A 174,495-nucleotide genomic window follows, 5' to 3' on the forward strand; every position below is an offset into this window, starting at 1 on the left:
TTACTCACCCGTTCGCCACTCGCCACCAGGCCGAAGCCCGTGCTGCCGTTCGACTTGCATGTGTAAGGCATGCCGCCAGCGTTCAATCTGAGCCAGGATCAAACTCTTCAGTTCAATCTCTGTGTGGACCCGAAGGTCCTCGCTCTTTCGAGCGGTCGCTCACTCTCAGAAAACTGACTGACCAGATCCGAAAATCCAGTCACGTTTTGCTGTGCGAGCACTGTATAACTTTTAAGCTAAAAGACCGAAGTCTTTCGCATCCGCTATCAAGCGCCCACACTTATCGGTTGTTTGATTGTTAAAGAACTGCGCAACCGGCTTTGCCGTTTTGCGTCGCTGCGTTTGCGTCAGCAGCGAAGGAACGAGACTTTAAAGAACTTTCTTCGGTTAATCAAGCTTTTCGAGAAATTTCTTTTTCCCGGCAATTTTGCTGCCGGGTTCGTTCCTGCAACCTGCCTTCGCCTCGACGCTTTGCAGCGGAGGCTCCAACAGAAGGGAGCGGATATTAATCGCTTGCCCCCTGACTGGCAAGCCCATTTTATGAGAAGGGGAATAGGAGACTTTTTGAACACAAAAGCCCCTCTGATCTGTGATGCCTGGATTACGTCATAGCAATTGGGACGCCATTAGGTAGGTCCCCGCGCTATTGCGTCTGGTCCGAGGCTTCCGGCAGCTGCTCGACGACTGTCGTGACAATGTGCTGGACCTTGCCCTCCTCGGACACGTCCTGGCGCATCACCATGCGATTGGCCGGGCAATACCAATCCGTGACCCGCATGCTCGTCGGCTTCGTCACGATCTGCTCGCCCGCAACCACCATGGGCCCAAGGGCAGTCGTGCGTACATACTCGATTGGCACGCATTCCGACTGGCCCAGCGCGGTGCGCATGAATTGGCGCTTGCCCACTCGGCGCGATGTCACCGACACCGTCGCGTGCGGAGCGATGAGCTTGCCCGCCTCATCCCCGGAATCGCGCGAAAAGATGGTGAAGGACGCGCTGGCGTCGACGGTTTCACCAGGAAGCACGTCGCCTTCGCGCAGTGGCAGGCCTTGATACTGGTTATCAAGCAACCCCACCGCGTCAATGGTGGTCGTTCCGTAAAGACGCGCATAACGCGCCCATGCATTGACGGTTGCCTGCCCCGAGATACTGGCAGGCGCCCCGTTCGCGGCGGGTCGCAGCAGCACGCGTTGCCTTTGCTCGGTCACCACCGGCGGCCCCATCAATGCAGCCAACGCTGTCTTGGAGTGAATCTCGATGTCGGCCTGGCAGCCCGCCTCCGTCGGCAATGGCGGCCTCAGTATGGTCTTGCGGGACAGCGGCATGGTGCCGTCCGCCTCCATCTGTATGCGCGCTCCGCGTGGAAACCAGATGGTACGGCAAACGTCCTCGTGGCCTTGCACAGCGGGCTCCTCGGCCCGGGAGGACTGCGCAGTGGCTGCAAGAACGCCGGTAACCAGGCAGACCAGGCCGCGCCGGGACTGACGCTTCAGCAAGGATATACGCGCATTTCGCATAGTCGGGATACCCGTTGAATGCAAGCCTGAACGCGTCAGGACGTCAGGATTCGATCCGGTTGCGACCGCCCTTCTTGGCACGGTACAGCGCCAGGTCACTGCGCGACAACGGGGCTTCGGCATTGGCATCCGCCGCCGTCAGGAGCGTGACACCAATGCTGACCGTCAGGTCGATCCGCTGGTCCTGCTCGATCAGCGGGTACTCGGCAATACGCTGCTGGATCCGTCCTGCCACGCCAATCGCGCCACGCAAATCGGCACCATCGAGCAGGATCCCGAATTCCTCGCCCCCGAGGCGCCCCGCCATGTCGTCGGGCCGCAAATGCGCGCGCAGGATGCTGCCGAAGTGACGCAGCGCGCGATCCCCGACCCCATGGCCCCAGCGGTCGTTGATCGACTTGAAATGGTCGAGATCGCACATCATGAGCGCCACGCTGGCGCCGCGGCCGATCTGCAGGCTGGCGAGCCGCGCCTCGATTTGCATCATGAAATGCCGCCGGTTCGGCAACCCGGTCAGGCTATCGATGGTCGCAAGTTCCTGCAGTTCCGCTTCGATGCGCTTGCGCTCGGTCACGTCCGTGATGAAGCCATGCCACAGGGTGCTGCCATCGGGCAAGCGCTGCGGCCTGGCATCGCCCTGGCGCCAGCGCAGACCCTGCATCGGCAACTGCACTCGATACTCCAGATGCCATGGCGAGAGGTGGGCGGCTGAAGCACCAAACGAGGCCTGATAAGCAGCCAGATCGGCAGGATGAATCAACGCATCGATGCACGACGCATCCGCTGCCACCTGGGCCGGCGTCAGCTCGTATATATCCCTGATACCCGCGCTGGCGTAGGAGAAATACGACCGTCCCTCGGGCATGGCGCGGTACTGGAACACCAGCCCCGGCACTTCGTTCGTCAGGTTCGTGACCAGGTTGACGGCCTCGCGCAGGCTCTCCGACATCGTGCGCAGCGAAGTGATGTCGGTGGTCGTGCCTACCATGCGCAACGCCTGACCGGTACTGTCGCGGTCGACGACCTTGCCGCGGCTGCAGATCCACTTGTAGCTGCCATCGCGGCAGCGGATCCGGTGTTCGACCTCATAGCTGTCGCTCTGACCGTCGAAATGGGCCTGCATCGTCGCCTTGACGTACTCGAGGTCGTCGGGATGAAGACGCAAGTAGCTGTCCTCGATCCGGCTCGACACCTCCCAGTCGGCATAGCCGAGCATGGATTTCCAGCCGCTTGAGTAGTGGATTTCGCCCGTTGCCACGTTCCGGTCCCAGATGCCGGTGCCGCTGCCCGCAATGGCAAGCGCAAGCAGCCGTTCCCGCTTGCGCAGCGATTCGAACTCTTCCCCGAAATGTCCCGTGGTCCGGGAAACGGCCGTCGGTGCGTCTGCGGATGTCGGCGGTGCAAGCATACGGGCGGTCCGGGATGCGATCTGAGCGCGAGTATACATTGGCCGATCCGCCACTTGGGAGTGTTGCGCGCTAGCCTTGCGTCACATGGCGATTCAATTGTTGTCTTACCCAGAATCCTGACCAGAGGTATACTGCTAGGTTGCCGCAGCGAGTCCCGGGGTATCGGGTGAGGCTGTATTCGGGGGCCGTCCGCGCTTCGGGGTCCTGATTGGCGCCGTATCGAATGCAGGGCTTTGCGCCCTTGTGGTTGGTGTGGCGGGCAAGATGGGGCGCAAACAGATCGTGAACGTCGGGATTGCTCCCGGCCCATCCAGGCCTTTGCAAGCGCACCCGACATGCTGCAACGCAACAAACACTGTAGAATATACGCCCCCTGCTCACGGACAACACGGCCTTTTTGGCTCATCGCCACGCCCAATGCCGATCCGATGCCTTGACAGCAGGCCAGAAAACGCACGCAATGCGTGCACGCTGCAATCAAAACGCGATTCACGAAGGAAACAGCAGTAGATGACGAGCGGTCCACAACGAACGGCTGCCAAAGGCCGCGATGCAGGTACAGTCAAAGCCCTTGGCGCCTCGGCGGAATCCATGTCGCCGGACGAAGTCAACGCGCGCAGCCAGCAGTTGCGTGCCCTGATCCAGCTGGGAAGGCAGCGTGGGTATCTGACCCACGCGGACATCAGCGACCATCTGCAAGAGAACTTCACCGACACGGCGGCGATGGAAAGCATCGTCACCACGTTCGCCGAAATGGGCGTGAAGATCTTCGAGCAGACGCCCGATGCCGAGACGCTTCTGCTCAGCGACAACGCGGTGGTGGCGTCCGACGACCAGGCCGATGAAGAGGCCGAGGTCGCGCTGTCGACCGTGGACTCGGAGTTCGGCCGGACCACCGATCCGGTGCGCATGTACATGCGCGAAATGAGCTCCGCTACGCTGCTGACGCGCAAGGAAGAGGTCGAGCTCGCCAAGCGGATCGAGGAAGGCCTGAACAATATGGTGCATGCCATCTCGGCCTGCCCGTCCACGATCGCGACCATCCTCGAACTGTCGGGCCGCGTCGCCAGCGGTGAAATGGGCATCGACGACCTGGTCGATGGCCTGAGCGACGAAACCGGCGCCGATGTCACCGTGAGCGCCAGCGCTGACGACAGCGACGACGACAGCGCCGACGCCTCGGACGATGGCGATGGCGACGAGGACGACGACGACGCCGACGACGGCAACAGCGCGCAGCAAAACGCTGAAGCCGACCTCGCCAAGCTGCGCGACGAATGCCTGAAGCGCTTTGCCCGCGTTGCGGAGCAGTTCGAGCGCATGCAGCAGGAAAACGCGACCAACGGCACGGACTCGAAAGGCTTCGTCACCGCCCGCGATACCGTGCGTGAAGAACTGCGCACGATCCGCTTCACCGCGAAAACCATCGAACGCCTGTGCGCCGACGTCCAGAGCATGGTCGACGATGTCCGCGTGGTCGAGCGCCAGGTGGTCCAGCTGCTGGTCGATCGTTGCGGCATGGATCGCGAGGATGTCATCGCGCGCTTCCCGGGCAACGAGACCAACCTGAACTGGGGCCGCGACCTCGCCGCCGCATCGCGCCCGTACAGCGCTGCCGTGGCGCGCGCGCTGCCCGACCTGGAAGCCCATCAGCAAAAGCTGATCGACATCCAGGCCCGCGCGATCCTGCCGCTGGCCGAGCTGAAGGCGGTGAACCGCAAGATGCTGGCCGCCGAGCGCCAGATGCGCCAGGCCAAGCACGAAATGACGCAGGCCAACCTGCGCCTGGTGATCTCGATCGCCAAGAAGTACACGAACCGCGGCCTGCAGTTCCTGGACCTGATCCAGGAAGGCAATATCGGCCTGATGAAGGCCGTGGACAAGTTCGAGTACCGCCGCGGCTGGAAATTCTCCACGTACGCGACCTGGTGGGTGCGCCAGGCCGTGACGCGCGCGATTGCCGACCAGGCCCGGACGATCCGCGTGCCGGTCCACATGATCGAGCAGATCAACAAGCTCAACCGCCTGTCGCGCGAGCTCATGCAGCAGACCGGCAAGGAACCCGATCCGGCCGTGCTCGCCGAGCGCATGGACATGCCGGAGGAGAAGATCCGCGCGATCATGAAGATCGCCCGCGAACCGGTCTCGATGGAAACGCCGGTGGGTGAAGACGGTGACACGAGCCTGGGCGACATGATTGCCGACTCGGACACCGCAACGCCGGCCGACGCCGCGCTGCAGGCCAGCCTGCGCGAAGTCGTGCGCGAAATGCTCGACGAACTGACGCCGCGCGAGGCCAAGGTGCTGCGCATGCGCTTCGGCATCGACATGGCGACCGACTACACGCTGGAAGAAGTCGGCAAGCAGTTCGATGTGACGCGCGAGCGGATCCGCCAGATCGAAAGCAAGGCCATGCGCAAGCTGCGCCACCCGAGCCGCGCCGATCAGCTGATCACCTATCTGCGCGACGCGTGATCGGCACCCCGGCGGCCACCTTGCGGACAGCAGCGTGTGCCCGCCCGGGATAAAAATGACTGCCGGCAGCCCTTGGGCTGCCGGTTTTCACATGTTCCGCCTCCTTTGCGCAACTTCACGCGCTCGCTTGCGGGTGGCTGGTACATGGCCAAACGACCGGCTGACATATTGGTTGGTGCAAAATTCCAGCTGGAATGCTTGAGATTCGCCACGCGGTTCGCGCCGTGACGTTCCGATGCATCGGTCCGCGTGTTCCATCCGCTGCTCGCCGTGGCCGCAGGACAGCTCGTCCTTCAACAGAGCACACAGGAGTTTTTCCATGACTGACTCGAACATCCCATTCTTCGGCAGGATTTCGCTTGCCATAAGCACCTTCTTTGCGATCCTGGGCGACGGCAAGCTCGCCGCGGATGTGCGGCGCCTGCGTACCGGCGGATTCCCCGCCGCTGCCCCGGCCCCCGTGGCAGCGCCTGTACCGGCTCCGGCTCCGGCTCCCGCTCCGGCACCGGCTTTGAAAGAAGCGAGTCCCGTGGCGGCGCTGCAGCTGCTGGGCCTGCTCCAGCGCGATGCGCGATTCATCGACTTCGTCGAGGAAGACATCGCCGGCTATACCGATACCGAGATCGGCGCCGCCGCGCGGCTGGTGCACGACGGCTGCCGTGGCGTCCTGCGCGAGCATTTCACGATCCGTCCGGTACGCGACGAAGCCGAGGGCAGCCGCGTCACGCTGGCTGACGGCTTCGACGCGACCGCCGTCCGCCTGACAGGCAACGTGGTCGGCAGCGCGCCGTTCCACGGCAGCCTCAGCCATCGCGGCTGGAAGGCCGAAGAAGTGCGCTTGCCGCGCCTGGCCGAGCGCCATGACGCCACCGTCATCGCCCCTGCCGAGGTGGAACTATGAGCGACGCACGCTATGCCATCGGCATCGACCTGGGCACCACGCACAGCGCCCTCTCCTACGTCGACCTGAGCGTCAGCGACGGCGAGAAAACGACTCAGCATGTCTTGCCGGTCCCGCAGCTCACCGGCCCCGGCGCCACGGAAGCGCGGGATCTCCTGCCTTCGTTTCTCTACCTGCCGCACGCGAGCGAACTGGCGCCCGGCGACCTGGCGCTGCCGTGGAACGCCACGCGTGAATTCGCGGTCGGCGAACTGGCCCGCAGCCGTGGTGCCGGCACGCCGATCCGCCTGGTATCGAGCGCGAAAAGCTGGCTGTGCCACCCGGGCGTGGACCGCCGCGCCGCCATCCTGCCCAACGATGCGCCGCCCGAGGTGCCGCGTATCTCGCCGCTCGACGCGTCGGTGCGCTACCTGACGCACCTGCGCGAGGCGTGGGACCATGCGCATCCCGACGCGCCGTTCGCCGAACAGGACGTCACGGTGACGATTCCCGCCTCGTTCGACCCGGCCGCGCGCGAACTGACCGCGGAGGCCGCCGCCGCGGCGGGCTATGCGCGCATGACCCTGCTCGAAGAACCGCAGGCCGCGCTCTACAGCTGGATCGAAAAAAGCGGCGGCCAGTGGCGCAAGCAGGTGAACGTTGGCGACATCATCCTCGTGGTGGACGTCGGCGGGGGCACCACCGACCTGTCGCTGATCGCGGTGATCGAGCGCGATGGCAACCTGGAGTTGCATCGCGTCGCCGTCGGCGAGCATATCCTGCTCGGTGGCGACAATATGGACCTGGCGCTGGCCCACGTGGTGGCGCGCAAGCTCGCGGCGCAAGGTACGCAGGCCGATCCATGGCAGCTGCGCGCACTGACCTATGCCTGCCGCGCCGCCAAGGAAACGCTGCTCACCGATCCGACCACCGATACGGTGCCGCTGGTCGTGCCGAGCCGTGGCTCCAAGCTGATCGGCGGCTCGATCCGCACGGACCTGACCCGCACCGAGCTGACCCAGATCATCCTGGAAGGCTTCTTCCCGCAAGTCGATGCATCGGCCCGGCCGGTGAGCCGCGCGCGCGTCGGCCTGACGCAGCTCGGCCTGCCCTATGCGCAGGATGCTGCGGTCACGCGGCACCTTGCTGCGTTCCTCGGCCGCCAGGTCGGGGCGCTCGCGCAACTCGAAGGCATGCAGGCCACGCAGCCGGCGGACGCAACCTTCCTGCATCCGACCGCGGTCCTGTTCAACGGCGGCGTGTTCAAGTCCGGTCTGCTGGCCGACCGCATCCTGCAGACGCTGAACGGCTGGCTCGCTTCGGAAGGCGCTGCGCCGGCACGCCTGCTAGGCGGCGCCGAGCTGGACCTGGCCGTGGCGCGCGGCGCCGCTTACTACGGCTATGTGCGGCGCGGCAAGGGCGTGCGCATCCGTGGCGGCACGGCGCGCTCGTATTACATTGCCGTGGAATCGTCGATGCCCGCGGTGCCGGGCTTCGAGCCGCCGATCCAGGCGCTGTGCGTGGCGCCGTTCGGCATGGAGGAAGGCACCGACGCCGAACTGCCGCCGCAGGAATTCGGCCTGGTGGTCGGCGAACCCGTTCACTTCCGCTTCTTCGGCTCGTCGGTGCGCCGCCAGGACCAGGTCGGCGCCCTGCTGGACTTCTGGAGTGCCGAGGAACTGCAGGAACTGGAGGAAATCCAGGCCACCCTGCCGGCCGATGGCCGCACGCCCGGCGACGTGGTGCCGGTCAGGCTGCACGCGCGCGTGACCGAAGCCGGCACGCTGGAACTCGAAGCCGTGCCGAGTGGCGGCACCGAGCGCTGGAAGGTCGAATTCGACGTGCGCGGCGGCGCGGATGCCTGAACCGTGGCCACAAACCAGCAATGAAGCGATGAAGCGGTACACCGTCGGCATTGACCTCGGCACCAGCAATACCGTGGTGGCCTATGCGGAGACAGGATCGGATGACATCCGCGTCTTCGACATCGACCAGCTCGTGGGCCTCGGCGAAGTCGCCGCGCGCCCCTTGCTGCCTTCGGTCCGCTACCACGCGGCGCCGGGTGAAATCAGCGGCGACGACCTGCAACTGCCGTGGCAATCCGCCGCCAGCGCTGCCGCGCGCCGCACGGTGTTCGGCCGGCTGGCGGCCACGCTCGGCGCTCAGGTGCCTGGCAGGCTCGTGGCCAGTGCCAAGAGCTGGCTGTCGCATGCCGCGGTCGACCGCACCGCGCCCATCCTGCCCTGGGGCGCGGACGAGGAAGTCGGCAAGATCTCGCCGGTCGCGGCCAGTGCCAGCTACCTTGGCTACGTGGCTTCGGCGTGGAACCACCATTTTCCGGATGCAAGGCTGGAAGACCAGGACGTAGTCCTGACCGTGCCCGCGTCGTTCGACGAGGGGGCGCGCGCGCTGACGCTGGAAGCCGCGCGCATGGCCGGCCTGCCGGCGTTGCGCCTGCTCGAGGAACCGCAGGCCGCGCTCTACGACTGGCTGTTCCATCATCGCCAGACACTGGACGCGGACCTCTCGCAAACCCGGCTCGTCCTGATCTGCGACGTGGGCGGCGGCACGACCGACCTCACGCTGATCCGCGTCGACATGCAGGACGGGCAGCCGCAGCTGACGCGGATCGGCGTGGGTAACCACCTGATGCTCGGCGGGGACAATATGGACCTGGCGCTGGCGCACATGGCCGAGGCACGCCTGGGTCCCACGCAGGCGCGCTTGTCCGCGTCGGGCCTGTCCCAGCTGGTGGCGCGCTGCCGCGCGGCGAAAGAACGACTGCTCAGCGCGCAGGCGCCGGAAGCGGTCACGGTCACGCTGCTCGGCGCGGGCGCCAAATTGATCGGCGGCGCACGCTCGGTGGAAGTGACGCGGCACGAAGTCGAACAACTCGTCGTCGATGGCTTCTTCCCCAAGGTGTCATCGAGCGAGCGCCCGGGACGCGCGCGCGGCGCCATTGTCGAATTCGGGCTGCCGTATGCGTCGGATCCGGCCGTGACGCGACACGTAGCGGCCTTTCTCGGCCAGCACGCGGCGCAGTCGCGCTCGGCGCTGGACCTGCCGCAGACGCAGGACGATGCCTTGCCAATGCCGGACACGCTCTTGCTCAACGGCGGCGTGTTCCGGGCCGAGGCGCTTGCGCGGCGCATCGCCGATACCCTGGGCAACTGGCGCGGTTCGCCGCTGAACGTCCTGCACAACGCCGATCCCGATGTCGCCGTGGCACGCGGCGCGGTGGCCTATGCGCGCGCGCGTTCGGGACAGGCACCACGCATCGGCGGCGGCTCGCCGCGCAGCTACTTCCTGATGCTCGAAGACGGCGCGTCCGGCAAGCAAGGTATCTGCCTGCTGCCGCGCGGCACCGAGGAAGGCCAGGAGATCCACCTCAAGGACCGGACGTTCGCGTTGCGCCTCGGGCATCCGGTGCAGTTCCATTTGGTCTCGTCGGTCGCCGACAGCGCCTACCGGCCCGGCGAACTGGCCGATCTGGCGAGCGCGGACTTCGTTCGCCTGCCGCCGATCGCCACCGTCGTGCAGCCACGCGGGGCCAGCGGGCCGAAGGAAACGCCGGTACAGATCACGACATCGCTGACCGAGGTCGGCACGTTGGAAGTCCACTGCCATGAGATCGCCGATACGTCGCAGCGCTGGCGGCTCGAGTTCCAGCTCCGCGGCAATGAGGCGCCCGCCCCGGCGCCCACGGCGGAAACGCTCCACCCTTCCCTGCCACAAGCCATCGAGATCATCGACCGCACCTTCGGCGCACGTTCGCAAGGCGTCGATCCGAAGGAGGTCAAGCGGCTGCGCGCGCAACTCGAACAGTCGCTCGGGGCGCGCGAGCAATGGGACAGTGCGCTGCTGCGCGAACTGTTCGCAGCCTTCTGGGAGCGTGCCAGGCGCCGTCGCCGCACCGCCGACCATGAACGCCTGTGGCTGAACCTGGCGGGCTACTGCGTGCGGCCGGGCTTTGGCTATCCGCTCGACGCATGGCGCGTCGAGCAGCTCTGGTCGCTGTATGACCAGGGCATCCAGTACGTCAACGAGACGCAGAACTGGTCGGAATGGTGGACGCTGTGGCGCCGCGCGGCCGGCGGTCTCGATGAAAGCGCGCAGCTGCGCCTGCTCGACGACATGGCGTTCTCTCTGCAGCCTCCCGGCAGTGGGCACTACAAGAAGCCGGCCGGTCCGACGCGTTCCGGTTACGCCGACATGGTGCGCCTGGCCGGCTCGCTCGAAAACATTGCCGCCGACCGCAAGATCGAAGTCGCCGAATGGCTGCTGAAGCGCCTGCGCAAACCCTCTGAAAACAACCAGAGCTGGTGGGCCGTGGGCCGGATCGGTGCACGCCGGCCGTTCTATGGCAGCGCCCATGGCGTCGTGCCGGCCGAGGTCGCCGCGCAATGGGTGGAGGCGATCCTTGCGCTCGACTGGAAGAGGGTAGAACCGGCCGCCTTCGCCGCCACGCAGATCGCACGCATGACCGGCGACCGCACGCGCGACCTGCCTGACGAAACCCGCGCAGCCGTCGTGCGCCGGCTTGAATCCGCCAACGCGCCGCAAAGCTGGATCGCGATGGTGCGCGAGGCCGTGGAACTCGATGCAGCGGATGAAGGACGCGTCTTCGGCGAAGCGCTGCCGGCCGGCCTGAAGCTGATCGGCGGCGCTCCCTGACTTAGCGTTGCCTGCGGCAGCACGCCAGGCGCGGCAGCACCCATGCCGCGCCTGGCGGATAATGCTGCATCTTCGAACGCCTCCGCATCACCCATGCACGCAAGCGCCACCGGCACCAGACGCCTGGACTGGACCACACTGTTCCTGCTTACCTTTCCGCCGCTGAGCTGGGCCGGCAATGCCATTGTCGGCCGCCTGGCAGCCGGCACGGTACCCCCGGTCACGCTGAACTTCGTGCGCTGGTTGCTGGCGGGCCTGCTGCTGGCGCCTTACGCCTGGCGCGGCGTCATCGAACACCGCGAGACGCTGCGCCGCCATGCGGGCGTGATCGTCGCGCTGGGCATGCTGTCGATCGCCAGCTATAACGCGCTCCAGTACCTGGCGCTGACCACCTCGACGCCGATCAACGTGACGCTGATCGGCGCGTCAACGCCACTGTTCCTGCTGGTGATCGGCGCCACCTGCTTCCACGAGAAGATGAAGCCCTGGCATGTCGCCGGCGCGCTGCTGTGCCTGGTGGGTGTGTCGTTCGTGCTGGTGCGCGGCGAGATCGGCCGCCTGGCGCAGCTCGATTTCGTCGCCGGGGACCTGTTCATGCTGGCCGCCACCATCGCGTGGAGCGCCTACACGTGGCTGCTGCGCAAGCGGCGTCCCGACCTGCCGCTGCCCGTGCTGCTGTTCGCGCAGATCGTCACCGGCCTGGTGGTGAGCGCGCCCGTGACCGCGTGGGAACTGATGACGCTGGACCAGCCTTTGCAATGGAGCGGCAAGGTCGCAGCCATCCTGCTCTATGTGGCCACCATTCCTTCCCTGCTCGCCTACTTCGCCTGGGACCGCGCCATCGCCCGCGCCGGTGCCGAGCTGCCGGTCTTCTTCATCTCGCTGACGCCGGTGTTCGCGGCGCTGCTTTCCACGCTGTTGCTCGGTGACTGGCCGCGCTGGTATCACGCGGTCGGGCTCGTGACCATCGGGGCCGGCATCTGGCTGGCGCAGCGGCGCTGAACCTTCGAATCGGGTCATCATGAAGACGACGTTCGCTCCACCGGAGCAACTGGCCATGCTGGCCTATCTGGGCCGCTGGCTGTTTCTCGGCGCACTGGTCGGCATCCTGTCCGGCGCCGGCTCGGCCGCGCTGCTGCTCGCGCTCGACTGGGCGACGAATACGCGCCATGCGCATCCGTGGCTGCTCTGGCTGCTGCCGCTGGCCGGGCTGGCGGTCGGGTTGATCTACCACTACATGGGACAGTCCGTCGAAGGCGGGAACAACCTGCTGATCGATGAAATCCACGACCCGAAGCGCATTGTGCCGAAACGGATGGCGCCGATGATCCTGCTCGGCACCGTCATCACGCACCTGTTCGGCGGCTCCGCCGGCCGTGAAGGCACGGCCGTGCAGATGGGCGGCAGCTTTGCCGACACCCTCACGCGGCTGTTCCGCCTCGGCAAGGACGCGCGCCGCATCCTGCTGATGTCCGGGATCAGCGCCGGCTTTGCCTCGGTGTTCGGCACGCCGCTGGCGGGCGCGGTGTTCGGGCTGGAAGTGCTGGCCATTGGCCGCCTGCGCTATGACGCCATCCTGCCGTGCTTCATCGCGGCCATCGTCGGGGACCTCGTGCCGCCGTGGCTTGGCGTCCACCATACGATCTATGCCATTCCCCTGGTTCCGCAGATGGGACTGCTGACGCTGGCTGCAGCCATCATGGCCGGCATTGCCTTCGGCATCACCGGCATGGTGTTCGCGGAAAGCACGCACCGGCTGTCCCGCGCGCTCAAGCGCACCATCACGTTCGGGCCGCTGCGCCCGTTCCTCGGCGGCTGCGTGGTGGCAGGGGCCGCCTTGCTGCTTGGCACGGACAAGTATCTCGGCCTCGGCATCCCGACCATCGTCGACGCGTTCCGGCAGCCGCTGCCGGCCTACGACTTCGCGGGCAAGATCGCCTTCACGGTGGCAACCCTCGCCTCCGGCTTCAAGGGCGGCGAAGTCACCCCGCTGTTCTACATCGGCGCGACGCTGGGCAATGCGCTCGGCTATGTCCTGCCGCTGCCCTTCCCGCTACTGGCGGGACTGGGCTTTGTCGCGGTATTCGCCGGTGCCGCCAATACGCCGATCGCCTCGACCATCATGGCGATCGAACTGTTCGGACCGGAGGTCGGCACGTTTGCCGGCATTGCTTGCGTCGTGAGTTACCTGTTCTCCGGGCATACCGGCATCTACCACGCCCAGCGCGTCGGGCACGCGAAACGCCTGCGCGTGCCGGAAGGCTTGCGGCTCTCGGAAGTGGACGCCTACCGCAAGCAACAGAAAAAGGCTTCCGCCGAGGAACAGGATTGACCGGATGATGGGGCTGGCCGCGGGCGAGCGTTATCGCTCCCCACGCCTTCCTTCAGAAGGGAGCATGCTGTGGTATGGCGCTGAAGGGGGAACCATGGAGCGCGGCTATCAGGTCACTTTCTATACCCAGCATGACCGCAGGCACGGCGACAAACGGCTTGCTGAATGGCTGATGGACACGCTCCGGGAGATGGGTATCACCGGAGCCACCATGATGGTCTGTTCGGAAGGCCTCGGGCATGACCACGAACTCCATCGCTACCACTTCCGGTCCCCGCATGACCAGCCGGTCGAAGTCTGCGTGGTGGTCAGCGAAGCGGATTGCGAACGCGTGTTTCGCCGGCTCGATGACGAAGACGGCCTGGCGCTGTTCTACGCGCGCACGCCGGTCGAGTTTGGCAATGCCGGGGGAAGCCAGGGGTGAATCGCCGATCCGTGAGCCGCAGCATCGCTGCGGGGGGCGAGTAGACTGAATGCAGGATCCTTTTCCGCATGGCAATGCGATGGGAGAAGATCGTGCATGGCTATCAAGTCACTCTCTATACAGTCGAGAACCGCCGGCACCACGGCAAGCAGCTCTCCCACTGGCTGCTCGAAATCATGCGCGAGATGAACTTCCGGGGCGCCACCCACCTGGTCGCCGCGGAAGGCATCGGGCACGATCACCGCTTCCATAGCTGGCACTTCGTCGAGCTGGCCGACCGCCCCGAAGAAATCACGATGATTGCGACCGAGTCTGAGATGCAGGCGCTGTTCGACCGCCTTGCCGCCGAAGACGTGCATGTGTTCTACGCGAAGTTTCCGGTGGAGTTCGGCTTCCTCGGCAAGGCGGCGCCAACCGCCGACGCATCGCCCCGAAGCCATTCCTGACGAGACATTGCGTGCGGATGAGGCCGGATGGCCTGGCCCTTCCCAGCCCCTGCAGGAGACAACCATGAAGAAAGAGAGAAAGACGGCCCGCCAGATCCTGTCGGACAAGCCCCGCGAAGTCATTGCGGTCGGCCCCGATGATTCCGTGCTGGCCGCGCTGGCGCTGATGGCCGACAAAGACATCAGCACCGTGCTGGTCATGCAGGGCGACAGGCTGGCCGGCATCGTTTCGCAGCGTGACTATTCGCACAAGGTCGAACTGGCGGGCCGCCGTGCCGATGAGACCAGGGTTCGAGAGATCATGACGACGCAGGTGGTCTGCGTCTCGCCGGCGCATACCTGCGAGCAATGCCTTGCGTTGATGCATGCGAAGCGCATCCGGCATCTCCCTGTCATGGAGTCCGATCGTGTCGTCGGCGTAGTGTCGAGCCACGACGTGCTGGAAGAACTGTTCCGGGAAGACGAACACCTGCTCAAGGAGCTCGAGCACGACATGCTTAACCTGACCATCGACACCGGCGGGTGCTACTAGCCAACGCTACGTGGGCAGATCAGGCATGCGCGGTGAAAAACGGCCGTAGTCGATCACGCCATCGCGCCCGGTCAGGATCGTGGCCTCGGGAATCTCCTGCCATACGCCCTGCACATCGATCAGCGGCTCGGACAGCACCAGGAAGGCATCGTCGCCGGCCGCGATGATGCGCGGATCATCGGGATACAGCGCGCGCAGCTGGCGGAACGAGGTGCTGTGGAACAGCGAGCGCGACGCCGACTCGCTGGAGTAGCGCACCGCAACCACTTGCTGGCCGTCGGTCACGCACACCGTCATATTGAGCGGATGCTCGACGCCATAGCGATGGCCGACCTCTTCGATCAGCCCGGCCATCTGCTCCAGCGCAGCGCGGGGATCGCGCTCCAGCCCGAAGGTCAGCGCGAGATAGAACATGATCTCGGAGTCCGTGGAGCCTTCGATCCAGCGGAACAGCTGCGGCGACACGGCCATCATCAGGTCGCGCCGAATCAACGGAAAATCGCGAATCAGCCCGTTATGGACGAACAGCCAGCGGCCGAAGCGAAACGGATGGCAGTTGGTTTCCTGCGTCGGTGTGCCGGTCGCAGCACGCACATGGGCGACGAACAGCGGCGCGCGCACGGCCCGCGCGGTCTCGCGCAGGTTGGTATCGCTCCAGGCCGGATGCAGGCAACGGTAGCGGAACGGCACCTCGGACTGGCGTCCATACCAGCCCACGCCGAACCCGTCGCCATTGGTCGTGGTGTGACCGAGCCGGGCATTCAGGCTCTGGTCGATCAGCGAGTGTTCCGGCTGGAACAGCACCGCTTCGAGCGGAACGGATCGGCCTGAGTAAGCCAGCCAGCGGCACATGGTGCTCCTCCTCTGAATAACGGGTGCGGTGCCTCCCGGCCCACACTCCAGTTTTAGGACGGCAATGCCCGAACGGCAAAGTGCGGAGGAACGCGCCATGCCCGGCGCGGATCTTCCGGAGGGCCGGTCCGTTCAGCTTTCGGCCGCCGGGCTTGCCTTGCGGCGCCCGCCGCTAGCTCGCGCGGCGCCACGCGCAGGAGAAAGCAGTGGGCGCGGGCCGCAGGCTTGTGTGCGAGAGATCACATGTGTCGGATATTCATTTGGTAAACGCCAGGGCGGACGAAGTATTCAGTCCACGCTTGAGCAAATTGAGCGAGCGAACGGCCCATGGTCAGCCCTTAGTCGGCTATCTGCGCCTGGACGCGTCCGGTCCGCTCAGTCTTTGCTGTTATCGCTGCCATCACTGCCATGACTGCTGTCGCTGCCTTCGACCTGATCGCCGGGCAGCGCTGGCGCCCTCTGCTCGTCGTCCCGTTCGCCCGGCGCTTCCTCCTGGCCGTCGCCCTGGTTTTCCTGCGGGGTTGTTGCCGAACTGCCGGCCTTGCGCCGCCGTCCGCCGTCGCGTTCACGCGGCGCAACGCGCAAGGTGGCCAGCAACTGGCGCGCGAGCGCCGCTTCCGCTTCGCCGCGCTCGGCCCGGCGCTGCGCCGCCCCGAGTTCCGCCTGGACGGTCTCCAGGTCGCCCGCGGCCTTGCGCTGCGCCTGCTCGGCCAACCCGAGCCGATCGGCCAGCGCCGCCGCCTGCGCTTCCAGCTTTGCGCGGCCCTCCGCCTGCGCCACGGCGGCATCGCGCGCCTCGCTGCGTGCCGCCGCCAGCTCCGTACGCAGGTCGTCGGCCGTGCGCTCGCCCTTCTGGCGCGCTGTACGTTCCTGGTCCAGTTCGCGCAGTGCGCGCCGTTCGCTGGCTTCCGCCCGTTCCTGGGCGATCTGCACCTGCTCGCGCGCACGCTCCAGTTCCGCCGAGAACTGCTTGCGCAGATCCGCCAGTTGCCGGCCAGCCGCCTCCAGTTCGGCACGGCCGGCATCCAGCCGCGCCTGCGTCGCGGCATGCGCCTGGCGCTCCGCGGCCAGTTCGGCCTGCACGGCGTCATGGGCCTGCCGCGCCTCGCCCAACTGCGCCGAGATCGCCATCGCGTCTTCGCGCGCGGCGGCGGTCTCGGCACGTGCGGCGTCGCGCTCCGCCTCGGCGGCAGCCGCTGCGTCGCGCGCTTCGGCCCGCAGCGCGGAGAGCGCGTTGCTGGCGGCGTCGTTGGCGGCTTGCCAGATGGTCTTGACTGCCTCCGCGGCGACTTCCTTGAGCGAATCAGGCAGGTCGGGGTGATCGATCGTGACGCGCGTGCGCCCGCGCAACTCCTGCCAGAACTGCTGAAGCACCTCCGCCGGCGTGCCCATGCTGCCCTTGCGCACCAGGCTATAGAGCTTGTTGGCTGTCGGCGTCACGCCGTAACGGAAGAACAGGAGCCCGCAAACCTCGCGGTACAAGGCGCGCGTTTCAGGAAAACGCGCGCGCAACTCGGCGAGGTCCGCCTGCAATGTGGCGTCGCTCAGGTTCAGGTCGGAAGTTGCCATGGGCAGCGAAGATGAAATCTATTTAGTAAAATATTACTACGTATTCCGTAATAAATAAAATTCCTTTGGGATTTATTTAGACATAAGTTTTCTTATGTCTATAATTACGTCGAAATCACATTTCCAACTTGCCTCTCGCCATGAATTCCGCCCTGGATACCCGCGGTCCGGTCGCTCACGCCCTTCTCGCCGTGCTGCCTGTGCCGATCGAACGCCTGCGGCTGCCCGCCGAGCTTTCCGGCACGCAGGGCACGAACCGTTCCCCGGCGCGCGGCGCGCAGATTGCCGCCTCCGATGACCTTGCCGCCATCGCCGCCTGGCTCGCACGCTACGCCAATAGTCCGGCCACGCTGCAGGCCTACCGGCGCGAGATCGAGCGGCTCGTGCTCTGGGCGACGCTGCAACGCGGCAAGCCGCTTTCCTCGCTGACGCATGAGGATCTGCTGGCGTACGAGCACTTCCTGTCCGACCCCCAACCCGCCGCGCGCTGGGTACTGGCCGGCCAGAAGAAGCTGGCGCGCAGCCATCCGGACTGGCGCCCCTTTGCCGGACCGCTGTCGCCATCCAGCATGCGACAGGCCATGGTGATCCTGAACGCCTGTTTCGCGTGGCTCACTGAAGCGGGCTACCTGGGCGGCAATCCGCTATCGCTGGCCCGCCGCCGGCGTGGTCCCAACCAGGCGCGGATCACCCGCTACCTCAGCCATGCGTTGTGGGATGCCGTCAAGGATGCGATCGAAGCCATGCCCACGGACACCGACCGCGAGCGCCTGCACGCGGCGCGCTGCCGCTGGCTGTGCACGGTGCTCTATCTGGGCGGCTTGCGCGCCGCGGAAGTCGCGAGTACGACCATGGGCGCCTTTTTCTGCCGGCGTGACGCCCAGGGCATCGAACGCTGGTGGCTGGAAGTCACCGGCAAGGGCAACAAGCCCCGGCTGGTTCCCGCGACCGACGAGTTGATCGCCGAACTGGCCCGCTATCGCCGCGCGCATGGCCTGCCACCCACGCCGCAGATGGGCGAAGCGCGCCCGCTGGTGTTGCCGGTCATTGGCCGGGAAAAAGCCCTGTCGCGCGGCGCACTGCACCTGGTCATCAAGGAAGTGTTCGGCATGGCGGCCGAGCGGCTGCGGGCGCGCGGGCCGGAATGGGCGGCGCAGGCCGACGTGCTCGCCAGCGCGTCGGCGCACTGGCTGCGGCATACGGCCGGCTCGCACATGAGCGACCGGCAAGTGGACTTGCGCCATGTGCGCGACAATTTCGGCCACGCCTCCATAGCCACCACCAGCATCTACCTCCACACCGAGGACGATGCCCGGCACCAGGCGACACAGGAACGGCACCGGATCGGGTGGACGAAGTGAATGCCCCGGCCTCGCTGCCGCCGCCCACCGGGACTGTTAGAATCCCCCAAAATTCTCTATTGGCAGGACAAGATGGGTTTCGAACAACTGGCAGCACTGAAGGCACAACTGGCAAAGCAGGCGAAGGAAGCCCGCCCGGCGAAGCAAGCGAAGGAAGCACGCCCGACGAAGCAAGCACGTCCGGCAAACGACGCGCGTCCGGCGAAGCCGCCACGTGCACGCGCCGATGCAGCAGCAGCCAAGCCTGCCAATGCGGGCAAACCTGTCGACCCGGTGATCCAGGCAATTGGCAAGCTGCAGAAGAAGTTCCCGCTGGCCTTCCCCAAGAACCCTGCGCCGAAGGTGCCGCTCAAGGTCGGTATCTTCGAAGATCTGCTTCAGCATGCCCCGTCGCTGGCGTTGGACGAAGCCATGCTGCGCGAGGCAGTGCGGACGTGGTGCCGCGGCACGCGGTACTGGACGTGCATGGTGGAGGGCGCCATGCGTCTGGATCTAGCCGGCGAAGCGGCCGGGCAGGTAACCCTGGCGGACGCCAAGCGGGCCCAACAGCAACGCTCGCAACAGCATCGCGCTACGCGAGCGCAGAAGGCCAAGCCGCAGGCTGCTGCGGAAGGCGTGGAGAGCGAGGCCCGCGCGCCTGAAGCTGAAGCTGTGAAGGATGAGGCGATCAAGCCGGAATGATTTTGCACGCATGGGCCGGTCCATCGATCCTGCAGATGCCGCTGTTTCGCAGGCGTAGCCTGCGAGTCACTTTTTGTCCGAGCGACAAAAAGTGACCAAAAATCGCGTTTACTTGTCCTAACGGACGAATATTGATCGTAGTGTGCCGAGGGTGTTGTACGGGTATTCGCTTCAGAGCGTGCCCGGCTGCCTGCCGCGTGGTGCGCGTCCGCACGCAGGCTCTCCCACAATGATTGAACGAGCCCCGAAACTGTCCGTGGCCCGATATTGCCCGGCGATATCGCATCATCGCCTACGGCTGCGCTACGCGCGGCTCAGCTAAAGAACTCCCCGCGGCATCCTCCCATTTGCCCAAAAAAGCTGGACCCATCAAATCTCCGCCACTGGCTCTAACCCGGTATAGCGCCCTTCCCTACCATGGCGCTCACATGCCGCACAAAGCGACATGGACAGGCGCTCCCCGCCACCATCCGGGAAGCCCATCAAACAGAGAGGGTGCACAGACACCCCAGCCACAGGAGACTGGCATGCCTCAAGCAAAATCTCTTCTCCTCCTCGTTTAGGCACCACCCCGCGGGCACCGCGCCGGTGCCGACCTACCGTGCCGCCTCCGCGGTCGGCATGCAAGCCGTCTCACTCATCGAGGAGTCTCATCATGCATTGGTTCAAGCAACTGGCAGCAGGCGTCGCGCTGGCGGCCGTCCTGGCCCCGTCGGCCTACGCGCAAGCGAAGGAAGTCGTCATCGCCTATCAGGACATGGTCGTGCCCTGGCGCTATGCGCAGGACATGAAGGAGGTGGAGAAGCAGACCGGCTACAAGGTCTCGTTCCGTCAGTTCACCGGCGGCGGGGACGTGATCCGCGCCATGGCCTCGGGCCAGATCGCCATCGGCGAGGCCGGCTCATCGCCGATCGCCTCGGCCCTGTCCCAGGGGCTCGATGTCGAACTGTTCTGGATCCTGGACGATATCAACGCCGCCGAAGCCTTCGTGGCGCGCGATGGTTCGAAAGTCACCAGCGTCGCCGACCTCAAGGGCAAGCGCGTGGGCGTGCCGTTCGTTTCGACGACGCACTACCACACGCTGGTCGCACTGGAGCAAGCCAAGATCAATCCGAAGGACGTCAAGATCATGAACATGCGTCCGCCGGAAGTCGCCGCCGCCTGGGAGCGCGGCGATATCGACGCCACCTTCATCTGGGACCCGGTGCTGGCCAAGGTCAAGCGCTCCGGCAAGGTGCTGACGACGTCGGGCCAGATCGCCGCGCAAACCGGCAAGGCCACCTTCGACGGCATGATCGCCAACAAGAAGTTCGCACGCGAGAACCCCGACTTCATGGTCAAGTTCGTGCGCGTGCTGGCCGCCGCGGACGACAACTACCGCAATAACAAGGCCTCCTGGACGGCCGATTCGCCGAGCGTCAAGGCGATCGCCCGACTGACCGGCGCCAAGGCCGAGGAAGTGCCGGCCAGCATGGCGCTGTACAGCTTCCCCACGCTGCAGGAACAAGCCTCGCCGCGCTGGCTCGGCGGCGGCGCGGCCAGCGCCTTGCGCTCGGCAGCCATCTTCCTGAAAGAACAGGGCACGATCCAGACCGTGTTGCCCGACTACAGCAGCGGCGTCAACGCCGAGTGGGTCCGGCGCGCCGCGCAATAACCCCAGCCATTTGAAGCGTCAGGCGGCGGTGCCACCCGGCCCCGCTGTCGTATCTGCCATCGCCCGCCCGTGCGGCCCGCGATGCGGCAACCCACACTCAAAATCTTCAGGAGGACTGTCATGTCCCGGCTGGAAATCGACAAGGTCAGCGTCAACTACGGCGGCCGCGGCGGCGCGCAGACGCTCGCGCTGTCGCAAGTGAACCTGACCATGGAACGCGGCGACTTCGTCGTCGCACTCGGCGCCTCGGGCTGCGGCAAGACCACGCTGCTGTCCTGCATTGCCGGCTTCATGCAGCCGTCGGAAGGCGAGATCCGCCTCGATGGCAAGCCCGTGCTGGGCCCCGGCGCCGAACGCGGCGTGGTGTTCCAGAAGCATGCGCTGATGCCGTGGCTCAACGTGGTCGACAACGTCGCGCTGGGCCTGCGGCTGCGCGGCGTGAGCCGTGCCGAACGCCTGCGCATCGCGCAGGAAAAGCTGGCCCAGGTCGGGCTGGAGAAGGTGGCCACCAAGCCGGTCTACCAGCTCTCCGGCGGCATGCAGCAGCGCGTGGGCATTGCGCGCGCACTGGCCAATGATCCCGAAGTCATGCTGATGGACGAACCGCTCGGCGCGCTCGACGCACTCACGCGCGAATCGATCCAGGCACTGATCCTGCGGCTGTGGGCACGCGAGCAGAAGATCGTCTTCTTCATCACGCACAGCGTGGAAGAGGCGCTGTTCCTGGCCACGCGGCTGATCGTGATGACGCCCTCGCCCGGCCGCATCGCCCACAGCTACGACCTGCCCTTCGCCCGGCGCTACATCGAATGCGGCGATTCAAGGGCGGTCAAGTCCGATCCGGAATTCATCCGCTACCGCGAAGAAATCGTCGACCTGATCCATGCCACGCCCTAAGGATAAAGCCATGACCGTACCCGTCCAGCAGGTCGACGCCGCCACGATGGCGGCGACCGTCAACAACACCGCCGGCACTGGCCAGCCGGCTGCCGCGCGCCGCCCCATGCGCACCGTGTCGGGCTATCGCATGCCAGGCGAAGGCTCCAGTTCGCGCATTGCCACCGTAACCGTCGTGTCATTGATGGCCCTGTGGTGGATCGCCAGCCACCTGCAATGGGTGCCGCCGCTGTTCCTGCCCACGCCCGAGGCCATCATCCGGGCCTTTATCGATGCCTGGAACGGCAACGTGCAAGGCGGCCTGCCTTTGCTGGAGCACTTCCACGCGAGCCTGGTGCGCGTGTTCGGCGCCTTCGCGCTGGCCGTGCTCACCGCCGTGCCGGTCGGCGTGCTGATGGGCGTATCGCGCGTCGCACGCGGCGTCTTCGATCCGCCCATCGAGTTCTACCGCCCGCTGCCGCCGCTGGCCTACCTGCCGCTGATCGTGATCTGGTTCGGCATCGACGAGACCTCGAAGATCCTGCTGATCTACCTGGCCTGCTTTGCGCCGCTGGCCATGTCCGCCCGCGCCGGCGTGCGTTCGGTGACCATCGAGCAGATCAACGCCGCCTACTGCATGGGTGCCACGCCTTGGCAGGTGATCCGCCACGTGGTGCTGCCCGCCGCACTGCCGGACATCCTGACCGGCATGCGCATCGCCATCGGCTTCGGCTGGACCACGCTGGTCGCCGCCGAGATGGTGGCGGCCACCGCGGGCCTCGGCCAGATGGTGCTCAATGCCTCGAACTTCCTGCGCACCGACGTGGTCATCATGGGCATCCTGCTGATCGGCCTGATCGCCTTCCTGTTCGACCTGCTGATGCGCAAGTCGGAGACCTGGCTCGTGCCCTGGAAAGGCCGCATGTAATAAAGCGCGACACCCGGCGCCGATCGATGGCGCCCGCCTGACTGCGAAAGCGGCAAGGCGGGCGCCATTTTTTCATTCCCAGGCAATTCGAAGTGTGGTCAGGCCCAACGCAACTCAGGGGGCTGTTGGCGACTCGCCAACATTTCGCCGCGCCCCGGCGGCGAACTGATCACCTGGAAGTGCGATCTGGCGCGTGGCACGGCATGTGCATAAGCAAGGCAGCCGTCGAAGCCTCCCGGGGAAACAGCCATGAACGCCAGAGTCGCCTACCTGATCACCATACTCGCCGCAGCCCTGGCCGCTGTCTTTCTCGTCGGCGAGCCTGAGGCCTTCCGGGACGACAACGCCACGGGCATTCCCGAGCTGCTGCTGCCCGCGCAGTAGCGGCCGGCTCAGTCCTGCTGCGCCTCGCCTTGCTTCACGCGCGCCAGCGCCGCGCCCACTTCCCCATAGAACTGCTTGAGCGCAACGGCGTCCAGGTCAGGCGGCTGGAGCGCCGGCCACAGGAGCGCGATGAGGTCGCTGGCGGCGCGGTCGATATCGACCGGTCGCCCGCTCACTACCGCATCCCAGAGGATGTGTTCCATCGGCCCGAGAATGGCGGAGCGCAACAAGCGCAACGACAGGTCGGTCCGGATTTCCTTGCGCGCCTGCGCGCGCGCCAGCAAGTCCATCAGCGGGGCCGTGTAGCGGCGTTGCAGCGGCACGAATACCTCATCGAGCCCCTGGCCCTTGGCGCGGCCTTCCGACAGCACCAGGGCGCACAGCCCCGTGCCCTGAATCAGGAACAGCCGCAGGTGCGTGCGGACGAAGAACTCCAGCTGGACCTTGGTGCTCTGCTCGCGCGGCAGGCCGTTCTCCATCGCGGCAATGATCTCGTCGTACCAGTCCTGGATCACGCGCACGCAGAGATCGCGCTTGCTGTGGAAGTAGGTGAAGACCGTGCCTTCCGAGATGCCAAGCCGCTGCGCGATTTCCGTGGTGGTCGCGCGTTCATAGCCTAGCTCCGAGAACACTTCGCGGCCGACCCGGAGGATGTCGCGCATGCGCTGCTCCGCCTTGGCGCGTGCCGGCACCCGGCGCTGTCCCGCAATCTGCTGCATCGACGTGTCCTTGCGTGGTGTGATCTGTGAGGGCCGCATTATAAGTGGCGCCTCCCGCCCTTGGTCGCCCGTCCTGGCACGCCTCCAAACTCACTTTATACGATAGTTGAACAACACTCAATTTTTGTTGATTTTTTCTGAGTACGGGTATAACTTTAGCGAACAACGAGAACAAAGCAGCGCCAAACCGCCCTGAAACTTCCCCCTCACGTTTTGAGCGAAGCTCAAGATAGGGGAAGAAAAGACACCGAACGCCGCATTCTGGAGACGAGCATGACGATGCAGCCTGGGACACCCCGGCCCGTGCCCGATACGACCTTGCCCGCCAACGGGCTGTCCTATGTAAAGGGCGACACCACCTCCCCGCTTAGCGAACAGACCATCCCGGCGCTGCTGGCCGATACGGTCGGGCGCTGGGCCGATCGACCGGCGGTGGTATTCCGCGAGCAGGGCATCCGCTGGACCTGGCGCGAATTCGCCGCCGCGGTAGATGCCCTGGCGGCTGGCCTTCATGCGCTGGGCCTGCGCCGCGGCGACCGCGTCGGCATCTGGTCTCCGAACCGCGCCGAATGGCTGCTGACCCAGTTCGCCACGGCACGCGTGGGCATCGTCATGGTCAACATCAATCCGGCCTATCGCCTGTCCGAGCTCGAGTACGCGCTGAACAAGGTCGGCTGCAAGGCGGTCATCGCGCCGGAGTCGTTCAAGACCTCGCGCTACCTCGACATGCTGCAGACCCTGTCGCCCGAGTTGCAGCAATGCGAACCGGGCGCCCTGCAGGCAGCGCGCCTGCCGGCGCTGCGCTGGGTCGTCCGCATGGAAGACACGCCCACGCCGGGCATGCTGACGTGGAAAGAACTGCTGGCCCGCGGCGCCGGCGTGCCGGCTTCCGAGCTGGACGCGATCACCGCGCAACTCGACCGCAAGGACCCGATCAACGTCCAGTTCACCAGCGGCACCACCGGCGCGCCCAAGGGCGCCACGCTGACGCACCGGAACATCCTGAACAACGCGCGCTTCATCGCGGCGGCGATGCGCTTCACCGAGCAGGACAAGCTGTGCATTCCGGTGCCGCTGTACCACTGCTTCGGCATGGTCCTGGCCGTGCTCGCCTGCGTTTCGACAGGCGCTTGCATGGTATTCCCGGGCGAAGCCTTTGAACCGGTGGCCACCATGTCGGCCGTCAGCGAAGAGCGCTGTACCGCCCTGCATGGCGTGCCCACCATGTTCATCGCCCAGCTCGACCACCCGGAATTCAGCCGCTTCGACTTCTCGACGCTGCGCACCGGCATCATGGCCGGCTCGCCGTGCCCGATCGAAGTCATGAAGCGCGTGGTCGCCGACATGCACCTCGCGGAAGTCACGATTGCCTACGGCATGACGGAGACCAGCCCGGTATCGTTCCAGAGCTCGACCGACGACCCGCTCGCCAAGCGCGTGTCCACGGTCGGCCGCGTGCAGCCGCACCTGGAATGCAAGGTCGTCGATGCCCTGGGCCAGACCGTGCCGGTCGGCGAGACCGGCGAGCTGTGCACGCGCGGCTACTCGGTCATGCTCGGCTACTGGGACGACGAGGCCCGCACCAGCGAAGCCATCCAGGACGGCTGGATGCACACCGGCGACCTGGCGACGATCGACGCCGAGGGCTATTGCAATATCGTCGGCCGCGTCAAGGACATGCTGATCCGCGGCGGCGAGAACGTCTATCCGCGCGAGATCGAGGAATTCCTGTTCCGCCATCCGAAGGTGCAGGCCGTGCAGGTATTCGGCGTGCCGGACCAGAAATACGGCGAGGAAATCTGCGCGTGGATCGTGCTCAAGCCGGGACAGAGCGCCACGGAAGACGAGATCCGCGCGTTCTGCCGCGACCAGATCGCCCATTACAAGATCCCGCGTTACATCCGCTTCGTCAGCGAAATGCCGATGACCATCACGGGCAAGGTGCAGAAATTTGTCATGCGCGAACACATGACGAAAGAACTCCACCTCACCGAAAGCAAGACCGCCTGACCCGCGGCGCTCCTACACCTTTACGGAAGAACACGATCATGACCGAACTCCCTGGCCTTAAATTCGACCTGGGCGAAGACATCGAGATGCTGCGCGGCGCCGTGCGCGACTGGGCCCAGGCTGAACTGGCCCCGCGCGCCGGCGAGATCGACCGCACCGACCAGTTTCCCATGGATGCCTGGAAAAAGATGGGGGACCTCGGCGTGCTGGGCATCACCGTGGCGGAGGAATACGGCGGCGCGAACATGGGCTACCTCGCGCACATGGTGGCGATGGAGGAAATCAGCCGCGCTTCCGCTTCTGTCGGCCTGTCCTACGGCGCGCATTCGAACCTGTGCGTGAACCAGATCCACCGCAACGGCAGCGCCGCGCAGAAGGCCAAGTACCTGCCGAAGCTGGTGTCGGGCGAATGGATCGGCGCGCTGGCCATGAGCGAACCGAACGCGGGCTCCGACGTCGTCAGCATGAAGCTGCGCGCCGATTTCAAGGGCGACCGCTATGTGCTCAACGGCACCAAGATGTGGATCACCAACGGTCCGGATTGCGACGTGCTGGTGGTCTATGCGAAGACTGAGCCCGAACTCGGCGCGCGCGGCATGACCGCCTTCATCGTCGAGAAAGGCATGAAGGGCTTCTCGGTCGCGCAGAAGCTCGACAAGCTCGGCATGCGCGGCTCGCATACCGGCGAGCTGGTATTCGAGGACGTCGAAGTGCCCGTGGAAAACATCCTGGGCGCGAAGAACGGCGGCGCCAAGGTGCTGATGAGCGGCCTGGACTACGAGCGCGCCGTACTGTCGGGCGGCCCGATCGGCATCATGCAGGCGTGCATGGACGTGGTCACGCCGTATATCCACGACCGCAAGCAGTTCGGCCAGAGCATCGGCGAATTCCAGCTGATCCAGGGCAAGGTGGCTGACATGTACACCACGCTGCAGGCGGCGCGCAGCTACCTGTACACGGTCGGCAAGAACCTCGACTCGATCGGTGCGGAACACGTGCGGCAGGTTCGCAAGGACTGCGCGGCGGTGATCCTGTACACGGCCGAGAAAGCCACGTGGATGGCCGGCGAGACCGTGCAGATCCTTGGCGGCAATGGCTACATCAACGAATACCCGGCAGGCCGCCTGTGGCGCGATGCCAAGCTGTACGAGATCGGTGCCGGCACCTCGGAAATCCGCCGCATGCTGATCGGCCGTGAACTGTTCGCCGAAACGGCCTGATCCGTACGCGACGCCCACTGCCCCGCCCTGACCAGAACAAGACTGCCCAAGATCGTATGCCGACCTTAGAAACCAAACTCAACGCACGCTCCGAAGCGTTCAAGGCCAACGCCGAAGCCATGCAGGCGCTGGTGGCCGACCTCAAGGCCAAGGTGGCGAAGCTGGCCGAAGGCGGCGGTGATGCCGCGCGCGACAAGCACCTGTCGCGCGGGAAACTGCTGCCGCGCGACCGCGTGCAGCAACTGCTGGACCCGGGCACGCCGTTCCTGGAACTGTCGCAGCTAGCGGCATACGACATGTACGACAATGCCGCGCCAGGCGCCGGCATCATCACCGGCATCGGCCGCGTAGCCGGGCAGGAGTGCGTGATCGTCTGCAACGACGCGACGGTCAAGGGCGGTACCTACTACCCGATGACGGTCAAGAAGCATGTGCGCGCGCAGGAGATTGCCGAGGAAAACAACCTGCCTTGCATCTACCTGGTGGACTCGGGCGGCGCCAACCTGCCGAACCAGGACGAAGTGTTCCCCGATCGCGACCACTTCGGCCGCATCTTCTACAACCAGGCCAACCTGTCGAAGCAGGGCATCCCGCAGATCGCGGTGGTGATGGGCTCGTGCACGGCCGGCGGCGCCTACGTGCCGGCGATGAGCGACGAGTCGATCATCGTCAAGAACCAGGGCACCATCTTCCTCGCCGGCCCGCCGCTGGTGAAGGCCGCAACAGGTGAGGTGGTCAGCGCCGAGGACCTTGGCGGTGCCGATGTTCACACGCGTCTCTCGGGCGTAGCCGACTACTTCGCGCAGAACGATCATCACGCGCTGTCGCTGGCGCGCAATATCGTGGGGCACCTGAACCGGCGCAAGCCTGACCAGATCCGCCTGCATGAGCCGGCCGAACCGCTGTATCCGGTGGAAGAGTTGTACGGCGTGATCCCGACCGACACACGCAAGCCGTTCGACGTGCGCGAAGTCATCTCTCGCATCGTCGACGGCTCCGAGTTCGACGAGTTCAAGGCGCGCTACGGCACCACGCTGGTATGCGGCTTCGCGCGCATCTGGGGCTACCCGGTCGGCATCGTGGCCAACAACGGCATCCTGTTCTCGGAAGCGGCGCTCAAGGGCGCGCACTTCATCGAACTCTGCTGCCAGCGCAAGATTCCGCTGGTGTTCCTGCAGAACATCACCGGCTTCATGGTGGGCCGCAAATACGAGAACGAAGGCATTGCGCGCAACGGCGCCAAGATGGTGACGGCCGTGGCGACGGCGCAGGTGCCGAAGTTCACCGTGATCATCGGCGGCTCGTTCGGTGCCGGCAACTACGGCATGTGCGGCCGCGCGTATTCGCCGCGCTTCCTGTGGATGTGGCCGAACGCGCGCATCTCGGTGATGGGCGGCGAGCAGGCTGCGAGCGTGCTGGCGACCGTGCGCCGCGATGGCATCGAGGCGAAGGGCGGCCAGTGGAGCCAGGAAGACGAAGAGGCATTCAAGCAGCCGATCCGCGACCAGTACGAGCACCAGGGCCACCCGTACTACGCGAGCGCGCGGCTGTGGGACGACGGCGTGATCGACCCGGCGCAGACGCGCACGGTGCTGGGGCTGGGCCTGTCGGCCAGCCTGAACGCGCCGATCGACGATATGAAGTTCGGCGTGTTCCGCATGTAAGCCTGCCACCCACCCACGCTCATTCCAAGCCGACTGCCATGCAATTCACCACGCTTACCGTCACCATCGCCCGCTATGTGGCGACCGTCACGCTGAACCGTCCGGACGTGCGCAACGCGTTCAACGAGACCGTCATCGCCGAACTGACCGAGGCCTTCCACGCGCTCGGCAGCAACGACGAAGTGCGGGCCATTGTCCTGGCCGGCAACGGCCCTGCCTTCTGCGCGGGCGCCGACCTGAACTGGATGAAGAAGATGGCCGGTTACTCGAACGACGAGAACCGCGCCGATGCTCTCGCGCTGGCGAAGATGCTGCACGTCATCTGGTCCTGCCCGCGCCCGGTCATCGCCCGCATCCAGGGCGACACCTATGCCGGTGGCGTTGGCCTGGTGGCGGCTTGCGATATCGCGGTGGCCGCCGACCATGCGCACTTCTGCCTGTCGGAAGCGCGCCTTGGCCTGCTGCCCGCCACCATCAGCCCGTACGTGATCCGCGCCATGGGCGAGCAGGCCTCGCGCCGCTACTTCATTACCGCCGAGCGCTTCGACGCCGCCGAAGCGCTGCGGCTGGGCTTTGTCCACGCCGTGGTGCCGGCCGATGCGCTGGACGCCAAGGTCGAGGAGATTTCCGCGGCGCTGGTCGGCAACAGCCCCAACGCCGTCCGCGAGAGCAAGCGTCTGGTGCAGGAAGTTGCGGGCCGCGTGATTGATGACGACCTGCTGGCCGATACGGCGGACCGCATCGCCGCCATCCGTGCCTCGGAAGAAGGCCGCGAAGGCGTGCGTGCCTTCCTGGAAAAGCGTTCGCCCGCCTGGAAGCCGGCTTAAGCCACACGCGATACCCCTATCAAGAAAACCCCCGGCAGCATGCCGAGGCAGCGCCTGCCCGCTGCCCGCATGCGGCAGCGGTCGCGGCTGACACCGCCCGCCCCTCCCCAGGAGAAACCATGTTCAACAAGATCCTGATCGCCAACCGCGGCGAGATCGCCTGCCGCGTCGCCGCCACCTGCCGCCGGCTGGGCATCCGCACCGTCGCGGTCTACTCGGACGCCGACGCCGATGCGCGCCACGTCGCCTTCTGCGATGAAGCCGTGCATATCGGCGGCGCCGCGGCGCGCGACAGCTACCTGCGCGCCGACCATATCATCGAGATGGCGAAGGAAACCGGGGCGCAGGCGATCCACCCCGGCTACGGCTTCCTCTCCGAGAATGAAGCCTTTGCCGAGGCGTGCGCCGCGGCGGGGCTGGTCTTTATCGGCCCGCCGGCTTCGGCCATCCACGCGATGGGCAGCAAGAGCGCGGCCAAGCAGTTGATGGAAAAGGCCTCGGTGCCGCTGGTGCCCGGCTACCACGGCGAAGACCAGAATCCGGGCTTGCTGCGCAGCGAGGCCGACCGCATCGGCTACCCGGTGCTGCTCAAGGCCAGCGCCGGCGGTGGCGGCAAGGGCATGCGCGTGGTGGAATCGGGCGATGCCTTCGAAGCGGCGCTCGCCTCGGTCAAGCGCGAGGCATCGGCCAGCTTCGGCGACGACAAGGTACTCGTCGAAAAGTATCTGACGCGGCCGCGCCACATCGAAATCCAGGTCTTTGCCGATACCCACGGCGACTGCGTCTACCTGTTCGAGCGCGACTGCTCGGTGCAGCGCCGTCACCAGAAGGTGCTGGAAGAAGCCCCCGCGCCGGGCATGACGGAAGAACGTCGCCGCGCGATGGGCGAAGCCGCCGTCGCAGCCGCCAAGGCCGTCGGCTATGTCGGCGCGGGCACGGTCGAGTTCATCGCCAACCAGGACGGCTCGTTCTACTTCATGGAGATGAACACGCGCCTGCAGGTCGAGCATCCGGTCACCGAGATGATCACCGGGCAGGATCTCGTCGAGTGGCAACTGCGCGTAGCGGCCGGCGAGCGCCTGCCGCTGAGGCAAGAAGAACTCCGCATCCACGGCCACGCGCTCGAAGCGCGGATCTACGCCGAGAATCCCGACAAGCAGTTCCTGCCGTCCACCGGCACGCTTCGCTTCCTGCGCACGCCGCCCGCCGTGCAGTTCATGCGCGGCGGCGATGCCCACGGTCCCGCAGGTGTTCGCATCGACTCCGGCGTGCGCGAAGGCGACACCATCAGCCCGTACTACGACCCGATGATCGCCAAGCTGATCGTCTGGGGGAAGGATCGCGACGAAGCGCTCGCACGCATGCGCCAGGCGCTGGCGGCCTATCACGTGGTCGGCCTGTCCACCAACGTGGCATTCCTGCAGCGCCTATTGAAATCCGAGGCGTTCCGTACGGCCGATCTCGACACGGGGCTGATCGAACGCAACGAGGCCACCCTGTTCCCGGCGCCCGCGCCGGTCGGCATGGAGATCATCGCACTGGCGACCGCCGCGCTGCTCGACCGCGAAACACGCGAGCGCCGCATCGACGCGGCCGACCAGCATTCGCCGTGGACGCATGCCGGCGCGTGGCGGCTCAATGACGCAGGCTACACGACTTACCGCCTGCAAAGCGCTGACGGCGACATCGATGTCACCGTGCGCAGCGAAGCCGGCCGCCAGCGCCTGACTGCGCGCGGGAAGACCTTGCCATGGCGCGCATCGCTGCGCGACGGCGTGCACACCGTCGACCTTGGCGAGCGCACTGTCAAGGGACAAGTCCATATCGAAGGCGACACGCTGCACGTGTTCAGCGGCGAAGCACAGTGTTCGCTCGTAGTGGTGGATCCGCTGCTGCATGCCGGCGAAGCCGAGAGCGAAGGCGGCAAGCTGGCCGCGCCGATGCCGGGCCGCATTATTGCGGTGATGGTCGAGGCCGGCACCACCATCAACAAGGGCGATGCGCTGATCGTCATGGAAGCCATGAAGATGGAGCACACGCTGACCGCGCCAGCAGGCGGCACCGTGCAGGAAGTGCTGTACGCCGTCGGCGACCAGGTCCAGGAAGGCGCGCAACTGGTTACGCTGGAACAGGAGGCTGCCTGACATGGAACGGAACGCCCCTGTCTTTCCCCAGTCGCTGGCACTGCCCGAGGCCGTCAAGATCGTCGAGGTGGGCCCGCGCGACGGGCTGCAGAACGAAGCGCGCCATGTGCCGGCCGCGGTCAAGGTGGAACTGGTCAATCGCCTGAGCGAAGCCGGCTTCGCCAATATCGAGGCGGCGTCCTTTGTCTCGCCGAAGTGGGTGCCGCAGATGGCCGATGGCGCCGAGGTCATGGGCGCCATCGCGCGCCGTGCCGGCACGGTCTATTCGGCGCTGACGCCAAATATGAAGGGCTTCGAAGCGGCGCTGGCCGCCGGTGCCGGCGAGGCAGTGATCTTCGGCGCCGCCAGCGAAGCGTTTTCGCAGCGCAATATCAATTGCTCGGTGGCCGAATCGATCGCGCGCTTCGCGCCGGTGGCCGCTGCCGCCAAGGCGGCGGGCCTGCGCCTGCGCGCCAGCATTTCGTGCGCGCTCGGCTGCCCTTATGAAGGCGAGATCGCGGTCGACAAGGTTGCCGAAGTCGTCGCCCGCATGCGCGACCTGGGCTGCGACGAGATCGATATCGCCGACACCATCGGCGTGGGCACGCCGCTGCGCACGCAGGCCGTCATGGAGGCCGCTGCCAGCGTCTTCCCGCGCGAGCGGCTGGCCGGGCATTTCCACGATACCTATGGCCAGGCGCTGCCCAATATCCTCGCCAGCCTGCAAGCAGGCATCCGCATCTTCCACGCCTCGGTTGGAGGCCTCGGCGGTTGCCCTTACGCGAAGGGGGCTTCGGGCAATGTGGCGACGGAAGACCTGCTTTACATGCTGCATGGCATGGGCATCCATACCGGCATTGATCTCGACGGAGTCATACAGGCCGGCGCCTTTATATCTGAGGCGATCGGACGGCCTTATGGCTCGCGCGTCGGCAAGGCGCTGCTTGAGCGCAGCTGCCGGTAGGCAACGCCCTAAGCCGGGCCGCCGCGCCCGGTTGTACCTTTCCTCACCTCGCCTTTCGTCTCGCCGCGCCGGCGCTTGCCACTGCACTTGATGCGAGGGGCATTGCATTGATGGCGACACACGCCATGCAATGCCGGCGCCGCTTGCTGCGACGGCGGCCCTGGAACTTTGTGGCCGGGGCGCATAGGCTAGGATTCTGGCGCATCCCGCGGACATCACCGCCGACGATGCGACAGACGGATCCCAGGGATCCCGATCGCAAGGAGGCACTTATGAAAGCCGTTGCAGCACTGGTTCTCGCCGCACTGGTCCCGATGGCCGCTCACGCCGCCGGACCCGCGAATCCGGCGGACCGCTACGATTACAACATGCGTAGCCCCAACCAGGGCGGCGCCGCTGCCGATACCCAGCGCTCCACCAACAAGGACGGCTATGTTCCCGACACCCAGCGTGCCGGCGACAAGTTCGATCCGTACACGCAAGGCGCCAAGCAGGAGACTGCCTCGTCCCTGGCCGATGACAAGGACACCCAGCCCAAATCATCGGGCAAGTCACATAGCCACAAGAAGGCGCCTGCCAAATAACGCCTGATCCTTGCGGCCACCATCGCAATTTCGGCTGCATCGGATCGGACTTGATCCCGCGCAAACCCTTGCAGGCGTTGCGCAGCCAAACTTGCGCGCATGAAATCGACCCCTTCCCCAGCCAGCGCCGGCAGCGCCATGCCTGCCGGCCAGGCCGCCAAGAACGGCAACAATTCCCGCCAACGCATATCACGTCCGCCACTGCATAGCTGGCCGGTCGGCGCCGCGAGCCTGCTCGTGCTGGCATTCAATACGCTGTTCTGGTGCCTGCTGATGTTCCCGTTCGCGCTGCTAAAGCTGGCGTTGCCGATGCCCGGCGCCAGGCGGCGCATCGATCTCATGCTCAATGCCATCGCCCGCGCATGGATCACCTGCAACGGCGCGTGGTTCGGCGCGATCCAGCGCCATCCCTGGGACGTTGACGGCCTGGCCGGCCTGAAGCGATCCGAGTGGTATCTCGTCAACTGCAACCATCAGTCGTGGGTCGACATTTTCGTGCTGCAGCGCGCGCTCAACGGCCGGGTTCCGCTGCTGAAGTTCTTCCTCAAGCAGCAACTGCTCTACGTGCCGGTCATCGGGCTGGCGTGGTGGGCGCTGGACTTTCCTTTCATGAAGCGCCACACGCGCGCGCAGTTGCGCCGCAAACCCCAGCTCCGGCGCGAGGACCAGGACACCGCGCGCCGTGCGTGCGAGAAATTCTCGCTGTCGCCCACCAGCGTGATGGTGTTCACCGAAGGCACGCGTTTCACCGAAGCCAAGCGCGTGGCGGAGGCTTCGCCGTATCGGCACCTGCTCAAGCCAAAGGCCGGCGGCCTCGCGGTGACCATCAACGCCATGGGCAACCGTTTTCGCGCCATGCTCGATGCGACCATCGTCTATCCGCATGGCGCGCCGAGCTTCTGGCAATTCGCCTGCGGACGCACCGGACCGGTCATCGTGCGCGTGCATCAACTGCCGATTCCACCGGCCTTCTGCAACGCCGACTACGGCACCGACTCCGCCTTTCGCAGTGAATTCCATCGCTGGCTCGCGCAGCAATGGGAGGACAAGGACACGGAGATCGATCGCCTGCTGACCCAGGCGAACGACCGCTGAGGTTCGCGTAACGCGACGCCACGTCGCCCGACCCTGCCGTCATCTCGTTCAAAGCAGTCGAACGACTTGCTCGGGAAAATCGTAGGGAAAGCTGGCCAGAATCGCTCACCATGTCGGCATAGGCGCGCCAGGCAGCAGGCACGGCGTGCGCACCGTCAGGGAGCAGCACATGGGACTTCTGGTGAATGGCCAGTGGCAGGACAAGTGGTATGACACCGACGCCACCGGCGGACGTTTCGTGCGCAAGGACGCCGCCTTCCGCAACTGGGTCACGGCCGATGGCAGCGCCGGGCCGTCGGGAACCGGCGGCTTCGCCGCGCAGGCCGGACGCTACCACCTGTACGTGAGCCTGGCCTGCCCGTGGGCACACCGCACGCTGATCATGCGGCGACTCAAGGGGCTGGAAGACAGGATCGGCATTTCGGTGGTGCACTGGCTGATGCGCGAAGAAGGCTGGACCTTCGCCGACGGGCCCGGCGTGGTGTCCGACACGGTCAACCATGCGCGCGTACTGCACCAGGTCTATACAGCAGCCGATCCGCAGTACAGCGGCCGCGTCACGGTACCCGTGCTATGGGACCGGCAGCGCGCCACGATCGTCAGCAACGAGTCCTCCGAGATCCTGCGCATGATGAACAGCGCCTTCGACGGGATTGGCGCAACGCCCGGCGACTACTACCCCGCCGAGCTGCGCGCGGAGATCGACACGGTCAACGCGCGCATCTACGACACCGTCAACAACGGCGTGTACAAAGCTGGCTTCGCGACCTCGCAGGCGGCTTACGAAGAAGCGGTCTGGCCGCTGTTCGAAACGCTCGACTGGCTCGAAGCCAGGCTGGCGACGCAGCGCTACCTGGTCGGCAATCGCCTGACGGAAGCCGATATTCGCCTGTTCACCACGCTGGTCCGTTTCGACCCGGTCTATGTCGGGCACTTCAAGTGCAATCTGCGCCGGATCGCGGACTATCCGGCGCTGTCGGGCTTTGTGCGCGACCTCTACCAGCACCCTGGCATCGCGGGCACCGTGAACTTAGACCACATCAAGCGCCACTACTACGAAAGCCACCGCACGCTGAATCCGGCCGGCGTCGTGCCGGCCGGGCCGGTGCTGGACCTTGCCGCGCCGCATGGGCGCGAACGACTGGGCTGACTTCAGCCCGCCAGACGGTCCACGGCGCGCCGCCCTTGTGCGACCGCAGCAGTCAGCGACGGGCTGCCCGCACTGTCGCTGCCCGCGAAACTCACGTTGCCGACACCCGCCGGCGATGCCCACGCCGCCGGGTCTTCCCCCGCCAGGGTGACCGGCCGATAGCTGTAGCCATGCGCCCAGCGGTTGACGGTGATGGCGCGAATCACATCCTTCGACGCGAATCCCGCCGGCCCTAGCATTCTGTCGAGCTGCATGCGGATGCTGCGTTCGAGTTCGCTGAACGGCGTGCCCAACAGGAATGCACGGCCCGCGCGGAAGCGTTCGCGCGCACTCATGCCGCTGTCGGGCACCGTCGGCACGTACAGCATGTGCAGCACCGCGGGATCGCCCGGGCTTGTGCCGGCCGGCGGCTCCAGCCAGAGGTCGGTATAGGCCATGGCCGGCGCATGGATGCGCCGCGTCTTGAGCGCGGCAAACGCGCGCCAGTGGTCCAGCGCCACCTTGGTGTAGACCAGCGGCGCCTTCACTTCGCCGCGCAGCGTGTCGCGTTCCGCGGCCGGCAGTGACGGCATCAGGTACGGCACCATCATGTTCCAGCCCGCCAGCACCACGTGGCGCGCTTCCACGCGATGAAGATTGCCGCGCCAGCCATAGGTGACTCGCGTGATCGGGCCATCGGGGTCCACGGCGATGGCGGTAGCTTCCAGCCGCAGCCGTACCGGGGCGCCGTCCCGATCCAGTCGCGCGTAGTCAAAGGCCGCGTTCACGATATCCGTGGGGCGCGCCAGCTTTGCCACGCCGGGAATCAGCTTCTGCACCAGCAGCCGCGCCAGCGAGGCGTTGCCGTCAGGGAACCATAGCCGCGAGGCTGGCGATTTGCCCAGGCGCGGGTCCACCGTCGGTGCCGGCATGCCGGCACCGGCTGGCAGGCCGATGCCGATGGCGTCGGCCACGCTGATGCCATCGGCATCGAGCGCGAAGGCATCGTTGCTGCGGCTGCGCAGGAAGCGCTGCCCGGCCAGCCCGATGCCGGCCTTGTCGCGCAGGAATGCCGCGTAGCGGGTGCTGCGAAGATACGTGGCCCGTTCTCCGGCGGCCATGCCCGGCAGGTAATCGGTGCCGCCATCGGCAAGCCGCGCCAGTGCCGCACGGTCCTGCGGCGGCAACGGCGCGGCATCCAGGAAACGCCTGAGCGCGGCAGCGTCCGGCGCGGCAACGCCCTGCCGCCCGCCGCGCGCGTCGACCAGTTCGCCGAACGGATCCCCGCCGAGCCACTGGTCTCGGCCGAAATGGTCCGAATCGAAGAACACCGCGCGGCCCATGCCGAGCGCGGCGTAGGGGTCCGCCGGCTCGGCCAGCGGCGCGCGCGCCACGTCCAGGCCAAGCCCGCCCAGCAATTCGCGCATGGCGGCGTCCGCTGCCGCCGTGGGCGGCATTTCCGCGCTGCCGCCATAGGTCACCAGCCGCTTGCCGCGCACCGTGAACTCATTGCGCTTGGCGTGGCCGCCGAAGTCGTCGTGATTGTCGAGGATCAGGATGCGCTTGCCCGCGCCAAAGCGGCGCTGGTAGAACCACGCCGCCGTCAGGCCGCTCAGGCCGCCGCCCACCACCACCAGATCGAAGGCTTCGTGGGCCATGATGGTGGGGTACTTCGCGCCCTCGCGCGCCAGGCTGTGGGCCAGCGTAAACGTCCCGGCATGATTGCCGCGCAAGCCCGTCAGCGCCGGCGGATAGGCCGCGCCGGGCTGCCCCTGCGCCGCGGCCAGCAGTTGCGCGGGGGCCATGCCAGCCGCAATGGCCAGCGCGGTGCCGTTCAGGAAATCTCTGCGCGAAATCGTCATGGGTTCGTCGTGGCGGGTTCAGCGGGCGGTTTCCAGCTCGCGCCGGCGCGCGGCAACGGCCGCTTCGCTGACCGGCGCGGCGCGGTTGCCCCAGCTGCCGCGGATAAAGGTGAGCACGTTGGCCAGTTCCTGGTTGTCCAGGGTCCAGCCATAGCCGGGCATGTGATAGTCGGTCGGCGCGGTGTCGACACGCGCGGTCACGGCGCCGTTCAGCAGCAGGTTGACCAGCGAGGCCGGGTCCGGGTCGGCGACGGTCGGGTTGCCGGCCAGCGGCGGGAACACGCGGGCGAAGCCCTTGCCGTCGGCGCCATGGCAAGGCATGCAGAACTGCGAATACTGGCGCGAGCCGGGACTATCGAAACGGCCCTGCAGCAGGCGCGGCGCCGTCGACGGATCATGCCGGAACGGTGCGGTCTCGCCGCGCGCGCCAGGCAGCGACTTCAGGTAAGCGGCCACGGCGTCGAGATCGGCGGGGACCATGTACTGGGTCGACGTGGCGATCACGGTGGACATTGGCCCGAACGAGGTCGCGTGCGCATTGCGCCCGGTGCGCAGGAACTCCGCGATTTCCGCGCGCGACCATGCACCCAGCCCGGTGACCTGGTCGCCGGTGAGGTTGGTCGCGGACCAGCCTTCGACGCCGGCGCCTGACAGGAAGCGCTTGCTGCGCTCGTCCAGGCCCTTTTCGGCATACAGCCACCCGCGCGGCGTATGGCACGCGCCGCAGTGGGCGACGCCCTGCACGAGATAGGCGCCACGGTTCCATTCCGCGCTCTTCGCGGCATCGGTGCGGACCGGCGAACCGCTTAGATACAAGGCATTCCACACCACCAGCAACGGGCGCATGCTGTACGGCCAGCGCATCTCGGCATCGCGGTTGCGCTGGCTGACGGGGGCGACGCCGGCCCGCATATAGGCATAGAGGGCTGCTACGTCTTCGGGCCGCATGCGCGCATAGGACGGGTAAGGCATGGCCGGATAGAGCCGCCTGCCGTCGCGCGCCACGCCCTGGCGCACCGCGCGGTCGAACTGCGCCAGCGAGTAGCCGCCGATGCCGGTCGCGTCCGGCGTGATATTGGTCGAATAGAGGGTGCCCGCCGCCGTGCGGATCGGCAGTCCGCCGGCAAACGGCCTGGCGGAATCGCTCGTATGGCACGCCACGCAGTTCGCGATGCGCGCAAGGTAGCGGCCGCGTTCGACATCGGCCGTGGCGCCAGGCGTCGCCGCGGCAGCGGAGGCGGCACCACCGAGCAAGCCGGCGAGCAGCGTGGCGGCGGTCAGCAACCGCCGTGCGGGGAAAAGCATGGGTGCGTCCAGATCTTGTTGTTATAGGGGTTCAGCCTGTCGGTGGCCGCCAGCCTCAGGCGCTGGTTACCGCAAACTTTGCCACCAGTACCAGGCATAGCACCAGCCCGGCCGCCAACGTCACACCGGTCAGGATCAGCGGCACCGGCCGCATCGTCTCCAGGTCACGCTGGTGCTCCTGGCCTTTGCGCAAGCCAAGGAAGCCCCATAGTACGGTGCGGACCAGTCTCAACGGGTTCATTGGCTACCTCCTTGTTTCGCCTGGCAGCCAGTGCGGCGCGCTGCCTGTCCTGGCGCCGATTATCGGCGCCAGCCACGCAACATGACAGCATCAGATATCGGAGATTCTTGCATATCAGATGGCCGGCTCGCTACGCTCGTGGCGGCCCAGCGTCCATTCCAGCGCTTCAAACCCGGCCTGCACGACCAGCGCCAGCACGGCGGCCGGAATCGCCCCGGCGAGCAGCAGCACCGTGTCGTTGAGCGCGAGACCGGTGGCGATGCGCTCGCCATAGCCGCCGGCGCCGACGAACGCGGCAATGGTCGCGGTGCCCACGCTGATGATGGCCGCGGTCTTCACGCCAGCCAGCACAACCGGCAGGGCCAGCGGCAGTTCCACGTAGCGCAGCACCTGCCTATCGCGCAGCCCCAGCGCGCGCGCCGCGTCGCGCATGCCGGCAGGGATCTGCTGCAGTCCGATGCAGGTATTGCGCACGATGGGCAGCAGCGCGTAGAGGAACAGCGCCACCATCGCCGGCCAGACACCGATGCGCCCCAAGAGCGGGATCAGCATGGCCAGCAGCGCCAGCGACGGTATCGTCTGGAGCACGCTGACCATGGCCAGCACCCCCTGCCCCAGCCGCCGGCGCCGCGCCGCGACGATGCCCAGCGGCACGCCCGCAAGCGTGGCAGCCACCACGGCACCGGCCACCAGGCCTACGTGGCGGCGCGTCAGCCGCAGCGTGTCCGGGCCGAGCAGCGCCTGCAGCAGGCCACCCCGCTCCGCCCGCTGCGCCGCATGGCCGGACAGGAAGCCGCGCGCGATCGCGGCAAACGACTGCCCGTCGATCTCGGCCGCCGCGTTCATCGCCACCATGTCGGCGGCGCCGATGCGCCCCGCCAGGGACTGCAGCGATTGCCACGCGGCCGGGAAGCGGCGCGGCACGTCGAGCCGGTAGACCACCACGGCGTCATAGCGCGGGAAGAAGTGCAGATCGTCCTCCAGCACGCGCAGCCGGTACTTGCGGATCTTGGCGTCGGTGGAATAGATGTCGATCGCGTCGACCTGCCCCGCCGCCAGCGCCTCATAGGCGACGCCATGATCCAGTCCGACCGGCTGCTGCGGCAACCCGTAGCGGCGCGCCAGTCCCGGCCAGCCGTCGGCCCGGCCCAGGAATTCGTGCGACAGCCCCAGCCGCAACCGCGGCTGCCGCGCCAGGTCGCTCAGCTTGCGCAAGCCGTCGGCACGCGCCTCCGGCACGGCCAGCGCATAGGTGTTCTCGAAGCCCAGCGCGATGCCCGCGCCCAGTCCCATCGGCGCCAGGGCCTGGTTGATCTGCGCCAGCGTCGCGCTGGGCGGCAGTTTCAGGATCTCGCTCGCGAGCGTGCCCGTGTAGTCCGGATAGAGGTCGATGCTGCCGGCCCGCAGCGCCGCGAACACGATCGCCGTATTGCCGAGCCCGGCCTGGTGGCGCGCCTCGCCGGCCGCCTGGGTCAGCACTTCGCCAAGGATGTAGGACTCGGTAAAGCGCTTGGAGCCAACGCGCAGGACGTCGCTGCCATGTGCCCGGCACACGCTTGCCAGCACCAGCAACAACGCCAGCAGCAGGCCGGCAAGCCAGCCTGCCGCGCCTGCTGGAACGCCACTGCGGCGGAAAAATGACAAGGCAGCGCTCCTGCGAGCATGGGTGGACCGATGTGCATCCGGCATCTCTACATGATAGGCGTGCGCGTGCGCATGACGTCATAGCGAAATAGTATTTGCCATGCGCATGATGGATCGATAAGAATCCATTATTCGCATACATGATCCTTCGCCCCCATGGAAATCCGGCAACTGGAAGCCTTTGCAGCGGTCGTCACGACTGGCAGCGTCACCGCTGCCGGCCGCCTGCTCGGCCGTTCGCAGCCGGCCATCACCCGGCTCATCCAGGAACTGGAAGGCGAACTTGGCTTTGCGCTGTTCACACGCAGCGGCCCGCGCGTCAGCCCAACCGAGCAGGGTTTCCTGCTGTATGAGGAGGTCGAGCAGACGCTGGCCGGCTTGCAGCAGATCCGCAGCCGTGCCGCCGCCCTGGCGCGCGGCGATGGCCGTCCGCTGCGGATTGCCGCCACGCCGGCGCTGTCGGCGGGCTTGCTGCCCGCGGCGCTGGCACTGGCTTTCGGGCGTGGGCTGTGCTCGCCCGAGCGCGTGGAAGTACAGAGCGTGTCGCCCGAACAGGTCGTGCACGCGGTGCTGACCGGCGCCGCCGAGATCGGCCTGAACAGCCTGCCGCTGGAGCATCGCGGCGTGAACGTCCACTGGATCGGCCAGGCGGCTTGCGTGGCGGCCATGCGCGCAGACGATCCGCTCGCGGATGGCGAGACGGTGCGGCTGGCAGACTGCCGCCAGCGCCGCATCATCACCATGCAGAACCCGTACCGGCTGCGGCGCCGCACCGATGCCGCGTTTGCCAGCGCCGGCATTGGCGCGGCGGGCGTGATCGACACCAATACCTCGATCAACGCGCTGACGCTGGTGCGCGCCGGGCTGGGCATCGCCGTGCTCGAACCCGTGACCGCGCGGGGCCTGCCGCTGACCGACATCGCCGTGCGCCCACTCGATGCGGACATCCCGTTCTATTTCGGCGTGATCACGCCACAGGCGCGCCCGGCGAGCGCGGTCGTGCTCGGGTTGGTCGATGCATTGGCCGAGGCGTCCGCGACCCTGCTGCCCGATTTCATCCGCCGCGATCCGTCCGAGCACGGTGCCCTGCTCCAGTCGCTGTATGGCGACGGCGGCGCCCCAACCGAGACCCCTGAATCACTGAGTCATGACTGAATCCGACCCTCCACGCGGCCAGGCCGGCCTGGCCGCGCTCGAAGCCCGCCTGCGCCAGGACCTGGCCTGGCTGGAACTGCCCGCCAAGCCCTGGACCATGCCGCGCACCCACGACGGGCAAGCCGTGCTCGACGTTGCCGTGATCGGCGGCGGCATGGCCGGGCTGGCCGTCAGCGCCACGCTGAAGCACCTGGGCATCCAGGCTCGCACGTTCGACCAGTCTCCGGCCGGCATGGAAGGGCCGTGGGCCACCACCGCCCGCATGGAGACGCTGCGCTCGCCCAAGCAGCTCACCGGCCCCGCGCTCGGCCTGCCGGCGCTGACTTTCCGTGCATGGTTCGAAGCCCAGTACGGCAACGAAGCGTGGGAAGCGCTCGACAAGATTCCGCGGCTGCAATGGATGGACTACCTGCGCTGGTACCGCCAGGTGCTCGATCTCGATATCCGCAACGAGCAGCGCGTTGAACAGGTGCTGCCGCGCGCGGACGGCCTGGTCGCGCTGACGATGACGACGCTCGAAGGCGGGCGCACCGTGCTGGCGCGCCGCGTGGTGCTGGCCACCGGCCGCGACGGACTCGGCGGCGCCTACGTGCCGCCGATCGCCGCGCACCTGCCGCGCCAGCTGTGGGCGCATTCATCCGACGAGATGGACTATGGCGCGCTGCGCGGCAAGCGCGTGGGCGTGGTCGGCGCCGGGGCGTCGGCCATGGACAGCGCCGCCACCGCGCTCGAAGCCGGCGCCGCCAGCGTGGACATGCTGATCCGCCGCGCGGACATTCCCCGCGTCAACAAGAGCAAGGGCGCCGGCAATCCCGGCCTGACGCATGGCCACTATGGCCTGCCCGATGAATGGAAATGGCGCCTGCGCCATTACATCAACAGCCAGCAGGTGCCGCCGCCGCGCGGCAGCACGCTGCGCGTATCGCGCCATGCCAACGCGCGCTTCAACCTGGATTGCGCGCTTGACGCCATCGACGTGGACGGCGACGTGCTGCGCGTGCGCACGCCCAAAGGCGTGTTCGAGCTGGATTTCCTGATCTTCTCGACCGGCTTCCGCATTGCGCTGGAAACGCGTCCGGAGTTCGCCGCGTTCGCGCCCCAGACCCGCTTCTGGCGCGATCGTTTCGTGCCACGGCCGGGACAGGAGGATGGCGAACTGTCCGACTCGCCCGACCTTGGCCCCGCCTTCGAATTCCAGGAGAAGACGCCTGGCGCGTGCCCGGGGTTGTCGCGCATCCATGCGTTCTGCTATCCGGCCGCGCTGTCGCACGGCACGGTGTCCGGCGACATCCCCGCCATCAGCGACGGTGCCAGGCGGCTGGGCCAGGGCATTGCCGGCCTGCTGTACCAGGAAGACGTTGAACTGCACTACGCCGCGCTGCAGGCCTATGCCGAGCCTGAAGTCTTCGGCGACGAATGGGTGCCGGCGCCGCCGCCCGCACTGAACACCTGAATCCCCCGAACCGTGACAAACACCATGAGCCAAGCCCCCACGCCGCCGGACCTGATCGACGCCATCACCGGCCTGCAGCCCGGCAGCGCCACGCATGCGCTGCGCCACAAGCGCGACAAGGTCGTGGCCGCCACCCAGGGCAGCTATGACGCCCTGTTCGATCCTGCGCTGCCCGGCCTGACGCTGGCCGAACGCCTGCTGGTCGCGCTCTACGCCGCGCGCCTGACGCCATCGCCGCGACTGGCCGACCATTACCGCGCGCGCCTGGCGGTGGCTGGCGTCGATACGGCGGCCATATCGGTTGCCGAACAGGGCAGCCCCACCGACGCGGCCGACCCGCGCCTGCGCGCCATCCTGGCGTTCACGCGCACGCTGATCGAAAAGCCCGTGGAGGGCGACAAGGCCGCGCTCGAAGCGCTGCCTGCCGCGGGCCTGGGCACGCCGGCCGTGGTCACGCTGGCGCAGTTGATTGCCTTCCTGTCGTACCAGGTGCGGCTCGTTGCCGGCCTCGATGCACTGAAGGCGCTGAACGACAACGCAGGAGCACAAGCATGAGCGAGATTATCAAGGCCCACGGCTTTACCAATGAAGTGCTGGACTGGAAAGCCTGGCTCGATGTCGTCGAACTGGACCAGGCCACGCCGGAGCAGATGGCCGTGCTCGACGAGAGCCATCCCAAGGCCCGGGTGCAGGACTATTACCGCTTCCTCGTGCACCAGCCCGAGATCCTGCGCCAGCGCTCCACGGCGTTCAACGCGATCATGTACGCACCCGGCGGCATGCCGCGGGCCGAGCGCGAGCTGGCGACCACCGTCGTGTCGCGGCTCAATGGCTGCGTCTATTGCGCGTCGGTACACGCGCAGCGTTTCGAGCAGTTGGCCAAGCGCAATGACGTGATCAAGGAAGTCTTCGAGGATCCGCGCTCGGCGGGTACGACCGAGCGGGAGAAGGCGATTGCGAAGTTCTCGATCGCGCTGACTGAAGAGCCCGCGGGCGTATCGGCGCAGAGCTTGGCGGCGTTGCGCGAGGCCGGGATCAGCGATGCCGAGATTCTCGACCTGATTCACTCCGTGGCAATCTTTGCTTGGGCGAATCGGTTGATGTTGAATCTGGGGGAGCCGGTGTTTCCGGTGGGTGAGTGAGGTGCTACGCCGGCTCGCAATGGATCGCCAGCCATACCGTCGGCATGGCGGCATCCGTCCACGCCACGCGGTGCCGGCAATGCGCCGGAATATGCAGCCAGTCGCCTGGCCGCAAGACGCGCGGGGCGGCGTCGCCCTCGCACTCCAGCCCGGCGCTGCCGCTGAGCAGCAGCACCCATTCATCCTGCGGGCTGTCATACCAGAAGCCCGGCGGACTGGCCTGGCCATTGGAGATGATCCGCTCGATCTTCAGTCCGGTCCGCTCCAGCAGGGACTGGAAGATTTCGTCCGGCGCCCCCGCGGGTACGTCGGCGAACAAGTTGCCCTGGCTGAGGGTCATGACAGCTCCCGGTTTCAGTCGCCCGGCCCGGGCGCGAGCACGTCTCGCGCGCCGTTGCGGCCCATCGGCGAGACCAGGCCCGCGGCCTCCATCTGCTCGATCAGCCGTGCGGCACGGTTGTAGCCGATACGAAGCTGGCGCTGCACCGCCGAGATCGACGCGCGGCGCGTGTTGAGAACGAACGACGCGGCTTCGTCATAGAGCGGATCGGCCTCGCCATCTCCGCCGCCGTCGCCAAACAGGTCGCTGGCACCGCCCTCGGGGGTATCGCCCGCGAGAATGCCCTCATCGTAGTCGGGCTCGCCGAACTGCTTCCAGTGCTCGACCACGCGGTGCACTTCCTCGTCGGCGACAAACGCGCCGTGCACGCGCTGCGGATAGCCAGTACCCGGCGGCAGGAACAGCATGTCGCCCTGCCCCAGCAGGCTTTCGGCGCCCATCTGGTCAAGGATGGTGCGAGAATCGATCTTGGACGACACCTGGAAGGCAACGCGCGTCGGGATGTTGGCCTTGATCAGGCCGGTGATCACATCGACCGACGGCCGCTGCGTGGCCAGGATCAGGTGGATGCCGGCGGCACGCGCCTTCTGCGCGAGGCGCGCGATCAGTTCCTCGATCTTCTTGCCGGCCACCATCATCAGGTCGGCCAGTTCGTCGATCACCACCACGATCAGCGGCAGCGTGGACAGCGGTTCCGGCGCGTCGGGCGTCAGCGAGAACGGGTTGGGCACCTTCTGCTCCGCCGCCTCGGCCGCGCGGATCTTCTGGTTGTAGCCGGCCAGGTTGCGCACGCCCAGCGCCGACATCAGCCGGTAGCGCTTTTCCATCTCGCCCACGCACCAGTTAAGCGCGTGCGCGGCCTGCTTCATGTCGGTGACGACCGGCGCGAGCAGGTGCGGAATGCCCTCATAGACCGACAGTTCGAGCATCTTGGGGTCGATCATGATCAGGCGCACGTCCTCGGGCGTGGCCTTGTACAGCATCGACAGGATCATGGCGTTGACCGCGACCGACTTGCCCGAGCCCGTGGTGCCGGCTACCAGCAGGTGCGGCGCGCGCGCCAGGTCGGTGACGACCGGATGGCCGGTGATGTCCTTGCCCATCGCCAGCACCAGGCGCGAACTGTGCGACTGGAACGACGATGCGCGCACGATCTCGGACAAGCGGATCATCTGCCGGCGCGCATTGGGCAGCTCCAGGCCCATGCAGGTCTTGCCGGGGATGGTCTCGACCACGCGGATCGAGGTCACGCCGAGCGCGCGCGCCAGGTCCTTCATCAGCCCGACCACCTGTGCACCGCGCACGCCCATGGCGGGCTCGACTTCGAAGCGCGTGATCACCGGACCGGCGCTGGCGCCGACCACGGCGACCGGCACCTTGAATTCCGACAGGCGCTGCTCGATCAGTTCCCGGGTCTCGCGCAAACGTTCCTCGGATACCTGCTCGGTCGGGACGACAGCCCCCTCCAGCAATTCGGCCGGTGGCAGGCGGTAGTCGACCACGACGCGCGGCGCGGGAGCCGGTGCGGCAGGCACGGGCTGGACTGGTTGGGCCGGCTGGACCTGGGGCGCCGCCTGGGCGTTCAGCGCGACGGTCTTGCCTACCACCGCAGGCAACACGATGCGCGGCTTCGCCGCAGGCACCGCGGGCGCTGGTTCGGGTTCCGGTTCGGGCAGCGCCGCCGATTCAGGCTCGGAGGCGCCCAGCAGGGCATTGGCATCGACGAACGTTTCCGCTTCGGACGCGTCTTCCACCGTGGTCTCGGGAAGCGGGCCGTCTTCCATCACGAATGCCGGCGCGGCTTCCGGGACCGACTCCACGCCTACAACCTCAGCCTCAGCCTCGACGACAACTTCGGCTTCGGCTTCGGCTTCGGCTTCGGCTTCGGCTTCGGCTTCGGCTTCGGCTTCGGCTTCGGCTTCGGCTTCGGCTTCGGCTTCGGCTTCGGCTTCGGCTTCGGCTTCGGCTTCGGCTTCAACGGCGAGATCGGTGCGAGGAGAAGGTTCCCCGGCATTCGTCAATTCCGGCGAAGGCGCTTCCACCGCCGGCGTGGCAGGTCCCTGTCCGACACCGGCGAGCACGGGGCTGACGGCCTTGCGCGACAGCATCTGCAACTCGGCCAGCAATTGCAGGGCTTCCTCCCGAATGGCTTCCAGCGTTGCCTCGTCGCCGTCAAACCCGTCCACGACAGCGTCCGCGCTGGCGTCACCGGCCTGGCTGCTCGACGCGTCCGTTGACGCCGTCATTTCCGCCAGAGCCGGCTCGGCAACGGCAACCGCGACATCGGTTGCCGTTTCAGCGACCGCGGCGACAGCCTCGGCAGGTGTTGCAGTGGGCACGGTTGCCACGGGCGCCACGGCCGATGCCATCGCAACGGGCGCCATGGCTTGCTTTGGCGGGACAACCGTTGCCGTAGCTCGCACCGCTGCAGCGGCTGCCGGGGCCTCGGGCAAGGTCGTGATGGCGGCACGCACGATGGGCTGCGGCTGGCGCAGCGCGCTGCTAACGACATTGGCACGCGCGGGCGTGACCCCACGGGATGCTGCAGCAGGTGTCGAGGTGGCAGCCGCCGCGGCAGCGGCTTGCAGGCTGATCGGGCGGCGCGGCTGCGGAGCCTGCGTGGCGCGGGGCGTCATCGGTTCGGCAACGAGCGGCGTGGCCGGGCGCGCGGGCGGCTTCACCGCACCGGGCGATTCGGCCTGATGCAGCCAAAGCTCGCCTGGCTGCGGCGGCGACTCGCGCGTGCGCGGCGGCGGCTGCCAGGCAGGCTGGCGGCGGGCCGAAATGGCATCGAAACTGCGGTGGCGCCCCGATGGCGCGTTCCAGTTGCCGGACGTGGCGCCGCTATGGGGCGTGGATTCCCGGCGCTCCGGCTCCCGCATCGGCTGGGTCGGCACGAATTCCGCGGGCGCGTCTTCGGCACGCGGCGCGCTGCGCGGCTTGCGCAGCAGGAACAGGCTGCGCCACGTTTCGCCGAATACCATCGGCGCGGCCAGCGCGAGGACGCCCAGCATCAGCAGCAAGGCGGGCGTCCAGCCAAACAGATTCCCGACCATGGCGCCAAGCGCGCGCCCTGCAGAGCCGCCCGCGCTCCCGCCTTCGCCGCCGGTCAGCGCCTCGAGCGTAGCGCTCGCGCTGAGCACGATCAGCGTACCGAGCCAGACCCGCAGCGAACCGGGGCCGGCCAGGCGCCGTTCACCCGCAAGCAGTCCACCGAAGAGCCGCCACACCAGCGGCACCAGCCAGAGAGTCGAAAATCCGAACCAGCCAAAACCCATGATCGCCATGCCACGTTCAAAACTACGGGCAGCGATTGTAGCGTTTAAGCAGCCCGGCCACGCCGTCGGGCCGCGCAATAAAGCGCAAGTTTTCGTAAGCGCGGCGCGACGGCAACAGAGCGCCCTGCCCTACTGGCCGGCGTGGAACGGGTACCGGGCGAAGATCTGGCTCACCACCTTCTCGATGCGCTGCTGGATATCGGACTGGTTCCTCGTGTCGACGCTGCCCACGGCGACGCCCTCCCAGACCAGCTTCATCGCCTTGCGGTCGACCAGGTCGATGTTCAGGGTGCCCTCGGTATAGGTGTAAACGTCGTTCGAGAAGCCGTAGCCAGGCCACGGCGCATAGAGTCCGCCGCGATAGCCGTAGTAGCCCATCATCGGCGGCGGCGCCGGGGTGACCTGCACCTTCTCCTGCATGCGCGCATTGAAGTTGACCAGCAGGTCAGGCGACTGCGCGTTGTACTGGTAGCCGCGCGACGTCATCTCGCGCTGCACGGCGCCCTTGAGGTACTGCGTCGTCAGGCTTTCATAACCCTGCCTGTCCGTGCCCGGGTTCTTCACGAAGCCAAAGCTGCGGTACGCGTCGAAATTCACGCTGCGGTTGTAGTCGGTCTTGATGTCCGGCGCGCTGGCGCAGGCCGTCAGCAGCACCGACGCCAGGGCAACGGCGGTTGCCGTCCTGCTTCTCGGAGCCTTCACGATACGTCTCCAGCAACGCGCGCCATCGCTAGTTCCATCGGCCGGCACCACCCACACCCAGCCTGCCCCCGCCGATCAGCATCAGCGTCAGCCCGGCCGCCAGGTACATGCCCTGCAGTTCCAGCTGCCAGCCACCGGTTTCATTGAGCATGCCGATCTGCTTGATGTGCACCAGCCCGATCGCGAAGAGCATATTCACGACGATGATCAGCGCCGCCACACGCGTCCAAAGACCGATGATCAGCAGCACGGGCGCAATGACTTCACCGAAATAGACGCCGTAGGAGACCCAGGCTGGCAACCCGGCCTGCGTGGCGGTCTGCTCGACGAAGCCCACGCCCCCCTTCAGCTTGGCAATGCCGTGCATCAGGATCAGCGCGCCCAACACAATGCGCAACACTGCCTTGCCCAAGTCCTGCGAACCCTGAGAGCCGCTCATGGCCATCCTCCTTGCCGGTTGAGAACAGTCGGAGCACCCGGGAAGCAGGCCGGCCGTTGGACGGCCAAGCGGCTTCGCCCGCACGCAAGGGGCTCGCCCATGTACCTTAGTGCGCCGCGGCGTGAAGGTAAAGGCGCAAGAACGCGGCAAGCGATCGCGGCCGCGCCGTCAGACCACGCGGTGCATCGCCGGCTGCCGGGGCTCATGCATGCCGACCTTGCGCGCGTTCTCGGGCAGGATCTCGCTGAGGAAATCCAGGAAGCGCCGCACCGCGGGCGTCACGCCCTTGCGCGACGGGAACACCGCGTGCAGCGTGCCCACGGGCATTTCCCACTGCGGCAGCAGCAGCTCCAGTTCGCCACGGTCGATCGCATCGCGGCAGTACATGCGCGGCAGCATGGCCACGCCGATGCCGGCAATCGCTGCCTCGCGCAGCAATGCAAACTCGTCGGTCACCAGGCGCGGATCATAGGAAATCTGGATGGTCTCGCCGCTCTTGCAGCCAAGAATCCAGACATGCTTGCCGTCGTGCGGCTTCTGGCCGACGCCCGGCATGCCATCGAGTGCCTGTGGCGTGCGCGGCCGGCCGATGCTGTCGAGCAGGCCAGGACTGGCCACCAGCATGAGCTGGCTTTCGCCGAAGGTGCGCACGGCGAGGCTGGAATCTTCCAGGATCTCGCGCACGCGCAGCGCCAGGTCATAGCCTTCGCCGATCACATCCACGCGACGGTTCGTGGCCTCCAGTTCGATGCGCACGGCCGGGTTGGCCCGCATGTAATGGCCGATCGCCGGTGCCAGCAGGATCTGCGCAATCGCCACCGGACAACTTACGCGCAGCGTGCCGCCCGGCTGGTCGCGCGCCTGCTCGATCACTTCACGCGCGGCCTGCGCCTCGTTCAGCATGGCGCGGCAGCGCTCGAAGAAGGACTCGCCGAGCGGCGTCACGCGCACTTGTCGCGTCGTCCGGCGCAACAGCTGCACGCCAAGATCTCGTTCGAGCTGCGCGATGCGCCGGCTCAGGCGCGACTTGGGAATCCCCGTGGCACGGCTGGCCGCCGAAAAGCTGCCATGCTCGACCACCTGGGCAAACAGCGACAAATCGTTCAAGTCCTGCATGTAGGCACCTCCGCCTGCGCAACGTTACGCACATCAAGGGCGCGCCGGTCGTTGCACGAATAGAACAATTATTTGCATTTTGCCTCACTACCGATACCAATGGCCAGCCGCTATCTTTCTTCCATCGCAACCGCACCTTAGTGGAGAAAGTCATGAACATCCTGCAGATCGATTCGAGCGTTCTTGGTGGCAATTCCGTTTCCCGCAACCTGACCGCCAGCGCCGTGGCCGACCTGGTCGCCGCCAACCCGGGCGCCACGGTAACGGTGCGTGACCTGGACCAGGACGCCCCGGCGCACCTGTCCGGCAACCTGCTGCCCGTGCTGGGCGGCCCGAAGGACGGCCTGAACGCCGTGCAGGAAGCCGAACTGCAGCGCACCGAAACCTGGCTGGCCGAATTCCTGGCCGCCGACGTGCTGGTGGTGGGCGTGCCGCAGTACAACTTCGGCATCCCGAGCCAGCTCAAGGCCTGGATCGACCGCATCGCCCAGGCCGGCCGTACCTTCAAGTACACCGAGACCGGCCCGGTCGGCCTGGCCGGCGGCAAGCGCGTGATCGTCGTGTCGTCGCGCGGCGGCGTGCGCCAGGACGCCAATGAACTGGACCTGCACGAGAAGACCGTGGATGTGGTGTTCCGCTTCCTGGGCATCACCGACATCACGTACGTGCGCGCCCACGGCCTGGCCATGGGTCCGGACGCTCGCGAAGCCGGCCTGAGCAGCGCCCGCACGGAGATCGCCGCGCTGAACGACGGCGCCCGCCTGGCGGCCTGACCGCGTGGCGGCACCGGCTCGCCGCGACGGCGGATCGAGTCTATGATGGATGCGGGGCGCTACGGCGCCCCGCGTGCCATTTGGCGACGTCACTGGCCGGCCTGCAACGGCCAGACGCGTCCTTCGCCTCAGTCATCGACCGATCCCGGGAGCCCGCATGACTTCAGCCCTGCTGCCAGCCGCCGCCATCCACCCGCCGCACGAACCCGCCTTGCTGGCGCAGTACCGGCACATCCGGTCCGCGACCGAAGCCATGGTCGCCGACCTGTCGGATGCCGACGCCACGGTGCAGTCGATGGAGGAAGCCAGCCCGGCCAAATGGCATCTGGCGCACACCACGTGGTTTTTCGAGGAATTCGTGCTGGCTGCCCGCATGCCGGACTACGAGCCGGTCGATCCGGACTACCGCTTCCTGTTCAACTCCTACTACGAGTCCGTCGGCGCGCGCTATCCGCGTCCGCGCCGCGGCCTGCTCACACGGCCGTCGCTGGACGAGATCCTGGCCTACCGCGAAGCGGTGGACGAATCGATGCTGAGTTTGCTCGGCGCCGCCCAGACCGATGCCGAAGCCGCCCTGATCACGCTCGGGCTGCACCATGAGCAACAGCACCAGGAATTGTTGCTGACCGATATCCTGCACCTGTTTGCGCAGAATCCACTGCGGCCCGCGTTCGCGCCGGAACTGCTGGAGCCGGTGATCGCAGACCCGCGCCCGGCCCCGGACTGGGTCCGTTTTGACGGTGGCGTGGTGGAGATCGGCAGTCGCGGTGAGGATTTTGCGTTTGACTGCGAACTGCCGCGCCACAAGGTATTCCTGCAACCCTATGCGTTGTGCTCGCACCCGGTCAGCAACCGCCAGTGGTTCGAATTCATCGACGACGGCGGCTACCAGACTGCGGGGTTATGGCTGTCGGACGGCTGGCGCTGGGTGTGCGAACAAGGTATCCAGGCGCCGCTGTACTGGGAGGAACGTGATGGGACCTGGTGGCAGATGACGCTGCGCGGCATGCATCCGGTCGACCCGGAAAGCCCGGTCACGCATATCAGCCTCTACGAAGCCGATGCCTTTGCCCGCTGGGCCGAACGCCGGCTGCCGACCGAAGCGGAATGGGAACATGCGGCCCGCAACCTGCCGGCGACGGGGAATTTCATCGAGGGCCGCGTGCTGCGGCCGCTGCCGGACCGGCAGAACACCTCGGGCGTGCTGCGCCAGATGTTTGGCGATGTGTGGGAATGGACCGGCAGCGCCTTCCTGCCCTACCCGGGATTCCAGCCGAGCGCCGGGGCGGTGGGCGAATACAACGGCAAGTTCATGAGCAGCCAGATGGTGCTGCGCGGCGGCTCGTGCGTGACGCCCGAATCGCATATCCGGGCCAGCTATCGCAACTTCTTCTATCCGCACCAGCGCTGGCAGTTCACCGGTGTGCGCCTGGCGGACGACGCCTGAACCGGGGCGGCGTTCAGCGGTTCGACCACCAGCGCCAGCCTAGCCACGCCAGCAAGGCCCAAACCAGCATGATGGCCCCTGCCGCCCACAGGTTGCGTGGGCGCGCTTGCTTCGACGCCTGCCAGGTGTCGGCCTGCGCACGGCAATCCTCCTTCACGGCAGTTGGCACCAGCCGGAAGGCCAGCCAGATCCCAGCCGGCACCAGCAGGACATCATCGACATAACCGAGCACCGGGATGAAATCGGGAATCAGGTCGATCGGGCTGAACGCATAGGCCACCACCAGCACCGCCAGCAGACGCGCGGCCAGCGGCGTATCCGGATGGCGGCTGCAGAACCACAGCATCACGAGACTGGATTTGAGGCTGCGCGCCCACTGCCGCAGGCGCTGGCTCAGGGGCATCGCCTCCGCCCGCGTACCAGGTTTCGACATTATTTGCCGCTGGCGGGCGCTGCCTTCATTGGCTGGCCACCCGGCTGCGCCACGGGCGCCTTCAGCGGCGGCGCGGCGACGATAGGCACCTGCGGGTACAGCTTCTGCCAGCGCGACTTGAGGCCCTTGGCGATCTCGGCCTGGTTATAGCGCTCGGCAAAATCGATCACCGTCATGCCCTGCTGGTTCTTGAGCCGCATGTCCGCGCCTTCGTCCAGCAGCAGCTTCACGGTCTCGATGTGGCCGCCGCGTGCGGCCATCATCAGTGGCGTCGTGCCGTTCGGGCTTTCGGCGTCGATGTAGGCGGCGTGGTCGACCAGGTACTTGACGACATCGTTGTGGCCGGTGGTGGACGCATAGTGCAGCGGCGTCCAGCCGGTCTTATTGACCTCCGCCTCCATGTCGTCAACCATCAGCTTGACCATGTCGAGTTCGCCCTGCAGCGAGGCGATCATCAATGGGGTTTCGCCGGCGGGGTTGGCCTTGTCGAAGTCGATGTCCTTGGCCTTGATCAACGCCGCCGCGGCTTTCAGGGACTTTTCCCGCAGTGCCACGACCAGCGCCGGCTCGCCGCGGCTGTCGACGATATTGGGATCGATGCCGCGGCCCAGCAGCTTCTGCACGGTGCGCGCGTCGTCGAACTCCACGGCCTTGTGCATGTCGTCGGCCGGCGCGGCCCAGGCCAGCGCCGCGCATCCGAGCAGCATGGCGCCGGATAGCGCGCGGATAGATTTCATGTCAAACATGAGCTTCCCTGTTGATGTGCTTGAAAAGCTTGAAGAAATTGTCGGTTGTTTGCGCAGCGAGCTGTTCCACCGGGATGCCGCGCAGATTGGCAATGAACTCGCCCACATGGCGCACCCAGGCCGGCTCGTTGGTCTTGCCGCGGTAAGGCACTGGCGCCAGGTACGGTGAATCGGTCTCGATCAGCATGCGGTCCAGCGGCACCTTGCGGGCGGTTTCCTGCAGGTCCGCCGCACTCTTGAAGGTGACGATTCCCGAAAACGAAATATGAAAGCCTTCGTCGAGCGCCTGTTTCGCGACGTCCCAGGTTTCCGTGAAGCAGTGCATCACGCCACCGGCCTCGCGGGCGTTTTCTTCGCGCATCACGCGCAGCGTGTCGTCCGCCGAGGAACGGGTATGGATGATCAGCGGCTTTCCCGTCTGCCGTGCCGCGCGGATATGCGTGCGAAAGCGCTCGCGCTGCCATTCCATATCGGCGATGCTGCGGCCGTTCAGGCGGTAGTAGTCGAGGCCGGTTTCGCCGGTGCCCACCACGCGCGGATGCGCGGAGAGTTCCAACAGACGCTCCAGCGTGGGCTCCTCGCCCTCTTCGTAGTCCGGATGCACGCCGACCGAGGCGTACAGGTTTGGATGCTGCTCGGCCAGCGCCAGCACGCGCGGAAAGTCTTCCAGCGTCACCGAAATGCAGAGCGCGTGCGACACCTGGTTGGCGCGCATATTGTCGAGCAACTCGGGCAGACGGACGGCCAGGTCGGGAAAATCGATATGGCAGTGTGAATCTACAAACATGGGGGAAACCTCGGTACTGCGACCCAGGAACCGGAAACCGGTTGGCCTGGCGGGACGCTACGGACAACCGCGCCGACTCGGCCGTCGCCACGGGCAACGCGAATACGGTGCTGCGGAAAGCAGCGGTACCAGGCATGTCGCCGGTACCATCGTGCTTACAGTAAAACTCAACAAATACTCTTCAATTTCAGTCAGTTACAAAGCAATCTTCGCAACCATCATAAAGTCTGGGTTGGCCGCCCGGATTCCAACTGCTTGCCCAGGATTTCCTCTACGGCACGCCGCAGGCTGCGGCCATTGTCGTCATCAGGGAAATGCACGCCAACGCCGGGCGTCTTCATCGGCGTGCCCGGCGGCGTGATCCAGGCAACATGACCGGCGACCTGGTATTTCTGCGGACGGTCCAGCAGCGACAGGACCAGGAACACCTGCTCGCCCAGACGGAACGGCCGGTTCGACGGCACAAAAATGCCGCCGCGCGCCAGGAACGGCATGTACGCGGCATAGAGCCCCGCCTGGTCCTTGATCGACAAGGACAACACGTTCGGCCGCGATGGTGCGCCACCCATGGTGGCGGTGGCCCGCCCCGGTATGGTTGCGACTTCTGCATTCATGACTGACCCCTTTTTGACCGACTATCGTTCTGTTTTAAGTGTTCTGGACCTGCTCCCCGGCTGTTGCCGGGCCTTAACTGCTACGCCAGCGCTGTCACTGGAACAGTTGCCGGTATTCGAGAAATACGGATTCCATCACCAGCCTTGCCGCGAGCGGATGATTTTCGCTGCGACGGTGCGCATTGATGCGCGCCGCAAACGCCTGCAGGCGATGGGCGCTCGATGCGCCGGCGCAACGCGCCAGCACCGCGCGCTCCTTCGGGAAGTAGCGCGGCACCGCGCCCCCCGAGGCATCGAGCCGGCATTTCAGCAGATCGTACGTCCAGCGCTGGAGGATGCCAAGCACGGCGGGGACCGGCATCTTTTGTAGTTGTTCCGCCGCCGCAGACGCGTCGAACTCGGCGCCGGCACCCAGTTGGCCGACCAGCCAGCGCTGCAGCGGCTGCTCCTCGGCTTCGGCGGCATGCAATGCCGTCAGCGGCGAACCGCCGGCCAGTGCCAGCTGGGCTTCGGCATCCGCCACGCCCTGGCCCTTGAGCCAGGCGAGCGCGGCTTCCGGTGTCGGACGCTGCGCGGAAAACTGGCGGCAGCGCGACAGGATGGTCGGCAAGATCCGGTCGAGCCGGTCGGTGACCAGCAGGAACACCGTCGACGACGGCGGCTCCTCGAGCGTCTTCAGCAGTGCGTTGGCACCTTCGGCCTGCAGGGCATCCAGCGGGTAGACCACCACCACGCGCAAGCCGGCCCGGTGCGTGCCGACGCCGACCGCTTCGATCAGCGCCCGCACCTGCTCCATGCGGATGATCTTGCTGGGCGCCTTCTTCTTGCCGCTGTCGTCCGATTCGCCTTCGCCCGAAGCCTCCAGCGCCTCGGGACGGACCACGGTGAAATCGGGGTGGTTGCCCTGGCTGAACCAGTGGCAGGCCGCGCACTGGCCGCACGGCTGGCCATCAGGCCGCGGCGACTCGCATAGCAGGCCCTGCGCGAAATGCAGCGCCAGGTCGCGCTTGCCGGTCCCTTGCTGGCCGTGGATCAGCAGCGCATGGGGCAGCCGCTCGCGCAGCGCGCCAAGCCGTTGCCAGTCTTCCGTTTGCCAGGGATAGAGCATGCGAATCAGTCAGTTAGCCGTGAAAGCTGAAGTGCCGCCTTCATCTCGAAGGCGATATTATCGATCAATCTAACGCTTCAAAATCAAAGCGTTGCGATGATTTTCTCAAGCTCGACACGAATCTGGTCGATGCTCCGCGTGGCGTCGATCACGCGAAAACGGCCGGGCGCCTGCGCGGCACGGCGCAAGTACTCGGTACGGGTGCGTTCGAAGAAGGCGCGCGATTCGGCCTCGAACTTGTCCGGCGCACGCGCACCAGCCAGGCGTTCGCTGGCGGTTTCCAGCGGCACGTCGAACAGCAGCGTCAGGTCCGGCTGCAGTCCCGCCTGCACCCAGTCTTCCAGCGCTTCGAGCCGCGCCGTGTCCAGCCCCCTGCCACCACCCTGGTAGGCAAAGGTGGCGTCGGTGAAGCGATCGGAGATCACCCAGTCGCCGCGCGCCAGCGCCGGTTCGATGACTTCGGCGATGTGTTCGCGCCGCGCCGCGAACATCAGCAGCGCTTCGGTTTCCAGGTGCATCTTCCGGTGCAGCAGGATCTGGCGCAGGTCTTCACCCAGCGGCGTCCCACCGGGCTCGCGCGTGGTGACCACGGCGCCAAGGTCCTTGCGCTCGCGCAGACGCGCCGCCACCCAGTCGATATGGGTGCTCTTGCCGGCGCCGTCGATGCCTTCGAAGGTAATGAATTTTCCGCGCATGGATGCCTATTTGCCGCGCTGGTACTGGTCGACCGCGCGGTTGTGTTCGGGAAGCGTGTTGGAGAAATGGCTGGTGCCGTTGCCGCGCGCCACGAAATACAGCGCGTCCGAGGGCGCCGGCGCCGTCGCGGCCGCCAGCGAGGCCAGGCCCGGCAAGGCGATCGGCGTGGGCGGCAGGCCGTTACGGGTGTAGGTATTGTACGGGGTGTCGGTCTGCAGGTCGCGCTTGCGCAGGTTGCCGTCGAAGCGCTCGCCGATGCCGTAGATCACGGTGGGGTCGGTCTGCAGCATCATGTTCTTGCGCAGCCGGTTGACGAATACCGCGGCGATCATCGGACGCTCGCCGGCCTGGCCGGTTTCCTTTTCGACGATCGACGCCATCACCAGCGCCTCGTAGGGGGTCTTGTAGGGCAGGTCGGCGGCCCGGGCGTTCCAGGCTTCGTTCAGGCGCCGCTGCATGGCCTTGTAGGCATGGCGGTACAACTCGATATCGCTGCTGCCGCGCGCGAACAGATAGGTATCCGGGAAGAACAGCCCTTCCGGCGCGGCTTCGGCGGCGCCGATCGCCTTCATCAATTCGGCGTCGGACATGCCCTGCGTGTCGTGGCGCAGCGCCGGGCTGGCGTCCACGGCCGCGCGCATCTTGCGGAATTCCCAGCCTTCGATCACGGTGACCACGTAATGCGTGACCTCGCCGCGCGCGAGCTTGCCGACCACGCCCAGCGGCGTAATGCCCGCCTCGAAGGTGTAGCCGCCGGCCTTCAGGTCCGGTCCGTGCCCGGTCAGCCTGACCAACAGCTGGAACAGCCGCGAATCCATGCCCACGCCGCCGCGCTGGAGCTGGCGACCGACGCTGGCGACCCCCGAATTAGGCTTGATGACGACCTCGACAGGCGATGTGGACAGCCCCAGCGGCTGGTTGGCCCACCACGCAAAAGCGCCGGCGACAGCCGCGGCAAGCACCAGGACCACGAGTCCCAGGCGGATGAAAAGACGTGTCATGAAATCCGTTCAGTCTCGGCAGCGTGCGTATGGCGGGTGATGCCCCCCGCCCGCCGCGCGCGCCGGCGCCGGCTGAAATGCCGGCAGCCCCATATAATACCGGGAGCCTTGCGCCGCCACGATGAGACGGGTCTCTACCGGAAGCCGTGACGCGCGGCGCGCACCTGCAAAATGCACCCCTCTTGCCTGATACGGAATGCCTGAAATGAACACCCCAGCCCCGGACCTCGCCGCCAGCCTTGACGCCCTGCAAAGCAGGGGCATTGTCTGCGCGCCGTCCGGGCTTGGCTGGATCCGCGTGGCCGGCGACGACGCCGCCACGTTCCTGCACACCCAGCTGACCAATGCGGTCGAGGATCTCGCTGCTGGCGCCGCGCGCCTGGCCGGCTATTGCTCGCCCAAGGGCCGGCTGCAGGCCAGCTTCCTGATGTGGCGCGATGCCGAGGGCATCGTGCTGCAACTGTCGGCCGACGTCCTCCCCGCGCTGCAGAAGCGGCTGAGCATGTTCGTGCTGCGCGCCAAGGCGAAACTCAGCGATCTCACGCCGGCCGTTGCCGTGCTCGGCGTGGCCGGGCCGCACGCCGCACAGGCCCTGGCAAAGGCCGGGCTTGCCGCGCCCAACGCCGTGTTCGACGCCGACAGCGCTGACGGCACGACCGTCGTCCGCCTGCCGGACGCCGCCGGCCAGCCGCGCTGGCAACTGCTGTTGCCGGCCGCGCGCGCCGCCGAAATCCGCGCGGCGCTGGCAAGCCAGCTGTCCGAAGCCGATGCGGCGTTCTGGGACTGGCTCGAAGTGCAGTCCGGCATCCCGCGCATCGTCGCGGCGACGCAGGAACAGTTCGTGCCGCAGATGGTCAATTTCGAAATCGTCGGTGGCGTCAATTTCCGCAAGGGCTGCTATCCGGGACAGGAAATCGTGGCCCGCAGCCAGTACCGCGGCACGCTCAAGCGCCGCATGTGGCTGGTACAGGGCAGCGGCGCCGTGCCGGCACCGGCCGCGGAGATCTTCCGTCCGGAAGACCCGCAGCAGCCGTGCGGCATGATCGTCAATGCCGCTCCGGCGCCGCAGGGCGGCTGGGCAGGCCTGGCCGAGCTGAAGATCGACGCCGCCGCGGCAGCCCTGCACCTGGGCAGCGCCGAAGGTCCCGCGCTGACGGTGGGCCGTCTTCCGTACGAAGTACCGCTGTCCGAGGCCGCACAGGCCGCCGGCTGACCTGCAGGACACCGCCATGAGCGATCACCTCTACGTCTATTTCCGCGTGCCGGAAGCCACGGCAGCCGAAGCGCTGCCGCACTGGCACCGCTGGATGGAGACGGTTGCCGAGGCGACCGGAATTGGTGGTACGCTGATGCGCAGACCCGAAACCCGCGCCGGCGTGCAGACCTGGATGGAATGCTATGCCGATGTCCCACCCGCCTTCGACGCCACACTGTCAGGTTTGTGGCGCCAGAGCGGTCTGGAGCAGTGGGTGGATGGCGAACGCCAGGTCGAGCATTTCATCGACCTGGATCTGCTGTAGATTCTGCGCAGTGAAGGAAGCAAAGCAATGTGCCTGATCCTGGTTGCCTGGCAATCACACCCGGACTATGCCCTGGTGGTGGCCGGCAATCGCGACGAATTCTATGCCCGTCCGGCGGCGCCCGCGCACTGGTGGCAGGAAGCCTCGCAGGTGCTGGCGGGCCGCGACCTGGCCGATGTCATCGGCGAACCCGGCACCTGGATGGGCGTGGCGGGCGAAGGCCGCTTTGCCGCGCTGACAAACTATCGCGCCCCGTCGGAAAAACGCACCGACGCGCGTTCGCGCGGTGAACTGGTGGCCGGTTTCCTGCGCGGACACCAGGGACCAGCCGACTACCTTGGCGCCCTCACTGGCGCGGACGGTTGCTACAACGGCTTCAATCTGCTGGCCTGCGATTTGCACGAACTCTGGTGGTACAGCAACCGGTCGGCCTCGCGCCAGCCAGAGCGCCTGCGGCCGGGCCTGTACGGGCTATCCAACGCCTTGCTCGATACGCCGTGGCCCAAGGTGCGCAGCCGGGTCGGCGCGCTCGCGGAAGTGCTGGCGGCCGATACCGGCCATGCCAACGCCAGCGCCGCGCCCTACCTCCAGCTGCTGGCGGACGAGCGCCAGGCCGCCAACTTCGAACTGCCCTCGACCGGTGTCTCGCCCGATTGGGAAAAGCTGCTGTCGTCCGCGTTTATCCGCTCGCCCAACTACGGCACGCGCGCGAGCACCGTGCTGCGCGTGCGCCACGACGGGCGCTTCGATTTCAGCGAACGCAGCTTCGATGCGAACGGCCAGACCGGCGAGGTCTCCTATCGCGGCAAGCTGAACCTGGCCCGCGACACGGGCACGGTACCGGCGCCGCGCTGATCAGCCGCGCAGGCGCTTGCGCATCTCCACGTGCGGGATGCCGGCTTCCTCGAATTCATCCCCGACCTGCGTGAAACCGGCGCGCGCATAAAACGCCGCGGCATGCGTCTGCGCGTTGAGCACCAGCTCCGGATAGCCCAGTTCGGCGGCCTTGTTCACCAGCGCCTCCAGCACGCGTGCGCCGACACCGGTGCCCCGCGCCAGGCCGAGCACCGCCATGCGGCCGATATGCCCGTCGGGCAGCAGGCGGCCGGTGGCAACCGGCGTGCCGTCCCCGGCCAGCGCCAGGGCATGCCAGCTCGGCTCATCCCATTCGTCCCACTCCAGCTCGACCGGCACGCCCTGCTCCTCAACGAACACGGCGTAGCGGATGGCGCGTGCGCGCTCGCGCGCTTCGGACCAGGGGCAAATCAGGACGGTGACAGGCATGGAAATTCGTTGGCAAAAGGGGATGAACGTCGATCCGCAGGTAGGCTGCGGCCGCCATGATACGCCACAAACCTCCGCGTCTCGGAGGCACCGCCATCGTGCAGCTTGCACCATATAAGGGTTTACCTGCACTAACAGAGTCGTGTGAAATTTGTATGATGACCTGACTACCCGATGACCCGATAAACCATGTTCCAGAAAGTCCCGGCCCGAGCCCTGACCGACAATGTCGCCGAACAACTGCTGGACAAGATCCAGAGCGGTGCCTTCTCGCGCGGGGACAAGCTGCCCACGGAAGCCGTGCTGTCCGAGGAATTCGGCGTCAGCCGCACGGTGATCCGCGAGGCAATCTCCCGGCTCAAATACGAAGGCGTGGTCGAATCGCGCCAGGGCAGCGGCGTGTTCGTGACCGAGCAGGCCGGCATCCGCCCGCTGCGGATCGACTACACCGACACCGGCACGCTGGATTCGGTACTGCAGATCGTCGAACTGCGGCGCGCGATCGAGGCCGAGGTGGCTGCGCAGGCCGCGCGCCGCCGCACCGACGCAACCATGGTGGCCATCGACGCCGCGCTGGCCCGGCTCGACGCCGAAGTGGCCGAGGGCGGCGACGGTGTCGCCGCCGACGTGGCGTTCCACCGCGCCATTGCGGCAGCCACGGGCAATCCGTATTTCCTCAAGACGCTTGAATTCCTGAGCCAGTACCTGGAAGCCGCGACGCGCGTGACGCGGACCAACGAGGCGCGCCGCGCCGACTTCACGCGCCAGGTGCGCGACGAACACCTGGCCATCGTCGCCGCGATCCGCGCGGGCGACGCGCTGGCCGCGAGCAACGCGGCGCAAAACCATATGTTCAACGCCGCCCGCCGCCTGTCCCAGCTGGGCCAGGACGAAGCGGACGACGAGCGTTCCGGCACGGCCAGCTGAACCGGGGCCGTCCTCATCGATTGACCAGTCTTACCTGCATCAGGAGTTTTCTATGTCCCGGAATATCGGCGTGATCGGCCTTGGCGCCATGGGCAACGGTGTAGCGCAGTCGCTGCTGCGCGCGGGCCTCAACGTGCATGCCTGCGACCTGCGGCCCGAGGTGCTGCAGCGCTTTGCCGATGCCGGCGGCGTGCCGTGCGCCAGCCCCGCAGAACTGGGCAGCCGCTGCGATGTCGTGATCACGCTGGTGGTCAATGCCCAGCAGACCGAGGCTGTTCTGTTCGGCAACGACGGGGCCGCCACGGCGATGCGCCCGGGCACGCTCGTCATTGCCAGCGCGACGGTGCCGCCCGCCTTTGCCGAAGCCCTGGGCCGCCGTCTTGGCGAGCAAGGCATCCTGATGCTCGATGCCCCGGTGTCGGGTGGCGCCGCGCGCGCGGCCAGCGGCGAAATGACGATGATGACGTCCGGCCCCGCCGAAGCTTATTCGCTCGCCGAAGACGTCCTCGCCGCCATTTCCGGCAAGGTCTACCGGCTGGGCGACGCCCACGGTGCCGGCTCCAAGGTCAAGATCATCAACCAGCTGCTGGCCGGCGTGCATATCGCCGCCGCGGCCGAGGCCATGGCGCTGGGCCTGCGCGAAGGCGTCGACCCGGATGCGCTGTACGACGTCATCACGCACAGCGCCGGCAATTCGTGGATGTTCGAGAACCGCGTGCCGCATATCCTCTCCGGCGACTACACGCCGCTGTCGGCGGTCGATATCTTCGTCAAGGACCTTGGCATGGTGCTCGACACCGCGCGCACCAGCAAATTCCCGCTGCCGCTGTCCGCCGCCGCGCACCAGATGTTCATGATGGCCTCCACCGCCGGCCACGGCGGCGAGGATGATTCCGCCGTGATCAAGATCTTCCCCGGCATCAAACTGCCGGCCAAGGCCGACAAGGCCAACTGAGGCGCAGCGCATCATGACCGCCATCCAAGCGCAAGACCGCCCGCTGCTGGGCTGCATCGCCGACGACTTCACCGGCGCCACCGACCTGGCCAACACGCTGGTGCGCAACGGCATGCGCACGGTGCAGACCATTGGCGTGCCGGACGTCGGCGCCGTCCAGGACATTGGCCAGGCCGATGCCATCGTGGTCGCGCTCAAGTCGCGCACCATTCCCGCCGCTGACGCGGTAGCGCAATCGCTGGCCGCACTCGAATGGCTGCGCGCACAGGGTTGCCAGCAGTTCGTCTTCAAGTATTGCTCGACGTTCGATTCAACCAGCGCCGGCAATATCGGCCCGGTCGCCGAAGCCCTGCTGGCAGCGCTCGACAGCGACTTCACCATTGCCTGCCCGGCCTTCCCCGAGAATGGCCGCACGATTTTCCGCGGCCATCTGTTCGTCGGCGATGTCCTGCTGAACGAGTCAGGCATGGAACACCATCCGCTCACGCCAATGACCGACGCGAACCTCGTGCGCGTGCTGCAGGGGCAGAGCCGGGGCAAGGTCGGCCTGCTGCGCTACGACGCCGTCGCTCGCGGTGCGAATGCGACTGCCGAACGTATTGCGGACCTGCGCGGCGATGGCGTGCGCCTCGCGATTGCCGATGCTGTGTCCGATGCCGACCTGCTCACGCTTGGCCAGGCCTGCGCGGCGTTGCCGCTGATCACCGGCGGCTCGGGTATCGCGCAGGGCCTGCCCGAGAACTTCCGCCGTGCGGGCCTGCTGCCGCAGCGTGGCGATGCCGCGTCGGTGCCGCGCATCGACGGCCATGGTGTCGTGCTGGCTGGCAGCGCCTCTCGCGCGACGAACGGCCAGGTTGCGCGCTGGCTCGGTGAAGGCCGCCCCGCCCTGCGCATCGATCCGCTGGCACTCGCGCGCGGCGAGGCGGTAGTCGATGCCGCGCTCGCCTTTGCGGCCAGCCACGATGAGCCTGTGCTGATCTACGCGACCAGCAGCCCCGACGAAGTCAAGGCCGTGCAAGCCGAACTCGGCGTGGAACGCGCGGGCCATCTGGTCGAACAGGCGCTGGCCGGTATCGCGGCCGGACTGCTCGCGAGCGGCACGCGCCGCTTCGTTGTCGCGGGTGGCGAGACCTCTGGCGCCGTGGTGCAGGCGCTGGGCGTGCGCGCGTTGCGCATCGGCGAGCAGATCGCGCCGGGTGTACCGGCAACCGTCACGCTCGATACACAGCCGATCGCGCTCGCCCTGAAATCGGGCAACTTCGGCGGCGAGGATTTCTTCGCGCAGGCACTCGCCCAACTCGGAGGACAGCCATGAGCCAGGAAAGCAAGCTGCGCGAAGAGATCTGCCGCATCGGCGCGAGCCTCTTCCAGCGCGGCTATACGGTTGGGTCGGCGGGCAACATCAGCGCGCGGCTCGATGATGGATGGCTGATCACGCCGACCGACGCCTGCCTCGGCATGATGGATCCCGCCGCCGTCGCCAAGGTGTCCGGCGATGGCAACTGGGTCTCGGGCGACAAGCCGTCGAAGACGCTGACGCTGCACCGTGCCATCTATGACAACAACCGCGATGCGAACGCCGTGGTGCATACGCACTCGACGCATCTCGTGGCCCTGACGCTGGCCGGCGTGTGGGCGCCCGACGATATCGTGCCGCCGCTCACGCCGTACTACGTCATGAAGGTCGGGCACATCCCGATGATTCCGTACCACCGCCCTGGCGATCCCGCCGTTGCGGCGCAAGTTGCCACGCTCGCCAACAGCGTGCGCGGCGTGATGCTGGAGCGGCTCGGTCCGGTGGTGTGGGAGTCCAGTGTCTCGCGCGCGGCCTTCGCGTTGGAAGAACTGGAGGAAACCGCGAAGCTCTGGATGATGATGAAAGACGTGCCGGGCTTCGCCGCCCGCGCCGCGCTCAGCGAAAGCGCACTCACCGAACTGCGGGATATCTTCCAGGCCCGCTGGTAGCAACCCACTGATACCGACGCGACCCGGACGCGACTGCCGCCTGGCAGCCGCGCGGAGAACACTCGCGCCCCCGAAACCCGAACGGAGACCACCGTGACACCGAACCAACCCGCGGCCAGCGTGCCCGCCTACGACAGCCTGGGCGGCGACGCCCGGCTCGACGCCGACACCCAGATCGAGAAACGCGCCTATCACAAGGTGTTCTGGCGCATCATGCCGTTCCTGATGCTGTGCTACGTGATCGCCTATCTCGATCGCGTCAACGTCGGCTTCGCCAAGCTGCAGATGGGCCAGGACCTGGCCTTCTCCGAGACCGTGTTCGGTCTTGGCGCCGGCCTGTTCTTCATCGGCTACTTCCTGTTCGAACTGCCCAGCAACCTGCTGATGCACAAGCTCGGCGCGCGCATCTGGATCGCGCGCATCATGATCACCTGGGGCATCGTGTCAGGGCTGTTCATGTTCGTGCAGACGCCGACCCAGTTCTACGTGATGCGCTTCCTGCTCGGCCTGGCCGAAGCGGGCTTCTATCCGGGCGTGATCCTCTACCTGACCTACTGGTACCCGGCCAATCGCCGCGCGAAGATGATCGCACTGTTCATGTCGGGCATTCCCGTGGCCGGCATGTTCGGCAACCCGCTGTCGGGCTGGATCATGGACGCCTTCAACAACACCCATGGCCTGCGCGGCTGGCAATGGATGTTCATCATCGAAGCGCTGCCGTCGCTGCTGATCGGCGTGCTGACCGTCTTCGTGCTGCGTGATGGCATCGACAAGGCGCCGTGGCTCGACGCTGATGAAAAGCGCGTGCTCAAGCGCAATGTCGAGGCAGACCAGCAGAATGCGGTCAAGGCAGCCGGCGCGGCCTCGGGCAAATCGCATGGCCACTCGCTCGGCGCCGTATTCCGTGACAGCCGCGTCTGGTGGATGTGCCTGATCTACTTCTGCTTCGTCACCGGCCAGTACGCGCTGACGTTCTGGATGCCCACGCTGGTCAAGGCCAGCGGCGTCACCGGCAACTTCAACATCGGCCTGCTGTCCGCAATTCCGTTCCTGTGCGCAATCGTCGTCATGAACCTCCTCGGTCACAGTGCCGACGCCCGCAGCGAGCGCCGCTGGCACCTGATCGTGCCGGCCCTGATGGGTGCCACGGGCTTTGCGATTGCGGCCTCGTTTACGCACAATACGACCGTAGCCATCGCCGCCCTGTCGCTGGCCGCCGCCGGGGTGCTGACCTGCGCGCCGCTGTTCTGGTCGCTGCCGACCGCGTTCCTGTCGGGCATCGCCGCCGCTTCGGGTATCGCGGTGGTCAACTCCGTGGGCAACCTGGCCGGCTTCGTGTCGCCGTATATGGTCGGCGCGCTCAAGGACATGACGCACAGCACGCAGTTGCCGATGTACGTGCTGTCGGCGATCCTGGTCGTCGGCGCCGTGCTCGTATGGCTGACACCGGCCCGGCTGGTCAACCGCTGACCGGCCCGCCTTCAAGACTCACAACCGGAAACCAACCATGCCGCGTTTCGCCGCCAACCTTTCGATGATGTATACGGAGCATGACTTCCTGGACCGCTTTGCCGCCGCCGCGGCGGACGGCTTCCAGGCGGTCGAGTACCTGTTCCCGTACGACTACACGGCCGCCGAACTGCGCGCGCGTCTCGACGCCAATGGCCTCGTGCAGGCGCTGTTCAACGCGCCGCCGGGCGACTGGGCCGCAGGCGAACGCGGCATGGCGGCCCTGCCCGGCCGCGAAGCCGAGTTCCGCGCCGCCTTCGGCCGCGCACTGGAATATGCCGGCGTGATCGGCAACGACCGCATCCACGTGATGGCCGGCCTGATCCCGGCCGATGCCGACCGCTCGCGCTGCCGCGCCACGTACCTTGAAAACCTGTCCCATGCCGCCAGTGCCGCCGCAGCGCAAGGCATCACCGTGCTGGTCGAGCCGATCAACACGCGCGACATACCTGGCTATTTCCTGAACCGCCAGGACGACGGCCAGGCCATCTGCAAGGAAGTCGGCGCCGCCAACCTGAAGGTGCAGTTCGACTGCTACCACTGCCAGATCGTCGAGGGCGATGTCACGAAGAAGCTGCAGCGCGACTTCGCCGGCATCGGCCATATCCAGATCGCCGGCGTGCCCGAGCGCCACGAGCCGGACATCGGCGAACTGAACTATCCGTACTTGTTCGACGTCATCGACAACCTTGGCTACCAGGGCTGGATCGGCTGCGAGTATCGGCCGCGCGCCGGCACCTCCGCCGGCCTGGGCTGGATCAAGCCTTACCTGAAGCGCTGAACCCACTGAGAAGCATTGCCATGAACGTACTGATTACCGGCGGCGCCGGCTTCCTCGGCCTGCAACTGGCGCGCCTGCTGCTGCTGCGCGGCACCCTGGACCTGGACGGCCGCGCAGTCGCCTTCGACCGCCTGACGCTGCTCGACGTGGTAGCGCCGCAAGGCCTGGATGATGCGCGCGTGCGCGTGGTGACCGGCGACCTGTCGGACCCCGACGTCCTCGCGCAAGCCATCGATGCCGACACCGGCGCCATCTTCCACCTGGCCGCCGTGGTCTCGGGCCAGGCCGAGGCCGACTTCGAGCTTGGCATGCGCGTCAATCTCGACGCGGCACGCGCGCTGTTGGAAACCTGCCGCCAGGCCGGCCACAAGCCGCGCGTGCTGTTCACCAGCTCGGTCGCGGTCTATGGCGGCGAACTGCCACCCGTGGTGCAGGACGATACGGCGCTGAACCCGCAATCGTCCTACGGCGTGCAGAAGGCGATAGGCGAACTGCTGCTGTCGGACTACAGCCGGCGAGGCTTTGTCGACGGCCGCGTGCTGCGCCTGCCCACCATCAGCGTGCGACCGGGCAAGCCCAATGCCGCGGCCTCGTCGTTTGCCAGCGGCATCATCCGCGAGCCGCTGGCGGGTGTGGAAGCCAACTGCCCCGTGGCACCGGAAACGCCGCTATGGCTGCTATCTCCGCGCGCGGCCGTGGCGGCGCTTGTCAACGGTATCGAGTTGAATGGGGAACGCCTCGGCAATCGCCGCGTGGTGAACTTGCCGGGCTTGTCGGTGACTGCCGCCGGCATGGTGGAAGCGCTGCGCCGCGTCGCAGGCGATGCAGTGGCCGACCGGGTGACGTGGCAGCGCGAGGAACGCGTCGAGAAGATTGTCGGCACGTGGCCGGCGGCGTGGAATGCGGAGCGTGCGCTGTCGCTGGGGTTCCAAAGCGATGCGAGCTTTGACGAGGTGATCCGGGCGTATATGGAGGATGCGGGGTTGGCGAAGTAAGCTTTCAACGCTTTACTACTGCCACTGCCCTTGCATCTTCCGCGGGCTGCCCCCTCTCCCGCTTGCGGGAGAGGGAAGCAAACAGCGCGATAGTCCTGTTGGCAGCCGTCTTCACGCCGCCGGTTTCACCACCTCATACCCTTCGATAATCTCCCTCACCGTCCCCGGAATCGGCGCCGATTTCTGCGACTTCGGATCCGCGCACACATACACGATCTCCCCCGTGATCAGGTGTTCGTCGCCGCGGTACATCTCCACCCGGAACAGCATGCTCGACCGCCCCATCCGCGCCATACGGCCGCGGATATCGAGCACATCGTCGAACCGCGCCGAGGCGTGATACTCCAGCGTGGACTTGACCACGAAGATATCGACCCCATGCGCGTGCAGCACGTCTTCCGGATAGCGGATGCCGGCATCGCGCCAGTATTCGGTCACGCAGATATCGCAGTAGGTCAGGTAGTGCGCATTGAAAACGATCGACTGCGGATCGACTTCGGCCCAGCGCACGCGCAGCGGCATGCTGTGGCGGAAATCTTCTTTTGCCATCGGGCTTGTCTCCCTTGAATGGATCTCACATGGCATTCAGGCCGCCGCCCCGCTTCGCAAGTGTCCGGCGGGATGGCGGCCTGAGCCGTGGTGCAGGCTAGCGCCAGCGAATTTACTGCTTGGCCAGGCCCAGTTTCTCGATGATGGCCTTTTCCTTCTTCACCGTATCCGCGGCGAACTGCGAGTACTGTGCGCTGTTCATGTAGTACGGCTCCATGTCGAACTTGGCCAGCGATTCGCGGTAGTTCGGCATTTCCATGGCCTTCTTGAAGGCGTCATGCAGCTTCTGCACGATCTTCGGGTCGGTGCCCTTCGGTGCCACCAGGCCGAACGGCGAGGTCTGCACGATGCCCATGCCCAGTTCCTTCAGCGTCGGCACGTTGGGGAAGCGCGCCGAGCGCTTGTCGCCCCACGTCGACAGCAGGCGCAGCTTGCCCTGCTCCACGTACTGCGCCCACGCCGGCGTATCGGCCACCGACATCACGTGGCCGCCCAGCAGCGCCTGCATCGATTCGGAGTTGCCCTTGTACGGGATGTGCGAGAACTGCACGCCCTGCTTCATCGCCAGTTCTTCCATGGTCAGGTGCAGCGTGGTCATGGTGCCGGGCGAGCCGTAGGTCAGCTTGCCCGGATTGGCCTTGGCGTAGGCGATGTAGTCCTGCATGGTCTTGATCGGCGAATCGGCCGGGACCACCAGGCCGAACGAGTAGCCGGCCAGGTTGATGATGTAGCTCAGGTCCTTGACCGGGTCCCAGTTGATCTTGGTCGTGTACGGCAGGCGATAGACCGGCATGGCGACCTGCGCCAGCGTGTAGCCGTCCGGCTGCGTCGATTGCATCATCTGGGCCGGCAGCACGCCGCCGGCACCCGGCTTGTTCTCGACGATGACGGGCTGGCCGAGGATCTTCGATGCGTTTTCAGCCAGCACGCGGAACGGGATATCCGTGGAACCGCCGGCCGTATAGCCGATGACCAGGCGGATCGGGCGTTGCGGGAATTTCTCTGCCTGCGCTTGCGCGGGCATGGCGGCGAAACCAAGCGCGGCGGTGGCGGCGGCGAGGCCGGCGCGGGCGATGAATTGGCGGCGTTGCATTTGACGATATCTCCTTGTGCTGCAAGTCACTGCTAGAAATGATTGGATCGGGTGCCGCGCGTGCCGCGGCCCGATGCTTGCTTTTTATTGCCCGGTGCCGAAAGCGGCCCGCAGCGCCGCCACGGCATCGGCATGCGCCTGCGCCACGGCGGGCACGAAACGGCCCATCTTGAAAAAGTCGTGGATCATGCCAGCATAGTCGGCCAGCGTGACCGCCACGCCGGCCGCGCGCAATTTTTCCGCGTAGGCCACGCCCTCGTCATGCAGCGGATCGTAGCCGGCCACGGCGATCCACGCGGGACAGCAGCCGCGCACATCGGCACCGGCGCCGCCGCCATCAAGCGGGGCAAAGCGCCAGTCGTCGCGGCTCGATTCCTGGTCAAGGTAGTGCGAGAAAAACCACTGGATCATCTCCTCGGTGAGCAGATAGCCGTCTGCCAGAGCCCGGTGCGACGGCGTGTCCTGTCGCGCGCAGGTGCCTGGATAGATCAGCAGTTGCAGCACGGGCGCCAGGCCGCTGTCGCGCGCATGGACGGCGCAGGCCGTGGCCAGCGTGCCGCCGGCGCTGTCTCCGCCCAGCGCAATGCGTTGCGGGTCCGCGCCCAGACGGGCGGCTTCCTCGAACACCCAGTGCAGCACGTCGAATGCATCGTTGGCCGCGGTCGGGAACCGCCATTGCGGTCCGAGGCGATAGTCGACGGACAGCACCATGCAATCGGCGCGCGACGCCAGCATGCGGCACAGCGCATCGTGCGAATTCACGCTGCCCACCGTAAAACCGCCGCCATGGAAATACACGAGCAACGGCAGCGGCTCGGCCCAGCTCGCCTCGCGCGGCGCATACAGGCGCACCGGAATGGCATGGCCATCGCGCGCACAGATATGGAGATCTTCCACCGCGTGTACCGCGGGCGGCGAGATATCGAGGATGGGCGCACTCTTCTCGTACGCGATCTTGGCGTCTTCGACGTCCATCACATGGATGGGCGGCCGCTTGGCGCGCGCGATCAGCTCGAGCAATGCGGCCACCTGCGAATCGAGCGGCACCGCCGGCATGCCGGGGACGGCAGACGTTGTGGATGCGGCGGACGAGGTAGACGAGGCAGACGAGGCAGACGATCTGGACGGTACAGCGGACATGGCAGACACTGGATTTGATACAGCCCTGGCGGCATCCTGGCCGGCCAAAATGTTTCCGGCTTCCCCCGGCATCGGGAGAAGTTCGAATTGTGAACGATCGTTCGATTTCAGTATCATGCCAGTGTTTCAGTAAGCGGGCAGTCCGAAATAACCCCGATGCATGCGCGGGGCGGCGGTTTCTGGGCGATGATCGACTTATCGAACCCGTTTGGCCAGTGAATCCCAGGAAGCGCCCTACAAGCAAAATTAGCGGCGGATCGCCGCAGGAGACAGCGAACCATGGCCTTTATCTACTATCTGACCCACATCCACCTCGACTTCGGCGCAGTGAGCCTGCTCAAGTCCGAATGTGAACGCATCGGCATCCGCCGGCCGCTGCTCGTGACCGACAAGGGCGTGGTCGCGGCGGGCGTGGCGCAGCGCGCGATCGATGCGATGCAAGGCCTGCCGGTGGCGGTCTTTGACGAGACCCCGTCCAACCCGACCGAAGCCATGGTGCGCAAGGCCGCGCAGCAATACCGCGACGCCGGCTGCGATGGCCTGGTCGCCGTCGGCGGCGGTTCTTCGATCGACCTGGCCAAGGGCATCGCGATCCTCGCCACGCACCCGGGCGAGTTGACCACCTACGCGACGATCGAAGGCGGCAGCGCGAAGATCACCGAGCGCGCCGCGCCGCTGATTGCCGTGCCCACCACTTCCGGCACGGGCAGCGAGGTGGCGCGCGGCGCCATCATCATCCTCGACGACGGGCGCAAGCTCGGCTTCCATTCCTGGCACCTGCTGCCGAAGTCAGCCATCTGCGACCCCGAACTGACGCTGGGGCTGCCCGCCGGCCTGACCGCCGCGACCGGCATGGACGCGATTGCCCATTGCATCGAGACCTTCCTGGCGCCCGCCTTCAATCCGCCCGCCGACGGCATTGCGCTGGACGGCCTGGAGCGTGGCTGGGGCCATATCGAGCGCGCCACCCGCGACGGCAAGGACCGCGATGCGCGGCTCAATATGATGAGCGCGTCCATGCAGGGCGCCATGGCGTTCCAGAAGGGCCTGGGCTGCGTGCATTCGCTGTCGCATCCGCTCGGCGGCCTGAAGATCGACGGCAAGACCGGCCTGCACCACGGCACGCTCAACGCGGTGGTCATGCCAGCCGTGCTGCGCTTCAATGCCGACGCCCCGACCGTGGTCCGCGACGACCGTTATGCGCGCCTGCGCCGCGCCATGCACCTGCCGGAAGGCGCCGACATCGCCCAGGCCGTGCACGACATGACCGCCCGCCTGGGGCTGCCCACCGGCCTGCGCCAGATGGGTGTCACCGAGGACATGTTCGACAAGGTGATCGCGGGCGCGCTGCTCGACCACTGCCACAAGACCAATCCAAAAGAGGCCAGCGCGGAGGATTATCGGCGTATGCTTGGAGCGTCCATGTAGGCCAGCCTGGCCCTGGGCCGGTCCGGGACACTCATCCACTGGGGGAGACAGCGAATGACTGGTGAACACTTGCAGGTTGTGCATGGCGACATTACCCGGATGGAAGTCGACGCAGTCGTCAATGCGGCCAACAGCGGCCTGCTCGGCGGCGGCGGCGTGGACGGCGCCATCCACGGTGCCGGCGGACCCGCGATCATGGCGGCGTGCAAGGCCATCCGCGACACGCAGGGTGGCTGCCCGACCGGCGAGGCGGTGATCACCACCGGCGGACTGCTGCCCGCGCCGTACGTCATCCACGCCGTCGGCCCGGTCTGGCATGGCGGCAGCCGGGATGAAGACGCCCAACTGGCCAGCGCCTACCGCAACTGCATCCGGCTGGCCGCCGAACATCACCTGCGCACCCTTGCCTTTCCCAATATCAGCACCGGCATCTACGGCTTTCCGCGGGAACGCGCGGCCGATATCGCCATCCGTGCGGTGCGCGAGGCCCTGGCTACCGCAAAAGGCATCGAACAGGTGACGTTCGTCTGCTTCGACGACGAGAACTACAAGCTGTACCGCGAACGCCTGTCCTGACGACGCCTACGGCGCCACGCCATCATCGGCCATGGCCACCGCGGCCTGCGCATGCAGCGCGGTGGTATCGAACACCGGCAGCGCGCTGTCCTGCGGGCCGATCAGCAGCGTGATCTCGGTGCAGCCGAGGATCACGCCCTGCGCGCCGCGCGTGCCGAGTTCGCCGATGATGCGCTGGAATTCCGCGCGCGCCGCGTCGCGAATCGTCCCATGGCAGAGCTCGTCATAGATGATGTCGTGCACGATGGCGCGATCGGCCTCGTCCGGCACCAGGGTCTCGATGCCATGGCGGTCGTGCATCCGGCCGCGGTAGAAATCCTGCTCCATCGTGAAGCGCGTGCCGAGCAGCGCGACACGGCCGATGCCTGCTTCGCGCAGCGCCAGCGCGGTCGGGTCGACGATATGGACGAACGGCACCGACAACGCAGCTTCGATCGCCGGGGCCACGCGATGCATGGTGTTGGTACACAGCAGCACGAAATCGGCACCGCCGGCCTGCACTTGCCGGGCGGCTTGCTGCATTAGCACGCCAAGCTCGTCCCAGCGCCCATCGTGCTGCAGCGCCTTGATTTCCTCGAAGCACACCGTGGCCATGACGCTGCGCGCATTGCGATGCCCGCCGAGCCGGGCTTTCATGCCCTGGTTGATGAGCCGGTAGTATTCGGCTGACGATTCCCAGCTCATGCCGCCGATCAGCCCGATAGTCTTCATTGCCTGCTCCGTGTGGCGCATGGGGATTGCGCGTTGTCGACGCGGCAATCTACCACCCGGATCTGCCGGCAGACAGGGACAGTTTCCGCGCGGGCGACCCGGCCAGTTATGGCCGGGCAACCATCCCACCTGCACGGCAAGGCTGTGTTTTCCGCTACTTCAGCGCGCTGCGTATCAACCGGTTGACCAGCTCCGGCTGCTCGTGCACTACCCAGTGCGTGCCGTCCGGAATGCGCTCCAGCTGCATGTCCGGCACGAACTGGTCGAGGCCATCGAGCAGCGATTTCGGCAGCGCGCGGTCGCGCTCGCCCCAGATCACAAAGGTTGGCACGCGCACCACGAACGCCGCCGGATCGAGCCGCGAGATGTCCGGCGGCGGCTCGCCGGGCCCGGGCGGATGCATCGGCGAAGCGCGGTAGTAATTGACGCCGCCCGACAGCGAATGCGATTCGCCCTCGCCCGGCTGCGCCCACGCGGCCAGGTATTTCTCGCGCGTTTCGCCGCTGAACCACGGCGCGGGTTGCTCGCCACCCGCCGTGAGCATGTTCTCCAGCATCGCGAAACCATTGGCGGCCAGGATTTCTTCCGAGCCCGGACGGCGCAGCCAGTTCATATAGGCCGACGCCGCCTGCTGCTGCGGATCAGTCGCCAGCGCTTTGGCGAACAGGTACGGATGCGGCGAATTAATGATCACCAGCTGCTCGACCAGCTGCGGGAACTGGATGGCAAGGTTCCAGCAGATCGCCCCGCCCCAGTCGTGGGCCACGACAATGCAGCGTTCATAGCCGAGCGCGGCGACGAATTGCACCAGGTCCTCGACAATATGGCGCGGGCGGTAAGCGTCGACGGCCTCGGGCTTGCTCGACAGGTTGAAGCCGCGCAGGTCCGGTGCCACCGCGAAGTGGGTGCGGCCGAATTCAGCGAGCTGGGCTTCCCATTCAAACCAGAACTCCGGGAATCCATGCACGAACAGCATCAGCGGCTTGCCGCGCTCCCCGGCGCTGGCATAGTGCAGGCGCGTGCCGTTGGGCAGGTTGGCAAACTGCAGGTGGCGGATTACGGCGGGGGCAGTCATGGCGTTCTCCATGGGCGGGCCTCGTTGGGTGCGTTGCGTGGCGTCAGCCGCGCAGCGCGGCAACCAGGCCGGCACGCACCTCGGGCTTGTCCGCGAACGGATCGCCCGGATTGCGCTGGCCGATGATGTCCTCGAAACGTTGCTGCACGGGTGCGAGGGCCTGCGGGTGCGAATAAATATAGAAGCTTTCGTCGCGGATGGCATCGAAGGTCTTGCGCGCCACGTCCTCGGCCGTGACCTTGCCGGAAGTGACCGCCTTGTCCGTCAATGCCTGCGACACCATCTGCGAACGCGTGGGCGGCGCGTCGTTCGCCAGGTCCGTGGGCCGGTTGCGCTGCGACTGGTTGATGCCGGTCGGCACGAAGTACGGGCACAGCACCGAGCAGCGCACCTGCTCGGTGACGAGCCCGAGGTCCTGGTAAAGCGTTTCGGTCAGCGTGACCACGGCATGCTTGGACACGTTGTAGACGCCCATCGCCGGCGGGCTCAGCATGCCCGCCATCGACGCCGTGTTGACGATGTGCGCCTGGTACGCCGGATCTTTCGCGGCCGCGGCCAGCATCAGCGGTGTGAAGATGCGCACGCCGTGGATCACGCCGTACAGGTTCACGCCCAGCACCCACTCCCAGTCCTTCAGCGAGTTCTCCCACAGCAGGCCGCCCGCGCCGACGCCGGCGTTATTGAACAGCACGTTGACCTGCCCGAAGCGCGCCATGGCCGCGTCGGCCAGCGCCTGCACCTGTTCACCGCGCGAGACATCGGTGCGCACGCCGATCACCTCGGCACCTTGCGCCTTCAGTTCGGCCACGGCGGCATCCAGCGCATCCTGCTGCACATCGGCCAGCACCAGCTTCATGCCGAGCGCCGCCCCCGTGCGCGCAAACTCCTTGCCAAAGCCCGACGCGCCGCCCGTGATGACGGCTACCCTGCCTTCGAACTGCTTCATGTTCTTGTCCCCTCTCGCTGTGGTTTGCCTTGTGTTCTGGTCGGCCAGTATCGTCCTGCCGGCATGCAGGCCATCGTGTCAGTCCAGCAGGTCGGGCTGCTCCTTGACGATACGGGCATACAGCGGCTGGAACTGGAACCAGCCTGCCTGCGCGGTACCGACGATCGAATAAGCCTGGCGTGCAGCTGCGTCGGCAATGACCTTGAGCGGCGCATTGGTACGCGCGGCAGCCGCCTCGGCCAGCAGTTGCACCTGGCACGAACGCTCCATCGTGATGAACCACCACGCGGCCTCGTCGACCGTCTTGCCCACCGTCAGCAGCCCGTGGTTCTGCAGGATGGCGGCCTTGTTCGATCCCAGCGCGTTGGCGATGCGCTGGCCTTCGTCCAGCTCCACCACCACGCCGCCGAAGTCGTCATAAACCGCGTGGTCGTTGTAGAACGCGCAGACATCCTGCGTGAGCGGATCGAGCGGACGGCCCAGCGTGGACCAGGCGCGGCCATAGGTGCTATGCGAATGCGCCGCGGCCACGGCATCGGATCGGGTCTGGTGGACGCGCGAATGGATCGCGAACGCCGCCGCATTGACCGGATAGTCGCCCTCGACCACGTTGCCGTGATGGTCGCAGCGGATCAGGTTCGACACCGTCACCTGGCTGAAATGCACGCCGAACGGATTGACCCAGAAGGTATCGGTGAACTCGGGGTCGCGCGCGGTGATATGGCCGGCCACGCCCTCGTCGAAACCGAATTTGGAGAACAACCGGAACGCCGCGGCCAGGCGCTGCTTGCGGTGCAGGCGTTCCTGCGCCGGCGTGTCGAACTGCGGCGGGCGCGGCAGGTTTCGATAGCGTGCCTTGACCTCTTCTGACAGGCCGGCGCCGATCTCGTCGTCGGGTGCTGGCCGGGCTTGCGGTGCGTTCATGGCTGTCTCCTGTGGTTGTCGTTCTATGCAGGCCAGCCGGCCGCGCAGGGCCGGCCGCGCCCTTGCCGCTTACACCAGCTTGACCAACTGCTTGCCGAAGTTCTTGCCCTTGAGCAGGCCCATGAACGCTTCCGGCGCGCTTTCCAGTCCCTGTGCGACCGATTCGCGGAACTTGATCTTGCCTTGCGCAACGGCCGTGCCCAGCTCCTTCAGCGCCTGCGGCCACACTTCCATGTGCTCGGAGACGATGAAGCCTTCGATGGTCAGGCGCGACACCAGGATCAGTTGCGGATTCTTCAGCGGCAGCGGCTGGCCGTCATAGCCCGCGATCATGCCGCACATGGCGATGCGGCCGAACGCATTCATGCGCGTCAGCACCGCGTCGAGGATGTCGCCGCCGACGTTCTCGAAGTAGCCGTCAATGCCGTCGGGCGTGGCCGCCTTGAGCATCGTGTAAAGCTCCTTCGCATCCTTGGCAGCCTTGTAGTCGATACACGCGTCGAAGCCGAGTTCGTTGACCACGTAGTCGCACTTGTCCTTGCCGCCCGCGAAACCCACGGCGCGGCAGCCGGCCAGCTTGGCCAATTGCCCCACCACGCTCCCGACCGCGCCCGACGCGGCGCTGACCACCACGGTCTGGCCGGCCTTGGGCTGGATGATCTTGTTCAGTCCGTACCACGCCGTCACGCCCGGCATGCCGACCGAGCCGAGGTAAGCCGACAGCGGCAGATGCGTGGTATCGACCGGCTGCATGCCGGTGCCATCGCTCACCCCCATCTCCTGCCAGCCGAACATGCCGACGACCTTGTCGCCGACCTTGTACCTGGCGTTCTTGCTGGCGACGACTTCGCCGACCGTGCCGCCGATCATGACTTCATCGAGCGGCTGCGGCACGGCGTATGACTTGCTCTCGTTCATGCGGCCGCGCATGTACGGGTCCAGCGACAGGTAGTGGTTGCGCACCAGCACCTGGCCGTCGGCAAGCTGCGGCACGGGCACTTCTTCCAGCCGGAAGTTGGCGGGCGTCACCGCGCCTTCGGGACGCGATGCGAGGACGATGCGCTTGAATGTGTTCGACATGATCGGTTCCTTCCAATGGGAGTTGGAAAACTGCGGGCTGCAGGACACTGCGTGGCTGCGATGCGGGAGCGGCGAATCCGCTCCGGTGTGTTTGCTGCGCCGGCGTTCAGCCGTCGGCGCCGGTATCCGTTGCGCCCGGACGCTGCGGAGGCATGCGCCGGATGTACTTGAACGCGCCCGAGCTGCGCGCCACGGTCTTGCCGTCGGCGTCGACGATCTCGGCCTCGCAGAACACCATGGTGGTGGTGCGGTGCACGGTGGTGCCGCGGGCGGTCAGATGGCCGCGCCCCGGCGCCATGAAGCTGCTCTTCATCTCGATGGTGACCACGCCGCGGCCGTCGGCATCGCTGCTGCGGCCGGCCACTGCCATGGCCACGTCGAGAAGGGTCATGATCACGCCGCCGTGGGCCATGTCCCAGCTGTTCTCGTGGCGCTTCTCGATCGGCAGCGAGATCTCGCTGCGTCCGCCTTCCGCCAGGCTGCAGGTCACGCCGAGATCGGCAAGGAAAGGAATATGGCTCAGCGAGCCGGTGTACTGGTTCATGGCAATGCGATTGGGTGTGGGGGATGGTGTGGTGCCGAAGACAGATGATGCCGCCGGCACCGGTTCCGCATTATTGCCGCAAACTCCGACTATCGTTCGGACCGTGCGCCGATAGCCGTCAGACCGCGCTGACGCCGCCGTCCACCGCCAGGATCTGGCCGGTGATGTGCTTGCCTGCGTCGCTGGCAAACAGCAGCGCGGCACCCTTCAGGTCCTCGTCATCGCCCAGGCGATGCAGCGGCACGCCCGCGCACATGGCTTCGACGCCCATGCGATCGAGCGAGCCCTTGGTCATCTTCGACGGGAAAAAGCCCGGCGCAAGCGCGTTGACGGTGATGTTGTGCTCGCCCCATTCGCCTGCCAGCGTGCGCGTGAAGTTGATCACGGCACCCTTCGAGGTGTTGTAGGCGATGGTCTCCATCGACCCCGGCGGGTTGCCCGCGAGCCCGGCAATCGACGCCACGTTGATGATGCGGCCATGGCGGCGCGGAATCATCGACAGCTTGCCGATGCGCTGGCTCAGCAGGAACAGGCCGCGGATGTTCAGGTTCATCACCTTGTCCCAGGCCTCGACCGGATGGTCTTCCGCGGGAGCGCCCCAGGTTGCGCCGGCGTTGTTGACGAGGATGTCGACGTGGCCTAGCTTGGCCAGCGCCTCATCGGCCAGGCGCACAATGTCGGCCTCCTGCGCGCCGTCGGCGGCGATCCAGTCGGCCTCTATGCCGCGCGATTTCAGATGCGCCTGCGCGGCCTGCAGTTCGTCGGCCTTGCGCGCGGACAGCACCACGCGCGCGCCCTGCTCGCCGAGCGCTTCGGCGATCTGCAGGCCAAGCCCGCGCGAACCGCCGGTGATCAGGGCGGTACGGCCTTTCAGGTCAAACAATTGCTGGATGGTACGCATGGTTCGGTTCCTTGATGATTTTCGATGTCAGGGGAATGGCGGTGCCGGTCAGAACCAGGCGTCCTGCATGTCGAGCGTGGTGCGGTCCAGCGTGGCCAACAGGTCGAGTTGCGGACCGACCTTTGGCAGTTCCCAGCGCGAGAAGTACGCCGCCGCGGCCAGCTTGCCGCGATAGAAGGCCTCGTCCTCGCCGCTGGCACCGCGCGCCAGCGCGGCTTGCGCCACCAGCGCCTGCTCCAGCCAGATCCATGCAACCACCACGTGGCCGAAGGCCTCCAGGTAGATGCTGGCGTTGGCCAGCGTCACGTTGGCGTCGCCGGCGCTCCAGAGCACCTTGGTGACCTCCGCAAGGCGCGTTACGGCGGCGCCGAGGGCACGGGCCTCGCTGGCCAGCGTCGCGTCGCCGCTGGACAACGCGCGCTCACAGGTGGCCTGCACACGCTCGCCCAGCAGACGGAATGCGGCGCCATCCTTCATCACCACCTTGCGGCCCAGCAGGTCCAGGCCCTGGATGCCGTGCGTGCCTTCGTGGATCGGGTTCAGGCGGTTGTCGCGGTAGAACTGCTCGACGTTGTATTCGCGGGTATAGCCGTAGCCGCCATGCACCTGGATGGCCAGGTTATTGGCTTCCAGGCACCACTGCGAAGGCCAGCTCTTGGCGATCGGCGTCAGGATGTCCAGCAGCAGCGACAGCCGCTCGTGCGATGGCGCATCGCCGGCCGTTGCCGCGGCGCGTTCTTCGTCGACGAGCTTCGCGCAATACAGGTTCAGCGCCAGGCCGCCTTCCACATAGCTTTTCTGTGCGAGCAGCATGCGGCGGATATCCGCGTGCTCGACCAGCTTCACTTGCGGGCTGGCGGGATCCTTGCCGCCGGGGCCGACCGAACGGCCCTGCGGACGGTTGCGCGCATAGTCCAGCGCGTGCAGGTAACCCGTGTAGCCGAGCGTCACCGCGCCCAGGCCTACGCCGATGCGGGCCTCGTTCATCATGTGGAACATGCAGGCCAGGCCCTTGCCCGCCTCGCCGACCAGGTAGCCGATCGCGCCGGCCTTGCCGCCCGGCCGGTGCTTCATGCCCTCGCCGAAGTTCAGCAGGCAATTGGTCGTGCCGCGATAGCCCATCTTGTGGTTCAGCCCGGCCAGCACCACGTCGTTGTGCTCGCCGAGCGAGCCATCGGCATTGACGAGGTACTTGGGCACGATGAACAGCGAGATGCCCTTCACGCCCGGCACCAGCTTGCCGTCCGGGCCCGGGATCTTGGCCAGCACCAAATGGACGATGTTCTCCGACAGCTCATGTTCGCCGGCCGAGATCCACATCTTGTTGCCACGCAGGCGGTATTGCGCGCCCAGCGGCGATTCGCCTTCGTACTCGGCTCGCGTAGTCACGTCGGACAGCGACGAACCCGCCTGCGGCTCCGACAGGCACATGGTGCCGAAAAAGCGGCCTTCCATCTCCGGCTTGACGAAGGTATCGATCTGCGCGGGCGTGCCGTGCGTCAGCAGAAGGTTGGCATTGCCGATGGTCAGGAACGGATAGGAGCTAGTGCCGACGTTGGCGGCCTTGAAGTACGCGAAGCCGGCCTTCTCTACCAGCACCGGCAATTGCATGCCGCCCAGTTCGTAGTCCTGCCCGGCGGCCATCAGGCCAGCCTCGCAGAAGGCCTTCAGCGCGGTGCCGACTTCGGGAATGATGGTGACGGTCTCGCCATCGAACTCCGGTTCGTGCTGGTCGTTCTTCTTGTTGTGCGGCGCGAACAGGTCGGTGGCGATTTTCTCGCAGGTATCCAGCGCCGCGTCGAAGGTCTCGCGCGAGTGGTCGGCATAGCGCGGGATCTGGCTCAGTTCTTCGGCCTTGAGCCACTCGTACAGGACGAAATTCAGGTCACGGCGGGAAAGGATCAGCGACATGGTGTCTCCATGCGGCGCGCTGCGTGGCGTACCGCGAATTCTTTTGTTCTGCTGGTGCGCCCGAGGGTGCGAATGAACCCTATGGAAAGGAAACGGACTTGCGCGGTACTGAGTTCGCCAGAACGCCTGACATTGGATGGACTGCGAGCGTGCTCCCCTCTCCCGCAAGCGAAAGAGGGAAGCAAGCCAGCGTCAGTCGTTACAGCACTTCAAACAGGCCCGCTGCGCCCTGGCCGCCGCCGATGCACATGGTGACCACCACGTACTTCACGCCGCGGCGCTTGCCTTCGATCAGCGCATGGCCGACCAGGCGGGCACCCGACACACCGTACGGGTGTCCCACGGCGATGGCACCGCCGTTCACGTTCAGGCGATCCATGGGGATGCCCAGCTTGTCGGCGCAGTACAGCACCTGCACGGCGAACGCTTCGTTCAGTTCCCACAGGCCGATGTCATCGACCTTCAGGCCTGCCTTCTTCAGCAGCTTGGGCACGGCGAACACCGGGCCGATGCCCATTTCATCGGGCTCGCAACCGGCCACGGCAAAGCCGCGGAACACGCCCAGCGGCTGCAGGCCCTTGGCGGCGGCGACACGCGCGTTCATCACCACGGCAGCGGAGGCGCCGTCCGAGAATTGCGACGCATTGCCTGCAGTGACCACGCCACCCGGCATAGCGGTGCGGATCTTCGACACGGCTTCCAGCGTCGTGTCGCCACGGATGCCTTCGTCGCGGTCGAGGGTCACTTCCTTCGTGACCAGCTGGCCCGTCGACTTGTCGGCCACGCCCGCGAGCACCGTGATCGGCACGATCTCGTCCTTGAACTTGCCGGCTTCCTGGGCGGCGGCGGCGCGCTGCTGGCTGCGCACGCCGTACTCGTCCTGGCGATCCTTCGAGATGTTGTAGCGCTTGGCCACGTTCTCGGCGGTCTGGAGCATGTTCCAGTAGATTTCCGGCTTGTTCTTGACCAGCCACGGATCGGCGATCATGTGGCGGTTCATTTCCGCCTGGACGCAGGAGATGCTTTCCACGCCGCCGGCCACGAAGATATCGCCCTCGTCGGCGATCACGCGTTGCGCGGCCATGGCGATGGTCTGCAGGCCGGACGAGCAGAAGCGGTTCACGGTCGCACCCGGCACGGTGACCGGGCAACCGGCGCGCAGTGCAATCTGGCGTGCAATGTTGGAGCCGGTTGCGCCTTCGGGGTTGGCACAGCCCATCAGCACGTCTTCCACTTCGCCGGCTTCGATCTTGGCGCGCGCAATGGCGTGCTCGACAGCGTGGCCGCCCAGCGTCGCGCCATGGGTCATGTTGAACGCGCCCTTCCAGCTCTTGGCCAGCCCGGTGCGGGCGGTGGATACGATGACTGCCTCGTTCATGTCTTGCTCCTCGGAATCTTGGTGTCTTTCAGTTCGGTTGGTTCGGTTCAGCCTTTGGCTTGCAGCAGCTCGGCCGACTGGATGCGCTTCACGCCCGCGGCGGCAAGGTCTTGCCAGGCTTGCGCCAGTGACCCGTTCAGGTCGATGGCGCGGCAAGCATCCTCGATCACTACGGCTTCGAAGCCCGCGGCACGCGCGTCGAGCGCGCTCCACGCTACGCAGTAGTCGGTCGCCAGCCCGGCCAGGAACACGCGCTTCACGCCGTGCTCGCGCAGGTAGCCGGCCAGTCCGGTACGCGTGCTGCGATCCGCCTCCAGGAAGGCGGAGTAGCTGTCCACGCCGGTGTGGTGTCCCTTGCGGATCACCAGCCTGGCATGGGGCACGTCGAGCCCGGCATGAAACGCCGAACCCGGTGTGTCCTGCACGCAGTGGACCGGCCACAGCACCTGCTGGCCGTACGGCAACGCGAGCATCTGGAACGGCTCGGCGCCGGCATGGTTGGCGGCGAACGAGACATGGTCCGCCGGGTGCCAGTCCTGCGTCAGCACCACGTGCGGGAACATACCTGCGCGCCGGTTGATGACAGGCACGACCTCGTCGCCATGTGGCACGGCAAGCGCGCCGCCAGGCATGAAGTCGTTCTGCATGTCGATGACCAGCAGGCAGTCATGCGGACCGGGTCTCATGTTTGCTCGCCTTTCCTTTGCCTTGCTGCGGCCCGGGCCTCAGTCGTTGAAGCCCTTGCCTTCGTCCGCCAGCTTCTGCAGCAGCGGTGCCACTTGCCAGGCCTCGCCGTGGTAGCCCTTGGCGTACTTCTTCATCGCCAGCGCCACGTTGTAGAGGCCAACCTGGTCGGCGTACAGCATCGGGCCGCCGCGGAACAGCGGGAAGCCGTAGCCGGTCAGGTACACCATGTCGATATCCGAGGCCTTCGACGAAATGCCCTCTTCCAGGATCTTCGCGCCTTCGTTGACCAGCGCAAACACCAGGCGCTCGACGATTTCCTCGTCGGAAATCTTGCGGCGCGTAATGCCCAGGTCCTTCGAATGCTGCACGATCATGTCGTTGACCTGCTGGTTCGGGTACGGCTTGCGGTCACCCGCCTTGTAGTCGTACCAGCCCGCGCCGGTCTTCTGGCCGTAGCGGCCCATTTCGCACAGCAGGTCGGCGGTCTTCGAGTACTGGATGTCCGGCTTGTCCACCGCGCGGCGCTTGCGGATGGCCCAGCCGATGTCGTTGCCAGCCAGGTCGCCCATGCGGAACGGGCCCATGGCGAAGCCGAACTTCTCGATGGCCTTGTCCACCTGTTCCGGCAGCGCGCCTTCATCGAGCAGGTAACCGGCCTGGCGGCTGTACTGCTCGATCATGCGGTTGCCGATAAAGCCGTCGCACACGCCCGACACCACGGCGGTCTTCTTGATCTTCTTGCCGATCGCCATCACGGTGGCCAGCACATCCTTGCCGGTCTTGGCGCCGCGCACGACTTCGAGCAGCTTCATCACGTTGGCCGGGCTGAAGAAGTGCATGCCGACCACGTCCTGAGGACGCTTGGTGAAGGATGCGATCTTGTCGACATCGAGCGTCGAGGTGTTCGAAGCCAGGATCGCGCCCGGCTTCATCACTTCGTCCAGCTTCTTGAAGACGATTTCCTTGACGCCCATCTCTTCGAACACGGCCTCGATGACCATGTCGGCGTCCTTGATGTCGTCATAGGACAGCGTGGTCGACAACAGGCCCATGCGCTGCTCGACCTTTTCCTGGGTCAGCTTGCCCTTCTTGGCGCTGTTCTCGTAGTTCTTGCGGATGATGGCCACGCCGCGGTCCAGCGCTTCCTGCTTGGTTTCCAGGATCGTCACCGGGATGCCGGCGTTCAGGAAGTTCATGCTGATGCCGCCACCCATGGTGCCGGCACCGATCACGGCGATCTTCTCGATCTTGCGCACTGGCGTGTCCGACGGAACGTCGGGGATCTTGCTGGCGGCGCGTTCACCGAAGAAGGCATGGCGCAGCGCGCGCGATTCCGGCGTGGTCACCAGGTACAGGAAGCCATCGCGCTCTTCCTTCAGGCCCTGCTCGAACGGCTTGAGCGAACCGGCCACGGCTTCCAGGCACTTCAGCGGCGCCGGGAAATTCTTGGCCATCGCGCCGACGGTGGTCTTGGCGAAGCCGAGGAAGCCTTCCGCGTTCTCGTGGCGGACCTTGAGGTCGCGCACCTTCGGGTATGGGCCGGGCGCGGCGGCAACGTTCTGTGCGAACTTGACGGCGGCGGGCAGCACGTCACCGTCCACAATCTCGTCGAACAGCTTGGTGCCGGCAAACTTCTCGGACGGCACGGCGGTACCCGAGACAATCATGTTGGCGGCCGCTTCCAGGCCGATCACGCGCGGCAGGCGCTGCGTGCCGCCGGCGCCGGGCAGCAGGCCCAGCTTGACTTCCGGCAGCGCGATCTGCGCGCCCTTCGACGCCACGCGATAGTTGCAGCCCAGCGCCAGTTCCAGGCCGCCGCCCATCGCCACCGAGTGGACCGCTGCCACGACCGGCTTGGACGAACCTTCGATCACGCGGATCACCGAATGCAGCGTCGGCTCCTGCGTGGCCTTGGGCGTATTGAATTCGCGGATATCGGCGCCGCCCGAAAATGCCTTGCCGGCGCCGGTGATGACGATGGCCTTGACGGCCGCATCGTCCAGCGCACGGGTCATGCCATCGACGATGCCAAGCCGGGTGCTGTGACCCAGGCCATTGACAGGGGGATTGTCGAGCGTGATGACGGCTACGCCGTCCTGAACCTGATACTGCGCTGTCATGCTGGTTCCTTTGGTGTCTTGGGTTGTCTCGGGATTCGAATTCTCGAATAGGTCTTCGTGCTGCACTGCCGGCCTGTCCCGGCCGTTTGAACTGCCGCGGCCGGAGCCGCGACAGAAGGGTAAACCCTCCGCATTCCCGCGCCTGACAAGCGTTTCAGCCGACGGGCGAAACACAGCATACACAAAATAGCACGGTCGTTCAATTTTAATTTTTGGGGATTTCCCCCATCATGCGCGCGGTTTATTCCACCCCTCCGCCGCGTGCATGGGGATGGTGTCCGGCTTGAACGAAAACTTGTCTCGATGTCGCTGCCATCGCTTCTCCGTGATGCCGATTCCGGCACTTTGCTGTCGCCAACCGGGTGAACCTCATCCCAGTATGCGACTTTATTTGACGTTGCCCGACGATCCGCTAGGAAAGACAAGTTAGACTCGCGCCTTTTCGTTTTACCCGTCCGGACATCCAAAAGAGGTCCGGACTTGTGAAGTTCCAGCGACCCTGATGTCTTCCCACTCCCATCCTCATCCGCACCAGCATCCGGTCGTCGAGCATGACGACCTCCAGCGCAAGCTCAAGGCGCGCCATCTCACCATGATCGCCATCGGCGGCGCCGTGGGCACGGGGCTGTTCGTCGCCTCGGGCGCCTCCATCGCCCAAGCTGGCCCTGGCGGCGCGTTGCTGATGTATGCGCTGCTCGGCTTCATGGTGTATTGCCTGATGACCAGCCTCGGCGAACTGGCCGTCCACATGCCGGTGGCCGGCTCCTTCGTCACCTACAGTGCGCTCTATGTCGACGAAGGCTTCGGCTTTGCGCTTGGCTGGAACTACTGGTTCAGCCTGGCCGTGACCATTGCCGTGGAACTCACGGCGGCGCAGCTCGTGATGCAGTACTGGTTTCCCGGCATGCCCGGCGTGGCCTGGAGCGCGGGCTTCCTGCTGCTGATGTTCGCGCTCAATGCGTTCTCGGTGCGCGGCTTCGGCGAGGCCGAGTACTGGTTCGCGCTGATCAAGGTGATCACGGTAATCGTGTTCCTGGGCGTAGGCCTGCTGATGATCTTCGGCATCATGAAAGGCGGCCCGCAATCGGGCTGGCACAACTTCACCCTCGGCGACGCGCCGTTCGTTGGCGGCATACCGGCCATGATCGGCGTGGCGATGATTGCGGGCTTCTCGTTCCAGGGCACCGAAACGGTCGGCGTGGCGGCGGGCGAGGCGGAGAATCCGGCCCAGACCATCCCGCGCGCGATCCGTCAGACCTTCTGGCGCATCCTGCTGTTCTACGTGATCGCGATCCTGATCATCGGCGTGCTGATTCCCTATACCGACCCTAACCTGCTGCGTAATGACGTGACCGACGTCGGCGTGAGTCCGTTCGCGCTGGTGTTCCGCCACGCCGGGCTGGCCTTTGCCGCCGGCCTGATGAATGCCGTGGTGCTGACCGCGCTGCTGTCGGCCGGCACGTCGAGCATGTATGTCTCCACGCGCATTCTCTACGGCCTGGCCGTCAGCGGCCGCGCACCGCGCTGGCTCGGCAAGCTGACCGTGAGCGGCGTGCCGTTCAATGCGCTGCTGGTCACCACGGCCATCGGCGCACTGTGCTTCTTCAGTTCGCTGTTCGGCGACAAGGCCGTGTACCTGTGGCTGCTGAACACGTCGGCCATGACGGGTTTCTTCGCGTGGTTCGGCATCGCCGTGAGCCACTATCGCTTTCGCCGCGGGCTGGTCTATCAGGGCTACGATGTCGGTGCGCTGGCTTACCATTCGCCGCTGTATCCGTTTGGTCCCATCTTCGCCGGGGTGCTGTGCCTGGTCATCGTGGCCGGACAGAACTATCAGGCCTTTGGGGACATTCCGAATCGCTGGCCCGAGATCATCGCCACCTATATCGGCGTGCCGGTGTTCCTGGCGCTGTGGCTCGGCTACCGCATCGTCCGGAAGACGCGGCTGATCGACTATGAGGATATGCCGTTCGAACTGCCGAAGCCCGCGGTTCCCATCAGCAAGCAGACCGCGAAAGTGTGATGCCTGGCGCGGCCGGACAAGGCCGGCCGCGCCAGCGTGGCTACACTTCCAGCCACTCCTTGCGCACCTGCGCGTTGGCCTTCAGTTCCGTCGGCGTGCCCTCGAATACGATATGCCCATGGCCCATCACGTACACCCGCTGCGAGATATCGAGCGCGATGGCCAGCTTCTGCTCGATCAGCAGCACCGACACGCCCCGCTCCTTCAGCGTCTTGAGGTAGTCGCCCACCAGCGTCACGATCATCGGCGCCAGACCTTCGGTCGGCTCGTCGATCAGGATCAGGTCGGGGTCGCCCATCAGCGTGCGGCACAGCGTCAGCATCTGCTGCTCGCCGCCTGACAGCACGCCCGCCGCGGTGTTCTCGCGCTCCTTCAGGCGCGGGAACATGGCGAACATGTCGTTGATAGACCAGCGTGGTTTTGCCTGGCGCGGGTTGCGCTTCTCGCCGAGCAGCAGGTTCTGCCGCACCGTCAGCGTCGGAAAGATGTCGCGGTTCTCCGGCACATAACCGATGCCCAGATGGGCGATCTCGAAGGTGCGGCGGCCCAGGATCTCCTCGTCGCGGAAACGCACCGAACCCTCCGCTTTCACCATGCCCAGAATGGCCTTGGCCATGGTCGAGCGCCCCACCCCATTGCGCCCGAGCAGCGCGACGATTTCGCCTTCGTCGATATGCGCGTCCACGCCGTGGAGGATATGGCTCTTGCCGTAGTAGGCGTGCAGCCCCGTGACGTCCAGCATGCGCTTTGCCATCAGTGCGCTCCTTCGGTGGCGCCTTCGTCCAGCGTGGTACCCAGGTAAGCCTCCTTGACCTTGCGGTTGTTGCGGATGGCCTGTGGCGTGTCGGTGGCGATCACCTCGCCGTAGACCAGCACCGAGATGCGGTCGGCCAGCCCGAACACCACGCTCATGTCGTGCTCGACCATCACCAGCGTCTTGCCCGCGGTGACCTTGTGGATCAGCTCGACCGCATGGTCCGATTCCGAGCGGCTCATGCCGGCCGTGGGTTCATCGAGCAGGATCACGTCGGCCCCGCCCGCGATGGTGATGCCGATTTCCAGCGCGCGCTGCTCCGCGTAGGTCAGCAGCCCCGCCTGCGAATCGCGCCGGTGCTGCATGCCGATCAGCTCGAGCACCTCGTCGGCGCGCTCGCGCGCGTCGCGCAGCGCCGACAGGCGGTGCCAGAACGAGTACTTGTAGCCGAGCGACCAGAGCACCGCGCAGCGCAGGTTCTCGAACACCGACAGGCGGTGGAAGATATTGGTGATCTGGAAACTGCGCGACAGTCCCATGCGATTGATGGCGAACGGCTGCAGCCCGCCGATTTCCTGCCCGTTCAGGCGCACCGAGCCGGTAGTCGGCGCAAAGCGCCCGGAGATCAGGTTGAACGTGGTCGACTTGCCGGCGCCGTTGGGCCCGATCAGCGCGTGGCGCTCGCCCTTCGGAATCGACAGGTTCACGCCGCGGATGATTTCCGTCTGGCCGAACTTCTTGCGTACATCGGTCAGTTCCAGTGCGGCTGTCATGCCTTGCCTCCTGCCATTTCGCCTTGCACCTTGTCCCACGCGGCGCGCACGCGCGCTGCCGCCATGCGCCATGCCAGTAGTCCCGCCAACCACAGCACGGCGGCGATCGCCCACGGCATCGGCGTGCCCGCATCGAAGCCGATGCCGAACAGCGACATGTCGGTCCCGTTGGCGCTGTCGACCTGCACCTTGTAGACCAGTTCCACGGTCAGGATCATGGCCGCCAGCAGCACCACGCCCGCTGCCGCGCCGCGCGCGTAGGACGGCAGCATCTGCCGGAACTTGCCTTTCGCCAGCAGCGGCATCTGCATCAGCAGCAGGCTGGCAATGCCGCCTGGCACGAACATCACCATCAGCACGAAGAACAGGCCCAGGTACAGCAGCCACGCCTTGGTCAGGTCCGATAACGCAACCGCGAACAGCATGAAGACCACCGCGCCGATAATCGGGCCGAAGAACACGCCCGCACCGCCGATGAACGCCGCCAGCAGCACGCCGCCGGAGCGCACCGCGCTGACGTTCTCGGCCGAGACGATCTCGAAGTTGATCGCCGACAGCGCGCCCGAGATGCCCGCGAAGAACGCCGACAGGATCAGCACCAGATAGCGCACGCGCTGCGTGTTGTAGCCGATGAACTCGACGCGCTCGGGGTTGTCGCGCACCGCATTGGCAATGCGGCCGAGCGGCGTCTGCGTCCACGCGTACATCGCCACCATCGACACCAGGCACCACGCGGCGATCAGGTAGTACACCTGGCGCCCGGGACCGAAGGTGATGCCGAGGAACGGGTCGCCCACCACGCGGTTGGTCGAGATGCCGCCCTCGCCGCCGAAGAACTCAGGGAACATCAGCGAACTGGCGAACACCATCTCGCCAATGCCCATGGTGATCATGGCGAACGTGGTGCCCGACTTCTTCGTGGTCACGTAGCCGAACAGTACGCCGAAGAAGGCGCCGGCCACGCCGCCCACAAGGGGCAGCATCGACACCGGCAGCCACACCTTGCCCGCGCCGATCATATTGAGCACGTGCACGGCAATGAAGGCGCCCAGGCCCGAATACACCGCGTGCCCGAACGACAGCATGCCGGTCTGGCCCAGCAGCATGTTGTAGGACAGCGCAAAGATAATCATGATGCCCATCTGGGACATCAGCGTGATCGCAAACCCGCCGGTGAAGATCAGCGGCAGCACCAGCATCACCAGCACGGTCATGCCCCAGATCAGCCAGCGCGCGAGGTTCAGCGGCTTGTAGTGCACGGTACGGCCGGTCACGACTGCATCACGGCGTTGTTCCATCGTGGTTTCGACTCTCATGGCTCAGCTCTCCCGGGTTCCCATCAGGCCGCGCGGCCGGAAGATCAGCATCAGCACCAGCAGCAGGTAAGGCAGCACCGGAGCAACCTGCGCCACGGTGAGCTTCCACAGCGAATAGAACGGCGTGGCGTCGGTCACGGCCAGTCCGATGCTGCTGAAGAGCCCGGCCAGCGACGCATCGATGGTCACCGCAAAGGTCTGCAGCACGCCGATCAGGATCGACGCGATAAACGCGCCCACCAGCGAGCCCATGCCGCCCACCACCGCCACGACGAAGACGATCGAGCCGACCGCCGCCGCCATCGACGGCTCGGTGACAAAGGCATTGCCGCCGATCACGCCGGCCAGCCCCGCCAGCGCGGCGCCACCGCCGAACACCATCATGAACACGCGCGGCACGTTGTGGCCGAGCGCCTCGACCATCTCCGGGTGCGTCAGCGCGGCCTGGATCACCAGGCCGATGCGCGTGCGCGTGAGCACGAGATAGATCGCCACCAGCATGCCGAGCGAGACCAGCATCATGAAGGCGCGGTATTTCGGGAACGATGAGGTAAAGACCGTAAACAGCGGGCCATCGAGTTCGGCGGGGATGCGATACGGCACCGCGGCCAGCCCCCACACGAGCTTGACGCCCTCCTCGATCAGGTAGGCCAGCCCGAACGTGAACAGCAATTCGGCGACGTGTCCGTACTTGTGCACGGTGCGCAGGCCGAAGCGTTCCACCAGCGCGCCGGCACCGGCCACCAGCAGCGGGGCCAGGATCAGCGCGGGCCAGAATCCGATCTTGCTGGCCACGGTATAGGCGAAGTAGGCCCCGAGCATATAGAAGCTGGCGTGCGCGAAATTGAGCACGCCCATCATGCTGAAGATCAGGGTGAGGCCTGAAGAGAGCATGAACAGCAGCAGCCCGTAGCTGATGCCGTTCAGCAGTGAGATGACGAAGAATTCCACAACGTATCCTTCAATCCGGCTGCGCCGCGGCGCAGCCATCCGGTTTCGACAAGGGCGAGCGCCATCCTGCCGGATGCATGGCACCCGGTCGCTCCCCGCTCCCCATTTTCGACCGAAAGTATGCAGGATCGGGCGGCCGGCTTTATGCTGCCGGCCGGCCCGCCGTGGGCAGGATCAGCCCGGCCGCTTCATCTGGCACGAAGTCGGCTGCGCCGCGACGTACTGGTCCATCAGCGCATTGGTCTTCCAGCCGTAGCCGGTGTTCTCCTGGTCGTACTTGACGTCCTTGCCGTTGACCTTGGTCCACGTGGCCACCACCAGCGACTGCTGGGCCTGGTGATCGTTCTTGCGCATCTCGACCTGCCCGTTCATGCTGTCGACCTTGATGCCTTCCATGGCCTTGGCCACCTTGACCGGATCGGTGGAGCCGCTGTCCTTCACGGCCTTGGCCAGCATGGCCACGCCGGTGTAGGCAGCCATTACGTAGAAGTCGTCGTTGTACTTCTTCTTGTAGCCCTCGATGATGTCCGAGCCCTTGAAGCCCTCGTTGTTCGGGTTGAAGTAGCCCACGTACTTGACGTGCTCCGCACCGGCCGAACCCATGGCCGTCGGCACGCCGGTGGTGCCGGCGTAGTACGTGTAGTAGTTGGTGGTCAGCCCGGCGTCCTTGCCGGCCTTGATCAGCAGCGCCAGGTCGCTGCCCCAGTTGCCGGTGATGACGGTATCGGCGCCCGAGGCCTTGATCTTGGCCGCATACGGCGCAAAGTCCTTCACCTGCGCCAGCGGATGCAGGTCTTCGCCGACGATCTGGATATCCGGGCGCTTGCGCTTCAGGTAGTCCTTGGCCGCGCGCGCCACCTGGTGGCCGAACGAGTAGTTCTGGTTGATCAGGTAGACCTTCTTGACGTTGGGGTCCTTGGCCAGGTAGGTGGTCAGGGCCTCCATCTTCATGTCGGAGTTGGCGTCGAGCCGGAAATGCCAGTAGTTGCACTTGCTGTTGGTCATGTCCGGGTCCACCGCGGCGTAGTTCAGGTAGACGATTTCCTTGCCCGGATTGCGCTCGTTGTGCTTGGCCACCGCATCTTCCAGCGCCAGGCCCACCGACGAGCCATTGCCCTGCACGATGTAGCGGATGCCCTGGTCGGCCACCTGCTTCAGGATGGTCAGGCTCTCCTGCGGTGACAGCTTGTTGTCGAAGCCGACCACCTCGAACTTGTGCGGGCCGCCCCATCCCTTCTGGTTGGCCACCTCGGCCACGTACTGCCAGCTCTTGAGCTGGTTCTGTCCAACGGGGGCCATCAGCCCCGAGAGCGGATCGATGAAGGCAATCTTCACCGTATCCGCGAGTGCCGTGCCCGAAACCAGCGCAGAACCCAGTGCCGCGAACGCGGCCACGCCGGCCACCAGCGGACGCATTTTGGTCATACCTGTCTCCTTCACTCTTGTCGTTGGCTTGTCATCGATCATCGATTGCGGCTTGCCGGGCGGGACTTCCAGCGCTCTGCACGCACCCCGCCGGCTGCCCCGCCCTCGCCGTGCCGCAAGCAGGCACGGCGTGGCGGATGCCCATTCCCGCCTCAGGCAGTCGGCAGGCGGTAGTCCTTGAACTGCTCGCGCAGCTTGAGCTTCTGCATCTTGCCGGTGGCGGTCAGCGGGATTTCGCTGACGAAGGCCACGTCGTCCGGAATCCACCACTTGGCGACCTTGCCTTCGAAGAACTTCAGCAGCTCTTCCTTGCTGACTTCGGCATTGGGCTTCTTCACCACCACGAGCAGCGGGCGCTCGTCCCACTTGGGGTGGTGCACGGAAATGCAGGCGGCCATGTGCACGGCCGGATGGGCCGCGGCCACGTTCTCGATATCGATCGATGAAATCCATTCGCCGCCCGACTTGATCACGTCCTTGCTGCGGTCGGTGATCTGCATGTAGCCGTCAGGATCGATCGTGGCCACGTCGCCGGTCGGGAACCAGCCGTCGACGAGCGGGTTGGCGTCGTTGCGGAAGTAGCGTTCGATGATCCAGGGACCGCGCACCAACAGGTCGCCGAAGGCCTTCCCGTCCCAAGGCAACTCCTCGCCGTCGCCATCGACGATCTTCATGTCCACGCCGAACAGCACGCGGCCCTGCTTCTCCAGGACCTTCTGGGATGCCTCCTCGGACAGCGCCTCGTGCTTGGCCAGCAGCTTGCAGGTCGTCCCCAGCGGCGACATCTCGGTCATGCCCCAGCCGTGGATGACTTCGACGTCCAGGGCCCGCAGTGCGCGGATCATTGCCGGCGGCACCGCCGAGCCGCCGATCACGGTGCGGCGGAAGGAGGAGAACTTCAGGTTGTTGGCCTGCACATGCTGCAGCAGGCCCAGCCAAACCGTCGGCACGCCGGCGGAGAAGGTCACCTTTTCCTGCTCGAACAACTCATACAGGGAAGCCCCGTCGAGCTTGGCGCCTGGCAACACGAGCTTCGCACCGACCAGCGGCACCGAATACGGCAGGCCCCAGGCATTGACGTGGAACATGGGAACCACGGGCAGGATCACGTCGCGTGCCGAGCAGCCCAGTGCATCCGGCAACGCCGAAGCGTAGGAATGGAGGACCGTGGAGCGATGCGAGTACAAGGCGCCCTTCGGGTTGCCCGTCGTGCCGGACGTGTAGCACAGGCTCGACGCGAGGCTCTCGTCGAACAGTGGCCATTCGTAGTTGCCGTCCTGGGCGTCGACCAGTTCTTCATAGCAAAGCAGCGGCACCTTCGATTCGGCCGGCATGTGGGCGCGATCCGTCATCAGCACCCAGCCCTTCACGTTCGGGCAATGCGGCGCCACGCCTTCCACCAGCGGCAGGAAGGTCAGGTCGAAGAAGACATAACCGTCTTCGGCGTGGTTGATGATGTAGGCGACCTGCTCCGGAAACAGGCGCGGATTGATGGTGTGGCACACGGCGCCCATGCCGGACACGCCGTAGTAGATCTCGAGGTGGCGATAGCCATTCCAGGCCAGGGTACCGACGCGATCGCCCTGCTTCACGCCGAGCGCCCCGAGCGCCTGGGCGAGCTTGCGGGCGCGCAACTCGCAGTCGCGATAGGTGTAGCGGTGAAGGTCGCCTTCGGTACGTCGCGAGACGATTTCGGTCCCGCCGTAATAGCGGGCAGCGTGCTTGATGATCGAGGAAATGAGCAGCGGCGCGCTCATCATTTGACCCATCAATGCCATGAAACAGTCTCCTGAATTTTAATAATTTTCGTCTGAAAACGAACAACCGTTCTATTTTTCGGCGATTGTTCCCACACCTGGTATCAACGTCAACGGGATTCCGTTGTGCACTGCCATATTCGGAGCCGCAATTCTGCGTGGTTTCATGCATCGGATTCATCGACGCAATCAACGGGAAGAACGTTGCGTGTGACAAGGCCGCCTGGCGGGCCGGATCCGGATGTGGAAGTACAATACTGCGAGCCATGTTGCGCCTCAACATGTCGTTTTCCCTAGCACGCAAGCGCACTTCCGGGAGATGCGGCATGTGGGCGCTGCACCGCCCACCTGCGGCATTCGCTTGTCAATGCCTGAATCCGCCGCCGAGCGGTCCGCCCCCAGACAATGTCCGATATCCTCGACCCATCTCCAGCCCAGCGCGACGCCTCCGGCGACGGCGCGATGTTCCGTGCGCCATTCCGTACGGCTCCCGGCTTTGCCGACCTTGGCGAGCGCTTTTTCACGCGGCTGCGCCCCACGCCGCTCCCCTCGCCCTACCTGGTCAGCATCGCGCCGGCCGCCGCGGCCCTGCTTGGCATGCCCGCCGAAGCATCGACGCAGCCGGATTTCATCGAAGCGTTTGTCGGAAACAGCGTGCCCGAATGGGCCGACCCGCTGGCCACCGTGTATTCGGGGCACCAGTTCGGCGTATGGGCCGGGCAGCTTGGTGATGGCCGCGCGATCCGCCTGGCACAGGCGCAGACCGATGCCGGCCCGTTGGAAATCCAGCTCAAGGGCGCGGGGCTCACGCCCTACTCGCGCATGGCAGACGGCCGCGCGGTGCTGCGCTCGTCGATCCGCGAGTACCTGTGTTCGGAAGCCATGGCGGCGCTGGGTGTGCCGACCACGCGCGCGCTGAGCATCATCGGTTCCGACGCGCCGGTGCGGCGCGAGACCATCGAGACCGCGGCCGTGGTGACGCGGCTTGCGCCCACGTTTATCCGCTTTGGGCACTTCGAGCACTTTGCCGCGCACGACGACGTGGCCGCGGTGCGCCAGCTTGCCGATTTCGTTATCGACAATTTCATGCCGGGCTGCCGCGAGTCCGCCCAGCCTTACCAGGCACTGCTGCGCGAGGTCGCGCTGCGCACGGCCGACATGGTGGCGCACTGGCAGGCGATCGGCTTCTGCCATGGCGTGATGAACACCGACAATATGTCGATTCTCGGCCTGACCATCGACTACGGTCCGTTCGGCTTCCTCGACGCGTTCGACGCCAACCATATCTGCAACCACTCGGACACCCAGGGCCGCTACGCGTACAGCCAGCAGCCGCAGGTCGCGTTCTGGAACCTGCACTGCCTGGCGCAGGCGCTGCTGCCGCTATGGCTGGACCCGGACGCCGGCGACGCCGCGCGCGATGCCGCCGTGGCGCAGGCGCGCGAGGCGCTCGATCCGTTTCGCGACCGCTACGCAAGCGAGTTCTTCCGCCACTACCGCGCCAAGCTCGGCCTGAGCATGCCCGCCGGCGGCGACAAGGAAGACGAGCCGCTGCTGACCAGCCTGTTCCAGCTTTTGCACCAGCAGCACGTGGACTACACCTTGTTCTGGCGCAACCTGGCCCATATCTCATCCATGGATGGCGCCAGCGACGCGCCGGTGCGTGACCTGTTCCTCGATCGTGCCGCGTGGGACGCGTGGGCGCAGGACTACCGGGCCCGGCTGCAGGCCGAACAGTCGGACGACACCGCCCGTCGGGTCGCGATGCTGGCGGTCAATCCCAAGTACGTGCTGCGCAACCATCTTGCCGAAACCGCCATCCGCCACGCGCGCGCCAAGGACTTCAGCGAGGTGGACAAACTGCTTGCGGTGCTGTCGCGTCCCTTCGACGAACAGCCGGAATCGGAGGCCTACGCGGCGCTGCCGCCGGACTGGGCGTCGGGCCTGGAAGTGAGCTGCTCGTCGTGAAGCCGGGCGGACGCCAGCCGGCACGCCTGTCCGGGCTGGTGTAAGGTTTCCACCGCGGCCGCGACCAATGCGTGAGGCCGGCATGGCACGCCAGCCCCCTACCGAAAGGATCCAGCATGACCACAAGCAAGACCGACGCCGAATGGCGCGAGCAACTCTCCGACATCGAATACCGCGTAGCGCGCGAGTCCGCGACCGAACGCCCGTTCACGGGCCGCTACTGGGACCACTGGGACAGCGGCATCTACAAGTGCGTAGGCTGCGGCACCCCGCTGTTCGAATCGGCCACCAAGTTCGACGCGGGCTGCGGCTGGCCCAGCTACTTCCGGCCCATCAACGGCGAGGTGATCGCGGAGCACGCCGACCGCTCGCATGGCATGGTGCGCGTCGAGGTCCGTTGCAAGGAATGTGGCAGCCATCTTGGCCACGTATTCGAAGATGGCCCCGCGCCGACCGGACTTCGCTATTGCATCAACTCGGCTGCGTTAAAATTCGACGATCGCGACCCGGCTGAGCGCGACGGCTGACGCACACGCGCCCGGCCGTGCAGCCGGCCCGCGGGCCGCGGCACAAGAAGCCGGGCCCGCCAACCCAGGCTATTCCTGCATGAAATTCCTTTTCGACCTGTTTCCGGTCATCCTTTTCTTTGCCGCCTTCAAGCTGGCCGGCATCTACACCGCCACGGCCGTGGCCATCGGCGCCACCGTGCTGCAGATCGGCTGGGTATGGCTGCGCCACCGCAAGGTCGAGCCGATGCAGTGGGTCAGCCTGCTGATCATCGGCGTGTTTGGCGGCGCCACGCTGGTGCTGCACAACGAGACCTTCATCAAGTGGAAGCCGACCGTGCTGTACTGGATGTTCGCCGTGGCGCTGATTGGCTCGGTGATCGGCTGGCGCAAGAACCTGATCCGCGCCATGATGGAAAAGCAGGTCACGCTGCCCGACCCGGTATGGGGCCGCCTCAATGCGGCCTGGGCGACGTTCTTCGCCGCCATGGGCCTGCTGAACCTGTATGTGGCCTTCCAGTTCTCCACGGACGTCTGGGTGAACTTCAAGCTGTTTGGCAGCATGGGCCTGATGCTCGTGTTCATCATCGCCCAGAGCGTCTGGCTGTCGCGCCACATGCAGGAAAACACGCCGGACTAAACGCCTGCGCCACATTTGCGAGGCCGGGGCTTCCAGGCCTCGCTCCAATATCCCCGAGGAATACACATGGCAGCTGATCCCGCCACCATCGAGGCGATGCTGCGCGAAGCGCTCGCCCCCAGCCATCTGGTCGTGCGCGACGACAGCGCGTTGCATGCCGGCCACGCCGGCGCCGCATCCGGCGGCGGCCACTACGACGTAACCATCGTCAGCGAGCGCTTTACGGGCCACTCCCGCGTGGCGCGGCACCGCATGGTGTATGATGCGCTGCGCGGTCTGTTCCCCACGCAGATCCACGCTTTGGCCGTGACCGCGTTCACCGATCAAGAATTTCAATCCCGCGAAACTTCACGCGGTTCTTCCAGCAACTCTCAGACCTGATTCCATGAAGACCACCGTCCTCTCGTTCAGCCTGGCGGCTGTGCTCGCTGCCGGCAGCCTGCCCGCAGCCGCCCAGAATGCCGCTGTCGTGAATGGCAAGGCCATTCCCTCGGCCAAGCTGGACAAGCTGATCGCCGGCACCGGCCAGCCCGAAAACCCGGAGTTGCGGGACCGTGCGCGCAGCATGCTGATCGACCGCGAACTGCTGGTGCAGGAAGCCAACAAGCGCGGCCTGACGCAGCGTGACGACGTGCAGGAGCAGCTGGAACAAGCCCGCCTGAACGTGCTGGCCGGCGCGGTGTTCGAAGACTACGTGAAGACCCACGGCGCCAGCGACGCCGAACTGCGCAAGCAGTACGACAAGATCAAGTCGCAGTTCGGCAACGGCAAGGAATACCACGTGCGTCACATCCTCGTGGAGAAGGAAGCCGACGCCAAGGCCATCATCGCCAAGATCAAGGCCGGCGCCAAGTTCGAGGACATGGCCAAGGCCTCGTCCAAGGACCCGGGCTCGGCGGCGAACGGCGGCGACCTGGACTGGGCCAACAGCAGCAGCTACGTACCGGAATTTTCGGCGGCCATGACGGGTCTGAAGAAAGGCCAGATGACCGATACGCCGGTCAAGACCCAGTTCGGCTGGCACATCATCGAACTCGTCGACACCCGCGACGCCAAGATCCCGAGCTACGAGGAGGTCAAGCCCCAGCTGATGCAGATGATGATGGGCGACCAGAACTGGCAGCGCGAGCAGTTCCAGGCCATGATGAAGGCCCTCAAGGACAAGGCCAAGATCCAGTAACGTTGCAGGCCGGAGCCCCCGCCCGCCTGCAGACTAGAAGGAAGCAGCAGCGTGGAGCCTCGAGCCGGCTACTGGCAACTCTGGCATCTCTCTTCCCGGGGCATGTGCTATTGCGCGCTTGCCTCGGCCTCGCTTGACGGCGCCGCCTCCGGGTGGCGCGCGCTCCATCACCACCTGCCGTTGCGGGACCGCTATGCGCCGGAGAAGATCCTCCGCGCGGTGGTCGCCTACAAGGAATCGCGCGGCGAAATCATCCCCCTCCAGGATTGCGACCCGCACCGGCTGCTGCACTTCGCCTATGCGTCGTGGAGTTCGCGGTTGCTGGCGCCGCTGCAAGAGTAAGGGGCTTGTGATGCCATGCTTTGCATGACACCACAAGCCCCTTAACCCATCTCAGGCAGCATACGCTGCCCGACACGGCCCTGAATTACCCCACCCACTTGCGCGCGTTGCGGAACATGCGCATCCACGGGCTGGCACCGTCGGCCACCTGCTTCCACGCATCCGGCGCCCAGCTCATGGTCGCGGCGCGGAACACGCGTTCCGGGTGCGGCATCAGCACGGTGAAGCGGCCATCCGTGGTCGTCACCGAGGTGATGCCATCCGGCGAGCCATTCGGATTCAACGGATAGGCCTGCGTCACCGCACCGTGGTTGTCGACAAAGCGCAGCGCCACATTGGCCTTTCCGATCTCTCCCTGTTGCGAGAAATCTGCAAACCCTTCGCCGTGCGCGACGACGATCGGAATGCGGCTACCTTCCATGCCGGCGAAGAAGATAGACGGCGACTGCTGCACTTCCACCGTGACGTAGCGTGCCTCGTACTGCTCCGATTGGTTGCGCGTGAACTTCGGCCAGGCCCCGGCACCGGGGATGATCGGGGCCAGGTTGCTCATCATCTGGCAACCATTGCACACGCCCAGCGCGAAGGTGTCCTGGCGGTTGAAGAAGGCCGCGAACTGCTCGGCCATCTGCGCATTGAACAGGATGGTCTTGGCCCAGCCTTCGCCCGCGCCCAGCACGTCGCCGTAGCTGAAGCCGCCGCACGCGACAAAGCCCTTGAAATCGGCCAGGTTCGCGCGGCCGGCGATCAGGTCGCTCATATGGACATCGTGCGTATCGAAGCCCGCGCGGTCCATGCTGTAGGCCATCTCGATCTGCGAGTTGACACCCTGCTCGCGCAGGATGGCCACGCGCGGACGGGCACCAGTCGCGACGAACGGCGCGGCGATGTCCTCGGCCGGATCGAAGGTCAGCACCGGGCTGATGCCGGGGTCGGCGGCGTCCAGCAGGCGGTCGTATTCGCTGTCGGCGCAGACCGGGTTGTCGCGCAGGCGCGCAATGCGCCAGCTGACCTCGCTCCAGTTGCGCTGCAGGTCGGTGCGCGAGGCACCGAACACCTTCTTGGCATCGCGATAGATCTCGATCTGGTCGGTCGCGTTGGGCTTGCCGACCACATGGCTGCATGCCGACAGACCGGCTTCGCGCAGCACCGCGAACACGGCGTCGCGTTCCTGCAGGCGCACCTGCACCACCGCGCCCAGTTCCTCCGAGAACAGCGCGCGCAGGGTCTGGTCGTTGCGGCGCTCGGCGATCTGCTGGGCCCAGTTCTTGGCATCGCCATAGTCCTGTTCCTGCTGCAGGTCGAGCGCCAGCATGTCGACGTTCAGCGAGATCCCGCAGTGGCCGGCAAACGCCATTTCCGCGAGCGTGGCGATAAAGCCGCCGTCGGAGCGGTCGTGATACGCCAGCAGCTTGCCTTCGCCATTCAGCCGCTGGATCACGTTGAAGAAGTTCTTCAGGTCTTCGGCGCTGTCCACGTCGGGGGCGCTGTCGCCGACCTGTTGCGTGACCTGCGCCAGGATGCTGCCGCCCATGCGGTTCTTGCCGCGGCCCAGGTCGATGCCGATCAGCACCGTGTCGCCCGCGTCGGTCCGCAGTTGCGGCGTCAGCGTGCGGTTCACGTCGTCCACCGCGGCGAACGCCGAGATGATCAGGGAGACCGGCGCCACCACTTCCTTGGCCACGCCATCGTCCTGCCACTTGGTGCGCATCGACAGCGAATCCTTGCCCACCGGGATGCTGATGCCCAGCGCCGGGCACAGCTCCATGCCCACGGCATGCACGGTGTCGTACAGCTTCGCGTCTTCACCTTCGACGCCGCAAGCGGCCATCCAGTTGGCGGACAGCTTGACCTTGCCCAGGTCCGTCACCGGCGCCGCCGCCAGGTTGGTCAGCGCTTCGCCGATCGCCATGCGGCCCGAGGCCGGAGCGTTGATCACGGCCAGCGGCGTGCGCTCGCCCATGGTCATCGCCTCGCCGGCATTGCCCTTGTAGTCGAGCGTGGTCACGGCCACGTCGGCCACCGGCACCTGCCATGGGCCGACCATTTGGTCGCGCGCGTTCATGCCGCCCACGGTACGGTCGCCGATGCTGATCAGGAACGACTTGTTGGCCACGGTCGGGTGACGCAGCACGTCGCGCACGGCTTGTTCCAGCGAGATGCCGGTGACGTCCACCGCCGGCAGCGACTGCTCGACGCGCGTCACGTCGCGATGCATGCGCGGCGGCTTGCCCAGCAGCACGTCCATCGGCATGTCGACCGTGAAGTGTTCCTTGAGCGCGGCGTCGACATGCGAATCGACCAGCTGCAGCTGCTTTTCCTCGGTGGCCACGCCGACCACGGCGAACGGCGAACGCTCGCGCTCGCACATTGCCTGGAACTGGGGGAAACTGTCCGGCGCGATGGCCAGCACGTAGCGTTCCTGCGATTCGTTGCACCAGATCTCGGCCGGCGACAGGCCGGACTCTTCCAGGTGCACCTGGCGCAGGTCGAAGCGCGCACCGCGGCCGGCGCCGTCCACCACTTCGGGGAACGCGTTGGAAATGCCGCCCGCGCCGACGTCGTGGATCGACAGGATCGGGTTCTGGTCGCCAAGCTGCCAGCAGGCGTTGATCACTTCCTGCGCACGGCGCTCCATCTCCGGGTTACCGCGCTGGACCGAATCGAAATCCAGGTCGGCAGTGTTGGTGCCGGTTGCCATCGAGCTGGCGGCGCCGCCGCCCATGCCGATGCGCATGCCAGGGCCGCCCAGCTGGATCAGCAGCGTGCCGGCCGGCAGGTCGTTCTTGTGCGTGTGGCTGGCGTCGATATTGCCGATGCCGCCCGCGATCATGATGGGCTTGTGGTAGCCGCGCACGGTGCCGCCCACGTTCTGCTCGTAGACGCGGAAGTAGCCGCCCAGGTTGGCGCGGCCGAACTCGTTGTTGAACGCGGCGCCGCCGAGCGGGCCTTCGATCATGATCTGCAGTGGCGAGGCGATGCGGTCGGGCTTGCCCGTTACGCCAGCCGTGTCGTCGGGATTGCGGTGCGCCACCGGCTGCGCGGCGTCGCGGTCGTTTTCCCACGACTCGACGGCTTCGGGCAGCATCAGGTTCGAGACCGTGAAGCCGGTCAGGCCGGCCTTTGGCTTGGCGCCGCGGCCGGTCGCGCCCTCGTCGCGGATTTCACCGCCAGCGCCCGTGGAGGCCCCCGGGAACGGCGAGATCGCGGTCGGGTGGTTATGCGTCTCGACCTTCATCAGCGTATGGGTCAGCGCCTCGTGGCGGCCATACTGGTGGGCCTCGCCGCGCGGGAACCAGCGCTCGGCCATGCCGCCTTCCATCACGGCGGAGTTGTCCGAATAGGCGACGATCGAGCCCTGCGGATTGAGCTGGTGCGTGTTGCGGATCATCGCGAACAGCGACTTGTCCTGCTGCACGCCGTCGATGGTCCAGGTGGCGTTGAAGATCTTGTGGCGGCAATGCTCGCTGTTGGCCTGCGCGAACATCATCAGCTCGACGTCGGTCGGGTTGCGTTCCAGCCTGGCGTAGGCGTCAATCAGATAGTCGATCTCGTCTTCCGACAGGGCCAGGCCCATGGCCACGTTGGCCTCGGCCAGCGCGCTGCGGCCGGCTGCAATGTCGATGAAGCGCAGCGGCTTGGCCGGCAGTTCCTGGAACAGTCCGGCGGCGTCCTCGCGCGAGGCGATCACCGTTTCGGTCATGCGGTCGAACAGGTGCGCGGCCACGGCGGCACGCGTGTCGGCATCCAGCGTCTTGCGCCCGCGCAGCAGGCCCTTCTTGCAGATCACCGTGATCTCGATGCCGCGCTCGATGCGATGCACGTGCGTCAGGCCGCAGTTGTGCGCGATGTCGGTGGCCTTGCTGGCCCACGGCGAAATCGTGCCGAAACGCGGAATCACGACGAAGCGGTCGCCCTCCGGCTGCTCGGCGAACGGTGCGCCGTAGGTCAGCAGCGCGGCAATGCGGCTCTGGTCTTCCGCGGACAGCGGGGTGTCCGAGTCAACGAAATGGAGGAACTGGCCGTGCACCGATTCGATATCGGTGTCGATCTGCCGCAGGGCGGTGAGCAGGCGTTGCTGGCGGAAGGCGGAAAGCGCCAAAGCGCCGGGGAAGCATGAAAAATGCGCCATGATCGTAGCGGTCGGGAGGCGAAGGAGGAGGTAGGGGCTGCTGCTTGCCGGCACCGCTGTATGGGATGCCGGCCGGCGGGAAACCGCTATTGTACCTTGCCGGCCCCCGGATTTTGCACTGCGCCATCACGGGCGCCCCCTGTTACGCCTCGCCGTGATAAAGCCTATGCATCACTTTTCCCAAGGCTGCGTGCTTCCAGACCTTAAAGTGACGTTGCCGAGCGTGCCGCCTGCTCGTATAGCCCGGTCAGAACGCGCATCAATCGGGCGAGTTCGCCGATCTCGGCGTTTTCCTCGCTGCCTTCGGTGAAGTTGCTGGTCAGGCATTGCTCGCGGATTTCGCGGTAGCGCGCGCAGGCTTCGGCGCCCTCCGGCGTGGTCGAATAGGTGGCCTCTTTGCCGACTCTTTCGCCCGTCACCAGCCCCAGGCCCTGAAGCTTCTTCAGCGCGTAGGTCACCAGGTGGGTGTCCTCGACGTTCAGCACGAAGCAGACATCGGCCAGGCGCTTGGCCCGGCCGCGGTGGTTGACATGGTGCAGCACCAGCACGTCCAGGAAGGTCAGGTCGCGCACGCCGGCCGCGCCCATGCAGCGCACCACCCAGCGGCTGTAGGCGTTGTACGCGGTGTTCAGGCCGAACTCGAACTCGGACAACTCCGGGCTGCGCGCCGACACGAGATGCGACGAGGACACGATGTTGGTGCCCGCCGCGCGCGACAGCGAGGTAGCGGACTTGACGGGGGCGTTGTCCGGCGCGTGGATGAGGTCCGCTTCGGCGGCCGGACCGGGCGCGGCGGGCTTGCGTGCCATGGGGAATGCTCCTTGCAACGTTGCACGGGAGCCGCCGGGCCATGCCCGCGGTGACGTTCCCGCTAATTTTGGCTTGACAGTTTATCGGCAAATTATGAGCATGAGTGCCTGACAAGAACAGGCACGGCTCGCTCCGCTGCGCGCCTGGAGCCAGCACGCCGGCCGAATCCGGAGCCATTTGCGCCCTGCCAGACTCCACGCCTCCACGCCTCCACGCCTCCATGCCACCGATGCTTCCAGACCTCGACACACTGAACTCCCGCCTGCGCGATGGCGCCACGAGCCGCGCCGAACTGGTGGAGACGGCCGCCGCCGCGGCGGCGGGCGAGCACGCGCACGCCGTGTTCCTGCACAGCACCTTCGACAGCGCGATCCAGACCGCCCGTGCAGCCGATGCCGCGTGCCGCGCCGGCAAGCGCCTGCACCCGCTCGCGGGCCTGCCGGTCTCGGTGAAGGATCTCTTCGACGTCGCTGGCGAAGTCACGCACGCCGCGTCGGCGGTGCGCCACGACGCCGCGCCAGCCAGCGCCGATGCCGCCGTGGTCGCCCGCCTGCGACAGGCCGGCGCGGCCGTTGTCGGCCGCACCAACATGACCGAGTTCGCCTTCTCGGGTGTGGGCATCAACCCCCATTTCGGCACGCCGGTGAACCCGGCCAGCGCGGATGGCATCGCCCGCATCCCTGGCGGATCGTCGTCCGGCGCCGCAGTCTCGGTGGCCCTCGGTCTGGCGGTAGCCGCGCTAGGCAGCGATACCGGCGGATCGATCCGCATCCCGGCGGCCCTGTGCGGCCTGACCGGTTTCAAGCCGACCACGCGCCGCGTGCCGCTCACCGGCGCTTTTCCGCTGTCCTATACGCTGGACACCGCATGCGCCATGGCCCGCACCGTCAACGACTGCCTGCTGGTCGACAGCGTGATCGCCGACAGCGCGCTGGTACCGAGCGCCCCGGCTCCGGCGGCCATCCGCCTGGCCATCCCGCGCCAGGTGCTGCTGGACGACCTCGATCCCGTGGTCGCGCGGGCGTTCGATCGCGCGCTCGGACGGCTCTCCGCCGCCGGCGTGCAACTCGAACACACTGACCTGCCCGAGCTGGCCGAACTGCCGGGGCTGAACGCCGCGGGCGGCTTCAGCGCCGCGGAGGCTTTTGCGATCCACCGCCACACGCTCGCTACCCGCCGTGAACTCTACGACCCGCGTGTCGCGATGCGCATCGATCGTGGCGCCGCCATGGGTGCGGCCGACTATGTGGACCTCGCCCGTGCGCGCATTGACTGGATAGCGCGGGTTGAAGCTCGCCTGGCCCGCTTCGACGCAGTGATCTGCCCTACCGTGCCAATGGTGGCTCCCGCCATTGAGCCGCTGCGCAGCGATGACGACCTGTTCTTCCGCACCAACGCGCTGCTGCTGCGCAATCCATCGGCCTTCAACTTCCTTGATGGCTGTTCGATTTCGCTGCCGTGCCATGCCCCCGACGAACTTCCCGTTGGCCTGATGCTGTCCCATGGTCCAATGCGCGATGCCCATCTGCTCGGCACCGCGCTCGCACTGGAAGGCATCGTGCAACCGGGCTTGCGCGGCGAATAGGCGCGCCGCGACGCGACGTCCTTCGGCTTGTTCGTCAATGAACCCCACGCAAACTTGCTCCCCCATCCCGGCCGAAGGCTGGACCGCGCTGGCCGCCGACTCGTCAGAGGCCATCCCGCTCTACGACGTCGACACCCTGCGGCGCATCGAGAACGCTGCGTTCGCGCGCCTGCCGTCGTTCGAGCTGATGTCTCGCGCCGGGGGTGCCGCCGCCAACTGGCTGGCCCGGCACGCGCCGCAAGGATTGCTGCTGTTTCTGGCAGGCCCTGGCAATAACGGCGGCGACGCGCTGGTGGCCGCGACACGCCTGCACCAGAACGGCTGTGATGTTCAGGTCTGGCTCACCGCCGACCCCACACATATGCCAGCCGATGCTACGCGCGCATGGCAGGAAGCCGACGCCGCGAGCGTGCCCATGCATGCCGTGCAGCAGACGGCCCCATGGCCCGACAGGATGGCGGCCGTTGTCGACGGCCTGCTCGGCATCGGCCTGAACCGCCCCGCGGACGGCGCTATCGCCGAGTGGATCGCGCGCCTTGCACAAGCGCCCGCACCAGTATTCGCGCTCGATATCCCAAGCGGCCTGTTTGCCGATACCGGCTCCGGCGACCCCGCGGTACGCGCCTGCCGCACGCTCACCTTTATCGGCGCCAAGCCTGGCCTGCTCACGCTCGATGGGCGCGACTGCGCTGGCAATATCGACATCGCACCGCTTGGCCTTGACTATCCGCCGGCGCAGACGCCGCGCGCGTGGGTGAACGGGCCCGCGCTGTTCCGGCACGCGCTGCCGGCACGTCGCCACGCCGTCAACAAAGGCACGTTCGGCTCGCTCGCAATCCTCGGCGGCAACACCGGCATGACCGGCGCCCCCTTGCTCGGCGCGCGTGCGGCGCAGTGTCTTGGCGCAGGGAAAGTCCACATCGGTTTTCTCGCTCCGTCCGCACCCGCCATCGATCCGCTTCACCCGGAACTGATGCTGCATCCACAATCCGAACTGGCCCTCGGCGCAATGTCGACCCTTGTCATCGGGCCGGGAATGGGTACGGATGCCGGTGCGCGCAAGGCCCTCGCGCAATGGCTGGAAGACGCCGGTCGAAGCGCATCGCCGCCGTCGCTGGTGCTCGATGCGGACGCACTCAATCTGCTCGCCGCCGATGCCAGCCTGGCCGCCACGCTGACCGCTTCGGGGTTGACACGCGTCATGACGCCGCATCCGCTCGAAGCAGCGCGCCTGCTGGGCACCACCGTGGCAGCGGTACAGCGCGACCGCCTGGCCACCGCCGCTGCGCTGGCGGCACAGTGGCAGGCCGTCGTCATACTCAAAGGCTCGGGATCCGTGATTGCCGCGCCCGGCACCTCGGCCATGACGATCAACCCGACTGGCAACGCGGCGCTCGCGAGCGCCGGGACTGGCGACGTGCTGGCCGGCATGGCAGGCGCCCTGCTGGCCCAAGGTATGCCGCTGCTGCAGGCAGCACAAGCGGCCGTATGGATCCACGGTCGCGCCGCCGACATGCTGGTCGCCAACGGTGCCGGACCGGCCGGTCTCACCGCCAGCGAACTCTGCCTTCCGGCCCGTTCGACCCTGAATGCGCTATTGCGCGGCGAAGCGGGATAGCGCCGCGCGGTTGCGTCGGTGCATCAACGGACACAATTGCACCGTATCATCGCCACAATCGGACAAAGGCCGACAGGATTGCGGCAACGAGATGCGCTACGGTTTCATCTCGTAACGATAACAATCCCGACTAGCCGTGATCGACGCAAGACACGCTTTATACTTACAAGGCCTGGACTACCGGGCATCCAGCCCCCGCCACGAATCTGTGCCCTGCATGCCCACCAATCTTCACGCCTGGAACGCCCTTCTGCAGCATCACGACGCCATTCGCGACCACCAGATGCGGGATTGGTTTGCCGAAGACGGCGAGAATCGCGTCAGGCAGTTTTCGCTGGAAGCCGCCGGCCTGTACCTGGACTACTCCAAGAACCGGATTACGCCGCAGACCATGCAGCTGCTGCTGCAGCTTGCCGACGAAGCCGGCGTTCCGGCCCGTCGTGATGCCATGTTTGCCGGTGAGCATATCAACGCCACCGAGGACCGCGCTGCGCTGCATGTTGCGCTTCGCGCCACTGCGGACGCTGGTTTCAAGGTTGACGGTGTGCCCGTGATGCCGTCCATCCAGAACGTCCTGGTGCGCATGCGCGCGTTCGCCGAAGCGGTCCGCAGCGGCACATGGACTGGCTCGACCGGCGAGCGCATCACCGATGTCGTGAATATCGGCATCGGCGGCTCCGACCTGGGTCCGAAGATGGTGTGCCGCGCGCTGTCGCATCTGGCGCACGACGACGGCCACTCGGGGCCGCGCATGCATTTCGTATCGAACGTCGACGGTACCGAGCTGGCCGAAGCGCTTGAGCGACTCGAGCCGCGGCGCACGCTGATGATCGTCTGCTCCAAGACCTTCACCACGCTGGAAACCATGGCCAACGCGCACAGCGCGCGTCAATGGTTCCTGGCCAATGGCGTGGCCGAGGACCAGTTGGCCAGCCACTTCGTCGCGGTATCGACGAACGAAGAGGCCGTGCGGGCATTCGGCATCGACCCGGCCAATATGTTCGAGTTCTGGGACTGGATTGGCGGCCGCTTCTCGCTGTGGTCCTCGGTGGGCCTGTCGATCGCCCTGGCGGTCGGCTTCAATGCCTTTGCCGACCTGCTCGCGGGTGGCCGTGCCATGGACGAACACTTCCGCACCGCGCCGCTCGAGCGCAATATGCCGGTCGTGATGGGCATGCTCGGTATCTGGAACCGCAACTTCTTCAACTTGCCGACCAGCTGCATGGCGCCCTACTCCACGTCGCTGGAACTGTTCCCGGCGTACCTGCAGCAGCTGGAGATGGAAAGCAACGGCAAGTCCGTGCAACTCAATGGCCGACGGGTGCGCACGCATACCTGCCCGGTCGTGTGGGGCAGCGCCGGCACCAATGGCCAGCACGCGTACTTCCAGAAGATCCACCAGGGATCGCAGATCGTGCCGGTGGATTTCGTTGCGCCGCTGGTGCCGCCGCGCGAACTGCCCGGTCACCATGCCAAGCTGCTGGCAAACTGCTTCGCGCAGGCGGAGGCGCTGATGCGCGGCCGTTCCGCCGAAGAGCTGCGCGCGGCCGGCATGACGGACGAGCTGCGCATCGCCCACATGGTCTTCGAAGGCAACCGCCCGAGCAATACGCTGTTGATGGAAGACCTGACGCCGCATGTGCTGGGCGCCCTGATCGCGCTCTACGAGCACAGGACCTTCGTGCAGGGCGTGGTCTGGAACATCAATTCCTTCGACCAATGGGGCGTGGAGCTGGGCAAGATCCTGGCGCGCCCGATTGAAGCCGAACTGACCGGCGCCGAAGCAAGCCCGCACGACGCCTCTACGGCAACCCTGATTGCCAGGGCCCGCGGCGTGCTGGCGCGAGGCTAGACCTCGGTCGCCATCCACTCATCGCTGGCCACGCGGCCGGCGTCGATCGTCAGGATGCGGTTGCAGCGCGCAGCAACCGACCGGTCGTGGGTCACCAGCACCAGGGTGGAACCGGCGTCGCGGTTCAGTTCGAACATCAGCGCAATCACGGCTTCGCCGGTCGACGTGTCGAGGCTGCCCGTCGGTTCGTCGGCGAACAGGATGTCCGGACGCGTGACGAACGCGCGCGCAAGTGCCACGCGTTGCTGCTCGCCGCCGGAAAGCGTGCGCGGATAGTGGTTGAGCCGCGCGCCCAGACCGACACGCTGGAGCATATCGATGGCCCGCTCCCTGACCTGTTCCGCTTCACCGCGCAGCTCGAGCGGCAACATGACGTTTTCCAGGGCGGTCAGATGCCCCACGAGCTGGAACGACTGGAACACGAAGCCGACATGCCTGCCCCGCAACGCGGCACGCTGATCCTCGTTCAGGGCAAAGAGATCCTGCCCCATGAGCCGTACCGTGCCGCCGGTCGGCAGGTCCAGCCCGGCCAGCAAGCCGAGCAGCGTGGATTTACCCGAGCCCGATGCCCCGACGATGGCGAGCGTTTCGCCGCTCGTGACGGAAAACGTGACGTCGTGCAGAATCGTCAACGAACCGGTCGCATCGGCAACGGTCTTTCCCAATGACTCGACGTCGAGGATGGAAGAGGACATGAAGAGTTGGATCCGAAGCAGTTGGCACAAGGCGGCACTGGCCGCCTGCATGGCCTTCATGGTGTCGGCGGCAGCCGCCGCCCCACAGGCAGCGCCTGCCGTCCTGGTGCTGGGCGACAGCCTCTCGGCTGAATACGGCATCGCGCGCGGCACTGGCTGGGTCAGCCTGCTGCAGCAGCGCTTGCAGAAAGAGCGCTTCGATTATAACGTCGTCAATGCGAGTATCAGCGGCGAGACCACGATTGGCGGCAAGACGCGCCTGCCTGACCTGCTGGCGCGGCATCGTCCTTCCGTGGTGATCGTGGAACTAGGCGCCAATGACGCCTTGCGTGGCCTTTCGCTGCCGGTGACGGAATCCAACCTGCGCACGATCGTCGGCGGCGCGCAGAAAGCCGGCGCCCGCGTGCTGCTGGTCGGCATGCGCATCCCGCCAAACTACGGCCAGGACTACACCGAGAAGTTCTTCGCGCTCTATCCGCGGCTGGCCCAGGAATTCAAGGCACCGCTGGTGCCGTTTTTCCTCGACAAGGTCATCTCGCGCCAGGACTGGTTCCAGCCGGACCATATCCATCCGACGGCGGACGCGCAGCCCGCCCTGCTCGATACCGTCTGGCCACAGCTCAAGCCCTTGCTCAAGACCGGCGGCAAAGGCTGAGGTCACCGCACTCCGCGCGCACAAAGAAAAAGACCCCCGCGAGATTCGCAGGGGTCTTTTTCCTTGGCGCGGACCTTATTGCGCCGCCGCTTCGCTGCCAGCCGCCGTATCGGCCGCCGCGACCGGCTTGAGAATCTTGACCTTCGAGCGCGCCTTCAGGCTCTCGTAATAGGCTCCGATCTCGGTCTGGCCAGCCAGCTGCGAAAGCTGCTGAGCCTCGGCCTGGCGCTGGCCTTCGTTGGCCTGCTGAGGCTGGTTGATCCTGGTGATGCGGTACACCGCGTAGCCGTTGGCGCCGAGGTCCACGCCCACCACGGCAGGCAGCTTGGTGGCATCCGCGCGCATGATGGCTTCCACCGCCTTCGGCTCCATGCCTTCGGCCTTGGCGCGCGATACCATCGTCACACCACCGAAGCCCTGCGCACTGTCGCTCTTCTTCAGCGCTTCCAGGCGTGCCTCGCCATCCTTGCGGGCCAGCTCCGCTGCCTGCTGGGCAATGTAGCCTTCACGGACCTTGGCCTCGACTTCCTCGTACTTGCGCACGGTTGCCGGACGGTAATCCACGATGCGGGCCGCCACCAGCGTGGTCGGGCCGACCTGGACGGCTTCGGTGTTGCGCTTGTTCTTGATGGCGTCATCGCTGAACAGTGCCTTGAGCAGCTTCTCGTTGTTGAGGGGGCTGTTCTGGCCAAGCGCAGGGTTCGGCTGGCGGGTCACGCCGTCCGCGGTCTGGATCGTCAACTTGAACTTGTCGGCAGCCGGCTTCAGGCTGTCGGATTGCTCGTACACCATATTGCCGAACGCATCGGCATCTTCCGCATACTTCTTGGCGGCAAGCTGCTTGCGCAGCTCGGCCTCGAGCTCCGGCCGCACAGCTTCAAGCGGCTTGGTTTCCGCGGGCTTGAGTCCGGTCAGCTTGATGATGTGATAGCCGTAGTCCGTTTCCACCACATCGCTGATCTGGCCTTCCTTGAGCGCATACATGGCATCTTCAAACGGCTTGACCAGTGCACCATGGCCCATGAAGCCAAGGTCACCGCCCTTTTCCGCCGAACCCGGATCCTGCGACTGCTTGCGCGCCACATCCGCGAACGTGTCGGGATGCTTGCGCAGGTCCTCCAGCAGCTTGGTGGCCTTGTCCTTCGCAGCCTGCCGCTGTGCCGCCGGCGCATCCTTGGGCGCGGCGATCAGGATATGGCTGGCGCGGCGCTGCTCATCCGTGCGGAAACGCGCGATGTTGCTGTCGTAGTAGGACTTCAGTTCCTCCGGCGTGACAGCCTGCGCGGCCGCCAGTGCATCGCCGGACAGCACGACGTATTCCACCTTGGCCTGCTCGGGCACCGAGAACGCCGACTGGTGGCTGTCGTAATAAGCCTTCAATGCTGCCGCGTCCGGCTGCACCTTCGCCGTGTAGTCGGCCGGCTTGAACAGCAGTGCCTGCACATCGCGCTGCTGGTCACGCACGGCGATCAGGCGGTCCAGCAACGACTTGGGTACGAACGCCGTGCCGGCGATCGAGCTGCCCAGCTGCTGCGTGGCCAGGTCAAAGCGCATGCGCGCGTCGAACTGTTCGGGCGTCATGCCTTGCGCCGCCAGCAGTTGCAGATAGGCCTTGTCATCGATCGATCCGTCCTGCTTGCGCGGCAGTTGCGCGATCGCCGGGATGCTGTTGATCGCCTCATACAAACGAGCATTCGATACCGTCAGGTGCTCGCGTGCCACTTCGTTGGCCACCACGCGTTGCAGGATCAGCTGATCCATCACGTTCTTGCGCAGCGCCGGGCCTTCGAACTGGCGCGGATCGTAGCTCGCCCCGAGCATCTGGCGCATGCGTTCGCTCTGTTCACGCACCACGTTGTCCAGTTCCTGCACCGTGATCGCGCGGCCGTCGACCTTCGCGACATCGTGCGAACTGTCCATGAAGCGCGAATAGCTCTCCACGCCGAAAAACACGAACGACGGAAAGACAAGCACCAGCAGCAGCAAAAGCATCAGGCGCCGGTTGTTGCGTACGAAATCAAGCATGCGGACTCAGGTAAGAGGGTTGGCACGAACGTCAAACCCCGCGATTCTAGCAGGAGCCGGGCGCCGCACCGCCATTTGCCGCCGGGGGCGGCAGGACACGGATGCCAGCGCTAGATGACGCCCTGCCACGGCCGGCTGCCTCGATGCCCAAAACAAAAATGCCCGCGTAAGCGGGCATTTTTGCATTACATGATCTGGCGGAGTGGACGGGACTCGAACCCGCGACCCCCGGCGTGACAGGCCGGTATTCTAACCAACTGAACTACCACTCCTTTGTCGGTTCCCGCTACGGCCGGATTTGCGCGATGGTGAAGTGGTGGGTGCTGAGGGGCTCGAACCCCCGACCTACGCCTTGTAAGGGCGCCGCTCTACCAACTGAGCTAAGCACCCACTGAACCATCGCAGGCTGGACCGCCTGCAGGGTATCTCGCTTCGCACGACTCGACAGGTACTGCCTGGCTGCCGCTGTTTGCGTTGCGAGGCCGCGATTGTAATACGAGAGTTTTCGATTTGCCAAGCACTGATGGCAATAATCTTTGAAGCGTAAATACAAGAATACGGCCTGCCCGGAATAAAGAAAAACGCCGCGGATGTGACTCCGCGGCGTTTCGTCCTCTGTGCAGCAACCGGATCAGTGGTGGATCATCTCGACCTTGGCCGTTGCCTTGTCCGACACGTCCGCCGGCTTGGCATCTTCCTCGGCCAGCGGCTCGGGCTTGCGCTCGAGTGCCAGCTCCAGCACCTTGTCGATCCAGCGAACCGGTACGATCTCGATGGCGTTCTTCACGTTGTCAGGAATCTCTGCGAGGTCCTTGACGTTTTCCTCGGGGATCAGCACCAGCTTGATACCACCGCGGTGGGCAGCCAGCAGCTTTTCCTTGAGGCCACCGATCGGCAGCACCTCGCCTCGCAGCGTGATCTCGCCGGTCATCGCCACATCGGCACGCACCGGAATGCCGGTCAGCACCGACACCAGCGCGGTCGTCATGGCGCCGCCAGCCGACGGACCGTCCTTGGGCGTGGCGCCTTCGGGCACGTGGATGTGGATGTCGCGCTTCTCGAACATCTCATCCGCAATGCCCAGGCGACGCGCCCGCGAACGCACCACCGAACGTGCGGCCTCGACCGATTCCTTCATCACATCGCCCAGCGAACCGGTGCGGGTGATGTTGCCCTTGCCCGGCATGATGGCGGCTTCGATGGTCAGCAGATCGCCGCCCACTTCGGTCCATGCCAGACCGGTCACCTGACCAACCTGGTTTTCCTTGCCGGCCAGGCCAAAGTCGTACTTGCGCACGCCCAGGAACTTGTCGAGGTTGTCCGAATCGACCTTGATCGTGCCCGACTCCTTCTTCAGCAACAGCAGCTTGACCGCCTTGCGGGCGATCTTGGACACCTCGCGCTCGAGCGAACGGACACCGGCTTCCCGCGTGTAGTAGCGGATGATGTCGCGGATCGCCGCATCGGTCACCTCGATCTCGCCAGCCTTCAGACCGTTGTTCTTGATCTGCTTCGGCAACAGGTAGCGCGTGGCGATATTGAGCTTCTCTTCCTCGGTGTAACCCGACAGGCGGATCACTTCCATACGGTCGAGCAGCGGCGGCGGGATGTTCAGCGAGTTCGACGTCGCCACGAACATCACGTCGGACAGATCGAAGTCGACTTCGATGTAGTGGTCCTGGAACGTGTGGTTCTGTTCCGGGTCCAGCACCTCGAGCAGCGCCGACGACGGATCGCCGCGGAAATCCTGGCCCATCTTGTCGATCTCGTCGAGCAGGAAGAGCGGATTGCGCACGCCGACCTTCGACAGGCTCTGCAGGATCTTGCCCGGCATCGAACCGATGTAGGTACGGCGGTGACCGCGGATCTCGGCCTCGTCACGCACGCCACCCAGCGCCATGCGCACGAACTTGCGGTTCGTCGCGCGCGCCACCGACTGGCCGAGCGAGGTCTTGCCCACGCCCGGAGGTCCGACCAGGCACAGGATCGGCGCCTTGACCTTGTCCACGCGCTGTTGCACGGCAAGATACTCGAGGATGCGTTCCTTGACCTTCTCGAGACCATAGTGGTCTTCATCGAGCACGCGTTCGGCGTTGGCCAGGTCGTTGTTGACCTTGCTCTTCTTGCGCCACGGCAGGTTCACCAGCGTGTCGATGTAGTTGCGCACGACGGTGGCTTCCGCCGACATCGGCGACATCAGCTTGAGCTTCTTGAATTCGGCGTCGGCCTTCTTCTTTGCTTCCTTCGGCATGCGCGCAGCCTTGATGCGCTTGTCGAGTTCTTCCAGGTCGGCGCCTTCCTCGCCCTCGCCCAGTTCCTTCTGGATCGCCTTGACCTGCTCGTTCAGGTAGTACTCGCGCTGGCTCTTCTCCATCTGGCGCTTGACGCGGCCGCGGATGCGCTTTTCCACCTGCAGGATGTCGATCTCGCCCTCGAGCTGCGACAGCAGGCTTTCCAGGCGCTCGGTCACATTGACCATCTCCAGGATCTTCTGCTTCTGCTCGAGCTTGATCGGCAGGTGCGCGGCGATGGTATCGGCCAGGCGCCCTGCCTCGTCGATGCCCGACAGCGAAGTCAGGATCTCGGGCGGGATCTTCTTGTTGAGCTTTACGTATTGGTCGAACTGCGACACGATCGCGCGGCGCAGGGCCTCGGTCTCGGCGCTCTCAACCGGCTCGGGCGGCACGGGGACGGCTTCGCACATGAAGTGCGACTCGTCCTCGCTGACCTCGCGGATATTTGCGCGCTGCGTGCCTTCGACCAGCACCTTCACGGTGCCGTCCGGCAGCTTCAGCATTTGCAGGATATTGGCGATGCAGCCGACTTCATACAGGTCGTCGGCGGTCGGTTCGTCTTTGGCAGCAGTCTTCTGCGCCACGAGCATGATGCTCTTGCCCGACTCCATCGCAGTCTCAAGCGCCTTGATGGACTTCGGGCGTCCCACGAACAACGGGATCACCATGTGCGGAAACACCACCACGTCGCGCAGCGGCAACAGTGGGAGGCGAATCGGCTCGGCCGGGAGGAGTTGTGTTCCGGACATCATTTTCCCCAAGTCAGTCATTTAAGGCGTAAATTGGGCCGCCCAAATCGATTACAAGATACCGCTGACGAAACCGATTCGGATTGACAGGCTGATGTCGCATCCTGCACTTGCAGGCCCATCTGGAACAGCATACCCGCGTTTCCTCCTCTTCGTCGGTTGAAATAAACAAAAAAAGCCGCTCGCTTCTACGCGAACGGCCTTGCTGGCTGGCTGTCGTGGGCTCCTGACCACTTCACCCCGGACAGCGCTCGCGTCAGTTGGAACCTGACACCTTCGGCTGCTGTTCCTCGTACATCAGCAGCGGAGGTGCATCTCCGTTGATGGTGCTTTCATCGATGACCACTTTCTGCACGCCTTTGTAGTTGGGCAGGTCGTACATGACATCCATCAGCGACTGCTCCAGGATCGAACGCAGGCCACGCGCACCCGTCTTGCGGCGAATTGCCTTGCGCGCAATGGCGGATAGCGCCCCCGGGCGGATTTCCAGCTCGACGCCTTCCATCGCCAGCAACTTCTGGTACTGCTTGACCAGCGCGTTCTTGGGCTCGACCAGGATCTGCAGCAGCGCGGCCTCATCCAGCTTGGCCAGCGTGGCGACCACCGGCAGGCGGCCGATCAGTTCCGGAATCAGGCCGAATTTGATCAGGTCTTCGGGCTCGGTCTGCGGCAGCACTTCACTGACATCGCGCTCTTCCTTGCTCTGGACCTGGGCAGCAAAACCGATGCCGGTCTTGTCCGAGCGCTGCATGATGACCTTCTCCAGGCCGTCGAATGCGCCACCGCAGATGAACAGAATGTTCGTGGTGTCGACTTGCAGGAAGTCCTGGTTCGGATGCTTGCGGCCACCCTGGGGCGGCACCGAGGCCATCGTGCCCTCGATCAGCTTGAGCAGTGCCTGCTGGACACCCTCGCCCGACACGTCGCGCGTGATCGAAGGGTTGTCCGACTTGCGCGAGATCTTGTCGATTTCGTCGATGTAGACGATACCGCGCTGTGCCTTCTCGACCTCGTAATTGCAGTTCTGCAGCAGCTTCTGGATGATGTTCTCGACATCCTCGCCGACATAGCCGGCTTCCGTCAGCGTGGTGGCGTCCGCAATCACGAACGGCACGTTCAGCAGTCGGGCCAGCGTCTGGGCGAGCAGCGTCTTGCCGGAACCAGTCGGACCGATGAGCAGGATGTTGCTCTTCGACAGTTCGACATCGTCTTTCTTGCCGAGGTGCTTCAGGCGCTTGTAGTGGTTGTACACCGCCACGGCCAGGATCTTCTTGGCCTGTTCCTGGCCGATCACATACTGGTCCAGGCTAACCCGGATCTCATGTGGCGTCGGCAGGTCCGAGCGCGTGGCCGCGGTCGCATCCTTTTCGGTCGCGGTGGCTTCGTCTCGGATGATTTCGTTGCACAGGTCGATGCATTCGTCGCAGATGAACACCGACGGGCCGGCGATCAGCTTCTTCACCTCATGCTGGCTCTTGCCGCAGAAGGAGCAGTAGAGAAGCTTTTCGCTGGATGAACCTTTTTTTTCCGCCATAGGAATCAGTCACTTAGCAGTGCGCGCACTGCGACACGGGGGGTGCCGCAGGCGTACGCTTCTGACGCATCATACGCCAAAACAATTTGCCCAGCCGGCAGGGGTTACCCCGGCATGTGGGGCAAACGCAAAAAACGAGGCACAAGGCCTCGTTCCGTTGTAGCCTGTGCCGTTTCGGCCAGCCAACGTGCCGCCGCGTACCACCTTGCCGCAGCGGCGCGCAGCATCAGCCGCGGCGGGCAATGACCTTGTCGATCAGGCCGTAGTCCACAGCCTGGTCGCCGCTCATGAAATTGTCGCGATCGGTATCGCGCGCAATCTTCTCGACCGGCTGGCCGGTCACTTCGGACAGGATGCTGTTCAGGCGCTCGCGCAGGTACAGGATCTCGCGTGCCTGGATCTCGATATCGGAAGCCTGGCCACGCGCGCCGCCCAGCGGCTGGTGGATCATGATCCGCGAGTTCGGCAGCGCGGAGCGCTTGCCCTTGGCACCGGCCGCCAGCAGGAACGCGCCCATGCTCGCCGCCATGCCCATGCAAAGCGTCTGGACATCGGGCTTGACGAACTGCATGGTGTCGTAGATCGCCAGACCGGCCGAGACCGAACCCCCCGGCGAGTTGATGTACAGCGAAATATCCTTGTCCGGGTTTTCGCTTTCCAGGAACAGCAACTGCGCCACCACCAGGTTGGCGGTCTGGTCATTGACCTCGCCAACCAGGAACACCACGCGCTCCTTCAGCAGGCGCGAGTAGATGTCGTAGGCACGCTCGCCCCGGCCGGACTGCTCGACGACCATCGGCACCAGCCCCAGACCCTGGGTTTCCAGCGCCGAAGCCTGCGTGGTGGCGAGACGGTCCAGCAAATCATTGCGGGTCATGCAAGTTCTCCAGGGTATCGTTGGATGGCAAGGAACGTCGGGCTTCACATCCCCGCACCATGGCGCGGGGGCTGCGAATCATGCCTGACCTCAGGCTTGCTGCTGTGCGTTGCCTTCGGCGGTCAGTTCCTCGAAGGACACCGACTTGTCGGTGACCTTGGCCTTGTCGCACACGAAATTTACCACGTTGTTTTCGAGCACGTAGGCTTCCATCTCGGCCAGGCGCTGCTGGTCGCCGTAGTACCAGCGCATGACTTCCTTCGGGTCTTCGTAGCTCTTGGCGAAGTCTTCGATCTCGGCCTTGATCTGGTCAGCCTTGGCTTCCAGGCCGTGGGCCTTGACGATCTCGGCCAGAATCAGGCCCAGCTTGACGCGGCGCTCGGCTTGCTGCGCGAACATCTCGGCCGGAATCGGCATGTCCTTGGCGTTCGGCATGCCACGCTGCTCGAGGTCGCGGCGGGCCATTTCCACCAGGCGCTCCTGGTCTTGCTCGATCAGGGCCTTGGGCACGTCCAGCTCGCTCACCTTCAGCAGCGCATCCATGACCTGGTCCTTCAGCATGGCGTGCGTGCGGCGCTTCACTTCGCGCTCGAGGTTTTCGCGGATGTCGGCACGCATCTTCTCGACGCTGCCATCGGCGATGCCCAGCGACTTGGCAAACGCATCGTTCACTTCCGGCAGGTGGGCCCACTCGATCTTCTTCAGCGTGACCGTGAACTCGGCGGTCTTGCCGGCCACGTCCTTGCCGTGATAGTCGGCCGGGAACGACAGCGGGAAGCTCTTGCTTTCGCCGACCTTCAGGCCCAGCGTGGCGGCCTCGAACTCGGGCAGCATGCGGCCTTCACCGAGCACGAACGGGAAGTCTTCGGCCTTGCCGCCGGGGAATTCCACGTCTTCGATCTTGCCGACGAAGTCCAGCGTCACGCGGTCGCCGTTCTGCGCAGTCACGTCGCCGCCACCGTCGCCGTGCTCGCCGGCTTCGCCGCGCACGTGGTAGTGCACGCGCTGCTTGCGCAGGATGTCGATGGTCTTGTCGATTTCGGCGTCGCTGATCTCGGTCTTGGTGCGGGTCACTTCCGCGCCCGTCAGGTCACCCAGCTTGACTTCCGGGTACACCTCGAAGGTTGCGTCGAACGCGACTTCGTCCGCGCCCACGCCATCGGTCTTGATCTCGAACTTCGGCTGACCGGCAACCTTGACGTCCTGCTCCTTCGTGATGTCGAAGAACTTGCGGGCAGCCTTGTCGAAGCGGACTTCGAATTCGACTTGCTGGCCGTATTGCTTCTCGACCATCTTCATCGGCACCTTGCCCGGACGGAAGCCCGACATCTTCACGGTCTTCGACAGGCGAACCAGGCGCTCCTGCTTTTCCTTTTCGACTTCGGCCTTGGGAATGGCCAGGGTCACCTTGCGGTCCAGCTTGCCGAGGTTTTCAATGACGTTCGACATGGTCGTGATCCAATCCAGAAATGTAGTTGTGTTCGTAGCGCAATCGCTTGTGCGCCGGCCAGTCCGGCACTGGCGCGTGCCCGCGAATAGCAAGCTCCGCGCGAACGGAAAACGAGCATTATCGCACGGTTTCCGTCCGGTTCCGGCAGTTTTTACCCTGAGGTATCGCCAGAATGCTCTTGCGCACCGATGACTTGCCCATGGCGCAGCGCGCGAAGGAGCAAGCGCGCCGGATCCACGGCATCGGCCAGGTCGGCTTCCAGCGGAAGGGGCTCGCCCTCGATCTGGCTGACCAGGAGTTCCGCACCCAATGCGGCCCATGTGAGGCCGCGCGAGCCATATGCAAGTGCGGCGTAAAGCCCAGGCAGGCGTGGAATATCGCGCAAGTGCCCTCCGCGCAATGCCGATGCCGAGGCTGCGGCCGCTGCCTCATCCGACATCGGACCGATCAATGGCAGCCGGTTGTGCGAAACGGTACGCACGCCGACATACCCCTCCATCCCGCTGACGTCCAGCCGTCGGATTTCCGCGGAGGCCCCGGGCAGCAACCCGGCCAGCCGATCCAGATTCTCTGCGTGGACGTGCGCCCGCGCGACCAGTGGCCCTTCATCCGCCTCATAGCTGGAACCGACCCGGCCACGGCCATCTTCTGCCACCGGCAACAGGTACCCTGCCCCAGTCACCACGCAGTCGGGCCATTGCCCGAGGGCACCAACCTGCTCCTGCGGTAGCGTCGTGAGCTGCCCCCGAACACGACGCACTACCTGCTGCCGCATCGGTACAAGCCGTGGCGCTTCGTGGGCATTGGCCAGGACCATGACGGGGGCCGATGCCAGGATTACGCCGTTGTGCCCGACGGCCTCCCACACCCCGTCTTGCCTGCGGACGCGATCCACGCGCACGCCGAACCTCGCATGGACGGCGTCGCCCGCGCGGCGCAGTTGCGCGTTGCAGATATCCGGCGGCGCGACCCAGCCACCCTGGGCGAACCAGAGTCCTCCGCGCGCCACGCCGGCACGGTGATGCGCCGCCGCTTCCGCGGGCGTCATCCAGCGCACGAAGGACTCGGGCAAACCGAGCGCTTCCAGCGCCGCACGCTGCGCTTCGGCTTCCGCTTCGTTCTCCCCGATCTGGAGCACCCCGCATCCATGCCAGCCAACCGGATGGCCGGCAGCAGCGAGCGCTGCCCAGGCACGCAGCGCGTACTGGTTGCCCGCGCGCGACAAGCGGGACAACAGGCTGTCGTCGGCCGATATGTGCGCGTGCATGGCGGCCGCGCGATGGGATGATGTCTGCCTGGCCGGGCCGTCGTGGGCGTCCAGCAGCGTCACCCGCCAACCGCGCGAGGCCAGCCGTTCCGTCATGGCGCAGCCCGCCAGCCCCGCGCCGATCACGATGGCATGCCGGTCCTTCCAGTCTGCGGCAGCGGCCGGCGCATGCCGCCTGACTTTCCATGCCGGACGGAACGTGGCAACGGTCATGTCCGGCTTGTCGCCGGATCCCGGCGCCAGGCGCGCCTCGAACCCGACTTCCTGGAGTGCCCGATGCACGAAGCCCTCCGCCGCATGCGCCGCAAGCGTGGCACCCGGCCGCGCCAGGCGCGCCAGTCCGCGGACCACCTTGGGCGACCACATATCCGCATTGCGCGCCGGGGCAACGCCGTCCAGATAGAACGCATCTGCGCCGGCTACCAGCCTGGGCAGCAGCGTCTCGATATCGCCAAGCGCCAGCGTAAGGATCACGCCGCCATCTTCGAAAGCAAGCCGGTGCATACCCGGCAGCGCATCGGGCCACGCAGCCTGAAGCTGGGCGGAGAGCGGCTGCACGTCATCCAGCCCGGCGTGCAGTTGTGCCAGCCCGTGGCGGGTGAACGGATGCTTCTCGATTGAGACGAAATGCAAGCGGGCGCAGCGCTGGGGATCCTGGCGCCAGGCCTGCCACGTTGCCAGGAAGTTCAGCCCTTGTCCGAAGCTGGTCTCGATGATGACGAATTGCTCCCGCCCGGCCCAGGCCTGTGGCAGCGCGTTGCCGGCAAGGAAGACATGATGCGCCCGCGCGAGGCCGCCTTCCGCACTGTGGTGGACGTCGTCGTTGCGCGGGGAATAAGGGGTGCCTTCGGCAGACAGGACAGGCTCGGCGGGCTCGAGTGCGCGCGGCATAGACAGGACAGAAGCAGGAAAGAGAGCCAGGGGGCGACTCGCGGCGGATGGTAGCATAGCGCCCCGTCCTGAATCCGGCACGGCCGTCCCGGCCGCCGCCCCGCGCTGATCCGCCATGCTGTCCTATCGTCACGCCTTCCATGCCGGCAACCATGCCGATGTCCTCAAGCACGCCGTCGTGGTGCAGCTGCTCGAGCACCTGACGCAGAAAGACAAGTCGTTCTGGTATATCGACACCCACGCGGGCGCCGGCCTGTATGCGCTGGATCATGCCTACGCGCAGAAGAAGTCCGAGTTCGAGACCGGCATCGCGCCGCTGTGGCGCGCCGCCGCCAGCGGCACCTCGCTGCCGCCCATGCTGGACGCGTATCTGGACCAGGTGCGCGCACTGAATCCGGACGGGCAGCTTCGCCACTATCCGGGCTCGCCCTGGCTCGCCTGGCAGATGCTGCGCGACCAGGACCGCCTGCGCCTGTTCGAACTGCACAGCACGGAGATCCAGGTGCTGCGCGACAACTTCCGCGGCGCCGGCCGCAAGGTCATGCTCTACGACGGTGACGGCTTTGGCGGCATCAACGCGATCCTGCCGCCGCCCCCGCGGCGCGCGCTGGTGCTGATCGACCCCTCCTATGAAGACAAGCAAGACTACGCGCGCACGTTGCAGACCGTCCGGGACGGGCTGCAACGCTTCGCGACCGGCGTCTACGCCGTCTGGTACCCGCAGGTCCAGCGCCGGGAATCGATCCAGCTTCCGGTGCAGTTGAAGAACCTGCCGCTCAAGAGCTGGCTCCACGTCAGCCTGACCGTCAAGCATCCCGTCGCCGGCGGACTCGGCCTGCATGGCAGCGGCATGTTCATCGTCAACCCGCCATGGCGGCTCAAGGAATCGTTGCAGCAGGCCATGCCGGTACTCAAGGAACTGCTAGCACAGGACAATGGCGCCAGCTTCGTGCTCGAAGCGGAAGAAGGCTAACCGCGGGAAGCGCCGGTACGCAACCGACCAGCCCAGGCGAGAAGCCAATCCAGCGCCAGGGCAGCCAGCAGACCGATCGAATCAGCCAGCACGTCCGCCGGATCCGCGTCGCGGTACGTCGTCATGCCCTGGAGCAATTCGATCAGGACGCCATATCCCACCAGCGCCAGCAGCACCGCCGTACGCTGGCGCCCATAAGCCCGCCGGCCTAGCCCACCGAGCACCAGGAAGGCCAGCACGTGGTTGGCCTTGTCCCAGCCCGTAGTCGGCATCGGCTGCGTGGGCGGCATCAGCGCCAGCACCAGCACGGCGAACAGACACAGCCAGAACAGCAGGCGCCAGATGCGCGGCGACAGCCGAAAAGCGGGGTTGGGGCTCATGGGGTGGCGTAGTGATCTCGACGATTCCGCATACTAACGGCTCGCCTGGCTTGCCGCGCATCGGTGGATGCCAGCACGCTAGGCGGCCAGCTTGCAGTCGAAGAATAGCGGTTGGCGATCGTCCAGGATGGCATGCATCGCAGCCAGGTCCGAGGCATCGGGGTCAAGCCACGCGTCGAGATGCTCGGGACGGATAGGAATGATGCAGCGGTCGTGTCCGGCGGCGGCCACTTCCGGCGGCGGCTCGTCGGTAATGGCGGCGAACGAGTACAGGTCCTGCCCAGCCTCCTCGCCAGGACTCACCGACCACAGGCACGCCACCAGCATGTCCTGCGGCGGGCGCGGATGGAATGCCAGGATGACGCTCTCCTCCGCCTCGCCCGGCCGCAGCGCGCGACGTTCCGCCTTGTGACGCGGCACGTGCTCGTAGAACGCGGTCATCACCGCCACGCCGTGGCGATGCCCGAACAACGGGCGCCAGACGCGCTCAAGGTTGTCGCGGCGCGCATTGTAGGTGCCGGGACGCTTGCGTTCGTCGGCTTCCGTCCAGCCAGGCAGGCGGCATTGGTAGCGCATCGGCACCACCACCCGATGATCGCCCTGCGCGATGATCACGGGCGCGTAGTAGCCCGGAAAGAGGCGGTAATCCTGCTCGGTCAGCGCCGGTCGTTGCAGATCCGCAAGGTTCTGTTGGGCACGGGTGATCTTGTCCGTCGAAATGCGCCGGTCAGTCTCGGCCTTCTTGGTCGGGCGCGCGGCCAGCGCACGCTCCGCCTCCGCCAGACGCGTGCGCTGCTGGAAGATCTCCGACTCGAACCGGTTGGCCTGCTCCCGGTCGCCGCCCTCGACAAGCGAAGCGTCCGCGCCTGCCTCGGCAAACGCCATGCGCAGCGCCTTGGGGATTCGCTGCCAGCCGCCGCTGCGGCGCTGCTGCCAGAACAGTTCCACGAAGCGCTCCATGCTGATCGACGCGCCGTATTCGCGCTCGAACCTGCGGAACTCGGCTTGAATCTGGGAGGAATAGCACATGGCAATGTCCTTTCGCGTGACGCCGGGCGGGCGGAGCAGGATCATTCTAAGCCGAGGTGCCGGGAAAGGCGGGCGAGTGCTGCGGCAGGCCGGGAAGTCAGCCTTTCGCCACTTGAAAAGAAGGGATTGGTGCGAGGGAGGGGACTCGAACCCCTACACCATTGCTGGCGTCAGGACCTAAACCTGGTGCGTCTACCAATTTCGCCACCCTCGCGGTCCTTGCGGCCGCCGGACGGTGGCCACGATGCACGTTGCAGCCATGGCGCGCGAAAGCAAAAAAGGCGGCTGGAACTGCCCGCCTTCTCGCATCGCCCGCTTGCCGCGCTTGCGCGCCGGCTGTGCAACGAAGCAGCGGATTGTAGCGCAAGCGCCGGGGGGAATCCACCCCTGCCCCGATGACATAGTGCAAGCCCTCATGTGCGTCGCCTTTCGCGATGGTGGTCCGCCATCTATGCTGAAGTTGTGGGACGCGCAACGCATGCTTGCAGAGCATCGCAATGTGCGGAGCGCTTCCGCCCCGCACGGAGGGGATATGAAATTACGTGCCTTGCTGTTGGCAGCCTCGATGGCGCTTGCATGGTCATCGACGGTAAGGGCTGCTGGTTGTCAGTACGACATGCAATGCAAAGGTGAACGGATTTGCCAGCAGGGCCAATGCGTGTCCCCTGATGCGGATGATCAGGCGGACGCCACCGCGCCCAAGGCCACTCCATCCCCAACCAGGATCACCGCACCGGCAACGCCGGCTCCCGTGGCGACTCCCGTTGCTCCGCCAGTTGCAGCCCCCGTTGCAGCCCCCGTTGCAGCACAGGTTGCCGCACCAGCGCCTGCACCAATGTCTGTGCCTGCGCCGCGTGGCTGCTGCACGGTTGCCGGCAAGCTGAAGCTGGCCCCGGGCAGTGCCGGCGACACGACGCTGATCATTGGCGATGCCTGCCAGGGTATGACGAATTCGGGCAAGCCTGTTCCGGGCACGCTCTGCAATTAGTCGGCCTCAAACCGTCACCGGCCCGGCCCCCGCCTCCGGCTTCGCAACCCGGAACCATGCCGCATACAACGCCGGCAGGAACAGCAGCGTCAGCACCGTGGCGATGATCAGCCCGCCCATGATGGCCACGGCCATCGGTCCCCAGAACAGCGAGCGCGACAGCGGGATCATGGCCAGCACAGCGGCTGCGGCGGTCAGGATGATCGGGCGGCAGCGCCGCACCGCCGCTTCGACAATGGCGTTCCACGCCGGCACGCCGGCCTTGATGTCCTGTTCGATCTGGTCCACCAGGATCACCGAGTTGCGGATGATCATGCCCAGCAGCGCCGTGATGCCCAGCTGCGCCACGAAGCCCATCGGCGCACGCAGCAACAGCAGCGTGGCGGCGGCCCCGATCAGCCCGAGCGGGCCGGTCAGGAATACCATCAGCGTGCGCGAGAAGCTGTGCAGCTGGAGCATGAGCAGCGTGAAGATCAGGAAGATGCACAGCGGCAACTGCGCCGCGATCGATGCACCCGCCTTGCCGCTCTCTTCCTCGGCACCGGCCACCGTAATGCGATAGCCCGGCGGCAGCTGATCGCGCAGCTTGTTGAGCAGCGGATCGATCTGCGCGGTCACGGTGGGGCCCTGGATGCCGTCCACCACATCGGCCTGCACGGTCACGCCGAAGTCGCGATTCTCGCGCCAGATCACGCCGGGCTCGGAGCGCAGCGACAGCCGCGCCACCTGCGTGAGCGGCACGACGCGGCCGGTGTTGGTCGGCACCTGGATATTGCCGAGGTCGGACATGGCGTCGCGCTCGTTGCGCGGCGTGCGCATCATGATGTCGATCAGCTTGTCGCCGTCGCGATACTGACCCACCGGAATGCCAGTCAGCACCGTCTGCATGACGCGCGCGATCGAGCTGGTGGTCACGCCCAGCGCACGGGCCTTGTCCTGGTCGATCTCCAGGCGCAGCATCTTGACGCTCTCATTCCAGTTGTCGTTCACGCCGACCGTGTTCGCGTTCGCGCGCATCAGCGCCTTGACCTGGTCGGCGAGCTGGCGCACGCCGGCGGCGTCGGGGCCAATCACGCGGAACTGCACCGGGTACGCCACCGGCGGCCCGTTGGGCAGCAGCTTGACACGCCCGCGCAACTGCGAGAACTGACTGTTCAGCACCGCGATCACGCGCTGGCGCAGCGCATCGCGCGCTTCGGCGCTGACCGGCATCACGATCACCTGCGCCACGTTGCTTTGCGGGAAGATCTGGTCCAGCGGCAGGTAGAAGCGCGGCGTGCCGCTGCCGACAAAGGTGGTCAGGCTCTGCACGTCGCGGTCCTGGCGCATGGCGGCTTCGAAGCGCTTGGCTTCGGATTCCATCTGGGCAAAGCTGGTGCCTTCCGGCATCCACAGCTCGACCATCAGTTCGGGCCGGCTCGAGTCCGGGAAAAACTGCTTTTCGACGAACTTGAATGCGTACAGGCCCAGCGCGAACGTCACCAGGGTGATCGCGATAACGGTCTTGCGCCAGGTCACGCACCAGTCCACCAGGCGCCGGAAGCCCGTGTAGAACGGCGTATCGAAAACCTCGTGGTGCTCGCCACCTCCCGGCCGCGACTTGAGCAGCAGGTAGCCCAGGTAAGGCGTGAAGTAGACGGCCGCCAGCCATGACAGCACCAGGGCCAGAGCGGTCACGGCGAAGATGGCGAAGGTGTATTCGCCGACCGTGGATTTCGCCAGGCCGACCGGCAGGAACCCGGCAGCCGTGATCAGCGTCCCGGTCAGCATCGGCATGGCCGTGGAGGTGTAGGCGAAGGTCGCGGCCTCCATCTTCGACAGCCCTTCCTCCAGCTTGCGCACCATCATCTCCACGGCAATGATGGCGTCATCGACGAGCAAGCCCAGCGCCACGATCAGCGCGCCCAGCGATATCTTGTGCAGGCCGATGCCAAAGATGTTCATGAACAGGAACGTCACCGCGAGCACCAGCGGGATGGTCAGTGCCACCACCAGGCCGGGGCGCACATCGAGCCGCAGCGGCCGCGTATGCAGGCCCAGCGAGACAAAGCTGACGCCGAGCACGATGACCACGGCCTCGATCAGCACATGCACGAACTCGCCCACCGAGCGCTTGACGGCCTGCGGCTGGTCCTGCACCTGGTCCATCTCGATGCCGACCGGCAACTGGCCGCGCAGGCGTTCGAACGCACCGCGCAGGTTCTTGCCCAGCTCGATGATGTCGCCGCCCTTCGCCATCGAGATACCGAGCCCGATGACATTCTTGCCGTTGTAGCGCATGGTGCTCTGCGGCGGATCGACATAACCGCGGTACACATGCGCAATGTCGCCCAGGCGGATATTGGCGATGCCGTTCGGTCCCCGCAGCACCAGGTTCTCGAGATCCGACACGCTGGCGAACTGCCCCGTCACGCGCACCTGCAGATTGTCGGTCGGCGTGACCAGCACGCCGCTGCCGTTCAGGTTGTTCTGCTGCGTGATCTGGTCGGCAATGGCATTGATGTCGAGCCCGAGCTGGGCGAACCGTGCCTGGTTGAACTCGATGTAGATCTTCTCGTCCTGCAGGCCGAGCAGCGAGACCTTGGCCACGGCGGGCACGCGCAGCAGTTCCTGGCGCACCAGGTCGGCATACTCGCGCAGTTCCTTGTAGTTGAAGCCATCGGCCGACAGTGCGTAGATGCTGCCGTACACGTCGCCGAACTCGTCATTGAAGTACGGCCCGCGCACGCCGGCTGGCAGTGTTTGCGCGATGTCGCCGATCTTCTTGCGCACGGTGTACCAGATCTGCGGCGTCTCCTTGGCCGGAGACGTGTCCTTGAGCTGGAAGATGACCGTGGTCTCGCCCGGCTTGGAAAAACTGCGGATCTTGTCGGCGTACGGCACTTCCTGCAGTTGTCGCTCGATCTTGTCGGTGACCTGCACCGCGATCTGCTCGGCGGTAGCGCCGGGCCAGAACGCCTGCACCACCATCACGCGGAAGGTGAACGGCGGGTCTTCGTCCTGGCCCAGGCGGAAAAATGCCAGCATGCCGGCCAGCAGCAACACCACCAGCAAATAGCGCGTCAGCGGCTGGTGTTCCAGGGCCCAGCGCGACAGGTTGAAGCGGGAATGATCCATGCCCCGGCCTCAACCGTGCTGCGGCGCCGAAGCGGCCCCGGGCGCCGAGGCCGGCGCGACAGTCTGCATCGGCCTGACCTTCTGCCCCGGCTTGAGCAGGTGCACGCCAGCCGTGACGATGGTCTGCCCCGGGGCCAGACCCTGGCGGACTTCGATTTCGTTGCCTACCGGGTCACCCAGCGTCACCTGGACCGGCCGGACCGTGCCGGCGGCCGGGTCATAGATCCAGACCTGGTTGCGGCCCTGCTCCTGCAGCAGCGCGGTCAGCGGCACGCGTACCGCGGGCGTTGCGCCGGTGCGCACGAACGTCACGACGGCGGTCATGCCGAGCTTGAGGTCGGCCGGCGGGTTGGGCACCGAAACGCGCGTGGCGTAGGTGCGGGTCACGGGATCCGCGGCGGCCGCGATCTCGCGCACGCGTGCGGGCAGCGCGCGGCCGGGGTCGGCCCACGTGCGCACCGTCACCTCGGTCGTGCCGCGCAACAGGTCGACCTCGTCTTCCGGCAGCCCGATGGCCACTTCCTTTTCGGCGGTCTGTGCCACGCGGATCACCGGCTGGCCGGGCGTGATGACCTGGCCGACCTCCGCGTCCACCGCGGTCACCACGCCGTCGGCATCGGCCAGCAGCACGGCATAGGCGGTCTGGTTGGCCTGGCTGCGCAATCCCGCCGAGGCCTGCTTGACGCGGGATTCGGCGGCATCGAAGGTTGCCTGGCGCCGATGCTGCTCGGCGGCGCTGATAAAGCCCTTGGCGAAGAGTTCGTTGTAGCGCTTGAGGTCGGAAGCGGCCAGGTCGCGGTCCGTGCGGGCCGCCTCGTACTGGGCGCGCGAGCCGGCTTCGGCCAGCGACAGGTCGGTCGGATCCAGCCGGGCCAGCGGCTGGCCCTTGCGCACCATGGCGCCGACGTCGACCAGCCGCGCCGCGATCTTGCCGCCCACACGGAAGCCCAGCCGTGATTCGATGCGTGGCCTGACATCGCCCGAGAACTCGAATGCGGTCTTGCCCGTGTGCTGGCTCAGTTGCTGCAACCGCACCGGGCGAACTTCCGGCGCCGGCTCGCTCTTCTTGCCGCAGCCGGCCAGCGCGAAGGCCACGCCGAACAGGACGACAACGCCCAGCCGGACCAGCCGGGGCCTGAATGAGAAGCAAGGAGCAATCTGGGAACGAACGGCCGCAACTTCCGGCATTTGGCAATGCACTGGCATGGATAAGCAGCGAATCGGACAACGTGGGAAAGGCTGGCGCCGCCGGCCTGAGCGCCCCATAGCACACAAACTATAAGCTATGGAGGAACGCCGGCAATTAAATAACTGGCCGGTCAGCAATATAGCGAGCCCCCTCAGGTGCGTCAAACGGCCTGCGACGAAACAGCCGGAATGGCTACCGAAGCTTTCCTCCAAACGGATGAACAGCGTGAAATGCGTACGCACTGAGCGGCGACTTGCCCATCCTGGGAGCTACCGGGTCGGTGATAACGCAATGCTACAATCCGGCGCTCCGCTGGCGCCAACGACGCCAGCAGGCGGGGACACCAACAACCCGTGCCGCATGCCATCGGGCGCCCATCGGACCGCGGCGTTGGCATCAGGCCAGCCCCGCCCGCCTCCCCCTACCTCATCAGACCGAGACCGGCGTGACGCCCGATCAGTATTGCCAAGAGAAGGTCGCCCAGAGCGGCTCCAGCTTCTATTACAGTTTCCTGTTCCTGCCCGCGGAACGCCGTCGCGCCATTACGGCGCTGTATGCCTGGTGCCGCGAAGTCGACGATGTGGTCGACGACACCCACGACCCCGCACTGGCTCACCAGCAACTCGACTGGTGGCGCGGTGAACTTCGCCGACTCTTCGAGGGCGAACCGACCCACCCCGTGACGCAGGCGCTGCAGCCTCACGTCAAGGCCGCCGGCCTGCCGCACGCCGAAATGTCCGAGGTCCTGGACGGCATGGAAATGGACCTGACCCAGACGCGCTATCTCGACGAAACCGGCCTGAACCGCTATTGCCACTGCGTGGCCGGCGTGGTCGGCACGCTCAGCGCGCGGCTGTTCGGATACTCCGAGGCGCGTACGCTCGTGTTCGCCGAAAAGCTGGGGCTGTCGCTGCAACTGGTCAACATCCTGCGCGACGTCGGCGAGGACGCGCGCCGTGGCCGCATCTACCTGCCGGTGGATACGCTGCAGCGATTCCAGGTGCCAGCTTCCGAGATCTTGCAGGGCAAGCATTCCGAGCGCTTTGTCGCGCTGATGCAGTACCACGCCGGACGCGCGCGCACCCTGTACCGCGAAGCGCTGGAACTGCTGCCGCGCGAGGACCGCCGCGCCCAGCGCGCCGGCCTGCTGATGGGGGCCATTTACCATGCCTTGCTCGACGAAATCGAACGCAGCGACTTCCAGGTGCTGAACCAGCGCATCGCGCTGACCCCGCTTCGCAAGCTGTGGATCGCCTGGAAGACATGGCTGCGCAATAGCTAGATCGACTCGCCGCACATTCGTCCAAAAGTATCGCCCCACACGGCACCGAAGCCATGACCCGTAACCTGCACCCGCTCGGACAGAGCATCCTAGATCGCGCCGACGCGCTCGCACAGTTCTCCGACCTGGAGGGCGGGCTTACCTGCGCATTCCTCACGCCCGCCCACCGATCCGCCCAGGCCCTGCTGGCACAGTGGATGGAGGCGGCCGGCATGCAGGTGCGCATCGATGCCATCGGCAACGTGATCGGCCGGTATGCCGCCGACCCCGCTGCCGGCGGCGACGCGCGCGTGCTGATGACCGGCTCGCACTTCGACACCGTGCGCAATGGCGGCCGCTATGACGGGCGCCTGGGCATCCTGCTTCCGATCGCGGTGGTCGGCGCGCTCCACGCGGCAGGCATCCGCCTGCCTTACCATCTCGACGTCGTCGGCTTCGCCGAAGAGGAAGGCCTGCGCTTCAAGACGAGTTTCCTGGCCAGCAGCGTGCTCGCCGGGCGCTTCGATCCGGCGCTGCTGGCCAGGACGGATGCCGACGGCGTGACGATGCGCGAAGCGCTCGCGACCTCCGGCCTGCCGGGCCATGGCGAACCCGCGGCACTGCAGGCCGCCGCCGTGGATTCGGCCGCCTTGCTCGGCTTTGTCGAAGTCCATATCGAACAGGGGCCGGTCCTGCTGGACAAGGGCCTGGCGCTCGGCGTCGTGACCCAGATCGCCGGAAGCAGCCGCTTCCAGGTGCGGATCGAGGGGCAGGCCAGCCATGCCGGCACGACGCCGATGGGGATGCGCCGCGACGCCGCCGCAGGCGCCGCCGAAATGATCCTGCTGGTCGAAACGCGATGCAGCGCGGCGCCAACACTGGTCGGTACGGTCGGCCAGCTGCAGATACCCGACGGATCGAGCAATGTCATTCCGGCGGCCTGTACCTTCTCGATGGACATCCGCGCGGGAGAGGATGGCATTCGCGAGGCCGCCATTGCCGACATCGTCGCCGGCATCCGGCAGATCGCCGCGCGGCGCGGTTTGTCCGCCCACGTGGATCGGGTCAGGCCGGTGCAGAACGCGCCGTGCGCGCGCTGGCTGATGGACCAGTTCGGCGCAGTGCTGCGCAAGCGCGGCCTGCCTGCCTTCGAACTGCCCTCTGGCGCGGGCCATGATGCGATGATGATGCAGCGCATCACCGACGTCGCCATGCTGTTCGTGCGTTGCGGGAACGGCGGCATAAGCCACAACCCGCTGGAGACCATCACCGCTGAAGATGCGCAGCTTGCCGCCGAGGTGTTCGTGGATTTCCTGCGCCACTTCCAGCCGCAGGACTGAGCGCGCGAAGCCCCGGGAGGCGTCAGCCGCCCTGGTACATTTCGCGGCCGAGGTCGTAGAGGTTCTGGCGCAGCTTGCGGCGCTCGTCCGGCGACAGGCTGGAGCCGGAGCGGCCCTGGTGGCTGCTGCGCTCGGCCTCGCGCTGCTCGGCGCGATGGCGTTCGGCGCGGGTGCGCGCCTCGCGCTGGCTGGCCCCCGGGTCGCTGGCGTGGGTGGATGGGCGCTCATGGCCCTGCAGCAGGTTGGCCATGCCGGCCGACTGGGCGTGGGCCGGCTGAGGCGCCGCGCCCAGCCACAGCGCCGTACCGGCGAGCACCAGACAGGCGCCGACGGCGCCGTGCAAGGTCAGCCCATGCCGGTTACGGTTCACTTTCATCGATAATGGCGTTTTTGGCTTCGGGATTTGCAGCCGTCGGACTGCTCGAAGCCGGAAAATTCGGTACCCCGTCCGCGCAAACGCCGCAATGCAATTTGCGGCTGACCGCAGATAATCCGGTGGCAATACCCGCGTCAACCGGATAATGATGCAGGGCACGAAAGACGGTATGGCAGTGTAATGGCATGGTTCGTGCACGCTGCCATATCACAGGGTAAAGTATGTAACGTTTTGTTAAGCCATTTTGAGCGAAAGCGATAGTCGCTAAGATACCGCCATGGAAAATACCAGCCACAAGATTCTCGTCGTGGACGACGACCCGCGCCTGCGCGATCTGCTGCGCCGCTATCTGGGCGAACAGGGTTTTACGGTACTGGTGGCGGAGAATGCCACCGCCATGAACAAGCTCTGGCTGCGCGAGCGCTTCGACCTCCTGGTGCTTGACCTGATGATGCCAGGCGAAGACGGGCTGTCCATCTGCCGCCGGCTGCGTGGCGCCAACGACCAGACGCCGATCATCATGCTGACCGCCAAGGGCGAGGATGTCGACCGCATCGTCGGCCTGGAAATGGGCGCCGACGACTACCTGCCGAAGCCGTTCAACCCGCGCGAGCTGATTGCGCGCATCCACGCCGTGCTGCGCCGCAAGGGGCCCGCCGAAGTACCTGGCGCGCCGTCGGAAACGCCGGAGACCTTTGCCTTCGGCGATTTCGTGCTGAACCTGGCCACCCGCACGCTGACCAAGAACGACGAGGAAATCACCCTGACCACGGGCGAGTTCTCCGTGCTCAAGGTGTTTGCCCGCCATCCGCGCCAGCCGCTGTCACGCGAGAAGCTCATGGAAATGGCGCGCGGCCGCGAATACGAAGTGTTCGACCGCAGCCTTGACGTGCAGATCTCGCGCCTGCGCAAGCTGATCGAGCCCGATCCGAGCAACCCGCGCTTCATCCAGACGGTATGGGGCCTGGGCTATGTGTTCATTCCCGATGGCGTGAAGTAGACCGGTCGTCCGTTCACCCATCGTGGCGACTGTCATTGGCCGTACGGCCACGCGTTTCTTTGGTTCGCTGTTCTGGCGAACCTTCATGCTGATCGCGCTTCTGCTGGCCATTTCGCTGGGCATCTGGTTCCAGAGCTACCGGCTGTTCGAGCGCGCGCCGCGCGCGCAGCAGATCGCCATGCAGGTGGTCAGCGTGGTCAAGCTCACGCGCGCGGCCCTGCTCTATTCGGACCCGGCGCGGCGCCGGTTCCTGCTGCTCGACCTGGTGCAGAACGAAGGCATCAAGGTCTATCCGCGCGAAAAGGACGACGATTTCGCCGCGCCCACCGCCAACCCGTTCCTGACGCAGCTGGTGCAGCAGGAGATCCGCAGCCGGCTGGGCGAGGACACGGTGCTGGCCACCACCGTCAACGACATCCCCGGTGTATGGGTCAGCTTCGAGATCGAGGGCGACGACTACTGGGTGGCGATCAGCCCCGAACGGTTCGAGCGGGTGTCCGGCATCCAGTGGTTGTGGTGGAGTATTGCCGCGCTGCTGCTGTCGATCATCGGTGCCGCGTTCATTACCGCGCGCGTCAACTATCCGCTCAAGCGCCTGGCCAATGCCGCGCGCGATATCGGCGCGGGTGGCGACCCGCCTTACTTGCCCGAGCATGGCGCCAGTGAAGTCGCGGTGGCCAACCATAGCTTCAACCAGATGGTGCGCGACCTGCGCCAGCTCGACGACGACCGCGCGGTGATGCTGGCCGGCATCTCCCACGACCTGCGCACGCCGCTCACGCGCCTGCGCCTGGAAACCGAGATGTCGCCGGCGGACAGCGCCACGCGCGATGCGATGATCACCGACATCGAGCAGATGGACGCCATCATCGGCCAGTTCCTGAACTACGCACGGCCGCCCCTCGATATGGTCGAGCCCGTGGACCTGTCGGCGCTGGTCAACGATGCCGTGGGCGTCTATGCGGCGCATGACGATGTGCGCGTGGCGGTGCGCGCGGCCGAGCCGGTCATGGCCGTGGCCAATCGCATGGAGGTCCAGCGCATCCTCGACAACCTGGTCGAGAACGCGCGCCGCTATGCCAAGGACGACGAAACCGGCATCGCCGAAGTCGAGATCACGACGAAGCTCGACGACAAGGACGCCGTGCTCACCGTGGCGGACAACGGCAAGGGCGTGCCGGAGGCGCAGCTTTCCTTGCTGACGCGGCCGTTCTACCGCCTGGACAGCGCGCGCAGCGAAGCCAAGGGAGCCGGACTTGGCATGTCGATCGTCAACCGCATCCTGCAGCGCAACGGCGGCAGGCTGGTGCTGTCCAACCGCTCCGCGCCGGATACCGGCCTGGTCGTCAGCGCCTGCTTCCGCCGCGCCTGATGACGCGGCATTCACCGCACACCGGCAGCGATACGCCTGTCCGCTGACAGGTTTTCGACAGCTGCTGATAGGCATCCGTAAGGTATTTGACAGGGCAATGACAGCGCCGCGGCGCACACTGGCGCCGGTCAGCAGGGCCGATGCAAACGCATCACCCCAGCCATGGCGTTGCCTGCTGTCTCCTACCCCACGCCTGGCTGGCTCACCGAACAATCATGCGCCGGAACCCACCGGCGTCGTCCGAGAGAGACAGCCATGTCAGAGACCTCCCAAACCTCCGGCCAGCAGCACGGATTCAAGACCGTGTTCCGCGTGGTCAGCGGCAACTTCCTGGAAATGTACGACTTCATGGTGTACGGCTTTTATGCCGCCGCCATTGCCAGGACATTCTTCCCCAGCGGCGACGAGTTCGCCTCGCTGATGCTGTCGCTGGCGACCTTCGGCGCCGGCTTCCTGATGCGCCCGCTGGGCGCCATCGTGCTGGGCGCCTACATCGACCATCACGGCCGCCGCAAGGGCCTGATCGTCACGCTGGCGCTGATGGCGGCGGGCACGCTGCTGATCGCCTGCGTGCCGGGCTATGCCTCTATCGGCGTGGCCGCACCATTGCTGGTACTAGCGGGGCGCCTGCTGCAGGGGTTCTCGGCCGGCGTGGAGCTGGGCGGCGTCTCGGTCTACCTGTCGGAGATTGCCAAGCCGGGCCGCAAAGGCTTTTACGTGAGCTGGCAATCGGCCAGCCAGCAGGTGGCGGTGATCTTCGCCGGCCTGCTCGGCGTGGTCCTGCACGCCACGCTGGCGCCGCAGCAAATGGATGACTGGGGCTGGCGCGTGCCGTTCGTGATCGGCTGCCTGATCGTGCCGTTCCTGTTCCTGATCCGCCGTTCGCTCGAAGAGACCGAGGAATTCAAGACCCGCAAGCATCGCCCGACCGTGCGCGAGATCTACCGCTCCATGGCCGAGAACTGGCGCATCATCCTGGCCGGCTGCATGATGGTCGTGATGACCACGGTGTCGTTCTACATGATCACCGCCTACACGCCCACGTTCGGCAAGACGGTGCTCAAGCTCGACGACGTCGACAACCTCATCGTCACGATGTGCGTGGGCCTGTCGAACTTCATCTGGCTGCCGCTGATGGGCGCCGTGTCCGACCGGATCGGGCGCAAGCCGCTGCTGGTGTTCTTTACCGCCGCCACGTTGCTGACCGCCTACCCGGCCGTGTCGTGGCTGGTGGCCGAGCCTTCGTTCTCGCGCCTGCTGATGGTGGAACTGTGGCTGTCCTTCCTGTACGGCAGCTATAACGGCGCGATGGTGGTCACGCTGACCGAAGTCATGCCGCCGGCCGTGCGCACCGCGGGCTTCTCGCTCGCGTACAGCCTGGCCACGGCACTGTTCGGCGGCTTCACGCCGGCCATTTCCACGTACCTGATCCATGCCACCGGCAACAAGGCCGCACCGGGCCTGTGGCTGATGTTCGCCGCCGCCTGCGGCCTGGTTGCGACCCTCATCATCTTCCGCGCCCAGCGCGGCCAGCCGGCCCTGCGCCCCGCCTGATACCGCTGTGCCGTTTCTTGCCACGCCGGCCCGCATGGGCTGGCCGTGGCATACTTCCCGCTTCGCAAGCTGTCATGCGCGACGATTAGGATTGCCATGCCGCGCGCCTATCGGGCTGTTTGAGATTTTCAATTAGCCCTGTAGTGCGGGCAGGCGCATAATCTCGCCTTGTCGCGGTGCACCGACACTCAGGCCCCCGGCCAGTGGCAGGTTCATCGCATTGCACACTCCCTCTTCAACCGTATCAGGAGAAAGTCTATGAAGACCGTTGGTGACAAGCTCGAAGCCTTCCACGTCGTTGGTGTCAAGCCGGGTTTCAACAACCATGAGGAAAACGGCCAGTCGGCTTTCGAAGACATCACCGAAAAGTCGTTCGAAGGCAAGTGGAAGATCATCTACTTCTACCCGAAGGACTTCACGTTCGTGTGCCCGACCGAAATCGTGGCCTTCGCCAAGCTGAACGGCGACTTCGCCGACCGCGACGCGATCGTGCTGGGCGGCTCGACCGACAACGAATTCGTGAAGCTGGCATGGCGCCGCGAGCACAAGGACCTGAACAAGCTGAACCAGTGGCAATTCGCCGACGTGACCGGTTCGCTGATCGACCAGCTGGGCGTGCGCGACCACGCCGCCGGCGTGGCCCTGCGCGCGACCTTCATCGTCGACCCGGACAACGTGATCCAGCACGTTTCGGTGAACAACCTGAACGTCGGCCGCAACCCGGACGAAGTGCTGCGTATCCTGGACGGTCTGCAAACGGACGAGCTGTGCCCGTGCAACCGTGCCGTCGGCGGCGCAACGCTGTAATCGCTGCAAGGTTGCCGGTAATTCTCGGCGACCCGCGGAGGGGCAAACCCCTCCGCCCCAAACCCGCACAGGCGGGTTTTTTGAGCCCTGATCGATAGGAGAATTAAATGGAATTCCTTAGCACGATTAAGAATCTCATCCCCGACTACGCCAAGGACATTCGCCTGAACGTGGACGGCACCATTGCACGCTCTTCGCTGGAGGGCAACGACGCCGTCGGCGTGGCGCTGGCCGCCGCGTTCGCCGCGCAGAGCAAGGTGCTGGTGGATGCGATCCGCAACGCCAACGTGCTGTCGGCCGAGGAAGTCAACGGCGCGCTGACCGCTGCCGCGCTGATGGGCATGAACAACACCTGGTATCCGTACATCGAAATGGCGGATGATCCGGACCTGGCCAGCCAGCCGGCCGGCCTGCGCATGAACGCGTACGCGACCCACGGCGGCGTGGACAAGCGCCGCTTCGAAATGTACGCGCTGGCCGCCTCGATTGTCGGCAAGTGCCATTTCTGCGTGAAGTCGCACTACCAGCTGCTCAAGAACGAGCAGGGCATGACCTCGCAGCAATTGCGCGACGTCGGCCGCATCGCCGCGGTGATTGCCGCGGCGGCCAACGTGATCGCCGCCCAGTAAGGCAGCCGCGTTACCACAACGGCCGGCCGCTTCCCAGTGGGAGTTGGCCGGCTGTTTGCATGGTGCAACCGCTGCCGGCCCTGACCGCTCCACTCGTGCAGCGGACGGCCTACAATCGAGGCAGGACAATGCACTCAGGCATCCGCCCCCGCACCATGAGCATCCTGCCTTCACCGACTTCCCCGCGCTTCCACTACCGGTTGGCCACCGTCCAGGACTGGGGCGATATTGCCGCGGTCACGCAGCAGGCCTATTCGCAGTACGAACTCGAGATCATGGAGGACTGCCGCGCCTCCTTCCAGCGCGGCATGCAGGCCGTGCTGGCCGCCAGCCACCCCGACATGGAATGGTGGGTAGCCGAGACCGAACACGGCATTGCGGGCGCCGTGCTGTTCTGTCATCCCGGCGCGACGCTGCCGGCGCTGGACGGCAGCACCATCACGCTGACCCAGCCGGAGGCCCGGCTGCTTTCCGTGAGCCCGCAGGCCCGGGGCCTGGGGCTGGGCCATACGCTGATGCAGATCTGCATCCAGCGCGCGCGCGATATCGGCGCGCCCACCCTGCTGGTGCGGACCATGCCGGAAATGGGCTCGGCCAACCGCCTGTGCCAGCAGATGGGATTCGCCAAGCGCACCGAGGCCGGAGCCCGCACCGGCGCCATGGCCCGGCTGATCGACTACAGCTACGGCATCACGCCCGAGAACGCACCGGCGCCGGCCAAGGCGTAAGCGGCAACCGCCAACGCCGGCGGCCGCCGGTCCCGCTCAGTCCTGCGCGCCGGCGGCCGCGCCGCGCCAGATCAGGACCGCGGCCTGCGCCACGATGCCTTCCTGACGCCCTTCGAAGCCCAGCTTCTCGTTGGTCTTTGCCTTGACGTTGCAGCGCGCCGCCGGCACGCCGAGATCTGCTGCAATGTTCGCCACCATGCCCGCGATATGCGGTGCCAGCTTGGGCTGCTGCGCGATGACCGAGGCATCGACATTGCCGATCTCGTAGCCGGCCTCGCGCACACGCCGCGCGGCTTCACGCAGCAGCACGCGGCTGTCCGCGCCGGCGAACTGCGCATCCGTGTCGGGGAAATGCCGACCGATATCGCCGAGCCCCGCCGCGCCGAACAGCGCGTCGGTAATGGCGTGTAGCAGCGCATCGGCATCGGAATGCCCGAGCAATCCCCGGTCATGCGGAATATGCACGCCGCCCAGGATCAGCTTGCGGCCGGGCACGAGCGCGTGGACGTCATAGCCCTGCCCCACGCGGATATCAAATGGCATCATCGATCAGGCTCCTGAATCGGCCGATCGCGCCGGCGCGGTGCCTAGCAGCACCTCCGCCAGCGCGAAATCTTCGGGATAGGTCACTTTGAAATTGCGCAGCGAACCGTTGACCAGGCGCGGATGCAGGCCCAGCCGTTCGATCGCGCTGGCCTCGTCGGTCACCACGGCGCCGGCGGCCAGCGCGTCCTGCAGGGCCTGGCGCAGCACGCCAAGCCGGAACATCTGCGGCGTCTGGGCCTGCCAGAGCCCGTCGCGCGGCACCGTGGTGCCGATGCGCGTGCCGGCGTCGGCGCGCTTGAGCGTATCGGGGACTGGCACCGCCAGGATGCCACCGATGGCGGCATCGGGATCATCGTCGCCATCGCTTTCCACCGAGCGCACCAGCGTATGGATCATCGCCGGCGTCAGCCCCGGACGTGCCGCGTCGTGTACCAGCACCCAGTCGGTGTCGACGGCCCCAAGCTGCGCCAGGTGATGCAGGCCTGCCAGCACCGAAGCGTGGCGCGTATCGCCGCCGACAAAGGCCGTATCGAAGCGCAGGCCGGCAAAAACGCCGGCGCCGAAGCGCGACTCCAGCGGCATGTCGTCAGGCGCCAGCACCAGCGCCGTGGCGCTGATGGCGTCACAGGCCGAGAATGCCGCCAGCGCGTACCAGATCATGGGCCGGCCGGCGATGGGCTGGTATTGCTTGGGCACGGGGCCACCGGCGCGGCTGCCGGTACCGGCACAGGGAATCAGGGCGAAGCGTCGGTCTGGCACAGGATCGGAATCAAGTGGAAATGCGTTGGGGACGGCATGGCGGCGGCAGCGCCAGGACCGGAGCGCATTCTATAATACGGCCCTTGTTTGCCGCCATGCCGCCACGGCATGCGGCGCACGCCATACCCCCGCCCGCGCTGCCGGCGGGGCGTTGCCGTTCGTTGTCGTCTTCCCGACCGCTGCCCCGATGCCTGACGCCGCCCCCGCCTTTCCCTTCGCCACCCTGCCCCTGGTCAAGCCCGGGCTGCGCCACAACGTGGCCAGCCTGCACGGCTCCGCCGACGCACTGGCCATTGCCGCCTACGCGCGCCAGCATCGCGGCCGCGTGCCGATGCTGGCCGTGGTCTGCGCCAACGCGGTCGACGCCCAGCGCCTGGCCGATGAAATCCCGTGGTTCGCGCCGGAACTGCGCGTGCGCCTGCTGCCGGACTGGGAAACGCTGCCCTACGACAGCTTCTCGCCCCACCAGGACCTCGTCTCCGAACGGCTGGCGACCCTGCACGACATCCAGGGCGGCCAGTGCGACGTCATGCTGGTGCCGGCCTCGACAGCGCTCTACCGGCTCGCGCCACCGTCCTTCCTTGCGGCCTACACCTTCTTCTTCAAGCAGGGCGAGCGGCTGGACGAGGCCGCGCTCAAGGCGCAGTTCACGCTGGCCGGCTACGAGCACGTCAGCGCAGTGATGCGGCCGGGCGAGTACAGCGTGCGCGGCGGCCTGATCGACCTGTACCCGATGGGCTCGGCCCTGCCGTACCGTATCGACCTCTTCGGCGACGAGATCGAGACCATCCGCGCGTTCGATCCGGACACCCAGCGCAGCCTGTACCCGGTCAAGGAAGTGCGCCTGCTGCCGGGGCGCGAGTTCCCGCTCGACGAAGCCGCCCGCACCGCGTTCCGCGGCCGCTGGCGCGAAGTGTTCGAAGGCGATCCGACCAAGTCGCCGATCTACAAGGACATCGGCAACGGCGTGCCGTCCGCGGGCATCGAGTACTACCTGCCGCTGTTCTTCGAGTCCAGCGCGACGCTGTTCGACTACCTGCCGGCCGAGACCCAGCTCGCCTTCGTCGGCAAGGTCGACGAAGCGATCCGCCGCTTCTGGGCCGATACCACGCCGCGCTACGACTTCATGCGGCATGACCGCGAGCGTCCGCTGCTGCCGCCGTCGGAGCTGTTCCTGTCCGAGGAGCAGTTCTTCATCGCGGCCAAGCCGCTCGCACGGCTGGTGTTGCAGGCAGAATCCGCCGCGGACCAGCCCGCCTTCGCGGCGAGCGTGCCCGACGTCTCGGTGAACCGGCGCGCGGATGACCCGCTCGTGAACCTCGAATCGCTGCTGCGCGACAAGGCCACGCGCGTGCTGATGTGCGCCGACACCGCCGGCCGCCGCGAGACCCTGCTGCAGCTCTTCGCCGAAAGCGGCCTGCGTCCGCAGCAGGTGGACGACTTTGCCGCCTTCCTGGCCGGCGAATCGCATTTCAGCATTGCCGTGGCGCCGCTGCACAGCGGCTTCGTGCTGCCGGACGCCAGGCTCGCCTTCGTGACGGAAGCCGAGCTTTACGCCGGCACCGCGCGCCGTGCCGGGCGCCGCAAGCAGGAGCAGGCCACCGCCGTCGATTCGATGGTGCGTGACCTGGCCGAGCTGAAGATCGGTGACCCGGTGGTGCACAGCGAGCACGGCATCGGCCGCTACCACGGCCTGGTGTCGCTCGACCTGGGCCAGGGGGAAGAGGAATTCCTGCACCTGGAGTACGACAAGAGCAGCAAGCTGTACGTGCCGGTGCACCAGCTCCATGTGATCTCGCGCTACTCCGGCGCCGATCCGGAAACCGCGCCGCTGCACCACCTGGGCTCGGGCCAGTGGGACAAGGCCAAGCGCCGCGCCGCGCAGCAGATCCGCGACACCGCCGCCGAACTCCTGAACCTGTATGCGCGCCGCGCCGCGCGCGAGGGCTTTGCCTTCCCGCTCTCGCCCAAGGACTACGAGACCTTCGCCGAGAGTTTCGGCTTCGAGGAAACGCCCGACCAGGCCGCCGCCATCGCCGCCGTGATCGCCGACATGACCTCGGGCAAGCCGATGGACCGCCTGGTGTGCGGCGACGTGGGCTTCGGCAAGACCGAGGTCGCGCTGCGCGCCGCCTTTGTCGCCGTGCTCGGCGGCAAGCAGGTCGCCATGCTGGCGCCGACCACGCTGCTGGCCGAGCAGCATTTCCAGACGCTGTCGGACCGCTTTGCCGAATGGCCGGTGCGCATCGTCGAGCTGTCGCGCTTCAAGACGAAAAAGGAAATCGACGCGGCGGTGAAGCAGATCAACGAGGGCACGGTCGATATCGTGATCGGCACGCACAAGCTGCTCTCGGACGAGGTGAAGTTCCAGCGGCTGGGCCTCGTCATCATCGACGAAGAGCACCGCTTTGGCGTGCGGCAGAAGGAAGCGCTCAAGACGCTGCGCGCCGAGGTCGACGTGCTGACGCTGACGGCCACGCCGATCCCGCGTACGCTCGGCATGGCACTCGAAGGACTGCGCGATTTTTCCGTGATCGCCACGGCGCCGCAGAAGCGGCTGGCCATCAAGACTTTCGTGCGGCGCGAGGAAGACGGCGTGATCCGCGAGGCCATCCTGCGCGAGCTCAAGCGCGGCGGGCAGGTCTACTTCCTGCACAACGAGGTCGAGACCATCGAGAACAAGCGCGCCCGGCTGGCAGAGCTGGTACCAGAGGCGCGCATTGCGGTAGCGCACGGCCAGATGCACGAGCGCGAGCTGGAACGCGTGATGCGCGACTTCGTCTCGCGGCGCGACAACATCCTGCTGTGCACGACCATCATCGAAACCGGCATCGACGTGCCGACCGCCAACACCATCCTGATCCACCGCGCCGACAAATTCGGCCTGGCGCAGCTGCACCAGCTGCGCGGCCGGGTCGGGCGCTCGCACCACCAGGCCTATGCCTACCTGCTGGTGCATGACGTGGACGGCCTCACCAAGCAGGCGGGGCGCCGGCTCGAGGCCATCCAGCAGATGGAAGAACTGGGCTCCGGCTTCTACCTGGCCATGCATGACCTGGAGATCCGCGGCGCGGGCGAAGTGCTCGGCGACAAGCAGTCGGGCGAGATCCACGAGATCGGCTTCCAGCTCTACACGGACATGCTTAACGCGGCCGTGAAGGCGCTCAAGGCCGGCAAGGAGCCGGACCTGATGGCGCCGCTCGCGGCGACGACCGAGATCAACCTCGGCACGCCCGCGCTGCTGCCCAACGACTATTGCGCCGACGTGCACGAACGCCTGTCGCTGTACAAGCGCCTGGCCAACTGCGAAACCCCGGACCGCGTCGACGACATCCAGGAGGAACTGATCGACCGGTTCGGCCGCATGCCGCCCCAGGCGCAGGCGCTGGTGGAGACGCACCGGCTGCGCATCGCCGCGGCGCCGCTGGGCGTGCGCAAGATCGATGCGAGCGAGGCGGCGATCAGCGTGCAGTTCGTGCCGAATCCGCCGATCGACGCGCTCAGGATCATCGAGCTGGTCCAGAAGAACCGCCATATCAAGCTGGCCGGGCAGGACAAGCTGCGCATCGAGGCCAAGATGCCAGACGTGTCCATCCGCGCGCAGACCATCAAGCTGACGCTGCGCGCGCTCGCATAGTCCATGCTGCAGGGCGTCTGGCCCGCCGGCTGCGGGGGGTGTAGCATCGGGTACTTCGCCCATCGGTCCACGCCGCCCCTGCCCCATGCAAGCCGATCTCCAACGCAAGACTTCCACCCCTGAAGCCAGCGCGCCGCGTGGCGGCGCGCTGGAATGGACGCAGCGGCTGGTGGCATACGACACCACCAGCCGCCATTCCAACCTGGGACTGATCGAGTCCGTGCGGGACCACTTCCTCGCGAAAGGACTGCGGCCCCACCTGAGCTACAACACCCAGCGCGACAAGGCCAACCTGTTTGTCACGGTGCCCGCCGCCAGCGGCGAAACCAACGGCGGCATCGTGCTGTCGGGCCACACCGACGTGGTGCCGGTGGACGGCCAGAACTGGTCCACCGATCCGTTCAAGCCCGTGGTGCGCGACGGCAAGCTCTATGGCCGGGGCACCTGCGACATGAAGGGCTTCATCGGCACCAGTCTCGCGCTGCTGCCCACGCTGCTCGACGCAAAGCTGCGCGAGCCCGTGCATTACGCGCTGTCGTTCGACGAAGAGATCGGCTGCATGGGTGCGCCTTACCTGCTCGCCGAACTGCGCGAGCGCGGCGTGCGGCCGGCCGGCTGCATCGTGGGCGAGCCCACCAGCATGCGCGTGATCGTCGCGCACAAGGGCATCAACGCCTACCGCTGCTGCGTGAGGGGCCAGGCCGCGCACTCGTCGCTCACGCCGCGCGGCGTCAATGCGATCGAGTACGCCGCACGGCTGATCTGCTTCATCCGCGACATCGCCGATGAATTCAAGGCCAATGGCCCGTACGACCACGCCTTCGACGTGCCCTTCACCACCGCGCAGACCGGCACCATCCAGGGCGGCATCGCGCTCAACACCATCCCCGCGCTGTGCGAGTTCGTGTTCGAGTTCCGCAACCTGCCCGGGGTCGATCCCGAGGCGCTGTTCGCGCGCATCGCGTCGTACGCCAGCGACGTGCTGCTGCCGAAGATGCGGGCCGAACACGCGGACACCGACCTCGTCATCAGCAAGATCGCCGCGGCGCCATCGCTGGATGTGGCCGAGCAGGAAGCCATTACGCAACTCGTGCGCGCGCTCACCGGAGATCGCGAGACCAGCAAGGTAGCCTACGGCACCGAGGCGGGCTTGTTCCAGCGCGCGGGGATTCCGGCGGTAGTGTGCGGGCCCGGCGATATCCAGCAGGCGCACAAGCCGGACGAGTTTGTCTCGCTGGAACAGATGGCGGCGTGCGAGGCATTCCTGCATAAGGTCGTTGACAGTCTGCGTGTGGCCTGAGTAGCGCCGTCACCGCTGTCTTTCTCCCCTCTCCCGCACGCGGGAGAGGGGAGAAATCCCCGGTTTTCCTTGCGCGACCATTGTTCCGCGCCAGCACACCACCAGCCTCAAACCAACAACAACGAAGGAGATCCCGCATGGCTGTTCGTCGCACCGCTTCCCGTTCCACCGCACGCCTGGCGCTTGCATCCCTGGCGCTCGCCGCCGGCGTACTCTGCAGTGCCGCGCACGCGCAGTCCGCAGCGCCAGCAACCGGGGCCAGTGCCAGTGCCAACGACCTGCACGCGCAGATCGAGACGCGCGCCAAGGCCGTCGAAGCGCAGCTGATCGCCTGGCGCCGCGACATCCACCAGCATCCGGAACTCGGCAACTACGAGACGCGCACCGCGCAACTGGTGGCCGACCACCTGCGCAAGCTCGGCATGGATGTGAAGACCGGCGTGGCCAAGACCGGCGTGGTCGGCCTGCTCAAGGGCGGCAAGCCGGGACCGGTGGTGGCGCTGCGCGCGGACATGGACGCGCTGCCAGTGAAGGAACGCGTGGACGTGCCGTTCGCCTCCAAGGCCAAGGGGCAGTACCTGGGCAAGGAAGTCGACGTGATGCACGCATGCGGGCATGACACGCACGTGGCCATCCTGATGGCCACGGCCGAGGTGCTGGCCGGCATGAAGGACCAGCTGCCGGGCACGGTCAAGTTCATCTTCCAGCCGGCCGAGGAAAGCCCTGCCGATTTCGAGCCCAACGGCAGCAATATGTGGGGCGCCAAGCAGATGGTTGCCGAAGGCGTGCTCGACAACCCGAAAGTCGACGCCATCTTTGGCCTGCATGTGGCCGCCGGCATGGAATCGGGCAAGCTCGGCTGGCGCAGCGGCCCGTCCATGGCCGCTGCCGACCAGTTCTGGATCGACGTGAAAGGCCGCCAGACCCATGGCGCACGCCCGTGGGCCGGCGTGGACCCGATCGTGGTGGCATCGCAGATCGTCATGGGCCTGCAAACCATCCAGAGCCGCCAGGTCAACGCGATGCTGGAGCCTTCGGTCATCACGGTAGGCACCATCCATGGCGGCAACCGCATGAACATCGTCCCCGAGAAGGTCGAGATGATGGGCACGGTGCGCACCTATGACGAGGGCATGAAGAAGGACATCCACGCCCGCATGAAGCGCACGACCGAGACCATCGCCGCCAGTGCCGGCGCCGAGGCCACCTTCCGCGTTGTGGAGCTGTACAACGCCACCATCAACCAACCCGCCCTGACCGACAGGATGGCCCCCACGCTGCGGCGCGTGGCCGGTGACGGCAACTGGCAGGCCATGCCCAAGGCGACCGCGTCCGAGGACTTCTCGTTCTATCAGGAGAAGGTGCCCGGACTGTTCTTCAATCTTGGCGTCACACCCAAGGGCACGGACTTGGCGAAGGCTGCATCGAACCACTCGCCGGAGTTCTATGTGGACGAGCCGGCGCTTATCAACGGCGTGCGCGCGTTGTCGAACCTGACGGTGGACTACATGACCATGGCCCAGCGCTGACGCGCATCGCGCCGGAGCGGGAACTCGATCAGCGATTACAATGTCGCCTTTGCCGTCCCGCCCTCCGGCGCGCCGCCCTGATCCGCCTGCTGCTGTCATGCCCCTGATTCTCCAGAGTACCCGCCCGCTCGCTTCCGACGACCTGACCGCCATCCGCGCCTTTGCCCGCGCGTCCGAGCCCGTGCTGCGCAGCGAAACCGTGGCGGCCGCCGAAGATTGCGCCCCGCTCACCCCGGCGCTGCGTGACACGCTGGATGACTACTGCGGACCGCGCGCAATCGACTGGGCCGTCGTGCCGGCCGGCCGCCGCCTGTCGGACTTCCGCCTGGTGGCCATGGACATGGATTCCACGCTGATCACGATCGAGTGCATCGACGAGATCGCCGATTTCTGCGGGTTGAAGGCCGAGGTTTCCGCCATCACCGAAGCCGCCATGCGCGGCGAGATCACCGACTTCAACGAAAGCCTGCGCCGCCGCGTCGCCCTGCTCAAGGGGCTGGACGCCAGCGTGCTGGACCGCGTCTACGAAGAGCGCCTGCGCCTGTCGCCGGGCGCCGAGCGCATGCTGCAGACCGTCCAGGCGCTGGGCCTGCGCACGCTGCTGGTGTCGGGTGGCTTTGTCCACTTCACCGAGAAGCTCAAGGCACGCCTGAAGCTCGACGTGACGCGCGCCAACACGCTGGAAATCGTCGATGGCAAGCTCACGGGCAACGTGGTCGGCGAAATCGTCAATGCCGACGTCAAGGCGCGCACCGTGCAGGAAGTGTGCGCGCAGATCGGCGCCACGCCTGACCAGGCCATCGTCATGGGCGACGGCTCCAACGACCTCAAGATGATGGCCGTGGCCGGCCTCTCGGTCGCTTTCCGCGCCAAGCCCATCGTGCGCGCCCAGGCAAGCGTTGCCTTCAATCACGTCGGCCTGGACGGCCTCCTGGCGCTGTTCCCGCACTGAAATTCACTACGCACTGGCGGCGCGCCTGTCGGCGACCGCCAGTCGCTTCCGGCTTTACTTCCCCGTCCCCCGCTTTATCGCGCCGGCGTGCGTCGATGCTCCCCCTTGCCTTGGTGCAATTCGTCGTTACAAATACTAATCATTCTCATTTATACTTGCATTTTCCTTTTCCGATTTAACCTATGGAAGCCTTCGCGGTCCTGCTCGGACTCCTCGCGGCCGCTTGCCTTTACCTGGCGGCGCCCAACCAGGTCTTGCTGCTCTCGCCGCAGAACGGCTCCGGCTGGCGGCCGGCGCCCCGGTTGTGTGGCTGGCTTGGGCTGGGGTTGACGGTTCTGAGTACCTGGCTGTGGAGCCAGGCCCAGGGCTGGCCCGTGGCTGTCGCCGCGAACCTGGCGATCATTCCGACAGGCCTGTCCCTCTGGCCCTTTATCGGCACGTATATGAACGCGAGGCGGCCGGCCGCCGAAGGGCGAGCATGAGCGGCATGGGCACGAAATGGCTGGCCGGCACCGTGCTGGGGCTGCCGCTGTCGGTCGCGCTGTGCACGCTGGCCATCCTCGGTCTGCCCGGCGGCTGGGAAAGCGGTGTGGTTGCTGCAGTCGTGACATGCCTGCCGCTGTGGGTCGCCATCCTTTGCTGCAGCCTGTTGTTCCGCTCCAGCCCCGCCGCATGGCTGTGGCTGGCGGGCGCGAACCTGCTGTGCTTCGGGCTGCTGTGGGGACTGCGCCTGCTGCAGGCGGCACCCTCGGCCGCCCTCGCCTCGCTGTCGGCTTCCTGAGGTTCGCCATATGAAACCCACCACGCTCCGGCTGTACCAGACACTTCACACCTGGGTCGGCCTCATGGCTGGCTGGGCGCTGTTCATCGCCTTCTTTGCCGGCGCCGTGACGGTGTTCCACCACGAACTTCACGTCTGGCAGTCTCCAGACCGGCTCAAGGGCAGCACGCAGGCAGAGACAGCCGCCGATCCCGCCGCAGTGGACCACTTCATGCAGAAGCTGGTCGCGCTCTATCCTGAAGCCGCCGCCAGCGCCTACGTCTACATGCCTGCTGCGGGCGAGCCGCATATCAGCGCGTATTGGCAGGACAAGGCGGGAGCGTGGCAGATGACCACCGACGAACGCCTGGCCGGCGACCGCGCCATGCAGCAGGACACCTCGCGCGACCAGGTGATCGGCGAATTGTCTTCGTTCCTGAACAGCCTGCACTACTCGCTCGGCATTCCGGAAGTCGGCATCTATTTCATGGGCGCGATTTCGGTGCTGTACGGACTGGCACTGGTTTCCGGCGTGCTCCTGCACCTGCCTCGGCTGAAGAAAGACCTGTTTGCCGTGCGGCCGGGGCGCAACCTCAAGCGCTTCTGGATGGATGCGCACAACGTGATCGGCCTGTTCAGCCTGCCGTTTCACCTGATGATTGCCATCACCGGGGCGCTATTCTGCCTGTCTCTGGTCCTGTTCATGGTCTTCAACACGCTGACTTTCGACGGCAAGCTGTTCCCCGTGGTCCCGCGAGTGACCACCGCCGTGCCTGAAGTCACGGCCGCCGGCCGTCCAGCGCCCACGCTGCCGGCGTCAGAGCTGATCCGCATTGCACGGGAAGCGGCGGACGAGCGATTTACCGCCGAGTCCTTCCGCTACCAGCGCTACGGCGACGCCAATGCCGTCGTGGAAGTGCGTGGCAGCAGCACCCGTGCGCTGGGCAACCTGGGCTCCGTTGGCATCCATGCGGCCGCCGGCGAAGCCGATACCGGCACGGTGATCGCGAACCAGACCGCTGGCGGCCGAGATGGCAACCACGGCCTCTACAGCGCGCTGTTCGCCCTCCATTTCGGCACCTATGGCGAACTGCCGCTACGGATCGGCTACGTGCTGGCGGGCCTGGCGGGCGCCTTCCTGTTCTACTCCGGCAACCTGCTGTGGATCGAATCGCGCCGCAAGAATCGCCAGGCGGAACAGCCGCGTGTGCACCGGCTGCTCGCGCAAGCCACGGTGGGCGTCTGCATCGGGTGCTGCATCGGCGTGGCCCTGTGCTTTCCGGCGGCACTGCTTTGGCCCGGCCGCTCAGTCAGCTATGCATACTTCCCGGTCTTCTTTGCCGCCTGCGCATGGGCGCTGCTGCGCCCTCCCGTACGGGCGGCGATCGAGTTGCTGTATACGGCGGCGCTTGCCGCGCTGACCATCCCGCTCGCCAACGCCATCCTGACTGGCGACCACCTGCTGCGCTCGATACCAAGCGGACACTGGATCATCGCCGGCTTCGATATCGGCGCGCTGGCGCTGGCGGCCGGATTTGTGGCGCTGGCACGCGCGACGCAGCGGCGTGCGCACAACGGCCCTGCGAAATCGGTCTGGGCCGCGCCCCGCCCGGTGCGTGCCACGCACGGTGCGCGCGAGGGCGACGGCGAACTGTCGACGTAATGCTTCGCACAGCATGCAAAACGGACGCCGCGGCGTCCGTTTTTTCTTGGGCGCTTTGGCCGCCATTCGGGCGCCCGTGTGCCCTACACTAGCTTGAGTGACAAACCCAGAAGCGGAGCCCCCTCATCATGCAAAGCGCCTTTCACCGCTTTTCCGAGCTGTTTGCCCAGTTGGGATTACCCAGCGATCCGCCCAGCATCGCCGATTTCATCGAGACGCACGGGAAGCTGCCTGGCAACGTTGAACTCGCCGACGCGCCGTTCTGGACGCCAGCGCAGGCCGCCATGCTGCGCAACGAGATCGCGGAAGATGCCGACTGGGCCGAAGTGGTCGACCGGCTCGACGTCGCACTGCGCGCGAGCTAGCCGGGCGGCACCGGTCAGCCGCCGAGTTGCTCCAGCGCCTGGCGCAAGTCCGCGATGAGGTCACGCGTGTCTTCAAGGCCGATATAAAGGCGCACCAGTTCGCCGGCATGCTGCCAGCCCGCCGGCGGCCAGCTGCCTGCGGGGCGCATGGTCGGCACGTGGTAAGGCACGGCCAGGCTGTGCGCGCCGCCCCACGACCAGCCGATCGCGAACAGCCGCAGCGCTTCGACGAAGGCATCAACCTGCTCCAGCGAATACTTGTCGTGCAGGATGATCGCGAACAGGCCGCTCGCACCGCTGAAGTCGCGGCGCCAATGGGCGTGGCCGGGGCAGTCCGGCAGCGCGGGATGCAGCACGCGCACGACCTCGGGCCGCTGGTGCAGCCACTCGGCCACCTCGCGCGCGCCACGGTCGTGCGCGGCCAGCCGCACGGGCAGGCTTGGCAGCGAACGCAGCACCAGATGGCAGTCGTCGGCGGAAACGCCCCAGCCCATCAGCATGCGCGTGCGCTTCAGGCGGGCCTGCACGGCGTCGTCCCGCGTCAGCACGGCGCCCATCAGGACGTCGCTGCCGCCGGACTGGTACTTGGTCAGTGCCTGCACCGAGATGTCGATCCCCATATCGAACGGCCGGAAGTAGAGGCCGGCTGACCAGGTATTGTCGATGGCCGTCAGCACGCCGCGGGCCTTGGCCGCGGCGACGATTGCCCGGCTGTCCGGTACCTCCATGGTCACCGAGCCCGGCGACTCCATCCAGATCAGCCGCGTATTGGGCTGGATCAGGCCGGCAATGCCGCTGCCGATCATCGGATCGTAGTAGCGCACTGTCACGCCGAAATCGCGGGCCAGCCATTCGCCATGATCGCGGTTGGGGCCGTAGACGTTGTCCGGCACCAGCACGTCGTCACCGCTCTTGAGCAGCGCGAAGTAGACCAGCGAGATCGCCGCCAGCCCGGAGGGCAGCAGCAGCGTATGGCTAGCGCCTTCGAGCAGGGCCAGATGCTGGCACAGCGCTTCGCTGGTCGGCGTGGCATGCAGGCCGTAGCGCCAGTACGTGGTGCTGCGGTCGCCGTAAGAGCGCAGCTCGGCCAGGTTCTGGAAGACCACGGTCGAACCGCGGTGCGTGGCGGGAGAAAACGAATCGAAACCCGGTGCGATATCCAGTTCGGGCTGGACCGCAACAGTCTGGATGTAATGGGAGGCAGGGCTCGACGCGGGCTTGTCGGAAGTAGGATCAGACACGGCGGATTCCTTGATGGCTGACATGCGGCACCGCATTGCACGGCGGGCATGAAACGGACGTGATAACCGTTCGAGCTTACCAGCAAATGCCGGTAGCGCCACCGGGAAGCCGGACTCAGCGACCCTGGACGGTCGATCTGGGCGGCGCAGGCGCGTAGGTGACTGCGCTACCGGGTGTCATGTCAGAAGGGGGGATCACCAGCACGCTTCCGGACGGGCGGATGAAGAAGGGAAGCACGACAGCCTGGTTGAAGGCATCGGTCCAGATGCCGCGCACGGCGCCGCTCGCGTCGATGGTGCCTTCCCAGTTGCCGGAGACGCGGGTGCCGTCGTCGGACTCTTCCATCAGGAAGTTGCCGTCCTCCCACTCGCCAGCCAGCAGGCGCACGCCGGGCACGCCGTTGGTGGTGTATTCGCCGCGCAGGCTGTCACGCTCGTCAGGCTTGGGACCGATGCGCAGGCGCACCGGCTTGTCGCCGACCTTGCCGACGTAGACGGGCAGCCTGGCGTATTCCGGGCGCGGCGCCAGCGGTGCCATCGCTACGCCGGCGGAAGGCGCCGCGCCACGGCGCGCCTCGCCTTCGCGGATGGCCTGGCTCAGGCCCAGGTCCCCTGCACTGGCTGCCGGGCCGCTCGACAAATCCTTGTCATCCGCGGCCCGCGCCAGCCCCGCCCCCGCAAGCGCCAGCGCGGCAGCCAGGCCGGCCAGCGAAAGGCGCTGAAACGAGGGGCGACGATGCATAGGCAAGACTCAGACGCGCTCGAAGATCGCGGCGATACCCTGGCCACCACCAATGCACATCGTCACCAGCGCATAGCGGCCTTGCACGCGCTGCAGCTCGTACAGTGCCTTGACCGTGATCAGTGCGCCGGTGGCGCCGATCGGGTGGCCGAGCGAAATGCCGGAGCCGTTCGGATTGACCTTGGCCGGGTCCAGGCCCAGCGCCTTGGTCACCGCGCAGGCTTGCGCGGCAAAGGCTTCGTTGGCTTCGATCACGTCCAGGTCGGACACCGACAGGCCAGCGCGCTCCAGCGCGATCTTCGTGGCCGGCACCGGGCCGATGCCCATGGTTTTCGGATCCACACCGGCATGGCCGTACGACACCAGGCGGGCCAGCGGCTTCAGGCCGCGGCGCTCGGCCTCGGCGCGCTCCATCAGCACCACCGCGGCGGCGGCATCGTTCAGGCCCGAGGCGTTGCCCGCGGTCACCGTGCCGTTTTCCTTGACGAAGACCGGCTTGAGCTTGGTCATGTCGTCGATGGTGGCGTCATGGCGCACGTGCTCGTCCGTGTCGAAGCTCACTTCGCCCTTGCGGCTCTTGAGCGTCACCGGAACGATCTGGTCCTTGAAATAGCCGGCCTTGATGGCGGCCGAAGCGCGGCGGTGCGACTCCAGCGCGGCCTCGTCCTGCTGGCTGCGGCTGATGTCGTATTCCTTGGCCACGTTCTCGGCCGTGACGCCCATGTGGATGCGATGGAACGGGTCGTGCAGCGCGCCCAGCATCATGTCGACCATGGTGGCATCGCCCATGCGTGCGCCCCAGCGGGCGGCAGGGGCCAGGTACGGCGCGCGGCTCATGCTTTCGGCACCGCCACCGATGGCGATGTCGGCATCGCCCAGCAGGATGGTCTGCGCGGCGCTGACAATGGCCTGCAGGCCCGAGCCGCACAGGCGGTTCACGGTCAGCGCGGGCGCATTGGTCGTTACGCCGCCGTTGACGGCCGCCACGCGGCCCAGGTACATGTCGCGCGGCTCGGTCTGGATCACATTGCCGAACACGACGTGGCCAACGTCATCGCCGGACACTTTGGCGCGCGAAAGCGCTTCACGCACCACGAGCGCGCCCATATCGACCGGTGCCATGTCCTTCAGGCTGCCGCCAAAGGTCCCGATTGCCGTACGTACGCCACTCACCACTACGACTTCACGCGTCATGTCTCGTCTCCATGAGGTTATGTTGCGGTGCACAGTATAGCGGCATCGCGGGGAAATCGAACGAACGTACTTTTACCTAAAGGTATGGGCAGTAAAAGCCGCTTTATTGGGCTTCACCCCACAGGTCGTGCCCGTCGGCGCCCGTGATCGTCACCTGGACGAAGTCCCCGGCCCGATAGCGCTGCGATGCCTTCTCCGGCGGCGCGATATAGACCAGGCCGTCGATCTCCGGGGCGTCGGCTGAAGAGCGGCCGATGCCGCCCTCCTGGTTCACCTCGTCCACCAGCACGCGCAGGGTCTGGCCGACCTTGCGCTGCAGGCGGCGTGCCGAGACTTCCTCGGCCACTTCCATAAAGCGGGCGCGGCGTTCCTCGCGCACTTCGTCGGGCAGCGCACCAGGCAGGTCATTGGCGGTCGCGCCCTCCACCGGCGAGTAGGCGAAGCAGCCCACTCGGTCCAGTTCGGCCTCGGCGATGAAATCCAGCAGGGTCTGGAACTCGGCCTCGGTCTCGCCCGGGAAGCCGGCGATAAAGGTGCTGCGGATGGTCAGGTCCGGGCACACCTCGCGCCAGGCGCGAATGCGGTCCAGGGTTTTCTCGGCATTGGCCGGGCGCTTCATGCGCTTGAGTACGTCCGGATGGGCGTGCTGCAGCGGCACGTCGAGGTACGGCAGCACATGGCCACCGTTCATCAGCGGGATGATCTCGTCGACGTGCGGGTACGGATAAACGTAGTGCAGGCGCACCCAGGCGCCGTACTGGGCCGCCAGTTCGCCCAGTGCGGCCACCAGTTCGGTCATGCGCGTCTTGAGCGGGCGGCCATCCCAGAAGCCGGTACGGTATTTCACGTCGACGCCGTAGGCGCTCGTGTCCTGCGAGATCACCAGCAGTTCCTTGACGCCGGACTTGAACAGGTTCTCGGCTTCCAGCATGACCTCGGCCACCGGGCGCGACACCAGGTCGCCGCGCATCGACGGGATGATGCAGAACGAGCAACGGTGGTTGCAGCCTTCCGAAATCTTCAGGTAGGCGTAGTGCTTCGGCGTGAGCTTGATGCCTGCCGCCGGCACCAGGTCCTTGAACGGGTCATGCGGCTTGGGCAAGTGCGTGTGCACCGCCTGCATGACCTCGCCCAGCGCATGCGGGCCGGTAACGGCCAGCACCTTCGGATGGACCGACGACACAATGTCTTGCCCCGCCGCGTCCTTCTTGGCCCCCAGGCAGCCGGTCACGATGACCTTGCCATTCTCGTTCAGCGCCTCGCCGATGGCGTCCAGGCTTTCCTGCACGGCTTCGTCGATAAAGCCGCAGGTGTTGACCACGACCAGGTCGGCGCCGTCATAGGTGCCGCTGATCGCGTAACCCTCGGCGCGCAGCTGGGTGATGATCTGCTCGGAGTCGACCAAAGCCTTGGGACAGCCAAGCGAAACGAAACCCACGCGCGGACTTTGGTCTTTCTGGGTCATTGATTCTGAAGGATTTTTCACGGGGAATGCGAATATAGGACAGGCGGGGCGGAGTATATCGGGTTATCTCGACGGAGGCCGGACACGGCCGCCAGGCGCCGCACGGAACCCTGTATTTTAACCGTTTGCGAAGTTTACCCGGCGTCTCCGACCAGACATGGCGGGGCAGCCGAACCCTCGCTTGATTCAGGGATTTGTCCGGACGTGACGTCCGGAAAACTTTGCAGCACCTGCTCGATCTGCGCCGCGTCATGGATCCGGCGGATCGCTGCGTGCAGCGCCGCAGCCTGCGGCCAGGTCCGCTTGAGATAGCTCAGCCACAATTTCACCCGGCCATGCTCATTGCCGGCATCAATCCGGTCATGCAGCTTGCGCAGATAACCGGCAATCTGGCGCTGGACCAGCGGCCACTCCTCGTCCGATGGCGTGCTATCCATGAGCCCGCGGATACGCAGGGCCAGGAATGGGTCCGATACCGCGCCACGCCCGATCATCACATCGGCGCAGCCGCTGACCGCGCGGCAACGCTCCCAATCGGCGACGGACCAGACTTCGCCGTTGGCAATGACCGGAATGTCGATGGTGTCAGCGATGCGAGCGATCCATTCCCAGTGCGCCGGGGGCCGATAACCGTGGTCGCGCGTGCGGGCATGCACCACCAGCGACGCGGCCCCACCGTCCGCCAGCGCCGTGGCGCAATCGAGCGCCAGGGCCGTATCCGAGACGCCAAGCCGCATCTTGGCCGTGACCTTGATATGTGCCGGGACCGCCGCGCGCACCGCGGACACGATGCGATGCAGTTGCTCGGGATGCGCCAGCAGCATGGCTCCCCCACCGTGCCGGTTGACGACCTTGGCCGGGCAACCGAAGTTCAGGTCAACACCATGGGGAGACATGGTCGCGGCATAGGCCGCATTTCGCGCCATCCACACGGGATCGCTACCAAGCAGCTGGATCACCATCGGCGTACCCGCCGTGGTGTAGCCGCCCTGCAGGATTTCCGGGGTGTCACGTTCGTAGACGCGCCCCGGGAGCAGCGAGCCCGTCACCCGGACGAACTCGGAGACGCACCCGTCATAGCCGCCCAGGCCAGTCAGGACATCGCGCAGCACATAATCGGCGAGCCCCTCCATCGGGGCAAGGAAAAGCCGGCTCATGGTCAGGCCAGGGCCAACGGGGATGCGCCGGATTCAAGCGGCGCCAGTTCGGAACGGTGGAAGCTGGGAGGCATCGGGATATCGCGCTGCAGGCGAATCCGCAAGATGAGCCGCCAGTTCAGGAGGGGCGCATTTTACCTGTTTGGGCGCCGCCCCGCAGAACATGCATCACCCAACATTACGCTGGTTCCTCGATCCGGATCTCAACGTGAAGGCCCGCGGCGGATGCCATGTTCACCAGGGTATCCAACGCAAACACATTGATCTTGCCTCGCATCAGGTCGGACACGCGAGGCTGCGTTACGCCGAACAGCTGCGCAGCCGCCGTCTGGCTAAGGCCCGCCCTCTCGATATGGCGCTTTAGCGCCATCATCAGCGCCGAGCGAAGCTTCATGTTTTCTGCCTCGATGGTGCTGTCTTCGATCGCATCCCAAACGCTGTTGAATTTCTGTTCGCTCATTTCCCCATCTCCTTCAGCAGATCGCGATACCGGCGCGCTGCAAGGTCCAGGTCCTGCTGCGCCGTCTTCTGCGCCTTCTTCTGAAAGCAATGCAGGACATAGACGGCATCGGCAAACTTCGCCACATAGATGACGCGAAACGCACCAGAAACTTCACGCACGCGGATCTCGCGCACGCCCCGTCCGATTGTCGGCATGGGTTTCCAGTCATCTCGCTCGATGCCATTCTGGACCAGGTCCAACTGGTAGCCGGCCTCGCGACGAGCTGCTATGGGGAAGTCCCTCAGCGCATCAAGGGCCGTGCCCAGGAACTCGATTGGCTTGGCGCTCGTTGGCATGGGCCAACTATACAAAATTTTGTATGGGATGCCAAGAGGCCAGAAAGCCTCTACCGGTCGCTCTCGCGCGAGCAACGCTGAATTCGACACAATTTGGAAGGCAATGCGGGGGCGGGAAACCCGCCTGCAAGCGAGTGCGGGCAGACGGCCCGCGTTGACGCGAGGAATGTGGCGCGGTAAAGGCAGCGCGCTGCCTCCCACCGCAAACAACCCTTACTTCTTTTCCGGCTGATTGAACGGGAACGTCCCGAACATATTCTTCGCCTGGCTCTGCATCTGCTCCTGCATCTGCACGAACAGGTTCTTGCTCTGCTCGATGTAGTTGCTCATCATGCCCTGCATCATCGGTCCCTGCATGTTCATGAACTGGGACCACATGTCGGGGCTGAAGGCCTCGCCGGAATACAGGCCCTTGGAGTTCTCGGCCAGCTTGCTCTGGATGTCGATGAAGGCCTGGATGTTCTTTTCCAGGTAAGTGCCCATCATGCCCTGCATGGCGTGGCCATAGAAGCGGATGATCTGCGACAGCATGGCGCTGGAGAACATCGGCACGCCACCGGTTTCTTCTTCCAGGATGATCTGCAGCAGGATGCTGCGCGTCAGCTCATCACCGGACTTGGCGTCCACGACCTTGAAGTCCTCTGACTCCATGACAAGCTGCTTTACGTCGGCCAGGGTGATGTAGGTGCTGGTCTGAGTGTCGTAGAGCCTGCGATTGGGATATTTCTTGATCAGTCGCTCTGCGCCTTTTTTGCTCGTGGCCATCGGTGCTCTGTCCTCTTGTCGTCGCTGATGGGCGCTGCTGCACCGCATGCGGTGCAGTGCGCAAACCGGTAGTGCCGGGCCATCCGGAAGGTCGTGAAAAGTTTCTATGTGCGCACTCGCGGATTCGTCGCGAATTCGTCGCGGGTCATCGCGGATTCAGCCGCCAGTGGCTCGTTGCCTTCGCCCCCGCGAAGGCCGCACGTTGCACGACATTGGTGCCAGCCGTGCTGCTGCCTTGATTCTATGCCCAACAAAGCACTAAGAAAAGCCAGGTAGCTTAAGGAAAACCCGCACGCACAAAGGAATTGCGGGCCCCCAAGGGCCCGCAATTCATGTTCGACAACGCCTTGTGCGCTGCGCTGGCTGCACCGCAAAAACGGTACGTTCGCGCAGTATGCAGAGCGCGATCAGCCCATATGCAAACCGCCGTTCAGCGAGAAGTCGGCGCCCGTCGAGAAGCCCGATTCCTCCGACGACAGCCATGCACAGATGGACGCGATTTCCGCCGGCTCGCCCAGGCGCTTGACCGGGATGGTGCCGACGATCTTGTCCAGCACGTCCTGGCGGATCGACTTGACCATGTCGGTAGCGATATAGCCAGGCGAAACGGTATTCACCGTCACGCCCTTGGTCGCGACTTCCTGCGCCAGCGCCATGGTGAAGCCGTGCAGGCCAGCCTTGGCGGTGGAATAGTTGGTCTGGCCGAACTGGCCCTTCTGCCCGTTCACCGACGAGATATTGACGATGCGGCCAAAACCGCGATCGACCATGCCGTCGATGACCTGCTTGGTCACGTTGAACAGCGACGTCAGGTTGGTGTCGATCACCGCGTCCCAGTCGGCACGGGTCATCTTGCGGAACACCACGTCACGGGTGATACCCGCGTTGTTGATCAGCACATCGACCTCGCCGACTTCGGCTTTCACCTTGTCGAAAGCAGCCTTGGTCGAATCCCAGTCGGCCACGTTGCCTTCGGAGGCAACGAAGTCGAAGCCGAGCGCCTTCTGCTGTTCGAGCCACCGCTCGCGACGCGGTGAATTGGGGCCGCAACCGGCCACCACGCGGAAGCCATCCTTGGCGAGACGCTGGCAGATAGCGGTCCCGATGCCGCCCATACCGCCGGTCACATATGCAATGCGCTGAGTCATGTCCACTCCTTGATTGGCTCTTCGTTATCTTCGCCCCGGACGCGCGAACCGCCGCGCGCCCAAGGCACACCCCATTATTACTTGCGTTCGACTGCCAGCGCCACGCCCATGCCGCCGCCGATGCACAGCGAGGCCAGGCCCTTCTTCGCGTCGCGGCGCTTCATCTCGTGCAGCAGCGTTACCAGGATACGGCAGCCCGATGCGCCGATCGGGTGGCCGATGGCGATGGCGCCGCCATTCACGTTGATCTTGGACGTGTCCCAGCCCATCTGCTGGTGCACGGCCAGCGCCTGCGCGGCAAAGGCCTCGTTGATTTCCATCAGGTCCAGGTCTTGCACGCCCCAGCCCGCGCGCGACAGCGCACGCTTGGACGCCGGCACCGGGCCCATGCCCATGACCTTCGGGTCCACGCCGGCATTGGCGTAGGCCTTGATCGTGGCCAGCGGCGTCAGGCCCAGTTCCTTGGCCTTGGCGGCCGACATCACGACCACTGCGGCCGCACCGTCGTTAAGGCCGGAAGCATTGGCGGCAGTCACCGTGCCAGCCTTGTCGAAGGCAGGCTTCAGGCCGGCCATGCTGTCCAGCGTGGCACCCTGGCGGATGTACTCGTCCTTGTCGAAGGCAACGGGATCGCCCTTGCGCTGGGGAATCATGACCGGGACGATTTCATCATTGAACTTGCCCGCCTTCTGCGCAGCCTCGGCCTTGTTCTGCGAAGCCACGGCGAATTCATCCTGCGCTTCGCGGGTAATGCCGTATTCCTTGGCAACGTTCTCCGCGGTGACGCCCATGTGGTACTGGTTGTACACGTCCCACAGGCCGTCCACGATCATGGTGTCGACCAGCTTGGCGTCGCCCATGCGGAAGCCGTCGCGCGAACCCGGCAGCACGTGCGGCGCGGCACTCATGTTTTCCTGGCCACCGGCCACGACGATCTCCGCATCGCCGGCCACGATCGCGTTGGCGGCCAGCATCACGGCCTTCAGGCCCGATCCGCACACCTTGTTGATGGTCATGGCCGGCACCGACGCCGGCAGGCCCGCCTTGATCGACGCCTGGCGGGCCGGGTTCTGGCCCGAACCGGCCGTCAGCACCTGGCCCATGATCACTTCGCTCACCTGTTCGGGCTTTATGCCAGCACGCTCCAGCGCTGCCTTGATGGCGATGGCGCCCAGCTCCGGCGCGGGAATCTTCGCGAGCGAACCGCCAAACTTGCCTACGGCGGTACGGGCGGCGGAAACGATGACGATATCGGTCATTTGCAGTCCTCTCAAAGGGTATATCGGGTGGTCAGCGGATGGTCGCGTTACCGGGACCATCCGCAAGAGTCATGCCTTGGCTTTGACGTAGCGGCCAGGCGCGGGTTCGATGGCGGGATAGCGCGCATTGCCATAGCCGGTCGGCGCGGCACGCTTGGCGCCGGCCTGCTTGCCGAGCCAGTTCATCCAGTCCGGCCACCAGCTGCCGTGATGTTCCTCGGCACCAGCCAGCCATTCTTGCGCTGAAGCCGGGAGGGCCTCATTGGTCCAGTGGCTGCGCTTGTTCTTGGCCGGCGGGTTGATAACGCCGGCAATGTGCCCGGATGCGCCGAGCACGAAGCGCAGCTTGTTCTTGAGCAACGCGGTCGATGAATACGCCGCCACCCACGGCACGATGTGGTCTTCGCGCGAGCCGTAGATATAGGTCGGCACATCGATGGCGCTCAGGTCGACCGGCGCGTCGCAGACGGTCAGCTTGCCGGGCACCTTCAGTTCGTCCTGCAGGTACGTATGGCGCAGGTACCAGCAATACCACGCGCCCGGCAGGTTGGTGGCGTCGCCGTTCCAGAACAGCAGGTCGAACGGCACCGGCGTCTTGCCCTTCAGGTAGTTGTCGACCACGTAGTTCCAGACCAGGTCGTTCGGGCGCAGGAACGAGAACGTATTGGCCAGTTCCACACCGCGCAACAGGCCGCATGGCGTCCCGGACGCGCCGCCAAGCGTGGCTTCGCGCAGCTTGACGTGAGCTTCGTCGACGAATACGTCAAGAATGCCGGTATCGCTGAAGTCAAGCAGCGTGGTCAGCAGCGTCAGGCTCGCCACCGGTCGTTCGCCGCGCGCCTCCAGCACCGCCAGTGCAGTGGAAATGATGGTCCCGCCCACGCAGAAGCCCAGCGCGTTGATCTGGTCCTGGCCGCTGATATCGCGCGCCACTTCGATCGCGCGGATGGCCGCATGCTCGATGTAGTCGTCCCACGTGCGGTCGGCCATGCTGGCATCGGGATTGCGCCATGAGACCAGGAACACCGTGTGGCCCTGCTCTACCGCGTACCGTACCAACGAGCTTTCCGGCTGCAGGTCAAGGATGTAGAACTTGTTGATGCAAGGCGGCACCAGCAGCAACGGGCGCGCGTAGACCTTGTCGGTCAGCGGCTTGTATTGCAGCAACTGGAAGAATTCGTTTTCGTAGACGACCGACCCTTCCGTGACCGCTACGTTGCGGCCCACTTCAAACGCGCTCTCGTCGGTCTGCGAGATCTTGCCGCGGCCCAGGTCTTCCAGCATGTTGCGCACGCCGGCCCGCAGCGACTCGCCGCCGGACTCGATCAGCCGGTTCTGCGCATCGGGATTGGTGGCCAGGAAATTGGCGGGCGACATGGCGTCGACCCATTGCGACACGGCGAAGCGGATACGCTGGCGCGTCTTGGGATCCGCCTCGACCGCCTCGGCCATCTCCGTCAGCACGCGCGCATTGAGCAGGTAGAACGCGGCGGTGTACCGATACGGCGCGTTCTTGTGCCAGGCTTCGCTGGCAAAGCGACGGTCGTGCAGCTTGCCGCCGGATTCGGTATCGCCTTCCGCCAGGCCACGCCACAGGTCGGCAAAGTCGCGCATGTAGCGCTGCTGGATTTCCGTGAGCAGGGCCGGGTCGATCTTGACGCCGGCCAGCGGGCTGGCACCGAACGCCTCGAATCCGGGGAAGCCGGGAAAGCCCGGGGGAAGCCCCGTGCCGTTGCCCTGAGGGCCTTGCCACTGACGGGACCACTCCAGCCATGTTGCTGGATCCAATGGCCCCGGCGGAAATTTGAACGGTTGGGACTTGTCTTCCGCTGGGGAAGCTGCCGCACCTTTGCCGGTCGCCATGATGTTAATGTCTCTCTGCCGTCACTATGTCAGACCGGCTCCCGGGACATTGCCCTGGCCGGCACTTATGCATCTGGAGACGCAATCCGGATCGACCTGGTCAATGCACCCGCGACCAGGGGCACCCAGGACTTCCACATGCAGCTATCCCTTCGATCTGGATAACGTCCCCTGCCCGGCTTGCACCGCACTCCGGCATGGCAGCGCCATGCGGTATGCTTGCCGGCAAAAACAAGGAAACTACGCGGGATTCCGCAACATTCGAAGTCATTGTTGCCTTGCAATGTACGCGCTGTCAATGCGGAAAACTGCGTCGGCCCCCACACCCGGAAAACCTACCTGCCGGTAGGGAGACGCGGGCTCCGGGACCAGCGCGAAAGCCTATCTGCAAAGGATGAAAGTTTCATGTACATCGTAGCCATCGGATGGCTCTACGTGGCTCTGATGATGGCGATCACCGAGCACAGCATCGTTGCCGGCGTCGCCACGTTCCTGCTCTATGGCGCCGCACCGGTGGCGCTGGTGCTCTACATCATGGGGACGCCCGGCCGGCGGCGGCGCCGCAAGGCGGAGGAAGCGCGCGCCGAGCGCGCACGCGGAGAGGAAAGCGCCGGGTCCGGCGAAAGCGGGCCGCGGTAAGCGGCCCGCCACCGGTTCAGCTTGAGAGCCAGACGAGGCTGGCCATGCGGCCCGTCACGCCGTCGCGCCGATAGGAATAGAAGCGCTGCGGGTCGGATACCGTGCAGGCATCGCCACCGTAGACGTCCGTGCAACCCGAACGGGCCAGGCGCGTGCGGGCCAGTGCGTAGATGTCGGCCATGTACTTGCCTTCAGCGCCAGGCCGGAAGGCAGCGTCCACGGCCGCATGCTCGCCTGCCCGGGCCTGCGCCAGGAAGGCGTCACGCACTTCGGCCCCGACCTCGAAGGCCCCGGGTCCGATCGCGGGTCCCAGCCAGGCAAGCCAGCGCGATGAAGATTTGCCGCGCGCGGTCTGCATGCGCGACAGCGTGGCTTCGATCACGCCGCTGCACAGGCCGCGCCATCCCGCGTGCGCGGCGCCCACCACGGTCCCCTCGGCATCGCACAACAGCACGGGCAGGCAGTCCGCGGTCATGATCGCGCACACCTCCCCGGGCGCGACCGCCACGCTCGCATCGGCGCGCGGAGCCGCCGCGCCTGACTTTGCGAGATGATCGACCGTGGCCACCGCGCAGCCATGGACCTGCTCCAGCCACAGCGGCATGGCGGGCAACTGCGCGGCCAGCCGCGCACGGTTTTCGGCGACATGCGCGGGATCATCCCCGACATGCGTACCGAGGTTAAGACCGCCCGGTTCACCGCCGTCCCGCCCATACACGCCACGGCTCACGCCGCCCGCGCGCGTGGTGGACAACGCGCGCACCGAGGCGGGCGCGGGCCAGTCCGGCTGGAGCCACGCGGGATCAGTCGTCATCGTCGTCCCCAGCGGCCCAAATGATCTCGGGACCGTCTTCCCAATCTTCGTCCCAGTCCTCCTCATCCGCATCGCTGTCGGCTTCACCGGCAGAAAAGTCGAGTGCATCGATCAGGGCCTGGAGGTCTTCCGGCGGTTGCGCGGTCCACTTCACCGTCTTGCCCGTGGCCGGGTGCACCAGGCCCAGCTTGAACGCATGCAGGGCCTGCCGCTCGAAAGGCACCGGCAGCTGTACGCGCACGGCCGGCCGCTGGCCGCGTTGCGTGGCGCGGAAGTAGACGGGATCGCCCACGAGCGGATGGCCGATCGATTCGAAATGCACGCGGATCTGGTGCGTGCGCCCGGTTTCGAGCTGGCACCGCACCATCGACACGAAGCTGCGCCCGAGCGGCACCGTCGCCAGCGTGCGGAAATGCGTGCGCGACGGCTTGCCGCTGCTGGTATGGACAATGGCCATGCGCGTGCGCTCGCGCGGATCGCGGCCGATCGGCGCATCGATGGTGCCTTCGTCGTACGTGCGACCCCACACCAGCGCGAGATACGTTCGCTTGACCGTACGCGCCTGCAGCTGGCGCACGAGGTCGGTCTGCGCCGTCAGCGTGCGCGCCACGACCATCAGCCCCGTGGTTTCCTTGTCGAGCCGATGCACGATGCCCGCGCGCGGCAAGGCCGCCGCGCCAGGGTAACGGTGCAGCAACCCGTTGAGCACCGTGCCGCTCCAGTTGCCCGCGGCGGGATGCACGACCAGCCCGGCCGGCTTGTTGACGACGAGCAGCGTTTCATCCTCGTACACGATGTCCAGCGGCACGTCTTCCGCGGCGAACGCCTGCGATTCCGGCGCGGCCTGCGGTTGTACCTCGATGCGGTTGCCCATCTGCACCGCATCGCGCGGCCGGCGCACTTCGCCGTCGACGCGCACGGCGCCGCTTTCGATCCACTGTTGCAGCCGGCTACGCGAGAATTCGCTGAAATGCCGAGCCAGGAGCTTGTCCAGGCGCTCGCCATGTGCGGCACTGTCGACTTCCAGGATCAGCGGTATGGCAAGATCTGCCGCGGGTGCCGGGGGCACCTCGTCGGCGAAGTCTTCGACCTCATCGTTGTCGGCCAGGGATGCCTGGACGCGCACCTGATCGGGTGACTGTGTTCCCGGGCCGGATTCTGGCTGGGGGCTTGGGCTATAATGCTTGACGCTATTTTTCTTCATCCGGGATACGTTGCCCATGCAATTGCTGAGCATGAAGCGCGCAAATTGGCGCGCGGGATTTGGAGCGATTCTGCTCGCAGGCGGCTGCGTCATGCTGTCGGCATGCGGCCTGCTCGCTGACCAGCCCGACGAGACTGCCGGCTGGTCGGCCAACAAATTATATTCGGAAGCCAAGGACGCCCTGGACGGCGGCGACTACACACGCGCCGTCAAGCTCTACGAAAAGCTCGAGGGCCGCTATCCGTTCGGCCGCTACGCGCAGCAAGCCCAGATCGATACCGCCTACGCCAGCTACAAGGATGGCGAGACGGCGGCGGCACTGGCCGCGGTGGATCGCTTCATCCAGCTGCACCCGAGCCACCCGAATATCGATTACGCCTACTACCTCAAGGGCCTGATCAACTTCAACGACAACCTGGGCTGGCTGGGCCGTTTTTCCGGCCAGGACCTGAGCGAGCGCGACCCGAAGGCGGCCCGCGCGGCCTACGACGCCTTCAATACGCTCGTCACCAAGTACCCGGACAGCAAGTACACGCCTGACGCCACCGCGCGCATGCAGTACATCGTCAACTCGCTGGCCCAGCACGAGGTCCACGCCGCCCGCTACTACTACAAGCGCGGCGCCTACCTCGCCGCGGTCAACCGGGCCCAGCAGTCGCTCAAGGACTACGACGGCGCCCCGGCCAACGAGGAAGCGCTGTACATCATGATCCGCTCGTACGACTCGCTCGGCATGAAGGATCTGCGCGACGATACGGCACGCGTGATGGAACGCAACTTCCCCAACAGCGACTACATCAAGTACGGCGAGCGCCGCAAGGACAAATCGTGGTGGGAAGTGTTCTGAGCGGCGGCGACGCAGGGCACTGACCCTGCAACGCACACAGGAACGGGACAAATCCGCAAGGATTGTCCCGTTTTTTTGTTCGATGACGGCACGGGCGACGCGGCTCAGTCCTGCTGTGCGTCGTCCATGTCCTCGCCTGCGTCCTCGTCATTGCTTCGGCTGTCGCTCTCGCCCTCTCCCTTCCCCTTGTCCCGCAGGGATTCGAGGAAGCGCACCACGGTCTGTGCCTCGCGCGTTCGCGTGAAGGGCGGCAGGCTTTGCCAGATCTGGCGGCCATAGGGCTTCTCGACCAGCCGCGTATCGCAGATGGCCAGCACGCCGCGGTCGGATTCCGAGCGGATCAGCCGCCCGGCGCCCTGCTTCAGCGTGATCACCGCATGCGGCAGCTGGTGTACCGCAAACGGGCTCAGGCCCTTCTTCTGCAGCACCTCCATGCGCGCGGCGAGCACCGGGTCATCGGGCGGCGCGAACGGCAGCTTGTCGATGATGACCAGCGACAACGCCTCGCCACGCACATCCACGCCTTCCCAGAAGCTCTGGCTGCCCACGAGCACCGCGTTGCCGAGTTCGCGGAACCGGTCGAGCAGTTCCGTGCGGCTGGCCTGCCCCTGCACCAGCAGCGGCAGTTCGAGTCCGCGCTCGGCAAAGGCATCGTAGAGCAAGTCCGAGGCGCGCTGCACGGCGCGCAGCGTCGTGCACAACAGGAACGTGCGCCCGCCGGCGGCCTCGATCAGCGGCAGCGCCGCCGCCACCACCGCATCGGTGAACTGAGGCGAATTAGGCGGCGGCATATCCCGCGGGACGTACAGCAGGCCCTGCTTGCCGTAATCGAACGGGCTCGGCAAGGTCAGCGAATTGTCCTTGTTGAGCCCCAGTTGCGCGGCATAGTGCGTGAAGTTGCCTTTCACCGACAGCGTCGCCGATGTAAACACCCATGCGCGCGGATGCCCTTCGCGCTGCCGCGTAAAGATCGGCGCGATCGATAGCGGGGTACGGTGCAGCTGCACGGTGTGCGAGAACACCTCAACCCAGCGCACGGTCTCGGGGCCGAACTGCGCCGGCGCGGCCGGCGGCGTTGCAGCGGGCGCCTGCGTGGCTTCGTCCGCCATGTCCGCCGTGTCCGCCGCTTGCGGGGCGGGTACGGCGAACGCCTTGCCTTCGTCCCGCCACGCTTCCAGCCGCTGCTGCAGCTCGACGGCGCGCCGGTGGCATTGCTGCAGCGTCTCAGCCCGCTCGGCCTGGCTTTCGAGATGCTCGACGAAGATCGACAGTGCCTCTTCGAGCGTATCCAGCGTGTCGAAGAACGGCTCGCCGATACGCCGGTCGGCCTCGATCTGACCCAGCGCCAGGCGCGCATTCTCCTTGCTGAACGCCAGGCGCAGGTCGCGCGTGGCGCGTTCCAGCGGCGCTGCGATGGCAACCCAGTCGACCGCATCGCGCGCGTGCGACAGCCCTTCGGCCACCGTGTCGCGGCAGATCTCCAGCAGCTGGCTGGTCGACAGCGTCTCGCCAAAAAACAGCGTGGCCGTGTCGGGAAGCTGGTGCGCCTCGTCGAAGATGATCGTGTTCGCCGCCGGCAGCAGTTCGGCCATGCCGGTGTCGCGCAGCACCACATCGGCAAAGAACAGATGGTGGTTCACCACGACCACGTCGGCCTGCTGGGCTTCCTTGCGGGCCCGCATCACGAAGCAATCCTTGTAGTTCGGGCACTCCGAACCCAGGCAGTTGTCCCGCGTCGAGGTCACCAGTTGCCACACCGGCGCATTCTCGGGCACCTCGGCCAGTTCAGCCTTGTCGCCCGAGGTGGTGGTCTTGGCAAAGCGCGCGATGTCGCGCAGCCATGCCGCGTCCTGCTTGGACGCGAGCCTGCCGTTGGCCTGTGCGCGTTCAAGGTGATAGTGGCACAGATAGTTGGCCCGGCCCTTGAGCAGCGATACCGAGATCGGCACATTGAGCGCGCGCCGCACGGTCGGGATATCGCGCAGGAAAAGCTGGTCCTGCAGGTTCTTGGTGCCGGTGGAAAGCACCACCTTGCCGCCCCAGAGCATGGCGGGGACCAGGTAGGCAAAGGTCTTGCCCGTGCCCGTCCCGGCCTCGACGATCACCGTGTCGCTGCGCTCGATCGCGCTGGCCACGGCCTCGGCCATCTGCTGTTGCGCGTGGCGCGGACGATAGCCCGGAATGCCCTGCGCCAGCGTGCCGGTTTCGGCAAAGATCGTGGCCAGTTCGCTGGCGTGGTTGGCGGGGACGGCGGACGCGGGAACCAGCTCGGCCTGCGCTGGCGCCGGGCTGTCGGTGTCTGCGTCCGGCTCTGGCAGTTCGGTCGGATCGGTCAGGATGGTCAAGGCGGGTAAGGCTCAGGGTTCGCGCCATGTGGCGCTGTCAGTGTCGGCGTGCGCTGCGCTCAGGCCGGCACGTCGGGTTCGAGCTGGAGCTGCAGCAGGGTGATGGCGTCCTTCAGCTTGAGGCGGCGCTTCTTCAGCCGCCGGAGCTGGAGTTCGTCGCGGGTCGGGTCGTCCGCCAGCCGGTCGATCAGGTAGTCCAGGTCGCGGTGCTCGATCTGCAGGTCCATGATCTGCCGTTCGAGAGTATTCAGGTTATCGTCCATGTGCATTTCCCCCGCCGCGTCTTCCCAAAATAGGCTGGCTGGCCGCCGGCCGGCTCAGAAACCGAAGGGACGCGGCGCCGACGCCTGCCCCTGCTGCTCTTTCGCCTTGGCCCGTCGCTCTTCCTGATCCTTTCGGCGCTGTTCGGCCTCGCGCTGCTTGGCCTCGTACGCCTTGACGTTCTCTTCGCGCTGCCGTGCCTGTTCCGCGCCCTTGCTCTGCGCCTCGCGCATGCGGGCGTCGTAGTCGGCCTGCTTCTGCTGGTAGGACTGCGCGTTGGCCGAGCGCTTCGGTGCGTCGGCCTGGTGCTGCGCGTCGCGCAGTTGCTGCTCCTGCTGCTTCTTTTCGAACGACTCTCGGCTGGCCTGTTCGTTCGCGCTGCGCTTGGGCTGGCCAGCTTCGAACTCGGCCCGGCGCAACGCCTGTTCGCGATCGCGGTCGGCCGCACGCTGGGCGCGCTCGGCTTCGCCCACTTCCAGGTCGCGCTGGCGCAATACCTGCAATTCCTGGCGCTGCACTTCCTTCGCCTCGTCGATGCAATGGGTGACGAAGAACTTGTCGTAACACGCGCGTTCCGCCGTGGCGAAGCGATAGTTGGTCCACGCGCGCGAATCGCCGATCGCCTTGCGTTCGGCGGCGAAATCGCGCGGCGCCGCTGCCGGCGCGGAGGCCTGCGCGGCACTGTCCGACAGCGGCGCCAGCGTGCCGGCGCCGACCACGGTCAGCCACACCGCCATGGCAAACAGGCGCGCAGACGGCATCATTCGCCCGTCACGGCGCGGGACGGAACGGGGCAGGCACGCGGCGGGGATCATGGCAACGGTTGCCGTGTCGCGGACGGCCACAGGCGTGGCGGGCGCGACGGCCGGATGGGGCTTGAAGGTCATGGCCGAATTCTAGCATCCGCCCCGCCACGCGCCTGCGGGCACTGCCGGGCGGCGTGCAGCAAGATACACGCCCGCAAACAGTCCGTCTTCTGTGACGGAAAGCCGCCCCGCTTGTGGCAAAATGCCCCGCTTTCGACTGACCGCTTCGACAGACCGAATTCCCGATGTCCAATCTGCCCGCATCCGTTTCGCAAAAGATTGTGTCGCTCATCGCGGCTGAACTGACCGTTCAACCCCGCCAGGTGGCGGCTGCCGTGGCCCTGCTCGACGAAGGCGCGACCGTTCCGTTCATTGCCCGCTACCGCAAGGAAGTGACCGACAACCTGGACGACACCCAGCTGCGTACGCTGGAAGAGCGCCTGCTGTACCTGCGCGACATGGAAGAGCGCCGCCTGGCGATCCTTGCCTCGATCGAGGAGCAAGGCAAGCTTACGCCGGAGCTGCGCACGGCCATCGAGGGCGCCGAAACCAAGCAGGCGCTGGAAGACCTCTACCTGCCCTACAAGCCCAAGCGCCGCACGCGCGCCCAGATCGCGCGCGAATGCGGCCTGGAGCCGCTGGCGCAGGCATTGCTCGCCGATCCGACGCTGGACCCGCAGGCTGAAGCGGCCAAATACGTCAACGGCAACCCGACCGCCGATGGCGGCGTGCCGGACGTCAAGGCGGCGCTGGACGGCGCGCGCGACATCCTGTCCGAGCAATTCGGCGAAACCGCCGAACTGCTCGGCAAGCTGCGCGAACACCTGTGGAGCAACGGCGTGGTCAGCTCCACGGTGATGGACGGCAAGGAAACCGCGGAGGAAGAGAAGTTCCGCGACTACTACCAGTACAGCGAGACCATTCGCACGGTACCGTCGCACCGCGCGCTGGCGCTGTTCCGCGGCCGCAATGCGGGCGTGCTGATGGTCAAGCTGGGCCTGGGCGAAGAGCAGGATGCCATGGTGCCGCACCCGTGCGAAGGCATGATCGCGCGCCACGTCGGCATCCAGAACCAGGGCCGCCCCGCCGACAAGTGGCTGGGCGATGTCTGCCGCTGGTGCTGGCGCGTGAAGGTGCAGCCGCACCTGGAAACCGAGCTGCTGACCCAGCTGCGCGAAACCGCGGAAAGCGAAGCCATCAAGGTGTTCGGCCGAAACCTGCACGAACTGCTGCTGGCCGCGCCCGCCGGCCCGAAGGCCGTGATGGGCGTCGACCCGGGCATCCGGACCGGCTGCAAGGTGGCCGTGGTCGATGCCACCGGCAAGCTGCTGGAAACCGCGACCATCTATCCGCATGAGCCGCGCCGCGACTGGAACGGCTCGCTCGCCACGCTGGCGCGCATGGCCAAGCAGCATGGCGTTGCACTGGTGTCGATCGGCAATGGCACCGCGAGCCGCGAAACCGACAAGCTGGTGCAGGACCTCATGCGCCTGGCGCCCGACCTGACACTCACCAAGATCGTCGTGAGCGAAGCCGGCGCATCGGTGTACTCGGCATCGGAGCTGGCCGCCAAGGAATTCCCGGAACTGGACGTGTCGCTGCGCGGCGCGGTGTCGATCGCGCGCCGCCTGCAGGATCCTCTGGCCGAACTCGTGAAGATCGACCCGAAGTCGATCGGCGTGGGCCAGTACCAGCACGACGTGAACCAGCGCGAGCTGGCCCGCACGCTCGATGCCGTGGTCGAGGACTGCGTGAATGCCGTGGGCGTGGATGTAAACACCGCCTCGGCGCCGCTGCTGGCGCGCGTATCGGGCCTGAACACGGTGCTGGCGCGCAATATCGTCGAGTACCGCGATGCCAACGGCGCGTTCTCGAACCGCGATGCGCTGAAGAAGGTGCCGCGCCTGGGCGACAAGACTTTCGAGCAGGCGGCCGGCTTCCTGCGCATCAATACCGGCGACAATCCGCTGGACCGCTCTTCGGTGCACCCGGAAGCCTATCCGGTCGTCAAGCGCATCCTGGACCATATCAAGAAGGGCCTGTCGGATGTCATGGGCAACCGTGAAGCGCTGCGCGGCCTGTCGCCGGCGCAGTTCACCGACGAGTCGTTCGGCCTGCCGACCGTGCGCGACATCCTGACCGAACTGGAAAAGCCGGGCCGCGACCCGCGGCCCGAGTTCAAGACCGCCACCTTCCAGGAAGGCGTGGAAGACGTGAAGGACCTGCAGCCGGGCATGATCCTGGAAGGCGTGGTCACCAACGTGGCGGCATTCGGCGCGTTCGTCGACATCGGCGTCCACCAGGATGGCCTGGTGCATATCTCCGCCCTGTCGAACAAGTTCGTCAAGGACGCACATGAAGTGGTCAAGGCCGGCCAGATCGTCAAGGTCAAGGTGATGGAGGTCGACGTCAAGCGCAACCGTATCGGCCTGAGCATGCGGCTCGATGACGAGCCGGGCCAGACTTCGGCGCGCCCGTCGGGTGACCGCGGCGGCCAGCGCCAGGGTGGCAAGGGCTTCGGCAACGGCGCCGCTCGCCGCGAGGTAGAGTCGGGCGGCGCCATGGCGGCGGCATTCGCCAAGCTCAAGCGATGAATTGACGGGTTCTGCGTCTGCGGAAAAGCGCCCCGTGCGGTCAATGACCCACGGGGCGTTTTCTTCTTTACGGCTCGCCGCAGCGGTAGATGCGTACCGTCAGCCCGGATCGACCGTCATTGCGGTTGGCAAACGCGATGCACAATCCATGCAGCCGCGCGACGCGCTGGGCGATCGAGATGCCAAGGCCATGTCCCTGCTCCCGCTGGCCACCAGCGCGAAAGAACCGGTCCCCCAGCCGCGCCAGCACCTCGGGGGCCGCCCCGGGCCCTTCATCGCAGATCACGATCGCATCGGCGCGGAAATCCATGGTGACCATCGCGCCCGCCGGGCTATAGCGGATCGCGTTGTCCAGCAGGTTGCGCAGCATCAGCCCCAGCAGGTTCGGGTCGCCGGCCAGCGGCAATGGCGCGACGTCCTCGGGCGGCCAGATCAGCTCCACATCCACGTTCCTGCGCTGCGCCAGCACCAGGCAATCCGACAGTGCCTGCTGCGCGATCGGCGGCCAGTTCGCGTCCTCCAGCAAGTCAAGTGCCGAGGCATCCTCCAGCCGGCTCATGGTCAGCAACTGCGACACCAGCCGGCTCATGCGATCGATGCCGGACTCGACGTTGGCGCGTGCCCGGGCCCGCTCGTTTTCATCCGGCGAACGTTGCGCGATTTCCCATTGGGCCTTCAGCGCCGCCAGCGGCGTGCGCATTTCGTGCGCGGCGTCCGCGGTCAGGCGCCGCTCGTGCTCGATCGAGTCCGAAACGCGCACCAGCAGCCGGTTCATGGCGTTGACCAGCGGCACCAGTTCGCCCGGCACGGCGGCCAGGCTCAGCGGCGCGGGGTCGTGCGCGGAGCGGCGCTCGATATCGGCCGACAGTTCACGGACCGGCGCCATTGCGCGCCGCATGAACCAGATCAGCAGTCCGATCAGCACGGGCAGGCCAACGATCCAGGGCAGCACCTGCGCGGCGATGTAGGACAGGATCAGCTCGTTGCGCTCGCCAAGCTTCTGCCCGATACAGACACGCCACCCGGTCATGGCATCGTCCAGGTAATACAGCCGCCAACGATGACCGTCGATGCGCCGGTCGGTGAAACCCGTGGCCGCCGGCGCCCGCGGCAGCCGGTCACCGTCCGGATCGATATGCATGGGCGTGCCGTCCGGCAGCCATGCGGCAATGGCGAGGTCGCCAAGGCCCGCATCACCCTGGTCACCCGCCGCAAGCGTCGGCAGCCGCGCGCGCGACGGCGCGGCCGTGATGTCGACCAGCGGCACCAGCGAATGCATCTGCATCGCCATGCGGACCATGGCGGTGTCGTACAGCTCGTTGATCTCGTGGCGCGCCCGCACGTACGTCATGGCGATGGTCAGCAGCCACACCACCGGGGTCGCGATCAGCACGGCCAGGATCAGGCGCCGCTGCAGCGTCATGCGCAATCCTCGGCGGCGCCCAGGGTATAGCCGGCGCCGCGAAAGGTGCGAACGATCTTCGGATGGATCTTGCGGCGCAGATGGTGGATATGCACTTCGAGCGTGTTGCTCTCCAGCCCGGCCTGCCAGTCATAGAGCTTGTCGCGCAGGACCTCGCGCGTCAGCAGCCGGTTCGGGTGCGCCAGCAGCAATTCCAGCAGCATGGCCTCGCGGCTGGTCAGGTCCACGGGCTTGCCGTGCCAGAAGGCCTGCTTTGCCGCCGGGTGGAACTCCAGCGCCCCATGCCGCCAGACCGGCGCCGAGTTGCCGGCGGCGCGGCGCGTCATGGCGCGCAGCCGGGCGGCCAGTTCATCGAGGGAAATCGGCTTGACCAGGTAATCGTCCGCGCCGCTGTCCAGGCCGCTGATGCGGCTCTCGATCGCATCGCGGGCCGTCAGCACCAGAACCGGTATCTGGCACCCACGCTCGCGCCAGCGCCTGAGCCACGACATGCCGTCGTCGCCGGGCAGCCCGAGGTCCAGCACCACGGCGTCGTACTGCACCACGCCCAGCGCATGATCCGCCTCGGCGCCCGTGGCGAACCAGTCGACGATGTATCCCATCAGTTGCAGCCCGTGCAGCAAGCCGTCGCCCAGCATGGGGTCGTCTTCAACAATAAGAATTCTCATTTTCCAGGCCCGCTTGTTTGCGACATAGGCCAATACAGGGCGATAAAGCCGCGGCAAGTCACGCAGCCGCCATTCTGCCCAAATTTCCTTAATCTGCCATTAAGGTTCGTCACTTATCCTCCCATGTTGCCCTGAGCCGGCCGCTTGTCCGATCGCTATCCGACAACCGTTGCCACACGGCATTTGCCCGGTTTCCGGCCCGATATCCGCCACGCCCTCCCTGCCTTCCTTCATGCATCAAGGTTCCGACCGCCTGACGAGCGAGCCCGACACGCTTGCCGCGCAAGCTGCCCTGCCGTGGCACCGGCGCCGCTTCGGCGGTGTGCCCATGATGGTGCTGGCGGGCGTCTGCGCGCTGGTCGCGCTGCTCTGGTTCGGTACGCTGGAGTTCCGCCACCTGATCGGGCCCGATGAAGGCCGCTATGCCGAAATCGCCCGCGAAATGTTCGTCAGCGGCGACTGGGTGACGATCCGCTACAACGCGCTGAAGTACTTTGAAAAGCCGCCGTTCCACATGTGGGTGACGGCGCTGTCCTATGTGCTGTTCGGCATCGGCGACTGGCAGGCGCGCCTGTGCGTGGCCCTGGCCGGCGCTTTCGGCCTGCTGGCCTCCATGCTGGCGGCGCACCGGTGGTTCGGCGCCCGCGCCGCACTGCTCACCGGCCTGGTGATGGTCGCCGCGCCGATGTGGAGCGTGGCGGCGCACTTCAACACGCTCGACATGACGCTGTCCGGGGCCATGGCCTGCGTGCTGGCGTTCATGCTGCTGGCGCAGCACCCCGACGCCACGCCGGCCACCCGCCGCAACTGGATGCTGGCGTGCTGGCTCGCCATGGGCGTCGCCATCCTGACCAAGGGACTGGTCGGCATCGCGCTGCCCGGGCTGGTGCTCGTGATCTACACGCTCGTGACCCGCGACCTCGGCCTGTGGCGACGCCTGCATCTGGTGAGCGGCATCGCGCTGATGCTGCTGGTCGCGGCGCCGTGGTTCTGGCTGGTATCCGAACGCAATCCGGAATTCGTGCGCTTCTTCTTCATCCACGAGCACTGGGAGCGCTACACGTCGAACGTGCATTCGCGCAAAGGCCCGCTGCTCTACTTCGTGCCGCTCGTGATCGGCGGGTTCCTGCCGTGGCTGGGCCTGGTGCCGCGCATGTGGCGCGCGGTGCGCGAGCGCGCCGGCACGACGCCTGGCGTGGCCGGCAACGCCCCGCGTCCATTCCAGCCCGCGCTGCTCGCCGCCATCTGGGCCATCGCCATCTTTGTCTTCTTCAGCCTGTCGCACTCGAAGCTGCCCGGCTATATCCTGCCGGTCTTCCCGGCGCTGGGCATCCTCGGCGGCGTGGCGCTGGATTCGATCAACGAGCGCTCCTGGCGCCGCCAGCTCGTGGGTGGCCTGGCGATCGGCATCATCGGGCTGCTGGCGAGCCCCATCGTCGCCACGCTCAATTCGAACAACACGCCCAATGCGCTGTATCGCGCCTATGCCATCTGGGTGGCCGTGGCATTCGGCCTGATGATCGCGAGCACGCTCGCCGCGCGCTGGCTGCTGCCGCGACGCGGACTGATGGCAAGCATCACGGTCTATGCGATCGGCATGTGCACGGCATTCTCCGGTGCGCTGCTGGGGCATGAAGTGATCGGCCGCTCGGCGTCCGGCATCGACATGATCGCGCCCGTGGCGCGCGTGCTGCGGCCCGAGATGAAGCTCTATAGCGTGCGCGTGCTGGACCACACGCTGCCGTTCTACCTGCGCCACACGCTGGTCATGGTCGAGCGGCCCGACGAACTCGAATTCGGCGTGACCCAGGAACCGCAGAAGTGGCAGCCGACCACCGCGTCGTTCCTGGCCGCATGGCAGGACGGCCAGCCCTCCATGGCGATCATGTCGCCCGATACCTTCGCCGAACTGAGCCAGCGCGCCCCCATGTACGTGGTGGCACGCGACTGGCGCCGCGTGGCCGTGACCAACTTTGCCGTGAATGCACCGGCACCACAACGCTAGGCTGGCCCCCCGCGCCCGGCTCATCCTTACGCTTAACCCATGCAACAGACCACTCCCATGCAAGGCAAGAAAGTCCTCATCCTTGGCGTCAACGGCTTCATCGGCCACCACCTGACGCGCCGCATCCTGGAAACCACGTCGTGGGAGGTCTACGGCATGGACATGTCGTCCGACCGCCTGGGCGACCTGGTCAGTCATCCGCGCATGCACTTCTTCGAGGGTGACATCACCATCAACAAGGAGTGGATCGAGTACAACATCCGCAAGTGCGACGTGATCCTGCCGCTGGTGGCCATCGCCACGCCGGCCACCTACGTGCGCA

Annotated in this window: 153 protein-coding genes, 3 tRNA genes, 1 rRNA gene and 1 pseudogene; 76 read left to right on the forward strand and 82 right to left on the reverse strand. The window is 66.1% G+C overall.

The features are described from left to right. The 3 genes from AC3FKH_RS26235 to AC3FKH_RS26245 form a co-directional block, all read right to left on the reverse strand. Positions 1 to 114: ribosomal RNA gene (locus AC3FKH_RS26235) — 16S ribosomal RNA — on the reverse strand; the annotation flags it as partial. A 529-nt stretch (positions 115 to 643) separates the two neighbouring features. Then, positions 644 to 1,327 carry a hypothetical protein gene (locus AC3FKH_RS26240; protein ID WP_488678647.1) on the reverse strand — a complete coding sequence of 228 codons (684 nt, stop codon included), beginning with the start codon at positions 1,325 to 1,327 and terminating at the stop codon, positions 644 to 646. Positions 1,328 to 1,562: 235 nt separating this feature from the next. Further along, positions 1,563 to 2,927, reverse strand: a complete 1,365-nt coding sequence (locus AC3FKH_RS26245) for a sensor domain-containing diguanylate cyclase (RefSeq protein WP_488678648.1) — start codon at positions 2,925 to 2,927, stop codon at positions 1,563 to 1,565. Between the two features lie 511 nt (positions 2,928 to 3,438). Between AC3FKH_RS26245 and rpoD the strand changes: the two genes are divergently transcribed. After that, positions 3,439 to 5,403, forward strand: a complete 1,965-nt coding sequence (rpoD, locus tag AC3FKH_RS26250; RefSeq protein ID WP_488678649.1) for an RNA polymerase sigma factor RpoD — start codon at positions 3,439 to 3,441, stop codon at positions 5,401 to 5,403. An 87-nt stretch (positions 5,404 to 5,490) separates the two neighbouring features. Here rpoD and AC3FKH_RS26255 read toward each other — a convergent pair whose 3' ends face one another. After that, positions 5,491 to 5,724: a hypothetical protein gene (locus AC3FKH_RS26255; RefSeq protein ID WP_488678650.1), complete on the reverse strand. Its 234-nt coding sequence runs from the start codon at positions 5,722 to 5,724 to the stop codon at positions 5,491 to 5,493. Between AC3FKH_RS26255 and AC3FKH_RS26260 the strand changes: the two genes are divergently transcribed. The 8 genes from AC3FKH_RS26260 (at position 5,723) to AC3FKH_RS26295 (ending at position 14,691) form a co-directional block, all read left to right on the forward strand. After that, the gene (locus AC3FKH_RS26260) at positions 5,723 to 6,304 is read left to right on the forward strand and encodes a DUF2760 domain-containing protein (RefSeq protein WP_488678651.1); all 582 of its coding nucleotides are present in this window, start codon (positions 5,723 to 5,725) and stop codon (positions 6,302 to 6,304) included. The two genes, AC3FKH_RS26255 and AC3FKH_RS26260, sit on opposite strands and share 2 nt — an antisense overlap. Further along, a complete protein-coding gene (locus AC3FKH_RS26265; RefSeq protein WP_488678653.1) occupies positions 6,301 to 8,148 on the forward strand; it encodes an Hsp70 family protein in 1,848 nt (615 codons plus the stop codon). Before AC3FKH_RS26260 ends, AC3FKH_RS26265 begins: the two co-directional genes overlap by 4 nt. A gap of 28 nt (positions 8,149 to 8,176) precedes the next feature. After that, on the forward strand, positions 8,177 to 10,957 hold the full coding sequence (locus AC3FKH_RS26270) for an Hsp70 family protein (RefSeq protein WP_488678654.1): 2,781 nt from the start codon (positions 8,177 to 8,179) through the stop codon (positions 10,955 to 10,957). Positions 10,958 to 11,050: 93 nt separating this feature from the next. Beyond that, positions 11,051 to 11,959, forward strand: a complete 909-nt coding sequence (locus AC3FKH_RS26275; protein ID WP_488678655.1) for a DMT family transporter — start codon at positions 11,051 to 11,053, stop codon at positions 11,957 to 11,959. A gap of 19 nt (positions 11,960 to 11,978) precedes the next feature. Then, positions 11,979 to 13,289, forward strand: coding sequence for a voltage-gated chloride channel family protein (locus AC3FKH_RS26280; protein ID WP_488678657.1), 1,311 nt, complete (start codon positions 11,979 to 11,981; stop codon positions 13,287 to 13,289). 4 nt (positions 13,290 to 13,293) lie between these two features. After that, entirely contained in the window at positions 13,294 to 13,713 is a 420-nt protein-coding gene (locus AC3FKH_RS26285) for a DUF190 domain-containing protein (protein WP_488678658.1), read from the forward strand. Between the two features lie 68 nt (positions 13,714 to 13,781). Beyond that, positions 13,782 to 14,159 (forward strand): DUF190 domain-containing protein, encoded by a 378-nt coding sequence (locus AC3FKH_RS26290; RefSeq protein WP_488678659.1) that lies wholly within the window; start codon positions 13,782 to 13,784, stop codon positions 14,157 to 14,159. A gap of 64 nt (positions 14,160 to 14,223) precedes the next feature. Further along, positions 14,224 to 14,691 carry a CBS domain-containing protein gene (locus AC3FKH_RS26295; RefSeq protein WP_488678660.1) on the forward strand — a complete coding sequence of 156 codons (468 nt, stop codon included), beginning with the start codon at positions 14,224 to 14,226 and terminating at the stop codon, positions 14,689 to 14,691. 6 nt (positions 14,692 to 14,697) lie between these two features. On the opposite strand, the gene AC3FKH_RS26300 is transcribed toward AC3FKH_RS26295, so the two are convergent. Together AC3FKH_RS26300 and AC3FKH_RS26305 are read right to left on the reverse strand one after the other, a co-directional pair. Then, positions 14,698 to 15,543, reverse strand: a complete 846-nt coding sequence (locus AC3FKH_RS26300) for a class II glutamine amidotransferase (RefSeq protein WP_488678661.1) — start codon at positions 15,541 to 15,543, stop codon at positions 14,698 to 14,700. 375 nt (positions 15,544 to 15,918) lie between these two features. Then, positions 15,919 to 17,112, reverse strand: a complete 1,194-nt coding sequence (locus AC3FKH_RS26305; RefSeq protein ID WP_488678662.1) for a DNA-binding protein — start codon at positions 17,110 to 17,112, stop codon at positions 15,919 to 15,921. 140 nt (positions 17,113 to 17,252) lie between these two features. On the opposite strand from AC3FKH_RS26305, the gene AC3FKH_RS26310 reads away from it, so the two are divergent. The 6 genes from AC3FKH_RS26310 (at position 17,253) to AC3FKH_RS26335 (ending at position 22,996) form a co-directional block, all read left to right on the forward strand. Then, positions 17,253 to 18,473 carry a tyrosine-type recombinase/integrase gene (locus tag AC3FKH_RS26310; protein ID WP_488678663.1) on the forward strand — a complete coding sequence of 407 codons (1,221 nt, stop codon included), beginning with the start codon at positions 17,253 to 17,255 and terminating at the stop codon, positions 18,471 to 18,473. Positions 18,474 to 18,545: 72 nt separating this feature from the next. After that, complete coding sequence (locus tag AC3FKH_RS26315) at positions 18,546 to 19,154, forward strand: ProQ/FinO family protein (protein WP_488678664.1); 609 nt, start codon at positions 18,546 to 18,548, stop codon at positions 19,152 to 19,154. A 655-nt stretch (positions 19,155 to 19,809) separates the two neighbouring features. Beyond that, positions 19,810 to 20,808 carry a taurine ABC transporter substrate-binding protein gene (gene tauA / locus AC3FKH_RS26320; RefSeq protein ID WP_488678665.1) on the forward strand — a complete coding sequence of 333 codons (999 nt, stop codon included), beginning with the start codon at positions 19,810 to 19,812 and terminating at the stop codon, positions 20,806 to 20,808. Positions 20,809 to 20,928: 120 nt separating this feature from the next. Further along, positions 20,929 to 21,705: a taurine ABC transporter ATP-binding protein gene (locus AC3FKH_RS26325; protein WP_483711315.1), complete on the forward strand. Its 777-nt coding sequence runs from the start codon at positions 20,929 to 20,931 to the stop codon at positions 21,703 to 21,705. A 46-nt stretch (positions 21,706 to 21,751) separates the two neighbouring features. Then, on the forward strand, positions 21,752 to 22,612 hold the full coding sequence (locus AC3FKH_RS26330) for an ABC transporter permease subunit (RefSeq protein ID WP_483732277.1): 861 nt from the start codon (positions 21,752 to 21,754) through the stop codon (positions 22,610 to 22,612). Between the two features lie 249 nt (positions 22,613 to 22,861). Continuing rightward, entirely contained in the window at positions 22,862 to 22,996 is a 135-nt protein-coding gene (locus AC3FKH_RS26335; protein WP_488678666.1) for a hypothetical protein, read from the forward strand. 8 nt (positions 22,997 to 23,004) lie between these two features. On the opposite strand, the gene AC3FKH_RS26340 is transcribed toward AC3FKH_RS26335, so the two are convergent. Continuing rightward, positions 23,005 to 23,715, reverse strand: coding sequence for a TetR/AcrR family transcriptional regulator (locus AC3FKH_RS26340; RefSeq protein WP_488678667.1), 711 nt, complete (start codon positions 23,713 to 23,715; stop codon positions 23,005 to 23,007). A gap of 273 nt (positions 23,716 to 23,988) precedes the next feature. On the opposite strand from AC3FKH_RS26340, the gene AC3FKH_RS26345 reads away from it, so the two are divergent. From AC3FKH_RS26345 to AC3FKH_RS26385, 9 genes are all read left to right on the forward strand, one after another. Then, on the forward strand, positions 23,989 to 25,725 hold the full coding sequence (locus tag AC3FKH_RS26345) for an AMP-binding protein (RefSeq protein WP_488678668.1): 1,737 nt from the start codon (positions 23,989 to 23,991) through the stop codon (positions 25,723 to 25,725). Between the two features lie 38 nt (positions 25,726 to 25,763). Then, positions 25,764 to 26,945: an isovaleryl-CoA dehydrogenase gene (locus tag AC3FKH_RS26350; RefSeq protein ID WP_483732090.1), complete on the forward strand. Its 1,182-nt coding sequence runs from the start codon at positions 25,764 to 25,766 to the stop codon at positions 26,943 to 26,945. A 56-nt stretch (positions 26,946 to 27,001) separates the two neighbouring features. Continuing rightward, positions 27,002 to 28,609, forward strand: coding sequence for a carboxyl transferase domain-containing protein (locus AC3FKH_RS26355; RefSeq protein ID WP_488678669.1), 1,608 nt, complete (start codon positions 27,002 to 27,004; stop codon positions 28,607 to 28,609). Between the two features lie 38 nt (positions 28,610 to 28,647). Beyond that, positions 28,648 to 29,436, forward strand: a complete 789-nt coding sequence (locus AC3FKH_RS26360; protein ID WP_488678670.1) for an enoyl-CoA hydratase/isomerase family protein — start codon at positions 28,648 to 28,650, stop codon at positions 29,434 to 29,436. A gap of 119 nt (positions 29,437 to 29,555) precedes the next feature. Further along, a complete protein-coding gene (locus AC3FKH_RS26365) occupies positions 29,556 to 31,580 on the forward strand; it encodes an acetyl/propionyl/methylcrotonyl-CoA carboxylase subunit alpha (RefSeq protein WP_488678671.1) in 2,025 nt (674 codons plus the stop codon). Between the two features lies 1 nt (position 31,581). Next, positions 31,582 to 32,523, forward strand: a complete 942-nt coding sequence (locus AC3FKH_RS26370; protein WP_488678672.1) for a hydroxymethylglutaryl-CoA lyase — start codon at positions 31,582 to 31,584, stop codon at positions 32,521 to 32,523. Positions 32,524 to 32,795: 272 nt separating this feature from the next. Then, the gene (locus AC3FKH_RS26375) at positions 32,796 to 33,107 is read left to right on the forward strand and encodes a hypothetical protein (protein ID WP_488678673.1); all 312 of its coding nucleotides are present in this window, start codon (positions 32,796 to 32,798) and stop codon (positions 33,105 to 33,107) included. Positions 33,108 to 33,206: 99 nt separating this feature from the next. Continuing rightward, the gene (yihG, locus tag AC3FKH_RS26380; RefSeq protein WP_488678674.1) at positions 33,207 to 34,202 is read left to right on the forward strand and encodes a 1-acylglycerol-3-phosphate O-acyltransferase, YihG family; all 996 of its coding nucleotides are present in this window, start codon (positions 33,207 to 33,209) and stop codon (positions 34,200 to 34,202) included. A gap of 169 nt (positions 34,203 to 34,371) precedes the next feature. Continuing rightward, the gene (locus AC3FKH_RS26385; protein ID WP_488678675.1) at positions 34,372 to 35,352 is read left to right on the forward strand and encodes a glutathione S-transferase family protein; all 981 of its coding nucleotides are present in this window, start codon (positions 34,372 to 34,374) and stop codon (positions 35,350 to 35,352) included. 2 nt (positions 35,353 to 35,354) lie between these two features. Here the strand turns inward: AC3FKH_RS26385 and AC3FKH_RS26390 are convergent, their stop codons facing one another. The 4 genes from AC3FKH_RS26390 to AC3FKH_RS26405 all read right to left on the reverse strand — a co-directional run bounded on the left by AC3FKH_RS26390 (position 35,355) and on the right by AC3FKH_RS26405 (position 40,428). Next, entirely contained in the window at positions 35,355 to 37,193 is a 1,839-nt protein-coding gene (locus tag AC3FKH_RS26390; RefSeq protein ID WP_488678677.1) for a flavin monoamine oxidase family protein, read from the reverse strand. A gap of 18 nt (positions 37,194 to 37,211) precedes the next feature. Then, on the reverse strand, positions 37,212 to 38,498 hold the full coding sequence (locus tag AC3FKH_RS26395; RefSeq protein WP_488678678.1) for a cytochrome c: 1,287 nt from the start codon (positions 38,496 to 38,498) through the stop codon (positions 37,212 to 37,214). 55 nt (positions 38,499 to 38,553) lie between these two features. Further along, positions 38,554 to 38,739, reverse strand: coding sequence for a DUF2970 domain-containing protein (locus AC3FKH_RS26400; protein ID WP_483732074.1), 186 nt, complete (start codon positions 38,737 to 38,739; stop codon positions 38,554 to 38,556). A gap of 114 nt (positions 38,740 to 38,853) precedes the next feature. Continuing rightward, positions 38,854 to 40,428, reverse strand: a complete 1,575-nt coding sequence (locus tag AC3FKH_RS26405) for an ABC transporter permease/substrate-binding protein (protein ID WP_488678680.1) — start codon at positions 40,426 to 40,428, stop codon at positions 38,854 to 38,856. 111 nt (positions 40,429 to 40,539) lie between these two features. Between AC3FKH_RS26405 and AC3FKH_RS26410 the strand changes: the two genes are divergently transcribed. The 4 genes and pseudogenes from AC3FKH_RS26410 to AC3FKH_RS26425 form a co-directional block, all read left to right on the forward strand. Further along, the gene (locus AC3FKH_RS26410; protein WP_488678681.1) at positions 40,540 to 41,538 is read left to right on the forward strand and encodes a LysR family transcriptional regulator; all 999 of its coding nucleotides are present in this window, start codon (positions 40,540 to 40,542) and stop codon (positions 41,536 to 41,538) included. Continuing rightward, positions 41,531 to 42,991 (forward strand): NAD(P)-binding domain-containing protein, encoded by a 1,461-nt coding sequence (locus AC3FKH_RS26415; RefSeq protein ID WP_488678682.1) that lies wholly within the window; start codon positions 41,531 to 41,533, stop codon positions 42,989 to 42,991. Before AC3FKH_RS26410 ends, AC3FKH_RS26415 begins: the two co-directional genes overlap by 8 nt. Positions 42,992 to 43,015: 24 nt before the next feature. Beyond that, positions 43,016 to 43,546: a CMD domain protein gene (locus tag AC3FKH_RS26420; RefSeq protein ID WP_488678683.1), complete on the forward strand. Its 531-nt coding sequence runs from the start codon at positions 43,016 to 43,018 to the stop codon at positions 43,544 to 43,546. An 8-nt stretch (positions 43,547 to 43,554) separates the two neighbouring features. Then, positions 43,555 to 44,133, forward strand: a pseudogene (locus tag AC3FKH_RS26425) (peroxidase-related enzyme); the annotation flags it as partial. 4 nt (positions 44,134 to 44,137) lie between these two features. On the opposite strand, the gene AC3FKH_RS26430 reads toward AC3FKH_RS26425, so the two are convergent. The 5 genes from AC3FKH_RS26430 to AC3FKH_RS26450 all read right to left on the reverse strand — a co-directional run bounded on the left by AC3FKH_RS26430 (position 44,138) and on the right by AC3FKH_RS26450 (position 50,008). Then, positions 44,138 to 44,473, reverse strand: coding sequence for a cupin domain-containing protein (locus tag AC3FKH_RS26430; RefSeq protein WP_488678684.1), 336 nt, complete (start codon positions 44,471 to 44,473; stop codon positions 44,138 to 44,140). A gap of 14 nt (positions 44,474 to 44,487) precedes the next feature. Continuing rightward, positions 44,488 to 47,751, reverse strand: a complete 3,264-nt coding sequence (locus AC3FKH_RS26435; protein WP_488678788.1) for a DNA translocase FtsK — start codon at positions 47,749 to 47,751, stop codon at positions 44,488 to 44,490. 129 nt (positions 47,752 to 47,880) lie between these two features. Next, positions 47,881 to 48,453, reverse strand: a complete 573-nt coding sequence (locus AC3FKH_RS26440) for a DUF4136 domain-containing protein (RefSeq protein ID WP_488678685.1) — start codon at positions 48,451 to 48,453, stop codon at positions 47,881 to 47,883. A gap of 28 nt (positions 48,454 to 48,481) precedes the next feature. Continuing rightward, positions 48,482 to 48,892: a DoxX family protein gene (locus tag AC3FKH_RS26445; protein ID WP_488678687.1), complete on the reverse strand. Its 411-nt coding sequence runs from the start codon at positions 48,890 to 48,892 to the stop codon at positions 48,482 to 48,484. A 168-nt stretch (positions 48,893 to 49,060) separates the two neighbouring features. Beyond that, positions 49,061 to 50,008, reverse strand: coding sequence for a LysR family transcriptional regulator (locus AC3FKH_RS26450; protein ID WP_488678689.1), 948 nt, complete (start codon positions 50,006 to 50,008; stop codon positions 49,061 to 49,063). A 152-nt stretch (positions 50,009 to 50,160) separates the two neighbouring features. Here AC3FKH_RS26450 and AC3FKH_RS26455 point away from each other — a divergent pair, with 152 nt between their 5' ends. After that, positions 50,161 to 50,781, forward strand: coding sequence for an FMN-dependent NADH-azoreductase (locus AC3FKH_RS26455; protein WP_488678690.1), 621 nt, complete (start codon positions 50,161 to 50,163; stop codon positions 50,779 to 50,781). A gap of 157 nt (positions 50,782 to 50,938) precedes the next feature. Next, positions 50,939 to 52,228 carry an ergothioneine biosynthesis protein EgtB gene (gene egtB / locus AC3FKH_RS26460; protein ID WP_488678691.1) on the forward strand — a complete coding sequence of 430 codons (1,290 nt, stop codon included), beginning with the start codon at positions 50,939 to 50,941 and terminating at the stop codon, positions 52,226 to 52,228. Positions 52,229 to 52,241: 13 nt separating this feature from the next. On the opposite strand, the gene AC3FKH_RS26465 is transcribed toward egtB, so the two are convergent. The 7 genes from AC3FKH_RS26465 to mltG all read right to left on the reverse strand — a co-directional run bounded on the left by AC3FKH_RS26465 (position 52,242) and on the right by mltG (position 57,613). Then, positions 52,242 to 52,631, reverse strand: a complete 390-nt coding sequence (locus AC3FKH_RS26465) for a YkvA family protein (RefSeq protein WP_488678692.1) — start codon at positions 52,629 to 52,631, stop codon at positions 52,242 to 52,244. Positions 52,632 to 52,660: 29 nt separating this feature from the next. After that, positions 52,661 to 53,407: an ankyrin repeat domain-containing protein gene (locus tag AC3FKH_RS26470; RefSeq protein WP_488678693.1), complete on the reverse strand. Its 747-nt coding sequence runs from the start codon at positions 53,405 to 53,407 to the stop codon at positions 52,661 to 52,663. After that, positions 53,400 to 54,194 (reverse strand): TatD family hydrolase, encoded by a 795-nt coding sequence (locus tag AC3FKH_RS26475; RefSeq protein ID WP_488678695.1) that lies wholly within the window; start codon positions 54,192 to 54,194, stop codon positions 53,400 to 53,402. Before AC3FKH_RS26475 ends, AC3FKH_RS26470 begins: the two co-directional genes overlap by 8 nt. A 218-nt stretch (positions 54,195 to 54,412) precedes the next feature. Further along, positions 54,413 to 54,808 (reverse strand): PilZ domain-containing protein, encoded by a 396-nt coding sequence (locus AC3FKH_RS26480; protein ID WP_488678696.1) that lies wholly within the window; start codon positions 54,806 to 54,808, stop codon positions 54,413 to 54,415. 94 nt (positions 54,809 to 54,902) lie between these two features. Next, complete coding sequence (locus AC3FKH_RS26485; protein WP_488678697.1) at positions 54,903 to 55,916, reverse strand: DNA polymerase III subunit delta'; 1,014 nt, start codon at positions 55,914 to 55,916, stop codon at positions 54,903 to 54,905. 83 nt (positions 55,917 to 55,999) lie between these two features. Continuing rightward, the gene (gene tmk, locus AC3FKH_RS26490; protein WP_488678698.1) at positions 56,000 to 56,611 is read right to left on the reverse strand and encodes a dTMP kinase; all 612 of its coding nucleotides are present in this window, start codon (positions 56,609 to 56,611) and stop codon (positions 56,000 to 56,002) included. Positions 56,612 to 56,617: 6 nt separating this feature from the next. Further along, positions 56,618 to 57,613 (reverse strand): endolytic transglycosylase MltG, encoded by a 996-nt coding sequence (gene mltG / locus AC3FKH_RS26495; protein WP_488678700.1) that lies wholly within the window; start codon positions 57,611 to 57,613, stop codon positions 56,618 to 56,620. A 205-nt stretch (positions 57,614 to 57,818) separates the two neighbouring features. Between mltG and ygfZ the strand changes: the two genes are divergently transcribed. From ygfZ to AC3FKH_RS26510, 3 genes are read left to right on the forward strand one after another with little or no spacing between them, the layout of a single operon-like run. Beyond that, positions 57,819 to 58,826 (forward strand): CAF17-like 4Fe-4S cluster assembly/insertion protein YgfZ, encoded by a 1,008-nt coding sequence (gene ygfZ, locus AC3FKH_RS26500; RefSeq protein WP_488678701.1) that lies wholly within the window; start codon positions 57,819 to 57,821, stop codon positions 58,824 to 58,826. Between the two features lie 16 nt (positions 58,827 to 58,842). Next, positions 58,843 to 59,133, forward strand: coding sequence for a DUF4936 family protein (locus tag AC3FKH_RS26505; protein ID WP_483711285.1), 291 nt, complete (start codon positions 58,843 to 58,845; stop codon positions 59,131 to 59,133). A gap of 27 nt (positions 59,134 to 59,160) precedes the next feature. After that, positions 59,161 to 59,988, forward strand: coding sequence for an NRDE family protein (locus AC3FKH_RS26510; protein ID WP_488678702.1), 828 nt, complete (start codon positions 59,161 to 59,163; stop codon positions 59,986 to 59,988). On the opposite strand, the gene AC3FKH_RS26515 is transcribed toward AC3FKH_RS26510, so the two are convergent. Then, positions 59,989 to 60,417, reverse strand: a complete 429-nt coding sequence (locus AC3FKH_RS26515) for a GNAT family N-acetyltransferase (protein WP_488678703.1) — start codon at positions 60,415 to 60,417, stop codon at positions 59,989 to 59,991. Positions 60,418 to 60,606: 189 nt separating this feature from the next. Here AC3FKH_RS26515 and AC3FKH_RS26520 point away from each other — a divergent pair, with 189 nt between their 5' ends. The 7 genes from AC3FKH_RS26520 to denD all read left to right on the forward strand — a co-directional run bounded on the left by AC3FKH_RS26520 (position 60,607) and on the right by denD (position 67,549). Further along, positions 60,607 to 61,344: a FadR/GntR family transcriptional regulator gene (locus AC3FKH_RS26520; protein ID WP_483711282.1), complete on the forward strand. Its 738-nt coding sequence runs from the start codon at positions 60,607 to 60,609 to the stop codon at positions 61,342 to 61,344. Between the two features lie 52 nt (positions 61,345 to 61,396). Further along, a complete protein-coding gene (gene ltnD / locus AC3FKH_RS26525; RefSeq protein WP_488678705.1) occupies positions 61,397 to 62,299 on the forward strand; it encodes an L-threonate dehydrogenase in 903 nt (300 codons plus the stop codon). A gap of 13 nt (positions 62,300 to 62,312) precedes the next feature. Continuing rightward, positions 62,313 to 63,614, forward strand: a complete 1,302-nt coding sequence (gene otnK / locus AC3FKH_RS26530) for a 3-oxo-tetronate kinase (protein WP_488678706.1) — start codon at positions 62,313 to 62,315, stop codon at positions 63,612 to 63,614. After that, complete coding sequence (gene otnC / locus AC3FKH_RS26535; protein ID WP_488678707.1) at positions 63,611 to 64,264, forward strand: 3-oxo-tetronate 4-phosphate decarboxylase; 654 nt, start codon at positions 63,611 to 63,613, stop codon at positions 64,262 to 64,264. Before otnK ends, otnC begins: the two co-directional genes overlap by 4 nt. Positions 64,265 to 64,357: 93 nt before the next feature. Beyond that, entirely contained in the window at positions 64,358 to 65,734 is a 1,377-nt protein-coding gene (locus tag AC3FKH_RS26540) for an MFS transporter (RefSeq protein WP_488678708.1), read from the forward strand. A gap of 37 nt (positions 65,735 to 65,771) precedes the next feature. Further along, a complete protein-coding gene (gene otnI / locus AC3FKH_RS26545) occupies positions 65,772 to 66,554 on the forward strand; it encodes a 2-oxo-tetronate isomerase (RefSeq protein WP_488678709.1) in 783 nt (260 codons plus the stop codon). Between the two features lie 20 nt (positions 66,555 to 66,574). Beyond that, a complete protein-coding gene (gene denD / locus AC3FKH_RS26550; RefSeq protein ID WP_488678711.1) occupies positions 66,575 to 67,549 on the forward strand; it encodes a D-erythronate dehydrogenase in 975 nt (324 codons plus the stop codon). Between the two features lie 111 nt (positions 67,550 to 67,660). Here denD and AC3FKH_RS26555 read toward each other — a convergent pair whose 3' ends face one another. The 3 genes from AC3FKH_RS26555 to AC3FKH_RS26565 form a co-directional block, all read right to left on the reverse strand. After that, entirely contained in the window at positions 67,661 to 68,098 is a 438-nt protein-coding gene (locus AC3FKH_RS26555) for a YbgC/FadM family acyl-CoA thioesterase (RefSeq protein ID WP_483732047.1), read from the reverse strand. A gap of 112 nt (positions 68,099 to 68,210) precedes the next feature. Continuing rightward, on the reverse strand, positions 68,211 to 69,191 hold the full coding sequence (locus tag AC3FKH_RS26560; protein WP_483711274.1) for a tripartite tricarboxylate transporter substrate binding protein: 981 nt from the start codon (positions 69,189 to 69,191) through the stop codon (positions 68,211 to 68,213). Between the two features lie 84 nt (positions 69,192 to 69,275). Beyond that, positions 69,276 to 70,247, reverse strand: coding sequence for an alpha/beta hydrolase (locus tag AC3FKH_RS26565; protein ID WP_488678712.1), 972 nt, complete (start codon positions 70,245 to 70,247; stop codon positions 69,276 to 69,278). A gap of 363 nt (positions 70,248 to 70,610) precedes the next feature. On the opposite strand from AC3FKH_RS26565, the gene AC3FKH_RS26570 reads away from it, so the two are divergent. Both AC3FKH_RS26570 and AC3FKH_RS26575 read left to right on the forward strand, forming a co-directional pair. Beyond that, positions 70,611 to 71,759: an iron-containing alcohol dehydrogenase gene (locus AC3FKH_RS26570; protein ID WP_488678713.1), complete on the forward strand. Its 1,149-nt coding sequence runs from the start codon at positions 70,611 to 70,613 to the stop codon at positions 71,757 to 71,759. 54 nt (positions 71,760 to 71,813) lie between these two features. Continuing rightward, positions 71,814 to 72,335: an O-acetyl-ADP-ribose deacetylase gene (locus AC3FKH_RS26575; RefSeq protein WP_488678715.1), complete on the forward strand. Its 522-nt coding sequence runs from the start codon at positions 71,814 to 71,816 to the stop codon at positions 72,333 to 72,335. Between the two features lie 6 nt (positions 72,336 to 72,341). Here AC3FKH_RS26575 and AC3FKH_RS26580 read toward each other — a convergent pair whose 3' ends face one another. The 11 genes from AC3FKH_RS26580 to AC3FKH_RS26630 form a co-directional block, all read right to left on the reverse strand. Continuing rightward, positions 72,342 to 73,046 carry an aspartate/glutamate racemase family protein gene (locus AC3FKH_RS26580; RefSeq protein WP_488678716.1) on the reverse strand — a complete coding sequence of 235 codons (705 nt, stop codon included), beginning with the start codon at positions 73,044 to 73,046 and terminating at the stop codon, positions 72,342 to 72,344. Between the two features lie 154 nt (positions 73,047 to 73,200). Continuing rightward, positions 73,201 to 74,133, reverse strand: coding sequence for an alpha/beta fold hydrolase (locus AC3FKH_RS26585; RefSeq protein ID WP_488678717.1), 933 nt, complete (start codon positions 74,131 to 74,133; stop codon positions 73,201 to 73,203). A 31-nt stretch (positions 74,134 to 74,164) separates the two neighbouring features. Then, on the reverse strand, positions 74,165 to 75,067 hold the full coding sequence (locus AC3FKH_RS26590; protein ID WP_488678718.1) for an SDR family oxidoreductase: 903 nt from the start codon (positions 75,065 to 75,067) through the stop codon (positions 74,165 to 74,167). A 78-nt stretch (positions 75,068 to 75,145) separates the two neighbouring features. Next, positions 75,146 to 75,991, reverse strand: coding sequence for a class II aldolase/adducin family protein (locus tag AC3FKH_RS26595; RefSeq protein WP_488678719.1), 846 nt, complete (start codon positions 75,989 to 75,991; stop codon positions 75,146 to 75,148). 69 nt (positions 75,992 to 76,060) lie between these two features. Beyond that, positions 76,061 to 77,071 (reverse strand): NADP-dependent oxidoreductase, encoded by a 1,011-nt coding sequence (locus tag AC3FKH_RS26600; protein WP_488678720.1) that lies wholly within the window; start codon positions 77,069 to 77,071, stop codon positions 76,061 to 76,063. Between the two features lie 106 nt (positions 77,072 to 77,177). After that, a complete protein-coding gene (locus AC3FKH_RS26605) occupies positions 77,178 to 77,615 on the reverse strand; it encodes a PaaI family thioesterase (protein ID WP_488678721.1) in 438 nt (145 codons plus the stop codon). 118 nt (positions 77,616 to 77,733) lie between these two features. Further along, positions 77,734 to 78,516 carry an SDR family oxidoreductase gene (locus AC3FKH_RS26610; RefSeq protein ID WP_488678722.1) on the reverse strand — a complete coding sequence of 261 codons (783 nt, stop codon included), beginning with the start codon at positions 78,514 to 78,516 and terminating at the stop codon, positions 77,734 to 77,736. A gap of 48 nt (positions 78,517 to 78,564) precedes the next feature. Next, positions 78,565 to 80,427: an acyl-CoA dehydrogenase gene (locus AC3FKH_RS26615; RefSeq protein ID WP_488678723.1), complete on the reverse strand. Its 1,863-nt coding sequence runs from the start codon at positions 80,425 to 80,427 to the stop codon at positions 78,565 to 78,567. A 199-nt stretch (positions 80,428 to 80,626) separates the two neighbouring features. Then, complete coding sequence (locus AC3FKH_RS26620) at positions 80,627 to 81,805, reverse strand: acetyl-CoA C-acyltransferase (protein WP_488678724.1); 1,179 nt, start codon at positions 81,803 to 81,805, stop codon at positions 80,627 to 80,629. 47 nt (positions 81,806 to 81,852) lie between these two features. Beyond that, a complete protein-coding gene (pncA, locus tag AC3FKH_RS26625; protein WP_488678725.1) occupies positions 81,853 to 82,491 on the reverse strand; it encodes a bifunctional nicotinamidase/pyrazinamidase in 639 nt (212 codons plus the stop codon). A 39-nt stretch (positions 82,492 to 82,530) separates the two neighbouring features. Continuing rightward, a complete protein-coding gene (locus AC3FKH_RS26630; protein ID WP_488678726.1) occupies positions 82,531 to 84,612 on the reverse strand; it encodes a 3-hydroxyacyl-CoA dehydrogenase NAD-binding domain-containing protein in 2,082 nt (693 codons plus the stop codon). 502 nt (positions 84,613 to 85,114) lie between these two features. On the opposite strand from AC3FKH_RS26630, the gene AC3FKH_RS26635 reads away from it, so the two are divergent. Then, positions 85,115 to 86,635 carry an amino acid permease gene (locus AC3FKH_RS26635; RefSeq protein WP_488678728.1) on the forward strand — a complete coding sequence of 507 codons (1,521 nt, stop codon included), beginning with the start codon at positions 85,115 to 85,117 and terminating at the stop codon, positions 86,633 to 86,635. Between the two features lie 40 nt (positions 86,636 to 86,675). Here the strand turns inward: AC3FKH_RS26635 and AC3FKH_RS26640 are convergent, their stop codons facing one another. The 6 genes from AC3FKH_RS26640 to AC3FKH_RS26665 all read right to left on the reverse strand — a co-directional run bounded on the left by AC3FKH_RS26640 (position 86,676) and on the right by AC3FKH_RS26665 (position 93,632). Next, entirely contained in the window at positions 86,676 to 87,389 is a 714-nt protein-coding gene (locus AC3FKH_RS26640; protein ID WP_488678729.1) for an ABC transporter ATP-binding protein, read from the reverse strand. Then, entirely contained in the window at positions 87,389 to 88,162 is a 774-nt protein-coding gene (locus AC3FKH_RS26645; protein WP_488678730.1) for an ABC transporter ATP-binding protein, read from the reverse strand. The genes AC3FKH_RS26640 and AC3FKH_RS26645 overlap by 1 nt, the downstream gene beginning before the upstream one ends. Next, on the reverse strand, positions 88,159 to 89,478 hold the full coding sequence (locus tag AC3FKH_RS26650) for a branched-chain amino acid ABC transporter permease (protein WP_488678731.1): 1,320 nt from the start codon (positions 89,476 to 89,478) through the stop codon (positions 88,159 to 88,161). The genes AC3FKH_RS26645 and AC3FKH_RS26650 overlap by 4 nt, the downstream gene beginning before the upstream one ends. A gap of 3 nt (positions 89,479 to 89,481) precedes the next feature. After that, on the reverse strand, positions 89,482 to 90,429 hold the full coding sequence (locus tag AC3FKH_RS26655) for a branched-chain amino acid ABC transporter permease (RefSeq protein WP_483732022.1): 948 nt from the start codon (positions 90,427 to 90,429) through the stop codon (positions 89,482 to 89,484). A 174-nt stretch (positions 90,430 to 90,603) separates the two neighbouring features. Then, positions 90,604 to 91,854: a branched-chain amino acid ABC transporter substrate-binding protein gene (locus tag AC3FKH_RS26660; RefSeq protein WP_488678732.1), complete on the reverse strand. Its 1,251-nt coding sequence runs from the start codon at positions 91,852 to 91,854 to the stop codon at positions 90,604 to 90,606. Positions 91,855 to 92,006: 152 nt separating this feature from the next. Next, positions 92,007 to 93,632: a 3-(methylthio)propionyl-CoA ligase gene (locus AC3FKH_RS26665; protein ID WP_488678733.1), complete on the reverse strand. Its 1,626-nt coding sequence runs from the start codon at positions 93,630 to 93,632 to the stop codon at positions 92,007 to 92,009. Positions 93,633 to 94,073: 441 nt separating this feature from the next. Here AC3FKH_RS26665 and AC3FKH_RS26670 point away from each other — a divergent pair, with 441 nt between their 5' ends. From AC3FKH_RS26670 to AC3FKH_RS26695, 6 genes are all read left to right on the forward strand, one after another. Further along, positions 94,074 to 95,579, forward strand: a complete 1,506-nt coding sequence (locus AC3FKH_RS26670) for a protein adenylyltransferase SelO (protein ID WP_488678789.1) — start codon at positions 94,074 to 94,076, stop codon at positions 95,577 to 95,579. A gap of 116 nt (positions 95,580 to 95,695) precedes the next feature. Then, positions 95,696 to 96,106: a peptide-methionine (R)-S-oxide reductase MsrB gene (gene msrB / locus AC3FKH_RS26675; RefSeq protein WP_488678734.1), complete on the forward strand. Its 411-nt coding sequence runs from the start codon at positions 95,696 to 95,698 to the stop codon at positions 96,104 to 96,106. Positions 96,107 to 96,185: 79 nt separating this feature from the next. Beyond that, positions 96,186 to 96,725 (forward strand): septation protein A, encoded by a 540-nt coding sequence (locus AC3FKH_RS26680; RefSeq protein WP_483711250.1) that lies wholly within the window; start codon positions 96,186 to 96,188, stop codon positions 96,723 to 96,725. Positions 96,726 to 96,791: 66 nt separating this feature from the next. Further along, on the forward strand, positions 96,792 to 97,106 hold the full coding sequence (locus AC3FKH_RS26685; protein ID WP_483711249.1) for a BolA family protein: 315 nt from the start codon (positions 96,792 to 96,794) through the stop codon (positions 97,104 to 97,106). A 4-nt stretch (positions 97,107 to 97,110) separates the two neighbouring features. Further along, positions 97,111 to 97,905 (forward strand): peptidylprolyl isomerase, encoded by a 795-nt coding sequence (locus AC3FKH_RS26690; protein WP_488678735.1) that lies wholly within the window; start codon positions 97,111 to 97,113, stop codon positions 97,903 to 97,905. Positions 97,906 to 97,956: 51 nt separating this feature from the next. Next, positions 97,957 to 98,247, forward strand: coding sequence for a hypothetical protein (locus tag AC3FKH_RS26695; RefSeq protein WP_488678736.1), 291 nt, complete (start codon positions 97,957 to 97,959; stop codon positions 98,245 to 98,247). Between the two features lie 85 nt (positions 98,248 to 98,332). On the opposite strand, the gene purL is transcribed toward AC3FKH_RS26695, so the two are convergent. Both purL and AC3FKH_RS26705 read right to left on the reverse strand, forming a co-directional pair. Next, a complete protein-coding gene (purL, locus tag AC3FKH_RS26700) occupies positions 98,333 to 102,379 on the reverse strand; it encodes a phosphoribosylformylglycinamidine synthase (RefSeq protein WP_488678737.1) in 4,047 nt (1,348 codons plus the stop codon). A gap of 203 nt (positions 102,380 to 102,582) precedes the next feature. Continuing rightward, positions 102,583 to 103,188 carry a winged helix DNA-binding protein gene (locus AC3FKH_RS26705; RefSeq protein ID WP_488678738.1) on the reverse strand — a complete coding sequence of 202 codons (606 nt, stop codon included), beginning with the start codon at positions 103,186 to 103,188 and terminating at the stop codon, positions 102,583 to 102,585. A gap of 221 nt (positions 103,189 to 103,409) precedes the next feature. On the opposite strand from AC3FKH_RS26705, the gene AC3FKH_RS26710 reads away from it, so the two are divergent. The 3 genes from AC3FKH_RS26710 to pgi all read left to right on the forward strand — a co-directional run bounded on the left by AC3FKH_RS26710 (position 103,410) and on the right by pgi (position 108,244). Beyond that, positions 103,410 to 104,774: an amidase gene (locus AC3FKH_RS26710; protein WP_488678739.1), complete on the forward strand. Its 1,365-nt coding sequence runs from the start codon at positions 103,410 to 103,412 to the stop codon at positions 104,772 to 104,774. Positions 104,775 to 104,811: 37 nt separating this feature from the next. Next, on the forward strand, positions 104,812 to 106,392 hold the full coding sequence (locus AC3FKH_RS26715) for an NAD(P)H-hydrate dehydratase (RefSeq protein ID WP_488678740.1): 1,581 nt from the start codon (positions 104,812 to 104,814) through the stop codon (positions 106,390 to 106,392). Between the two features lie 217 nt (positions 106,393 to 106,609). Beyond that, positions 106,610 to 108,244 carry a glucose-6-phosphate isomerase gene (gene pgi, locus AC3FKH_RS26720; protein WP_488678741.1) on the forward strand — a complete coding sequence of 545 codons (1,635 nt, stop codon included), beginning with the start codon at positions 106,610 to 106,612 and terminating at the stop codon, positions 108,242 to 108,244. Here the strand turns inward: pgi and AC3FKH_RS26725 are convergent. Further along, the gene (locus tag AC3FKH_RS26725; RefSeq protein WP_488678742.1) at positions 108,241 to 108,939 is read right to left on the reverse strand and encodes an ABC transporter ATP-binding protein; all 699 of its coding nucleotides are present in this window, start codon (positions 108,937 to 108,939) and stop codon (positions 108,241 to 108,243) included. The genes pgi and AC3FKH_RS26725 overlap by 4 nt on opposite strands. On the opposite strand from AC3FKH_RS26725, the gene AC3FKH_RS26730 reads away from it, so the two are divergent. Beyond that, complete coding sequence (locus AC3FKH_RS26730) at positions 108,938 to 109,594, forward strand: arylesterase (protein WP_488678743.1); 657 nt, start codon at positions 108,938 to 108,940, stop codon at positions 109,592 to 109,594. The genes AC3FKH_RS26725 and AC3FKH_RS26730 overlap by 2 nt on opposite strands. Before the next feature lie 75 nt (positions 109,595 to 109,669). Here the strand turns inward: AC3FKH_RS26730 and AC3FKH_RS26735 are convergent, their stop codons facing one another. The 8 genes from AC3FKH_RS26735 to mnmC form a co-directional block, all read right to left on the reverse strand. Then, a complete protein-coding gene (locus AC3FKH_RS26735; RefSeq protein WP_488678744.1) occupies positions 109,670 to 111,619 on the reverse strand; it encodes a SurA N-terminal domain-containing protein in 1,950 nt (649 codons plus the stop codon). Between the two features lie 195 nt (positions 111,620 to 111,814). Further along, positions 111,815 to 111,891, reverse strand: a tRNA-Asp gene (locus tag AC3FKH_RS26740). Between the two features lie 42 nt (positions 111,892 to 111,933). After that, positions 111,934 to 112,009, reverse strand: a tRNA-Val gene (locus AC3FKH_RS26745). 241 nt (positions 112,010 to 112,250) lie between these two features. Then, the gene (lon, locus tag AC3FKH_RS26750) at positions 112,251 to 114,662 is read right to left on the reverse strand and encodes an endopeptidase La (protein ID WP_483711238.1); all 2,412 of its coding nucleotides are present in this window, start codon (positions 114,660 to 114,662) and stop codon (positions 112,251 to 112,253) included. A 256-nt stretch (positions 114,663 to 114,918) separates the two neighbouring features. After that, a complete protein-coding gene (clpX, locus tag AC3FKH_RS26755; protein WP_483711237.1) occupies positions 114,919 to 116,196 on the reverse strand; it encodes an ATP-dependent Clp protease ATP-binding subunit ClpX in 1,278 nt (425 codons plus the stop codon). 226 nt (positions 116,197 to 116,422) lie between these two features. Next, entirely contained in the window at positions 116,423 to 117,073 is a 651-nt protein-coding gene (gene clpP / locus AC3FKH_RS26760) for an ATP-dependent Clp endopeptidase proteolytic subunit ClpP (RefSeq protein ID WP_211948088.1), read from the reverse strand. A 90-nt stretch (positions 117,074 to 117,163) separates the two neighbouring features. After that, positions 117,164 to 118,522, reverse strand: a complete 1,359-nt coding sequence (gene tig, locus AC3FKH_RS26765; RefSeq protein WP_488678745.1) for a trigger factor — start codon at positions 118,520 to 118,522, stop codon at positions 117,164 to 117,166. Positions 118,523 to 118,674: 152 nt separating this feature from the next. Beyond that, entirely contained in the window at positions 118,675 to 120,681 is a 2,007-nt protein-coding gene (gene mnmC / locus AC3FKH_RS26770) for a bifunctional tRNA (5-methylaminomethyl-2-thiouridine)(34)-methyltransferase MnmC2/FAD-dependent 5-carboxymethylaminomethyl-2-thiouridine(34) oxidoreductase MnmC1 (RefSeq protein WP_488678746.1), read from the reverse strand. Between the two features lie 115 nt (positions 120,682 to 120,796). Between mnmC and AC3FKH_RS26775 the strand changes: the two genes are divergently transcribed. Beyond that, complete coding sequence (locus AC3FKH_RS26775; protein WP_488678747.1) at positions 120,797 to 121,654, forward strand: 23S rRNA (adenine(2030)-N(6))-methyltransferase RlmJ; 858 nt, start codon at positions 120,797 to 120,799, stop codon at positions 121,652 to 121,654. Here AC3FKH_RS26775 and AC3FKH_RS26780 read toward each other — a convergent pair. The 3 genes from AC3FKH_RS26780 to AC3FKH_RS26790 form a co-directional block, all read right to left on the reverse strand. Continuing rightward, entirely contained in the window at positions 121,651 to 122,034 is a 384-nt protein-coding gene (locus AC3FKH_RS26780; RefSeq protein WP_488678748.1) for a VanZ family protein, read from the reverse strand. The genes AC3FKH_RS26775 and AC3FKH_RS26780 overlap by 4 nt on opposite strands. Before the next feature lie 78 nt (positions 122,035 to 122,112). Beyond that, positions 122,113 to 123,063: an SOS response-associated peptidase family protein gene (locus tag AC3FKH_RS26785; protein ID WP_488678749.1), complete on the reverse strand. Its 951-nt coding sequence runs from the start codon at positions 123,061 to 123,063 to the stop codon at positions 122,113 to 122,115. Between the two features lie 127 nt (positions 123,064 to 123,190). Further along, a tRNA-Leu gene (locus AC3FKH_RS26790) sits at positions 123,191 to 123,277 on the reverse strand. Between the two features lie 318 nt (positions 123,278 to 123,595). Here AC3FKH_RS26790 and AC3FKH_RS26795 point away from each other — a divergent pair. Next, entirely contained in the window at positions 123,596 to 124,051 is a 456-nt protein-coding gene (locus AC3FKH_RS26795; protein WP_488678750.1) for a hypothetical protein, read from the forward strand. A gap of 6 nt (positions 124,052 to 124,057) precedes the next feature. On the opposite strand, the gene AC3FKH_RS26800 is transcribed toward AC3FKH_RS26795, so the two are convergent. After that, a complete protein-coding gene (locus AC3FKH_RS26800) occupies positions 124,058 to 127,168 on the reverse strand; it encodes an efflux RND transporter permease subunit (RefSeq protein ID WP_488678751.1) in 3,111 nt (1,036 codons plus the stop codon). Positions 127,169 to 127,177: 9 nt separating this feature from the next. Continuing rightward, positions 127,178 to 128,374 carry an efflux RND transporter periplasmic adaptor subunit gene (locus tag AC3FKH_RS26805; RefSeq protein ID WP_488678752.1) on the reverse strand — a complete coding sequence of 399 codons (1,197 nt, stop codon included), beginning with the start codon at positions 128,372 to 128,374 and terminating at the stop codon, positions 127,178 to 127,180. Between the two features lie 428 nt (positions 128,375 to 128,802). Here AC3FKH_RS26805 and hpnD point away from each other — a divergent pair, with 428 nt between their 5' ends. Together hpnD and AC3FKH_RS26815 are read left to right on the forward strand one after the other, a co-directional pair. Next, the gene (gene hpnD / locus AC3FKH_RS26810; protein ID WP_488678753.1) at positions 128,803 to 129,639 is read left to right on the forward strand and encodes a presqualene diphosphate synthase HpnD; all 837 of its coding nucleotides are present in this window, start codon (positions 128,803 to 128,805) and stop codon (positions 129,637 to 129,639) included. A gap of 53 nt (positions 129,640 to 129,692) precedes the next feature. Continuing rightward, positions 129,693 to 130,958 carry a Zn-dependent hydrolase gene (locus AC3FKH_RS26815; protein WP_488678754.1) on the forward strand — a complete coding sequence of 422 codons (1,266 nt, stop codon included), beginning with the start codon at positions 129,693 to 129,695 and terminating at the stop codon, positions 130,956 to 130,958. A 22-nt stretch (positions 130,959 to 130,980) separates the two neighbouring features. On the opposite strand, the gene AC3FKH_RS26820 is transcribed toward AC3FKH_RS26815, so the two are convergent. Further along, a complete protein-coding gene (locus AC3FKH_RS26820) occupies positions 130,981 to 131,334 on the reverse strand; it encodes a hypothetical protein (protein ID WP_488678755.1) in 354 nt (117 codons plus the stop codon). After that, positions 131,318 to 131,629, reverse strand: coding sequence for a hypothetical protein (locus AC3FKH_RS26825; protein ID WP_488678756.1), 312 nt, complete (start codon positions 131,627 to 131,629; stop codon positions 131,318 to 131,320). The genes AC3FKH_RS26820 and AC3FKH_RS26825 overlap by 17 nt, the downstream gene beginning before the upstream one ends. On the opposite strand from AC3FKH_RS26825, the gene ompR reads away from it, so the two are divergent. The 6 genes from ompR to AC3FKH_RS26855 all read left to right on the forward strand — a co-directional run bounded on the left by ompR (position 131,612) and on the right by AC3FKH_RS26855 (position 137,424). Next, on the forward strand, positions 131,612 to 132,334 hold the full coding sequence (ompR, locus tag AC3FKH_RS26830; RefSeq protein WP_010810107.1) for an osmolarity response regulator transcription factor OmpR: 723 nt from the start codon (positions 131,612 to 131,614) through the stop codon (positions 132,332 to 132,334). The genes AC3FKH_RS26825 and ompR overlap by 18 nt on opposite strands. A 22-nt stretch (positions 132,335 to 132,356) precedes the next feature. After that, entirely contained in the window at positions 132,357 to 133,706 is a 1,350-nt protein-coding gene (locus tag AC3FKH_RS26835) for an ATP-binding protein (RefSeq protein WP_488678757.1), read from the forward strand. A 255-nt stretch (positions 133,707 to 133,961) separates the two neighbouring features. Beyond that, the gene (locus AC3FKH_RS26840) at positions 133,962 to 135,260 is read left to right on the forward strand and encodes an MFS transporter (RefSeq protein ID WP_488678758.1); all 1,299 of its coding nucleotides are present in this window, start codon (positions 133,962 to 133,964) and stop codon (positions 135,258 to 135,260) included. Positions 135,261 to 135,518: 258 nt separating this feature from the next. Further along, a complete protein-coding gene (locus AC3FKH_RS26845; RefSeq protein WP_012352655.1) occupies positions 135,519 to 136,067 on the forward strand; it encodes a peroxiredoxin in 549 nt (182 codons plus the stop codon). 107 nt (positions 136,068 to 136,174) lie between these two features. Further along, the gene (locus AC3FKH_RS26850; RefSeq protein ID WP_488678759.1) at positions 136,175 to 136,696 is read left to right on the forward strand and encodes a carboxymuconolactone decarboxylase family protein; all 522 of its coding nucleotides are present in this window, start codon (positions 136,175 to 136,177) and stop codon (positions 136,694 to 136,696) included. A 155-nt stretch (positions 136,697 to 136,851) separates the two neighbouring features. Continuing rightward, entirely contained in the window at positions 136,852 to 137,424 is a 573-nt protein-coding gene (locus AC3FKH_RS26855) for a GNAT family N-acetyltransferase (RefSeq protein ID WP_483711220.1), read from the forward strand. Between the two features lie 36 nt (positions 137,425 to 137,460). On the opposite strand, the gene ispF is transcribed toward AC3FKH_RS26855, so the two are convergent. Further along, complete coding sequence (gene ispF / locus AC3FKH_RS26860) at positions 137,461 to 137,970, reverse strand: 2-C-methyl-D-erythritol 2,4-cyclodiphosphate synthase (RefSeq protein ID WP_488678760.1); 510 nt, start codon at positions 137,968 to 137,970, stop codon at positions 137,461 to 137,463. A 3-nt stretch (positions 137,971 to 137,973) separates the two neighbouring features. Beyond that, the gene (ispD, locus tag AC3FKH_RS26865; RefSeq protein WP_483711218.1) at positions 137,974 to 138,729 is read right to left on the reverse strand and encodes a 2-C-methyl-D-erythritol 4-phosphate cytidylyltransferase; all 756 of its coding nucleotides are present in this window, start codon (positions 138,727 to 138,729) and stop codon (positions 137,974 to 137,976) included. Between the two features lie 187 nt (positions 138,730 to 138,916). Here ispD and mfd point away from each other — a divergent pair, with 187 nt between their 5' ends. The 8 genes from mfd (at position 138,917) to AC3FKH_RS26905 (ending at position 148,935) form a co-directional block, all read left to right on the forward strand. Beyond that, positions 138,917 to 142,366 (forward strand): transcription-repair coupling factor, encoded by a 3,450-nt coding sequence (gene mfd / locus AC3FKH_RS26870; protein ID WP_488678761.1) that lies wholly within the window; start codon positions 138,917 to 138,919, stop codon positions 142,364 to 142,366. An 85-nt stretch (positions 142,367 to 142,451) separates the two neighbouring features. Next, entirely contained in the window at positions 142,452 to 143,666 is a 1,215-nt protein-coding gene (argE, locus tag AC3FKH_RS26875) for an acetylornithine deacetylase (RefSeq protein WP_488678762.1), read from the forward strand. Between the two features lie 137 nt (positions 143,667 to 143,803). Continuing rightward, entirely contained in the window at positions 143,804 to 145,195 is a 1,392-nt protein-coding gene (locus AC3FKH_RS26880; protein WP_488678763.1) for an amidohydrolase, read from the forward strand. A gap of 97 nt (positions 145,196 to 145,292) precedes the next feature. Beyond that, entirely contained in the window at positions 145,293 to 146,147 is an 855-nt protein-coding gene (gene serB, locus AC3FKH_RS26885) for a phosphoserine phosphatase SerB (protein WP_488678764.1), read from the forward strand. 182 nt (positions 146,148 to 146,329) lie between these two features. Then, positions 146,330 to 146,629 carry a hypothetical protein gene (locus tag AC3FKH_RS26890; protein ID WP_488678765.1) on the forward strand — a complete coding sequence of 100 codons (300 nt, stop codon included), beginning with the start codon at positions 146,330 to 146,332 and terminating at the stop codon, positions 146,627 to 146,629. Positions 146,630 to 146,634: 5 nt separating this feature from the next. Then, positions 146,635 to 146,928 carry a hypothetical protein gene (locus AC3FKH_RS26895; protein ID WP_488678766.1) on the forward strand — a complete coding sequence of 98 codons (294 nt, stop codon included), beginning with the start codon at positions 146,635 to 146,637 and terminating at the stop codon, positions 146,926 to 146,928. A gap of 10 nt (positions 146,929 to 146,938) precedes the next feature. After that, a complete protein-coding gene (locus tag AC3FKH_RS26900) occupies positions 146,939 to 148,570 on the forward strand; it encodes a PepSY-associated TM helix domain-containing protein (protein WP_488678767.1) in 1,632 nt (543 codons plus the stop codon). A 128-nt stretch (positions 148,571 to 148,698) separates the two neighbouring features. After that, positions 148,699 to 148,935 (forward strand): DUF2789 domain-containing protein, encoded by a 237-nt coding sequence (locus AC3FKH_RS26905; protein ID WP_488678768.1) that lies wholly within the window; start codon positions 148,699 to 148,701, stop codon positions 148,933 to 148,935. Between the two features lie 14 nt (positions 148,936 to 148,949). Here AC3FKH_RS26905 and AC3FKH_RS26910 read toward each other — a convergent pair whose 3' ends face one another. The 11 genes from AC3FKH_RS26910 to phaC all read right to left on the reverse strand — a co-directional run bounded on the left by AC3FKH_RS26910 (position 148,950) and on the right by phaC (position 160,567). Beyond that, on the reverse strand, positions 148,950 to 150,176 hold the full coding sequence (locus AC3FKH_RS26910) for a cystathionine beta-lyase (protein WP_488678769.1): 1,227 nt from the start codon (positions 150,174 to 150,176) through the stop codon (positions 148,950 to 148,952). Between the two features lie 115 nt (positions 150,177 to 150,291). Then, on the reverse strand, positions 150,292 to 150,918 hold the full coding sequence (locus AC3FKH_RS26915) for a hypothetical protein (protein ID WP_488678770.1): 627 nt from the start codon (positions 150,916 to 150,918) through the stop codon (positions 150,292 to 150,294). Between the two features lie 9 nt (positions 150,919 to 150,927). Then, entirely contained in the window at positions 150,928 to 152,112 is a 1,185-nt protein-coding gene (gene bktB / locus AC3FKH_RS26920; RefSeq protein WP_488678771.1) for a beta-ketothiolase BktB, read from the reverse strand. Positions 152,113 to 152,215: 103 nt separating this feature from the next. Then, positions 152,216 to 153,577: a 30S ribosomal protein S12 methylthiotransferase RimO gene (gene rimO, locus AC3FKH_RS26925; RefSeq protein WP_488678772.1), complete on the reverse strand. Its 1,362-nt coding sequence runs from the start codon at positions 153,575 to 153,577 to the stop codon at positions 152,216 to 152,218. 134 nt (positions 153,578 to 153,711) lie between these two features. Then, on the reverse strand, positions 153,712 to 154,734 hold the full coding sequence (locus tag AC3FKH_RS26930; protein WP_488678773.1) for a tRNA dihydrouridine synthase: 1,023 nt from the start codon (positions 154,732 to 154,734) through the stop codon (positions 153,712 to 153,714). Between the two features lie 178 nt (positions 154,735 to 154,912). Continuing rightward, positions 154,913 to 155,194: a helix-turn-helix domain-containing protein gene (locus AC3FKH_RS26935; protein WP_488678774.1), complete on the reverse strand. Its 282-nt coding sequence runs from the start codon at positions 155,192 to 155,194 to the stop codon at positions 154,913 to 154,915. Beyond that, positions 155,191 to 155,532, reverse strand: a complete 342-nt coding sequence (locus tag AC3FKH_RS26940; RefSeq protein WP_488678775.1) for a type II toxin-antitoxin system RelE/ParE family toxin — start codon at positions 155,530 to 155,532, stop codon at positions 155,191 to 155,193. The genes AC3FKH_RS26935 and AC3FKH_RS26940 overlap by 4 nt, the downstream gene beginning before the upstream one ends. 213 nt (positions 155,533 to 155,745) lie before the next feature. Continuing rightward, positions 155,746 to 156,297: a polyhydroxyalkanoate synthesis repressor PhaR gene (gene phaR / locus AC3FKH_RS26945; RefSeq protein ID WP_483731981.1), complete on the reverse strand. Its 552-nt coding sequence runs from the start codon at positions 156,295 to 156,297 to the stop codon at positions 155,746 to 155,748. A 407-nt stretch (positions 156,298 to 156,704) separates the two neighbouring features. Next, positions 156,705 to 157,445 (reverse strand): 3-ketoacyl-ACP reductase, encoded by a 741-nt coding sequence (locus AC3FKH_RS26950; RefSeq protein WP_488678776.1) that lies wholly within the window; start codon positions 157,443 to 157,445, stop codon positions 156,705 to 156,707. A 77-nt stretch (positions 157,446 to 157,522) separates the two neighbouring features. Then, positions 157,523 to 158,704, reverse strand: coding sequence for an acetyl-CoA C-acetyltransferase (locus AC3FKH_RS26955; protein ID WP_483731980.1), 1,182 nt, complete (start codon positions 158,702 to 158,704; stop codon positions 157,523 to 157,525). Positions 158,705 to 158,773: 69 nt separating this feature from the next. Next, on the reverse strand, positions 158,774 to 160,567 hold the full coding sequence (gene phaC / locus AC3FKH_RS26960; RefSeq protein WP_488678777.1) for a class I poly(R)-hydroxyalkanoic acid synthase: 1,794 nt from the start codon (positions 160,565 to 160,567) through the stop codon (positions 158,774 to 158,776). 405 nt (positions 160,568 to 160,972) lie between these two features. Here phaC and AC3FKH_RS26965 point away from each other — a divergent pair, with 405 nt between their 5' ends. Further along, positions 160,973 to 161,206 (forward strand): hypothetical protein, encoded by a 234-nt coding sequence (locus AC3FKH_RS26965; RefSeq protein ID WP_488678778.1) that lies wholly within the window; start codon positions 160,973 to 160,975, stop codon positions 161,204 to 161,206. A 16-nt stretch (positions 161,207 to 161,222) separates the two neighbouring features. Here the strand turns inward: AC3FKH_RS26965 and pgeF are convergent, their stop codons facing one another. Continuing rightward, positions 161,223 to 162,020, reverse strand: coding sequence for a peptidoglycan editing factor PgeF (gene pgeF, locus AC3FKH_RS26970; RefSeq protein WP_488678779.1), 798 nt, complete (start codon positions 162,018 to 162,020; stop codon positions 161,223 to 161,225). Then, complete coding sequence (locus AC3FKH_RS26975; RefSeq protein WP_488678780.1) at positions 162,010 to 163,224, reverse strand: RluA family pseudouridine synthase; 1,215 nt, start codon at positions 163,222 to 163,224, stop codon at positions 162,010 to 162,012. The genes pgeF and AC3FKH_RS26975 overlap by 11 nt, the downstream gene beginning before the upstream one ends. Positions 163,225 to 163,240: 16 nt before the next feature. On the opposite strand from AC3FKH_RS26975, the gene AC3FKH_RS26980 reads away from it, so the two are divergent. Next, positions 163,241 to 164,071, forward strand: coding sequence for an outer membrane protein assembly factor BamD (locus AC3FKH_RS26980; protein WP_211948054.1), 831 nt, complete (start codon positions 163,241 to 163,243; stop codon positions 164,069 to 164,071). Between the two features lie 104 nt (positions 164,072 to 164,175). On the opposite strand, the gene yoaA is transcribed toward AC3FKH_RS26980, so the two are convergent. The 3 genes from yoaA to AC3FKH_RS26995 form a co-directional block, all read right to left on the reverse strand. Continuing rightward, positions 164,176 to 166,407: a DNA repair helicase YoaA gene (gene yoaA / locus AC3FKH_RS26985; protein WP_488678790.1), complete on the reverse strand. Its 2,232-nt coding sequence runs from the start codon at positions 166,405 to 166,407 to the stop codon at positions 164,176 to 164,178. A gap of 68 nt (positions 166,408 to 166,475) precedes the next feature. Beyond that, the gene (locus tag AC3FKH_RS26990; RefSeq protein ID WP_488678781.1) at positions 166,476 to 166,679 is read right to left on the reverse strand and encodes a DUF465 domain-containing protein; all 204 of its coding nucleotides are present in this window, start codon (positions 166,677 to 166,679) and stop codon (positions 166,476 to 166,478) included. A 54-nt stretch (positions 166,680 to 166,733) separates the two neighbouring features. Continuing rightward, positions 166,734 to 167,564: a hypothetical protein gene (locus tag AC3FKH_RS26995; protein ID WP_488678782.1), complete on the reverse strand. Its 831-nt coding sequence runs from the start codon at positions 167,562 to 167,564 to the stop codon at positions 166,734 to 166,736. 164 nt (positions 167,565 to 167,728) lie between these two features. Between AC3FKH_RS26995 and AC3FKH_RS27000 the strand changes: the two genes are divergently transcribed. After that, positions 167,729 to 170,077: a Tex family protein gene (locus tag AC3FKH_RS27000; RefSeq protein ID WP_488678784.1), complete on the forward strand. Its 2,349-nt coding sequence runs from the start codon at positions 167,729 to 167,731 to the stop codon at positions 170,075 to 170,077. A gap of 67 nt (positions 170,078 to 170,144) precedes the next feature. On the opposite strand, the gene AC3FKH_RS27005 is transcribed toward AC3FKH_RS27000, so the two are convergent. Together AC3FKH_RS27005 and AC3FKH_RS27010 are read right to left on the reverse strand one after the other, a co-directional pair. Then, positions 170,145 to 171,500, reverse strand: a complete 1,356-nt coding sequence (locus AC3FKH_RS27005) for an ATP-binding protein (RefSeq protein WP_488678785.1) — start codon at positions 171,498 to 171,500, stop codon at positions 170,145 to 170,147. Next, positions 171,497 to 172,168 carry a response regulator gene (locus AC3FKH_RS27010; protein WP_488678786.1) on the reverse strand — a complete coding sequence of 224 codons (672 nt, stop codon included), beginning with the start codon at positions 172,166 to 172,168 and terminating at the stop codon, positions 171,497 to 171,499. Before AC3FKH_RS27010 ends, AC3FKH_RS27005 begins: the two co-directional genes overlap by 4 nt. A 232-nt stretch (positions 172,169 to 172,400) precedes the next feature. Here AC3FKH_RS27010 and AC3FKH_RS27015 point away from each other — a divergent pair, with 232 nt between their 5' ends. Both AC3FKH_RS27015 and AC3FKH_RS27020 read left to right on the forward strand, forming a co-directional pair. Next, a complete protein-coding gene (locus AC3FKH_RS27015; RefSeq protein WP_488678787.1) occupies positions 172,401 to 174,173 on the forward strand; it encodes a glycosyltransferase family 39 protein in 1,773 nt (590 codons plus the stop codon). Between the two features lie 57 nt (positions 174,174 to 174,230). Then, on the forward strand, positions 174,231 to 174,495 hold a 265-nt coding region (locus AC3FKH_RS27020; RefSeq protein ID WP_488678791.1), incomplete at its 3' end, for an NAD-dependent epimerase/dehydratase family protein.

The organism is Cupriavidus sp. 21MJTG02-4 (genome assembly GCF_057798975.1).

Bases quoted from the DNA above. Each gene is read 5' to 3' on its own strand.
- AC3FKH_RS26240 (WP_488678647.1), bottom strand. From the start codon at position 1,327: ATGCCGCTGTCCCGCAAGACCATACTGAGGCCGCCATTGCCGACGGAG.
- AC3FKH_RS26245 (WP_488678648.1), bottom strand. From the start codon at position 2,927: ATGCTTGCACCGCCGACATCCGCAGACGCACCGACGGCCGTTTCCCGG.
- rpoD (WP_488678649.1), top strand. From the start codon at position 3,439: ATGACGAGCGGTCCACAACGAACGGCTGCCAAAGGCCGCGATGCAGGT.
- AC3FKH_RS26260 (WP_488678651.1), top strand. From the start codon at position 5,723: ATGACTGACTCGAACATCCCATTCTTCGGCAGGATTTCGCTTGCCATA.
- AC3FKH_RS26255 (WP_488678650.1), bottom strand. From the start codon at position 5,724: ATGGAAAAACTCCTGTGTGCTCTGTTGAAGGACGAGCTGTCCTGCGGC.
- AC3FKH_RS26265 (WP_488678653.1), top strand. From the start codon at position 6,301: ATGAGCGACGCACGCTATGCCATCGGCATCGACCTGGGCACCACGCAC.
- AC3FKH_RS26270 (WP_488678654.1), top strand. From the start codon at position 8,177: ATGAAGCGGTACACCGTCGGCATTGACCTCGGCACCAGCAATACCGTG.
- AC3FKH_RS26275 (WP_488678655.1), top strand. From the start codon at position 11,051: ATGCACGCAAGCGCCACCGGCACCAGACGCCTGGACTGGACCACACTG.
- AC3FKH_RS26280 (WP_488678657.1), top strand. From the start codon at position 11,979: ATGAAGACGACGTTCGCTCCACCGGAGCAACTGGCCATGCTGGCCTAT.
- AC3FKH_RS26285 (WP_488678658.1), top strand. From the start codon at position 13,294: ATGATGGGGCTGGCCGCGGGCGAGCGTTATCGCTCCCCACGCCTTCCT.
- AC3FKH_RS26290 (WP_488678659.1), top strand. From the start codon at position 13,782: ATGGCAATGCGATGGGAGAAGATCGTGCATGGCTATCAAGTCACTCTC.
- AC3FKH_RS26295 (WP_488678660.1), top strand. From the start codon at position 14,224: ATGAAGAAAGAGAGAAAGACGGCCCGCCAGATCCTGTCGGACAAGCCC.
- AC3FKH_RS26300 (WP_488678661.1), bottom strand. From the start codon at position 15,543: ATGTGCCGCTGGCTGGCTTACTCAGGCCGATCCGTTCCGCTCGAAGCG.
- AC3FKH_RS26305 (WP_488678662.1), bottom strand. From the start codon at position 17,112: ATGGCAACTTCCGACCTGAACCTGAGCGACGCCACATTGCAGGCGGAC.
- AC3FKH_RS26310 (WP_488678663.1), top strand. From the start codon at position 17,253: ATGAATTCCGCCCTGGATACCCGCGGTCCGGTCGCTCACGCCCTTCTC.
- AC3FKH_RS26315 (WP_488678664.1), top strand. From the start codon at position 18,546: ATGGGTTTCGAACAACTGGCAGCACTGAAGGCACAACTGGCAAAGCAG.
- tauA (WP_488678665.1), top strand. From the start codon at position 19,810: ATGCATTGGTTCAAGCAACTGGCAGCAGGCGTCGCGCTGGCGGCCGTC.
- AC3FKH_RS26325 (WP_483711315.1), top strand. From the start codon at position 20,929: ATGTCCCGGCTGGAAATCGACAAGGTCAGCGTCAACTACGGCGGCCGC.
- AC3FKH_RS26330 (WP_483732277.1), top strand. From the start codon at position 21,752: ATGGCGGCGACCGTCAACAACACCGCCGGCACTGGCCAGCCGGCTGCC.
- AC3FKH_RS26335 (WP_488678666.1), top strand. From the start codon at position 22,862: ATGAACGCCAGAGTCGCCTACCTGATCACCATACTCGCCGCAGCCCTG.
- AC3FKH_RS26340 (WP_488678667.1), bottom strand. From the start codon at position 23,715: ATGCAGCAGATTGCGGGACAGCGCCGGGTGCCGGCACGCGCCAAGGCG.
- AC3FKH_RS26345 (WP_488678668.1), top strand. From the start codon at position 23,989: ATGACGATGCAGCCTGGGACACCCCGGCCCGTGCCCGATACGACCTTG.
- AC3FKH_RS26350 (WP_483732090.1), top strand. From the start codon at position 25,764: ATGACCGAACTCCCTGGCCTTAAATTCGACCTGGGCGAAGACATCGAG.
- AC3FKH_RS26355 (WP_488678669.1), top strand. From the start codon at position 27,002: ATGCCGACCTTAGAAACCAAACTCAACGCACGCTCCGAAGCGTTCAAG.
- AC3FKH_RS26360 (WP_488678670.1), top strand. From the start codon at position 28,648: ATGCAATTCACCACGCTTACCGTCACCATCGCCCGCTATGTGGCGACC.
- AC3FKH_RS26365 (WP_488678671.1), top strand. From the start codon at position 29,556: ATGTTCAACAAGATCCTGATCGCCAACCGCGGCGAGATCGCCTGCCGC.
- AC3FKH_RS26370 (WP_488678672.1), top strand. From the start codon at position 31,582: ATGGAACGGAACGCCCCTGTCTTTCCCCAGTCGCTGGCACTGCCCGAG.
- AC3FKH_RS26375 (WP_488678673.1), top strand. From the start codon at position 32,796: ATGAAAGCCGTTGCAGCACTGGTTCTCGCCGCACTGGTCCCGATGGCC.
- yihG (WP_488678674.1), top strand. From the start codon at position 33,207: ATGAAATCGACCCCTTCCCCAGCCAGCGCCGGCAGCGCCATGCCTGCC.
- AC3FKH_RS26385 (WP_488678675.1), top strand. From the start codon at position 34,372: ATGGGACTTCTGGTGAATGGCCAGTGGCAGGACAAGTGGTATGACACC.
- AC3FKH_RS26390 (WP_488678677.1), bottom strand. From the start codon at position 37,193: ATGACGATTTCGCGCAGAGATTTCCTGAACGGCACCGCGCTGGCCATT.
- AC3FKH_RS26395 (WP_488678678.1), bottom strand. From the start codon at position 38,498: ATGCTTTTCCCCGCACGGCGGTTGCTGACCGCCGCCACGCTGCTCGCC.
- AC3FKH_RS26400 (WP_483732074.1), bottom strand. From the start codon at position 38,739: ATGAACCCGTTGAGACTGGTCCGCACCGTACTATGGGGCTTCCTTGGC.
- AC3FKH_RS26405 (WP_488678680.1), bottom strand. From the start codon at position 40,428: ATGCCGGATGCACATCGGTCCACCCATGCTCGCAGGAGCGCTGCCTTG.
- AC3FKH_RS26410 (WP_488678681.1), top strand. From the start codon at position 40,540: ATGGAAATCCGGCAACTGGAAGCCTTTGCAGCGGTCGTCACGACTGGC.
- AC3FKH_RS26415 (WP_488678682.1), top strand. From the start codon at position 41,531: ATGACTGAATCCGACCCTCCACGCGGCCAGGCCGGCCTGGCCGCGCTC.
- AC3FKH_RS26420 (WP_488678683.1), top strand. From the start codon at position 43,016: ATGAGCCAAGCCCCCACGCCGCCGGACCTGATCGACGCCATCACCGGC.
- AC3FKH_RS26430 (WP_488678684.1), bottom strand. From the start codon at position 44,473: ATGACCCTCAGCCAGGGCAACTTGTTCGCCGACGTACCCGCGGGGGCG.
- AC3FKH_RS26435 (WP_488678788.1), bottom strand. From the start codon at position 47,751: ATGGGTTTTGGCTGGTTCGGATTTTCGACTCTCTGGCTGGTGCCGCTG.
- AC3FKH_RS26445 (WP_488678687.1), bottom strand. From the start codon at position 48,892: ATGAGCGGCTCTCAGGGTTCGCAGGACTTGGGCAAGGCAGTGTTGCGC.
- AC3FKH_RS26450 (WP_488678689.1), bottom strand. From the start codon at position 50,008: ATGCAGGACTTGAACGATTTGTCGCTGTTTGCCCAGGTGGTCGAGCAT.
- AC3FKH_RS26455 (WP_488678690.1), top strand. From the start codon at position 50,161: ATGAACATCCTGCAGATCGATTCGAGCGTTCTTGGTGGCAATTCCGTT.
- egtB (WP_488678691.1), top strand. From the start codon at position 50,939: ATGACTTCAGCCCTGCTGCCAGCCGCCGCCATCCACCCGCCGCACGAA.
- AC3FKH_RS26465 (WP_488678692.1), bottom strand. From the start codon at position 52,631: ATGCCCCTGAGCCAGCGCCTGCGGCAGTGGGCGCGCAGCCTCAAATCC.
- AC3FKH_RS26470 (WP_488678693.1), bottom strand. From the start codon at position 53,407: ATGTTTGACATGAAATCTATCCGCGCGCTATCCGGCGCCATGCTGCTC.
- AC3FKH_RS26475 (WP_488678695.1), bottom strand. From the start codon at position 54,194: ATGTTTGTAGATTCACACTGCCATATCGATTTTCCCGACCTGGCCGTC.
- AC3FKH_RS26480 (WP_488678696.1), bottom strand. From the start codon at position 54,808: ATGAATGCAGAAGTCGCAACCATACCGGGGCGGGCCACCGCCACCATG.
- AC3FKH_RS26485 (WP_488678697.1), bottom strand. From the start codon at position 55,916: ATGCTCTATCCCTGGCAAACGGAAGACTGGCAACGGCTTGGCGCGCTG.
- tmk (WP_488678698.1), bottom strand. From the start codon at position 56,611: ATGCGCGGAAAATTCATTACCTTCGAAGGCATCGACGGCGCCGGCAAG.
- mltG (WP_488678700.1), bottom strand. From the start codon at position 57,613: ATGACACGTCTTTTCATCCGCCTGGGACTCGTGGTCCTGGTGCTTGCC.
- ygfZ (WP_488678701.1), top strand. From the start codon at position 57,819: ATGAACACCCCAGCCCCGGACCTCGCCGCCAGCCTTGACGCCCTGCAA.
- AC3FKH_RS26505 (WP_483711285.1), top strand. From the start codon at position 58,843: ATGAGCGATCACCTCTACGTCTATTTCCGCGTGCCGGAAGCCACGGCA.
- AC3FKH_RS26510 (WP_488678702.1), top strand. From the start codon at position 59,161: ATGTGCCTGATCCTGGTTGCCTGGCAATCACACCCGGACTATGCCCTG.
- AC3FKH_RS26515 (WP_488678703.1), bottom strand. From the start codon at position 60,417: ATGCCTGTCACCGTCCTGATTTGCCCCTGGTCCGAAGCGCGCGAGCGC.
- AC3FKH_RS26520 (WP_483711282.1), top strand. From the start codon at position 60,607: ATGTTCCAGAAAGTCCCGGCCCGAGCCCTGACCGACAATGTCGCCGAA.
- ltnD (WP_488678705.1), top strand. From the start codon at position 61,397: ATGTCCCGGAATATCGGCGTGATCGGCCTTGGCGCCATGGGCAACGGT.
- otnK (WP_488678706.1), top strand. From the start codon at position 62,313: ATGACCGCCATCCAAGCGCAAGACCGCCCGCTGCTGGGCTGCATCGCC.
- otnC (WP_488678707.1), top strand. From the start codon at position 63,611: ATGAGCCAGGAAAGCAAGCTGCGCGAAGAGATCTGCCGCATCGGCGCG.
- otnI (WP_488678709.1), top strand. From the start codon at position 65,772: ATGCCGCGTTTCGCCGCCAACCTTTCGATGATGTATACGGAGCATGAC.
- denD (WP_488678711.1), top strand. From the start codon at position 66,575: ATGAACGTACTGATTACCGGCGGCGCCGGCTTCCTCGGCCTGCAACTG.
- AC3FKH_RS26555 (WP_483732047.1), bottom strand. From the start codon at position 68,098: ATGGCAAAAGAAGATTTCCGCCACAGCATGCCGCTGCGCGTGCGCTGG.
- AC3FKH_RS26560 (WP_483711274.1), bottom strand. From the start codon at position 69,191: ATGCAACGCCGCCAATTCATCGCCCGCGCCGGCCTCGCCGCCGCCACC.
- AC3FKH_RS26565 (WP_488678712.1), bottom strand. From the start codon at position 70,247: ATGCCGGCGGTGCCGCTCGATTCGCAGGTGGCCGCATTGCTCGAGCTG.
- AC3FKH_RS26570 (WP_488678713.1), top strand. From the start codon at position 70,611: ATGGCCTTTATCTACTATCTGACCCACATCCACCTCGACTTCGGCGCA.
- AC3FKH_RS26575 (WP_488678715.1), top strand. From the start codon at position 71,814: ATGACTGGTGAACACTTGCAGGTTGTGCATGGCGACATTACCCGGATG.
- AC3FKH_RS26580 (WP_488678716.1), bottom strand. From the start codon at position 73,046: ATGAAGACTATCGGGCTGATCGGCGGCATGAGCTGGGAATCGTCAGCC.
- AC3FKH_RS26585 (WP_488678717.1), bottom strand. From the start codon at position 74,133: ATGGAGAACGCCATGACTGCCCCCGCCGTAATCCGCCACCTGCAGTTT.
- AC3FKH_RS26590 (WP_488678718.1), bottom strand. From the start codon at position 75,067: ATGAAGCAGTTCGAAGGCAGGGTAGCCGTCATCACGGGCGGCGCGTCG.
- AC3FKH_RS26595 (WP_488678719.1), bottom strand. From the start codon at position 75,991: ATGAACGCACCGCAAGCCCGGCCAGCACCCGACGACGAGATCGGCGCC.
- AC3FKH_RS26600 (WP_488678720.1), bottom strand. From the start codon at position 77,071: ATGTCGAACACATTCAAGCGCATCGTCCTCGCATCGCGTCCCGAAGGC.
- AC3FKH_RS26605 (WP_488678721.1), bottom strand. From the start codon at position 77,615: ATGAACCAGTACACCGGCTCGCTGAGCCATATTCCTTTCCTTGCCGAT.
- AC3FKH_RS26610 (WP_488678722.1), bottom strand. From the start codon at position 78,516: ATGCGTACCATCCAGCAATTGTTTGACCTGAAAGGCCGTACCGCCCTG.
- AC3FKH_RS26615 (WP_488678723.1), bottom strand. From the start codon at position 80,427: ATGTCGCTGATCCTTTCCCGCCGTGACCTGAATTTCGTCCTGTACGAG.
- AC3FKH_RS26620 (WP_488678724.1), bottom strand. From the start codon at position 81,805: ATGAACGAGGCAGTCATCGTATCCACCGCCCGCACCGGGCTGGCCAAG.
- pncA (WP_488678725.1), bottom strand. From the start codon at position 82,491: ATGAGACCCGGTCCGCATGACTGCCTGCTGGTCATCGACATGCAGAAC.
- AC3FKH_RS26630 (WP_488678726.1), bottom strand. From the start codon at position 84,612: ATGACAGCGCAGTATCAGGTTCAGGACGGCGTAGCCGTCATCACGCTC.
- AC3FKH_RS26635 (WP_488678728.1), top strand. From the start codon at position 85,115: ATGTCTTCCCACTCCCATCCTCATCCGCACCAGCATCCGGTCGTCGAG.
- AC3FKH_RS26640 (WP_488678729.1), bottom strand. From the start codon at position 87,389: ATGGCAAAGCGCATGCTGGACGTCACGGGGCTGCACGCCTACTACGGC.
- AC3FKH_RS26645 (WP_488678730.1), bottom strand. From the start codon at position 88,162: ATGACAGCCGCACTGGAACTGACCGATGTACGCAAGAAGTTCGGCCAG.
- AC3FKH_RS26650 (WP_488678731.1), bottom strand. From the start codon at position 89,478: ATGAGAGTCGAAACCACGATGGAACAACGCCGTGATGCAGTCGTGACC.
- AC3FKH_RS26660 (WP_488678732.1), bottom strand. From the start codon at position 91,854: ATGACCAAAATGCGTCCGCTGGTGGCCGGCGTGGCCGCGTTCGCGGCA.
- AC3FKH_RS26665 (WP_488678733.1), bottom strand. From the start codon at position 93,632: ATGGCATTGATGGGTCAAATGATGAGCGCGCCGCTGCTCATTTCCTCG.
- AC3FKH_RS26670 (WP_488678789.1), top strand. From the start codon at position 94,074: ATGTTCCGTGCGCCATTCCGTACGGCTCCCGGCTTTGCCGACCTTGGC.
- msrB (WP_488678734.1), top strand. From the start codon at position 95,696: ATGACCACAAGCAAGACCGACGCCGAATGGCGCGAGCAACTCTCCGAC.
- AC3FKH_RS26680 (WP_483711250.1), top strand. From the start codon at position 96,186: ATGAAATTCCTTTTCGACCTGTTTCCGGTCATCCTTTTCTTTGCCGCC.
- AC3FKH_RS26685 (WP_483711249.1), top strand. From the start codon at position 96,792: ATGGCAGCTGATCCCGCCACCATCGAGGCGATGCTGCGCGAAGCGCTC.
- AC3FKH_RS26690 (WP_488678735.1), top strand. From the start codon at position 97,111: ATGAAGACCACCGTCCTCTCGTTCAGCCTGGCGGCTGTGCTCGCTGCC.
- purL (WP_488678737.1), bottom strand. From the start codon at position 102,379: ATGGCGCATTTTTCATGCTTCCCCGGCGCTTTGGCGCTTTCCGCCTTC.
- AC3FKH_RS26705 (WP_488678738.1), bottom strand. From the start codon at position 103,188: ATGGCACGCAAGCCCGCCGCGCCCGGTCCGGCCGCCGAAGCGGACCTC.
- AC3FKH_RS26710 (WP_488678739.1), top strand. From the start codon at position 103,410: ATGCCACCGATGCTTCCAGACCTCGACACACTGAACTCCCGCCTGCGC.
- AC3FKH_RS26715 (WP_488678740.1), top strand. From the start codon at position 104,812: ATGAACCCCACGCAAACTTGCTCCCCCATCCCGGCCGAAGGCTGGACC.
- pgi (WP_488678741.1), top strand. From the start codon at position 106,610: ATGCCCACCAATCTTCACGCCTGGAACGCCCTTCTGCAGCATCACGAC.
- AC3FKH_RS26730 (WP_488678743.1), top strand. From the start codon at position 108,938: ATGAAGAGTTGGATCCGAAGCAGTTGGCACAAGGCGGCACTGGCCGCC.
- AC3FKH_RS26725 (WP_488678742.1), bottom strand. From the start codon at position 108,939: ATGTCCTCTTCCATCCTCGACGTCGAGTCATTGGGAAAGACCGTTGCC.
- AC3FKH_RS26735 (WP_488678744.1), bottom strand. From the start codon at position 111,619: ATGCTTGATTTCGTACGCAACAACCGGCGCCTGATGCTTTTGCTGCTG.
- lon (WP_483711238.1), bottom strand. From the start codon at position 114,662: ATGTCCGGAACACAACTCCTCCCGGCCGAGCCGATTCGCCTCCCACTG.
- clpX (WP_483711237.1), bottom strand. From the start codon at position 116,196: ATGGCGGAAAAAAAAGGTTCATCCAGCGAAAAGCTTCTCTACTGCTCC.
- clpP (WP_211948088.1), bottom strand. From the start codon at position 117,073: ATGACCCGCAATGATTTGCTGGACCGTCTCGCCACCACGCAGGCTTCG.
- tig (WP_488678745.1), bottom strand. From the start codon at position 118,522: ATGTCGAACGTCATTGAAAACCTCGGCAAGCTGGACCGCAAGGTGACC.
- mnmC (WP_488678746.1), bottom strand. From the start codon at position 120,681: ATGCCGCGCGCACTCGAGCCCGCCGAGCCTGTCCTGTCTGCCGAAGGC.
- AC3FKH_RS26775 (WP_488678747.1), top strand. From the start codon at position 120,797: ATGCTGTCCTATCGTCACGCCTTCCATGCCGGCAACCATGCCGATGTC.
- AC3FKH_RS26780 (WP_488678748.1), bottom strand. From the start codon at position 122,034: ATGAGCCCCAACCCCGCTTTTCGGCTGTCGCCGCGCATCTGGCGCCTG.
- AC3FKH_RS26785 (WP_488678749.1), bottom strand. From the start codon at position 123,063: ATGTGCTATTCCTCCCAGATTCAAGCCGAGTTCCGCAGGTTCGAGCGC.
- AC3FKH_RS26795 (WP_488678750.1), top strand. From the start codon at position 123,596: ATGAAATTACGTGCCTTGCTGTTGGCAGCCTCGATGGCGCTTGCATGG.
- AC3FKH_RS26800 (WP_488678751.1), bottom strand. From the start codon at position 127,168: ATGGATCATTCCCGCTTCAACCTGTCGCGCTGGGCCCTGGAACACCAG.
- AC3FKH_RS26805 (WP_488678752.1), bottom strand. From the start codon at position 128,374: ATGCCAGTGCATTGCCAAATGCCGGAAGTTGCGGCCGTTCGTTCCCAG.
- AC3FKH_RS26815 (WP_488678754.1), top strand. From the start codon at position 129,693: ATGACCCGTAACCTGCACCCGCTCGGACAGAGCATCCTAGATCGCGCC.
- AC3FKH_RS26820 (WP_488678755.1), bottom strand. From the start codon at position 131,334: ATGAAAGTGAACCGTAACCGGCATGGGCTGACCTTGCACGGCGCCGTC.
- ompR (WP_010810107.1), top strand. From the start codon at position 131,612: ATGGAAAATACCAGCCACAAGATTCTCGTCGTGGACGACGACCCGCGC.
- AC3FKH_RS26840 (WP_488678758.1), top strand. From the start codon at position 133,962: ATGTCAGAGACCTCCCAAACCTCCGGCCAGCAGCACGGATTCAAGACC.
- AC3FKH_RS26845 (WP_012352655.1), top strand. From the start codon at position 135,519: ATGAAGACCGTTGGTGACAAGCTCGAAGCCTTCCACGTCGTTGGTGTC.
- AC3FKH_RS26850 (WP_488678759.1), top strand. From the start codon at position 136,175: ATGGAATTCCTTAGCACGATTAAGAATCTCATCCCCGACTACGCCAAG.
- AC3FKH_RS26855 (WP_483711220.1), top strand. From the start codon at position 136,852: ATGAGCATCCTGCCTTCACCGACTTCCCCGCGCTTCCACTACCGGTTG.
- ispF (WP_488678760.1), bottom strand. From the start codon at position 137,970: ATGATGCCATTTGATATCCGCGTGGGGCAGGGCTATGACGTCCACGCG.
- mfd (WP_488678761.1), top strand. From the start codon at position 138,917: ATGCCTGACGCCGCCCCCGCCTTTCCCTTCGCCACCCTGCCCCTGGTC.
- argE (WP_488678762.1), top strand. From the start codon at position 142,452: ATGCAAGCCGATCTCCAACGCAAGACTTCCACCCCTGAAGCCAGCGCG.
- AC3FKH_RS26880 (WP_488678763.1), top strand. From the start codon at position 143,804: ATGGCTGTTCGTCGCACCGCTTCCCGTTCCACCGCACGCCTGGCGCTT.
- serB (WP_488678764.1), top strand. From the start codon at position 145,293: ATGCCCCTGATTCTCCAGAGTACCCGCCCGCTCGCTTCCGACGACCTG.
- AC3FKH_RS26890 (WP_488678765.1), top strand. From the start codon at position 146,330: ATGGAAGCCTTCGCGGTCCTGCTCGGACTCCTCGCGGCCGCTTGCCTT.
- AC3FKH_RS26895 (WP_488678766.1), top strand. From the start codon at position 146,635: ATGGGCACGAAATGGCTGGCCGGCACCGTGCTGGGGCTGCCGCTGTCG.
- AC3FKH_RS26900 (WP_488678767.1), top strand. From the start codon at position 146,939: ATGAAACCCACCACGCTCCGGCTGTACCAGACACTTCACACCTGGGTC.
- AC3FKH_RS26905 (WP_488678768.1), top strand. From the start codon at position 148,699: ATGCAAAGCGCCTTTCACCGCTTTTCCGAGCTGTTTGCCCAGTTGGGA.
- AC3FKH_RS26915 (WP_488678770.1), bottom strand. From the start codon at position 150,918: ATGCATCGTCGCCCCTCGTTTCAGCGCCTTTCGCTGGCCGGCCTGGCT.
- bktB (WP_488678771.1), bottom strand. From the start codon at position 152,112: ATGACGCGTGAAGTCGTAGTGGTGAGTGGCGTACGTACGGCAATCGGG.
- rimO (WP_488678772.1), bottom strand. From the start codon at position 153,577: ATGACCCAGAAAGACCAAAGTCCGCGCGTGGGTTTCGTTTCGCTTGGC.
- AC3FKH_RS26930 (WP_488678773.1), bottom strand. From the start codon at position 154,734: ATGAGCCGGCTTTTCCTTGCCCCGATGGAGGGGCTCGCCGATTATGTG.
- AC3FKH_RS26935 (WP_488678774.1), bottom strand. From the start codon at position 155,194: ATGAGCGAACAGAAATTCAACAGCGTTTGGGATGCGATCGAAGACAGC.
- AC3FKH_RS26940 (WP_488678775.1), bottom strand. From the start codon at position 155,532: ATGCCAACGAGCGCCAAGCCAATCGAGTTCCTGGGCACGGCCCTTGAT.
- phaR (WP_483731981.1), bottom strand. From the start codon at position 156,297: ATGGCCACGAGCAAAAAAGGCGCAGAGCGACTGATCAAGAAATATCCC.
- AC3FKH_RS26950 (WP_488678776.1), bottom strand. From the start codon at position 157,445: ATGACTCAGCGCATTGCATATGTGACCGGCGGTATGGGCGGCATCGGG.
- AC3FKH_RS26955 (WP_483731980.1), bottom strand. From the start codon at position 158,704: ATGACCGATATCGTCATCGTTTCCGCCGCCCGTACCGCCGTAGGCAAG.
- phaC (WP_488678777.1), bottom strand. From the start codon at position 160,567: ATGGCGACCGGCAAAGGTGCGGCAGCTTCCCCAGCGGAAGACAAGTCC.
- AC3FKH_RS26965 (WP_488678778.1), top strand. From the start codon at position 160,973: ATGTACATCGTAGCCATCGGATGGCTCTACGTGGCTCTGATGATGGCG.
- pgeF (WP_488678779.1), bottom strand. From the start codon at position 162,020: ATGACGACTGATCCCGCGTGGCTCCAGCCGGACTGGCCCGCGCCCGCC.
- AC3FKH_RS26975 (WP_488678780.1), bottom strand. From the start codon at position 163,224: ATGAAGAAAAATAGCGTCAAGCATTATAGCCCAAGCCCCCAGCCAGAA.
- AC3FKH_RS26980 (WP_211948054.1), top strand. From the start codon at position 163,241: ATGCAATTGCTGAGCATGAAGCGCGCAAATTGGCGCGCGGGATTTGGA.
- AC3FKH_RS26990 (WP_488678781.1), bottom strand. From the start codon at position 166,679: ATGGACGATAACCTGAATACTCTCGAACGGCAGATCATGGACCTGCAG.
- AC3FKH_RS26995 (WP_488678782.1), bottom strand. From the start codon at position 167,564: ATGACCTTCAAGCCCCATCCGGCCGTCGCGCCCGCCACGCCTGTGGCC.
- AC3FKH_RS27000 (WP_488678784.1), top strand. From the start codon at position 167,729: ATGTCCAATCTGCCCGCATCCGTTTCGCAAAAGATTGTGTCGCTCATC.
- AC3FKH_RS27005 (WP_488678785.1), bottom strand. From the start codon at position 171,500: ATGACGCTGCAGCGGCGCCTGATCCTGGCCGTGCTGATCGCGACCCCG.
- AC3FKH_RS27010 (WP_488678786.1), bottom strand. From the start codon at position 172,168: ATGAGAATTCTTATTGTTGAAGACGACCCCATGCTGGGCGACGGCTTG.
- AC3FKH_RS27015 (WP_488678787.1), top strand. From the start codon at position 172,401: ATGCATCAAGGTTCCGACCGCCTGACGAGCGAGCCCGACACGCTTGCC.